At 56.6% G+C, this 230,686-nt stretch carries 216 protein-coding genes, 2 tRNA genes and 4 pseudogenes (2 of these 222 cut by a window edge); 118 read left to right on the top strand and 104 right to left on the bottom strand.

Features of this window, described 5'->3' with window-relative positions; genetic code table 11:
• Positions 1-53, top strand: partial view of a sulfite exporter TauE/SafE family protein gene (locus tag ACR0A1_RS10255; protein WP_170392601.1) — the 3' portion only. Its footprint begins 712 nt before the window's first position; the window shows 53 of its 765 coding nt (coding positions 713-765); its start codon lies beyond the left edge, outside the window; its stop codon occupies positions 51-53.
• Here the strand turns inward: ACR0A1_RS10255 and ACR0A1_RS10250 are convergent.
• The 3 genes from ACR0A1_RS10250 to ACR0A1_RS10240 all read right to left on the bottom strand — a co-directional run bounded on the left by ACR0A1_RS10250 (position 50) and on the right by ACR0A1_RS10240 (position 2,836).
• Positions 50-592 carry a hypothetical protein gene (locus tag ACR0A1_RS10250; RefSeq protein ID WP_255611805.1) on the bottom strand — a complete coding sequence of 181 codons (543 nt, stop codon included), beginning with the start codon at positions 590-592 and terminating at the stop codon, positions 50-52. The two genes, ACR0A1_RS10255 and ACR0A1_RS10250, sit on opposite strands and share 4 nt — an antisense overlap.
• Before the next feature lie 32 nt (positions 593-624).
• Entirely contained in the window at positions 625-915 is a 291-nt protein-coding gene (locus tag ACR0A1_RS10245; protein ID WP_170392600.1) for a hypothetical protein, read from the bottom strand.
• Between the two features lie 322 nt (positions 916-1,237).
• Positions 1,238-2,836 carry a phosphoenolpyruvate carboxykinase gene (locus ACR0A1_RS10240; RefSeq protein WP_170392599.1) on the bottom strand — a complete coding sequence of 533 codons (1,599 nt, stop codon included), beginning with the start codon at positions 2,834-2,836 and terminating at the stop codon, positions 1,238-1,240.
• 344 nt (positions 2,837-3,180) lie between these two features.
• Here ACR0A1_RS10240 and ACR0A1_RS10235 point away from each other — a divergent pair, with 344 nt between their 5' ends.
• From ACR0A1_RS10235 to ACR0A1_RS10205, 7 genes are read left to right on the top strand one after another with little or no spacing between them, the layout of a single operon-like run.
• The gene (locus ACR0A1_RS10235) at positions 3,181-3,885 is read left to right on the top strand and encodes a response regulator transcription factor (RefSeq protein WP_170392598.1); all 705 of its coding nucleotides are present in this window, start codon (positions 3,181-3,183) and stop codon (positions 3,883-3,885) included.
• A gap of 32 nt (positions 3,886-3,917) precedes the next feature.
• Entirely contained in the window at positions 3,918-5,627 is a 1,710-nt protein-coding gene (locus ACR0A1_RS10230) for a sensor histidine kinase (protein WP_170392597.1), read from the top strand.
• A gap of 3 nt (positions 5,628-5,630) precedes the next feature.
• Complete coding sequence (locus tag ACR0A1_RS10225; RefSeq protein WP_480867347.1) at positions 5,631-6,101, top strand: HPr kinase/phosphorylase; 471 nt, start codon at positions 5,631-5,633, stop codon at positions 6,099-6,101.
• Positions 6,098-6,979: an RNase adapter RapZ gene (gene rapZ / locus ACR0A1_RS10220; RefSeq protein ID WP_480454360.1), complete on the top strand. Its 882-nt coding sequence runs from the start codon at positions 6,098-6,100 to the stop codon at positions 6,977-6,979. The genes ACR0A1_RS10225 and rapZ overlap by 4 nt, the downstream gene beginning before the upstream one ends.
• Positions 6,976-7,368, top strand: a complete 393-nt coding sequence (locus ACR0A1_RS10215) for a PTS sugar transporter subunit IIA (protein WP_170392594.1) — start codon at positions 6,976-6,978, stop codon at positions 7,366-7,368. Before rapZ ends, ACR0A1_RS10215 begins: the two co-directional genes overlap by 4 nt.
• Positions 7,369-7,384: 16 nt before the next feature.
• Positions 7,385-7,654, top strand: a complete 270-nt coding sequence (locus ACR0A1_RS10210; RefSeq protein ID WP_170392593.1) for an HPr family phosphocarrier protein — start codon at positions 7,385-7,387, stop codon at positions 7,652-7,654.
• Positions 7,655-7,688: 34 nt separating this feature from the next.
• On the top strand, positions 7,689-8,588 hold the full coding sequence (locus tag ACR0A1_RS10205) for a lysophospholipid acyltransferase family protein (protein ID WP_170392592.1): 900 nt from the start codon (positions 7,689-7,691) through the stop codon (positions 8,586-8,588).
• A gap of 79 nt (positions 8,589-8,667) precedes the next feature.
• Here the strand turns inward: ACR0A1_RS10205 and ACR0A1_RS10200 are convergent, their stop codons facing one another.
• Positions 8,668-9,543 (bottom strand): 3-hydroxybutyryl-CoA dehydrogenase, encoded by an 876-nt coding sequence (locus ACR0A1_RS10200; protein ID WP_170513461.1) that lies wholly within the window; start codon positions 9,541-9,543, stop codon positions 8,668-8,670.
• A 163-nt stretch (positions 9,544-9,706) separates the two neighbouring features.
• Here ACR0A1_RS10200 and ACR0A1_RS10195 point away from each other — a divergent pair, with 163 nt between their 5' ends.
• Positions 9,707-10,525 carry a DUF6473 family protein gene (locus ACR0A1_RS10195; protein WP_480867344.1) on the top strand — a complete coding sequence of 273 codons (819 nt, stop codon included), beginning with the start codon at positions 9,707-9,709 and terminating at the stop codon, positions 10,523-10,525.
• Positions 10,526-10,588: 63 nt separating this feature from the next.
• Here the strand turns inward: ACR0A1_RS10195 and ACR0A1_RS10190 are convergent, their stop codons facing one another.
• The 6 genes from ACR0A1_RS10190 to ACR0A1_RS10165 all read right to left on the bottom strand — a co-directional run bounded on the left by ACR0A1_RS10190 (position 10,589) and on the right by ACR0A1_RS10165 (position 14,856).
• The gene (locus tag ACR0A1_RS10190; RefSeq protein WP_170402252.1) at positions 10,589-11,518 is read right to left on the bottom strand and encodes an electron transfer flavoprotein subunit alpha/FixB family protein; all 930 of its coding nucleotides are present in this window, start codon (positions 11,516-11,518) and stop codon (positions 10,589-10,591) included.
• Positions 11,518-12,276, bottom strand: a complete 759-nt coding sequence (locus ACR0A1_RS10185; protein ID WP_170425241.1) for an electron transfer flavoprotein subunit beta/FixA family protein — start codon at positions 12,274-12,276, stop codon at positions 11,518-11,520. Before ACR0A1_RS10185 ends, ACR0A1_RS10190 begins: the two co-directional genes overlap by 1 nt.
• Before the next feature lie 185 nt (positions 12,277-12,461).
• Complete coding sequence (locus ACR0A1_RS10180) at positions 12,462-13,034, bottom strand: cob(I)yrinic acid a,c-diamide adenosyltransferase (RefSeq protein WP_170425243.1); 573 nt, start codon at positions 13,032-13,034, stop codon at positions 12,462-12,464.
• Between the two features lie 3 nt (positions 13,035-13,037).
• Positions 13,038-13,238, bottom strand: coding sequence for a twin transmembrane helix small protein (locus ACR0A1_RS10175; RefSeq protein ID WP_170392587.1), 201 nt, complete (start codon positions 13,236-13,238; stop codon positions 13,038-13,040).
• Positions 13,239-13,317: 79 nt separating this feature from the next.
• Positions 13,318-14,145 carry an SDR family NAD(P)-dependent oxidoreductase gene (locus ACR0A1_RS10170; protein WP_480752274.1) on the bottom strand — a complete coding sequence of 276 codons (828 nt, stop codon included), beginning with the start codon at positions 14,143-14,145 and terminating at the stop codon, positions 13,318-13,320.
• A 69-nt stretch (positions 14,146-14,214) separates the two neighbouring features.
• On the bottom strand, positions 14,215-14,856 hold the full coding sequence (locus ACR0A1_RS10165; RefSeq protein WP_480752275.1) for an SH3 domain-containing protein: 642 nt from the start codon (positions 14,854-14,856) through the stop codon (positions 14,215-14,217).
• Between the two features lie 200 nt (positions 14,857-15,056).
• On the opposite strand from ACR0A1_RS10165, the gene parC reads away from it, so the two are divergent.
• The 4 genes from parC to ACR0A1_RS10145 all read left to right on the top strand — a co-directional run bounded on the left by parC (position 15,057) and on the right by ACR0A1_RS10145 (position 19,877).
• Positions 15,057-17,405 (top strand): DNA topoisomerase IV subunit A, encoded by a 2,349-nt coding sequence (gene parC / locus ACR0A1_RS10160; RefSeq protein WP_170609722.1) that lies wholly within the window; start codon positions 15,057-15,059, stop codon positions 17,403-17,405.
• Between the two features lie 97 nt (positions 17,406-17,502).
• Positions 17,503-18,093, top strand: a complete 591-nt coding sequence (locus ACR0A1_RS10155) for a hypothetical protein (RefSeq protein ID WP_170392584.1) — start codon at positions 17,503-17,505, stop codon at positions 18,091-18,093.
• A gap of 116 nt (positions 18,094-18,209) precedes the next feature.
• Positions 18,210-19,385, top strand: coding sequence for an elongation factor Tu (tuf, locus tag ACR0A1_RS10150; RefSeq protein WP_010441214.1), 1,176 nt, complete (start codon positions 18,210-18,212; stop codon positions 19,383-19,385).
• Between the two features lie 270 nt (positions 19,386-19,655).
• Positions 19,656-19,877 carry a hypothetical protein gene (locus tag ACR0A1_RS10145; RefSeq protein ID WP_170420395.1) on the top strand — a complete coding sequence of 74 codons (222 nt, stop codon included), beginning with the start codon at positions 19,656-19,658 and terminating at the stop codon, positions 19,875-19,877.
• 34 nt (positions 19,878-19,911) lie between these two features.
• On the opposite strand, the gene ACR0A1_RS10140 is transcribed toward ACR0A1_RS10145, so the two are convergent.
• Complete coding sequence (locus tag ACR0A1_RS10140; protein WP_170402235.1) at positions 19,912-20,616, bottom strand: DUF374 domain-containing protein; 705 nt, start codon at positions 20,614-20,616, stop codon at positions 19,912-19,914.
• Positions 20,617-20,758: 142 nt separating this feature from the next.
• On the opposite strand from ACR0A1_RS10140, the gene ACR0A1_RS10135 reads away from it, so the two are divergent.
• The 8 genes from ACR0A1_RS10135 to lptF all read left to right on the top strand — a co-directional run bounded on the left by ACR0A1_RS10135 (position 20,759) and on the right by lptF (position 33,459).
• A tRNA-Trp gene (locus ACR0A1_RS10135) sits at positions 20,759-20,834 on the top strand.
• A gap of 228 nt (positions 20,835-21,062) precedes the next feature.
• Positions 21,063-24,368, top strand: a complete 3,306-nt coding sequence (locus ACR0A1_RS10130) for an adenylate/guanylate cyclase domain-containing protein (protein ID WP_480763237.1) — start codon at positions 21,063-21,065, stop codon at positions 24,366-24,368.
• A gap of 120 nt (positions 24,369-24,488) precedes the next feature.
• The gene (locus tag ACR0A1_RS10125; RefSeq protein WP_480867339.1) at positions 24,489-26,054 is read left to right on the top strand and encodes an FAD-binding oxidoreductase; all 1,566 of its coding nucleotides are present in this window, start codon (positions 24,489-24,491) and stop codon (positions 26,052-26,054) included.
• Positions 26,055-26,093: 39 nt separating this feature from the next.
• Positions 26,094-27,767, top strand: coding sequence for a hypothetical protein (locus ACR0A1_RS10120; protein WP_480867337.1), 1,674 nt, complete (start codon positions 26,094-26,096; stop codon positions 27,765-27,767).
• Positions 27,760-29,520, top strand: coding sequence for a ferritin-like domain-containing protein (locus tag ACR0A1_RS10115; protein WP_480867335.1), 1,761 nt, complete (start codon positions 27,760-27,762; stop codon positions 29,518-29,520). Before ACR0A1_RS10120 ends, ACR0A1_RS10115 begins: the two co-directional genes overlap by 8 nt.
• Positions 29,517-30,827 carry a radical SAM/SPASM domain-containing protein gene (locus tag ACR0A1_RS10110; protein WP_170402218.1) on the top strand — a complete coding sequence of 437 codons (1,311 nt, stop codon included), beginning with the start codon at positions 29,517-29,519 and terminating at the stop codon, positions 30,825-30,827. The genes ACR0A1_RS10115 and ACR0A1_RS10110 overlap by 4 nt, the downstream gene beginning before the upstream one ends.
• A gap of 4 nt (positions 30,828-30,831) precedes the next feature.
• Positions 30,832-32,247 (top strand): flavin-dependent monooxygenase QhpG, encoded by a 1,416-nt coding sequence (qhpG, locus tag ACR0A1_RS10105; RefSeq protein ID WP_480867333.1) that lies wholly within the window; start codon positions 30,832-30,834, stop codon positions 32,245-32,247.
• A gap of 72 nt (positions 32,248-32,319) precedes the next feature.
• Positions 32,320-33,459 carry an LPS export ABC transporter permease LptF gene (gene lptF, locus ACR0A1_RS10100; RefSeq protein ID WP_170402212.1) on the top strand — a complete coding sequence of 380 codons (1,140 nt, stop codon included), beginning with the start codon at positions 32,320-32,322 and terminating at the stop codon, positions 33,457-33,459.
• Between the two features lie 2 nt (positions 33,460-33,461).
• Here lptF and ACR0A1_RS10095 read toward each other — a convergent pair whose 3' ends face one another.
• Positions 33,462-34,295, bottom strand: a complete 834-nt coding sequence (locus ACR0A1_RS10095) for a LysR family transcriptional regulator (protein WP_170513489.1) — start codon at positions 34,293-34,295, stop codon at positions 33,462-33,464.
• 102 nt (positions 34,296-34,397) lie between these two features.
• Here ACR0A1_RS10095 and ACR0A1_RS10090 point away from each other — a divergent pair, with 102 nt between their 5' ends.
• On the top strand, positions 34,398-34,988 hold the full coding sequence (locus ACR0A1_RS10090; RefSeq protein ID WP_480867331.1) for an HD domain-containing protein: 591 nt from the start codon (positions 34,398-34,400) through the stop codon (positions 34,986-34,988).
• Here the strand turns inward: ACR0A1_RS10090 and speB are convergent.
• The 10 genes from speB to ACR0A1_RS10040 form a co-directional block, all read right to left on the bottom strand.
• On the bottom strand, positions 34,985-35,827 hold the full coding sequence (speB, locus tag ACR0A1_RS10085; RefSeq protein ID WP_170802078.1) for an agmatinase: 843 nt from the start codon (positions 35,825-35,827) through the stop codon (positions 34,985-34,987). The two genes, ACR0A1_RS10090 and speB, sit on opposite strands and share 4 nt — an antisense overlap.
• Positions 35,824-36,993: a carboxynorspermidine decarboxylase gene (gene nspC / locus ACR0A1_RS10080; RefSeq protein WP_480867329.1), complete on the bottom strand. Its 1,170-nt coding sequence runs from the start codon at positions 36,991-36,993 to the stop codon at positions 35,824-35,826. Before nspC ends, speB begins: the two co-directional genes overlap by 4 nt.
• An 88-nt stretch (positions 36,994-37,081) precedes the next feature.
• Positions 37,082-38,293 (bottom strand): saccharopine dehydrogenase family protein, encoded by a 1,212-nt coding sequence (locus ACR0A1_RS10075; RefSeq protein ID WP_480615103.1) that lies wholly within the window; start codon positions 38,291-38,293, stop codon positions 37,082-37,084.
• A gap of 22 nt (positions 38,294-38,315) precedes the next feature.
• Positions 38,316-40,205, bottom strand: coding sequence for a biosynthetic arginine decarboxylase (gene speA, locus ACR0A1_RS10070; RefSeq protein ID WP_170609702.1), 1,890 nt, complete (start codon positions 40,203-40,205; stop codon positions 38,316-38,318).
• A 102-nt stretch (positions 40,206-40,307) separates the two neighbouring features.
• On the bottom strand, positions 40,308-41,393 hold the full coding sequence (locus ACR0A1_RS10065; RefSeq protein ID WP_480867326.1) for a DUF1513 domain-containing protein: 1,086 nt from the start codon (positions 41,391-41,393) through the stop codon (positions 40,308-40,310).
• Between the two features lie 3 nt (positions 41,394-41,396).
• Positions 41,397-42,407 (bottom strand): imelysin family protein, encoded by a 1,011-nt coding sequence (locus tag ACR0A1_RS10060; protein WP_480762206.1) that lies wholly within the window; start codon positions 42,405-42,407, stop codon positions 41,397-41,399.
• A 3-nt stretch (positions 42,408-42,410) separates the two neighbouring features.
• Complete coding sequence (locus ACR0A1_RS10055; RefSeq protein ID WP_480867323.1) at positions 42,411-43,958, bottom strand: di-heme oxidoreductase family protein; 1,548 nt, start codon at positions 43,956-43,958, stop codon at positions 42,411-42,413.
• Positions 43,918-44,403 carry a bacterioferritin gene (gene bfr / locus ACR0A1_RS10050; protein ID WP_170392566.1) on the bottom strand — a complete coding sequence of 162 codons (486 nt, stop codon included), beginning with the start codon at positions 44,401-44,403 and terminating at the stop codon, positions 43,918-43,920. The genes ACR0A1_RS10055 and bfr overlap by 41 nt, the downstream gene beginning before the upstream one ends.
• A complete protein-coding gene (locus ACR0A1_RS10045; protein ID WP_480867321.1) occupies positions 44,351-44,644 on the bottom strand; it encodes a (2Fe-2S)-binding protein in 294 nt (97 codons plus the stop codon). Before ACR0A1_RS10045 ends, bfr begins: the two co-directional genes overlap by 53 nt.
• Positions 44,645-44,772: 128 nt before the next feature.
• The gene (locus ACR0A1_RS10040) at positions 44,773-46,041 is read right to left on the bottom strand and encodes an imelysin family protein (RefSeq protein WP_480867320.1); all 1,269 of its coding nucleotides are present in this window, start codon (positions 46,039-46,041) and stop codon (positions 44,773-44,775) included.
• Between the two features lie 231 nt (positions 46,042-46,272).
• Between ACR0A1_RS10040 and ACR0A1_RS10035 the strand changes: the two genes are divergently transcribed.
• Positions 46,273-46,812 (top strand): ZrgA family zinc uptake protein, encoded by a 540-nt coding sequence (locus ACR0A1_RS10035; protein WP_480867318.1) that lies wholly within the window; start codon positions 46,273-46,275, stop codon positions 46,810-46,812.
• 34 nt (positions 46,813-46,846) lie between these two features.
• Here ACR0A1_RS10035 and ACR0A1_RS10030 read toward each other — a convergent pair whose 3' ends face one another.
• On the bottom strand, positions 46,847-48,166 hold the full coding sequence (locus ACR0A1_RS10030; RefSeq protein WP_480867316.1) for a GH1 family beta-glucosidase: 1,320 nt from the start codon (positions 48,164-48,166) through the stop codon (positions 46,847-46,849).
• A 1-nt stretch (position 48,167) separates the two neighbouring features.
• The gene (locus ACR0A1_RS10025) at positions 48,168-49,199 is read right to left on the bottom strand and encodes a substrate-binding domain-containing protein (protein WP_170392561.1); all 1,032 of its coding nucleotides are present in this window, start codon (positions 49,197-49,199) and stop codon (positions 48,168-48,170) included.
• A gap of 214 nt (positions 49,200-49,413) precedes the next feature.
• On the opposite strand from ACR0A1_RS10025, the gene ACR0A1_RS10020 reads away from it, so the two are divergent.
• The 5 genes from ACR0A1_RS10020 to ACR0A1_RS10000 all read left to right on the top strand — a co-directional run bounded on the left by ACR0A1_RS10020 (position 49,414) and on the right by ACR0A1_RS10000 (position 55,754).
• Positions 49,414-50,769 carry an ABC transporter substrate-binding protein gene (locus ACR0A1_RS10020; protein WP_170512843.1) on the top strand — a complete coding sequence of 452 codons (1,356 nt, stop codon included), beginning with the start codon at positions 49,414-49,416 and terminating at the stop codon, positions 50,767-50,769.
• A 65-nt stretch (positions 50,770-50,834) separates the two neighbouring features.
• Positions 50,835-51,842: a carbohydrate ABC transporter permease gene (locus ACR0A1_RS10015; RefSeq protein ID WP_170402173.1), complete on the top strand. Its 1,008-nt coding sequence runs from the start codon at positions 50,835-50,837 to the stop codon at positions 51,840-51,842.
• 12 nt (positions 51,843-51,854) lie between these two features.
• Positions 51,855-53,003, top strand: coding sequence for a carbohydrate ABC transporter permease (locus ACR0A1_RS10010; RefSeq protein WP_480762202.1), 1,149 nt, complete (start codon positions 51,855-51,857; stop codon positions 53,001-53,003).
• A gap of 9 nt (positions 53,004-53,012) precedes the next feature.
• The gene (locus ACR0A1_RS10005) at positions 53,013-54,668 is read left to right on the top strand and encodes an alpha-glucosidase (RefSeq protein ID WP_480867313.1); all 1,656 of its coding nucleotides are present in this window, start codon (positions 53,013-53,015) and stop codon (positions 54,666-54,668) included.
• Positions 54,669-54,671: 3 nt separating this feature from the next.
• Positions 54,672-55,754 (top strand): ABC transporter ATP-binding protein, encoded by a 1,083-nt coding sequence (locus tag ACR0A1_RS10000; RefSeq protein ID WP_480867311.1) that lies wholly within the window; start codon positions 54,672-54,674, stop codon positions 55,752-55,754.
• Here the strand turns inward: ACR0A1_RS10000 and ACR0A1_RS09995 are convergent.
• The 4 genes from ACR0A1_RS09995 to ACR0A1_RS09980 all read right to left on the bottom strand — a co-directional run bounded on the left by ACR0A1_RS09995 (position 55,751) and on the right by ACR0A1_RS09980 (position 59,769).
• Positions 55,751-56,872 (bottom strand): aminotransferase, encoded by a 1,122-nt coding sequence (locus ACR0A1_RS09995; RefSeq protein WP_480867309.1) that lies wholly within the window; start codon positions 56,870-56,872, stop codon positions 55,751-55,753. The genes ACR0A1_RS10000 and ACR0A1_RS09995 overlap by 4 nt on opposite strands.
• Before the next feature lie 107 nt (positions 56,873-56,979).
• Positions 56,980-58,086: a mandelate racemase/muconate lactonizing enzyme family protein gene (locus ACR0A1_RS09990; protein WP_480867306.1), complete on the bottom strand. Its 1,107-nt coding sequence runs from the start codon at positions 58,084-58,086 to the stop codon at positions 56,980-56,982.
• 25 nt (positions 58,087-58,111) lie between these two features.
• Positions 58,112-58,669 (bottom strand): dimethylsulfonioproprionate lyase family protein, encoded by a 558-nt coding sequence (locus tag ACR0A1_RS09985; protein ID WP_480867304.1) that lies wholly within the window; start codon positions 58,667-58,669, stop codon positions 58,112-58,114.
• 17 nt (positions 58,670-58,686) lie between these two features.
• Positions 58,687-59,769 (bottom strand): alcohol dehydrogenase family protein, encoded by a 1,083-nt coding sequence (locus tag ACR0A1_RS09980; protein ID WP_480867302.1) that lies wholly within the window; start codon positions 59,767-59,769, stop codon positions 58,687-58,689.
• A gap of 130 nt (positions 59,770-59,899) precedes the next feature.
• Between ACR0A1_RS09980 and ACR0A1_RS09975 the strand changes: the two genes are divergently transcribed.
• Positions 59,900-60,787, top strand: coding sequence for a MurR/RpiR family transcriptional regulator (locus ACR0A1_RS09975; protein WP_170392553.1), 888 nt, complete (start codon positions 59,900-59,902; stop codon positions 60,785-60,787).
• A gap of 28 nt (positions 60,788-60,815) precedes the next feature.
• On the opposite strand, the gene ACR0A1_RS09970 is transcribed toward ACR0A1_RS09975, so the two are convergent.
• Positions 60,816-61,556, bottom strand: a complete 741-nt coding sequence (locus ACR0A1_RS09970) for an SDR family oxidoreductase (RefSeq protein ID WP_480867300.1) — start codon at positions 61,554-61,556, stop codon at positions 60,816-60,818.
• Positions 61,557-61,593: 37 nt separating this feature from the next.
• Complete coding sequence (locus ACR0A1_RS09965) at positions 61,594-62,589, bottom strand: zinc-binding dehydrogenase (protein WP_170512830.1); 996 nt, start codon at positions 62,587-62,589, stop codon at positions 61,594-61,596.
• Positions 62,590-62,680: 91 nt separating this feature from the next.
• Between ACR0A1_RS09965 and ACR0A1_RS09960 the strand changes: the two genes are divergently transcribed.
• Positions 62,681-63,517 (top strand): LysR family transcriptional regulator, encoded by an 837-nt coding sequence (locus tag ACR0A1_RS09960; RefSeq protein WP_480867298.1) that lies wholly within the window; start codon positions 62,681-62,683, stop codon positions 63,515-63,517.
• Between the two features lie 3 nt (positions 63,518-63,520).
• Here the strand turns inward: ACR0A1_RS09960 and ACR0A1_RS09955 are convergent, their stop codons facing one another.
• The 15 genes from ACR0A1_RS09955 to ACR0A1_RS09885 form a co-directional block, all read right to left on the bottom strand.
• Entirely contained in the window at positions 63,521-64,213 is a 693-nt protein-coding gene (locus tag ACR0A1_RS09955; RefSeq protein WP_480867296.1) for an SDR family NAD(P)-dependent oxidoreductase, read from the bottom strand.
• A 111-nt stretch (positions 64,214-64,324) separates the two neighbouring features.
• Positions 64,325-64,831: a nuclear transport factor 2 family protein gene (locus ACR0A1_RS09950; protein ID WP_480867294.1), complete on the bottom strand. Its 507-nt coding sequence runs from the start codon at positions 64,829-64,831 to the stop codon at positions 64,325-64,327.
• A gap of 53 nt (positions 64,832-64,884) precedes the next feature.
• The gene (locus ACR0A1_RS09945) at positions 64,885-65,379 is read right to left on the bottom strand and encodes a nuclear transport factor 2 family protein (RefSeq protein ID WP_170646667.1); all 495 of its coding nucleotides are present in this window, start codon (positions 65,377-65,379) and stop codon (positions 64,885-64,887) included.
• Positions 65,380-65,437: 58 nt separating this feature from the next.
• The gene (locus tag ACR0A1_RS09940; RefSeq protein ID WP_480867292.1) at positions 65,438-66,391 is read right to left on the bottom strand and encodes an alpha/beta hydrolase; all 954 of its coding nucleotides are present in this window, start codon (positions 66,389-66,391) and stop codon (positions 65,438-65,440) included.
• A 113-nt stretch (positions 66,392-66,504) separates the two neighbouring features.
• Positions 66,505-67,392 carry a helix-turn-helix transcriptional regulator gene (locus ACR0A1_RS09935; protein WP_480867290.1) on the bottom strand — a complete coding sequence of 296 codons (888 nt, stop codon included), beginning with the start codon at positions 67,390-67,392 and terminating at the stop codon, positions 66,505-66,507.
• A 155-nt stretch (positions 67,393-67,547) separates the two neighbouring features.
• A complete protein-coding gene (locus tag ACR0A1_RS09930) occupies positions 67,548-67,964 on the bottom strand; it encodes a universal stress protein (protein WP_170402133.1) in 417 nt (138 codons plus the stop codon).
• Positions 67,965-68,171: 207 nt separating this feature from the next.
• Entirely contained in the window at positions 68,172-69,350 is a 1,179-nt protein-coding gene (locus ACR0A1_RS09925) for a UxaA family hydrolase (protein WP_170392544.1), read from the bottom strand.
• 12 nt (positions 69,351-69,362) lie between these two features.
• On the bottom strand, positions 69,363-69,668 hold the full coding sequence (locus ACR0A1_RS09920) for a UxaA family hydrolase (protein WP_170392543.1): 306 nt from the start codon (positions 69,666-69,668) through the stop codon (positions 69,363-69,365).
• 18 nt (positions 69,669-69,686) lie between these two features.
• On the bottom strand, positions 69,687-70,649 hold the full coding sequence (locus ACR0A1_RS09915; RefSeq protein WP_170594351.1) for an alcohol dehydrogenase catalytic domain-containing protein: 963 nt from the start codon (positions 70,647-70,649) through the stop codon (positions 69,687-69,689).
• Positions 70,646-71,383, bottom strand: coding sequence for an SDR family oxidoreductase (locus tag ACR0A1_RS09910; RefSeq protein WP_170594353.1), 738 nt, complete (start codon positions 71,381-71,383; stop codon positions 70,646-70,648). Before ACR0A1_RS09910 ends, ACR0A1_RS09915 begins: the two co-directional genes overlap by 4 nt.
• An 8-nt stretch (positions 71,384-71,391) precedes the next feature.
• Positions 71,392-72,699: a histidinol dehydrogenase gene (gene hisD, locus ACR0A1_RS09905; RefSeq protein WP_480867287.1), complete on the bottom strand. Its 1,308-nt coding sequence runs from the start codon at positions 72,697-72,699 to the stop codon at positions 71,392-71,394.
• 36 nt (positions 72,700-72,735) lie between these two features.
• The gene (locus tag ACR0A1_RS09900; protein WP_170402124.1) at positions 72,736-74,067 is read right to left on the bottom strand and encodes a TRAP transporter large permease; all 1,332 of its coding nucleotides are present in this window, start codon (positions 74,065-74,067) and stop codon (positions 72,736-72,738) included.
• 15 nt (positions 74,068-74,082) lie between these two features.
• Positions 74,083-74,598: a TRAP transporter small permease gene (locus ACR0A1_RS09895; RefSeq protein WP_170392538.1), complete on the bottom strand. Its 516-nt coding sequence runs from the start codon at positions 74,596-74,598 to the stop codon at positions 74,083-74,085.
• A 102-nt stretch (positions 74,599-74,700) separates the two neighbouring features.
• Positions 74,701-75,846: a TRAP transporter substrate-binding protein gene (locus ACR0A1_RS09890; protein WP_170392537.1), complete on the bottom strand. Its 1,146-nt coding sequence runs from the start codon at positions 75,844-75,846 to the stop codon at positions 74,701-74,703.
• A gap of 32 nt (positions 75,847-75,878) precedes the next feature.
• Positions 75,879-76,070, bottom strand: coding sequence for a hypothetical protein (locus ACR0A1_RS09885; RefSeq protein ID WP_170392536.1), 192 nt, complete (start codon positions 76,068-76,070; stop codon positions 75,879-75,881).
• A gap of 156 nt (positions 76,071-76,226) precedes the next feature.
• On the opposite strand from ACR0A1_RS09885, the gene ACR0A1_RS09880 reads away from it, so the two are divergent.
• A complete protein-coding gene (locus ACR0A1_RS09880) occupies positions 76,227-77,279 on the top strand; it encodes a LacI family DNA-binding transcriptional regulator (RefSeq protein WP_480567412.1) in 1,053 nt (350 codons plus the stop codon).
• 271 nt (positions 77,280-77,550) lie between these two features.
• Here ACR0A1_RS09880 and ACR0A1_RS09875 read toward each other — a convergent pair whose 3' ends face one another.
• From ACR0A1_RS09875 to ACR0A1_RS09860, 4 genes are all read right to left on the bottom strand, one after another.
• Positions 77,551-78,330 carry an IclR family transcriptional regulator gene (locus ACR0A1_RS09875; RefSeq protein ID WP_170661686.1) on the bottom strand — a complete coding sequence of 260 codons (780 nt, stop codon included), beginning with the start codon at positions 78,328-78,330 and terminating at the stop codon, positions 77,551-77,553.
• Between the two features lie 11 nt (positions 78,331-78,341).
• Positions 78,342-79,700, bottom strand: a complete 1,359-nt coding sequence (locus ACR0A1_RS09870) for a TRAP transporter large permease (protein ID WP_170594355.1) — start codon at positions 79,698-79,700, stop codon at positions 78,342-78,344.
• The gene (locus ACR0A1_RS09865; RefSeq protein WP_170392533.1) at positions 79,700-80,365 is read right to left on the bottom strand and encodes a TRAP transporter small permease; all 666 of its coding nucleotides are present in this window, start codon (positions 80,363-80,365) and stop codon (positions 79,700-79,702) included. Before ACR0A1_RS09865 ends, ACR0A1_RS09870 begins: the two co-directional genes overlap by 1 nt.
• A gap of 66 nt (positions 80,366-80,431) precedes the next feature.
• The gene (locus tag ACR0A1_RS09860; protein ID WP_170402109.1) at positions 80,432-81,670 is read right to left on the bottom strand and encodes a TRAP transporter substrate-binding protein; all 1,239 of its coding nucleotides are present in this window, start codon (positions 81,668-81,670) and stop codon (positions 80,432-80,434) included.
• A gap of 109 nt (positions 81,671-81,779) precedes the next feature.
• On the opposite strand from ACR0A1_RS09860, the gene ACR0A1_RS09855 reads away from it, so the two are divergent.
• Positions 81,780-83,375 (top strand): GMC family oxidoreductase N-terminal domain-containing protein, encoded by a 1,596-nt coding sequence (locus ACR0A1_RS09855; RefSeq protein WP_170512808.1) that lies wholly within the window; start codon positions 81,780-81,782, stop codon positions 83,373-83,375.
• A gap of 327 nt (positions 83,376-83,702) precedes the next feature.
• Here the strand turns inward: ACR0A1_RS09855 and ACR0A1_RS09850 are convergent, their stop codons facing one another.
• Entirely contained in the window at positions 83,703-84,320 is a 618-nt protein-coding gene (locus ACR0A1_RS09850; RefSeq protein ID WP_170512806.1) for a TetR/AcrR family transcriptional regulator, read from the bottom strand.
• A 101-nt stretch (positions 84,321-84,421) separates the two neighbouring features.
• On the opposite strand from ACR0A1_RS09850, the gene ACR0A1_RS09845 reads away from it, so the two are divergent.
• From ACR0A1_RS09845 to ACR0A1_RS09830, 4 genes are read left to right on the top strand one after another with little or no spacing between them, the layout of a single operon-like run.
• A complete protein-coding gene (locus ACR0A1_RS09845) occupies positions 84,422-85,570 on the top strand; it encodes an efflux RND transporter periplasmic adaptor subunit (RefSeq protein ID WP_480867283.1) in 1,149 nt (382 codons plus the stop codon).
• A gap of 3 nt (positions 85,571-85,573) precedes the next feature.
• A complete protein-coding gene (locus tag ACR0A1_RS09840) occupies positions 85,574-88,702 on the top strand; it encodes an efflux RND transporter permease subunit (protein ID WP_480867281.1) in 3,129 nt (1,042 codons plus the stop codon).
• Positions 88,699-89,118 (top strand): DUF2141 domain-containing protein, encoded by a 420-nt coding sequence (locus tag ACR0A1_RS09835; RefSeq protein ID WP_480867279.1) that lies wholly within the window; start codon positions 88,699-88,701, stop codon positions 89,116-89,118. The genes ACR0A1_RS09840 and ACR0A1_RS09835 overlap by 4 nt, the downstream gene beginning before the upstream one ends.
• Positions 89,119-89,124: 6 nt before the next feature.
• Complete coding sequence (locus ACR0A1_RS09830; protein ID WP_480867277.1) at positions 89,125-89,973, top strand: ABC transporter six-transmembrane domain-containing protein; 849 nt, start codon at positions 89,125-89,127, stop codon at positions 89,971-89,973.
• 127 nt (positions 89,974-90,100) lie between these two features.
• Here ACR0A1_RS09830 and ACR0A1_RS09825 read toward each other — a convergent pair whose 3' ends face one another.
• Positions 90,101-91,378, bottom strand: coding sequence for a tetratricopeptide repeat protein (locus tag ACR0A1_RS09825; RefSeq protein WP_480867275.1), 1,278 nt, complete (start codon positions 91,376-91,378; stop codon positions 90,101-90,103).
• Between the two features lie 241 nt (positions 91,379-91,619).
• On the opposite strand from ACR0A1_RS09825, the gene ACR0A1_RS09820 reads away from it, so the two are divergent.
• Positions 91,620-91,964, top strand: a complete 345-nt coding sequence (locus tag ACR0A1_RS09820; RefSeq protein WP_480867273.1) for an adenylate/guanylate cyclase domain-containing protein — start codon at positions 91,620-91,622, stop codon at positions 91,962-91,964.
• A 90-nt stretch (positions 91,965-92,054) separates the two neighbouring features.
• Here the strand turns inward: ACR0A1_RS09820 and ACR0A1_RS09815 are convergent, their stop codons facing one another.
• Positions 92,055-92,273: a hypothetical protein gene (locus ACR0A1_RS09815; RefSeq protein WP_480867271.1), complete on the bottom strand. Its 219-nt coding sequence runs from the start codon at positions 92,271-92,273 to the stop codon at positions 92,055-92,057.
• Here ACR0A1_RS09815 and ACR0A1_RS09810 point away from each other — a divergent pair.
• The 10 genes and pseudogenes from ACR0A1_RS09810 to ACR0A1_RS09765 form a co-directional block, all read left to right on the top strand.
• Positions 92,250-93,365 carry an MHYT domain-containing protein gene (locus ACR0A1_RS09810; RefSeq protein ID WP_170420487.1) on the top strand — a complete coding sequence of 372 codons (1,116 nt, stop codon included), beginning with the start codon at positions 92,250-92,252 and terminating at the stop codon, positions 93,363-93,365. The genes ACR0A1_RS09815 and ACR0A1_RS09810 overlap by 24 nt on opposite strands.
• Positions 93,366-93,476: 111 nt before the next feature.
• Positions 93,477-94,331 carry an FAD binding domain-containing protein gene (locus ACR0A1_RS09805; protein WP_170392522.1) on the top strand — a complete coding sequence of 285 codons (855 nt, stop codon included), beginning with the start codon at positions 93,477-93,479 and terminating at the stop codon, positions 94,329-94,331.
• A 12-nt stretch (positions 94,332-94,343) separates the two neighbouring features.
• The gene (locus ACR0A1_RS09800) at positions 94,344-94,838 is read left to right on the top strand and encodes a (2Fe-2S)-binding protein (protein ID WP_170392521.1); all 495 of its coding nucleotides are present in this window, start codon (positions 94,344-94,346) and stop codon (positions 94,836-94,838) included.
• The gene (locus ACR0A1_RS09795; protein ID WP_170392520.1) at positions 94,835-97,264 is read left to right on the top strand and encodes an aerobic carbon-monoxide dehydrogenase large subunit; all 2,430 of its coding nucleotides are present in this window, start codon (positions 94,835-94,837) and stop codon (positions 97,262-97,264) included. Before ACR0A1_RS09800 ends, ACR0A1_RS09795 begins: the two co-directional genes overlap by 4 nt.
• A 46-nt stretch (positions 97,265-97,310) precedes the next feature.
• Positions 97,311-98,186: an AAA family ATPase gene (locus ACR0A1_RS09790; RefSeq protein WP_480867268.1), complete on the top strand. Its 876-nt coding sequence runs from the start codon at positions 97,311-97,313 to the stop codon at positions 98,184-98,186.
• Positions 98,183-99,364 carry a vWA domain-containing protein gene (locus tag ACR0A1_RS09785; protein WP_480867266.1) on the top strand — a complete coding sequence of 394 codons (1,182 nt, stop codon included), beginning with the start codon at positions 98,183-98,185 and terminating at the stop codon, positions 99,362-99,364. Before ACR0A1_RS09790 ends, ACR0A1_RS09785 begins: the two co-directional genes overlap by 4 nt.
• Positions 99,361-100,143 (top strand): XdhC family protein, encoded by a 783-nt coding sequence (locus ACR0A1_RS09780; protein WP_480867264.1) that lies wholly within the window; start codon positions 99,361-99,363, stop codon positions 100,141-100,143. The genes ACR0A1_RS09785 and ACR0A1_RS09780 overlap by 4 nt, the downstream gene beginning before the upstream one ends.
• Entirely contained in the window at positions 100,136-100,744 is a 609-nt protein-coding gene (locus ACR0A1_RS09775) for a nucleotidyltransferase family protein (protein WP_480867262.1), read from the top strand. The genes ACR0A1_RS09780 and ACR0A1_RS09775 overlap by 8 nt, the downstream gene beginning before the upstream one ends.
• A gap of 102 nt (positions 100,745-100,846) precedes the next feature.
• Positions 100,847-101,299 (top strand): SRPBCC family protein, encoded by a 453-nt coding sequence (locus tag ACR0A1_RS09770; RefSeq protein WP_480867260.1) that lies wholly within the window; start codon positions 100,847-100,849, stop codon positions 101,297-101,299.
• 169 nt (positions 101,300-101,468) lie between these two features.
• Positions 101,469-101,778: pseudogene (locus ACR0A1_RS09765) on the top strand (transposase); the annotation flags it as partial.
• A gap of 28 nt (positions 101,779-101,806) precedes the next feature.
• Here the strand turns inward: ACR0A1_RS09765 and ACR0A1_RS09760 are convergent.
• Positions 101,807-102,093 (bottom strand): annotated as a pseudogene (locus ACR0A1_RS09760) (transposase); the annotation flags it as partial.
• 154 nt (positions 102,094-102,247) lie between these two features.
• Here ACR0A1_RS09760 and ACR0A1_RS09755 point away from each other — a divergent pair.
• Positions 102,248-102,919: pseudogene (locus ACR0A1_RS09755) on the top strand (cephalosporin hydroxylase family protein).
• A 1,207-nt stretch (positions 102,920-104,126) separates the two neighbouring features.
• Entirely contained in the window at positions 104,127-105,845 is a 1,719-nt protein-coding gene (locus tag ACR0A1_RS09750) for a glycosyltransferase family protein (protein ID WP_170660560.1), read from the top strand.
• A gap of 1,327 nt (positions 105,846-107,172) precedes the next feature.
• Here ACR0A1_RS09750 and ACR0A1_RS09745 read toward each other — a convergent pair.
• The 4 genes from ACR0A1_RS09745 to ACR0A1_RS09730 all read right to left on the bottom strand — a co-directional run bounded on the left by ACR0A1_RS09745 (position 107,173) and on the right by ACR0A1_RS09730 (position 110,840).
• Positions 107,173-107,970: a transporter family protein gene (locus tag ACR0A1_RS09745; RefSeq protein WP_480734679.1), complete on the bottom strand. Its 798-nt coding sequence runs from the start codon at positions 107,968-107,970 to the stop codon at positions 107,173-107,175.
• 165 nt (positions 107,971-108,135) lie between these two features.
• Complete coding sequence (locus tag ACR0A1_RS09740) at positions 108,136-109,116, bottom strand: CobW family GTP-binding protein (RefSeq protein ID WP_480867257.1); 981 nt, start codon at positions 109,114-109,116, stop codon at positions 108,136-108,138.
• Between the two features lie 14 nt (positions 109,117-109,130).
• A complete protein-coding gene (gntH, locus tag ACR0A1_RS09735) occupies positions 109,131-110,597 on the bottom strand; it encodes a guanitoxin biosynthesis MBL fold metallo-hydrolase GntH (RefSeq protein WP_480454213.1) in 1,467 nt (488 codons plus the stop codon).
• Between the two features lie 24 nt (positions 110,598-110,621).
• Positions 110,622-110,840 (bottom strand): hypothetical protein, encoded by a 219-nt coding sequence (locus ACR0A1_RS09730; protein ID WP_480867255.1) that lies wholly within the window; start codon positions 110,838-110,840, stop codon positions 110,622-110,624.
• A 99-nt stretch (positions 110,841-110,939) separates the two neighbouring features.
• Between ACR0A1_RS09730 and ACR0A1_RS09725 the strand changes: the two genes are divergently transcribed.
• From ACR0A1_RS09725 to ACR0A1_RS09715, 3 genes are all read left to right on the top strand, one after another.
• A complete protein-coding gene (locus tag ACR0A1_RS09725) occupies positions 110,940-112,274 on the top strand; it encodes a tetratricopeptide repeat protein (RefSeq protein ID WP_480867254.1) in 1,335 nt (444 codons plus the stop codon).
• A 404-nt stretch (positions 112,275-112,678) separates the two neighbouring features.
• Positions 112,679-112,822, top strand: coding sequence for a hypothetical protein (locus ACR0A1_RS09720; protein WP_170392506.1), 144 nt, complete (start codon positions 112,679-112,681; stop codon positions 112,820-112,822).
• Positions 112,823-112,942: 120 nt separating this feature from the next.
• The gene (locus ACR0A1_RS09715; RefSeq protein WP_223116878.1) at positions 112,943-113,161 is read left to right on the top strand and encodes a hypothetical protein; all 219 of its coding nucleotides are present in this window, start codon (positions 112,943-112,945) and stop codon (positions 113,159-113,161) included.
• Positions 113,162-113,343: 182 nt separating this feature from the next.
• On the opposite strand, the gene ACR0A1_RS09710 is transcribed toward ACR0A1_RS09715, so the two are convergent.
• Positions 113,344-113,418: transfer RNA gene (locus tag ACR0A1_RS09710), tRNA-Gln, on the bottom strand.
• 370 nt (positions 113,419-113,788) lie between these two features.
• On the opposite strand from ACR0A1_RS09710, the gene ACR0A1_RS09705 reads away from it, so the two are divergent.
• A complete protein-coding gene (locus ACR0A1_RS09705) occupies positions 113,789-114,298 on the top strand; it encodes a ferritin (protein WP_170401952.1) in 510 nt (169 codons plus the stop codon).
• A 27-nt stretch (positions 114,299-114,325) separates the two neighbouring features.
• Here the strand turns inward: ACR0A1_RS09705 and ACR0A1_RS09700 are convergent, their stop codons facing one another.
• A complete protein-coding gene (locus tag ACR0A1_RS09700; RefSeq protein ID WP_480706986.1) occupies positions 114,326-114,814 on the bottom strand; it encodes an SH3 domain-containing protein in 489 nt (162 codons plus the stop codon).
• A gap of 169 nt (positions 114,815-114,983) precedes the next feature.
• On the opposite strand from ACR0A1_RS09700, the gene ACR0A1_RS09695 reads away from it, so the two are divergent.
• The 4 genes from ACR0A1_RS09695 (at position 114,984) to ACR0A1_RS09680 (ending at position 121,458) form a co-directional block, all read left to right on the top strand.
• Positions 114,984-115,970, top strand: coding sequence for a 2-hydroxyacid dehydrogenase (locus tag ACR0A1_RS09695; RefSeq protein ID WP_170392503.1), 987 nt, complete (start codon positions 114,984-114,986; stop codon positions 115,968-115,970).
• Between the two features lie 27 nt (positions 115,971-115,997).
• On the top strand, positions 115,998-117,395 hold the full coding sequence (locus tag ACR0A1_RS09690) for an FAD-binding oxidoreductase (RefSeq protein ID WP_480867252.1): 1,398 nt from the start codon (positions 115,998-116,000) through the stop codon (positions 117,393-117,395).
• Positions 117,396-117,481: 86 nt separating this feature from the next.
• Positions 117,482-118,810 (top strand): hypothetical protein, encoded by a 1,329-nt coding sequence (locus ACR0A1_RS09685; RefSeq protein ID WP_480867250.1) that lies wholly within the window; start codon positions 117,482-117,484, stop codon positions 118,808-118,810.
• Between the two features lie 140 nt (positions 118,811-118,950).
• Complete coding sequence (locus ACR0A1_RS09680) at positions 118,951-121,458, top strand: GcvT family protein (RefSeq protein ID WP_480867248.1); 2,508 nt, start codon at positions 118,951-118,953, stop codon at positions 121,456-121,458.
• Between the two features lie 69 nt (positions 121,459-121,527).
• Here the strand turns inward: ACR0A1_RS09680 and ACR0A1_RS09675 are convergent, their stop codons facing one another.
• The 3 genes from ACR0A1_RS09675 to ACR0A1_RS09665 all read right to left on the bottom strand — a co-directional run bounded on the left by ACR0A1_RS09675 (position 121,528) and on the right by ACR0A1_RS09665 (position 123,653).
• The gene (locus ACR0A1_RS09675) at positions 121,528-121,863 is read right to left on the bottom strand and encodes a carboxymuconolactone decarboxylase family protein (RefSeq protein ID WP_480814314.1); all 336 of its coding nucleotides are present in this window, start codon (positions 121,861-121,863) and stop codon (positions 121,528-121,530) included.
• A 72-nt stretch (positions 121,864-121,935) separates the two neighbouring features.
• Positions 121,936-122,589 (bottom strand): DUF938 domain-containing protein, encoded by a 654-nt coding sequence (locus ACR0A1_RS09670; RefSeq protein ID WP_480734665.1) that lies wholly within the window; start codon positions 122,587-122,589, stop codon positions 121,936-121,938.
• A gap of 2 nt (positions 122,590-122,591) precedes the next feature.
• On the bottom strand, positions 122,592-123,653 hold the full coding sequence (locus ACR0A1_RS09665; RefSeq protein ID WP_480867245.1) for an NAD(P)/FAD-dependent oxidoreductase: 1,062 nt from the start codon (positions 123,651-123,653) through the stop codon (positions 122,592-122,594).
• A gap of 203 nt (positions 123,654-123,856) precedes the next feature.
• Here ACR0A1_RS09665 and ACR0A1_RS09660 point away from each other — a divergent pair, with 203 nt between their 5' ends.
• Both ACR0A1_RS09660 and ACR0A1_RS09655 read left to right on the top strand, forming a co-directional pair.
• Positions 123,857-124,267, top strand: coding sequence for a hypothetical protein (locus ACR0A1_RS09660; protein WP_170392922.1), 411 nt, complete (start codon positions 123,857-123,859; stop codon positions 124,265-124,267).
• A gap of 3 nt (positions 124,268-124,270) precedes the next feature.
• A complete protein-coding gene (locus ACR0A1_RS09655; protein ID WP_170392496.1) occupies positions 124,271-125,503 on the top strand; it encodes an HlyD family secretion protein in 1,233 nt (410 codons plus the stop codon).
• Positions 125,504-125,698: 195 nt separating this feature from the next.
• Here ACR0A1_RS09655 and ACR0A1_RS09650 read toward each other — a convergent pair whose 3' ends face one another.
• The 8 genes from ACR0A1_RS09650 to xdhA all read right to left on the bottom strand — a co-directional run bounded on the left by ACR0A1_RS09650 (position 125,699) and on the right by xdhA (position 136,356).
• Complete coding sequence (locus ACR0A1_RS09650) at positions 125,699-126,889, bottom strand: S41 family peptidase (RefSeq protein WP_480867243.1); 1,191 nt, start codon at positions 126,887-126,889, stop codon at positions 125,699-125,701.
• Positions 126,890-126,995: 106 nt separating this feature from the next.
• Complete coding sequence (locus tag ACR0A1_RS09645; RefSeq protein ID WP_170392494.1) at positions 126,996-128,069, bottom strand: BMP family ABC transporter substrate-binding protein; 1,074 nt, start codon at positions 128,067-128,069, stop codon at positions 126,996-126,998.
• Between the two features lie 34 nt (positions 128,070-128,103).
• Positions 128,104-129,024, bottom strand: a complete 921-nt coding sequence (locus ACR0A1_RS09640) for an ABC transporter permease (RefSeq protein ID WP_170392493.1) — start codon at positions 129,022-129,024, stop codon at positions 128,104-128,106.
• A 1-nt stretch (position 129,025) separates the two neighbouring features.
• A complete protein-coding gene (locus tag ACR0A1_RS09635) occupies positions 129,026-130,108 on the bottom strand; it encodes an ABC transporter permease (protein ID WP_170392492.1) in 1,083 nt (360 codons plus the stop codon).
• 38 nt (positions 130,109-130,146) lie between these two features.
• A complete protein-coding gene (locus ACR0A1_RS09630; RefSeq protein WP_170420509.1) occupies positions 130,147-131,664 on the bottom strand; it encodes an ABC transporter ATP-binding protein in 1,518 nt (505 codons plus the stop codon).
• Positions 131,661-132,596, bottom strand: a complete 936-nt coding sequence (gene xdhC, locus ACR0A1_RS09625; RefSeq protein WP_170646625.1) for a xanthine dehydrogenase accessory protein XdhC — start codon at positions 132,594-132,596, stop codon at positions 131,661-131,663. The genes ACR0A1_RS09630 and xdhC overlap by 4 nt, the downstream gene beginning before the upstream one ends.
• Positions 132,596-134,998 carry a xanthine dehydrogenase molybdopterin binding subunit gene (gene xdhB, locus ACR0A1_RS09620; protein ID WP_480867240.1) on the bottom strand — a complete coding sequence of 801 codons (2,403 nt, stop codon included), beginning with the start codon at positions 134,996-134,998 and terminating at the stop codon, positions 132,596-132,598. The genes xdhC and xdhB overlap by 1 nt, the downstream gene beginning before the upstream one ends.
• Positions 134,995-136,356 carry a xanthine dehydrogenase small subunit gene (gene xdhA / locus ACR0A1_RS09615; RefSeq protein WP_480867238.1) on the bottom strand — a complete coding sequence of 454 codons (1,362 nt, stop codon included), beginning with the start codon at positions 136,354-136,356 and terminating at the stop codon, positions 134,995-134,997. Before xdhA ends, xdhB begins: the two co-directional genes overlap by 4 nt.
• A gap of 342 nt (positions 136,357-136,698) precedes the next feature.
• On the opposite strand from xdhA, the gene dnaE reads away from it, so the two are divergent.
• From dnaE to ACR0A1_RS09600, 3 genes are all read left to right on the top strand, one after another.
• Entirely contained in the window at positions 136,699-140,199 is a 3,501-nt protein-coding gene (dnaE, locus tag ACR0A1_RS09610) for a DNA polymerase III subunit alpha (protein ID WP_480867236.1), read from the top strand.
• Positions 140,200-140,285: 86 nt separating this feature from the next.
• On the top strand, positions 140,286-140,498 hold the full coding sequence (locus ACR0A1_RS09605) for a YMGG-like glycine zipper-containing protein (RefSeq protein WP_170392486.1): 213 nt from the start codon (positions 140,286-140,288) through the stop codon (positions 140,496-140,498).
• 2 nt (positions 140,499-140,500) lie between these two features.
• The gene (locus ACR0A1_RS09600; protein ID WP_170625174.1) at positions 140,501-140,872 is read left to right on the top strand and encodes a YmgD family protein; all 372 of its coding nucleotides are present in this window, start codon (positions 140,501-140,503) and stop codon (positions 140,870-140,872) included.
• A gap of 23 nt (positions 140,873-140,895) precedes the next feature.
• Here ACR0A1_RS09600 and ACR0A1_RS09595 read toward each other — a convergent pair whose 3' ends face one another.
• Positions 140,896-141,582 carry an imm11 family protein gene (locus ACR0A1_RS09595; RefSeq protein ID WP_170625175.1) on the bottom strand — a complete coding sequence of 229 codons (687 nt, stop codon included), beginning with the start codon at positions 141,580-141,582 and terminating at the stop codon, positions 140,896-140,898.
• A gap of 10 nt (positions 141,583-141,592) precedes the next feature.
• A complete protein-coding gene (locus ACR0A1_RS09590) occupies positions 141,593-141,787 on the bottom strand; it encodes a SlyX family protein (protein ID WP_170392484.1) in 195 nt (64 codons plus the stop codon).
• A 125-nt stretch (positions 141,788-141,912) separates the two neighbouring features.
• On the opposite strand from ACR0A1_RS09590, the gene hisS reads away from it, so the two are divergent.
• The 3 genes from hisS to hisG are packed head-to-tail and all read left to right on the top strand — an operon-like array spanning position 141,913 to position 145,190.
• On the top strand, positions 141,913-143,412 hold the full coding sequence (gene hisS / locus ACR0A1_RS09585) for a histidine--tRNA ligase (RefSeq protein WP_170661760.1): 1,500 nt from the start codon (positions 141,913-141,915) through the stop codon (positions 143,410-143,412).
• Between the two features lie 3 nt (positions 143,413-143,415).
• The gene (locus ACR0A1_RS09580) at positions 143,416-144,504 is read left to right on the top strand and encodes an ATP phosphoribosyltransferase regulatory subunit (RefSeq protein ID WP_170392482.1); all 1,089 of its coding nucleotides are present in this window, start codon (positions 143,416-143,418) and stop codon (positions 144,502-144,504) included.
• On the top strand, positions 144,501-145,190 hold the full coding sequence (gene hisG, locus ACR0A1_RS09575; protein WP_170401909.1) for an ATP phosphoribosyltransferase: 690 nt from the start codon (positions 144,501-144,503) through the stop codon (positions 145,188-145,190). Before ACR0A1_RS09580 ends, hisG begins: the two co-directional genes overlap by 4 nt.
• On the opposite strand, the gene ACR0A1_RS09570 is transcribed toward hisG, so the two are convergent.
• Positions 145,187-145,618, bottom strand: a complete 432-nt coding sequence (locus ACR0A1_RS09570) for a DUF1489 domain-containing protein (protein ID WP_170646619.1) — start codon at positions 145,616-145,618, stop codon at positions 145,187-145,189. The two genes, hisG and ACR0A1_RS09570, sit on opposite strands and share 4 nt — an antisense overlap.
• 129 nt (positions 145,619-145,747) lie before the next feature.
• Between ACR0A1_RS09570 and ACR0A1_RS09565 the strand changes: the two genes are divergently transcribed.
• On the top strand, positions 145,748-148,030 hold the full coding sequence (locus ACR0A1_RS09565; RefSeq protein WP_480867232.1) for an adenosylcobalamin-dependent ribonucleoside-diphosphate reductase: 2,283 nt from the start codon (positions 145,748-145,750) through the stop codon (positions 148,028-148,030).
• 304 nt (positions 148,031-148,334) lie between these two features.
• Here ACR0A1_RS09565 and ACR0A1_RS09560 read toward each other — a convergent pair whose 3' ends face one another.
• Positions 148,335-148,541 carry a helix-turn-helix domain-containing protein gene (locus tag ACR0A1_RS09560; protein ID WP_480867643.1) on the bottom strand — a complete coding sequence of 69 codons (207 nt, stop codon included), beginning with the start codon at positions 148,539-148,541 and terminating at the stop codon, positions 148,335-148,337.
• Between the two features lie 784 nt (positions 148,542-149,325).
• Between ACR0A1_RS09560 and ACR0A1_RS09555 the strand changes: the two genes are divergently transcribed.
• The 13 genes and pseudogenes from ACR0A1_RS09555 (at position 149,326) to rpsD (ending at position 161,754) form a co-directional block, all read left to right on the top strand.
• Positions 149,326-149,907 (top strand): L,D-transpeptidase, encoded by a 582-nt coding sequence (locus tag ACR0A1_RS09555; protein ID WP_480867230.1) that lies wholly within the window; start codon positions 149,326-149,328, stop codon positions 149,905-149,907.
• A gap of 69 nt (positions 149,908-149,976) precedes the next feature.
• Positions 149,977-150,426: a c-type cytochrome gene (locus tag ACR0A1_RS09550; protein WP_170392477.1), complete on the top strand. Its 450-nt coding sequence runs from the start codon at positions 149,977-149,979 to the stop codon at positions 150,424-150,426.
• 396 nt (positions 150,427-150,822) lie between these two features.
• The gene (locus ACR0A1_RS09545) at positions 150,823-151,410 is read left to right on the top strand and encodes a c-type cytochrome (protein WP_480867228.1); all 588 of its coding nucleotides are present in this window, start codon (positions 150,823-150,825) and stop codon (positions 151,408-151,410) included.
• Positions 151,411-151,419: 9 nt separating this feature from the next.
• A complete protein-coding gene (locus ACR0A1_RS09540; protein WP_480867226.1) occupies positions 151,420-152,319 on the top strand; it encodes a c-type cytochrome in 900 nt (299 codons plus the stop codon).
• A gap of 39 nt (positions 152,320-152,358) precedes the next feature.
• A complete protein-coding gene (locus ACR0A1_RS09535; protein ID WP_480867224.1) occupies positions 152,359-153,729 on the top strand; it encodes a multicopper oxidase family protein in 1,371 nt (456 codons plus the stop codon).
• Positions 153,729-154,202 carry a c-type cytochrome gene (locus tag ACR0A1_RS09530; protein WP_480867641.1) on the top strand — a complete coding sequence of 158 codons (474 nt, stop codon included), beginning with the start codon at positions 153,729-153,731 and terminating at the stop codon, positions 154,200-154,202. The genes ACR0A1_RS09535 and ACR0A1_RS09530 overlap by 1 nt, the downstream gene beginning before the upstream one ends.
• A gap of 1 nt (position 154,203) precedes the next feature.
• The gene (locus tag ACR0A1_RS09525) at positions 154,204-154,932 is read left to right on the top strand and encodes a DsbA family protein (RefSeq protein WP_480590376.1); all 729 of its coding nucleotides are present in this window, start codon (positions 154,204-154,206) and stop codon (positions 154,930-154,932) included.
• 325 nt (positions 154,933-155,257) lie between these two features.
• A complete protein-coding gene (locus tag ACR0A1_RS09520) occupies positions 155,258-157,768 on the top strand; it encodes a heavy metal translocating P-type ATPase (protein ID WP_480867222.1) in 2,511 nt (836 codons plus the stop codon).
• A 15-nt stretch (positions 157,769-157,783) separates the two neighbouring features.
• A complete protein-coding gene (gene cueR, locus ACR0A1_RS09515) occupies positions 157,784-158,170 on the top strand; it encodes a Cu(I)-responsive transcriptional regulator (protein ID WP_170564201.1) in 387 nt (128 codons plus the stop codon).
• A gap of 825 nt (positions 158,171-158,995) precedes the next feature.
• Positions 158,996-159,472: a DUF411 domain-containing protein gene (locus tag ACR0A1_RS09510; RefSeq protein WP_480867219.1), complete on the top strand. Its 477-nt coding sequence runs from the start codon at positions 158,996-158,998 to the stop codon at positions 159,470-159,472.
• 108 nt (positions 159,473-159,580) lie between these two features.
• Positions 159,581-160,211: pseudogene (locus tag ACR0A1_RS09505) on the top strand (IS5 family transposase); the annotation flags it as partial.
• Positions 160,212-160,606: 395 nt separating this feature from the next.
• A complete protein-coding gene (locus tag ACR0A1_RS09500) occupies positions 160,607-160,921 on the top strand; it encodes a hypothetical protein (RefSeq protein ID WP_255611765.1) in 315 nt (104 codons plus the stop codon).
• A 212-nt stretch (positions 160,922-161,133) separates the two neighbouring features.
• Positions 161,134-161,754 (top strand): 30S ribosomal protein S4, encoded by a 621-nt coding sequence (gene rpsD / locus ACR0A1_RS09495; RefSeq protein ID WP_170392466.1) that lies wholly within the window; start codon positions 161,134-161,136, stop codon positions 161,752-161,754.
• Between the two features lie 123 nt (positions 161,755-161,877).
• On the opposite strand, the gene ACR0A1_RS09490 is transcribed toward rpsD, so the two are convergent.
• Complete coding sequence (locus tag ACR0A1_RS09490) at positions 161,878-162,339, bottom strand: Lrp/AsnC family transcriptional regulator (protein WP_480867217.1); 462 nt, start codon at positions 162,337-162,339, stop codon at positions 161,878-161,880.
• Between the two features lie 103 nt (positions 162,340-162,442).
• Between ACR0A1_RS09490 and ACR0A1_RS09485 the strand changes: the two genes are divergently transcribed.
• From ACR0A1_RS09485 to ACR0A1_RS09470, 4 genes are all read left to right on the top strand, one after another.
• Positions 162,443-163,858 (top strand): aminotransferase class V-fold PLP-dependent enzyme, encoded by a 1,416-nt coding sequence (locus tag ACR0A1_RS09485; RefSeq protein ID WP_480867215.1) that lies wholly within the window; start codon positions 162,443-162,445, stop codon positions 163,856-163,858.
• Positions 163,859-163,922: 64 nt separating this feature from the next.
• Positions 163,923-165,008 (top strand): histidinol-phosphate transaminase, encoded by a 1,086-nt coding sequence (hisC, locus tag ACR0A1_RS09480; RefSeq protein WP_480601093.1) that lies wholly within the window; start codon positions 163,923-163,925, stop codon positions 165,006-165,008.
• Entirely contained in the window at positions 165,005-165,925 is a 921-nt protein-coding gene (locus ACR0A1_RS09475; RefSeq protein ID WP_480867213.1) for a prephenate/arogenate dehydrogenase family protein, read from the top strand. Before hisC ends, ACR0A1_RS09475 begins: the two co-directional genes overlap by 4 nt.
• Positions 165,922-166,743 carry an extensin-like domain-containing protein gene (locus ACR0A1_RS09470; protein ID WP_480867211.1) on the top strand — a complete coding sequence of 274 codons (822 nt, stop codon included), beginning with the start codon at positions 165,922-165,924 and terminating at the stop codon, positions 166,741-166,743. The genes ACR0A1_RS09475 and ACR0A1_RS09470 overlap by 4 nt, the downstream gene beginning before the upstream one ends.
• Here ACR0A1_RS09470 and ACR0A1_RS09465 read toward each other — a convergent pair.
• Positions 166,740-167,741 carry a DUF2125 domain-containing protein gene (locus tag ACR0A1_RS09465; RefSeq protein WP_170401896.1) on the bottom strand — a complete coding sequence of 334 codons (1,002 nt, stop codon included), beginning with the start codon at positions 167,739-167,741 and terminating at the stop codon, positions 166,740-166,742. The genes ACR0A1_RS09470 and ACR0A1_RS09465 overlap by 4 nt on opposite strands.
• A gap of 67 nt (positions 167,742-167,808) precedes the next feature.
• Here ACR0A1_RS09465 and ACR0A1_RS09460 point away from each other — a divergent pair, with 67 nt between their 5' ends.
• From ACR0A1_RS09460 to ACR0A1_RS09450, 3 genes are all read left to right on the top strand, one after another.
• Positions 167,809-168,339, top strand: a complete 531-nt coding sequence (locus ACR0A1_RS09460) for a gamma-glutamylcyclotransferase (protein WP_170392457.1) — start codon at positions 167,809-167,811, stop codon at positions 168,337-168,339.
• A gap of 68 nt (positions 168,340-168,407) precedes the next feature.
• The gene (locus tag ACR0A1_RS09455) at positions 168,408-169,586 is read left to right on the top strand and encodes a biopolymer transporter ExbB (RefSeq protein ID WP_170392455.1); all 1,179 of its coding nucleotides are present in this window, start codon (positions 168,408-168,410) and stop codon (positions 169,584-169,586) included.
• A 3-nt stretch (positions 169,587-169,589) separates the two neighbouring features.
• Positions 169,590-171,269 carry a peptidoglycan -binding protein gene (locus ACR0A1_RS09450; RefSeq protein WP_480867208.1) on the top strand — a complete coding sequence of 560 codons (1,680 nt, stop codon included), beginning with the start codon at positions 169,590-169,592 and terminating at the stop codon, positions 171,267-171,269.
• An 87-nt stretch (positions 171,270-171,356) separates the two neighbouring features.
• Here the strand turns inward: ACR0A1_RS09450 and clpA are convergent, their stop codons facing one another.
• Together clpA and gloB are read right to left on the bottom strand one after the other, a co-directional pair.
• Positions 171,357-173,681, bottom strand: a complete 2,325-nt coding sequence (clpA, locus tag ACR0A1_RS09445) for an ATP-dependent Clp protease ATP-binding subunit ClpA (RefSeq protein ID WP_170401887.1) — start codon at positions 173,679-173,681, stop codon at positions 171,357-171,359.
• Positions 173,682-173,855: 174 nt separating this feature from the next.
• On the bottom strand, positions 173,856-174,623 hold the full coding sequence (gloB, locus tag ACR0A1_RS09440; RefSeq protein WP_480459604.1) for a hydroxyacylglutathione hydrolase: 768 nt from the start codon (positions 174,621-174,623) through the stop codon (positions 173,856-173,858).
• A 61-nt stretch (positions 174,624-174,684) separates the two neighbouring features.
• On the opposite strand from gloB, the gene ACR0A1_RS09435 reads away from it, so the two are divergent.
• From ACR0A1_RS09435 to ACR0A1_RS09400, 8 genes are all read left to right on the top strand, one after another.
• Positions 174,685-175,419 carry a class I SAM-dependent methyltransferase gene (locus ACR0A1_RS09435; protein WP_480867206.1) on the top strand — a complete coding sequence of 245 codons (735 nt, stop codon included), beginning with the start codon at positions 174,685-174,687 and terminating at the stop codon, positions 175,417-175,419.
• A 302-nt stretch (positions 175,420-175,721) separates the two neighbouring features.
• Positions 175,722-176,282 carry a F0F1 ATP synthase subunit delta gene (locus tag ACR0A1_RS09430; RefSeq protein ID WP_170392445.1) on the top strand — a complete coding sequence of 187 codons (561 nt, stop codon included), beginning with the start codon at positions 175,722-175,724 and terminating at the stop codon, positions 176,280-176,282.
• Positions 176,283-177,821 (top strand): F0F1 ATP synthase subunit alpha, encoded by a 1,539-nt coding sequence (gene atpA, locus ACR0A1_RS09425; protein ID WP_170392443.1) that lies wholly within the window; start codon positions 176,283-176,285, stop codon positions 177,819-177,821. It abuts the gene before it with no gap.
• A 15-nt stretch (positions 177,822-177,836) separates the two neighbouring features.
• Complete coding sequence (locus tag ACR0A1_RS09420) at positions 177,837-178,715, top strand: F0F1 ATP synthase subunit gamma (protein ID WP_170392441.1); 879 nt, start codon at positions 177,837-177,839, stop codon at positions 178,713-178,715.
• A 20-nt stretch (positions 178,716-178,735) separates the two neighbouring features.
• Positions 178,736-180,160: a F0F1 ATP synthase subunit beta gene (atpD, locus tag ACR0A1_RS09415; RefSeq protein WP_039537698.1), complete on the top strand. Its 1,425-nt coding sequence runs from the start codon at positions 178,736-178,738 to the stop codon at positions 180,158-180,160.
• A gap of 12 nt (positions 180,161-180,172) precedes the next feature.
• A complete protein-coding gene (locus tag ACR0A1_RS09410; RefSeq protein ID WP_170609502.1) occupies positions 180,173-180,583 on the top strand; it encodes a F0F1 ATP synthase subunit epsilon in 411 nt (136 codons plus the stop codon).
• A gap of 117 nt (positions 180,584-180,700) precedes the next feature.
• Positions 180,701-181,051, top strand: a complete 351-nt coding sequence (locus tag ACR0A1_RS09405; protein ID WP_170401869.1) for an H-type lectin domain-containing protein — start codon at positions 180,701-180,703, stop codon at positions 181,049-181,051.
• A 103-nt stretch (positions 181,052-181,154) separates the two neighbouring features.
• On the top strand, positions 181,155-181,847 hold the full coding sequence (locus ACR0A1_RS09400; RefSeq protein ID WP_480752354.1) for a nitroreductase family protein: 693 nt from the start codon (positions 181,155-181,157) through the stop codon (positions 181,845-181,847).
• 47 nt (positions 181,848-181,894) lie between these two features.
• Here the strand turns inward: ACR0A1_RS09400 and ACR0A1_RS09395 are convergent, their stop codons facing one another.
• Complete coding sequence (locus ACR0A1_RS09395; protein WP_480562439.1) at positions 181,895-182,914, bottom strand: ribose-phosphate pyrophosphokinase; 1,020 nt, start codon at positions 182,912-182,914, stop codon at positions 181,895-181,897.
• Between the two features lie 108 nt (positions 182,915-183,022).
• Between ACR0A1_RS09395 and ACR0A1_RS09390 the strand changes: the two genes are divergently transcribed.
• Positions 183,023-183,622, top strand: coding sequence for a DsbA family protein (locus tag ACR0A1_RS09390; RefSeq protein WP_480562438.1), 600 nt, complete (start codon positions 183,023-183,025; stop codon positions 183,620-183,622).
• Positions 183,623-183,641: 19 nt separating this feature from the next.
• Here ACR0A1_RS09390 and ACR0A1_RS09385 read toward each other — a convergent pair whose 3' ends face one another.
• From ACR0A1_RS09385 to ACR0A1_RS09355, 7 genes are all read right to left on the bottom strand, one after another.
• Positions 183,642-184,676 (bottom strand): threonine aldolase family protein, encoded by a 1,035-nt coding sequence (locus ACR0A1_RS09385; protein ID WP_170401858.1) that lies wholly within the window; start codon positions 184,674-184,676, stop codon positions 183,642-183,644.
• Positions 184,676-185,149: a YcgN family cysteine cluster protein gene (locus tag ACR0A1_RS09380; RefSeq protein ID WP_170392426.1), complete on the bottom strand. Its 474-nt coding sequence runs from the start codon at positions 185,147-185,149 to the stop codon at positions 184,676-184,678. Before ACR0A1_RS09380 ends, ACR0A1_RS09385 begins: the two co-directional genes overlap by 1 nt.
• Complete coding sequence (locus tag ACR0A1_RS09375; protein WP_170392424.1) at positions 185,146-186,078, bottom strand: bifunctional riboflavin kinase/FAD synthetase; 933 nt, start codon at positions 186,076-186,078, stop codon at positions 185,146-185,148. Before ACR0A1_RS09375 ends, ACR0A1_RS09380 begins: the two co-directional genes overlap by 4 nt.
• A gap of 60 nt (positions 186,079-186,138) precedes the next feature.
• On the bottom strand, positions 186,139-186,582 hold the full coding sequence (locus ACR0A1_RS09370; protein WP_074736482.1) for a MaoC family dehydratase: 444 nt from the start codon (positions 186,580-186,582) through the stop codon (positions 186,139-186,141).
• Between the two features lie 100 nt (positions 186,583-186,682).
• Positions 186,683-187,558, bottom strand: coding sequence for a TIGR01459 family HAD-type hydrolase (locus tag ACR0A1_RS09365; RefSeq protein WP_170392423.1), 876 nt, complete (start codon positions 187,556-187,558; stop codon positions 186,683-186,685).
• A 196-nt stretch (positions 187,559-187,754) separates the two neighbouring features.
• Entirely contained in the window at positions 187,755-188,675 is a 921-nt protein-coding gene (locus tag ACR0A1_RS09360; RefSeq protein WP_480763163.1) for a manganese-dependent inorganic pyrophosphatase, read from the bottom strand.
• A gap of 99 nt (positions 188,676-188,774) precedes the next feature.
• The gene (locus ACR0A1_RS09355) at positions 188,775-189,755 is read right to left on the bottom strand and encodes a TraB/GumN family protein (protein ID WP_480867200.1); all 981 of its coding nucleotides are present in this window, start codon (positions 189,753-189,755) and stop codon (positions 188,775-188,777) included.
• 121 nt (positions 189,756-189,876) lie between these two features.
• Here ACR0A1_RS09355 and ACR0A1_RS09350 point away from each other — a divergent pair, with 121 nt between their 5' ends.
• The 6 genes from ACR0A1_RS09350 (at position 189,877) to ACR0A1_RS09325 (ending at position 195,697) form a co-directional block, all read left to right on the top strand.
• Positions 189,877-190,551, top strand: a complete 675-nt coding sequence (locus tag ACR0A1_RS09350) for a DUF2161 domain-containing phosphodiesterase (RefSeq protein WP_480867198.1) — start codon at positions 189,877-189,879, stop codon at positions 190,549-190,551.
• A gap of 174 nt (positions 190,552-190,725) precedes the next feature.
• Positions 190,726-191,013, top strand: coding sequence for a co-chaperone GroES (gene groES, locus ACR0A1_RS09345; RefSeq protein ID WP_010441779.1), 288 nt, complete (start codon positions 190,726-190,728; stop codon positions 191,011-191,013).
• 55 nt (positions 191,014-191,068) lie between these two features.
• Positions 191,069-192,712, top strand: a complete 1,644-nt coding sequence (gene groL, locus ACR0A1_RS09340) for a chaperonin GroEL (protein ID WP_170392413.1) — start codon at positions 191,069-191,071, stop codon at positions 192,710-192,712.
• A gap of 182 nt (positions 192,713-192,894) precedes the next feature.
• Entirely contained in the window at positions 192,895-193,737 is an 843-nt protein-coding gene (locus ACR0A1_RS09335) for a DMT family transporter (protein WP_480867196.1), read from the top strand.
• Between the two features lie 38 nt (positions 193,738-193,775).
• Positions 193,776-194,549 carry an alpha/beta fold hydrolase gene (locus tag ACR0A1_RS09330; protein WP_170392407.1) on the top strand — a complete coding sequence of 258 codons (774 nt, stop codon included), beginning with the start codon at positions 193,776-193,778 and terminating at the stop codon, positions 194,547-194,549.
• Positions 194,546-195,697, top strand: coding sequence for an alpha-D-ribose 1-methylphosphonate 5-triphosphate diphosphatase (locus tag ACR0A1_RS09325; RefSeq protein WP_480867193.1), 1,152 nt, complete (start codon positions 194,546-194,548; stop codon positions 195,695-195,697). The genes ACR0A1_RS09330 and ACR0A1_RS09325 overlap by 4 nt, the downstream gene beginning before the upstream one ends.
• A 61-nt stretch (positions 195,698-195,758) precedes the next feature.
• Here ACR0A1_RS09325 and ACR0A1_RS09320 read toward each other — a convergent pair whose 3' ends face one another.
• From ACR0A1_RS09320 to ACR0A1_RS09305, 4 genes are all read right to left on the bottom strand, one after another.
• On the bottom strand, positions 195,759-196,826 hold the full coding sequence (locus ACR0A1_RS09320; RefSeq protein WP_480867639.1) for a 5-(carboxyamino)imidazole ribonucleotide synthase: 1,068 nt from the start codon (positions 196,824-196,826) through the stop codon (positions 195,759-195,761).
• A gap of 2 nt (positions 196,827-196,828) precedes the next feature.
• A complete protein-coding gene (locus tag ACR0A1_RS09315) occupies positions 196,829-197,584 on the bottom strand; it encodes an NAD(P)-binding domain-containing protein (protein WP_480867191.1) in 756 nt (251 codons plus the stop codon).
• A complete protein-coding gene (gene purE, locus ACR0A1_RS09310; RefSeq protein WP_170420576.1) occupies positions 197,581-198,066 on the bottom strand; it encodes a 5-(carboxyamino)imidazole ribonucleotide mutase in 486 nt (161 codons plus the stop codon). Before purE ends, ACR0A1_RS09315 begins: the two co-directional genes overlap by 4 nt.
• A 76-nt stretch (positions 198,067-198,142) precedes the next feature.
• Entirely contained in the window at positions 198,143-198,367 is a 225-nt protein-coding gene (locus tag ACR0A1_RS09305) for a YdcH family protein (RefSeq protein WP_010441787.1), read from the bottom strand.
• A 165-nt stretch (positions 198,368-198,532) separates the two neighbouring features.
• Here ACR0A1_RS09305 and ACR0A1_RS09300 point away from each other — a divergent pair, with 165 nt between their 5' ends.
• From ACR0A1_RS09300 to ACR0A1_RS09290, 3 genes are all read left to right on the top strand, one after another.
• Positions 198,533-198,946, top strand: a complete 414-nt coding sequence (locus ACR0A1_RS09300) for an Hsp20 family protein (RefSeq protein ID WP_480867189.1) — start codon at positions 198,533-198,535, stop codon at positions 198,944-198,946.
• A 5-nt stretch (positions 198,947-198,951) separates the two neighbouring features.
• Complete coding sequence (locus ACR0A1_RS09295; RefSeq protein ID WP_170392397.1) at positions 198,952-199,176, top strand: DUF1150 family protein; 225 nt, start codon at positions 198,952-198,954, stop codon at positions 199,174-199,176.
• A gap of 83 nt (positions 199,177-199,259) precedes the next feature.
• Positions 199,260-200,138 (top strand): PhzF family phenazine biosynthesis protein, encoded by an 879-nt coding sequence (locus ACR0A1_RS09290; protein ID WP_480867187.1) that lies wholly within the window; start codon positions 199,260-199,262, stop codon positions 200,136-200,138.
• Between the two features lie 72 nt (positions 200,139-200,210).
• Here ACR0A1_RS09290 and ACR0A1_RS09285 read toward each other — a convergent pair whose 3' ends face one another.
• The 4 genes from ACR0A1_RS09285 to trxB all read right to left on the bottom strand — a co-directional run bounded on the left by ACR0A1_RS09285 (position 200,211) and on the right by trxB (position 205,289).
• Positions 200,211-201,929: a bifunctional sulfate adenylyltransferase/adenylylsulfate kinase gene (locus ACR0A1_RS09285; RefSeq protein ID WP_170801983.1), complete on the bottom strand. Its 1,719-nt coding sequence runs from the start codon at positions 201,927-201,929 to the stop codon at positions 200,211-200,213.
• 200 nt (positions 201,930-202,129) lie between these two features.
• Positions 202,130-203,785, bottom strand: a complete 1,656-nt coding sequence (locus ACR0A1_RS09280; protein ID WP_480867184.1) for an adenylate/guanylate cyclase domain-containing protein — start codon at positions 203,783-203,785, stop codon at positions 202,130-202,132.
• A gap of 102 nt (positions 203,786-203,887) precedes the next feature.
• Positions 203,888-204,346 carry an RES family NAD+ phosphorylase gene (locus ACR0A1_RS09275; protein ID WP_480752368.1) on the bottom strand — a complete coding sequence of 153 codons (459 nt, stop codon included), beginning with the start codon at positions 204,344-204,346 and terminating at the stop codon, positions 203,888-203,890.
• A gap of 1 nt (position 204,347) precedes the next feature.
• On the bottom strand, positions 204,348-205,289 hold the full coding sequence (gene trxB, locus ACR0A1_RS09270; RefSeq protein ID WP_170564108.1) for a thioredoxin-disulfide reductase: 942 nt from the start codon (positions 205,287-205,289) through the stop codon (positions 204,348-204,350).
• A 227-nt stretch (positions 205,290-205,516) separates the two neighbouring features.
• Between trxB and ACR0A1_RS09265 the strand changes: the two genes are divergently transcribed.
• On the top strand, positions 205,517-206,017 hold the full coding sequence (locus ACR0A1_RS09265; protein WP_170392385.1) for an Lrp/AsnC family transcriptional regulator: 501 nt from the start codon (positions 205,517-205,519) through the stop codon (positions 206,015-206,017).
• A 118-nt stretch (positions 206,018-206,135) separates the two neighbouring features.
• Here ACR0A1_RS09265 and ACR0A1_RS09260 read toward each other — a convergent pair whose 3' ends face one another.
• The 4 genes from ACR0A1_RS09260 to lgt all read right to left on the bottom strand — a co-directional run bounded on the left by ACR0A1_RS09260 (position 206,136) and on the right by lgt (position 210,346).
• The gene (locus ACR0A1_RS09260) at positions 206,136-206,918 is read right to left on the bottom strand and encodes a Hint domain-containing protein (protein WP_170392383.1); all 783 of its coding nucleotides are present in this window, start codon (positions 206,916-206,918) and stop codon (positions 206,136-206,138) included.
• A 721-nt stretch (positions 206,919-207,639) separates the two neighbouring features.
• Complete coding sequence (gene pgeF / locus ACR0A1_RS09255) at positions 207,640-208,398, bottom strand: peptidoglycan editing factor PgeF (protein ID WP_480867182.1); 759 nt, start codon at positions 208,396-208,398, stop codon at positions 207,640-207,642.
• Complete coding sequence (locus ACR0A1_RS09250; protein WP_480867180.1) at positions 208,395-209,462, bottom strand: class I SAM-dependent methyltransferase; 1,068 nt, start codon at positions 209,460-209,462, stop codon at positions 208,395-208,397. Before ACR0A1_RS09250 ends, pgeF begins: the two co-directional genes overlap by 4 nt.
• On the bottom strand, positions 209,459-210,346 hold the full coding sequence (lgt, locus tag ACR0A1_RS09245; protein WP_170512528.1) for a prolipoprotein diacylglyceryl transferase: 888 nt from the start codon (positions 210,344-210,346) through the stop codon (positions 209,459-209,461). Before lgt ends, ACR0A1_RS09250 begins: the two co-directional genes overlap by 4 nt.
• A gap of 97 nt (positions 210,347-210,443) precedes the next feature.
• Here lgt and ACR0A1_RS09240 point away from each other — a divergent pair, with 97 nt between their 5' ends.
• The 5 genes from ACR0A1_RS09240 to ACR0A1_RS09220 all read left to right on the top strand — a co-directional run bounded on the left by ACR0A1_RS09240 (position 210,444) and on the right by ACR0A1_RS09220 (position 213,637).
• Positions 210,444-210,692: an accessory factor UbiK family protein gene (locus tag ACR0A1_RS09240; RefSeq protein ID WP_170512483.1), complete on the top strand. Its 249-nt coding sequence runs from the start codon at positions 210,444-210,446 to the stop codon at positions 210,690-210,692.
• 314 nt (positions 210,693-211,006) lie between these two features.
• On the top strand, positions 211,007-211,507 hold the full coding sequence (locus ACR0A1_RS09235) for a type III secretion system chaperone family protein (protein ID WP_010441802.1): 501 nt from the start codon (positions 211,007-211,009) through the stop codon (positions 211,505-211,507).
• Between the two features lie 33 nt (positions 211,508-211,540).
• A complete protein-coding gene (gene proC, locus ACR0A1_RS09230) occupies positions 211,541-212,356 on the top strand; it encodes a pyrroline-5-carboxylate reductase (RefSeq protein WP_480752371.1) in 816 nt (271 codons plus the stop codon).
• Positions 212,349-212,687, top strand: coding sequence for a tRNA-binding protein (locus ACR0A1_RS09225; RefSeq protein ID WP_170661813.1), 339 nt, complete (start codon positions 212,349-212,351; stop codon positions 212,685-212,687). The genes proC and ACR0A1_RS09225 overlap by 8 nt, the downstream gene beginning before the upstream one ends.
• Positions 212,687-213,637 carry a 2-hydroxyacid dehydrogenase gene (locus tag ACR0A1_RS09220; protein ID WP_480867177.1) on the top strand — a complete coding sequence of 317 codons (951 nt, stop codon included), beginning with the start codon at positions 212,687-212,689 and terminating at the stop codon, positions 213,635-213,637. Before ACR0A1_RS09225 ends, ACR0A1_RS09220 begins: the two co-directional genes overlap by 1 nt.
• Here the strand turns inward: ACR0A1_RS09220 and ACR0A1_RS09215 are convergent.
• Entirely contained in the window at positions 213,634-214,212 is a 579-nt protein-coding gene (locus tag ACR0A1_RS09215) for a thymidine kinase (protein ID WP_170401790.1), read from the bottom strand. The genes ACR0A1_RS09220 and ACR0A1_RS09215 overlap by 4 nt on opposite strands.
• 355 nt (positions 214,213-214,567) lie before the next feature.
• On the opposite strand from ACR0A1_RS09215, the gene ACR0A1_RS09210 reads away from it, so the two are divergent.
• Positions 214,568-215,029, top strand: a complete 462-nt coding sequence (locus ACR0A1_RS09210; RefSeq protein WP_170392365.1) for a hypothetical protein — start codon at positions 214,568-214,570, stop codon at positions 215,027-215,029.
• A 94-nt stretch (positions 215,030-215,123) separates the two neighbouring features.
• Here ACR0A1_RS09210 and ACR0A1_RS09205 read toward each other — a convergent pair whose 3' ends face one another.
• Positions 215,124-215,858, bottom strand: coding sequence for a hypothetical protein (locus ACR0A1_RS09205; protein WP_480752373.1), 735 nt, complete (start codon positions 215,856-215,858; stop codon positions 215,124-215,126).
• Positions 215,859-216,015: 157 nt separating this feature from the next.
• On the bottom strand, positions 216,016-217,140 hold the full coding sequence (locus ACR0A1_RS09200; RefSeq protein WP_170594595.1) for a beta-ketoacyl-ACP synthase III: 1,125 nt from the start codon (positions 217,138-217,140) through the stop codon (positions 216,016-216,018).
• 154 nt (positions 217,141-217,294) lie between these two features.
• Here ACR0A1_RS09200 and ACR0A1_RS09195 point away from each other — a divergent pair, with 154 nt between their 5' ends.
• The 3 genes from ACR0A1_RS09195 to ACR0A1_RS09185 are packed head-to-tail and all read left to right on the top strand — an operon-like array spanning position 217,295 to position 221,848.
• A complete protein-coding gene (locus tag ACR0A1_RS09195) occupies positions 217,295-217,762 on the top strand; it encodes a MarR family transcriptional regulator (protein WP_170647839.1) in 468 nt (155 codons plus the stop codon).
• Complete coding sequence (locus ACR0A1_RS09190; protein ID WP_170392359.1) at positions 217,759-218,796, top strand: efflux RND transporter periplasmic adaptor subunit; 1,038 nt, start codon at positions 217,759-217,761, stop codon at positions 218,794-218,796. The genes ACR0A1_RS09195 and ACR0A1_RS09190 overlap by 4 nt, the downstream gene beginning before the upstream one ends.
• 10 nt (positions 218,797-218,806) lie before the next feature.
• Positions 218,807-221,848 (top strand): efflux RND transporter permease subunit, encoded by a 3,042-nt coding sequence (locus tag ACR0A1_RS09185; protein WP_480867174.1) that lies wholly within the window; start codon positions 218,807-218,809, stop codon positions 221,846-221,848.
• Here the strand turns inward: ACR0A1_RS09185 and ACR0A1_RS09180 are convergent, their stop codons facing one another.
• Positions 221,849-222,259 carry a VOC family protein gene (locus ACR0A1_RS09180; protein WP_170401773.1) on the bottom strand — a complete coding sequence of 137 codons (411 nt, stop codon included), beginning with the start codon at positions 222,257-222,259 and terminating at the stop codon, positions 221,849-221,851.
• Between the two features lie 102 nt (positions 222,260-222,361).
• Positions 222,362-225,706, bottom strand: coding sequence for a carbamoyl-phosphate synthase large subunit (gene carB / locus ACR0A1_RS09175; protein WP_170401770.1), 3,345 nt, complete (start codon positions 225,704-225,706; stop codon positions 222,362-222,364).
• 177 nt (positions 225,707-225,883) lie between these two features.
• Between carB and ACR0A1_RS09170 the strand changes: the two genes are divergently transcribed.
• From ACR0A1_RS09170 to aspS, 4 genes are all read left to right on the top strand, one after another.
• A complete protein-coding gene (locus tag ACR0A1_RS09170) occupies positions 225,884-227,011 on the top strand; it encodes an aminodeoxychorismate synthase component I (RefSeq protein ID WP_480867637.1) in 1,128 nt (375 codons plus the stop codon).
• Positions 226,966-227,613: an aminotransferase class IV family protein gene (locus ACR0A1_RS09165; protein ID WP_170392351.1), complete on the top strand. Its 648-nt coding sequence runs from the start codon at positions 226,966-226,968 to the stop codon at positions 227,611-227,613. The genes ACR0A1_RS09170 and ACR0A1_RS09165 overlap by 46 nt, the downstream gene beginning before the upstream one ends.
• Positions 227,610-228,281 (top strand): CPBP family intramembrane glutamic endopeptidase, encoded by a 672-nt coding sequence (locus ACR0A1_RS09160; RefSeq protein WP_480867171.1) that lies wholly within the window; start codon positions 227,610-227,612, stop codon positions 228,279-228,281. Before ACR0A1_RS09165 ends, ACR0A1_RS09160 begins: the two co-directional genes overlap by 4 nt.
• A 79-nt stretch (positions 228,282-228,360) precedes the next feature.
• Positions 228,361-230,136, top strand: a complete 1,776-nt coding sequence (aspS, locus tag ACR0A1_RS09155; RefSeq protein WP_170392347.1) for an aspartate--tRNA ligase — start codon at positions 228,361-228,363, stop codon at positions 230,134-230,136.
• 232 nt (positions 230,137-230,368) lie between these two features.
• Here aspS and ACR0A1_RS09150 read toward each other — a convergent pair whose 3' ends face one another.
• Positions 230,369-230,686 carry the 3' portion of a response regulator gene (locus ACR0A1_RS09150; RefSeq protein WP_480867169.1) on the bottom strand. The gene runs 399 nt beyond the window's last position, so the window shows 318 of its 717 coding nt (coding positions 400-717); its start codon lies off the right edge, out of view; the stop codon is at positions 230,369-230,371.

Below are 230,686 nucleotides of genomic sequence, written 5' to 3'. Positions count from 1 at the left end.
TTGTACTGCTGATTGCAGGGCTGAACCTGCTGCGCAGGGGTCTTTTGGGTTAATTGCGTCTTTCAGCAAATCGAAAGGCGAAATAGAGGCCCAACATTAGGAAAAAAAGACCTGAGATATCACCGATCAGATAGGCGATATACTCGGCCGTTGCGCTGCCGAAGGCCATGTTGGTGAGAACGGACACCAATACCGATGTGATGATTCCAACGCCCATCACGCACAGCCAGCATGGCTTCCGATCGACGCGCGGAAACAAATCCCAGCCCAACGCCTTGCAGACATAAAAAACCGCTGGAACTGTGGTGACCGCGATAGTGATCGCCAGCAATCTGCTGGGCAGAAGAACATCCCAACCGCCCACAAGGGCAAAGACGATGGCAACGCCGGGCAACAGTGCGAATATCGCCCTCCATCCCAATAACCAAGCCGACAGAACCCGCACGCCGTGCGGCAGGAACAATAAGCTGGCATAGCTGGGGTATGCGGGAAAAAACACGTTCTGAAGCGGCATCAGCACCTGGAATGTTAGGAACGATGCAGCGACATAGGCCAAAGAGGCATAGAATGTTTCAGAGGCCCATCTGCGCACGAGGTCAGCCGATTACAGATCTGGGGTGGCGATCACCTGGGCGCATGAACCAGATACCGTCCGCGATTGGCGCTACCGCTTTGCGACAGATAACCCTTTTGAACCAGAGATTTCAGCGCGCGGAAAAATGTCGGGCGAGATACGCTTTTGACCAGCGTGTGTTCGATCAGACCAAAGGTGCGTACTTCGCGATCATCTTTCGACAGTTCTTCGGCGGCATAGTAGATGTCGCGCTCAACCGGTGAGAGTTCTTCCAGCCCAAGAGTGCGCTCCATGCTTTGCATCAGTTTGCGCAGTTCGGTGAGTTTTGAGATTTCAGTCATTACTTGCCTATAGTTTCCGTGACGGACCGAGGCAGTTCGAAAGGCTGACCTTTTGAACACATCACGCCGACACCCATCCCCGTGTAGAAATAATCATTACCTTGTTGAACGGCCCGAGACATGATGTGAGTAAGCTAGCCCGGATCGCCCGATGTTCAAATTTAACAGAAGCCGCTGCCAAAGGACGCCGGGCTTCGAAGCGTCTTGGGTAAATTGCGATAGCGCATGTTGCACGTTATCGCAATGAACTTGTCTGTGTGCACACAAGGTGCCGAAGCGTAAGCTTTGGTGGGTCAGGGGCCATGATGGCCCCTGAATTCGATCAACCGATCGCGACAGCTTTGATGTCTTCGTCGATGAAGGGCAGGTACTGCTCGAAGTTTTCCGCGAACATGTGCACCAGCTTTTCCGCCTGTCTGTCGAACGCTTCCTGATCGTCCCAGGTGCGGCGCGGATCCAGCAAGACCTCGGGCACACCAGGGACAGAGACCGGCACATCGAAGCCGAAATTGGCGTCCTTGCGGAATTCCGCATCAGTCAGTGATCCTTCCAGCGCAGCCGTCAGCAGCGCGCGGGTGGCCTTGATTGGCATGCGACTGCCCACGCCGTAGGCACCTCCAGTCCAGCCGGTGTTGACCAACCAGCAGGTCGCACCATGCTGAGCAATCTTATCGCGTAGAAGGTTGCCATAAGCCTCGGGGCGGCGTGGCATAAAGGGCGCGCCAAAGCAGGTCGAGAAGGTGGGCTGCGGTTCGGTCACGCCACGTTCGGTCCCGGCGACCTTCGAGGTAAAGCCGGAAAGGAAGTGATACATCGCCTGCGCAGGCGTCAACCGAGCGATCGGAGGCAAAACGCCGAACGCATCGCAGGTCAACATGATGATGTTCTTAGGATGCCCGCCCAATGCAGTTTTCGACGCGTTGGAGATGTATTCCAACGGGTAGGCGCAGCGCATATTCGCAGTCAGAGAGTCGTCGTTGAAATCCAGCTCTTTGGTCTCGGGATCAAAAACCATGTTCTCGATCACGGTGCCAAATTTCGAGGTGGTGGCGTAGATTTCTGGTTCGGCCTCGGCGTTCAGGTTGATGGTCTTGGCATAGCAACCACCTTCAAAGTTGAAGGTGCCTCGATCCGACCAACCGTGTTCGTCATCACCGATCAGGGTGCGCGACGGGTCAGCAGACAGGGTGGTCTTGCCGGTGCCGGAAAGGCCGAAGAATACGGCAGTGTCGACCGGGTTGCCTACCGCGTGGTTGGCCGAACAGTGCATCGGCATCACGCCTTTTTCGGGCAGCATGTAGTTCAGCAGGGTGAAGACGGACTTCTTGTTCTCGCCGGCGTATTCGGTGCCGCCGATCAGGATCAGCTTGCGGTCAAAGTTCAGTGCAATCACCGTTTCGCTGCGGCAGCCATGCTTTTTGGGGTCCGCCTGGAAGCTGGGACAGTTGATGATAGTAAAGTCAGCCGTGAAATCATCCAGATCCTCACGATCCGGGCGGCGCAGCAGGTGACGGATGAACAGGTTGTGCCACGCCAGCTCGGTTACCATGCGCACATTGATCGAGTAGCTGGGGTCAGCCCCACCCACGAGGTCCTGCACGAAGTAGTCGCGGCCTTTCATATGGGTCAGCATATCTTCATAGAGCGCGTCAAAACCTTCAGGGCTCATGGCGGCGTTGTTTTCCCACCAGATGCTGTCAGCAACACTGTCTGTCTTGACGACATGCTTGTCCTTGGGCGAGCGGCCAGTGAATTTGCCGGTGGTGACCAGAAAGGCGCCGCCATTGCCAAGGGTGCCTTCGCCGCGCTTCAGCGCTTCTTCGATCAGCGCCGGTTCCATGAAGTTGTAATAGACATTGCCCAGACCCTCGATGCCCTGATCTTCGAGGCGGAATTGCGGGTTAACCCGTCCAGATGTCATGTGTGTCTTCTCCTGTGGCGGCGCGAGGGCCTTGGGCCGGGTGCACCATTGGGGCGGATACCGGAAAGAGCCGGCGGTCAAGCGCCTCTTATCACGGTATTTTGGGACATGAACAGGAGGGTTGGGGGTAGTTAGCGCAACCAAGTTGAGGTTTAGCGCCATCACGATTTGTCTGCCGTAAATCAAGGCAGCTATTTGGGCGCAGCAAGGCAAATTTGCCGCATACCTGCCGCAAGAATGGCACGATTCGAGGTTACGAGTTGATTCGGTGGCTCAAAACCGCCAACAATGCCTTACAAAAAAGCGTATTATTGCGCGAGTGAGCAGGAATAGGGGTGAACCCGATGTCAAAGATTGCACTGGTGGACGACGACAGAAATATCCTGACGTCCGTGTCCATGACACTCGAAGCCGAAGGGTTTGAGGTCGAAACATACAACGATGGTCAGGCTGCGCTGGACGCTTTCAACAAAAAGCTGCCAGACATGGCCGTACTGGATATCAAGATGCCGCGGATGGACGGCATGGATCTTCTGCAAAGGCTGCGGCAGAAAACCCAGATGCCCGTGATTTTTCTGACCTCCAAAGATGACGAGATTGACGAGGTTCTGGGTCTGCGCATGGGTGCAGATGACTACGTCAAAAAACCATTCTCTCAGCGGCTACTGGTCGAACGGATTCGCGCCTTGTTGCGCCGTCAGGAAGCGGTCGATGGTGATGTGACCAACGCGGCCTCGGGCGATACAAAAGTGATGGAGCGGGGCGAGCTTCGGATGGATCCGCTGCGCCACGCAGTCAGCTGGAAAGGCAATGATGTCTCGCTGACAGTTACCGAGTTTCTGCTGCTGCAGGCCTTGGCGCAACGTCCGGGCTTTGTCAAAAGCCGCGATCAGCTGATGGATGTGGCTTATGATGATCAGGTCTACGTGGATGACCGGACCATTGACAGCCATATCAAGCGTCTGCGTAAGAAGATGCGCGCCGCCGATCCCGAGTTTTCGGCGATAGAAACGCTGTACGGTATCGGGTATCGTTATAACGAAGAATAGGCGCGGCCGTTTTATCAAGCCGAAGGGGTCTCGTGCGCGATACTGAACAAGCCAACCAAGTGCACGACGCAGACGTCGTTCTTGGGGATGACTGGGTCATCCCCCAAGACCCTGATGCTGCCGAGCTACAGGCCAAGCGTTCGCGACGAAACCTGTTTTCGATGCGCTATTCGCCCCTGGCGCGCAGGATTATCACCTTCAACCTCATTGCCCTTGTCATTTTGGTGGCAGGGCTGCTGTATCTGGACGACACGCGAAAAGAACGGGTTCAACAGACCGCGCAGAACCTGGTCGGTGATGCGCAACTTGTCAGCAACGTTTTTGAAACCCAGCTGCGTCAACCCTCTGCCAATGGTGCAGGCACATTGGATGTCCGTGATACGCTAGCGGGTCTCAGCTTGCCCGAAGGCGGCGAGGTTTTTGTTTATGACGGCACGGGCACTCTGATCGGTTGGACACGCGGGGCGTCCATGGCCGACAAATTGCCCAGCCTTTTGCATCAGGACGCCGACAGCGCCACTGGAAGCACTTTGATCAGCGACGCATTGAATGCGGTTTGGAATGGTGTGTCTGCGGTCTTTAGCGGTTCTTCCGAAAGCGAGGCTCCGACGCTGGCGCAACGGGTGCAGGAAATGATCCCGCAGGCGCTGAACGGCGGATTGCAAGTACAGGCCGTGCACGACGATAAAGGCAAGACGGTGATTGTCGCCGTGGCCCCGATCCTATTGGACGATACGCCTGTGGGTGCCGTTGCTATGGCGGGCCCGGCGGGCGAGATCGATGCGCTGGCCCGCAAGGAGCAAGAGCGGATCCTGCAGATGTTTGTGGTGGCACTGCTGGTCTCGATCGGTCTGAGCCTCGTTTTGGCCTCAACGATTGCCAATCCTCTTGCTGATCTGGCCGCCGCTGCCGAGATGGGCAAGGACCGCGGAGCCGGAGTGAACCCCGGACGTATCCGCATCCCGGATCTCAGTGCGCGTCCGGATGAAATCGGCCGCCTGAGCCAGGCTTTGCGCGGGATGGTCACGGCGCTTTATAACCGCATTGACGCGAACGAACAATTTGCGGCCGATGTCGCGCATGAGATCAAGAACCCACTGGCGAGCCTGCAATCCGCCGTGGGCACCATGCGTATGGTCAAACGCGATGATCAGCGCGAAAAGCTATTGGGCGTGATTGAGCATGATGTGCGGCGATTGGATCGACTGGTCAGCGATATCTCGAACGCATCGCGGCTGGACGCGGAGTTGGTGAAAGAAGAAGAGCAGCCCTTTGACCTGCTCAATCTGCTTGGCAATATCAGTCAGTTTCTGGGTGAAGATGCCCGTTCGAAAGGCATCGAATATATCACAGACCTTCCCTCGGACCCCATCGTGGTCAACGGGCTCGAGGCGCGTCTGGCGCAGGTCTTTGTCAACCTGATCACCAATGCGATTTCGTTCTGCGAGGACAAAGACGCCATCCGGGTCTGGGTCCGCCGTCGTGACAACCGCGTGCTCGTGGTGGTTGAAGACACCGGTCCCGGCATTCCTGATCAGGCGCTGACCAAGATCTTCAAGCGTTTCTATTCCGAACGCCCCGAAGAGCATTTCGGCAACAATTCGGGCCTTGGATTGGCGATTTCGAAACAAATCGTCGAGGCGCATGGTGGTGTGATCTGGGCAGAAAATATCCGTCCAACCGAGGCCGATATCACCTCGGACCCGCTAGGTGCGCGGTTTGTTGTCGGGCTTCCCGTCTAGGTTATGAGGACCACCCCACTTTCTGAGATAGCGGATCAAGGGTCGGCCTGCATTCATGGGACCTGTATTGCGGTTCAGGAAAAGGGCTTATTGATCATTGGCGCCTCGGGTACGGGCAAATCTTCTTTGGCGCTACAGATGATGGCGCTTGGGGCGCAGCTTGTCGCGGATGACCGGGTCGAATTGACTGGACAGGCCGATCACGTGATGGCAGCTGGACTTCCGCAGATCCGCGGCCTAATTGAAGCGCGCGGCATCGGGTTACTGCGAGCTGAAGCCGCGAGGCCGGTCCGATTGGCATTTGTTGTGGATATGGACCAACCCGAGCCCGCGCGATTACCTGAACCCGCTGAAATTCTTGTGTTGAAGCAAACTGTTCCCTTGCTTCGGGGGGCTGGCGTGCCCAATTTGGCTGCAGGACTTATTCAACTTGTGAAAATGGGGCGCGTAGCCCCGGAATGGCCGAATACATGACAGCACAACAGCGCGTCGTTCTGATAACAGGTCCTTCCGGTGCAGGGCGATCGACCGCAATTCATGTGCTTGAAGATCTGGGGTTCGAGGCGATTGACAACCTGCCGATGGGTTTGCTGGCTCGCCTCGTCGACAATTCGGAGCCTGCGCGCCCTATGGCTTTGGGTATCGACGCGCGCAACCGCGATTTTTCAACCACCGGGTTTATCGAACTTGCCGCCAAACTGGGCCGGATGGAGAATGTCGACCTGACGATCCTCTATCTGGATTGCCGGGACGAGGTGCTGCTGCGTCGCTTCTCGGAGACCCGCCGCCGTCACCCGGTTGCGACTGATGCCAGCCCGGAAACCGGCATTTGTCAGGAAAAGGAACTGTTAGCCCCAATTCGCGAGTTTGCCGACACGCTGATCGACACCAGCGCGTTGAATGTGCATCAGCTGCGGGAAGAGGTCGAACGCTGGTTCGCCCCAAAGGGCGGGCGGCATCTGGCGGTGTCGATCGAATCCTTCTCGTACAAGCGGGGCTTGCCGCGCGGTTTGGACATGGTGTTCGATTGCCGGTTTCTGGCCAATCCATACTGGCGGCCTGAACTGCGGGATGCGGATGGTCGAAACTCGGATGTGGCGGCCTATGTTCAATCAGATGCAAACTATGGCGTCTTCTTTGACCGGGTGGTCGACCTGCTGATCGAACTGCTTCCGGCCTTCCGTGAGGAAGGCAAAGCGCACCTTTCAGTTGCATTTGGGTGCACCGGAGGGCAGCACCGCTCGGTCGCGGTGGCTGAAGCAGTTGCAAAGGCCCTTGCAGAAGGGGGGCAGCAGGTGGCAATTAGGCATCGCGAAATGGAACGACGCGCGATGAATGTGAGGCCGGAGTGATCGGGATCGTTATTGTTGCACATGGTGGGTTGGCTCAGGAGTATCTTGCGGCCACGCAGCATGTGGTTGGAAAGCAACCCGGACTGGTGGCCATCCCGATAGAAGCCGACCATGATCGCGAAGCGAAACAAGTTGAAATCTGCCGCGCGGCGGACGAGGTCGATATGGGCGATGGCGTCGTTGTGGTGACCGATCTGTTTGGCGGCAGCCCCTCGAATCTGAGCCTGCGCGCATGTGCGCCACAAGACCGGCGAATCCTTTACGGGGCCAACCTTCCCATGCTGATCAAACTGGCCAAAAGTCGCCACTTGCCACTGGCCGAGGCCGTGCGTTTGGCTTTGGAAGCTGGACGAAAGTACATCAATGCGCAAAATGTGACATTGGATTGACACCGGATAGACTCATATGACGACCAAGAGTTTGAAAATTATCAATGAAAAGGGCCTTCACGCCCGCGCTTCTGCCAAGCTGGTCGAGGTGGTCGAGGGCTTTGATGCGCGCGCCGAGGTGTCACGAGACGGGCTTTCTGCCTCGGGCGATAGTATCATGGGCCTTTTGATGTTGGCAGCGTCGCGCGGAAGCACTATTGACGTCGAGACGTCCGGCCCGGATGCTGAGGCGTTGGCAGAGGCTTTGGAAACATTGGTGAACGATAAGTTCGGCGAAGGGTTCTGACAGCCACGACACCAAGGACGGAAAGACAAGGCAATTGGCGGAAACCACGCACGATACCAAGACAGGTCCTGTAGTGGATCACGACACCGATCAGGGTGAAATCTACGACCGCAGAACCCTGACCTACGCCAACTCGTTTGACGATGCCTGGACGTCTACGGCCATTCGCGCCATCGAATGGTGCACAGGCAAGCTGACCATCTTGCGCATGGTCAACAAGTTCGAGAAGCAGAACGAACGCTATCGAGGTCAGAAGTTCTGGGGCGGTGCGCTCAAGACCATGGGTATCGAGCTGACAACCCCAGCCGAACAGATCGCCCGCATTCCAAAAGAAGGCCCCGTAGTGGTCGTCGCGAACCATCCGCACGGCATGGTTGATGGCATGATCTTCGCTGAACTTATCGGCCGGGTCCGCAGTGACTATCGCATCCTGACCCGCTCAGTCCTGACTGGGTTGGATGAAGCTGCGACCTCATTCATGATCCCGGTGCCGTTCCCGCATGATCCTGAAGCGCAGGCCAAGATGCTTGAGATGCGCAGCAAGACGATGAAACATCTGGCAGATGGGGGCGTTGTCGCGTTATTCCCGTCAGGTGTTGTGATGTCTTCGGATGATTGGTTCGGACCAGCCATCGAGCGGGAGTGGAATGTCTTCACCGCGAAGATGATCCGTAGGTCGGGTGCCAAGGTCGTGCCGATCTTTTTCCCCGGCAGCAACTCGCGCTGGTATCAAATTGCCAACCGGATATCGCCTATCCTGCGCCAGGGCCTACTGCTGCACGAAATCGTCCGATCCTGCAACAGGCCCCAGTCGCCGGTGATCGGTGACCCGATTTCGGATAAAGACATGGACCTGCTGGAACGCGACCCCCGCGGTTTCATGGCCTGGCTTCGTGATCACACCATGGCGCTGGGCAAGACGCTCAAATCCTGATCTGCCCCTACATCTGGCCAAAAATATCTCGGGAGTGAATTGAGCCATAGGCTCAAGAGAGGGCTGGCCCTCTCAGATTCTACCGTGTGGGTACCGGAACCTCGCCTCGATAATCATAAAACCCGCGTTCGGTTTTGCGTCCCAGCCATCCGGCTTCGACATATTTCGTCAACAGCGGGCAGGGACGATACTTGGTGTCTGCCAGTCCGTCATGTAACACGTTCATGATCGCCAAACAGGTATCCAAGCCGATGAAATCCGCTAGTTCCAATGGGCCCATAGGGTGGTTTGCGCCCAGTTTCATCGATTGGTCAATGGACTGCACATTCCCGACACCTTCATACAATGTGTAAACCGCCTCATTGATCATAGGCATCAGAATGCGATTCACGATAAAGGCCGGAAAATCTTCGGCGCTGGCTGAGGTTTTGCCAAGCCGGTCCACTACGGCTTTACAGGAGTTAAAGGTTGCTTCATCGGTGGCGATGCCCCGGATCAACTCGACGAGCTGCATCACAGGGACCGGGTTCATGAAGTGGAATCCCATGAAACGTTCGGGCCGGTCGGTGCGGCTGGCCAGCCGGGTAATTGAGATCGACGAAGTGTTCGATGTCAGGATCGTATGTGGCTGTAGGTGCGGCAACAGGTCTTCAAAGATTGCCTGTTTCACCGTTTCCCGCTCGGTCGCGGCTTCGATTACAAGATCGGTCTGCCCCAAATCCGGCAGATTCAGCGTCGTCGTGATCCGACTCAACGCGGATTTCACTGCATCATCCGAGATTTTGCCGCGCGACGCTTGACGCGCCAGGTTGGTTTCAATGGTTGCCATAGCGCTGTTTAGCGCGTCCTGGCTGACATCGTTCAGTAGAACATCATACTCTGCCAACGCCATAACATGAGCAATCCCGTTGCCCATCTGTCCAGCGCCGATCACTCCGACTGATTTTACGTCCATTTGTTCGATGCCCTTGTTCGCAGAATATGGCGACATTATCGGCAGTTCCCTATGGGCGGCAAGGGGACGGGGACAGTCAATTTCGCTTCAAATGCGCGCATTAGGACTTTCTCAAGACTTGCGGCGGCAAAATGGCGGTTGGGTGAATATTTGGGTGAGTGTGATGAGCTATCAATCGATCAATGCGGTCCATTCCGCGGAAACGACGTGCGAATATGAAAATTCGAAACTACGTTTCAGGGGCCCTCAAAGGGCGTTGAACAACCCCTATGTGGCATGTTTGGGGGGCGAAGAGACCTTTGGCCGTTTCGTAGAAACCCCCTTTCCCAATGAGTTGGAACGTCGTCTGGATCGCCGCTGCGTCAATCTGGGCAGCCTGTTCTGCGGTGCCGAGGCGTTGACGCAGGACAAAGGGCTACTGGAGATCGCAAACCGGTCTGATATATGTGTCCTGCAGTTACCCGGCATGCTGGGGCTATCGAACCGATTCTACCGGGTGCACCCACGACGCAATGACCGTTTCGTTGCGCCAAATGCCGATCTGGTTGCGCTGTATCCCGAAGTAGATTTTACGGATGTCCATTTTGTACAGCACTTGCTGACCCGCCTGTCGGCACGCTCGGATGCCCGTATTGAACTTGTGGAACAAGAGTTGCGCAATGTCTGGATCGGAAAGCTCGGCAAGTTTCTTGCAGAAGTAGGCCCGCCCGTCCTGCTTTTGCATCTGCAAGTGGAGAGAAGCGATTTGGATTCGACACCGGGTGACGGCTTTGCAATCAACCCCGAGATGATTGAGCCTTTGAGGCCCCATTGTACGGATATTTTGTCCTTGCAGGTTCAGGTATCCGGCGTATCGAATGAGCTTGAAGACATGTTGTTTGGCACACTGCAACAACCGATTGCCGAGCATATGATCGGCCCAGCCACACATCGCAATATCGCTGGCTCACTTGCCCAAGTGATCAACGACCTGGGCGTATAAACAGCAAAGGCCCGCCAGTGGCGGACCTTCTAAGATTTTTCGTCGAAAAATCTTTGTCGGAAATCAGCCGAGTTTTTCGGTGAGTTCCGGCACGGCCTGGAACAGGTCTGCGACCAGACCGAAGTCTGCGACCTGGAAGATCGGCGCTTCTTCGTCCTTGTTGATCGCAACGATGACCTTGGAGTCCTTCATGCCCGCCAGGTGCTGGATCGCACCCGAGATGCCGACTGCAACATACAGGTCAGGGGCAACAACCTTGCCGGTCTGACCCACCTGCCAGTCGTTCGGGGCGTAGCCCGAGTCAACTGCGGCGCGTGAGGCACCAACGGCGGCTCCCAGCTTATCGGCCAGGCCTTCGATCAGTTTGAAGTCGTCTTCCGAGCCAACACCACGGCCACCCGAAACAACAACACCAGCCGAAGTCAGTTCAGGACGGTCGCTTTCAGCAACCTTGTCCTCGACCCACGACGACAATCCGGGGTTTTCGCCGACCGAGATGGTCTCGACCGCCGCCGAACCACCTTCGCCCGCCGCATCGAAGCTGGCGGTCCGGATGGTCACGACTTTCTTGGCGTCGTTCGATTTCACGGTCTGGATCGCGTTACCCGCGTAGATCGGACGCTCGAAAGTGGTGGCATCGACCACGCCAGACGCGTCCGAGATCACCATCACGTCCAGCAGGGCTGCAACGCGCGGCATCACGTTCTTGGCGTCGGTGGTGGCAGGGGCAACGATATGCTCGTACCCATCGGCCAGACCCACGATCAGGGCTGCGGTCGATTCCGCCAAGCGATGACCCAGCGAGGCGTCTTCGGCCACCAGAACCTTGGATACGCCATCGATCTTGGCAGCGGCCTCACCAGCAGCAGCGGCAGAACCACCTGCGGCCAGAACGGTGATGTCGCCCAGCGATTTGACAGCCGCTACGGTCTTGGCGGTGGCGTCAACCGACAGCTCACCATTGTTAACCTCTGCGAGAAGAAGAACAGCCATTACACAGCCCCCGCTTCTTTGAGTTTCTCGACCAGTTCATCAACCGAGCCCACGATGATACCTGCGGCGCGTGCCGGCGGCTCTTCGGTCTTGACGATTTCCAGGCGCGGCGTGACGTCGACGCCATAATCGGCGGCGGTTTTTTCATCCAGCGGCTTTTTCTTCGCCTTCATGATGTTCGGCAGCGACGCATAGCGCGGCTCGTTCAGGCGCAGGTCGACGGTGACGATGGTCGGCATTTTGACAGAGATGGTCTGCAGACCGCCGTCAACCTCACGGGTGATCTTGGCAGTGTCGCCTTCGATGTCCAGTTCGGACGCGAAAGTGCCTTGGCTCCAGCCCAGCAGGGCTGACAGCATCTGACCGGTGGCGTTCATGTCATTGTCGATCGCCTGCTTGCCCGCCAGAACGATGCCCGGCTGCTCTTCTTCAACCACTTTGGCGAGGATCTTGGCAACGGCAAGCGGTTCGATGTCCTGATGCACGTCATCCGCCGCGACAACCAGAATGGCGCGGTCGGCGCCCATGGCCAGTGCGGTCCGCAGGGTTTCCTGCGACTGTTTCACACCGATCGAAACGGCAACAACCTCATCGGCCTTGCCCGCCTCTTTCAGGCGGATCGCCTCTTCCACGGCAATTTCGTCGAACGGGTTCATCGACATTTTTACATTGGCGAGATCAACGCCGCTGCCATCCGCTTTCACACGAACTTTCACGTTGTAGTCAATCACGCGCTTGACAGGCACGAGTACCTTCATTTTTGCGTATGCTCCTTACAAAAACGGCAAGCCGCGCAGCGACTCCACCAATGCTCTCGCTGGCTTAGATAGCGGGTCGTGATGTTCTGCGACAGAGCAAAATCGTCACGTCATGGTTTCGAGACGTCGCGTTTTGTCATTTTTTGGACCAGAAACGAAATTTAGTTTCCCGACGGCAGGCGCGATCACCGGTTTGCACCGGGAATCCAGAGCACATCATCGTGCCCGCCGTTGTTGGCACAGCGCGCGGCGACAAAGAACCAATCGCTCAGACGATTGAGGTATTTGACCGCCACCTCGTTGACCGGCTCCATATTGGTTAGCTCAACCGCCAACCGCTCGGCCCTGCGCGAAACTGTTCTGCACACATGCAGATGCGCGGCCAAACGTGAGCCACCGGGCAGGATGAAACTGCGCAAGGGCTGGAGCGCTTCGTTCATCGCGTCGATCTCGGCTTCAAGCCGGTCGATCTGAGCGGAAACGATACGCAGGGGTGGGTAGTCGGCCTCGGCATCCTTATCCATGTCGGGGCGGCAGAAATCGGCACCCAGATCAAACAGGTCATTCTGGATACGGGACAAGGCGGCTTCGACTTCTCCGTCTGCTTCGGTCCGTGCCACGCCGACAAAGGAATTAAGCTCATCCACAGTGCCATAGGCCGCGACACGCCCGGAATATTTGGCAACGCGCTCACCATTGCCCAGAGCGGTTTTCCCATCATCACCGGTGCGCGTGTAAATCTTGTTGAGAACGACCATGCCTTACCCTCCCTGCCCACGCAGATAGACGTAAAGTACGATCAGCAGCACCGCAATGAACTGAAACAGGATACGCAGGCGCATCAGCTTGTTGCTTTTCAGCGCGGCCTCTTTGCCGGGTTTTCCAAAATTGGCAATGCCCATCACCAGCACGACGACGACCGCCGCCATGGCCAGAAGCAGTATGACCATCGTCAGGTCCATAGCTCACCGTCCGTGTTTGTTCAGTTGTTGAGCCGTCATCTAGCGTTGATAGCGGCAAAAGCGAACAGGTAATTTCGCCTCATATGTCCGAGAGGATGCGATCAATGGCCCGGGTGGGCAGAATACGGCGCAGATATCCGGCGATATAGGTGGGCGTCGTCACATAGTATCGCGGACGTGGGCGCTTGGATTCAACCGCATGCGCCAATTTGGCGGTAACAGCCGAGGCAGGCAGTTCGAACTTGTCAGGTCCGGAGGATTCGTAGAGGCGTTTCAGCAGCGTATCCTCGTATCTCTGTCGCAGGGCTGAGCTTTTCCAGTCAATAAAGCGTTCGAAGACAGGGATCGCGTTCACACGGATCTTCGAGGTGACCGGGCCTGGTTCGATCAGGATGACCTTGATGTCGGTGTCTCGTAGCTCTAGGCGCAAGGTATCGGTCAGGCCTTCGATGGCGTATTTGGTGGCGACGTATGCCCCGCGCCAGGGGAATGCGACCAGTCCCAACACTGATGAGTTCTGCACGATGCGCCCATGGCCCTGAGCCCGCATCACGGGAATCACTTGCCGGGTTAGTTCGTGCCAGCCAAATACGTTGGTCTCGAAAATTAGGCGAAGCCCTTCGATTGGGACATCTTCAACCGCGCCGGGAAGGCCGTGAGCGCCATTGTTGAACAACGCATCCAGCGTACCACCGGTCGCGTCCAAAACCTGCTGCAGGCCTGAGGTAATGCTACCGGAATCGGTATAGTCGATCAGCGGGCTGTCGAAACCCTGTGCCCGTAGCCGATCACAGTCACGCTGTTGACGGCATGAGGCAAAAACGCGCCAACCGCGCGCGCGCATCCCGTGCGCCGCGTCCAGACCGATCCCGGATGAGCAGCCTGTGATCAGAATCGATTTCTGCATATTGCCCCCGCCTGTGTATTTCGCCCATAGCTATGGCGAGCTTTAGGTCAGGACAATGACACAGTTGCGTCAGTTTGTTGGTTTCCGAACCAGTGAGGCAGAAATCCAACCCACCCGCTGATCAGGGTATAACCGCAACCGCAGCCAGCCGGTGCCGGAATCACTGAGAACCTCAACGCGCTGGCCAAGTTTGGCTTTGGCGATGATGGGGTAAATCGTTCCGGGCCCATCGCGCATATTGACGCGCGTGCCCGAGATTTCGCGGATATCTTTCTCGGGCTCGATGACTTGAGTCACAGGTGTGATGTCATCCTGCACCTCGGCCTCGACCTGCAACAGTCCGGCGGCTCCGTCTTCAAGCGAAGCCAGAGTAAAGCTGACGCCGTTCTCGTCAAATGCAGAGAACTGAGACAGCGGATCGTTCGCGACTTGTGACAGGACGACTGCGGCATCCTCCTCTACTTGTGGTTCGGGCTGAGCGCGCGCCTGTACAATGCGCGCGGCAACGTTGGTCACAAGGTCTTCAGCCCGAGGTGCGTGGTCGTCTTTAGCCCGAGGTGCGTGGTCGGATGCAGGCTCATGTTCTGGCACAGAGGCAACGCGAACCGGTTGCTCGGTGCGGGTGCCGCGCGGTTCGAAATCCGGGCCCCCGCTCATCACATAGAAGCTCCAGCCGAGCATGGCGAAAGTGATAACAATAACACGCTTCATGGCGCACCCCCTGGCAATCGTAACATCAATAAAAGGCAGCAGTCTTAATGTTCGAAACCCTACCATAGATTCAGCTTCGAGTCGAAAAGCGGGGGAAATCCGATACTTGCCTCCCCCTGTTGCAAAAAGCCCGACTTGTCCCCAGCAAAATATGCGCCGATTGCTTTACCCGCGCGCGCTTGCGTCGTATCACATCATGTATGAACGATACGATCGACGACCCCAATATGGAGACCCCTGACAATGGGGGCGAGGTAGCCGAGCCGCTGCGCCGCGCAATTGGCGAGCGCTACCTGACCTACGCGCTTTCCACCATCATGCACCGCGCTTTGCCAGATGCGCGCGATGGATTGAAGCCGGTTCACCGGCGAATCCTCTACGCGATGCGCGAGTTGCGACTCAGTGCGACGGGCGGTTTCCGTAAGTCAGCGAAAATCTCTGGCGACGTGATGGGTAACTATCACCCTCATGGCGACGCGGCGATTTACGACGCAATGGCGCGCTTGGCACAGGACTTCAACGTCCGATATCCACTGGTCGACGGGCAGGGGAATTTTGGCAATATCGACGGCGATAATCCGGCGGCCTCTCGATACACCGAGGCGCGGATGACCATCGTGGCCGAAGCCCTGTTGGAAGGGTTGAACGAAGACGCTGTCGATTTCCGCGACAACTATGACGGCACACTGACCGAACCGGTCGTGTTGCCCGCACAGTTCCCGAATCTACTGGCCAATGGCGCCAGCGGTATCGCGGTGGGCATGGCGACAAATATCCCGCCGCATAATATTTCCGAGCTGTGCGACGCTTGTCTGCATCTGATCAAGACGCCGGATGCGCGTGACGATACGCTATTGAATTATGTTCCCGGCCCGGATTTTCCGACCGGCGGCGTCATTGTCGAGCCGCCCGAAAATATCGCTCAGGCCTACCGCACCGGGCGTGGATCCTTCCGGCTGCGCTGTAAATACGAGGTTGAAGATCTAGGGCGTGGCCAGTGGCAGATCATCGTCACCGAGATTCCCTATCAGGTTCAGAAATCCAAGCTGATCGAAAAGATCGCGGAACTGATCCAGACCAAGAAGATCCCGATCCTCGCCGATGTCCGCGACGAATCCGCTGATGACATCCGCCTGATCCTTGAACCACGTTCCAAGAATGTGGACCCCGAGGTGCTTATGGGCATGCTCTATCGCAACTCGGACCTTGAGGTGCGCTTCAGCCTCAACATGAACGTGCTGATCGACGGGGTGACGCCCAAGGTCTGTTCGATGAAGGAAGTGCTGCGCGCGTTCCTTGACCACCGGCAAGAGGTGCTGATCAGGCGGTCGCGTCACCGCATGGCCAAGATCGACCACCGCCTTGAGGTATTGGAGGGCTTTATCGTCGCCTTCCTGAACCTCGACCGGGTGATCGATATCATCCGCTACGACGACGACCCCAAGGCCGCTCTGATGCGCGAAGATTGGGGCATAGATCACGTCCGCGCCACGGATGAGTCCGACTATATCTCGCCCAAACCGGGTGAGGGTGAGTTGTCCGAAGTTCAGGTCGACGCCATCCTCAACATGCGCCTGCGTAGCTTACGCCGCCTGGAAGAGATGGAACTGGTCCGCGAACGCGACGAGCTGATGCTGGAACGCGCCAATCTCGAAGACCTGCTGGCCGACCCCGCCCTGCAATGGGCCAAGATCGCCGAGCAACTCAAAGAGACCAAGAAGACCTTCGGCAAAGACTATGAAGGCGGCGCGCGCCGGACACAATTTGCCGAGGCAGGTCAGGTCGAGGAAGTGCCGCTTGAGGCGATGATCGACAAGGAACCGATCACGGTGGTCTGCTCTCAGATGGGTTGGATCAGGGCAATGACCGGCCATATCGATCTGAAGCGCGAGTTGAAGTTCAAAGATGGTGACGGCCCACGTTTCATTTTCCACGCGGAAACTACGGACCGCCTGCTGGTCTTTGCGTCAAATGGCCGATTCTATACAGTCAGCGCCGCTAACCTGCCCGGCGGGCGTGGCATGGGCGAACCGCTACGTCTGATGGTCGACCTGCCGAACGAGGCGCAGATTATCGACATCCTGATCCACAAACCGGGGCGCAAGCTGCTTGTGGCCTCGGATGCGGGCAACGGCTTTATGGTGCCGGAAGATGACGTTCTGGCGCAGACCCGGAATGGCAAACAGGTGCTGAACGTCAAAGGAGACGAGACGGCGATGATCTGTAAGCCGGTTGAGGGCGATCATGTTGCTGTTGTCTCGCAGAACGGGAAATTCCTAGTGTTCCCGACAGAGGAACTGCCCGAGATGACCCGTGGTAAGGGTGTCCGCTTGCAGAAGTACAACATGGCGCGTGGGCGGCAGGGCACACTGGAATTGGATGGTGGGTTATCCGATATCACCACCTTCAACTGGGAAGAGGGCCTGAAATGGTCCATGGGCGGCGACAAAACCCGGCACGAGGCGGATATGTCCCAATGGTTGGCCAAGCGTGCGGGTGTTGGGAAAAAAGCACCTTATGGCTTTCCGAGGGATTACAAGTTCTCGTGATATGCTGTCCGCTTGGTGAAAATCTGCCGATACGGCTTGGCACAACCCGTATCGGTGCGCTACATCCAAAGAAAACAGGCCTATCGAGACGAGAGACATGCTGCGCATTCTGACACTGATCACCGGGTTGGCCCTGATGGGCGCATGCACCCAAACGCAGGTTTATGAAGACCCCGAGTCGCTGGGTGAATTCAAGCTACGCGTGAATTATGCCTTTGCGGAAAAGGCCGTTCAGGGACCGGTTTCGCGGGATGCTACGCCGGATGAATGGACCAAAGCGATCCAGAATGCAGTGGACATCAGGCTTGGCCGGTATGAAGGTTCGCAGGAATACGATATTGGCATCAGTCTCGAGGGCTACATGTTGGCACCTCCGGGTATTCCTGTGATTTACAACCCCAAAAGCACCGCTATCGTTCTGGTAAACGTCTATGACGTCGAAAAGAAAGAGTTCCTTGCTAAAGGCAAGCAGTTTCAGGTGCTCGAAGATACCACCGGTGAAAGCGCCCTTACTGGATCAGGAAATGCGCGCACCCGAGAAGAACAGATGAACGGTCTGGCCTTGAAGGTTGCCGACCGGGTTGAGGAATGGCTGGCCGAAGAGCACAAGGATGATGGCTGGTTTGACAAGCGCCCCAGCTTGATCCAGCCGCTTGAAACCGAAGCTGTCACACAAAATCCGGCGTGATGGATGCATTTCCCTCAGGATGTGCTTGATTTTCCCCCCTGAACCAAATATCTCGCGCGCGCAGATGTAACCACGGGACCAAGGGTCCCCCAAATTGCAAAAAGGGCGCCTGAGGAATGGCAAAGGAAAAGTTTGAGCGTAATAAGCCGCACGTCAACATCGGCACGATTGGCCACGTTGACCACGGCAAGACCACGCTGACCGCAGCAATCACCAAGTATTTCGGTGACTTCAAAGCGTATGACCAGATTGACGGCGCGCCTGAAGAAAAAGCACGTGGCATCACCATCTCGACCGCCCACGTGGAGTACGAGACCGACAACCGCCACTATGCGCATGTCGACTGCCCCGGCCACGCCGACTACGTCAAGAACATGATCACCGGTGCCGCTCAGATGGACGGCGCGATCTTGGTTGTGAACGCAGCTGACGGCCCGATGCCGCAGACCCGCGAGCACATCCTGCTGGGCCGCCAGGTTGGCATCCCGAAGATGGTCGTGTTCATGAACAAAGTTGACCAGGTCGACGACGAAGAGCTGCTGGAACTGGTTGAGATGGAAGTTCGCGAACTGCTGTCCAGCTACGAATACCCCGGCGACGATATTCCGATCATCGCAGGTTCGGCTCTGGCGGCGATGGAAGGCAACAACCCGGAAATCGGCGAAGAGAAGATCAAGGAACTGATGGCGGCTGTTGATGACTACATCGACACCCCTGAGCGTGAAGTCGACAAGCCGTTCCTGATGCCGGTTGAAGACGTGTTCTCGATCTCGGGTCGTGGTACGGTTGTTACGGGGCGTGTTGAGCGTGGCGTGATCAATGTTGGCGACGAGATCGAAATCGTCGGCATCCGTGACACTCAGAAAACCACCTGTACCGGTGTTGAAATGTTCCGCAAGCTGCTGGATCGCGGTGAAGCGGGCGACAACATCGGCGCCCTGCTGCGCGGTATCGACCGTGACGGTGTTGAGCGTGGCCAGGTTCTGTGTAAGCCGGGTTCGGTTACACCGCACACCAAGTTCGAAGCCGAAGCCTACATCCTGACCAAGGAAGAAGGCGGTCGTCACACCCCGTTCTTTGCGAACTACCGTCCGCAGTTCTACTTCCGTACAACTGACGTGACCGGCACCGTGACCCTGGCGGCTGGCACCGAGATGGTTATGCCCGGCGACAACGTCGGCTTCACCGTCGAGCTGATCGCCCCGATCGCGATGGAAGATGGCCTGCGTTTCGCCATCCGCGAAGGCGGCCGCACCGTCGGCGCCGGCGTCGTCTCGAAAATCATCGAGTAATCACGGTAGTCGGGCTTTGGCCCGACAAATCGGTGAACTAAAGAAGGCCGCTCCAACTGGGGCGGCCTTTTCTCATCCAATCTTCTCGGCGCATTGAGATTATTCGTCGAATAATCTCGGGCAAGCTGAGTTCATTGAACAAAACAGCTGTCGATCTCGCATTTTTAATCTACCGTCCACTCCAAACGAAGACTGAACTCCCAGCTCTCTATTGCAACAGCAAGGGTGACGCGCAAATCAAGCGCGTCCCGGCGATCAGGGGAGACTAAGATGTTTGGTTTTGAATTTCTGAACTATGGAACGCAAATCCTTCACAGCAAGGATTTGGATGATATGAGAGCCGCTGTTCTCGGTGACGACGAACAGGAAGTTGAGTGCAAAATCAGCGACTTTTGCCGAGAGCGCAAGCGATTTGATATCAAGCTTGCTGAAATGTCGGACAGCATGGCGAGAGGAGCGACCTCGGTCAAAACCAGCGCAGACGCGGCCTAACGGCGCAATAGTCGTTTCACGCCGGGTTCTGGGTTCACATGCTCTTTGCCCATGGCTCACGCCCGACCATCCGGTCGGCCTCGGCGGTGATGTCGTTCATATGCTGCTCAAGGCTCAGACGAAGGGCCTCAATCTGCTCTTCGCTGGCCTTGCGTGGAACTGGATCGGTCCATTCGCGGCACAGAAATACGCCGTCGTTGCGCCAGGGGCGAGGCATCAGCAGACGATCCCAAGTTCCGGCTTCGCGCCCGTGCCGCGCGGAATAGGTGATGCCGAAAACTCGTTTACCTGATGTGCGAGCCCAGACCAGCGGTACGGTCGAGGATACCCGCTCGGGTCCACGAGGGCCGTCGGCGGCAATGCCAATCGAGATACCCTGTTTCATCTTTCCCAGCACTTCGCGCGACAAGGCGACGTGGCGCTTGCGGCTGGACATTGCAATTGTATCCATCCCGAACAGCTTCTGCACTCGCCCCACCATGCTGCCCGCGCGCGCTGCCGAAGTGATCGAGCAGATGCGGCCTTTGTCCAGTGGGAAGAAATATGGCGATTGTGCCAGTCTCTGGTGCCACAGCACCACGATGACCGGTTCGCCCTGTTCGGCCAGTTGATCCAGTTCTTCGTAACCGATGCGCTGCCAGCGTGTGTTGCGATGCACCAATCGGATATAGCTTGCGATCCGTCGCGCGACCCAGTTCAGCACGGCTTCGCTGTCTGCGATTTTCTTGCGGATGCTCAAGGCTGCGGTCCTCCTGCTGGCCGAGCCTTGTCTTAAAGAACTGCGCGCCGGGCGCAACTTTTTTGTCAGCGGTAAAGTGTTCGGAAAACTCAAAAAGCCTCTTGAGTCCGCTGCGCCTCTGTCATATCTGATGGCCCAGCCTAGGGGTATAGCTCAGTTGGTAGAGCGACGGTCTCCAAAACCGTAGGTCGCGGGTTCGAACCCTGCTGCCCCTGCCATTTCCCACCAGACAAGCGAAATTCCTGCAACAGAGGCGTGGGCTTGGTGCTTACGTGTGGCGCAATTCACTTGACGTGTGCGGGAATAAAGAAAAAGCTTGATCAAGGCTGAAGGAAAAGCCATCAGGACTGTCCAGCTAATGTGCTAAAGTCGTTCGGCTTTTGTGTCACAATATGCAAGCCTGACCGGGTAGGGGAACCCGGAGACGATCGGGGACAACGGGGATAATGACAGAGATCGACGCATTCCTTGAAGAACACGGGCTGTCGAAATATGCGCCGGTATTCGCGTCGAACGAAGTTACATTGGCCGATCTCGCACATCTCTCCGAACATGATTTGATCGACCTTGGGCTGCCACTTGGACCAAGGCGCCGATTGATGGCCGCATTGGGGCAGGCGCGGGATGCCAATCCGACCCCGGTGCAAGGCAGCGGGAAGATTGTCGCCGAGCGGAGGCAACTGACAGTTATGTTTGTTGATCTGGTTGGCTCGACTGCCATGTCCGAGCGGCTTGATCCCGAAGACTTGGGGGAGCTGCTTCGGCGGTTCAAGGAAATTTGCTCGACCTCGGTTGCTCGCTTTGGTGGACATATCGCCGATTTCATGGGTGACGGGGCGATGATTTATTTCGGGTATCCTCACGCGGTGGAAGATGCGGCCTCGCGCGCCGTTCATGCGGGTCTGGATATTCTTGAAGGATTGAATCGCATGGAAGGCCAGGAGCGTCTGACTGCGCGGATCGGTGTTTCGACCGGTCTTGTCGTTGTGGGCGAGATCCATGGCGAAGGGTTGAAGGAACATGACGTGGTCATGGGGCGTACACCCAATCTGGCAGCACGTTTGCAGAGTTTGGCCGAGCCCAATACACTGATCATCAGCCCATCCACTCGCAGATTGGTGGGCAATGCATTTGAACTGCAGGATCGCGGCTCTTTCGCACTGAAAGGGTTTTCGGAACCGATACAAGCCTGGAGCGTCACAGGGCAGGCGCGGATCGAGCGCAGATTTGACATAATGCCTGATGCCGGTTCTGGTCGGCTCATTGGGCGCCAGGCAGAGTTCCGCAAGCTGACCGACAAATGGAATGAGGCAAGTCAGGGCGCTGGACAATCGGTTCTTGTCACTGGCGAGGCAGGGATCGGCAAATCACGCCTGATTGAGGGGCTTAGCCAAGAAGTGCTGGATCAAGGCGCGCTTCGCCTGAACTTCCAGTGTTCGCCCTTTCATGCCAACTCGGCACTTTATCCGATCATTCAGCATCTGGAACGCGCCGCAGGATTTGCGCCGACAGACAACGATGAGGATAAACTGGGAAAACTCTCGTACCTCTTGCGCCATCACCCGCCTGAGCATGTGCGCCTGATCGCTGATTTGTTGAGCGTTGATGCTGATGCTACGCTGGGGCCTCTCGACCTGCCGCCGCAAGTGAAGCTTGAGAAGACGTTGGAGGCAGTGACAGAACAGCTTGCAACGTTAGCGCGAGAACGACCGGTGTTGCTGTTGTTCGAAGATGCGCATTGGGTTGATCCGACCACCTTGTCTCTTACAGATCGGGTGATCGAACATATTCGGGACTTACCGGTGCTGATCGTCGTAACAGCACGTACCGGTTTCGATCCGGGTTGGGGTCACCACAACAATACCCTGAGTATACCTCTCAAGCGTTTGACCAATCGGGATGTGGCTGAGATCGTAGCTGAGGTGGCGGGGGGGCACCCTGTACCACCCGAGGTTTGCGACCTTATTGCGGCCAAGACGGATGGCATTCCGCTTTATGTCCAGGAAGTGACCCGCGGTCTTTTGGAATCGGGGCAATTGCGCTTGAGTGACAAGGGGTATGTCGTGCGCGGCCCCCTGCCATCGCTTTCAGTTCCCAGCACGTTGCAGGATTCGCTGATGGAGCGTCTAGACCGTTTGGGCAAGGCCAAAGAAGTGGCGCAAACCGGCGCCGTGTTCGGGCGGCAGTTCTCGATCGCGTTGCTGGCCTCTGTTTCGTTTCTGTCTCCGACGGTTCTGCAGGCCGGACTGGAACAGCTCTCATCGGCCGGGATCATTCTTCAAGCCCCGGATGCGGCAGAGGATGAGTTCATCTTCCGCCACGCATTGATTCGCGACATGGCTTATGACAGCCTGCTGCGCACGGAACGGCAGTCGCTGCATGACCGCGCGGCGGGTGCGTTGCTAGAGAACCAGCCGCAACTGGCCCAGACTCAGCCCGAGGTTCTGGCACAGCACTACACGTTGGCCCAACGCGCGGATGAGGCCGTGATGCACTGGCAAAGCGCGGGGCGTCGAGCGATCGAACGCTCGGCCCAGGCCGAGGCGTTGACCCATCTGTCGAAAGCTCTGGATCAGCTTGCCGATCTGCCAAAGAGCCGTGCACGGGATTTGCAAGAGATCGACATCCAGATCCTGCGTGCCGGTGTCCTGCGCTCAACAAGCGGTATTTCGGGGGATGCGACGGGTGAGGCCTATGGGCGTCTGCGCGAACTATGTCACCGAGCTGACGAGACCGAGCGGCTGTTTCCTGTGCTCAACGGGCTATATGCATTCCATCTTGTGCGTGCCGAATATCGATTGGCGAAAGGCGTGGCTGCGCAGATCCTCGATCTGGCGGCGACAAGCGGCAAGACCGAACACCGCATGGTCGGTCATCGCGCCATGGGGGCGGTGCAATTGCATCTGGGCAACCTGTCAGATGCAAAGCGCCATCTTGAGCAAGCTTGGGCGCTTTATGATTTTGATCAGCACAGCCAGCTAGCCTATGTCTATGGAACGGATCATGCCGCGATTACATCAGCATTTCTGGGCACATGTTATTGCCTGATGGGTCGGCATCAAGATGCCCTGCAGGTGCAGAATACAGCGCTGGAATGGTCCAAGAACCTCAAGCACGCGCATAGTGTGGCGCAGATCTTGGTTTACATGTGCAAGGTTCACCTGCTGGCGCGCGACATCCCTGCATTGCAAAGGGATGTTAAGGCGCTGTCCGAAGTCGCCGAGGAGCATTCGCTACCCTTTATGGCGACAATTGCGCGGCTATGGGAAAGCTGGGCAAAGGCGACCACGACCTCTGAAGTCGAACATATCGAGGACCTGCGTCAGGCGTCGGAAGACTGGTGGTCGGTTGGGGCCGGAAATTACAAGACTTTCTTCCCTTCGCTGATTGCCGAGATTCAGACAAACGCCGGCCATCACGACGCGGCGCATCAGACTCTGACGCACGCCAGAAATGCTCTGAGTAAAACCGAAGAGAAATGGGCCGAGGCCGATCAGCTTCGTATTGAGGCTGCCCTTGTAGCCAAGACAGGGGGCGATCCCGTACCGCTGCTGTTACGCGCTATCGAAACAGCGCAAAGGCAAGGCGCGCGGCTTTACGAGCTTCGTGCGGCGGTCGCGTTGGCGGAGTGGCGGCAACACCGAGGCGAACCGGTTGGTGAGGCGTTGAATTCGGTCATGTCGCATTTCCATCAAGATGCCCAACTGCCGGACCTCAAAGACGCACGAGCGTTGATGGAAACGATTACTTGACCCGAAGGCCAACTTGCTGCCAGCTTGGGCGCGGGCAGAGTTGGGATGATACCTGAATTTCGACTTTTAAGCGCTGGGTCACCAGTCCGGCGCCCCGCTCTTGTGGTATGAGGAGACCTAATGCGTAAGATCAGCAAAACCCTTCTGGCCAAGGATGTCTTGGCGCAAAGCCGTACCGATCTGGCGCTGCAGCAGTACCATTCGATCACGCCCGATGAGTTACGTGAATTTGAGAAGAAACTGATCGGAACGGTCACTCTGCCGACCGACGCGGATTACAACAATGACCGGCAGGTTTGGAATCCGGCTTTCCAGGACTACCCAGAGATCATCGTCTATTGCGAGACCATTCAGGATGTACGCGCCAGCCTTGCTTTCGCGCGCGAGCATGAACTGTGGGTTGTTGCGCGGTCAGGGCGTCACAGCACGGCGGGGTATTCGGTCAATAACCAGATGGTGCTGGATACCAGCCGAATGCGTTACGTGACCGTCGATCCAAAGGTGCCGATGGCCTATGTCGGTCCGGGCACACCGTTCAAGATGCTGAATTCGGAGTTGAACTCCTATCACCTGCATGTGCCGGGCGGGGCCTGTCAGGATGTCTGCGTTGCGGGTTTCATGATGGGCGGCGGCTATGGCTTTACCTCACGCCGGCTTGGGATGGCTTGCGACAGCGTTCTGGGTGTCACGGTCATGCTGTGGGACGGCAGTATCGTGATCGCGGACAAAGAAACGAACTCCGACCTCTTCTGGGCCATACGAGGCGGGACCGGCAATAACTTTGGCGTGTTGCTGGAAATCCGCTACCAGCTGCACCAGCTGTATAAAGTCTGGGGTTGCCACATCACATGGCCGTTGGACAAAGCCGCCAAGGCACTGGAGTACCTGCAGGCCAACTACATGCGCACCTGCGAAGATGACCGTTTCGGGGCCTATATCTTTCTGGCCTATCAGGGAGATCGAAAGGTGCTGCTGGTGTCGGCGCTCTATGATGGCACGTCCGAAGAGGGGAACGCGTTTGTTCAGCCCCTGCTGAGCGATGAAATCGGCGGCGAGATGGGTGAGGACGACCAGAACTATGGCACCTATCAAGAAATCAACTCATGGCTGTATGACGACAAATATGACATCCCCGTCGTCCCCGATCAGGCGCGTGAAGATAAGCAGGCCGGATATATTGAACGCCAGCTCAACGAAGCCGAATGGCAGCGCGTCGTAGACTACCTCGACAGCACGCCCAACGCTTATGGCGCTGTGGCCATCGAACCCTATGGGGGGGCGATCAATCGGATGCCGTTGGGCAAACAAGGCAATGCCTTCATTCACCGTGATGTGTCGCTGAACTTCTACGTCGATGTGTTCTGGGTGTCGGAAGAAGAAAAAGAGATCGTGGTGCCGTGGCTCGACGGATTCATGAAACTGATGACCGAAGAAGGCTATTTCATTGATCGCGTCTATCAGAACTATCCACGGCGGACCCAGAAGAACTATCGCTGGCAATACTGGGGCGAGTATTTCAACTCTTTGCTGTTCGTGAAGCAGAAATTCGACCCGCATAATTTCTTCCATTATCAGCAGAGCATTTCACCGGTGCCGGATGACGCTCCGCCAGACATCATCCGAGATACGTCCAAGTCGATTTTCGACGACCCAACGATCACATACGAGAGCTATTCGAACCCCTGAAAGCAGGGGCTGCCAAGGCCAAACGGGGGAGGGCCCAGTATGGACACGATCCGAGAGATTTTCTTTCTGCCACCCATGGCGGTTGCTCGCCTGGGACCGGGCGAGACACCGCTGGAAAGCTATGAGTGGCAGCAGGACATGGATGCCCATGGCAACAACAAAACGGTCATCCGTTCGAACATAACCCTGCGCGAGATCGAAGATGGCAGTGTCACCGCCTATCTTCCCGATCCCGACACGATCCGCTTTCGCGACGAAGGCGGCGCGTTGCGCCCGGTTGCCCCGTTCTTTGAGCTGTGGGCGCGGATGCATGATGCCGAGACGGGCGAGGAATATGAGACACCGGTGACGCTCGATCTGCTCGACGATCAGGGCCTGTCGCTGCAAAACGTGCGCTATTCGGTCACCGTCGGGAACACCAAGGCCGAGCGCCGGACTGGCGACGCGGCTTGCGGGTTTCGTGCACGGGTCGAGATTGCGGGTCAGGATTTCACCCCGAAACCCCTGCTGGCCTTCAGCCCGTATACGTCCGAACAACAGCCGATGGTCTATGAGCATAACCCGATCCCGCTAGGTTCGATCCGTGTGATGCATCCTGTGCAGGGTCATGATGAACCAGTCGAAGGGGAGTTCATCGACCGCAGTATCCTGCGCCTGCGCTTTATGCCTCCGAAAGGCGAGGTTTATGGCCCGCCTGATGCTGCATACGGTCCGGCGACGCTGGCCGTACCGGGCTATCAGAACGACCCGCCGAAATCGGAATATGGTCGCATCCACGAAATCGTGCCCGAACAGAACCGCATCCTGAACCCCGACACCCCTTGGTCGAAATGGATCATGATGTCCGGCACCTCGGACGACCCTGAGCCGCACGATAGTTACGACGGTGCCCGTGTGGGCAATGACCAATCCTGGGGAGTGGCCGATGACACCAGCGATGGCGTGATCGAGGCGACGCTGGCTGTGCGTGGCGAACGCCTAACCGCACGCGCCACGATCATGACCGGACCACCCGATTTTGCACCTGATGCGCGTCCGTTCTATAGCCTTGAGGATGATCTGGCCGATCGTGATCTGTCGCTAATCTCGGTAACCGAAGAAAACTACACCCAGGCCAAAGACGAGGTGGTCGATATCTTCCGCCGCGCCTTCGAGACCAACAGCCTGATCAACCTCGACGATATCCGCGCGCAAGGTTTGAAGGACAATGCCAAATTACAGGCGAAAACCGGGATTTCCCCGACGCCGGGCCTGCCGTCAACCGATGCGAAATCCATGACGGAGGAGGATGCAAGGCCGCCGGACAAGATCGACGAACTGATCCGCCCGCAACCGATCTCGGTCTTTTCGAACTCCGTGCCCAATGATCGGCTGCCCTATACAGTTGCGACGAAGTTCGTGCATGAGCAACTGATCGACGAGGCCAACCTGCTTGATTTCCTGCGCCGTCGCCCGGATTTCGTTAAAACGCTGCTGCGTCCACCATATGGTATCTTGACCGAGCTTGAAACCGACCCGAACCCTGATCAAAACCCGAACCCGGATTTTCGCGATCCTCGGATTATCCGCGACTCGATGCACGACGCGCGGATGCCGCCTTATATGCGCGATTCCAACTATTACCCGCTGTCGCTGTCGCGCAGGCAGTACCATCTGGTGATCTCGTTCATCGACTATCTGGTTGCACAGGAAACGGAGGCTCAGAATGTCTGATCAGCCCGGCCAAATCCGCGTTAAACCCCGCAACCTGACCGCCCGCGCGGCCTATAAGGTACCGGGCAACCCCGACAACACGCGACTGGACGGATCCGTGGGGAATTGCTTTCCCGGTCTGGAAATGGATGTGCGCAACCTGGACCGCCGCTTTTTCCCCGGTCTGGTGTTCAACGCCGCGCGGGTGCCGCTGAACCCCGTGCCCGAGGCACCGAAGAATTCGCAGGGCTTCCATCTGGTCTTTGTCGATTATTTCTACGACCCGATGCTGCCCGACAACAGCCCCGAAGAATGGGTGCAGACCTTGCTGGAGGCTTACAGTGGCGTCGTGGGCGCGAAGCTTAGCCAGGGGCGCTGGTTCCTGTCATGGGTCGAGCAGAGCGGTAAGCGCATCACTTTCAAGGAGGAAGACGGCACACCCTATGACGGGCTGATGATTTGGCGGTTCATCCGCAGTCTGGAACATGGTGATGACAAACCGGTCAGCATTGCGCTGGAACGGCGCAATCATGAAGGCATCGTGGATACCGAGCAGGTTGTCCTGCACGGTTTTCGCCGCCAGTACCGGACCGAGGCGGGTGTCTTCAGCGAAGCCTATGATCCCGGAGAATTGACGCAAAGCCTGTGCAATCCGTGGTCCCATGACTTCCGCGACTGCGGCTGCCACTACTGGCCTTCGAACCACCCCGACGTAGTGATGGCTGAGGTGGCGCATGACGATCAGTTACCCTCGGGTCAGTCAACGAACCCGATCGAGGCCGAGACCTATCTGGATTGGCTGCGCTCGGACAAGTCTCCGTCCGGTAACGTCGCGGCGCTGAATACGGTCGAACAAAACCGCCCCTACCAGATTGACCATTATCAGGTAAATCAGATGTGGAGCGAATTGCCTATCGTCGTTGAAGGCCGCGAAACGGGCGAGGTTTATGAAGTTGATCCCGAAATGCCAGGCGTGGAGCCCTATGACACGCCGCAGGCGATGATCGAGGACCTCAAGACGCGTCTGGCCGCGATGGAGATGACGCTGAGCGTGCAATATCTCTATGCCTATTTTTCGTTGGCGGATCCCGAAACGGCGGATACCCGAAAATGGCCGACGCTGAAAGACGATCTGATATTTGCCCGGCGTTCGGTGCTGGAGGTCGCGATTGGCGAGATGACCCATATGCGCTGGGCGAACCAACTGCTGTGGGAGCTTGAGCCCGAGGGGTATGAACCCATCTTGACCCCGTCCGAAACCTTGCCGGCGGGCAAGAGTAAGACGCAGCCGCGCGCACTGAGGCCACTAACGGCCGAAGCGCTTGCGGATTTCATCGAGATCGAGCGCCCCGGAGGCTTTATTGACCGCGCTTATGCACAATGTGTGGCGACTTTGGAGCAGGAGGATTTGTTCCCGGAACGCCGCCTTTATGCGCTGGCGGTACGGATCGACACCGACGGGGACGAGCACTTCCTGCGCTTCAGTCAAATGAAGGACGTTTTGGCCAAATACGATACGGGAGAAGGCACGCCTGCCTATTTGCGTCAGATTGAGGTTGGCACTGAAGAGGAGGCCAGGACGGCGCTGGAACTCTACGCTAAGGTCAAGGATGGGTTAGCCAACGCCTATGCGCTTGAAGCGGATGGCAAATTTGAAGACTCCCAGGCCTACATCAAGCAGGTGCGCGATGACATGAAGCTGTTCCGCGTCGAGGGCGAAGCGCTGGCCGCCAAGGGGATTGGCATCCCGTTCTGGACGGAGGGTAAGGCGTGATCCCACCCGCCGCGCAGGTGCATTTCTTTGACACAGGGCATGGAGATCACATGCTGGCCGTTGATGGATCGCGCGTGTTTGATGTGCCTGAGGGGACGGCGGACCAATTCGCAACGATGGACAAGAGAAGTCAAAGCGCTTTCCTCAGGTCCATGGGATTGGATGGAACACCTTTCATCGATGACACGCCGCCTCAGAGTATGCCCGTGAGGTCGCTGTCACTGGCAGTGGCGCAGAAATGCAATCTGGCTTGCACTTATTGCTATGCTGCAGGGGGAGAATTTGGTGGACCCGCGCGGAATATGGAATGGGAAGTCGCCAAGGCTTCGGTTGATCGGCTGGTGGCCGAAGCCGAACCCGGTGTGCGGATTAACCTTGCTTATTTGGGTGGAGAACCTCTGATCAACCGTGATCTGGTGCAACGCACTACGGAATATGCCGTCGATCAGGCGCATGCCAACGGGTTGAGCGTCGGGTTCTCGATCACAACCAACGGGACCCTGCTACGCCCCGAGGATGCGGCGTTTTTCGAAGCGCATGGATTTGCTGTCACCATCAGTCTGGATGGCGTGGGCGAGGTCCATGACAAGCTGCGCCCAAATCGTGGCGGTCGGGGTAGTTTTGATACGATCCTGAAACGGGTCGAACCTTTGCTGGCAGCTCAACACCGTATGCAGGTTGGTGCTCGGGTAACGGTTACGCCGAAGAATATGAACCTGCCAGAGACGCTGGATCGGTTTGTGGGAATGGGATTTCATTCGATTGGATTCTCGCCCATGCTGGCCTCGCCCAACGGTCAGCATGAACTGAACCGGAGTGATTTGGACGAGATGCTATCGCAGATGATCCGTTGCGGCGAAGTTTTCGAGGCGGCGGTAATCGAAGGGCGGCGCTACCCTTTCTCGAACATGGCAGCGGCGATGCAGGAGATCCACCGAGGCACCCACCGGCCCTATGCCTGCGGGGCAGGGGGCGGGTATTTTGGCGTGTCCGCTGATGGCGGCCTGTTCGCTTGCCATCGCTTTGTTGAAGACGAAGCCGGAGCCATGGGCGATGTATATGATGGCCCTGATCTTCGGCGAGAAAATTGGTTGACGAACCGTCACGTGCACACCCAGTCCCCGTGCGGCACTTGCTGGGCGCGGTATCTGTGCGGCGGCGGCTGTCATCACGAGGTCATCCATCGCGGACGCCCCGCTTGCGACTACATTCGAGGTTGGCTGCACTATTGCCTTCAAGCCTATGTCCGCTTGTCCGAAGCACGTCCGGATTATTTTGGCGTGTCCGCTCAGGTGGCCTCTGCCTGAACGGATGGAGATTGAGACCGAAATCTGCGTGATCGGAGGAGGCCCGGCAGGTAGTTCTGCTGCGCTGAAGTTGGCTCAGCTAGGTCGGCGTGTCTGCCTGATCGAGCGGCAAACGTTCCCGCGCCAGCATGTCGGCGAGTCATTGCCGCCATCAATCTGGCCGATCCTGAACCTGTTGGGGGTCGACGAAACCGTTTCCCAAGCCGGTTTTCTGCGTGCAAGCGGATCGCTTTTGCATTGGGCCGGAGCGTTCGAACGTCGCGGCGTCGACGGTGATCACCCCGGACTTTTGGTTGACCGGGGCCAGTTCGATGCGGTGCTGTTACGTGCAGCACAAGCGGCAGGGGCGCAGGTCATCCAACCTGCGCGCGCATACCGCCCGGTGCGCCAGCAGTCTGGTTGGGAGATTCCCGTTCGGACCGACACGGGCGCCTTTCGGATCCAGGCACAAATCCTGCTGGACGCAGCGGGACGGCAAGCCGGGCTGGGCCGCAGGTTTCGCCCTGCATCCCAACCTTTGTTAGCGCTTTATGCTTATTGGCACGTGCCGCCGGGCTTTGGCCCGCAAGCCCGGGTCGAGGCGGGACAAGGACATTGGTATTGGGGCGCGCTGTTACCGGGAGGAGTGGTCAACGCAATGGTTTTTGTCGATCCCGACGCCTGCATCGGGCTGCCACCCGCAGATCGACGCGATCTCTATCTGAATCTTCTGGCCCGTTCGACACTACTAGCGCCCTGTCTGGAACAGCGCCGTATCGGGCCTGTGCGGCGGGCGGATGCGACCAGCCAGGCCGAGACAACACCAGCAACGCGCGACCTTCTGCGGGTCGGAGAGGCCAGCTTCGCGGTCGACGCGTTGTCGTCGCAGGGGGTGCAATTGGCGATGGGGCAGGCGGTGCAGGCCGCAGCTGTGGTGAACACGCTTCTGACAACCCCCGATCATAGTGATCTGGCCTTGTCTTTTTATGCGGATCGGCAATTCGAGCGTGTGCAGACCCATGCAGCGCTCGCAGCCGATTTCTATGCACGGCAGCATGCTGTCGATCCTTCGCACTTCTGGGCTGAGCGCGCAAAGCCGTTGGATTGGGTAAAGTCTCCAGCGTTCGATCCAAACACGGAGGCGTTGCGTGATGATCAGCCCCTCATCCTGTCACCTCAGGCCAAGCTCATCACTTCCGGCGTGCAAACCGCTTCGCATATCGAACCCGGCCTTGTCATAGGGCACCCGAATCTTCCAAGGCCAGTTGCAAATCTGGAGGGCGCAATGCTGGGACCGTTGCTAGAGCGGCTGGGCGCCCCGACAACCACTTTGAACATCATCAAGAGCTGGTCAGAGGTTTTGGCCACACACACGGCGTCGCGCATTCTGCGCTGGCTTTGGTATCATCGCATCGTGATCCCCGCCGCTGATCAGGCTTAATCGAGGTTTCCTCGGCGCGTTGAATCACCTAAAGTCCGCCGCAACGCCAATCGCCAAGAAACAAGAGGTCGCATGTCGCGTTTTGATGGGTATTTCCTGCGGCAATTGCTGGTGCTGTTTGGCTTTTTCACCCTTGTGCTTGTCGGGGTGTTCTGGATCACGCGTTCAGTCAGCCTTTTTGATCGGGTCATCAGCGGCGGCCAATCGGCGATGGTATTCCTGGAGTTCACGGCGTTGACCTTGCCGACGCTGATCCGGACGGTCATGCCCATGGCTGTGTTTGCGGCCGCTGTTTACGCAACCAACCGTTTGAGCCGCGAAAGCGAGATGACGGTGATGCTGGCAACAGGCTCCAGCCCGTGGCGACTTGCGCGAGCGGTCTTGGTGTTCGGGCTCAGTGCGGGACTGATGATGGCTGTCATCAGCGTCTTTCTGCGACCTGCATCGGTTGATCAACTGGAATTAAGACAGGATGAAGTTGCCGGAGATGTCACCGCACAGCTGTTGAATGAGGGCGAGTTCTTGCATCCAGCAGAAGGTGTAACCGTCTATATCGGCGATATCGATTTGGACGGAACGCTGCGCGAAGTCTTCGTCTCGGACCGTCGCGATGGGATTAACCCGGTCAGTTATTCCAGTGCTACGGCCTATCTGGTCAATCAGGCTTCGGGCATTCATCTGGTTATGCTGGATGGGATTGCGCTGCGGTATGATCAGGCTGGTAACACGCTGTCATCCACGTTGTTCGAAGACGCCTCTTACGACATTTCCGAACTGACCCAGAATTCGAGTATGGGCCATCGCAGCCTTGAAGCCATCCCGACGGTCGAGTTGATCTGGGATCGCGAAGCGGTCTCAGTGAAAGATGATCACAGCATCGGCCATCTGGTGGATGAGCTGCACCAGAGGTTCTCGTGGATTGCAATATGTATTGCGGTCGCATTGGTCGGATATTCGACCCTGATGCTGGGTAGCTTTTCGCGCTTTGGGCTTTGGCCTCAGATCCTGGGTGCCTTTACCATTCTGGTCCTGCTTGAGGGGGTTCGGGGATTCGTATCCCCGTTCGTCATCAATGATCCCAGACTTTGGGGCTTGCTGTATCTTCCCGCCGTTATGGGCGTGCTTGTGTCGGTTCTGTTTTTACTGGCCGCGGGGCGACCCTTGATGCGAAAAAGGGTTCGAAACGGAGCACCAAAGCCGTCACCGGTCTGAAGTCAGCGGCGAAGTTCCTCCAGGCACTGCAGGATGTTTTCAACTTCTTGACTGTCCGAACGGACCACCAAATACAGCGGTAGCATTAAGTCGCGCGCATCTTTCTCGCGCAACAGCTCGCCTGAGTTCAGATGCTGAGTGATGACATAGTCCGGGAAATACCCATACCCGCCACGCTGTAGGAGATAGCGCAAAGCCATCAAGCAATTACCCAGAAAGATAGTTTGCCCTGTCGCGAGACGCGCTGTGGAACGGACATGATCCCGGTAGGTCTCGCCCAGTTCTATGTTGACAAATACCCGTTCAGCGTCGGTGTTCGCATCCTTCCTGCTTTGAACCAAAGACAGTCGTTCGGGCGCAAGTTCGTGGAATACCACGCGCCGGTCCGCAGGTTTTTCATGGGTCAGCGCGGCGTCAAGTACGTGGGTCGCAACGGCGTCGACCATATCCAAATCATGGTCGTAATTCAGGGTTAAAAGCAATTGTCCAAACCGTTGTTCAAAGCGAACAGCAAGGTCCACCAGTAACGGATCCCACACGCTCAGTTGGGCACCCAGACGCAGTGCCAACCGATTTTGAATCTGTTCAGGCAGGTCGTTGGCGGCGAACGACCACAGCGACAGCATCTGTTCAGCATAGGGTTTGAATTGGCGACCGTACTCGGTCAATACCGTTCCGCCGGCCCCGCGCGAGAACAGTGGTTTGCCTGTTGCGTCTTCCAGGGCCCTGATCCGGGCGCTGACTGCGGTTTGGGTTACATTCAACTTACGGGCCGCTGAGTGAAATCCGCCGGTTTCGGCTATGCTTAAAAATGTTTCCAGAGATTTGGTTTGCATATTGAAAGTATTTTTTGATCGTATTGATAAAATCAATTCATTTTTTTGCCTATATCTGCCGCTTTAAAGTGATTTGACGAACGTAGCCAAAGGATTCGCGCGATGCTGGACAAGAGCCACAAACCCACCTGGACCAGTTTTGAAGAGGCGACCAAGGCCGACTGGGATGCGGTCATGGATTATGAAGAGAGCTACAACGCTGCTTTGCCGGATCGCATACTGGACGCCATTCGTTCACTGGATGAAGAATGGACGCCGTATCCGGTGAATCGCTATCAGCACAGCCTGCAGGCCGCGACACGAGCGTATGAGGACGGCGCTGATGAAGAGTTGGTTGTGGCTGCCCTGATCCATGACACCGGCGATATCTTGTCGCCTTATAATCACGGGGAACTGTCCGCCGCGATGATGAAGCCTTATGTCAGTGAGAAGACACACTGGATTCTCAAGCACCACTGCGTGTTTCAGGGCTACTACTACAATCATCATCTAGGTGGTGATCGGAATGCTCGCGACAAATACCGCGACAGCCCGTATTGGGAGGACTGCCGCTATTTTTGTCATGAATATGATCAGAAGGCGTTCGACCCGGATTATCCGACCAAACCGCTGGAGTTCTTCGAACCCATGCTACGCCGCGTTCTGAACAAGGGCGAAGGGCACATGGAACTGAATGAGACCGCCGAGGGTTAACAGGCGGCCATCAGGCGATAGACGATCTGGGCGGCGGTAAAATCCCAGGCGGCATTGCCGTTCGGGGCCAGTTCGACGACGTCGAAACCCACACATTTTCGGCCCTTCAGGGCGTGTTCCACCAGGCGCAGGGCTTGATAATATCCCAGCCCGCCTGGGACGGGTGTTCCAGTGGCGGGCATGATTGCCGGGTCCAGCCCATCAACGTCAAAGCTGACGTACACCAGTTCGGGAAAATCCTTGGGCAGATCAACCGAGTGGATGTTGCCGGTAACCAGTTCTTCGGCGTCTACATGAAACACGTGATTTTTCAGGCGGCTTTGGGCCTCTTCGGTCGAAAAGGCGCGAACGCCGAATTGCGCCAGACGGATACCTTCTTCGGCAAGAAGATGCATGACTGAGGCGTGAGAGTGTTTCTCGCCCTGATAAGCGTTGCGCAGATCAGCATGGGCGTCGATTTGCACGATACCAATCGGTTGGTTTAGAGCGCGGGCAACACCCAACACTGCGCCGTAGCTAAGTGAATGCTCTCCACCTAGCGTCACCGGGATTTTGCCGGCGCGAACGGCCGCTTCCGTGCGTTGGGCTAGGCGTTCCATTATCTCTGGCAACGCTGCATCGCAGTCAACGGGTTCTTCGGTGAAGATCCCCTCGACGCAGGGCTCGGCGTGGCCAGTGATGCGTTCCAGTTCATTACTGGCTTCGATAATTGCGTCCGGGCCTTTGGCGGTGCCCGCCCCGTAAGATACAGTGCGTTCCAGCGGCACCGGGATCACACGGAACCGCGCGTCCTCAGTGCGCTCGGATGCGGACAGTTCACTGTCGAGGAAAATACTCATGAGAGGCGGCCTTTAAAGTCGTCATAGCCGAACTGTTTGATGATTTTCAGTTCGTCCGTTTCGCTGTTCCACAGCGCTATAGTCGGCAGCGGAACTCCGTTGAAGGTGTTGGTTTTGACCATCGAATAATGCGCCTGATCGAGGAAGGCAAAGCGCTGGCCGATTTCCAGTGGTTTGTCCCATGTGTAGTCACCGATCACGTCGCCCGCCAGACAGGACGGGCCGCCCAGGCGATAGGTATGGCCTGCCTCGGCCTCATCCATGAGGGCGGGGCGATAGGGGGCTTCGATGACGTCCGGCATATGGCAGGTGGCCGAGATATCGGTGATCGCAAGGGTCATACCGTTGGTCGGCAAGTCGAGGATTTCGCCAACCAGAATGCCCGCATCCAGGGCCACCGCCTCACCGGGTTCCAGATAGACGTCGATACCGTGTGTCTCACGGATGGATTTGATGAAGGCGACCAGCCCGTCGCGGTCATAGTCATCACGGGTGATATGATGCCCGCCGCCGAAGTTCAGCCATTTGATTTGGCCAAGGTACGGTTTGAGCTTTGGCTCAACCGCGTCCCATGTCCGCTGCAACGGCGCGAACCCCTGTTCGCAGAGCGTGTGCATGTGCAGCCCGTCCACGCCACTCATAGTCTCGGCGGACAATTGGCTGACCGGCGTGCCCAGACGCGAGCAGGGCGCGCAAGGGTCGTATTTGGGGATTTCGCCTTCGGAATGTTCCGGATTGATGCGCAGACCGACCTGTACGCCGGCGGCTTGGGCTTTTGCCAGAAAGCGGTCCTTTTGCGCGGGTGAGTTGAAGATGATGTGGTCAGACAATGACAGGATTTCGTCCATGTCCGCGTCTTTATATCCGGCGCAGAAAGTGGCGACCTCGCCGCCATATTCCTCGCGCCCCAGCCGCGCCTCATAGATGCCGGACGCGCAAGTGCCGCCGAGGTGTCGGCGCACCAGTGGGGCCAGCGAGAACATGGAAAACGCCTTAAGCGCGCTCAGGACATGTGCGCCGGAACAGGTGCCGATCTCGGAGAGGATGGTCAGGTTGCGCTCCACGGCTTTCTCATCGACCACGAAGCAAGGGGTGGGCACGCGGTTGAAGTCGAAATTGCGGAAAGCTCCGGCATCTCCGGCTTGGGTGGTCATCATGTCGGACAATTCGGGTGTCTCCGGATTGTGGAGAGGCCGGGGGGCGCTGCCCCCCGCACCCCCCGAGATATTTATAGCCAGATGAAGCTGATGCGGATCAGAAATCGACGGGGCCGTCGAGTTCGTGGACCTGCCACGGCAGGCCGTGGGTGTTCAGCATGTCCATGAAGTCGTCCGGGTCGAGCTGTTCCATGTTCCACACGCCCGGCTGGGTCCAGTTGCCCTTTAGCACCTGCGCCGCACCGATCATGGCGGGGACGCCGGTGGTGTAGCTGACGGCTTGGCTGCCGACCTCACGGTAGCATTCCTCGTGATCGCAGATGTTGTAGATATAATAGGTCTTTTCGCCCGAGCCGTCCTTGGCCTGACCTGTGGCGATGTCACCGATGCAGGCTTTGCCCTTGGTCTCCGCGCCCAGATCGCCGGGATCGGGCAGCAGGGTTTTCAGGAACTGAATCGGGATGATTTCCTTGCCGTCATGCATCACCGGGTCAATGCGAGTCATACCGACGTTTTCCAGCACCTTGGCGTGGGTGATGTAGGCGTCACCGAAGGTCATCCAGAAGCGGGCGCGCTCAATCTCGGGGAAATGGGTGCTGAGCGATTCCAGTTCCTCGTGATACATCAGGTACATGTTCTTGGGGCCGATGGCGGGGAAGTCGAACTCGACCTTGTGGGTCATCGCCGGGCTGTGCTGCCATGCGCCGTTTTCCCAATGGCGCACCTCGGCCAGCACTTCGCGCAGGTTGATTTCCGGGTTGAAGTTGGTGGCGAATTCTTGATCGTTGCTGCCGCCATTCGCGTCCAACACATCGATCTGACGGATCGTATCCAACTTGTGCTTCTTCAGCCATTTGGCGAAGACGGATGTAACACCCGGATCGAAGCCCGAGCCGAGGATGGCAGTCAAACCAGCCTCTTTGAACCGTTCTTGATAGGCCCATTGCCAGTGGTATTCGAACTTGGCCTCGTCCTCGGGCTCATAGTTCGCGGTGTCGAGATAGTGGATGCCGGCCTCAAGACACGCGTCCATCAGAACCAGATCCTGATACGGCAGGGCCAGGTTTACGAGGATTTCTGCACCCGTTTCTTTGATCAGTTTGACTGTGTCTTCAACCTTGTAGGCGTCCAACTCGGCAGTCGCGATGTCCACACCGACGCGGTCCTTAACGGCCGCTGCGATGGCGTCGCATTTCGATTTCGTGCGGCTGGCCAGCGTGATCTCGGTAAAGATGTCCGAATTCATCGCCATTTTGTGCACGGCTGCGTGGGACACGCCGCCCGCGCCGACAACCAGTGTTTTGCCCATGGGATAGTCTCCTCTCAAGGGGTTATTCGTAGTAGGTGTAGCCGTTGATCGAGTCGCGATAGGCGCTCATCAGGGTTTTTCGGTCCTTGGCTTGCAGAGTACCGGTCGAAATCGCCTCGTCCACCATTTTGCGGAACGCGGCGACACAGTCTTGCGGGTCGAATTCCACATAAGACAAGACTTGAGAAATTGTGTCGCCCTCTTGTTCATGCAGCAAGTCGAAGCCACCGTCGGTGCGCAGGTCGATGGTGACTACATTGGTGTCGCCGAACAGATTGTGCAGGTCGCCAAGTGTTTCCTGATAGGCGCCAACGAAGAAGACGCCCATGAAATACTCGCCTTCTTCGGGCAGCGAATGCACTGGCAGGCTGGGGGACACGCCGTCGGCCAGTATGAATCGGTCGATCTTTCCGTCGCTATCGCAGGTGATGTCGGACAGGACCGCGCGGCGGTCTGGTGTTTCATTCAAGCTTTGCAGCGGCACGATCGGGTGCAATTGGTCGATGGCCCAGACATCGGGGAGGGATTGGAACAGCGAGAAGTTGCAATGGTAGATGTCCGCGACCTTCTCAAGCTGGTCATCCACTTCCGTGTCCAGATCATCACTTGCCGCCAAGGCCTTGAGACGGGCCATAAGGGACAGGTAGATGCGCTCGGCCCGGGCCATCTGGCGCAGGTCGACATACCCGCGTCTGAAAAGCGCGCGCAATTCATTGCGATAGAAGGTTGCGTCGTTCCAGCATTCCTGCAGCCGATCCTTGCTGAGATAGCCGTGTACTGCGGCGAGGTCCGAAACCATGTGGTGGTCATCGGGCTCGGCCATTGGTCCGTCCGGGGCGTCGTAGAGTGTGCTTTCCAACACGTTGAAGACCAGCATGGACGACGTCGCAACCACCGCACGGCCGCTTTCGGTGATCAGTGTGGGGTGGTCGATTTCAGCCTCGTCCATGGCGTAAGCCACGGTTTCGACTACGTTGGCGCAATATTCCTCGACCGTGTAGTTGATCGAGTTTTCCGCGGCCTTTTTTTCGCCCGTGTAATCCACCCCCATACCGCCGCCGAGATCCAGGTAGCTGAGTGGTACACCTTCACGCGAGAGTTCGGTGTAATACCGGCATGCCTCGCCAACAGCGCGGCGCACATCGTTAACGTCTTGCACCTGTGAACCCAGATGCGAATGTTGCAGCTTGAGGCAGTGCAGCAATCCCGCCGCTTTCAGCTTGTCCACGGTGGCAACAAGCTGGTCGGTGTTCATTCCAAAGGCGGAACGGTCGCCGGAACTTTCTTCCCATTTGCCGCTGATCTGATTGGTCAATTTGACCCGAACGCCTATCAGGGGCTCGATCCCCAGTTGGTTATAGACCTCGATGACGGTATTGGCCTCTTTTGGGCTTTCCAGCACGATGACGGTGTTGAACCCGATCTTGCGAGACAGGATCGCCAATTGGATAAATTCAGCATCCTTGACGCCATTGCAGACGATCAGCGCTTCGGGGGCCAGGCGATGGGCCAGGGCCACCACCAGTTCAGGTTTTGATCCTGCTTCAAGGCCATAATTGTATTTCTTGCCGAACTCGACGATCCGGTCGACCACCTGCGCCTGTTGGTTCACCTTGATCGGAAAAACACCGCGATAGTGGCCCTTATAGTTTACGCGCGCGATTGCCTCGGCAAAGCTCTCGTTCAGGTGCGCGATTTCATGCTCTAGATAAGACGCAACACGCAAGACCATCGGGGCTTTGATCCCCCGGTCGTCCAGATCGCTGAGGATACCCGGCAGGCTGATTGCCTCGGCCTCGGGGGCCATCGGATTGCGCAGAGCTATCTCGCCCCTTTCTGTCACCTCAATGAGGCCATGGCCCCATTTCTCAACCCCGTAGATGGAATGCGGTGCGTCGGGCGTCTGTTTCAATCAGATCAGTCCTTAACTTGGGTGTGCTGGTTTAGCGCCTGCCAATACGGCAGCAGTTTGATTCGTCCAAGTGTAAACTGTGAGAGGGTTCGCCGCCGAATTCTAGCCGTATGTACGGATCGGGATCAGGTGGTTGTCCCACTGGCAATCCGACCGCGCGGTGATTTCAGCGCCGGTGGTCGTCAGAGTGCCAAATGCACCGGTTCCGGTGGTAAACGCCAACCCAGCCTTGCCGGCGCCTAAACCGCAAACATCTTCGAACACTAAAGCTTCGATGAATGCTCCGCTATTTACGTCGAAACGGTGCAATGCATCGCCTCGCGGACAGGTGATCGCAACCGATTGGCCATCGGTGGAAAAGGCAATGCTGCCAGCATACCATTGCAACTCTCTTTGCTGCGTTTCGGGCGCTGACAAAAGGCGAGGCTTTTCGCCCCTTCGGTGAAGCCCCAGAAGGGCAGGGTACTTGGTCTGGCTGCCTTGCCATTGCATTGCAAAACCCAATAGACCATCGTTACGCACCGCAAGATGGCGGATCGAGTTTTTGTGCAGCGCGCGGGGTAGCTCCACTTGCTCCAATATCGAACCCGAAATGTCGAGATAGCTCAGGTTGGGCTGCATCGTTGGCAGATTTAGCTTGGTCCGACCGCTGTCGGGGTGTGTCTCGATGCCGCCATTGGCGATGACCAGTATGTCGCCACCGGGCAGCAAGCGCATGTCGTGGGGGCCTATCCCACCTGACGAGAACTCTCCCAGCCGTGCGAAGCTGATCGCGTCCCAGACGCCAACCACACCTTCTGCGGCCTCATAGTCGTTTTCGGTTGTGAAAAACTGTGTTCCATCAGCCGAGAATGCACCATGCCCGTAGAAGTGGCGGCCATTGGGTGCCTCCAGCCGCTTTAGGACAGAACCATCTGTACAATCAATTACAATTGCAAAGGTCCCGGGGCGGCGGGCAAAGGCGACCGCTTGGGCTTTGAACGGATGGGCCGCGGCGGCGTGCCCGCGCGCGGGTAGCGGTATAGCGAACAAAACTGCGCCCGAGTTATCCAGGCCGGACAGGCGGTAGCTACCATCTGGGAATAAGGCAGCGGCCAGATAGCGGGGCGCGCCGACGGACGCCCAGCCCGGCACCGAAGCAAGACTGGCGGCACCAAGGCCTGCAAGAAATTCGCGACGGTTCGTCAATGGTCAATCCCCATCCAGTGAGTTGAATCCGGCGCTGATGCCGAGCGTCGGGCCAAGCTCGGTCGCGGCGATCTCGCGAATGTCGTTGATCGATTGCTGCAGCGCTTCGATGCGGACGCGACCTTGCGGTGTCGCAACACCGGCGAGGGCGGGGTCGTCCAGTGATTGAGCCCGGTCGATGGCCCGCGCGAAACCGGCATCCAGATCTGCAGCAATCTCAGGGTGGTCAAAGGACAGACGGGCGGCCAAGTCACGCAGGGCGATCAGAGACAGCGTGACATGATGCAACGACCGCTTGGACCGCCGCGCTTCAGCACGGTTCGGGCGCGGACGCTCGAACGTTCCTAAAGGGCGTCCAATGCGTGTGTCGGCTGTGAACTCTAGCCCCGTTGTAAGCGCCTTGAACAGCTCCTGCATCGCCTCATCGCCCGAGCGATAGGGGCTGTTGTCCCCCGGCTGCGTCAGTCGTGGTGCGTAGCTTTGCCAGTCCGCGTTGATCGCGACGGCATTTCGGTTGATATCAGTGGTGATGGCGCGGATAAGCGCGCAACGATAGTCGGCGCTTCCTTGTTCTGTCATCGCTGGATCAAAGAGCATTCGTTCCAATGCAAAAAAGCCGCGCCCGGCGATTGAGGTTTCGGCAAAGGCATCGGGGTCGTCGACGGCAGTGTCTTCACTGGCGATGTGTCGGGACAGGGTTTTGGGTGTGAATCCTTTGGTATCTGGCCAGAAAGCCAGTGCAAAAGCGCGATCGTCAGCCTCGGACGGCCCAAAACGTAAATGGCTGGCCGAAATCCAGCTATTGAATGCCGTGGCGTAATCAGCGCGCAGGTCGTCTGACTCCGGTTCGCAATCTGTTTGGGCTGTGGTCGACAAAGCACCGGTTGCGTCAGCCAGCTCTGCAAAGCGCGGTAGAATATGCGTTTCGGTCACATCCATCAAAATCGGAGCACGATCCTGAGCAAAGGCGCCCAAGGGCACTAGCAGGGCGGCGGCGAAAGTAAGGCTACGCATGGGTCAGAGGCTCCCAAGAAAGCGGATCAGAGCGTCGCGGTCGGCTTTTGGCATTGAAACTACCGTGTCACGGGCGGCCTGCGCCTCGCCACCGTGCCAAAGGATGGCTTCAAGCAGGGATCGCGCGCGACCATCGTGCAGGAATTGGGTGTGGCCCGAGACGCGCTGTGTCAGGCCGATGCCCCACAAAGGCGGCGTGCGCCATTCGCGGCCCGTTGCGCGGGCCTCGGGGCGGTTATCGGCCAGACCCTCGCCCATGTCGTGCAACAGCAGGTCGGTATAGGGCCAGATAAGCTGGAAGCTCTGTTCGGGCCTATCGGGCATCCTGTGGGTGACATATGCAGGCGTGTGGCAGGATGCGCAGCCCGAGGCAAGAAACACTTCTTTCCCGCGCAGCACTTCAGTGTCATCGGTGTCTCGGCGCGCCGGAACACCGAGATTGCGGCTGTAGAAGGCGACGAGGTCCATGCCAATTGCGTCAATCTCGAATCCCCGCGCATCATTGTCTCCGTGCGGTGTATCAATGCAGTTGGCCTGCAATTCGGTGCAATCGCCGTACGGCGCGGGGTAAAGCGGACTTGATATGCCGATATCACCTGCGAAGGCCGCCGCCGATTGCTCCATCACCGTGGGCATCCCGGCCTTGTGACCAAAGCGGCCCATCATTGGTTCGCCAAATTCCGTCGACCATACGATGTTCGGACGGCCCGAGATGCCATCGCCATCTTCGTCATCAGGATCGGCTTTGGCCAGCAAGTCCTCAACCGGAATTGATTCCAGCAACCCCAGTCCGATCATCTGCGGCGCAACTCGAGGGCTAAGCATCGCGTCCGGGTGCAGCGGGCCATAGCCTAAATCGGCGGCCTTATAGCTGGGGCGGCGGAGCGAGGCCGTTTCGCCGTCGGACAGCGCGACGGGGACTTCCTCATACGTGATGTCCAGCCGATATTCTGCGGGATGGCCTGCCAGAGCGAAATCCTGCAGTTGAGTGCCATAATTCGGATCAGGCAGGGTGGCGATATAGTCTTCGATTTCGGCAGGCGCGCCCTCTGGCTTGCCGGGAACCGAAACTCTCAGGAACATCGAGACGGCATTGTCATCCGGGCCGTTAGGCGTATGACCGCGCCCGTCCTTGATGTGACAGCGCTGACACGAGCGGGCGTTGTATAGCGGACCCAAACCGTCCGAAGCCAGAGTGGACGACGGAGACGAGACCCAGATCTTTTTGAACAACCCGTTGCCGACTTTGAAGTCCAGCTCCTGTTCGAAGCTTAAATTGGCGGAGGGCTGAGAAAACGCGTCCGCATCAGTGCGCGCCCGCACGGTCGCAGCACCAGCGGACAGTTCTTCGAACCGTTGCGGCACACTGAAGTCGTCCGGCGTTGCTGTGACAGCGTCGATCCGGGCGCGTTCTTCGGCAGTTCTTGGAAGGAAATTTAGATGAGAGTCCCGCAGCTCGGTGGCTTGGGAAGAGGTGGCCGTGAGTGCGGCCACCGATGCAAGGGCAAGCTTACTCGCCTTCGTCCATCTTGGATGCGTTAAGTTGCGCATAATTGGCTTCGCCAATCCTTTCATAAAGGTCGAGCTGCGTTTCGAGGAAGTCGATATGTCCTTCTTCGTCGCTGATTAATTCTTCGAACAGGCCCATGGACACATAGTCGCCGGCCTCGCGGCAGTATTCCCGCGCTTCGACATAAAGCGCCCGCGCGTCTTGTTCGGCGGCTAGATCGCATTCCAGTGTTTCTTTCGGGGTCTGCCCGATGCGGAGTGGGTCAAGTTTCTGCAGGTTGGGGTGGCCCTCCAGAAAGATGATCCGCTCGATCAGCTTGTCTGCATGGCCCATTTCCTCGATGGATTCCTCACGGCTTTTCTTGGCCATATGGCCAAGCCCCCAATCCTCTTGCAGGCGGTAATGTAGCCAGTACTGGCTGACCGCCGTCAGTTCATGCCGCAGTGATTTGTTGAGGTATTCTATGACCTTGGGGTCGCCCTTCATGTGCTTTCTCCTGTGATACTTCGGATCGTAACGACCGAAGCTGCATGGGGACTTTAAGATTATCGTCTGCGCGCATTGTGTCTAGGAAAAGCGGCATACATCCGCCGCAATCCGCTGACTTGCCAAGGGCATGATAGATCTTGCCGGGAGTGATGATGGTCTGTGGGTCTGCCGCGCGCATCCAATCGATCGCCGCTCGGATATCGTGGTCAGAGATGTTGGTGCAATGGCAAACGATCATGGCGACTCAGTCGGTATATGCTATTTCCGAGTGAAGTGGTTGGTTATTGAGGGCGCGTCCAGTGCCAAGACGCCACACTCGATGTTGAGAAAGGCCGAGAGCACTAAAAATGCGCCCGGCCATGATACCTATTGGAATACCGCGTCAGGGTTATCCAGGCTGTCCGAGCCTTCAAAATCGATCTGGTCAAGCTCCAGCACGGTCACGATGCGTTCGATGGTCTTGGTTTGATCGACCAGTCCATTGACACCACCCATAATCAGCGCTTCGCCACCTTCATTGCCGCGTTCCAGCATCTGGTCATACGCAAAACCCGCTTCGGCGGTTGATTTGATACGGCCTAGCGCCAGCATGGTGTTGGCCAGCTTGGCTTTCATCTCTGTATCAAGCGTCGGATCGGCTGCGGTCACCAGATCCGATAGGGATGCACCCGAAACAGGCGTGCCATCGATGCGGGTATAGCTGCCCAAATACACATTCTGGATGCCCAAGCCGTCATAGTAATGGCTGTTGTGGGTGTTGTCTGAGAAGCAGTCCTGCTCTTCCTCGGGGTCGTTCAACATCAGGCCGAGGCGCATACGCTCACCCGCCTGCTCGCCGTAGGACAGCGAACCCATGCCGGTTAGGATCGCACTAACGCCAGCAGTTTCATTTGCGGCAAGAGCGGCACGTGCGTCACCATCTTCGGCCCACTGGGCAGTCATCCATTCCAGATCACTAATCAGCAGATCGGTTGCCGCTGTCAAATACTGGGCGCGGCGATCGCAGTTGCCACCTGTACAGCCGTCACCAACTAGATAATCGGTATATGGACGATTTCCTGCGCCCGTGCCGTGGCCGTTCAGGTCCTGACCCCACAGCAGGAATTCGATGGCGTGATAGCCGGTGGCGACGTTCGCCTCGATCCCGTCAGCCTCGTGCAGCGTATCTGACAACAGAGCAGGGGTGATTTCGCTGGCGTCGATGGTCTTACCAGACAGATCAAAGCTGGGGTTGGCGATGACGTTCAGCGCGGCAAACTCGTTCTCATCGCTCGGGCCTCCGTAAGAGGAATCCACATAATCTATCATGCCCTCGTCCAGAGGCCATGCGTTCACCTTGCCTTCCCAATCGTCGACGATGGCGTTTCCAAAGCGATAAACCTCGGTCTGCTGATACGGCACGCGCGCGGCGACCCATGCGGCACGTGCGGTGTTCAGAGTGGCATCGGATGGGCTAGCAATCAGGGCGTTGACGGCAGCTTGCAGATTCTTTGCTGCAATCAGACTGTCGTCATATTTGGCTTCGGCGATGTTGGAATATGTGGTCAGAACATCGGCTTTAGACGGGGCCTCGGCGACAGCTGTACTTGCGATACACAAGGTCAGGGCACTGGCCGCGTTGAACAATCTGGTCATGTGGAACACTTTTCTTTCTTAGCGGGATTCGGACCCCGGCAGGCACAGCGGGGCTGGATGCGGCAATTTCTTAGTGAAATAGTCAGTAATGTCAACCTGAGTTTTATTGTCAGATATTATTCCCATTTCTGACTAACCATATCTGGGGAGCCTGATGCACCCGGCGAACATTGCGCTGAGGCGCAATTGTATTAAAATGCCCTACGGTTTGTTTGGTTAATGGTGAACAGAATGAAACGCGCGGCCGTTGTTCTTGCGCTAATACCAGCCGCGCTGATGGCGCAGGCAGAGACCGCCATCGAAGCGCATACTCATGGCGCGGGTCATATGGCAATTTCATTTGTTGAAACCGGATTTAGCCTGACGCTTGAAGTGCCAGGCGTAGATATTGTTGGGTTCGAGCACACTGCCGAGAACGAAGATGAGAGGGCGGATGTTGCCGTCGCAATCTCGGACCTTTCTAAACCGCTTGAGATCTTTGAGGTGCCGCCTGAAGCGGGGTGTGTGACTGCAACGGCCAATGTCGCGCTTGTTGGTGATGTCTTCGTTCAGGATGAGGGGCAAGTCAGCGATAATGCCGCGCATCACACCGAATTTCAGGCCGATTATCTGGTGCAGTGTCAGGAGCCGTCGTTAGTGAATTCAATTCAGTTCACCTATTTCGAACGGTTTGCGCGCGCCGAGCGCTTGTTTGTTGAGCTGACGTCATCCTCGGCCACACAGAACCTTACGGTGGAACGCCAAACGCCACATTTGAAGGTGTCAGACTGAACCGGCGTGTGCCCGCAGTAGCAAAGCTTGACGGTCAACCAGACTGATCCTGAACCAATGCGGCCTGCAACGCGCGGTAGGAGTCCTTTGGCCTTCTTTCCAGCGTCTCGAAATCTACATCGACCAGCCCGAACCGTTTTTCATATCCCAGCGCCCACTCGTAATTGTCGAGAAGGGACCAGATGAAATATCCCTTGATCGGAACGCCGTGGTCCAGGGCCTTACACACTTCGGCAAGATGCTGGTTCAAGTAGTCAATTCTGTCAGCGTCGTTTTGACGTTCTGCGCTCGCCATGCCATTTTCGGTCACGTAGATAGGCAGGTTTCCAGTATACTCTTGCGCGGTCCGGATCAGGAAACGGGACAGGGCTGCCGGATCAATTTCCCACCCCATTTGCGTTTTTGGCAATGGGCCAGGGACGTCGGTCAAGGAAGGCCAAGACGTATCTGCGCGCGTTATCAACTTGCGCGTATAGTAATTGAGCCCACACCAATCGACAGGTGCAGCTATAGTGTCGAAATCATCCTGCCACTTGTCCGGCAGATGCGGCTCCAATCCTTCCAGAACATTTTGAGGGTAGGATTTCTTGAAAGCGCCGCCCAGGAAAAAGCGGTTGTAAATCCCGTCGTAAAGCGCCGCCGCAGTCTGTGCCTCATCGCTGTCGTCAGCAGGTTCCGCCCATTCAAGGTTGAACACTGCGCCAAGGTTCGACATGCCCAATCCGCGCATAGTTTCGATTGCGCGGCCATGGGCCAGCAATACATGATGCATCGCGCGCGCGGTTGCCCGGATGTCGCGCAAGCCGGGGGCATGTTGGCCTTCGAAATGGCTCAGCCAGCTTACACACCAAGGCTCGTTGACAGGTGCGACGCTGAACATCCGATCGCCTATGCGGCCCATGATGATCTCGGTGAAGTCTGCAATCCAATTCGCGATATCCCGGTTTCGCCAACCGCCCAGATCGGCGAGTGGTGACGGGAGTTCCCAGTGATACAGCGTTGCGCAGGGTTTGATGCCGCGTTCAATCAGCGCATCGGTCAGGCGATCATAGAAATCCAAGCCTTGCTGATTGATCGGTCCGCGCCCTTCGGGCAGCACGCGCGCCCAACTGGTTGAAAAACGGTAACAGTCGAAGCCTGCGCCCCGGATCAGATCCAGATCCTGTTCGAACCGGTTATAGTGATCGCAGGCCAAATCTCCGTTTTCCGCATTGGCGACGTTACCTGGAGTTGCAGCGAAACTGTCCCAATGGGTCTTGCCTGCGCCCCCATTGGCGTGTCCCTCGATCTGATAGGCCGATGTCGCCACGCCAAACTGAAAATCTGGCGGGAAATCTGCGCGTTTGTACTTCATCTCACATCCTTTGTGGGGCTGGCCCCGTCGAGCTGCCGACGACAAGTTCAGCCTCCAGCAAGCGCGTTTTGGGTGGGTCATCCGGAGCGTTGATCCGCTCGATCAGCATTTCGGCAGCCACCTCGCCCGCGTGTCTGACCGACGAGCGCGTTGCGGTGAAAATTGGAACATCCATACCATTGCGCATGTAGGACAACTCGTCATCATGAGCGATCACCGAGATATCGCGCCCCATTTTCAGGCCGCTTTCTTCCAGTGCGCGCCGGACTCCAACCGCAGAGATAATCGAAGAGGCCAAAATTGCTGTTGGCGGGTCGTCGAGCTTCAGCATGTCGCAGGCTGTCTGATGCCCATAAATCTCGGTCATCTCAGCGCTGCGCAGCAGGTTTGGATCAGGCGAGATCCCGGTTTCTTTGAGCGCCGCCAGATAGCCGTTCCTCCGCCGACGCGCGAAATCCATTTCCTCGAGCCCGTTGATCAAGGCGATGCGCCGATGGCCCAGATCGATCAAAAACCGAGTTGCGCGTTCGAAAGAACGCTGGTTGTTCACATCGATCCAATCATAGGGCTCTTTGGCGTAGGTCGACCGGCCATGAACAATGAAGGGTACGCCGAGGCGCGATAATACCGAGATGCGCGGCTCTCGTACCTTGGGGCCTTGCAGGACCACGCCGTCTACGACGCCCCGATTGAACAGGCTGCGATAGGATTCTTCAATTGATGTGTCCGGCGCGTGCGTGAACATCATGTCATAATTGTTCGCCGCATAGGTTTTGGCTGCGCCTGCCACAAAATCTCCGAAAATCGGATTGACCATTTCGTGCCGGGACGAGGTGGGAATCACATGGCCGATGACCATAGACCGCCCTGTCGCCAGCCCCTTGGCGCGGCTGTTGGGGCGGTAACCATGCTTGTTCGCAGCAGCCTGAACCCGGATGCGCGTCCCTTCGCTGACCTCCGGGTAACCGTTCAGCGCGCGGCTGACGGTTGTTTGTGAAAGGCCGAGGATCTCAGAGAGTTGCTTTAGGTTCATTTCACTCAAAGCGCCTTCAAATTGATTCCCATTTGTTTTGTTGTGAAAACCTGGCTCAGTCAACATGTTTCGAGAGAATGCCTTAGAATGGCAGTTTTTTAGGGGCTAGTAGGCGAGATATTGACAGGGTCTGAATGTTAGCGGATAAAGTACGGCATCCAAAGCGCTTTGAAAACGAATCTCGTTTGCGCCGAAAATATTGGGAGGAGAACTCATGAGACACGCACTTTATTCGGGTGCGGCGGCGATCGCTCTGCTGGCCGGGTCGGTTCAAGCACAAGATTTGGTCTTCGCGCCGGGCGAGGGGCCGTTCAACTGGGACAGCTATAATGCCTGGGCCGAAAGCGCCCCGGATCTGAGCGGTCAGACGGTCACGATTTTTGGTCCGTGGCTGACCCCGGAGGACGGTTACTTCAACAACATGATTGCCTATTTCGAAGAGGCGACTGGCGCAGATGTGATCTATACCGGTTCCGACAGTTTCGAGCAGCAGATCGTTATCGATGCCGAGGCAGGATCAGCCCCCAATATCGCGGTCTTCCCGCAGCCAGGACTGGCGGCGATCATGGCATCCAAAGGGCAGCTGACACCGCTGGGTGAAGATATGGCGGCCTGGGTTGGTGACAATTATGCGGCTGGCGATTCCTGGGTTGATCTTGGCACTTACAAAGACGCCGACGGCAATGACCAGATGTATGGCTTCTTCTACAATGTGAACGTCAAGTCTCTGGTCTGGTATAACCCGGAAAACTTCGAGGATGCCGGATACGAAGTGCCGACGAGCATGGAAGAACTGAAGGCCCTGACCGAGCAGATCGTCGCCGATGGCGAAACCCCGTGGTGCATTGGCCTGGGATCGGGTGCCGCCACCGGTTGGCCCGCGACCGACTGGGTTGAAGACATGATGCTGCGGACTCAGCCGCCCGAGGTTTACGACCAGTGGGTGACAAACGAGATTCCGTTTGATGATCCGCGCGTTATCGCCGCAATCGAAGAGTTTGGCTGGTTCGCGCGTGATGACGCCAAGGTCTCGGGTGGGTCAGATGCTGTCGCCTCGACTGACTTCCGCGACAGTCCCAAGGGTATGTTCTCATCGCCGCCCCAGTGCTACATGCACCGTCAGGCGTCTTTCGTTCCGGCCTTCTTCCCCGAAGATGTCGAGTTCGGCCTGGATGCAGATTTCTTTTACATGCCGTCTTTCGCAGACAAGGACTTGGGTAACCCGGTTCTGGGTGGCGGTACTCTGATGGCGGTAAGCAATCCATCGGATGCGACCAGCGCGTTCATGGAGTTCCTCAAGCAGCCGATTGCACATGAAGTCATGATGGCACAAACCGGATTCCTGACCCCGCATAAGGGCGTGAACACCGAAGCCTATAAGGATGATACTCTGCGCGGTCTGGGTGACATTCTACTGGGCGCGACCACCTTCCGCTTCGACGGCTCGGACCTAATGCCGGGCGCCGTGGGTGCGGGTACGTTCTGGACCGGCATGGTTGACTATACTGGCGGGAAATCCGCCGAAGAAGTCACCGGCGAAATCCAGTCATCTTGGGACGCAATCAAGTAATCCGCTGAACCTTCGGGCAACCTTTCAATCAGGTTGCCCGAAACCCTAGCAAGGGAGAGGACGCCATGAATCCGGCAATTCAGGGCCTGCTAACAATTGTAATCGGTGTGTCGGGATGCGTGGGCTATTTCTACCTGTCCAACCAATTTCTGGATAAAGTCCTGTTCCCTGCGCGTGGACCGAACGCGGGTCGCAATATCAACCGCGCGAATATGATCCGGCCCTGGCTGTTTCTGCTTCCCGCGATCCTCGCCCTTGGGGTCTATCTTGCCTATCCGGTGTTTGAGACGCTGCGCCTATCGCTGACTGATCGGGTCGCCGGTGGTGGATATGAATGGGCGGGTTTTGACAACTATACCCAGATGGTAGCCGAGCCGAAATTCTGGGAGGCGATGCGCAACAACATGCTTTGGCTGATTGTTGTACCTGCCATGTCCACCGCATTTGGCCTGCTCGTGGCGCAGCTAACGGATCGCATCCGCTGGGGTAACGTCGCCAAGTCGCTGATCTTTATGCCGATGGCGATTTCTTTCGTTGGCGCCTCGGTAATCTGGAAACTGGTCTATGATGCACGTCCGGCCGATCAGGATCAGATCGGCGTCCTGAACGCGATCTACATCTTCTTTGGTGGAACCGAAACGCACACCTGGCTGACCCTGCCTTTCTGGAACAATTTCTTCCTGATGATCGTGCTGGTCTGGATACAAACCGGCTTTGCGATGGTCATTCTGTCCGCCGCGCTGCGCGGCATCCCGGAAGAGACCATCGAGGCCGCCATTCTGGACGGGGCCAATCCGTTCCAGATTTTCTTCAAGATCAAAGTGCCGCAGATCAAAACCACGATCATGGTGGTCTGGACCACCATCACCATCGTGGTCCTCAAGGTCTTTGACATCGTTTTTGCGATGACCAACGGCCAGTGGGAGACCCAGGTTCTGGCCAATTACATGTACGACAAGATGTTCCGCGCCAATGACTGGGGCGTGGGATCGGCATCCGCCATGGTGATCATGTTGCTGGTGACGCCGATCCTGATCTGGAACGTGCGCAATGCGCGCAAAGAAATGCAGTAGGAGGACGGGGTTATGAGCGATATTGCAGGAACCCGCCCAGCCCTAAGATGGGTCGTTCACGCCTCGGTCGTGCTGCTTGTGGTGCTTTGGGTTTTCCCAACACTCGGTTTGTTGATCTCGTCATTCAGAACAGCGGACCAGATTTCCAGCAGCGGCTGGTGGCGGGCGCTCTTCCCGTCGGAACAAAACCTGACTCTGCGCGCGGCGACACCTGAAACGCAAGTTTTGCAGGATGGTCTCTATGTGATCGAAGGCAATATCTTCGATGGTGATCGGGCCTCGGACATTTCGCGATGGGGTGTGAATTCCCGTGCGATTGATGCCTTTGCTCCGGGCGAAACGGCTGAGCTTCGTCGTGGCGGGACGATCACGGTTCAGGCCAACGGTGACTATCGGATGGAAAACGCAGAAGAGTTTTCGGGCAAGCGCGGCCCTCGCGTGTTTGTGACGACTACTCTGCCGCCTGAATTCACCTTGGAAAACTATGCCCATGTTCTCTTCAACGAAAGCAGTTCCGACAGTATGGGCAAGGCGTTCTTCAATACCCTGACGGTGACGATCCCGGCGACGATTATCCCGATTCTTGTCGCAGCATTTGCGGCTTACGCGCTGGCATGGATGGATTTCCCGGGGCGTGCCCTGCTGATCGCTGCGGTGGTTGGCCTATTGGTGGTGCCATTGCAGCTGGCGCTGATCCCGTTGCTGAAACTGCATCTCAATATCGGGATCGGCAAAGGATACCTGGGGGTCTGGATGGCCCATACCGGGTTCGGGATGCCATTGGCGATCTACCTATTGCGTAACTACATGGCCGGGCTGCCTCGTGACCTGATTGAGAACGCCCGGGTAGATGGCGCAACCGAGTTTCAGATTTTTACCAAGTTGATCCTGCCGCTTAGCTTTCCGGCACTGGCATCCTTTGCGATCTTCCAGTTCCTTTGGACATGGAACGATCTGTTGGTTGCCAAAGTCTTCCTGATCGATGCTAGCGGCCAGACAACGGTAATGACCAACCGTATCGTCGAACTGCTGGGTACGCGGGGCGGTAACTGGGAAATCTTGGCCACGGCGGCGTTTGTCTCAATCGCGGTGCCGTTGGCAGTCTTCTTTGCAATGCAGAAATATCTGGTTCGCGGCTTGCTGGCCGGTTCCGTAAAATAAGGGCGTGTGATGAACGTGCAGACCAACGCGACAGCATTCGAAAAAACCAAGTCGGCGTCAGATTGGTGGCGGGGCGGGGTGATCTATCAGATCTATCCGCGCAGCTTTCAGGACAGCAACGGTGACGGGATCGGAGACTTAAAGGGTATCACCCAGCGGCTAGGCTACATCGCCTCGCTAGGGGTTGATGCAATCTGGATTTCGCCGTTCTTCAAATCTCCGATGAAGGATTTCGGCTATGACGTCAGCGACTACCGCGATGTCGATCCAATGTTCGGCACTATGGCGGACTTCAAAGAGTTGCTAGATGAGGCCCATGCACACGGGCTGAAGGTGATGATCGATCTTGTGCTATCCCACACCTCAGATCAGCACCCGTGGTTTGGTGAAAGCCGCACCTGCCGAGATAATCCGAAATCCGATTGGTATGTCTGGGCCGATCCCAAGCCTGACGGAACACCTCCGAATAACTGGTTATCGATTTTTGGCGGTTCGGCTTGGCAGTGGGATGCGCGGCGTTTGCAGTACTATCTGCACAACTTCCTGACTTCGCAGCCAGATTTGAACTTCCATTGCAAGGATGTCCAGGATGCCCTGCTGGATGTGGCGCGCTTCTGGCTGGATATGGGGGTCGACGGCTTCCGTCTGGACACCATCAATTTCTATTTCCACGACGCCCAGCTACGTGACAATCCGGGCCTGCCGATGGATCAGAGGAACTCATCAATTGCGCCGATGGTGAACCCGTATAACCATCAGGATCACCTCTATTCCAAAAGTCAGCCCGAGAATATCGCCTTCCTGGAAATGCTGCGCTCCCTGACTGACGAATACGAGGGCCGCGCCTGTCTGGGTGAGGTCGGCGACGCGCAGCGCGGGCTTGAGATTATGGGCGAATACACCAGCGGCGATAAACGGATGCACATGTGTTATGCTTTCGAGTTCCTCGAAAAGCGGGCTTTGACGGCAGCTTACGCAAAGCAGGTTTTTGACCAGCTTGAGGACAAGGCGGGTGATGCATGGCCATGCTGGGCCTTCTCAAACCACGACGTGCAACGCCATGCTTCGCGTTGGGGGTTGGACGATGCAGCTGTCCGGCAGCACGCCGTTCTCATGATGTGCCTGCGTGGCTCAGCCTGTCTTTATCAGGGTGAGGAACTGGGCCTGCCCGAGGCAGATGTTGCGTTCGAAGATTTGCAAGACCCCTATGGCATTGAATTCTGGCCTGAATTCAAAGGTCGCGATGGCTGCCGTACTCCGATGGTCTGGGCCGCACAGGACGAACAATCCGGGTTCAGCACGAGCCGTCCCTGGTTGCCAGTCAGCGCTGCGCAGGCCGAGCGGGCGGTGGATCGGTTGGAAAAAGATCCAGCGTCGATGCTGCACCACTACCGCCATGCGATTGCATTGCGTCATGCGCACTCAGCGCTGATGTCCGGCGCGCAGACAGGGATGTCACAAATCGGTTCGGTATTAACCTTCACCCGAGAGGATGAAGCCGAGCAGGTCTTCTGCGCCTTCAATCTGGGTGACTGTCCGGTTGGCGTGACCCTGCCAGAAGGTGACTGGCAAGTGATCGGGGAGGAGTTGGGCGGCGTTCGCGGGGAAGGCAACGTGACGCTGGATGCCGCTCAATTCTGTCTATTGGCTCGGGAAAAGAGGTAAACCATGTCGGAACTCAAGCTTACGGATGTGGCCAAATCCTATGGTCCGGTCGATGTTCTGAAACATATCGATCTCGAGATCGAGCAAGGCGAACTGATTGTCTTTGTCGGCCCGTCAGGTTGCGGAAAATCCACTTTGCTGAGGATGATCGCGGGCCTTGAAAAGATCACTGGCGGTACGCTTGAGATCGAAGGGCAGGTGGTGAACGATGTGCCACCTGCGCAACGCGGCATCGCGATGGTGTTCCAGTCCTATGCGCTTTACCCGCATATGACGGTGCGCGAAAACATGGCCTTCGCGCTCAAGATCGCGAAGATGCCGAGCGCTGAGGTTGATGCCGCCGTGGAGCGCGCGGCCCAGATTCTACAGCTTGAACCCCTGCTGGATCGCCTGCCCAAGGCATTGTCTGGTGGACAACGCCAGCGCGTTGCCATCGGTCGTGCCATCGTGCGCGACCCCAAAGTATATTTGTTCGACGAGCCGCTTTCGAACCTCGACGCTGCCCTGCGCGTGGCGACGCGGATCGAGATTGCACGCCTGAAAGAGGCGATGCCCGACAGCACGATGATTTACGTCACCCACGATCAGGTCGAGGCGATGACACTCGCCAGCCGCATTGTGGTTTTGGCCAATAAGGGAGTTGCGCAGGTTGGCACGCCGCTGGAACTCTATGAGACGCCAGATAACGAGTTTGTCGCGCAGTTCATCGGCTCACCAGCAATGAACCTGCTGCCCGGGACTATTACCGCGACAGGAGAGACAACAACCGTCACGCTGGATGATGGCGGCGTGGCAATCTCATCAATCCCGACGGATGCCGCTGACGAAGGCAAAAAGGTCAATATCGGTGTCCGGCCTGAGGACTTAAATATCACTGATGGAACACCAATTTATTCCGGCTTGGTGGATTTCACCGAAGCTTTGGGTGAGGTTACGCTGCTTTACTTTGCAGTCACGGATGGACGGGAAGCCGTGATTGCAAAACTACCTGGTGTTCAGCGCAATCTGCGAGGAAAAACCGTCTCGGTCACGGCGGCACCCGAAAAGGTGCATCTGTTCCACAACGGCCAGTCGATTAGGCGCTAGTCGAGCTTCGCAAGGAAGGTGGAAACTTTTTCCAGCCCTTCGCGAATGATCGACGGAGTATTGGCGTAACCGATCCGAACACAGCCTTCGAGACCCAAGGCAGAGCCCGGCGTGAACATCACGCCGGTTTCCCGCAGCAGTTTCACACAGAACTCGCGCGAGGGCATGTCAACATCGTAATGCAAAAGTGCAGTTGTTCCTGCTTTGGGTTTGACCCAGCTGATTTTGGGCTCGCTTTCGACCCATTCTTCCAGCATGGCGAGGTTGCCGCGCGTTATGGCGTGGCTGCGCGCCAGAATCTTGTCGTGGTTTTCCAGCGCAAGCGCGGCGAAATGGTCGTCGATCATGCCGACCGAGATCGTGTCATAGTCCCGATGGATCGAAACCGCTTCGATCAATTCTGGGTTGGCCGCAATCCAACCCAGTCGCAGCCCTGCCAGCGAAAACGCCTTGGACATGCCCGCGGTTGAAATGCCTTTCTCATAAAGATCTGCAACCGCATCCGTCATGCCCGAACCTTCTTGCCCGGTACCGCGATAGACTTCATCACACAGCAACCATGCTCCAGCGGAGCGCGCGATTTCGACGATCTTAAGCAGGAATGCGCGATCCATCACCGCACCGGTTGGGTTGTTGGGGTTGTTGATGGCAATCAGTTTGGTGCCCGGAGTTACGGCGGCGCGCAGCTCCTCAAGATCGGGCAAATAAGCGTTCTCGGCCCGTAAATGGATCTGCGTCACCTCCGCGCCGATGCTGGCCGGGATAGAATAGTGTTGCTGATATGTGGGCACGACGGCCACCACCTTGTCGCCGCGCTTGACCAGCGTTTTGTGGACCAGCATGTTGGCACCGATCGTGCCATGGGTGACGATGACATTCTCACGCTTTTGCTGGTCATATAGGTTACAAATCGCATCGCGCAGCCGGTCCGATCCCCGGATCGCGCCATAGGTCATCTTCATCCCAAGCAATTCAGACAGATCATCCGAGTTTTTGCCGGAAAGCTTCAAAAGCTCGGCGATACTCAGGCTCTCGACGCAAGTCTCTGCAAGGTTATAGGCGCAGCGGGTTTCCCATTCATCCATCCAAATTTCGACGCCAAAGGGTTCGATCTTCATCGCGCTATCCTGTTCGACTAAGCCATCGCGCATCGTTCCCATGGCGAAGCGGCAAGGTCAACCTCGGCAGATGACCGTCATCGAACTTGCACAAGAGGCGCGTATCGTTACCGGTAGATCGCCACAGGATCACCCAACGCATCTTCATCTGGGTGAACGCCAAGGCCGGGTGTTTCGGGTAGATGCAGGTGGCCATCCACGTTTCTCGGCCCGCGCCCACCGGCGATATCGACGGTGATCATGTCCTGACAGGCCCAGACAGCATGGCAATTCACATCCGGAATTGTCGCCGCCAGATGCAGCGCTTCGGTATCCGCCAGCACAGAACCACCGGTTGCCATTACAAACATGTCAATCCCATGCGCCAGCGCGACATCGCGCATTCGGGCCGCTTTGGTCAGCCCGCCGACCCGATTGAGCTTGATGCCGAATATTTCGGCAATGCCATCGCGGGCTATGCGCGTCGCGTCCTGAAGGGTAACAAGGCTTTCATCAACCGAAACAGGCGAAGCATGTTTGCCTGAGATCGCGGCAATGTCATCCAGTGTTTCGCAAGGCTGTTCGATCATGACATTGAGGTCTTCGACCGCACTCATCACGCGTAATGCCTGCTGCCGCGACCAGCCGCGATTGACGTCATAGAGGATGATGTCTTCGGGATTGCGCAGGCTTTCCACGTCACGGATTCGGGCGATATCACGGGCCACATCGCCGCCGATTTTGACGGAATGAGCGATATAGCCGCGCTGCCGGTATCGTTCGATGACGGCGCGGGTTTCTTCGATTGTCTTGGCTCCTACGGAGGATGCGATTGGGCGCGGCGTACGCGACCCTCCCCCCATCAAATCAGCAATCGGAAGACCAGCAACCTGACCGGCTATGTCCCAACACGCCATGTCAATCGGGCTTTTGGCGTAGAGATGTCCGGGTAGGGCCTGATCCATCGCGCGTTCAACATCCAGAACTCGCCGCGGGTCGAGGCCAAGAACAAACGGTGCCATCGTCTCGATCCCGGCCCGTATGCCGGGGCCGTGGGCGGGTACATAGGTATGCCCCCAGGGCGTGCCTTCGCCCCAACCAACAAGCCCTTTGTCGGTTTCAATCTTGACCAGCGTCGCATCGAGCTTCTCAAACTTCAATCGCCCGCCTGACAGCCAGTATGGATGCTCCAATGGCAGGTCGATTTGAAAGACAGAAATCCCGGTAATTTTCATTTTGGTTTCACCTCGACGCAGTATGTCATGCGGCATCCATCCGAGGCAGATCATCCATTCCATCGCCCCGCCACAAGACAAAGGTCAGGATTGAATGATCGCTTGTCGTCATGGCGTGGCTTTGCCAACTTTCATGCTGGCGGGTCTGGCCCGGCCCGACAAGCTGTGCATTCCCTTCAACCTTAAAACAGGCTTTTCCAGCGAGCGTCAGGTATAGCTCTTCAGCCTGGTGGCTGTGCCAGTCATACTGCAGACCTGCGCCCCAATAGGCGACATAACCGCGTAGTTGGGTCGAATGGAAATGCCCGCTGGGTCCGAACAATTCGTAATACCCGTATCGGGACAAGAAATCCGCACCGACTTCGGATTCGGAATAGGTCAGTTTCCAGTGCGCTTGCTCAGCAGTTGCTGCAATAGCCGTAACCAATGCCTGTGTTTCGGGCGTACCTTTCAGACCAAATTTGCTGACAAGCCGGGTTGCCGGAATCTGTGCGGGCTGTAAGTCCGTTCTGGATAAATCTGTTGGCCAACCCCCAAAACCCGCCAAATCCGGGTGGTTCTGATGCAATCGCCTGGCGGCCATTAAAACATCATCCAACGTCATGGGATCACCACGATGTTTCCGGTGTGTTTCTTCGCGATGAAGGCGGTTTGTGCCTCATGCAATTGGCTTAGAGGGTAGGTTGCGGCCAGGGCCGGTTTTACTTCGCCCGCTTCGATATAACGTACAAGATTTTGCATTACTTCGGGGTCGATGACGGTCGAGCCTGTAAAGGTCAGATCGCGCAAGTAGAACGTCCGCAAATCGAACTCGACCATAGGGCCCGCGATGGCGCCCGAGCAGGTATAGCGTCCGCCGCGTTCAAGAATGCTGATAAGCTGCGGCCAGTATGACCCGCCCACCACGTCGGCAACGACCGTGATCTTTTCGTCTCCCAACGATTTGCGCAAATCATCGGGGGCGCGGGACAGGATGACATCTGGACCCAAGAGGGCCACGTCGTCGTGCTTAACCTCCGACGCCATCGCGATGACCCGCGCATTTCGGCGCTTGGCCAGTTGAACCAGAGCGCCACCGACGCCGCCAGATGCGCCCGGAACAAGAACAGTGTCAGCCGCAGTGACCTTGGCGCGGGTCAGCATACCTTCGGCGGTTGAGTAGGAACAGGAGAAGGTTGCCAGCTCAGCATCTGAAAGTGTTGATTGGATGGCTATCGCATTGACGGCCGGGATCGTTGTGTATTCAGCAAAGCCGCCATCTCGCTCTGATCCGAAGTAGCCGGTTTTGTCCTTGTTCACCGGATCGGTCGGATCGCGCAACCAGCAATCGGTTATCACACGCTCGCCCAAGCGGTTTGGATCCACGCCGTCTCCAACTCCAACGATCTGCCCACAGACATCCGCCCCTTGAATGCGCGGAAAGGCCAGTGGCGCTCCGCCCCAGGTTGGGTCATCAGTGCCGACCTCTTCAAACGCGCCACCGGTGGTCGCATCGCTGACTGTTTTAGAATACCAGCCGGACCTAGTGTTTACGTCGGTATTGTTCAGGCCACAGGCACCGACCTTGATCAGAACTTCGCCCGGTTTGGGAGTGGGACAGGGCCAGTTTTCGTGCCAGACCATCTGATCAAGATCACCGTGCCCCATGGTGACCATCGCCTTCATTGTCTCGGATTGGGCCATGCGGCAAACTCCGTCGATGCATTTACGGTGACCTCAATCAAGCGCGGTAGTGAGCTGAAAGACATCGGTCCGGCCCCCTGAGTCGATTTGGTCTCGACACCGTATGCAAACAAAAATACCATCGTCAATCATGAATGGGACAGATGTATCAAATTTAGTTTTGGAACGGCTGGCGGAAGAACTGTCTCAGTTGACACCCGAGGCACGCAAGGCTGCGACCTATGTGCTTGAGAACCCGCGCGACGTGGGCGTATCGACTGTACGCGAAATTGCTGAAGCCGCCAATGTGAAACCCAATACCATTGTCCGAATGGCGCGGCAGGTGGGGTTCGAAGGCTACGAAGATTTCCGGGTTCCCTTCCGCGAGGCGATCCGGCGCGGGCAGGCCGATTTCCCGGAGCGCGCGCGTTGGCTGCAGGATATTCGTAAGTCCGGCAATATGGGCGGGCTTTATGCGGATATGGTTCAGGACGCTCTGCGCAACGTCGAGGAGACGTTTGCCAATATCTCGTCCGAACAGCTGAAAGCCGCAGCTGAAGATATCTGGAATTCGCGTAACGTGTTCGTACTGGGCGTTGGCGTGAACAATTCGAATGCGCGAAACTTTGTTTATCTGGCCTCGACGGGCATGGTGCAGTTTCATGCTATCCCGCGCGCCGGATCAAATCCGATTGACGATCTGGCATGGGCGGACAAACGCGATGTACTAATTGCGATGACCTGCAAACCTTATCGGAATGAAGTGGTCGAGGCGGTGCAAGTTGCCCGAGAGCAGGGCATGACGGTGGTCGGTCTTTCTGATAGCCCAGCCAGCCCTGTTCTGCGCAATGCACAACACGGGTTCGTCATCTCGGCGGATACGCCGCAATTCTTCCCGTCATCAGTAAGTACTATCGCATTGCTCGAAACGCTTTTGTCCTTCGTCATTGCTGTGGCCAGCGACGAGATCGTCGAAAGAGTGGCGACCTTTCACAAGCGTCGCCATCAGCTAGGTCTGTATCACGCGGAAGAGCCCTGATTGGATCAGGCCAATCCGCATTGGCCATTCAGCCACGCACCAGGTGGCCACCATCCACATCCAGCACAGCTCCCGTGAGATAGCCATTTGTCATTGCCATTATCACAGCTTGGGCGATGTCCTCGGCCTCACCAATACGTCCGACGGGCAGGCTGTTACCAACCTGAGCGAACATGGCCTCGCGAGCCTCATTCGACATTGCCGCGTAAGCCTCGGTCGCAACCATTCCAGGGCTGATGCAGTTCACACGCGCACGGTTTGATAGCTCCAATGCCAACCCCTTGGACAGGGCTTCGACTGCCGCGTTCACGGCCCCAAGACCCGTTGCACCGGCAGAGGGTCGGCGGCTGAGGACGCCAGAAAAGAAGGTGATGGAGCCGCCTTCAGTCAAGACAGGCAAGACTTCACGCGCCGCCACATAGGGCCCGATAAATTTAGCCTCGAACATCGCGCGCAGGTCAGTGGTTGGCAATTCGGCGAAGGCCCCACGCGCTGCGCTTGAGGCAGAGATGACCAGATGATCTACTTTTTCAAGGCCGCTGGCCCAGGACTTCATGCCAGTTTCGTTTGTGGTATCGACCGGTGCGATCTGAACTTCGCCTCCGATGTCTGCCGCTGCTGCCTCCAGCTTGGCGAGACTCCGGCTGGCGATGGTAACTTTCGCACCAAGCGCCACCGCCAGCTTTGCGGTGGCCTTACCCATGCCGCTGCTGCCGCCAATGATAACAACGTGTTTGCCGATGAGGGCCGTTTCGAAAACCGAGTTCATTGCTTTGGTTCCTTGCTTGTCGTGTTTGTTAAATGAGTCAATCGATGCTGAGCACCAACTTGCCGGTGGTTTCGCCCGCCTCTAGGCGGCGATGCGCTTCCGTGGCCTTGGCGATTGGGTATGTGGTGATCTGAGGACGCAGAATGCCAGTTTCCAACAGCTTGAATACCTTGGTCATGTCCGCGCCGAATGCAGTTGGTCGGTTGGAAAAATACGTGTAAATATCGCTGACCCGAACTGAGACAGATTTCTGGAAGTGTTTCGCCAGATCCTCGGCAAAACCGCCAGCTGGCGGCCCGGCAAGGAATCCGAAGAGCACAGCCGTTCCAAGGGGAGCCAGCGCATCAAGGTCTGATTTCAAGGAGTCACCGGAAACCGGATTCAACGTCAAATCAACACCGCGCCCACTTGTGATCTCTGACACCAGCGTGGCCACGTCCTGAGTACGATAGTCGATGACAAAATCTGCTCCTTGCGCCTGGGCGTATCCGACCTTTTCAGTGCTGACCGAAGCGATCACAGTCATGCCCAGATGCTTGGCGATGTGTAGGGCCATCGTGCCCACTCCGCCTGCAGCCGCATGCACCAGTACGGATCTTCCGGCCGCCGCACCGCCCAGATTGACCAGCATGTGATAGGCCGTCATTGCGTTGACAGGGATTGCTGCTGCGGTTTCAAAGGCGATGGTATCGGCAATTTTGGTTACATAAGGTGCACTTATTACGGAATGCGTACCATAGCCGCCCGCACCAATCGGCCCCATCCATGCGACGCGATCACCCACGGCGAAACCAACGGCATCTTTGCCCGTCGCTTCGACGATTCCGGCACCTTCAACGCCGGGTACATGGGGCAGGTCTGGCATCATGCCCTCTGGCATTTCGCCACGGCGAATAATCGTATCGATAAAATTCACCGCCCCGGCATGATTACGGATCAGGATTTCTCTGGCACCGGGCTGTGCGACCGCTTGGCCAACACTTCGCAGAACTTCGGGCCCGCCAGTTTGGGTGATTTCTATCGCGTACGGCATGATGCATCTCCTTTTGTTTCGCAGAAGATAGCGATGACGCCATTTCGTGATAATAGTTGAATTTAGAAGGTATTATCTCATAGATAGAATTATGATCTTCAACGACCTTGGCCTGTTTACTATTGTCGCCCACCACCTCAGCTTTTCCAAAGCTGCAGATCGTCTGGGTATTCCGCTTAGCAGGATTAGCCGCAGGATTGCCAAGTTAGAGGATCATCTGGGCGCTAAGCTATTCGAGCGCACGACAAGGCAGGTGCGCCTGACCGAAGAGGGGCGCCGTCTTCTGGATCGTTGTCAGGATCCGATTGAAGCGCTTCAGCGTGTTGCGGGTTTTACCGATGACACGCGGCACCACACGATTCGCATTACGGCCCCACCCTTGGCAGCTCGTACAACGATAGGGCCAAAGCTGGTGGATTACGCCGAACAAAATCCTCAGGTCCAGCTTGAACTGACGACGACTAACATCATGCTGGATTTTTTCGCGGACAATATCGACCTCGCCTTTCGGGTCGGTCCGCTTGCGGACTCCGGTCTTGTTGCCAAGCGGTTATGGTCAGTTCCATATTGTTTTTGCGCAGGGCAGGGCTTCATTCGAGAGCACGGACTTTCGGGTCCTTTAACGCGACCGAAGTTCCAGACTCTTCCTGCGCTGATAGCGGGTCAACCCTGGGTACTGGAAACGGGAGAGACGGTGAATCCAGCCCACATAGCCCATAATATTGGCGACCTTGATGTCATCGCGCAGGCCGCTCGTCGTAATCTGGGGATAGCGATGTTGCCGAAGGATATGGTGGAGGGCGATCTGCGACGACTGGAAGTTGAGAATACTGTCCCGCTGACTCGAGACATGTATGCGGTTTATCCCAGCCGTCGCCTGTTGCCCGAGCGTGTCAGGAAACTGATCGATTTCATGGTGCCGGGATAAATCCTACCAATCAATTTGCACCCCATCCCGAAAGAAACCACCTGTTGGACCGTTCACGGGCAGTGTTGCAGCCCACACGACGCCCTTGGCCCCTTCGGACACCGGGCGACCACCCCCGCCCATGTCAGTGGCGACCCAGCCGGGGCACACTGCGTTGACAAGGATGCCTTCGGGTTTCAAATCAGCCGCAGTCTTGATGGTCAGCGCATTGAGCGCTGTTTTCGAGATGCCATATCCGGGAGTGCTGGATGACATGCCTGTCAGCGCTCCTGAGCCGGAAGACACGTTTACAATCCGGGCATCATGACCATTTTGAAGCAAAGGAACGGCCGAAATGGTTGTTGCCCAGGCTCCGAAGAAGTTGGTCTCGAAAGCACGGCGTACGCGCACCAGGTCGGCGCTGAGCGCGTGCTGATCCGTGTCGTAGTCAACGCCTGCATTGTTTACCAGTATGTTGAGATATCCGTATTCGGAGTTGATCTTATCAAAGGCAGCGTTGACCGAGCTCTGATCGGACACGTCCAGTTGCAAGGCCTTAGCTCCATGCCCAATCTCTTCGGCCGTGGATTGTCCCTTTTGCGGGTCGCGCGATGCTACCAAAACAAATAATCCATGATCGCGGGCCAGTTGTAGGGCGACTTCTTTGCCGATGCCTCGATTGGCTCCGGTCACAAGTGCGATACGTTGTTCGGTCATGAGGTTTCCTTTGAATTTTCGTCAGTTAACCGAAAGCAAAGCCTAATAGTGAGATTGCCAACATCGCTCTGGCAAGGCAACCGGCGCGCAACGATGCAGCGTTAACTGATGTCAGTTAGCCCCGGTCCCGCGGTCACCGGCGAGGGCGACGAGACCACGGTCGCCGGTTTCCCAAAGAGCGGTCATTGTCATCGCTGTTACAACCCAGCGGTCATCTGTTTTTTCCAACGCATAGTCATAGCGGCCGCCCAAAACCCATAGGTCATCGTCAAGACGGTGGGTGGCGGTGAAATCAGCCTGCGCTGTTGCGGCGGTTTCTGAAACTGAGGTGATTGCGTGGTTGGTCACCATGTGATGCGTGCTGTCGAACCCCGGCAAGAAGGCGGCCCAGCCCGCAACAAGTTCATCGGCGGGTTGGGTTGCCGGGTCTCCACCCCAAAGGCTCGTGTAGTCAATGGTGACGTGATCGGCGAAGGCATCCCTTACACGGGTCCAATCATGCCGGTCTGCGCCTGCAGCGATATCCGTTAGGGTGCGGGTGATGTCGGTTTGATCGGCCAATGCAGGGCCTCCAATCATTGTTATGGCGGTGAGCATGGCGATGAGGGATCGTTTCATATCCGGGTCCTTTGTCAGAGTTGGACAAAGCAACGTACGTTGCTGCGCCTGCTTCATTCATTAGCCAAGCGTTCAGGCACGGGCGCTAAGGTGTATTGCGACCAAAAAAACGTATTCGCCGCATCCTGATCGGCACTGAGATTGGTGGCCTCGACGATCTTGCCGTTCTCGATCCGGTAGACCAGAGCCCAGATGGTATCGACATTCGGCTTACCTTCGGCGTTGGACCAGCCTCGGTGAATATCTACAACATGGGTTTCATCCGCGCCAAAGTAGATCGGGTCAGCCTGAAACCCAGCTGCGCCCAATTGGGCGAAGAAGGCCAAAACTTCATCCCGACCGTTTTTGGTGCCGCTCAGCGGATGGCGGCCGGGAATGTGCCATTGTACGTCCTCGTCCATGACAGCGGCGATTCCATCAAGGTCGTTCGAGCCGTAAGCCGCAAAAAAGTTCTGAACCACTTTCATATTGTCTTCGGGGGTATCGGCCATTGCGTTGCCTCCCATAACGGTCGCGACCGCGAGTGCTCGTTGAAGTTTTCGGTTCATCGGGGTCTCCAAGGGAATGAGACGTCGGATAGCGAGGTCCGACGCCTGATCAGCAGGATCAATTATCCAATCCGGCGCGGAAGTGGTCGGCAACGGCGTCGGCCGCCTGTGTCACGTCCTCGGGGTTGTCGTAGAAATCGAACTGCGTGACATCCTCGAGCCACTGCGCAGTCGCGTCACCGGCAAATCCGGCAAGGAAGGTCTGCACGCCCTGCGGGATCGCTGCGCTTTCAGAGTGAACAATGGTCAGCGGTTTATCCAGCCGCTGTGGGTTGTCGGCGGGATGGTAGGTCAGCCAGCCTTCCCAGCCTGCATTGTTCCATTTGTCATCATATTCCGGGATCGCCCCACGGTCAGCCTCATAGTAGTAGCCACCGATCGGCATCAGCACGCCTTCGGCACCTTCTGGACCCGCGGCAGGAATGATCTGGCCCCCGGCGGCTTCGGCAGCCCGAGAGACTTGAAGCAAGCCGGCAACACCTTCTGCGCCGCCGTAGACGGCCTCAACAATTTCGGCGTTCTGCAGCCAGGGAGCAACCAAACCAAGTCGCTGAACCAGCGGGTTGCCCGAGACGGCATCGACCATATAACCCGCTGAGGCGCAGATACCCAGCCCATTGATGTGCTCGGCGTCCACTTCTGGCAGGGTCGCTATGAATTCGATCGCAGCCTTGATGTCCGAGGTCTTGGCTTCGGGGCTTTCGACAAAGCGCGCTTGGTTCGGCAGATCGCCGGATTTACCCCAGCCTCGGAAATCGAAGGTGAAGGCGGCAAATCCGCGTTCGGCCATTTCCCGGGCATAGTTCGCCGGCATCTGTTCTTGTACCGAGGTCCAGGCCCCTGTGACCACGACCGTTGGCAAAGGTGCATCGCCGCGTTCTTCGGGTAGGTACAGTGTGCCGGATAGGGTGGCACCTTCATTCTCAAAGGTGACAATGCGGGTTTCGACCTGTGCGACGGCAGCTGTCGAGGCCATTAAAGCCGCAGCGGTATTCAGAGCGAGGGTTTTCATCGCGATATCTCCCAAAGTCTGTCTGGATGGGCGCAAGCCCGATGACGAAAGAGATACGTTGCCGGAGGTTCACTTGATTGCACCGGACTGCTGTGTTTTTGAATGATCCTGCATCAAGCCATGTTGGCCGCGCGATAAGCCTTGGGGGTTTGTCCCACCACCTGTTTAAAGCTGCGCGTGAAATGAGCCTGATCGGAAAAGCCACATTCCAAAGCGATATCACCCAGAGGACGCTGCTGGTCCTGCATCATCTTCATCGCCTGTTCCATTCGGTAGGCCATGACATATTGCATCGGGGTCGTACCCAACGTCTCTTTGAACATGCGTGCGAAGTGCGAAGGGCTCATTCCCGCCTCGGTCGCGAGCTGCTCAACGGTTATGGTCTGATCCAGCCGGTTCTGTACAAAGGCCAAAACGCGCTGGTAATGCCGGGATGTGAAGCGGGATGACAACTTAACATCTTCGATCCGGCGTTTTCCATATTTCTGGAGCAGTTTCACTAGGAATACGCGGCTCATGGCTTCGAACATCACGACCGAAGACATGTCGGTCGATTCCAATGCGTCACGCAGTATAACGCCAGCCGTGCACAGATCAGGGTCCGAGAACTGCGGCAAATCCCGAAATTGCTGCGGGTCAAGCAGCATGCCCAGCTCGGACTGAGCAAAGCGTTCAACCTTAGCCGGGTCCAGCGTGATAACGATGACATCAGACGTCGCGTACCACCGCCAACCCGATCGCATACCAGCCGGAGTGACGATGATTTCATCCTTGTGAAACATGAAATCCCGCAACTCACCATCCCTCCAGTTCTGAACTCTGTGCGGAATGGTCTGGAGATTGAGAAGCACGTGATGCTCTTTGAAAACATCCTCGGGCATCTGATCCGGCTCAGCCCGGAAATACCGAACGGACATCAACCCTGCAGCCGAAGGCCGCTCGATCGCATCGCTGTTTAGTAAAGGTTCCGAGGGGTAAATGTCCGCATATCTCGAAGGCAATCGTCGGCTCCCATAGTGTACCTGGGCAATTCTCGCTAGCGTCGATCGTACACGGTTGAAAACATCCAACAGGGGTGCGAACCCATGGAGTGGTGCCGTGGCCACCTGCTTCTCGCAGCGCAGCTGTAGCGTTCGGGTCGACGCTTAGAGAATTTTCAAGATTGCGGTCGCTGAATCAAGACGGAACACGATGCCCGACGAGAAACACGCGCTGCCGTTGATCCGAGAAAATAGTCCATTGCCGATGGGTGATGCGCTCCGACAACAATCAAATCAGCGCCGATTTCCCGTGCGAACTCGGTAATGCGCAGCCCTGGCTTTCCCGTTTCTACCTGGCAGTTTATATCGGTCGCTTCTCCGGCGATCGACTTTAGGGTTCCCATGATTTTGTTGGTCAGATGGTTTTCGGATTTCACTGTCACGAATTCCGCCGTAAAACCCGGGATTTGTTCCAGAACTGTAAGTAGTGTGATCTTTCCGTCAGCTGCCAAAAGCTTGCGGGCAGTGGTGATTTTCTCGGCAACCAACTCTTCATGATCAATGGCAACGGGGATCAATATGGATTTATACATGTAAAGCACTCCCAGTGAGTTTCGGCGATGTCAACGAGCGGGCTTGGTGCATCATAACTTGATAAGTACTTTCAGAATTAAAGGTTCTGATCTGGTGCCCAGGACCCCGCTCTGCCTTAGTGGCCAAACACCTCGAGCCGCGCCTATTCTGGACCTCGGTTCAAGAGAAAGACGGCCACCGCATATGCAATGGCCGCCTTGAGGTTACTATGCGCTGCGATACAGTTTTGTCATCGAGAATTCCCGATGTCCCAGCGCCTCTGCCGCGGTGTTACGGCCGTTTGCTGTCCTGCGGATCATATCGATCAGAGCATCACCAGCCTGATCGATGGTTTGTTCGCGCCGCAAGATGCCTGAAACATCAACGTCCACATGCTCGCCCATGGTGCGCACTGTACGCGGGTTCGCGGTGATCTTGATGACCGGAACGATCGGGTTGCCCACCACGTTGCCCTGACCTGTCGGGAAGGTATGGATCACAGCACCGCCCGCCGCCATCAGCGTCACACATTCCGCCGCAGCTGATGAACTGTCCATGAAGTACAGGCCTTTGCCCGAGTTAGGTTGCTCGGCAGGTTCCAGAATGTCGATATACTGCGAAGTCCGGCCGATCTTTTCGAGGTTGCCAAGCGCCTTTTCCTCAATGGTGGTCAGGCCACCTTCGATGTTGCCCTTGGTTGGCTGGCTGTCGCTGAGGTCATCGGTCTGATGGGCAAAGATTACATCGTCCTGATAGGCCTTCCACATCTTGTACCAGCGCTCGCCGACCTCTTCGTTGATGGCGCGTTTCTGGCAGATATGTTCCGCCCCGGTGATTTCCGAGGTTTCACCAAAGAACCCGGTGATCCCTTCGGGCAGCAACTTGTCATACATGTTGCCAACGGTTGGGCAGGACCCCAGACCCGTTGTCGTGTCGCTTTCACCGCATTTGGTCGAAATCCAAAGCTCGTTGATCGAGCATTCCTCGCGCTGGACCTCGGTGGCCTTGTGGACAAAATCCTTGGCGGCCCATGAAGCGCGCCGGATGGTTTCAAAATCACCGTTCTGTTCGATTGAGAACTCTGCCACGTCCTTGCCGGTCTCGCGGATGCCGTCGGCAATGCGTTTGGTCCAACCCGGCTCGATGCCGATGACGACCACCGAGTGGACATTCGGGTTGGCCCCTGTGCCGATCATAGTGCGGAAATGCAGCTCGAGGTCCTCACCGAACTGAAGGCGGCCATAAGCGTGTGGGATTGCCAGCGTGCCCTTGACGTTGTTGGCGACCGCCTCGCAGGCGGCGTTGGAAATGTCATCGACGGGCAGGATCAGCACGTGGTTGCGCACACCAACCCGGCCGTTTTCGCGCCGGTAGCCCATGACAGTCATGTTTGAATATTTGCTCATGGTATTAACCCCTTACCAGCGCTTGGTCTTGCAGTTTTGCGTGTGGACATGCCCGCCGCGTGGGATGTCAGCGATGATCTTGCCGATGTCTTCGCCATATTTGATCGCCGTATCGCCGTTCTTGAGGTCCGTGAGCGCAATCTTGTGGCCAATCGGAACATCCGCGCCTGCGGTCAGGCGAAAGGTCGAGTTGTCATGTGTAATACAGCACAGCATGTCGGTGCCTGCAGTCAGGCCTTCGACGACCACGACACCGACATTGTCTTCCTCTTCATGCACCAAAAGGTGCGGTATTTCATTTGGGGCTGGATTTGACATGAAGGTCTCCGGTTTTTGCTATGGTTTAAGGATGGTTTTCGGCGCAAGCGTCTTGCCAGCGCGAATGTCTGTAAAGGCCGCGGCCCCGTCGGACAGGTCGCGGGTTTCAACCCAGTCAAGCGTCCCGAGGCGGCCCTTGAACATGGCATTGCATGTGTCGCGGAAGTCCTGTGCGGTATAGGTGTAGGTGCCGATTAGCGTGATTTCCTGCAGCGTGATGCGTCGGATATCCAATCCACCTTCGGAACTGCCTAGGCCGATGTGCAAAATCACCCCGCCCGGGCTGACGAGCGCCGAGGCAACCGCACGGGTAGACGCAAACCCCACTGCGTCGATCACCAATGGAATGTCCTGTTCCGGTGTGTCCACAACGGCGATTCCACAGGTGTCGCGAAGATAGGTCGCACGGGCTGCGTTGGGTTCGGATAAGGTCACCTGCTCGACCCCCATCGCAGTGAGCGCAAGAGCTGCCGCTAGCCCGATTGCCCCGCCGCCAATCACATGGGCACGCCGTTCGTCTGCCGGGTGCAGGGCCGCAAGCCCCAGCCGCACCGCATGCCAGCTGACCGCAATCGGTTCGGCGAGTGCGGCCTGCTCCAGCGTGATATGCGAGGGCACTTCAATCAAATTGCGCTCTGGGATAGCGACATATTCCGCAAAAGCGCCTTCGCGCGGCGGCATTGAGATGATCTGTCGCGAGGGGCAAAGGTTCTCACGTCCGGACCGGCTAGCCGCGCTGTTGGGGTCGTTGACCAGCGGATTGATGGTTACGCGACGGCCATCAGCCGTCACACCGGCCCCTTCATGGCCGAGGATCAGCGGTGCCGGGCGGCGGTCATCATGGCCCAGATAGGCGTGCATGTCAGACCCGCAAATGCCGACGCTATCGATACGGACGAGAACCTCATCGGGGCCGGGCTCCGGGTCCGCGAAATTGCGGTATTCCAGTGTTTCGACATCGGTGTAGACCAACGCTCTCATTTCGCTGTAAACCCCCCATCAACCATCAAAACTTGCCCGGTCACGAAGGCACAGGCATCAGAGCAAAAGAACAGCAACGGGCCGTCGAGGTCTTTGGGCTCTCCGTTGCGACCGATACAGGTCTGCGCAGCATTACGGTTCGCGCGTTCAGGATCATTGAACACTGCAGCCGTCAGCTCGGTTCGAAAGAACCCAGGGCCAATCGCGTTTACGCATATTCCGCTTGATGACCAGGCCTCGGCCATTGCTCGGGTCAGCTGTGCCACGCCGCCCTTTGACGCCCCATAGCTAAGCCCACCTGGAAAAGCTCGGCTGGACTGGAGCGATGCGAAATTTACGATCCGTCCCCAGCCTTTGGCCTTCATATCGGGCACTAGGTGCTGCGACAGAAAGAAGGGAACGGCAAGGTTCAATCCCAGTGTGATGTCCCACCCCTCAGGCGATACATCATCCGCAGCCTCGCGCGTGTTGATCCCGGCGGCATGCACCAGAATATCCGGTGCCCCAAACGGCTGCGACGCGGCAACGGCCAGCTCCGCCAACCGATCACGATCCGAAAGATCCCAGGGCAGGGGATGGACCTGATCCAGCTCGGCCAACGCTTCTGCACGTCGCGCCACGCCCACGACCTTAGCGCCGGCATGCGACAATACCTCTGCCGCTCTGCGACCAAGGCCGGAGCTGGCCCCGGTCACAAGAGCGGTATGTCCAGTGAGATCAGGATGATAGGTCACGGGTTGGGTCAGTCTTCGGCTGTCAGGTCAAAGTTTTCATCGGGGAAGAACTTGGCCAGTCGAATATCCGCAGTACGCGCGTGCCCCTCCATACCTTCAAGGCGTGAGATACGGGCCGTCGCCTGCGCAATCGGCTTCATCGCATCAGCGGTCGAGCGCTGCCAGGTCACGATCTTCATGTATTTATGGACGCTGAGGCCACCGGTGTAAGTGGCCGCCCGGCTCGTGGGCAGCACGTGATTGGTGCCCGAGGCTTTGTCGCCAAAGGCAACCGTGGTCTCTTCGCCCAAGAAAAGCGACCCATAGCACGTCAGCCGATCCAGCCACCAATCAAGATCATCGGCCATGACTGTCAGGTGTTCCGGGGCGTATTGATCCGATGTCGCCGCCATTTCTTCGCGATCCGCGCACAGGATGACCTCGGCATAATCGCGCCACGCCGCAGTAGCGTTTTCGCGGTTCACTTCGGGCAGGTCCTCGATCAGGACAGGCACCAGACGCATTACCTCTTCGGCCAGATCACGATTGTCTGTCACCAGCCAAACCGGTGAGTTGTATCCGTGTTCCGCTTGCCCGACCAGATCCGTCGCAACAACCATCGGATCAGCGGTGACATCCGCAAGGACCAGACTGTCGGTCGGACCCGCGATCATGTCGATGCCGACACGCCCGAACAGTATACGCTTTGCTTCGGCCACAAACTGATTGCCGGGGCCCACAAGGATGTTGGCCCTGGGAAGCCCGAACAACCCGAAGGTCATCGCTGCAACCCCCTGCACGCCGCCCATGGCCATGATCTTGTCGGCGCCACAGATATGCGCGGCGTAGACGATCGCAGGCGCGATACCGACATCTGGGCGCGGTGGTGAGCAGGCGACGATATGTTTACATCCCGCCACCTTCGCCGTCGTCACGGTCATGATCGCGCTGGCGATATGGCTGTAGCGCCCGCCTGGGACGTAGCAACCGGCTGCATCCACCGGGATCATCTTCTGGCCAGCGGTCAGGCCCGGCACAACCTCGACTGCGATGTCGGTCATGGACGCTTTCTGTGCCTCGGCAAAGCGTTTGACGTTGCTGTGGCTGAACTCGATGTCGCGCTTCAGCTTTTCTGGCACGGCATCCATCGCGGCCTGGATTTCGGCATCGCTGAGAATGACGTTACCTTCGTAGTTGTCGAATTTGGCTGCGTATTCCAACGCCTTGGCATCGCCACCTGTCTCAATGTCGGTCAGGATTCCCTGCACAATTTCACTGACATCTGACGCTCCGCTGCGCGCGGTCAGCGTGGCTTTCTTCAGGTATTCACGGGTCATGAATTAGGTCCTTTTCTTACCGCGTCTTTCGGCGGCTTATCGATAGACATCAGGCAACAGCGAGGTAGAGAACGCCGGGATATAGGCGATCATCAACGTCACGATCAGCATGAAGAAAACAAACGGGATGGCGCGGTAGGCGATCTTGAGGATCGACTCGCCCGTAATCCCCGACACCACGAACAAGTTCAGCCCCAAGGGTGGAGTAATAAACCCGACCCCCAGCGCGGTGATCATCATGATGCAGAACTGAATCTGGTTCATCTCAATCTCTTGCGCCAACGGGTAGAGAATCGGTGCCAGGATCACGATGTTGGGCGTCGTTTCCATAACGCAGCCCGCAATGATCAGGATAAGGACCATCATGGCGATCAGTACGAATTCGTTACTGCTGACTGAGGTCAAAGCCCCTACAAATCCTTGCGGCACTCCAATGATCGCCAGAGCTTCGGCCAGAGGGATCGAGAAGGCGATGATCGGAAGGATCACGCCGTTGACCTTGGCCGAACTGACCAGCATGGCCGGGAAATCCGAAAGCTTCAGGGTGCCCAGGATAAACCCGATGACGATGGTCACGACGACCGCCACGGCACCTGCCTCGGTCGGGGTCAGTTTCCCCGAGAAGATGCCGTAGAAAATGATGCCGGGGACAAGGAAAGCGTACCAGCCGGACTTGACCGTCTTCCACAGGTTCGCGCGCCATTCAGCTGCGGTCATCATGCCGCCGCCTTCCCAAAGGTTCAGCCGGTTCATCACGACGTTGGTGATCAGGATGGCCGTCAGGATCAAAAGGCCGGGGATCAGCGCAGCAAGGAACAAGGTCGAGACCGCTATACCCAGCACGAGGCCGATGATGATATAGGCGATAGAGGGCGGGATGAGGATGCCGGTGCAGGCTCCTGCTGCGACCAAAGCACAGGCGTAGGGGCGGGGATAACCGCTCTCGACCAGCCGGTCGATAGTCATGCGCCCTACCGCTGCCGCACCTGCTGCGTCCGACCCGGAGATCGCCGCGAACATACCACAGACCAAAACGGTGGCCGAACCGAAGCCACCCTTGGCCCAGCAGGTCAGGGCTTCGGCGACGTCCAGAAACTTTCGACTAAGCCCGGTTCGGACAAGCACGTCACCGGTCAGGATAAACAACGGCACAGCTGTCAGCGCGAAGGCATCGATGCCCGAGAACAGCTTTTCGCCGACAAGGCTCAGCGGCAATGCGCCGGACATGATCAGCATTGTGATCGATGCTGCGCCGATCGCGGCCCAGACCGGAACGGCGAGCGCGACAAGAGCGACGAAGAGAATGACGGAGGCGTAGAAATCCCACCCAAGTTCAAGCGTTTGACCGCCGAGTTGTTGCCACATCATGGCTCAGGCCCTCCCTTAATCAAACAGCTTGTCGCCTTCGTAGACGGGACGGCCCGTTCGAAGGTCGGCAATGTCGCGGAGGAAGGACTGCACCAGCCGAAAGATGACCAGCGCGAAGCCAAACGGCACCGCCATGAGGAAAAAGACCTGGCTGATCCGCAGGCCGTGTGTGACAGACCCGAATTTCCAGGACACGTGGACTGTCTCCCACGACCAATAGATCGCGACGAGTGCCACGATGAACATCACGATGTCGCCGAAGATGTACAGCAGCGTTTTGACCGTGCGCGGGACGTAGTGCATCAGAACATCAATGCGGATATGCCCGCGTTCCTTGACTGCAGCGGCGGCACCGATCCATGCGAGATAGATGAACGCATACCGGACGATTTCTTCGCCCCAGATGGACGAGTAGGCAAAGACCTCGCGCCGGACCACTTCGATGAACATCGTGCCGACGAGCATGACGTAGAAGACTAAAAGCAGCCAACGTTCGGCATTTTTATCAATCGCTCGAAAGAGCTGAGACATAGCATCCTCACTACCGTCACGCGGCGGCGACGTGTTCTAGTGGGTTTTTAATGGGCAAACATCGGATGAGCCGACGCTGGACGCGCCGGCCCGAAGACGCGATCAGGCGTCGTGCACGTAGTATTTCGCACGCGTGTCTGCGGCTTCTTCCAGCTTGGCGAACGCATCCATCGATCCGGCCAGCTCGGTCTTGAAGCTGTCCCATTCGCTGCGCTGATAGCCACCGGCCTCTTTCCATTCGCCCAACTGATCTTCGCTGAGCGAGTGGAACTCGACGCCGTTCGCGATCAATTGAGACATGGCGTAGGCCCGTGCCGAAGGCACTTTGGAAAGGTTCTGCTGCTGGGTGACTTCGCCCGCAAATTCGATACCTTCCTTGACGTCCATCGGCAGGCTGTCGAACCATTCAAGGTTGATCGAATAGACCTGACTGTCCGGCACCGCCTGAGTGAAGGTCACATGGCTGAGGATCTCACCAAAGCCAAAGACATGCAACGCGCCCACCGAGGGATCAAGCGCGTCTGCGACGCCTTGCCGGATCGCTGACGGAGTCTCACCCCACGCAACAGGCGTCGGGTTCGCACCCACCATGCCATAATACTGCTGCAGCATTTTTGATCCGGGTACGCGGAATTTGACACCGGACATATCGCCGGGGGTGATAATTGCGTTGCCTCCCTGGCGAACAGCGACGACGCGCGGATCGATCACGATATACATCAGCGCTTTAAAGCCAGATGCCGCGATCTTGGGGTCTACTTCCGCCTTCCAAGCTTCGGAGGAAGTCAGGTTCGTGAACCGCTGGTTGGACCCGCAGAAATATGGAAGGTTGATCAGATCAACCACGCTCGCAAAGGGTGCGAAATTCGACAGCGAGTGTTGCGCGGCTTGAATGGTCCCCCCCTGAACCGCCTGCGCCAGTGCACCACCAGCGCCAAGCTGACCACCGGGCGCCAGTTTCACATAGACCTTGCCATTCGTCATGTTCTGGATGTTTTCTTTCAGGTCCAACTGCATGATCGGATAGCTGCGAGACGCGCCCAGAACATAGGCCGTTGCCAACGTCATCTTGAATTCAGCCGCGTTTTCGCGATCGCGTTCCTCGGCGGCGGTCTGTGCTGCCGCTTCGCTGGACCACAATGTCCCAGCCGCGCCGGCGACCATGGCCGCCGTGAACGAGCCGGTGCCCGCGAGTTTCAAAAAATTCCGACGCTCGGCCGAAGCCAGCTCCTGTTTAGTCTTGTCCATGTGTTCTCCTCCCGTTGGACTTTTTTTCGGATTTATTCCTTTGATTTTTTCTCCGAAATTTCTTTTGCTTCGCTCCGCAGAATGCCGATCGAAAAGGCGATGGCCGCAGCAAACAAGATCAACATTTCCCAGATATTGTTGACCAAGGGCGCATTCGAGACTGCTCCGATCACTACGTTCGCTACAAACGCGAGCAGCAATATTCCAGCTATCAAGTATGGCATGCGTCCTCCCCAACCCATCCAATGTCTCGCACTGAGTCGTCCGCAATGTAAGCGCTTACATTTTGTTATGCAAGCGCTTACATTGCATATGTGCTGTAGGTTCCCGACAAATCGTGCTTTTGATAGAATTTGTCTTGAGCTAGTTGCCCATCCAGAATGACAAGAAAAACCATGCCTCAAAGCGGTCACGAAAACACAGTCCCAACCCTTGCAGATGTTGCCCGACATGCGAACGTGTCCACCGCAACTGTCTCGCGGTGCCTGAACTCGCCAGAGCGGGTAGGGCAAAGCACAAGGGAACGAGTTCTGGCAGCTGTACGAGAACTTGGGTACGCGCCAAATTTCGGAGCCCAAGCCCTTGCAGCAAGGCAGACAAATACGATTGCCGCCGTGATACCGACTATGGAGAACGCTGTTTTTGCACGCGGACTACAGGCGTTTCAGGAAGAACTGGTGCGGCATGGTAAAACGCTTTTGGTTGCTTCGTCCGCCTATGATTCAGAGCTGGAAGAACAACAGGTGCGTGCGTTGGTAGCGCGGGGTGCAGATGGGTTGCTGCTGATTGGGTACGATCGCGAACCGGAAATCTATGCGTTTCTGGAAAAGCAGCGTGTACCAACTCTGATCGCCTGGTCATTTGATCCTGACCAATCCCCGCCGGCCATCGGCTTTGACAATCGGGCCGCGATGTTTGCCCTTGCCCGGCAGGTCATTGGATATGGGCATCGGCATATCGCATGTATCTCTGCTCCAACCGCTTCGAATGATCGGGCAAGGGAACGCGTTCAAGGCATTCGGGATGCCAAACAAGAGGCCGGTCAAGACCCGAATACAATGTTTCTTGTCGAGACCGCCTACGGCGTTGAAACTGGTGAAGTTGCTTTGCGCGAGGTCATGACAGCCGCACCAGAAACGACTGCCGTGATGTGCGTCAATGACGTTTTGGCGGTCGGAGCCTTACGCGCGGCTCGGGAAATGGGGCTTGAGGTGCCTAGAGACCTCTCAATTACCGGTTTTGACGATATCGAAATTGCAATGCTCGCCGAACCCGCTCTTACGACGGTACATGTCCCGCATCGCGAGATGGGGCGTCGCGCCGCTGGGATGCTGATCCAGATACTCCGTGATGCGCACAGCGGTCAAAGTGTTGAGTTGCCGACAGAAATAAGACTACGTCAATCACTCGGTCCTGCCCGCACTATTGTGTGATCCCAACCTTGAGGGCTATCTCTGGAAATCTACCCGCTCGAATCTACCAACGATGTACGACCCGGATTCGGCATGCACGGCCAATCCAACTTGAACTACTGGTGTGAGTATTTCTTAGACTAAGAGTTTATGGCTAGCAGACTAAGAAAGCTGTGAGGAAGGCCTTTGTACGCGGCTCATCCGTTGCGATGCAGAATGCCCCGAACCGGACGATGCCTGCCGCGGCAATCGGGCAAAAATTATTTTGTCGCGGCTGTCTTTCAGGTTCTGGTCACGTGGTTAACAGAGCCGAAAGTTCATTTGCCCCCTTTTTCAGGATACCCAGAAACGACATCAGGCTGTTGACGTTGTGACGTTGTGTCGGTGCATGAACCGAAAGTGTGCCCACCAATCGGCCTTGCCCATCTTGAACGGGTACTGCTAGGGCTGCCATTCCACTCATGAACTCTTCATCATCAGTGGAATAACCGTTCTGAGCGATATGTTGGATTTCCGTGCGCAATGACTGCGGATCGGTCAGGGAACTTTCAGTCTGTGGCTGCAGATTTCCTGCTGAAAGAAATCCATCCAGTGTTTTCTGCCGGAGCGTGGACAAGTACATCTTGCCGCTGGCGGTGCAATGAAAGGGAACCTGTGTCCCGACCGGTAATTGAATGCGCAAAGGCCACTTCGTCTCAACCCGGTCAAGATAGATCATGCCCTCTCGGTCAGGAATGGCGAGATTGCATGTCTCACCAACCTGCTCGGCGACACTGCGTAAGATCGCCAAACGCGCTGTGCGCAGATGCTCGGACGACATGGTGTTGACTGAAAGCAACCTTAGACGGTGCCCAGGACCGTATGAGCGGCCATCCAGATCGCGCTGCAGGAAACCTTCGGCCTCTGCTGTTTGCAATAAACGGTGGATTGTTGGTTTCGCCAGACCGAGTGTCTCGATCAGGTCCGATGGTTTGACGGCAACCCCGCGTCGCGCCACCTCCTCAAGGATGAGGAGAAGGCGCAAGTTAGTTGGGATCTGAGTTTCTTTGTCTTGTGTTTCCGTTTCGGCCATCCCGCAACAGTCTAGTTATTTGGCAGCAGGATCAAGGCCAGATCAGGTACAAGCGAGATCAAAATCCACACTGATATCAGCGCTGCTAGATAGGGCACAGTGTACCGAAGCAGACGGAAGTAGGGAACGCCAGTCACCCCTGATGCCACGTAGAGATTGAGACCGTAAGGGGGTGTGATGAAGCCAATCGAAGCGCCCACGAGGAAGATTACCGAGAAATGGATCGGATCAATCCCGACCGAGGCCGCAATCGGTGCCAGAATCGGGGCCAGGATAATCGTGACAGGCAGGCTTTCGAGTACCATGCCCGAGAAGAAAACGATCACCATCGAAGTAAACAGAACCGCATAGTAGCCACCCATCGAGGTTACGAAATCCCCAATGGTTTGCTGAGCGCCAAGCAATGACAGGATCTGCTGCATCACCACAGAAATCGCGATCAGCGGTGCGAGGATACCTGTGATCTGGGCCGAGCGGATCACGATTGAGGGGATCTCGGGGATCGTGAAGCCTTCGACGACAAACATCTCGGCATAGCTTTTTTCGGTGGGTGAGATGTCGTTCCGCGCGCCCATGATCCGATTGATCGGATAGCTGACCAACCCTGCAATAACGCAGAAGCCGACCGTCACTCCGGCTGCCTCAGTTGGTGAGAATTTGCCTGTGTATATACCCCACAACACCAGCCCGATGGCGAAGAACCCAAGCCAGGCACCGAATGCGGTCTTCAGCACCCGGTTCAGTTGCAGTGGGATCAGATGACCCCACCCGTTCATGCGGCAGATGATCCAGCAGGCGAACTGCATGCCAAAAACCATCAGCGCGCCCGGAAGGATACCCGCCACGAATAGCTCGGAAATCGGCAGGTTCATCAGGAAACCGTAGACGATAAAGATAATCGAGGGAGGAATGATGATCCCCACCGTACCGCCTGCCGCCGCCGTGGCCGCGCTGAACCGTTCGTCATAACCCCCTTTGACCATCTCAGGGTGCAGCATCGAACCGATCGTGGCGGTTGTGGCCGAGTTTGAGCCTGAGATTGCTGCGAACAATCCGCATGCCCCAAGGGATGCCATCGCCAGCCCGCCGCGTATCCAGCCCAGACAGGCATAAGCAAAATCGCTGAGACGTCTCGCGATCCCCGATTTATTGATCAGGTCTCCGGTCAGGATGAACAGCGGCATCGCCAGCAAGGCGAAACCCTTGTTGAAGACGTTTAGAAGTTCAGCACCCATGTTGTCCAGCGTCAGGCCAAGAACAAACGAACAGCCGATGACCCAATAGCCGATTACCAACAAAACCGGCACGCCCAGCATGAACAGAAAGGTGACCGCAAGAGAGATCAGTGTGACCATAGTTCCGTCTGTCATCAGTCTGCTCCGATCACGGCCTGCTTGATCAGCGGCTCGCCTGTTTTCCAGTTGTTCAGATCATCGGCAAGGTTCTGAAACACGCGCCCGACCATCAGAAAGAACGACAGCGGTGCGGCCAGAAGGAACCACCACTGCATGATATTGTCTGTACCCAGAACGATCTGAAAGTTTGATGCCGACAATGCCACCAGCCGTGTTGTGGTCACGATGACGATCACCGCAAAGATGAACCACAATATCGCGTCGAGTATCAGGCAAGCCAATTGCCCAGCCCTCGGCATTGCAGTGCGGAATTCGCTGAAGCTCAAATGTGTGCGCAGGCGGACATTGTACGACGCCCCAAACCACGCCATGACCATGAACAGCAGCGGGGGAATGGTGGTCGACCAGGGTTCCTGATCGTTGAACACAAACCGGTCGATCACGCCCCAGAAGATGATTAATGCGATCGCAAGGTAGGAATACACCATCACCGACCGTTCCAGATGACGTTCAACAAAGGGCACCGCCCGATAGATCAACATGATCACGATTCCGCCAATCGCCGAGACAATCGCGCCCAACACCCAGGCGGCGTCGGATTCCAGTGCGGATTGAATCTCGAACGAATCCTGGCTGAGAAAGGCGCTGAAAATCGCGCCGATGTCTGCCCAAAACGACATGAACCCCGTCCTCCCAGTCGGTATAAAGTTGAACCGGCCCGCTCAGGGCCGGTTCGCAACAGTCTATCAGGCTTCGCCTTTCCACCAACGGCGCGGTTCGACATTTTCCGGCAGGGTGTCGGCCGGAATCTCGCGCGCGATGTCGTAGATTTCCTGATAGGTATCAATTCCGCCTGCCCATTTGTTCAGACGTTCGCGCCACTGGGCCCAAGGCTCTGGGTTGTAGTTCGGGGCGCACATCTCTTCGGCCAGCTTGATCTGATCGTCAGCCAGGAAAGCCGGGCGCACGCCATTTTCGGCGAAGATCGTGTCCGGCAATTGCGGCTCCGAGAAGCCTACCGTATTCAGCAATGCGGCTTCATTCGCACCCTGGATCAACGCTTGAGTGAAGTAGGAAGACTCCATAACTGCGTCCTGCAATTCTCCACTCAGACCGTCAAAGACCTCGGCCGACATGGACGTATGTTCAGTGCCGCAGAAAAATTTCAGATTGACCGACTGCGAAACCACCGGCGCCATGTTGGCGTAAGCCACGGCCGAGGCCCAGGTTTCCGCCCCATCGATCAGACCTGTCTTAAGCGCATCCAGTGTCTCTTCCCAAGCCACCGGGACTGGGTTCAGATTCAGCAATTGCATTGCAATCCGGCCCAACTGCGTACCCGTCACGCGGTTCTTGGTACCAAACAACTCTTCCAGTTTGGTGACGGTCGGCTTGTCGGCAAAGGTCGAACCCATTTGCAGGCCGCGTAGCTCACAATGGGTAAACAGGAACTTCAACCCGTGCCGTTTTTCCAGCGGATCGCGCAGGATGCGCTGGCTCGCCGGGCTATAGAAGAAGTGATACTGCGCCGCGCGGCTGGGGAACATATAGGCATAGTCCAGCACGTTCAGATAAGGTGCGCCTCCGGCCGAGTTCTGAGTTGAGGCAGCATAAATATCGACGATTCCCTGTTGGGTCTTTTCGACACAGCTCAGCTGGCCGCAGATCTGGTTGTCGCCGATGAATTCGATGCGAATCTCGCCGTCCGTGCGTTCTTCCAGGTCGCGCGCGAACTCGATTGCGCCGGCGCGCTCAATCAACAGGTTGCGGGTGTTGAAGCCCGACGCGCCGAATTTCAGCGTGTGCTTCGGCTCTTTCGAAAAGCGCTTCTCATAGGTGGATTCGGCGGCCTGCGCCAGATTCGCCAGACTCATCGCGCCGCCGAACCCGCCTGCCGCCAGCAGTGTCGAGCTCATGCCGTAACGCCCGGCCACGCGGAAGAAATCTCGCCGTGAAATACCACTTAGTTTCCGTCCGATCTCCATTGCTTACCTCCCTGATCGCAATTATTGAGACGTTTTGTATCAAAAAAGGCTAGTATAATTCTTGCATCTTGCATAGAGTTTTTTTCAGCGACGTTGGAAGGAGGCGGTCATGGAGGTGGATTATGCAGTTGTTGGCGCAGGATCGTCGGGCTGTGTCATTGCCAATCGGTTGAGCGCAGACCCCAACACAACTGTTGCGCTGCTCGAAGCAGGTGGCCGCGATACCAACCCGTGGATTCACATCCCCGTCGGCTATTTCAAAACGATGCATAACCCCTCAGTTGACTGGTGCTATCGCACTGAGCCCGACCCCGGCCTTAACGGTCGATCCATCGACTGGCCACGGGGCAAGGTGCTGGGTGGCTCATCCTCGCTGAACGGGTTGCTCTATGTGCGTGGCCAGAAGGAAGATTACGACCGCTGGCGGCAAATGGGCAACGAGGGTTGGGGCTGGGACGATGTGCTACCCCTGTTCAAACGCTGTGAGGATCAAGAGCGCGGCGAGGATGAATATCATGGCGTCGATGGCCCCTTGTCAGTGTCCAACATGCGCATTCAGCGCCCGATCTGCGATGCCTGGGTCGCGGCGGCACAGGCCGCCGGTTACCCGTTCAACCCAGATTATAACGGGGCCGAGCAAGAAGGTGTGGGTTACTTCCAACTGACCACGCGCAATGGCCGCCGCTGTAGCGCCGCCGTCGCCTATCTCAAGCCCATTCGCAGTCGTCAGAACCTCAACATCATCACCAAAGCGCTTGTGTCGCGTGTGGTTCTGGATGGGAAAAAAGTAACCGGGCTGGTCTACCGGGATCGTTCTGGTGCCGAGCAAACCCTGACAGTTCGGCGCGAGGTCATCCTGTCCGGTGGGGCGATCAACTCTCCCCAAATCCTGATGTTGTCAGGGATCGGAGAGCCGGATCATCTAAAGGAAAATGGTATCAAACCGCTGCACGCCCTGCCGGGTGTTGGCAAAGGTCTTCAGGATCACTTGCAGGCGCGGCTGGTGTTCAAATGCAATGAGCCCACACTGAATGACGAAGTTCGCAGCCTGTTCAATCAGGCGCGAATCGCGCTGAAATACGCACTATTCCGTGCGGGTCCGATGACAATGGCCGCCAGCCTTGCGACTGGTTTCATGAAAACCCGGCCCGATGTTGAGACGCCCGACATTCAGTTCCACGTGCAACCCTGGTCCGCCGACAGCCCAGGCGAAGGCGTGCATCCGTTTTCGGCCTTCACGATGTCGGTCTGCCAACTGCGTCCGGAAAGTCGGGGAGAGCTGCGCCTGAACGGACCGGACCCATCCGAACATGTCAAGATCATCCCGAACTATCTGTCCACTGAAACGGACTGCCGAACCATTGTCGACGGCGTGAACATCGCGCGCGGGATTGCCAAACAAAACCCTCTGGCCTCGAAGATTTCAGAAGAGTTTCGACCAACTGCAGAGCTGAGCTGCGAAGATTATGAAGGCACTCTGGATTGGGCCAGATCGAACAGCGTGTCGATCTACCACCCAACCGGCACCTGCGCGATGGGGAACGCCGAGACGTCTGTTGTCGACGCAAGACTAAAGGTACACGGTATTTCGAACCTGCGGGTCGCTGATTGTTCGATCATGCCGGAAATCGTCAGCGGCAACACCAACGCACCAGCGATCATGATTGGCGAAAAGGCAAGCGACCTGATAAAGGCGGATGCTTGAGAAATCTGCCATCGTATCTGATCGCCTGATCCCTACAGTATCAATAGATCAGTGCGTCAATCGCCTCAAAAACGATCTGGCGCTGTGCCGGTGGTTGGAACCTGCATTCGCTTTGCGACCGCTTTGTCTTGTGACTAAACGAAGTCTGGTAACCGAACCTCGGATGATATTGCGTTAGCAAATAGTCCTAACCGCAACTCCAACTTTCTTTTGACCTCCCCCGCGTTTCGGCCGGCTCAAAGTCGATCTTTGCTGCCTACATGAATGTCTCAGGCAGCTCCCTTTGGCTAACATTCACGAATTCCAAAACGACACGCTACCCACGTGCTAATGACGTGCCAGCAGGGAACTCATAATAAAGTCTTCAGCGCACACAATGATCCCGGTCATGGGCATTTCTGACAGCACACTACGATATGCACTGCCTTCCAGAACTTCGATCACCAGTTGTGACGCCTGAAGGGGATCCGGAACGGCGCGCAATTCACCGCCAGTAATTCCTCGCTTCACTACGGCTTCCAGGGCCTCAGTCAAACTCGACCGGTTCTCGACGAACAGCTGCGCGATGTCCGGTTGACGAACTGCTTCGCTCGAAATTTCCAATGTTAAAATAACGTTTTCCGGCGCAGCAAGGTATTTTGCGTAGGCCTTGATGAACTTTCTTATGACTTTGGGCGCGGGCGCATCTGAGTTCAGGATTTTCAGAAACGGCTCCATCTCGTGGCGTTCAAGTATTGCGATTTCTACAAGCACATCATGTTTGCCGCGAAAATGATTATAGAGATTTCCAAGGCTGACGCCCGCCCGCGCAGCGATATCGCGGACGCCTGTCTGATGATAGCCCCGCTCAAGGAAACACATAACTGCGGCCTCCAAAATCTGGTTGCGACGCTTGGCTGTTGCCTTTTCCCGGATTGATTCCGGCTTCTTGGTGTCATCGGACATTTTTTCAACTTAATATTGAACGAACGATCGTTCATAGTATATGACACTCTATCGAATGCCACAAGGTGCAATGGATTCGGCGGCACAGGAAAGACTGGTCTATGACAGACAAAACTTTGGAAACTCGGCAAAGACCGACCCGGCGATGGCTTTGGATTGGACTATCGTTGGCACTGTTTGTAGCGATCGTCATCCTCCTGTTTGATACAGAAGATACAATTGATGTTCAGGCAACAACGACCTCACCTCCGCCACCGATCATCTCGGTCGTCACGGTTGCTTCAGCAACCGTACAAGCGCAGGTTTCGGCGTTCGCCGAAGTTCGGCCTCGGTGGGATGCCAAGCTGCGATCTGCTGTGTCCGGGCGCATCATTGCAGTGCACAACGCCGCTTTGGCAGGGACTAAGGTGGAACGGGGTGCCCCTTTGTTTTCAATCGAAAATGCACCTTATCAAAGCGCCGTTGCAGCCGCTGAGATGGAGCTTGAGCAAGCGGAACTGGCGTTATTGCGCGCGCAGAACAAAGTGACAGTCGCGCAACGACAGTTTGACCGGGATGAAACAGAACCGCCAAACGAACTGGCTGTGAATCTACCGCAATTGCGCATTGCCGAGAAATCCGTTGCAGCTGCGCAGGCACGGCTGAATGCGGCGCGAAATGAACTGAAGGACGCGGAGGTTGTCGCCCCTTTTTCGGGATTTGTAACCCATCGCTTTGCCAGCCTGGGCCAGACGGTCAACCCAGGCGATGCCCTGATACACCTTTCGGACGACCAGCAATTCGAACTGGTCGCCGAGTTTAGTCAGGCGGACTGGGCGTTGTTGGATCATCCGATCTCTGGCGCCACTGCTGATCTGACACAGCGCTCGGGCGGAGCGTTGGGGCGGGCTCAAGTCCGGCGTGGAGGAGGGTTTCTGGATCAAGACACACGGCAGGTGCGGGTCTTTCTGGATGTCACAAAGCCCGATGAACGCATACTCGCCGGAGACTTCCTGCAGGTTCACATTCCCGGACGCCGGATCTCGGACACATTAACCCTACCCGAAAGCGTCCTGACCCGTGCGGGATACATTTGGCTTGTAGACGATAAGGACCAATTGCAGAGGCTTAGCCCGAACATCCTGTTCCGCAGCGAAAGTACAGTGACGGTATCGGCTCCCGAAGGGACCGGCCCGTGGCGCGTGGCCAAAACACCTTTGGCCTCGTTTCTACCGGGTCAGCGGGTGACGCCGCAATCAGATGGGGGCTGAGCCATGCATGCTCTGACATCCTGGTTTATCCGAAATCCGGTCGCTGCCAATCTGATGATGGCACTGATCCTATTTCTTGGGGTGCAAACGCTGCTGAACATTCGGATCGAAGGCTTCCCCCGCATTCCGCCGGAAAGTGTTACAATCGCGATCGAGTTTCCGGACGCCACAGCCGAACAGGTTGATGAATTGGTGACCCAGAAAGTTGAGCAGGCCCTCGAAGGTTTGGAGGGCGTGCGTAGTGTGACATCACGATCCCAAAATGACCTAAGTGTCGTGACTGTCCGCCGCGCAGGTGGCCAGAAACTACAAGCCGTCCTGGATCGTGTCCGTATTCGGATCGACGGCTTGACTGATCTGCCTGATACTGCGCGCCGACCCGTGATCGAAGCCTCGGGTTTCGATTTCCCGGCGCTGTATCTGAACTTGTTCGGAGAAACAGACCCCGCCACATTGCAGAGCTTGGCGCAACGCCTGAAAGAAGAGTTGCTGGCGCAACCGGAATTGTCGCGGTTGCAAATCTGGGGCCTGATACCGCGTGAATTACGCATCGAAATCGACCCGGCGTTGCTGCGCCACTATGGGTTGACGGTTTCGGATGTGACCCGCGCCATCGAAGGGAATTCGCTGGCCTTTCAGGCAGGTCGTCTGAGGACTGATGGCGGTACGATTTATCTGCGGGCCGATGACAGGGCGAAATACGTGCCGGAATACGCAGCTCTGCCGATCATCGAACGTGACGACGGGTCCTATGTGCCTTTGGGCGATATTGCCAAAATCGAAGACGGGTTTCAGGACGGCGAGTATTTGTTTCGCCTGAACGGCAAACCAACCGTAGGGATGGAGGTTCTGGTCGGGCAGAAGGAAAACCTGCTGGAGATCAGTGATGTCGTGCGCAGCACGATTGACGAGTTCAGCCGACAGCTGCCGTCGCAGGTTCAGGTCGAGGTTTGGGGTGATAGCGCTGGCTACATCTCGGACCGTCTGGCGCTGTTGCGCTCAAACGGGGTGCAGGGTTTGATCCTTGTGACCCTGATGCTGTCGATTTTCCTGAACGTGCGTTTGGCCTTCTGGGTTGCCATGGGCATTCCCGTTTCGGTCATGGGGGCGCTTGCTGTCTCGGGCTCGAAATGGGTGGACTATTCGCTGAACGATGTCACGACTTTTGGTCTGATCATTGCCTTGGGAGTTCTGGTCGATGATGCCGTTGTAGTCGGCGAAAGCGTTTTTGAAGAACGCCGCAAGGGGAAGGACCCGATTAGGGACACGGAACGCGGCGTGCATCGCGTGGCTCTTGCGACCGTCTTTGGCGTGCTGACCACAATCGCAGCCTTTTTCCCGATGCTGTTGATCGACAATCCGCTGGGCAAGGTACTTGCCGGGTTCGCGGGCATCGTGATCCTGACGCTGATCTTTTCGCTTATCGAAAGCAAATTCATCCTGCCCGCCCATCTGGCGCAGGTTTCGATGCGGCAAGAGCGTCGATACTTGCCGACCCGCTTGTGGGGGCGGGTACAGGATTCTGCGCAGGGCGGGTTGTACTGGGTGCGGGATTGCATCTACCAGCCTTTGCTCGTCGCGGCGGTGCGTCAGCGCTACGCTGTGCTGATCTTGTTCATTGCCGCCGCAACGCTGGGGCTTGGCCTGATGTACAAGGGCAAGGTCAGGACGGTGTTCTTTCCCGAGGTGCCCGGTCAGGTCATCACGATGAACCTGGAAATGGATGCCCGCTCCCCCTTTGCACTGACCCGCACGAACGTGAATCGGATCGAAGCCGTGTTGAACGAGCTGAACGTCGAGCTTGCAGAAGAGGCGAGTATGTCTGCTCCACCCGTTCAGACAGTATTCACCATCATCAACAGCGCTGGAAATGCCCAAATTTTCGCTGAAATGATCCCGGTAGCTGAGCGTCCGAATGTCCCGATCCTTTCCGTGGTCCGCGAATGGCGCGACCGGGTCGGTGCGGTCGAGGGCGTCACCGAGTTGGAGTTCACCGGATCGGAAACGCTTGCCGGAGGGTTCCGAATCCGGTTGGCGTCAAAAGACGAAGACCTTCTGCAGCAAGCCAGCGCCGAAATGAAAGGTTTCCTGTCGAACATCGAGGGCGTGGCAAATGTAAGGGATGGGTTGGTGGGCGGCCAACCTGAACTGAAACTCCGCCTGCGCCCGGACGCGCGGCACCTTGGTTTTAACGCCGACGCTCTGGCCAGACAGATTGGCTATGGGTTCGGCGGGGCCGAGGTGACCAAGGTCAGACGCGATGGGTCCGAAGTCCGCGTAGTCGTACAGAACGCGCGTGAAAACCGCGATACGTTGGCGGATCTGGTGCAGACCCGGTTGCGCAGCGCATCCGGCGCCTGGGTGCCGCTTGAGACCGTCGCCGAAATCGAGGGCACCTATGCCTCTGGCACTATCGATCGCCGTGACGGCAAGCGCATGAACATCGTAGCCGCGTCCATCGACCGCGACCTTGTTGCTCCCGAAGAGGTGGGGCAGGCGGTGTTCGAGCAACTGGTCCCGAAACTCCGTGCCAAATATCCCAGCGTAACCGTCCTGCCGGCCGGTGAACTGGAAGAGATGGCCGATATAAGCGATGGCCTGAAGCGCGCGCTGTTGCTGGCAGCCGTTCTGATCTATGTGCTGATGGCCGTGCCGTTGAAAAGCTATTGGCAGCCTTTTGTCATTCTGGCCATCGTGCCATTCGGCTTTATCGCAGCCGCCGTCGGGCACCTGATCATGGATGTCTCACTGTCGCTGTTTTCGTTCTTCGGTATGCTTGCTCTGACCGGTGTGATTGTGAACGACAGTCTGGTCATGATCACCCGCTACAATCAGGCGCGAGAGGAAGGTCAGCCCGTGAATCTGGCGCTGAGAAGCGCAGGCATTGGACGTTTCAAGGCGATCTTTCTGACCACCGCAACTACAGTGATTGGTCTGCTGCCTTTGCTGACCGAAACCTCTGAGCAAGCGCAGTATCTGATCCCTGCGGCAATCTCTTTAGCTTTTGGAGAACTCTTCGGCACAGCCCTCATGCTGCTGCTGGTGCCGGTGCTGATCGCCATCACCGAGGATGTCATTGCCATTTTCAAGTCACCCCTTCCGCAGCCTTCTGAAGAAAGGACAAAGCCATGATACGGAACCTTCTAGCCCCTGCATTCGCCGTAGTAACGCTTGCGACACCGGCCTCCGCCGAGGGTCTGAATGTGACTGTGGACGGCATCCGCAACGCCAAGGGCAACATCGTGATCCTTGTATTCGATAACGCGCGCGCCTTTGACAGTTTGGATGTCTGGAGCGCCATTGACTACGCCCAGATACCGTCACGTAAAGGCAGCGTCAGCCATGAGTTTTCTGACCTGAACGCGGGCCCATACGCTGTGCTGTTGTTTCATGACGAAAACAAGGACGATGACCTGAACATGACTGAGACAAAACTGTTGGAGGGGCTGGGTTCAACAAGTGCCTCAGACCCTCAGGACGAGCCGGATTTCAAGGCTGCCTCGGTCTGGCCGGGCGATGTGCGTGTTCGCATTCACTATGATCAGTAATTCGACATGCTGACAGATCGAAAACTGACAATCGGCACGCTTCTGAGTGTGTTCCGCTGGCGCGTAGGGCTTACGTGGTTCCTGATCCTGGTTGAAACTGCCCTGACGGTTCTGATTCCGCTGTTCGTCGGCTTCGCCATAGATGGATTGCTGAGCGAAGATTTTGAGCCCTTTGTGCAGTTAGGTGCGCTCATGGTTGCCCTCACTATGATCAGCGTGATCCGGCGGATTTACGATACACGTGTCTACGGTATGATCCGTGTCGAATTGGGCAAGGCGCTTGCCGCGCGGTTTTCAAATCTTCCAATTTCGTCGCTGAACGCCCGGATCGGCATGGGGCGCGAACTGGCCGACTTTCTTGAAGAGATCCTGCCATCGGCAATCGCGGGGGTGGTGCAGTTCGTCGTATCAGCAATTTTGCTGTTTTACTTCTCGCCAGTTCTGGCCCTGTCTGCCTGTGGAGTTCTTGTCGGAATGATATCTGTGTACGCTCTGTTTCATTCGACGTTTTGGCAATGGAACCGTGCGCTGAATGAGCAAATGGAGCATCAGATCAGTGTTCTGGAACAACGACGTGACCGTCCGGTTTTCGTCCACCTGAGTAAACTGCGCCGGTTCGAAGTAAAGCTCTCGGATACCGAAGCCGTTCTGTATGGCGTAATCTTCATTCTGTTAATAGGTCTGCTCCTATTCAACCTGTGGTTCGCGACCCAAAACCTGGATGCGACACCGGGCATGTTATTTTCGATTATCAGCTATTCGTGGGAGTTTGCGGAAGCCGCACTTGCTTTGCCCGTCACCTTACAATCCTGGTCTCGCCTGTCAGAAATTACGACCAGGTTGCAGAGCGATTGATCAGGCTTGCATACCATAAATGGCGTGATACGGGATTTGTAATCAGGAAGTAACCAGTCCATTCCGGTCGTGCGCAGCCTAGCTAAAGGAGGGGTAAGAAGAGCTGATAAACTAGAGCTTTGTGAATTCAGACAAAGCCTGCAACGGGCGCAGTATGACTGAAGATCGGGCGTCGCGCTGTAATCGTTCGATGAGCTTCTTGAATATGGCCGGATTTCAATAGCAGATTCAGGTAAGTCAGCTCCAAAAGGTCACGCTGTGCGCGGCTGCCACCCAGACGAGCGTGATCAGCCATGACCGGAGTCAGCTGTTGCAGCGCATCCGTCCAATCTTGTCGCGCAATCGCACCCCAAGCACGTGCCACCGGGCGAACAAGATCTGCCGCAAAACCCAAGCTTGTTTCGGTCAGAACCGCAAGGCGTTCTCCTTCCCCTGCCATTGCATGAGCCAGCGCGCCATGTATGTCCGCAAAACTCATGCCTGGTTTTGGAAAAAACCGTGATGCGTATTCGCTCAGGTCGCGCCAAAGTTTGGGCGCAACTGTTAGACCCGCAATTTCAGTGCGGTGCAAAAGTGCAGCAGCATCGGTTAGAACATTTATCGGCAACGAATAGGACGCTGCGGGTGCGATAGCTCCCTCGTAAATCGTCCATAGCTCAGCCTCATCCCCTTGCTCCAAGGCCCACAGAGCGCGATGCCAACTTAAGTGGCCGTGCAATACCGAGCGCACATCATAATCCGCGATCCAGTCGGCAAGGTATGCGCGACCGGCCTCTCCATAACCTTGCTCGTAGAGCGTGTGCGCTTTGAAGTGTGACGCGTTTGCATTGGTGTTGTTCAAAGCGAGCGAGCCGTCCATCATGGACATGGCCTCATCAAGCCGCCCAACTTCGCACAGCGCCTGACCGTGTACGCTCATAACCCACCAGTCTTCGCCCAAGGCATCAAATAATTTGGTCGTGTAGGCAAGTTGCGTGCTTTCCCGACCAGGCTCACCCGATGTTCCAATCAAACCGAAAATGTTGGTACAGATCTGCGCGACAAGGACATCGCGGGGGTGATGAGCAGCGTGCTTCAGAACTGCGCTTCGTGCCTGTAAGACACGTCCCTGAAGCAAGAGATCGAATACCGCAAGATGACCCTCCTCGCGCTCAGTCAACCCAGATGCGCAGGCGCGGGCCGACGCCATTGCCTCTTGAGCGCCAGACATATCGTTTTCATACATTCGAGCTCGAGCAAGCCCAACGTGACCGAGGGCGAAGCCGGGATCGGCCGTGATGGCGGCGAAAAAAGCTTCGCTTGCACCAAACGTTGCTGCAAGGATGTGATCAAGCCCCGCGACATAGGCGTCCCGCGCCTCTGGCAGGCCGGTCGTCAGCGTCAGTCCATACCGGTCAACCAGCATCTCCATACTCCCACTTTCGTCAGCATACTCAAACGTGCGTGCTCGCAACTGCCCAACGCTAGCACAAAAAGCGAAACCATAAGCACTATTGTGGATAATCGATTGCTATAAGGATCGAACCATCGGTTAACGGGCTGGCCTTCTGGCCTTCACGGCTGATTGAAAAGATATTGATTGAACCAAGCGTGCCTCATAGCCTTTCTTTGCCAATAGGGTTGTCCGAAGGAGGCACAGCGATGAGGTGCACATTGCCTACCAAGTATATGGCGATGGCTTTCTCGCTACGTTTGACGGACCCGGCCAGGCGATCCATCGTGGCAAGGCGATTGGCGATGCCATTTCCAAGCTGAATCTGGAAGTTCGCATAGGGTTTCACACAGGCGAGGTCGAAGTTTCTTTGCATTATGTGCGCGGAGTTTCCGTTAACACTGCAGCGCGTATCTCTGAATTGGGCGGAGGCGGCGACATCGTCGTTTCCAGAACAGTAAAAGATCTGGTGGCTGGGTCCGGTCTGGACTTCGAAAGTCTTGTAACAAAAGAACTGAAGGGCTTATCCGAAGACTGGCAAGTTTATAAAGCGGTCTAAAGGCATCTCTAGCCATTCCACCCAACAGCTTTCGGAAGTCACAAATTAAACATCAAATGATGACGGCGGGAGGGGTCGAGCAGACCTTCATTAGCCATAAATTGTGGTTTTCACCCAATCAATATGAACGGCGGATTTGGCCTCAAAGCCGCCGAATAGCAGCATGCTAGCCACCTCGGCACGAATGCTTCGGAGCTGGGCATCGCCTAATGTGTAACCGCTCTTTGAACGTCCGACATCGTTGATCCATTTGCCAAACGCATACTTTTTAGCCAATTTGCGACAATGGAGTTTCTCGACGTCAGCCACAACAGTTTCCTCGTCGCCATGTCCTGCATTGTTGCCTTCGTGGCAGGGTTTACAGGATTGTCGATGACGCGAGATCTTTCGACGAAGCCGGTCTTTGAAAAGAAGGCCTCGGTGGCTCTTGCAGCTGTTTCGCTTGGCGGTGGAATCTGGGCCATGCACTTCGTGGCCATGCTCGGGCTTCAGATGCCGATCCTGTTCTATTACGACGCTGCAATCACACTTGTGTCTGCGCTTGTCGCGATCCTGCTCGTCGGAGCTGCGCTTATTCTGTTGCATTTCACCGAACGCAACCGCGCCACGATTGCGATGGCAGGAGGCGTTGTTGGGTTGGGCATCTTGGCGATGCACTATATTGGAATGGCTGGCCTGGAGCTTTGCCGGGCAGTGTATACGCCCAGTGGCGTCATCTTGTCCTCGATTGCTGCAATAGCGCTTTGTATGCTGGCTTTCGCGATTGCCTACGGGCAGCGAACAAACAGAAACATTTTGCTGGGCACTTTGTGTTTTGCAGCGGCGGTTTGCACCGTTCATTTTCTTGCTCTGGCGAGCACCCGTTTCGTCGCGGTGCCAAGTGGGGTTGAGTTTGGCCCGTTGATGAGCAATGAGACGCTGGCCATTGGCGTAATCCTGTTCAGTTTCATCATATTTGGTGCTTGCTTGTGGGTCAGCGTGACCTACCTGCCAGGACCTTCGAGGAAAGACCCGGAGCCAACAGAAGCGACCGTGGATGTAAAACCATTGCTGCAAATTCCTTGCGAACGGGATGGTGGAAAGGTCTTCATCTCTGCCGAAGATGTTCTGTTTTTGCGCGCGGATGGGCACTACACCCAAGTTTACACCGAAACGGATCGGTTGTTTTGTGTCTGGCCAGTGACCGAGGCCGCCAAGCGATTGGTGCCCACCGGATTTCTCCAGACCCACCGCAGCTACCTTGTCAATCCTCAGCGCGTGGCGCGGTTTGAGCGTACCAAAGATAAGGGTCGATGCCTGTTCGACGGGGATGGTTTACCACCCGCGCCGGTCAGTCGATCCAAACTCAAGACGGTTCAGGATGCGCTTGCATCGCAGGTGGGCGCAATTCGTGCGACCTAGGGCGCATTTCGTGCAAAATACCTGTTTTTTGTTGATTTCCTGAAGCGTCGCCATCCAAGCGCATGCAGTGATCCTTTCAGCCAGAACATTTGCTTGAAGGGAGGAGAGCCGATGATTCCAGCGGCATTCGAATACTACAGACCCAAGGACATGGCCGGTGTGCTGTCGATCCTGGAAGAGCATGGCGATGATGCCCGCGTCATGGCCGGTGGGCACAGCCTGATTCCGATGATGAAGCTGCGGATGGCGGATGTGCCGCATCTGATCGATCTTCAGGATGTTGGCGGCATGTCTGATATCGAGATCGGAGGTGACAGTATCCGCATCGGTGCGATGGTCACCCAGCACGCGATTATTGATCACGACGCACTGGCTGAGGCCGCTCCGATTCTGCGCGAAGCTGCCCTTCAGATCGCAGACCCGCAAGTCCGATACATGGGGACAGTTGGTGGCAACGTGGCCAATGGCGACCCCGGCAATGACATGCCCGGCCTGATGCAGTGCCTGAATGCGCGCTTCACTGTCGAGGGTCCTGACGGGGAACGCGACATCGCTGCCCGCGAGTTTTACGAAGCCGCCTACATGACTGCTCGGGAAGACGAAGAAGTGTTGACGGCAGTCACCATCCCAACGCCTCAAGGCGGTTACGCCTATGAAAAACAAAAGCGCAAGATTGGCGATTATGCGACCGCTGCCGCTGCAGTCCAGATCGTGAAAGAAGGTGGCACCTGTGCCTCCGCCTCGATTGCAATGACCAATCTGAGCGACACACCGGTCTTTTCCGAGGCGGCTGGGGCCGCTCTGGTTGGCACCGGCGTCGATGCAAATGCCATTAAGACCGCTGTGGCCGCCATGCTCGGTGATATTGACCCCACCGAGGACAACCGCGGCCCCGTCGCTTTCAAAAAACACGTGGCAGGTATCATTCTGACCCGCGCCATTGAGCGCGCCTGGTCGCGTGCGTGAGGAGTTCGTCCGATGTCAAAGAAACAACACTACAAGATCACGGTGAACGGCAAGGAAGAGGAATTCCTTGCCGAGCCACGCGAACTTCTCATCTACACGCTGCGCGAGCGGCTCAATATCACCGGCCCGCATATTGGTTGCGAGACTTCCCATTGTGGCGCTTGCACCGTCACCATTGATGGCAAATCAGTCAAGTCCTGCACCATGTTCGTGGCGCAGGCCGATGGCAAGGATATCACAACCATCGAAGGCATCGGTGGGCCTGACGCGCTGCACCCGCTGCAAGAGGCGTTTAAGGAACATCACGGGCTGCAATGCGGCTACTGCACACCGGGCATGATCACACGTGCGGCAAAGTTGCTCGAAGAGAACCCGAACCCGTCCGAGGAAGAGATCCGTTTTGGCATGGCAGGTAATATCTGCCGCTGTACCGGGTATCAGAACATCGTGAAGTCCATCAAAGCCGCAGCGGCCGAGATGAATGCAGCCAAGGAGGCGGCCCAATGAATGACATGACACCAGATCGTGAGGAACGCACCGCGAACCTCAAGGGCATGGGCTGTTCGCGCAAAAGGGTCGAAGATGCCCGCTTTACTCAAGGCAAGGGCAACTACGTCGATGACGTGAAGCTCGACGGGATGCTCTTTGGAGATTTCGTCCGCTCTCCCTATGCTCACGCGCGGATCACCAACATCGATACGGCGGCAGCGCTTGAAGTGCCCGGCGTTCTCGCTGTGCTGACCGCCAAGGACCTTGAACCGCTCGGCCTCCATTGGATGCCGACGCTGGCCGGCGACAAGCAAATGGTTCTGGCCGATGGCAAGGTTCTGTTTCAAGGCCAGGAAGTGGCGTTTGTGGTGGCCGAAGACCGCTATGCGGCGGCAGATGGAATCGAGGCCGTCGAAGTCGAATACGAAGAGCTTGAGGTTCTGGTTGATCCGTTCAAGGCGATGGAATCACAGATAGTTCTGCGTGAAGACACCGTGGGCGAGGATGGCAAACCAATCGATGGAGCACATGGTCCTCGAAAGCATCACAACCACATCTTCACGTGGGAAGCGGGCGACAAGGATCCAACATTCGAGACAATCGACAATGCCGAGGTCGTTGCCGAAGAGACCATGTATTACCACCGTACGCACCCATGCCCACTGGAAACCTGCGGCTGCGTCGCCTCAATGGACAAGGTCAATGGCAAGCTGACTCTTTGGGGCACGTTCCAAGCGCCTCATGCTATCCGCACTGTGGTCAGCCTGATTTCCGGGATCGAGGAACACAATATCCGTGTGATTTCTCCCGATATTGGCGGCGGGTTTGGAAATAAAGTTGGGGCCTATCCGGGCTATGTGTGTTCGGTCGTCGCCTCCATCGTCACCGGCAAGCCGGTAAAGTGGATCGAAGACCGGATGGACAATCTGATGACCACCGCCTTTGCCCGCGACTATTGGATGAAGGGCCGCATTTCTGCCACCAAGGACGGCAAGATCACCGGGTTGCATTGCCATGTGACAGCGGACCATGGTGGATTTGACGCCTGCGCCGACCCAACCAAATTCCCGGCGGGTTTCATGAATATCTGCACCGGATCTTACGACATCCCGACTGCATTCCTTGAGGTTGATGGCGTCTACACCAACAAAGCGCCGGGCGGGGTCAGCTACCGTTGTTCCTTCCGCGTGACAGAGGCGGTTTATTTCATCGAACGGATGATCGAGGTGCTGGCGATCGAGTTGAACATGGACGCGGCAGATTTGCGCCGGATCAACTTCATCAAGAAAGAGCAATTCCCCTATCAGGCTGCGCTTGGCTGGGAATATGACTCTGGCGATTATCACACTGCATGGGACAAAGCGCTCAGCACCGTCGACTACGAGGGATTGCGCAAGGAACAGGCCGAGCGTGTAGAGGCGTTCAAACGGGGCGAAACGCGCAAGCTTATGGGAATTGGTCTCAGTTTCTTCACTGAGATCGTGGGTGCTGGCCCAGTGAAGAATTGCGATATCCTGGGTCTCGGCATGTTCGATAGCTGCGAAATTCGCATCCATCCAACGGGCTCTGCAATTGCACGGCTTGGAACGATTTCGCAGGGGCAAGGCCACGCGACGACATTCGCACAGATACTGGCCTCCGAGATCGGATTACCTGCCGATAGCATCACCATCGAAGAGGGCGACACCGATACCGCGCCCTATGGTCTGGGCACCTACGGCTCGCGCTCGACCCCGGTTGCCGGGGCGGCTACGGCCATGGCTGGCCGCAAGATCCGCGCCAAGGCGCAAATGATCGCGGCCTATCTGTTGGAAGTGCATGACGATGACGTCGAGTTCGACGTCGACCGTTTCGTGGTCAAAGGAGCGCCCGAGCGGTTCAAGACCATGAAAGAAATCGCATTCGCCGCCTACAATCAGGCCATTCCAGGGATTGAGCCAGGGCTTGAAGCGGTCAGCTACTATGACCCGCCAAACATGACTTATCCGTTCGGTGCCTATGTTTGCGTGATGGATATTGATGTGGATACAGGCGTGCCAGACATCCGCCGCTTCTACGCGCTGGACGATTGCGGTACCCGGATCAACCCGATGATCATCGAAGGACAGGTGCATGGCGGCCTGACCGAAGCACTCGCCGTCGCTTTGGGCCAGGAAATCGCCTATGACGACCAGGGCAACGTGAAGACGGGCACGCTGATGGATTTCTTCCTGCCGACCGCATGGGAGGTTCCGAACTACGAGACCGACTACACCGTCACGCCGTCGCCACATCATCCCATCGGCGCGAAGGGCGTGGGCGAAAGTCCGCATGTGGGCGGGGTGCCATGCTTCTCCAACGCGGTGCAGGATGCGTTCCGGGCCTTTGGTCTGCGGCATACCAACATGCCACATGATCACTGGCGGATCTGGAAGACCGCCAATGAGCTTGGCCTGCACGGCTAAAGGCGAAAGGCAGGGCGGAGACGTTCCGCTCTGCCCGGAGACACAAATGACCTGGACCGATTTACAATCCGCTCTTGAAGGGCAGGGCTATGTCGCATCCGACGACCTAGCAGTTGCTCTCCATTTGGCGCTGACGTTGGAGCGGCCCCTTCTTCTGGAGGGCGCCGCGGGCGTAGGTAAGACAGAGGTCGCGCGCACCCTGAGCGATGCGCGCGCCACCAAATTGCTCCGACTGCAATGCTATGAGGGGCTCGACGCCGCGCAGGCCATCTACGAATGGAACTACCAGCGGCAATTGCTGACGATCCGCGCCGCCGCCGAAGATGGTGAGACGGGCAAAAGCGTTGAGGAGCGTATTTTTTCCCGTGATTTCCTGTTGGAACGCCCTCTATTGGCCGCCATTACCCAGGACACGCCGCCTGTTTTGTTGATTGACGAAATTGACCGCGCTGATGTGGAATTCGAAGCCTACTTGCTGGAAGTTCTGGCCGACTATCAAGTGACTGTCCCAGAACTCGGCACCATCACGGCCTCTAGCAAGCCGATCGTGATCCTGACCTCAAACGGCACACGCGATCTATCCGATGCACTGCGTCGTCGCTGCCTTTACACCTATGTCGATTATCCGGACCGACAGACAGAACTTGCAATCCTCAAAGCCCGCTGCCCTGCGATTGAGGCACGTCTCGGCGCGCAAGTCGTAGGCTTTGTACAAAAGCTTCGCGAGGAGGAACTGGAAAAGACGCCCGGCATCGCTGAGATGCTCGATTTTGCTGCCGCCTTGATGGGACTCGGGATTGCGGATCTGACCGACGATCCAACCGTGTTGCACTCCACCTTAACCACGCTGCTGAAAACTCAAAGCGATCAGGCACAGATCACCGCTGAAGTCGCGGCCCGCATCGCGGGGAAGGCCGCATGAGCCGGGTTTCCAAATTTGCGGCGCGTGATCCGGGGCCAGCGGCCCGTGTCGCCGGGTTCATTGCGCATTTGCGCCAGAACGGCCTTCGCCTAGGTGTTGCAGAGGCAGAGCTTGCCTTGCGTGCCCTCGGCGAGGTCAATGCCGCTGTCCCGAATGAAAGCCGTCGCGCGTTGCGGGCCATCTGCACAGGATGCAAGGATGAGGCCGAACGGTTCGACGGCCTCTTCGATAGTTTTTGGATGGCTTCCGGTCGGGTGAAGCAAAGGGCCGTGCCCAAGGCGCAGTCTGCGCTCAGCGATAACGTGCATTCCTCTCGTCAAGCCAAGGGTCAGGATATGGGCGCATCGGGCAGCGCCATCGCTCCTGATTCCGGTGACGGCGAGGCCGACAGCGACGGCACCGGTAAACTTATCGCAACTCAGCAACGCAATCTCAGCCGCCGCGATCTGCGTGATCTGGTCCGCGCGGATGATATCGCAGAGGCCGAAGCAGTTGCGCGTCGCATCGGTGCCGCTTTGCGCGACCGACGTTCGCGCCGTCGGATCGCCGCCCGCAAAGGCGACCGCCTGCATTTTCGCAAGACCATTCGCCTGAGCCTTGCGACAGGAGGGGAACCTCTGCAGCTCTTGCGCAAGTCTCGCCCAGATCGCAGCCGCAAAATCGTAGCGCTTTGCGATGTATCGGGATCGATGAGCGTCTATGCACAAGTTTTCCTTGCTTTTCTCGCTGGGCTGATGCGCGCTGACAAAGATGCCGACGCTTATCTTTTTCACACACGGCTGGTTCGCATCACTGAAGCATTGCGCGACAAAGACGTACTGCGTGCAATTGGCCGGATGTCGCTGATGGCAGATGGCTTCGGCGGTGGATCAAAGATCGGGCCATCGTTGCAACGCTTTGCCGATACCTATGCGCGGCGCTTTGTAGATGGCCGGTCTGTCGTAGTGATCCTGTCGGACGGCTATGATACCGAGCCACCCGCAATCCTGGCAGCAGCGCTTGAGAAGCTGAGAAAACGCGGCTGTAAGATCATCTGGCTCAATCCACTGAAGGGTTGGAGCGACTACGCGCCCGTAGCGGGCGGAATGGCTGCGGCCTTGCCTTATCTCGACCTTTTTCAACCGGCCAACACCCTTGCCGATCTTGCCGCCCTGGAACCAAAATTGGTGACGCTATGAGTCCGGCAGAGATCTTAGACACGGACCTTGCCGATGCGGCACAAGACCTGCGTGACCGGCAAGAACCTTTCGCCTTCGCGACAATCGTGCGCACTGCGGGGGCGACGGCGGCCAAGCCGGGTGCCAAAGCGCTGCTCAGCGCGGACGGGACAATCCTGCATGGATGGCTTGGTGGCGGATGCACGCGTGGCGCAGTCAAACGCGCTGCAGTAGAGGCTTTGTGCGCCGGTCAGCCGCAACTGGTTTCTGTCGCGCCCGAGGAACTCCTGGAAGAAATGGGCGTGATAGCGGGGGATGAGATCGACGGGACGCGCTTTGCGCGCAATGGTTGCCCGTCAAAAGGCACCGTCGACATTTTTATCGAGCCCTGTTTGCCAATGCCCGAACTTGTCGTGCTTGGCGCATCCCCTGTGGCCCAAGCGCTTAGTTCCCTGGCACCGCAATTCCACTGGTCGGTTTCTGGCACCACGTCGGCTGATACGACGTGCAATCGACGCCGCTTCGTTGTCATTGCGACGCAAGGCCAAGGAGATCTGGACGCGCTCAAATCCGTACTGACAGATTTGCCCGACTATGTTGCCTTCGTCGGAAGCGCTCGGAAATTCGCGACACTGGCTGAAAAACTAAAGACCGCCGGCATAACGCCCGAGGCCATCAACACCGTCCACGCCCCGGCGGGTCTGGACCTGGGGGCGGTCACGCCCGAGGAAATAGCGCTGTCGATCCTTGCGCAGTTAGTCCGTGTCAGACGGCAGACTGTGGGGCTTGCCGATGGCTGATGTTGCCGCGATCCTTCTGGCCGCCGGTCTTTCCCGTCGCATGGGGGCGCAAAACAAGCTGCTGTTACCAATAGACGGCGTGCCGATGATCCGCCGGGTAGCCATGGCTTACTTAGGTGCCATTGGTACTGACCTGACGGTGGTAACAGGACATGAGGCGAGCGCCGTGCGCCGGGCATTATCAGGGCTAGATGTTTCTTTGGTTCACAATGCAAACTTCACCAGCGGCCAGCAGAGCTCGGTTGCCACGGGGTTGCATTGTGCACCTGACGCCCATCTGCTTCTGATCGGCTTGGGTGATCAGCCGCTATTGACCACTCAGGATCTGCAAGATCTGATTGCCGCTCACGTCGCAGGTGATGCGACTAAAGTGACGATACCTGTCCATAACGGCGCACGAGGCAATCCAATTACTATCCCGCAGCTATTGCGCCGGCGATTGCTGGAAAACCCCGCACGCCCCGGCTGCTTGGGCTTCACGCGCGATCATCCCGAACATGTACAAGCCGCTACGCTGCCATCGCCAGGGTTCTACACCGATGTCGATACCCCGGATGACTATGCGACCCATTTGGAAACCGCGAAGGAGCCGATCTCATGAGCCGACTTCTGACCTGGATGCGCAGGCGTCTTAAATCGCTCGAAATGACCACTGAACAAGCAGACAACATAAGATTTCCATGTTGCTAAGAAGGACAAGACTATGGAACTGAAGGACGAAATCATCATCAACGCCCCGAAAGATCGCGTCTATGCGGCACTGAATGATCCCGAGGTGTTGAAACAATGCATCCCGGGTTGTGAAGAACTAATCAAGCATTCTGATACTGAACTGGAGGCCAAGGTCTTGCTTAAAGTAGGGCCCGTCAAGGCGCGGTTCGGAGGCAATGTCACCCTGGACCAGACCGGCGCCCCTGATGCATTCTCGCTGTCTGGTCAGGGCAATGGTGGTACCGCTGGTCATGCAAAGGGTGGCGCAGATGTGACGCTGAATGCAGACGGCGACACAACGATCCTGCGCTATGAAGCAAAGGCCGAGATTGGCGGAAAACTGGCTCAGCTCGGCAGTCGTTTGATCCAGAGCACAGCCAAGAAGCTCGCTGGAAAATTCTTCAAGTCCTTCGCTGATGTAGTGAATGAAGGCGCGATGATTTAATCTTAATGGGTGGGGATGAAGCGGTTCTGTAAGCTTGCTCCACCCGCGAAAGACCAGAAAGGTAACTTGTACCGCCTGCGCAACTGCCTGACGTCATCGCCAATGGGACAGTTTAAGTCGATTTGATAAGAGAGGGTTTCTGGCTCATCGTAACCGCCAAGGAGTGGAGATGAGAAAGCAACCCGGAACCAAGCAGAGCCACGGTGAGAAGGTCGTAAAGGACATTCGCCGTGCGACCCGCAAACAGTATTCCGCAGAGGAAAAGATCAGGCCGTTCCGGATGACCGGAAGGGTGAGGATAGCATGCCGAGTTTTGCCGCTGTGAAAGCATTGCACAGAGCCTCTACTACAGCTGGTCCAAGGAATTCCTGGAATCCGGCAAGAAACGCGTGGCAGGTGATACGGCCCGCGCGGCGACTTCCACCCAAGTAAAGGATCTGAGACGGGAAACCCGTGATCTAAAGGAAGTTTTTGCTGAATAGGCCTTGGAATTGCGCCTGCTCAAAGAAAGCGTGATCGCGGATGGGGACGACGACGAGCGGGGCTCAAAAGTTTCCCTTTGAGGCTTCCGTCAGGAACAATTTGTCCAAAGTCAGATCTGAAACCGCGTGTTTCAGCCGCTCGGTCTCTTTCTAACGCCGTTTCAGTTCCTTCAACTGGTCTACGCCCATTCCACCGTACTTCTTTCTCCAGCAGTAATTGGTATGTTCAACAACCCCGATCAGTCTGATCGCATCAAGACGGGACACGCCTTGCCCCAAAAGAACTTCAACCTGCCGCAACCACGAGACAATCTCTTCTGGCTTCGGTCGCTAGTTTGCCATTCTCATTCATCCGTTTCCTAAACATATCGGTGGACCAGTTCAGTTGGGGAGGCTCACATCTCTTCTGGACTTTCGAAATGATGCAAGTTTTCAGCATTTGTCCCAGGATTGGCGGCGCGAAAGCATGCAGCGGCGTTACGTTTACAATTTCGATTGGATGGGGCGGCCAATTATCCAATATCCGCAGGATATAGTCGCCTTGCAAGAGATAGTATGGGAGACAAAATCCGATGTTATTCTTGAGACGGGCATCGCCCATGGTGGCTCTTTGATTTTGTCCGCGTCATTGCTGGCCATGCTCGACTATGCTGACGCTGTGGAAACCGGAGATTTGCTTGATCCGGCTAATCCGAGGCGACGCGTCGTCGGCATTGACATCGATATTCGTGCACACAACAAAGTCGCGATGGAACACCATCCGATGGCCTCCCGGATCACTATGATCGAGGGATCCTCGACTGCGCCAGACACTATCGCGCGTGCCAAGGATGCTGTGGGCGACGCAAAGAGAGTCATGGTTTGTCTCGATTCGATGCATACCCACGACCATGTTGTCGCCGAACTAGAGGCATAAGGGCCTTTGGTTGCCTCAGGTTGCTATTGTCTGGTTCTTGATAGCTTTGTAGAAAACATGCCGCAGGGATTCTTCGAAGACCGCCCATGGGATGTTGGGAACAACCCCAAAACGGCTCTGCACAGCTGGTTAAAGGACAATCCCGATTTCACCATTGATCGCGATATGGCGACTAAACTGCAGGTGACCGTTGCACCTGATGGATTTTTGCGTAGGGATTAGATTTGACGGTGAAGACTTTTATGTAGTCGCGATCAGCAGGGCCATGCACTTAGCTTTCTTTTTGTTGGATAGACGCCGTTCAATTTGTTCCCGTTGTTGCGACAACGTGAACAAGATCGGTGCACTTAAGGTTTTGTTGCGTGGAATAACATCGCTAGAGCGTCCTATCGAAAAACTGAAGCGCCGGGATTCCCATGAGAACTGAATTGTAATTCATCGTTTATGAGAGGATGGATCATAACAGCACCATTGCCAGATGCGTTTCGGTCGCGGCTTCGAAAGTTGATTGAAGAATGGTTATGCGGGAGCGCGACGGCGTTATGGTTGTAACTTTCGCCTGCAACCGGCGCACGCACAAGGTTTACGGTCCGACGAACTGGACGATTGAAGGCCGCGCCGCAGGTTCGACCTTGCAGTGAAAGCATTCTTGATCCCCATCGCTCATTTCTTATCGAACGGATTGAGCAAGACGAAGACACAACCATGCCTGAACTAGCCAATGTACTGGCATATACGACCGGTGTACAATCACACCCTAATGCGATGACAGGTTTCCGAGCAAGTTTGGCTTTAAGTACAATAGAAGACGCTGGTGGCCACCTAGCAACGCTACACACGGACAAGGGGACAACGCTACGACTGGTCTACCCGCCACCCGCCAGCTGTCTCGGCCAAGCCAGATCGCGTTGGAGCAAGGACATTCACTGAAATGTTCGGCGCCTTCTCAGAGATCTACGCTCTCTTCTCACCAGAAGAATGCTGGAACCACTTTAGGGCTGCCAGATTTGTCTCAAGTTAAAAGCCGGTGGTTTAAATTGTGTGTCCAAGTCGTTGTATAGCAACGTCATGTGCCGGGGATTGTACTGGTTGGAAACGATTGCGTCTTGAACGTGTGCCTCTGATACGATTGAAGTTCTGAGTTCAACAACGCTGCGTTAGAATGGTATGGCAACTATGCGGCATAGCAGTTGAATAAAGGGGATCGCCGGTTGCACTGATGCGCTTTCCTAGAATAGTTCTGCGTATCTATTGATACAATCCAGATCGGTGGTTCGAATTGCCCTTCAGTCTTCACCTTAGTTCATCATTGCATGCTATAATCTTTCGACTGACACACCCAAGAAAGTACGTCGAAGCACGTAAACTTCGTTCTGCGGCAAAACACGCTCTCGAGAAGAAGAACTTTCGTTCAGCGTCGGGGACGATTTTGAAGGCGTTGAATTGTAATCCAGCGCTGAGGAATGGCGCGCAGCTTCTTGCTAAAGCAAAGGCCGCGGACGTTCGAGCAGGAAAGGCAGACTTAGTTGCAGAAGCGGAAATAGACCTTGTTCACGAAGTCGAACGGAAACTTGAGACCCGCAGGTTGTGTTCTGATGCAACGTTCGAAGCACTGGCCGTGGTCAAGGCATTGCAACTTGATGCCGAACAGTCGCTGGACGCTCTTTCGCGTTTGAAATCGCGCCGCCGCCGCAAGGTACTGTCTTTTGCAGTGATCGGCGTGTTGAGTAATGCGTTCGAGGATCGTAGCCATTTCCAAAAGTTCATTCAGTTGTTGGACCAATTTGGTGTGGCCGAAGAGGCAAATTCTCGCCGAAGTGTATTCAATATGTGGTTGGTGCACGAACTGAAGTTCGGGGTGCCTTACAAGGGTGGACATCCTCTTCTGGTTCCCGAAGTTTTTCAGAGGTTTATACAAACCGTGCAGGAAGGTGATCCCGCCGTTGCTTCTTTCCCTATCGAATTGCAGGACCTTATAAGGGCAGGGCAGGTTGGCGGCGCGCATGGTGGTTCCCCCGTCGAGTGCAAAAAGGTGTTGGTCGTCTCTGACAACTGGAACTTTTTTCCGCTGGCTGCGAAGGCACTCGAGGACGATGGATTTGAAGTGCGTTACCTCGATTTTGGAATTATCAGGCAGGCGTTTCCCAATACGGATCGCAAACTGGGTATTTCGTACCAAACAAAGAGCATCGCCGGGCGACCCTCTGCGACCGCTATCCGCGAAGCGCTGGCAGACCGCAATCCGTTAGCGAGTGACCTTGTTGGTTGGGCTGATATCGTTTTTTGTGAGTGGCTGACGGAGGGCGCTGTCTGGATGAGTCACTATTTGCAGGAAGAAAAGCCGCTGATAGTTCGTTTACACAGCTACGAAGCATTTACGGCATACCCTCTGATCGCGAACTTTCGCAGGATCAATGGGTTAGTATTCATTGCGCCACAAATTCGTAAGGTGTTGACTGCGCTGGTGGGTGAGAAGGCTCTTTTGGACACCGTTACAAATGTCATTCCCAATATTAGAGATGTGTCGAATTTCAACTTTATAACGCGCGAGACGTTATCAAAAAAGACCCTGGGTATGACGCAATACGCTTCCGCAAACAAGGACCCAATATTCGCTCTCGACATACTCAAAGAACTTCAGGTGCATGATCCATCCTGGAGGCTTCGTTTCGTTGGAAAGCCTTGGGGTAGCGATGTATCGGACTCTGAAGCGCAATATCAACTCAATTTCAAGAAAAGACTTTCTGAGTTTGGAGATAGCGTTTCAGTTGAAGGGTATACAAACGACATTGCTAGTTGGTACCGGTCGATCGGCTTTGTTTTATCTACGAGCCAAAGAGAAGGTAGTCATGAGAGTCTCGTCGAAGGCATGCTTACTGGTGCTATACCGGTTCTACGGAATTGGCCCATGATGGCACCTTTTGGGGCTCCCGAGTCAGTCTTCCCGGATCTTGAACGAGTAAATACTGCGGCCGAAGCAGCTGCATATATTCTTCAAGCATCCGATCAATACGAAATGCGCTCTAAAGCCGCTGCAGATTACGCCGTCGATTATGTGACTATGGATAGGCCGGAAATTGAGTTGCCACGGTTTGTCCGAGCAGTATGTCGGCCTGACCGCATTGGACAATCCGTGGTTGCTTCGTGACTGTTCTCATCACCGGAGACGCTGGCTACGTCGACAGCCATATCGCCTGGGAGTTTCTGGACCAAGGCGACTCTGTCGTGATCCTTGACAACTTGATGACGGGTGTCTGTGGAAATCTACCAGAATCGGCAATTTTTTGTTGAAGCTTGCATTGGTGATGAAAAGGTAATTGCAGAACCACATTCTGGCATCCACACCATCCTGGTAATTGACCTCACGATTGCGTTGGGAAAATGTAAAAAAATTTTGTTCTTTCTGAAAATGGTATGAAAAAAAGTAGCGGTAGCGTTTTTCTCGCTTTGTTTCTTACCCTCTCGAAACAAACAGCCATGGATTTCACGATCCTCAAGCGTGGTACAGAAACGGACGTTGGAGTGGCGTCGGTTTTCCGCGGTTGGTTTGTGGCGGCCGACTTACTAACCAACCACAAGAGTTAAGTCGGCCGCCTAAAGCTGTACGGCAGGCGCATTATCACTTGGTGCATGGCTTAAGAACTATATTGGCCGCAGCCGAAATGGAGTCTACGGCTAAATCTATGCTATCGGATTGGGCGCACCATCGATCTGTTTTGAAACGTGACGTAAGTTACTCTCCGTCCCGAATACAACTTCCGTGATCTTCTAGGTTTTTGGAACCGTGCGTAGACAACTCGTAATTCATCGTCGGGAAAAGAGTCAGCGTCCAGACTTCATTTGATGCGATGTGGATAAACGTCACACCATCAAGACCATGCGCAACCGTATGGGTCTTCGAATTCAACGGCTTAAACCAATCAAAAGCAGATAGAGCCGTTTCACCAAATCCTACGGGTGAAATGAGTTCCTGCGCGAAATTCACGGCAGTTCGTTCGCTTTACAGTCGCTCGTAGAAGAAGCATTTCCACCATCGCAATGCATAACAGCAAAGTGGGCTACGTTCGCCGCATTTGAGGTCATTTATGGATGTCGGCTCGGAGCCAAATTCGTGGGCCCGCTGATTCGAGCTGAACGGCAGCTTTGGTCCGCTCACCTGCCACCTAACACTGGATTTGGAATGTCAGGAATGCGCGGTTGTGGCATGCTGCATGAACGAATGGCAGAGGTGGAATCAAAGGCAGGTGAGGGCTTATACTTCAAATCGATGCCCACCGCAGAGAACGGCGGGAGAGTGCCCTTATCGGCCATTGCTACAACGGTTCAGCGCTGCGGACGCATTAGACAGGTCTGCAGCCCAAAGCGGACATTCAAATCCAGGCATGATGACTTTCAAGATGCGGACAATCTGCCGTTCGCTTTCATCCGCGCAATGCCTGTATCCGGTAAGCGATATTCTCTGAGGAAAGGTTCAACTATTTGGGAAACAGCAAGGTAGCTACAAGTCTCGCGCCCCAACCATCGGGCCCACTATCGGGGCCGTCGGCCGAATAGCGTATCCCCCCGCCTACGCTAATAAGTTGATCCCCGAGTTGGGTAACTTTGGTGACAACACCGTTGATTGGCACAGACCATTGATCGTTTTCCCAATCGTAGGTGGACTCAGTGTTTATAGTGAACGTCCACGCGTTCGAATTTGTGTAGGAAATAAATGGCTGTAAGAACGTCTGGTTGATGTCGGTGTCACCATCAATGTCCCAAATGTGATTTGTCAGGCCACCATATGTCCAGGGACCCTGTTGTTTGAGTGCCACGCCGGTAACTCCAGCACTCCACTCTCCGAGACCTAAGCTGTTATCTGTCGACGTTGGCAGCAGAAAAACGGGTCCAGCCCCCCAGATCCAACCGCCCGCACTTGGTTTTTTGGGCGAAAGAAATAAGCTTTGAACAGTATCTCCTAGCCCAGTCTCGGATCCAGAACCCGGTATGCCACCATCTATGGAGGCGATTGGGAGAATTGTTCGGGATATGACGTTCCAATCGTCCGTAAGATTAAAGGGTACAACCGGCTGTACATTCAATATCCAACGCGAACCGTTTCTGTCGGCACCCAAATTCTGATCATAGTTCAGCTGGAATGGCACACTAATCAGAGCGGCCACGGGGTTGGCAAGTTGCTTTGCTAGTTCTTCTTCCTGGGACTCTGCCCACGCAGTACCAGAAAGGACACCAACCCCGGCAAGTATGGAGCAGCGTAGCAACCTTAGTTTCATAGGCGGTCTCCTTTCAGCTGGCCGTTTTCTCAAGGGTGGCTTGCAGTTGAGATCGCCAGATTGGCAATGACGTCTATGGCCCACTCAAAGTCCGCCGCCGCCGAACGGGATGAAATTATCCAACCTATTTGACTTATAGCCAAAATACTTGGTCGAAACTGGCTTTCAAACTGTCTCCATAAGCGTATCCGAAAGGACATCCTCGGAGAGCGCCCCCGGTGCGCCTATAGCGACAAGCCGTGTTTCGGGTCTGCGGTCACCCCAAGCACCATCCCGCGCGATGTCCATACGTTTTCCAACCACCTGAACAAGAATGCGATGATCTGGATCTTCCTCGCTGAAAACAAAACCCTTGAGACGATAAACGTCACCCGGAAGCTTCCGAATTGCACTCCTGAGAGAGGATAGGCTTATCGGGCGTTCAGCTTTCATCATAGTTGTTGAGAAGCTGTCTGAGTGATCAGAGTGATGACAACCACAATCTGGTCCATGTTCGTGATGATCGGGTATTTCTGTTTCGAGCTGTTCGGCGGCAAAGCGACCGACTGAAAGAAGTATGTCCAGAGGGACGTCTGCGTTTACAGCTTCGACAAGACGATAGCGACGGAAGCGAGAGCCAAGCCAGTCGTGCACCTTCTGAACTGTGGCCCTGTCGACAAGATCAACCTTGTTCAAAATGACCATGTCCGAGAACGCAATTTGACGAAGCTTCAGTTCCATTTGTTCTGGCGCAGCAAATAGCTGTTCCGCATCGACAAGACACATTAGGCTGTCCAAGCGGATCATGTCCCGGAACCGTTGATCCGTAAACGTCATCGCGATTGACGATGGATCCGACACTCCGCTTGCTTCAAGGACGATGTATTCTGGTTTCTCAGGCCGAGCGAGAACAGCTTCTACCGTTTCGATCAAATCATCTCGTATCGAGCAGCAAACGCACCCATTAGCCAAGCTCATCACATCATCTTCGAGGCCAACCACCAAGTCGGCGTCTACGTTTATTGATCCAAAGTCATTCACCAGAACTGCCACTCGCAATCCGTGATTGCCGGTAAGGATCCGGTTCAAAAGTGTCGTCTTACCGGCTCCAAGAAAGCCGGTAAGGATCGTAACAGGGATCGCAGAAGTCGAACCAAATTCAATCATTGTTCGATCTCCTCTCAGTCTTCATCACGCGAGCCGATTACATCCGAAACTTTGATGGTAAAGTCCTGCGGCCAGTCTCCGCCGGGTGCTCGGAAAACGTCAGTTGGGTAGTATTCGCGTGGATCGATCTCCATATCTCGATACTTCTGATCTTGCTGGTCTGCGCGAGTGAGTCTTGGGTTCGGTAATGTGATTTCATCCGGAAGCTCAATACGCCCGGCCTCTGCCGCCGCAGCCAGTTCACGAAATGGTGGCACAGTACCGGATTTCCCGGGCAGTGCAGCTTTCCTGTACCAGATTGCATCCTTGGTCACGTTCACAACGGCTACATCGAGACCCCATTGGAACAGACCGTCGTAGTGGGCGCGAATACCAGCCAGCATTTCAGCGTCGATGTCTTCATCCTGGGTATAGTGTGTCACCATTCCCAAACGCGGCCTTGTGTCAGCAAAGAGCTTACCCACGGCATAGTGGGAGGTGTGATGCGTATCGATAGTGTAGTTAAAGAGATCTTGTGGGATACCGTATTTGTAGGTCATCAACTGACCAATATCCTGTCCCGACATTTCGGTTACAAAGACATCAACGCCTTCGCCGTATTTTCGTGAAAGCTCATCCGGGCGACCATCGCCGGTCCATACAAAGCTCAGACCATTCCAATCGAGCCGATAACCAACCGCACCGTCCTTGGCATGACTTCGCGGCCAGGACCGAACAGTCACCCCGTCTTCGTCATAAACAATACCACCTTCTTGGCGGAAATCGAATTCATTGACTTCGATCTCGTAGCCGTCCCCAATCGGGAAAACATCAAAGGCCTCCAGATGCCATTTGAGCATCTGTTGCATGCCTTTGACCATTCCGGCTGTGCCAAGCTCGGGCGTTCGACCTGACGGCCCATGGATGCGTAGTGGCGTGTAGCCACCCGACCAGGCACGGAAGGGGTAAATATACGGAATGTCGGCATAGTGGTCGACATGCAGGTGAGAGATGAAGATGTCGTTGATCAACTGCCCAGGCACTTGCATCGCAATGATGTTGCGGACACAACCGGACCCAAAGTCGAAGAAGAACCGTTTTCCATTCCCCAACTCCACCATGATACAAGTACCCGCCTGATCTTCGCGCGGCGGATATGGTGTTGAGCCGCAGAATGAGATGCGCATCTCATCTGGCCCTAATTCCTCACTCAGTGGGAAATAGTTCGCATTTGAACCCGTCATGTACTTCGTCGGACGGAAGTACTCCGGCAATGATATGCCACCTGCGGGTCGACCACCATATGGGTTCTTGAGTGTTTCTCCTAGAGGGCCGTCTCCTTCGTGGGCCTCGGCAGTTCCTGCCGCAAACCCAGCCGCCCCTGTGGCAGCCGCTCCAGTGGCCAAGCCCTTTAGAACACTCCGCCGCGACGGGTCTTCAATTTGATCTGACGCCTGAACCTGTTTGTCGTCCTGGTCTTTTCTATTGTCTTCCTTGGTCATGGATTGGCCCTCAGTTAGAGTATCTCACAGGTTGCGCTTCAACATCTGGCGAAGCTCGTTGATAAGTTCAGATTTGATGTGGGCCCATTCGGCGCGCTCTGAGGCCGTGATCGATGCGTCTTTCGAAAACGCAGATGCTTTCTTCAGGTCCTCGATGACCTCGCCGAGTAGTGCATCCGTTTCGATGCGCCCCGACAGCACATCGGAAAGTTCCGGAATTTCTTCAATCAGGTTCACCGTCACTGGAAAAATCCCGACGCCCACTATCTATTCTCAAATCAAGATGAGTGCGGTTGACCGCAAAGGCCAAGTGAGTCACCGTGAGTTGGGGGTGAGTTGACATTGAACAAATCAAACGATTTGCCAATAAATCAACAAGTTGGCCAACCTTCTCCGGAACTCATCCGGGAAGCTCTGAGTCGAATTGTATCAAGCGACGGATTTCAAGCTTCACCCCGACTCACGCAGTTTCTCACCTATATAGTCGAGGAAACTCTATCTGGTCGAAGCGCTCAGATTAGAGGCAAAGCTATCGCTGTTGAGGTCTATGGGCGGCGCATAGATGGTACTGGTGGTCAAAACCTGGTTCGCGTTGAGGCTAGGCGACTGCGTCGCCTTTTACATCAGTTCTACGAAGATCACTGGGACGGCAACGGGGTTCGCATTTTTGTTGATCCCGGCGGATACAAGCCGCGGTTTTCATACGAATCTACAATCGAAGACCGTACATCAAGTGAACTGAAGAGCGACAATCCAGTTGGCCGTTGGCGTTCGCGGCAACTGCTGCCTGCTGGACTAGGTGTTGTTGCATTAGTCGCTGTGCTTGGCCTCTGGATGAGCCAGGATAACAGGGAGGTTGTGCCGACAACTCGATCCATCGAGAAAGCAGAACGTGTGGCGCTTGGTGAACAATCATTGACGAGACTCCAGGCGGCCAACATTGCAGACCAAGCCCGAGGCATGTTTTTTCCCGTTTTTGATGTCAAACGTCAGCAGATAGCACTGGGAATGTTCCAGCACGCGATGGAACTCGACCCGGCTCTGTCCGACGGCTATGCCGGATCAGCGCAGGTCCTGGCGATCTTGGCGGTGTTGTCGCCGGATGAATCACAAAGGGATGATTTCTCCAATCAAGCTTCAGAAATGTCTGAAAAAGCGCTTCAATTGTCCCCGGCCGACGCCTGGGCAAACAGCGCAAACGGTTGGGTGCTGGCTGTCAAAGACCAGCCAAACGAGGCATTGAAATACGCAAGGATGTCGGTCGAACTGGCGCCGAATGATGGCCATATTCTCGACCTTGCAGGTATCACCGCCATCTTGGCTAACGCCCCGGAATTTGCCGCCGAGGTTAGCAACCCGGAGAGACCCAAATCAGGATCCGGGAGGTTTGGTGCGAGAAACATCTGGGGCGTCTCGCAACTTATGCTCGGGAACTACGAAAATGTTGTTGAAGCTTTTCAGGGAGCGCCAGCTGCTGGAGCGCCAGTCAGTGCTCCTTCGCTCTTGTTCCAAGCCGTTGCGCACGATCAGTTGGGAAATTCAGAAGAAGCACGACGGCTCGTTGCTGAAATGCGCAGGACATGGCCTGAGTTTCCGTCCGAGTTTCTCGCCGACAGGATTTTCCACAACGACATCAATACGCGGAACATAATACTAAAGGCACTGAGCAGATACTGACGAAACGTATCGCGACTATTGCCTCGAAAAGAGCGTCAAAATCTATTCAAATAGTTCCGCTTCGAAAGGGTAAGATGCCGATAAAATCGGCGATTGAACCGGACTACGCCGTTTGTGGATTGAGGGTGGACATTGCAGACTTGCAGAGTCTGCCTGCCGCGCATAGCCGCCGCTCATGAGGCGCAGTGCTGCTAATGCAGCGAACGGCAGTTTGGCGGCCAATTTGCTGCATCAGCTAGAACTCATAATGTGACTAATGGCGGTAGTGGCTCTTTCTGCCGAAATTGTCTGGACTTTGGTCCGTAAGGAAGCGGTACTGAAATCGCCAATATTTGCCCGGAACAGCCGGGCTCCGCTCAGTGCAGGACGCAGGATCAGCCTGTGTCCTTAGAGTGGAGACATAAATGACAACTTCATCCGATACAGAAATCAATAAATCGCCTGCCAAATCCGCGCGAAACAAACTGACGCGTCAGCAACAATTACAGAAACAGCTGTGCCGCAAGGCAGGTGCCACGATTGCGCAGATGCGGAACGCCTTTGGCTGACAACCGCATTCAGCACGCGCAGCGATTTCGATGATGCGCAAGTCAGGACATACTGTTGAGCGATCAGGATCTGACAAAAGCACAGTCTACCGGATTGTGAAGGCGCGCCGGTGGTTGGCGATGATCAATGATGGCAGAGCTTTCTCAGAAATCGTTCAAGAAGAAGGTAGCTCCAAACGCCGGGTGCAGTATGTGGTCGATCTGGCCATGCTGGTGCCTGATGCTCTGGATGCCATCGATTCAGGCGAACAAATTGATGGCCTGACAATGGACTACCAGATCAGGTCGGGTTTCCCGGCGATCTGGTCAGATCAACACAAGCGCTTCTCTGCCCTCTGATCTGCCGCCTCTCCGAAACACACCAAACTCGTACCGTCGGAATCGCGACCTGGGACTGTGGTCGGAAATCGACCACTGTTGCGCACACGCTCGGGTCTCAGTTGAAATTGCTGGATCTTAAGTCGCTGAAAACACGCTATAATCGGCGTGCAACTTCTCGGTATGTGATTTCCGGGAAATCATGGCTGGGGTGGTAGGATTCGAACCTACGATACACGGTACCAAAAACCGCTGCCTTACCACTTGGCTACACCCCAACGGTGAGCGGCTATCTACGACTGTTGCTTTCAGGGTTCAAGGGCTTTTTTGGACAATTTTGATGTGGATATGCAATTTAGTCTGATGGCGGTTGGATCGTCGGGATGGTCGAGTATTGGTCAGGCGATTGTTTGAGGCGAAGCTAGATCTCTAAAACGAAAATCCAACTGGCAATCCTTGGTTTTGCGGTCGCGAGATACAATCCGAAATGCGCTACAACGCTCGTTCCTGCGACTGCGTTTCAATAGCACAAGAATTGGATTAAATTATTGATTAATAGCGATAAAAATTACCTTTATCAGTTGAATGTCTTTGGCTTCGGACCTAGCTAGATAAAGTCCGCTAACCAGCACGAAAAAGGAGCGAGCAATGAAATTGAACCCGCAAGTTGCAGAAGCATTGAATAAGCAGATCAACAATGAGCTCCACGCTTCGTACACCTACTTGGCGATGTCGGCTTATTTTGAGGCGCAGGATCTGCCTGGATTCGCCAGTTGGTTTCGGGGGCATTCTGCCGAAGAGGAAACCCATGCAATGCGTATATTCGACTTTATCGCCAAGCGGGGTGGGAGGGTAAATCTCGACGGCATCGCAAAACCGCAAACGGACTATGAATCACCCGTTGATGTACTGGAGCAGGCGCTGGCGCAGGAGCAAACCGTGACGGGCCAGATCAACGCGTTGTTTGAGCTGGCGCATGAGGTCAAAGAATACAGCACACAGAATATGCTGAACTGGTTCCTGGCCGAACAGATAGAGGAAGAAGACCTGTTCACATCGATCCTGGACAAGGCCAAGGCGGCCAGCGGGGACCGATGGAACCTGTTGTTGTTGGATCAGGAACTGGCCAAACGCGGCAGCGCTGCAGGCGCGGAGTAGCTCAGTCGGCGCTGTCGCGCACGCACGTCATTCCCGAATCTCGGCGGGGTCGACCCCCCAAAGATTGCTTTTCAGGGTCCAGCCCCGATAGCCGCCTGCCGAGATGCGGCACCAATCGGGTGAACATTTTTCAAGCCGGGCGACGACGCCGGTTTCAAAATGCGCGTTCACCTGCGATTTGGGATCAGGCATCGCGTAAACCGGCAGCAAGTCGGCTTCGATAAGAACTGTCCGCACACCTGAAAGCAGCGCGTAATGCACCCAACCCCCGGCACCGTCTCGATCCTGAACCTTGCGCCAGTTTCCATATTCGGCCGTGATCTGCAGCGGCATCCCACGGCGTTTGAACACCCAATCGATTCGGTGAGTCAGCGAAGGGCCGCGACGGACATTACCCTCGGCGGCTTTCATCGAGACATATCGTGGAAGCGGTAGATTCGTCACTGGACCGCGTTTTTCCTGCGCGGACACGGCCACTGCGCCGAGCACGAGCAGGAAAACCGATATCAACACCACAAAATGGCGATTCACTGAAAAACTAGCACTCACTGCCTGTCTGCTCTTATGCCTATGGATCGTATGCAAAAAAGGTTGAGACGATGCCCAAGGGGTTCTTGTGCCCCGTGTAATCCTGCGCCACGATGCCATGGCGCGCGGCAGTTTGCAAAGCGGTAGGAGGGTCAAGGTGCCAAGAGAACGTCTGAGTGTTGTCGTTACGCGACGGTTGCCCGAAGCGGTGGAAACACGGCTAAGCGAGCTTTTCGATGTAAAACTGCGTGACACCGACGATCCCATGACTCGCGAAGAGCTGGTGGCGGCAGTGAACACAGCAGATGTGCTGGTTCCGACGATAACCGATACAATTGATGGCGGTATCCTGGGGCAGGCTGGTGAGAAATTGCGACTGATCGCCAATTATGGTGCCGGTGTCGACAATATTGATGTGGCGACGGCGAGGCAGCGCGGGATCCTTGTCTCGAACACACCAGGAGTACTGACTGACGATACTGCAGATATGACTATGGCTCTGATCCTGGCGGTTACACGACGTATCCCCGAGGGGTTAGGCGTGATGCAAAAGGGCGATTGGGCCGGTTGGGCCCCGACGGCCTTGCTGGGTGGCCGGGTCGGTGGTCGCCGCTTGGGTGTTCTTGGGATGGGCCGGATAGGGCAGGCCGTTGCGCGACGTGCCAGCGCGTTTGGAATGCAGGTTCACTATCACAACCGCCGCCGGTTGCGCCCCGAGATTGAACAGGAACTGGAGGCGACCTACTGGGATAGTCTTGATCAGATGGTGGCGCGGATGGACGTCATCTCGATCAACTGCCCGTCGACCCCTTCGACCTTTCATTTGATGAATGCGCGGCGTTTGAAATTGATGAAACCCACGGCCGTGATCGTGAATACATCACGCGGTGAAGTCGTCGATGAGAACGCCCTGACACGCATGATCCGCGCCGGTGAGATTGCAGGCGCTGGTCTGGATGTTTATGAACAGGGCACAGATGTGAACCCACGCCTCCGGCAATTGCCGAATGTGGTGCTGCTGCCCCATATGGGCTCGGCGACGCTTGAGGGTCGGATCGAGATGGGTGAGAAGGTCATTATCAACATCAAGACCTTCGAAGACGGTCATCGCCCGCCAGATCAGGTTGTGCCTGCAATGCTTTAGGCTGTGGCCTGAGAAAAGGGGAACGCAATGGTGCAGGCAATTGCTTTGCCGCGAAACGAGGCCGGGATCGACACGGCGCTGGGAATTTTGAAGCAGAGGTTCGCAGACCGGCTGCAATCTGGTGCTGCGATCTGCGAGCAGCACGGACACACGACAACGTGGATTGAGAACCAGAGTCCGGATGCGGTGGTTTTCCCGCATTCAACCGAAGAAGTGGCCGATATCGTCAGGACCTGTGCCGAGCACAAGGTGCCAGTCATCCCGTTCGGAACAGGCACCTCGCTCGAAGGTCATGTAAACGCTCCTGCTGGTGGCATATCCGTCGATCTGAGTCAGATGAACAAGATATTGGCGGTCAATGTCGGTGATCTAGATTGCGTTGTCCAACCGGGTGTCACCCGAGCCGAATTGAACACCCATCTGCGGGATCAGGGGTTGTTCTTCCCGATTGATCCGGGCGCGAATGCGTCGCTAGGTGGCATGGCCGCGACACGCGCGTCTGGCACCAATGCTGTGCGTTATGGGACAATGAAAGACAATGTGCTTAGTCTTGAGGCCGTGATGCCGGACGGGCAAGTGATCCGCACGGGGCATCGTGCGCGCAAATCTTCGGCGGGTTTTGATCTGACCCGCTTGCTAATCGGTGCCGAGGGCACGCTGGGAATAATCACCGAAATCACATTGCGATTGCAGGGTATCCCCGAGGCCATCAGTTCAGCTCGCTGTTCGTTTCCATCGGTGGATGCAGCCTGTCAGGCTGTGATGATGACTATTCAGTATGGTATCCCGGTTGCGCGGATCGAATTGCTGGACCAAATGTCGGTCAAAGCTGCAAACGCTTATTCGGGACTGGATTTGCCAGAAACGCCACTGCTGCTGCTGGAATTTCACGGTTCGGAAAGCGGTGCAGCGGAACAGGCAGAGACCTTTGGCCAAATCGCGGAAGAATTTGGTGGCAGCGATATCACCACCACCACGACAACCGAAGAGCGCAACAAGCTGTGGCAGGCCCGGCACGATATGTATTGGGCCAGCCTACAACTGCGCCCAGGCGCGCGGGGCATTTCTACGGATGTATGTGTTCCGATCTCGCGTTTGGCCGAATGTGTGACCGCCGCACAGGATAAGGCCGCTGAATTGGGTTTGCTGGCCCCAATCGTGGGTCATGTTGGTGACGGTAACTTCCATACACTTCTGTTAATCGACATGGATGACGCAAAAGAGGTCGCAAGTGCAGAGGAATTCGTCGGTTGGCTAAATGATCTTGCAATTGCGATGGAGGGCACCTGTACCGGAGAACACGGAATAGGGCAGGGTAAACGCCCCTATCTGGTGAAAGAACTTGGTGCGGCGACAAATTATATGGCGGCGATCAAAGCAGCGCTGGATCCCGATAGCATCATGAATCCTGGCAAGGTACTCTGACCGTGATTGTTGGGCTCGGCCATAACAGCGCCTCAATTTTAGGTGAATGATCTAGGAAAGAGCAGTATTTGATTCCGAGGTTATTCATGGGCGCGTTGCGTTTCATTGGGTTTTTGCTGATTGCCGTCGTGGTTGTCGTAGGTCTGGATTATTATCAGCAGGATAAGAAAGTCGAAGGCAGGTTGTCCTTCAACGGATATGTCGACACGATTAATCAGCGGTTCAACTTGTATCAGGCGGAGCTAGCCGCGGAAGAAATTGAACGCGAAAGACAGAAGCGTTGGCGAGAGGGGGCCAAGCCGTACCTGCCGGATTCGGGCGAAGGCTGGGTGCGTCGTTCGATCGTGGATGCAGATTTTACCCGCGATGCCCGAGAAGGTGTTTTGCAGGACGGAATAAGCGAAGCTGCTCGTCCAATTGCAAAAAGAGTTGCTGTGCAAGAGACCGAACAACTGGCCAGAAAACTCGATAATTCTAGTTGGATATACGAAAGCGGCGAGCATACGGTCTGGCTACAGGCGAAACTCAGGAAAGACGCTAAATCCAATACACTGACTGGCAACATCGTCAGGTCTGTCGAAGGGTTGGGCGCAGGATCGAGTGGCTACACTCCATTCGGCATAATTGGTGGTGCTGCGTATTTCAGGTTTGAAAACAGCCGATACAAACCCGTCACAGTGAAAGATCGAAAGTTTTGGTCAATGATCACGGCGAGCCTGACGGACCTTGAGGTCGAACCTCGGTTTGAAATCTACAAGGCCACAATCGGACTGGGCGAAGAAATTCGTTTACAAGTCTATTCCGATGCACCAGCGCCTATGCTGCGAGCGTTTCTAGATCGATTGGATTATGACGGATTGAACGCACTGCTTCAAAAGCAAGTGCCTGGCGTCGGCAACGATACCCTCTTTGATCCTGAACGAGAAAGTGAACTGGCGACAAACATGGCCGCCTTGCGCGGCGAGTTTGTCAAGCTGCGCAGCGAGCTGGCGCTTTTGAAGCTAGAAAACATTGATGGGTTGTCTCTTGTCGCAAATACTTTGGCCGCGCAATACGGTTTGCCGGCAGACACCTTCGACTTGACCGCGAACAGAATCGAATCTGCGGATGATTTGGTCCAGGTCGGATACCGCAAAGGACTGACAGATTTGCTTGAAGACGAGATGCAGCAGGCAGACAGAGATGACGAGGGTTTCTTTGGAAATTTGTTCGCCAAATTCAAAGATCAGGAAACCTCTGAAGAAGTCGCATCTGTAAACGAAAATGAAGGCTTCCTGTCCGGACTGTTGTCAGCCTTTGGTAGCTCTGATTCCGAAGCAGAAACTGCCGTGCGGGTAAACCGAGGCGGTTCCGGAACGGGCATTGATTGCGCAACCACCGGAACGTTCAAAAGGTGCAAATTGGGGGGCGGATAACACGTCAGATCGACTGTTGGAAAGTGACCTGGTGCAACGCTCAGGTCGCTTTTCTTATATCACTGGTCGGATGAATGTCGCGTCGAGCCCCTCAAATGCGCCATATGGTGTCAACTGAATTCAAGGGGAGACACCCGGCTATGAAAACCCAAGTCAAAGCACTGGTCGTTGGCGGCGGCGCCGTCGGGACCTCGATTGCCTATCACCTTGCCAAAGCGGGCTGGGATGATGTGATGCTGATCGAGCGGGACGAACTGACATCCGGTTCCACCTGGCACGCAGCGGGCCTGTTGCCGTTGTTCAACATGTCGTATGCCACGACCCACATCCACAAGTACTCAGTCGATTTCTACAAGACACTAGAGGAAGAAACCGGCTTGAATGCAGGCTTCGCCGTAGTCGGAAACCTGCGTATGGCACAGACACAAGAGCGTATGGATGAATACATGCTCTATGCATCCACAGCGGAAACTTGTGATGTTGCATATGAGTGGCTGACGCCCGAGCAAATCAAGGAACGTTGGCCTCTGATCGAAACTTCCGACTTGAAAGGCGCGATCTATCACACTGAAGACGGCTACATTAACCCTGCGGACGTGACCCAGGCGATGGCCAAAGGTGCGCGTCAGCGCGGTGTCGACATCGTTCGCAAGATGCAGGCCGATGCGTTCCGCTGGAACGGTACTCACTGGGAAGTCACCTGCACTAAGATGGTCGAAAAGGGCGGCAACCTCATTCCGTCAGATGAGCAGGTTGTGATCACCGCCGAACATGTTGTGACCGCGTCAGGCAACCACGCACAGCGGACCGCGAAAATGCTGGGTATCAAGATGCCCGCGATCCCGGTCGAGCATACCTTCATCGTCATGGACAAAGACCCCGAGCTGGTCAAATGGCGTGAAGCGGGCAACCCCGAGCATCCAGTTGTGCGTGATGCCGACAACGAGTCGTATGCGCGCGAAGAACGTGGCGGCTGGATTCTGGGTATCTACGAACATGGCGCTCCTGCGCAGTTCGAACACGGCGTGCCGGACAGCTTCCGCGCTGACCTATTTCCGCTGGATCTGGATCGGATCGCCGATCAGTACATGGCGATGGCCGAACGCGTGCCTTCCTGCGCTGAGTCCGGTCTGAAAGACGATTTCAACGGCCCGATCTGCTACACACCTGATGGCAACCCGCTGGTTGGTCCGGCGCCGGGCCTGCGCAACATGTGGCTGGCCGAGGGCTTCAGTTTCGGCATCACCGCTGCAGGCGGCACCGGCTATTATCTGGCTCAGATGATGGTCGATGGCGAAGCCGAGATCGACATGGCTTCGCTGGACCCCAAGCGGTATTCGTCGAACTGGATGACCACCGAGTTCGCGGCGCGCAAGAACGAAGAGTGCTATGAGCACGTCTACATCCTGCACCACCCTGACGAAGAGCGCGAAGCCTGCCGTCCGCTGCGCACCGTTCCGGCCTACGACCGTCAGAAAGCGCGTGGCGCACAGTTTGGCTGGGTCAACGGCTGGGAGCGTCCGAACTATTTCGGCCCGCTGGATGCGCCTGATAACTTCGACAAAGAAAGCCGCAGCTTCCGCCGCGGTGGTTGGTGGCAGTATGCGGTCGACGAAGCCAAAGCGATCCGAGAAGGCGTTGGCCTGATCGATGCGTCGGCCTTCACCAAGCATGTCGTCAAAGGCCCCGGTGCGACCCAGTTCCTGGATTGGTTCACCTGCAACAAGCTGCCCAAGGTCGGTCGCATCAACCTGACCTACGCGCTGACCGCGCACGGCACCACCCGCACCGAATACACCATCGTCCGCAATGGCGAGAACAATTACTACATCGTCTCTGCCGGTGCCTGGACCGAGTACGACGCCGACTACCTTCGCAAGGCGGCCGAGGACAAGATGGAGGAGTTCGGCTACATCGAAATCCAGGACGTGACCACCCAGTGGGGCGTCTTCGCGATCGCCGGACCCAAGTCGCGTGACGTTCTGAAAGAGGTCATCAAGGACGCCGATCCGGAAACCGCGCTGTCCAACAAGCGCTTCCCTTGGTTGTCGGCCCGTCAGATCGAACTGGGCATGTGCCCGGTCAACGCGATCCGCGTGGCCTATACGGGTGAGCTGGGCTGGGAACTGCACCACCCGATCGAGATGCAGAACTATCTGTTCGACCTGCTGGAGAAGGCCGGTGAAAAGCACGGCATGAAACTGGTAGGTGCCCGCGCCCAAAACTGGCTGCGCCAGGAGAAATCCTATCGCGCCTTCGGCACCGAACTGGGCCGCGACGCGACCCCGCTGGAAGCTGACCTGCCGCGCTTTGTTGATCTGTCGAAAGACTTTTATGGCAAAGCCAAGCTGGAAGAGACCGGCGTGCGCGTGAAGTGCTGCACTCTGCTGATCGACGGACCGGACGATGCCGACCCCTGGGGCCGCGAGGCGCTGTACACGCCGGAAGGTGAGCGCGTGGGTCGTTTGACCTCGGGCGGGTACTCGGTGGCGTTCGAGAAATCCATCGGCATGGGGTATGTGAAGCCTGAGCTGGCGGTCGAAGGCACCAAGCTGCAGGTCAAAATGCAGGACAAGCTGTGGGATGCGGTCGTCACTTGTGACAGCCCCTACGATCCGAAGAACGAAACAATCCGCAAAGACGGCTGACGCTTCCAAGAAATAAGGCGGTACTCACGTAGCACCGCCTACCAAAAGCCCGCTCTCGGTGGGCTTTTTTCATGCGCTCAATTCATCAAAGCATTCTAGTGCCTTGGCGGCGTACATCATGGACGGCCCACCGCCCATCTGGATGGCCATTGCCAGAACGTCCGAAACCTCATCGCGGGTGGCTCCCGCCTTGGCCAACGCCTCGGAATGCAGGGTAATGCAAGGCTCACACCGTACTGCGATTGACATGCCTAACGCGATGAACTCTTTGGTTTTGTAGTCCAGCGTCCCGCCTTCCTTGACAGATTTTCCCAGCGCCCCGAAGGCACGCGCAGTATCAGGAATGGCTCCGTTAAGGTTACGCAAGCTTTTGCGCGTTTCGTTCAGTGAATCCTGCCAGCTCATTATCACGTCCTTCTTGATACATATGATAATCTGCATATGAATGATGAAGAGCAAAGCAGACTTTGATCCTGATCAGATTCCAGTTTTTTGGGCGACAAATGCCAAGTTGTTCGCAGGCATCTTTACGATTTCGACCAGTTCGAGGGCGTTGTCCTTTAACATAGACAATATATGTGTGTCGTCTTTGTACCCGATCTCAGGGTCTTGTTGGACCAGTGCGTCGTGAAATCGCTGGTCGCCATCGCTTGTCAGGTGTCCGTCACGTTTGAAAGGGCCATAAAGCACCAAACGCCCATCCGCTTTCAGAGCGCACGCTGCTTCGGCAACGAGGGTTTCAGCCTCGGGTAAACTGATCAGGTGCAAGAGGTTGATCAGTAAAACCAAATCTTGCTGCGCCATTGATTTGTGCCAACCCTCCGCAGTCGCATCCAGATGAACGGCTGCGGCGGTGTTTGGTAAACCCTTGGTGTACGCATCGATGCTGGCGCGCCGTTCGGAGGTGACTTCGCTGGGTTGCCAATGCAACCCGGGCATCCGCTGGGCAAAGGCCGAAATGTGTTGTCCGGTTCCACTGGCCAGTTCCAGGGCCTGTCCTGATGACGGGGCGACCCGTGCCAGAAGATCGCACAGCACAACCGTGTTTCGGCTGGCGGCTGGGGCGACGAGTTTGCTGCCGTCGCCCTCGGTGGCGACGCTGGCATTTGAGGGCAGTTTGCGTTTTGTCATCGTTACAGCCTACCGGGTGTCAGCGCTTTCACAATCGCCGCATCAAGGCGCGGCGACGCGCCAGTCACAAGATCCGCCACAAGTTGCGAGGCAGCAGGAGCGGTCTGAAACCCATACCCTCCCTGTGCTGCCGACCAGATAAACGATGGATCGGTTGGATCAGGTCCGAGCACCAGCGTGCCATCGGCAACAAAACTGCGTAACCCCGCCCAATTGGTTTCTACCCGAGTTACAGTTTCGGTAACCATCGCTTCGTATCGTGCCAGTCCTTCTGCGAGAACCATGTCATCGGCGTAAGCGTCATGGGGTGTGGTTGGGTCCGCCTCGCAAGGCGAGACCAGTAGCTTGCCCGCATCAGGTTTGGCGTACCAGCTCTCGCCTGCGCCCAGCATCATTGGCCAGTTTCGCAGGTCATGTCCGCCCGGTGCGGGGATGCGCGCAATCGATCGACGGTAAGGTGTGATCCCGATGGGGGAGATTCCTGCCATCTGCGCCACCTCATCGACCCAGGCTCCGGCGGCATTTACCAGATTGCGTGCCTCAAAGGATTCTGAGGTTTCGACGGTCCAATGAACCGATTTGCGGATGCTGCTGACCCTCTGACGGGTCAGGACTGAACCGCCATTCTTGCGGACGGTTCGCGCAAAGTCCTGCAGCACACGATCTGTATCGATATCATATGCGCTATTACTTATGGCTGCATAACCGACAGTTTCAGCATTCAGGACAGGAATGTGTCCGATGGCATCATCCGGCGAAATCTCTTGCACACCAAGATCTTGGGCGTCTTTTTGAAACAGCGCCTGTTGATCCCTTCCGCCAATCAGCATCAGGCCGCGTGGTGTGAGGTACGCATTTGTTTCAAAAAACGCAGCACTTGCCTCGTTCAATGCCTTGACCGAGTTTGGACCGTAACCCTTTTCGAACAGGGCAGCTGAACGACCCGAAGTATGATATCCCAATCCGTCCTCGGCCTCTAACACCGTGACTGTGCCGTGCTCTGACAGGCGCGCACCTGCGCTTAGCCCCGCGACACCGCCACCGATTATCAGAAAATCAATCATGCGTTTTGTTCCGTTTCCGGCCGCCAAGTGATCGAGGCGGTGGTAAGTTGACTGGCGACATTGGCGGACCATGGCACGCGTACTGCCAAACGAAAAGACACAAGCCCACCGCAATGGAAACTTGATCGTAGGCGGCCAGCCTGCTTTTAGTGCAAACAACATAAGATTCGGAGGCGGACGTGAACGCGGCAGATATTCACCCGATGGCAACGGGGCACATTCCGTCATATGTGACACAAGCAGATGGTAGCGACTTCCTCTTCACCTTCATGTTGTTTTTTACCGTCGGGATGGTCGTGCTGATCGGGGTTGCCTACTTTACGTTGCATTCGATCCCGGAAAAAATGGCGCATGAAACCAATCACCCGCAATTCCAATTGGTTGGGATTCTGGCGCTTTTGGCTTTGTTTACGCATAACGGCCTTTTCTGGGTTGCCGCCATCCTTGTGGCTGGGTTCCAGTTCCCTGATTTCGCGGCACCGCTGCGCTCGATTGCCGATGCCATCCGATCTTTGGCGCCTGGGCAGGACAAAGAACACGCTTCACCCCCTCCTGAGCCGGAAACTGAGCCCGAACAATCCAAACCCTCCGAACCGGCAGCACAGGGGCACTGAACAATGATCGAGACGATGCTGTGCGCCCTGATTACCGTGCTTCCTGACTATCTGTTTCGCCGCTTTGTGCAGGGCAAACGGATCGGACACGAGATCACGCTGTTCACCATGTGGTACGAGTTGCGCTGGGGGCTGACGACTTGCGCTATTTTGGCGCTAACCGTTATCACAACGCTGTTCTATTTTCACCCGTCCAGCAAAACAGCGGCTTCCTACTTCCGGACGGTAACGATCCTGCCGCAGCTAGGGGGGCGCGTTTCCGAAGTCTACGTGCGCAACAATGAGCAGGTGACAGCTGGACAGCCGATTTTCCGGATCGAAGACTTCACGCAAACCGCGCAGGTCGAAGCGGCGCATGCCCAGATTGCTCAGGTTCAAGCCTCGTTGAAGGTGGCGGAAACCGATCTGGCCGAGGCTGAGGCCGGGATTGCTGGCGCGCGCGCAGCTCTGGATCAGTCGCTCGAGGATCTGGAACGCAATACCACCCTACGTGACGAGGGATCCAGCGCGGTGCGCTTGGCCGAGATTGATCGGTTGGAAAATCTGGTTGCCGAGCGTGAAGCGCAGGTCAAAGCAGCCGTCTCAAAACGCGCAGCGGTTGTACAACAAATCGAAGAGCTGATCCCGGCCCAACTTGCCAGTGCCAATGCGCAGCTGGATGCGGCATTGACCGAGTTGGACAAGACTGTGGTCAACGCTGGAGTGACGGGCAGGGTTGAACAATTCGGGCTTCAGGTCGGCGACTATGTCAGCCCTTTGCTGCGCCCGGCGGGTATTCTGGTGCCATCCTCCTCCGGACATGACCGATTCCAGGCGGCGTTCAGTCAGCTTTCGGCCCAGGTGGTCAAACCGGGTATGATTGGCGAATTGGGCTGCATGACCAAGCCCTTTACCGTTATCCCGGTGGTTGTCGTCGAGGTGCAGGATGTGATCCCATCAGGGCAGATCAGGCCATCTGATGAGTTGCGGGACGTGCAGAGCAACACCAATCCGGGTTCGATCCTTGTCTACCTTGAACCGCTCTACAAAAGCATGGCCGATGATGTGCCTCCAGGCAGCAACTGTCTGGCGAATATCTATACGGATAATCATGCAAAGCTGGAGGATGAGAGCCTCGGCTTCTGGGAAAAATCGTTCCTGCATGTGGTAGACACGATTGGCGTCGTTCATGCGGCAGGCCTGCGCCTGCGACTGATCCTGATGCCAGTGAACACTCTGGTGCTGGGCGGACACTAATTTCACGCCCTAGAACCTAACCATTGCGGCGATTCAATCGCTTGAAGTCCTGACCCGACGACAGCTGGGTATCAAAACGCTCGTGGCTAATATTGCCCACGGTCCGATGGTGTTGGGTCGCCAATAAGACTGGCCACCAAGTAGACCTTCGCCGTGCGTGCAGCATTTGCTTTCTTTGAATGCAGCTATGCGGACTTAGCGGCTGTTTAGCGATTTGCTCATGCTTTTGAGAACCCGTTGATGGAGCTCGGTTGGTGCATCCTCAACTGCAGGTCTTTCGACCCATTCCAAATCCAAGTTCAGTGATCCCGCAGGAACGATTTTTCTTGCGATTTCGGGCGGCGTGGTATCGTCAGTCGTTCCATTCTTCCAGTCGTGAAAGGCTGATGAGTATCGAACGACCGCTCCACTGGTCGACAATTCGAGCAATCCGCCCTCGGCAAAGAACATCAGCCCATCACCCATTTCCTCACCAATGAGTTTGAGCCTGTTTCCCAATCGATGTTTGAGGATGGCTACAAACACTATCGCTGCGGAAAACGTGAATTTATCGACAAGCATAACAACCTGCTTGTTTGCGCTTTCTGAGATCGCGTCGATCAAGGGCATCGTTAGAAGAAAGTCGCCACCAGTGTTTCCGCGAACATCAATTAGTAGTGTTTTGTTCGAGGATGCGCGCACGCATTCCACCGCGGCTGAGATGGCTTTAGGCAGCGCATTTTCGTTCGGATCAAAGAAGCTTGGTAACGCTATTGATAGCCCTAGCTCTTGCCAGTCCTTTATCTCTACAAATATCTCGGGTTCCCAGGCTGGATCAGCCTTGCCGTGCTCGTTTCTCGGGTAGAGCATCGATCCCGGAACTGTATGTTCATTGGCCACTTTCAGATTGGCTATCCGCCCATTTTCGTCCTGCACACGGTACTCGGTCATGCCGCCGTTTGACGAAAAACCCAAACGTGCCAAAGCGTACGGCCAAGCCAGTAGAATCGGGCCGATGACCCGTTTCCTTTGGCACGTTCCCGCCAGAAATTTCTCTGCAGTAGCTTCAATCTGGCTCAAAGCTGAGCCGTTGACCGCTATCAACTCTCCTCGCGGTGCGGCTATCTCTGGCGCCGCGTCGATGAATTGAACGGAACGTCCAACGCTCACGAATCTCAGCGGTAGCACCGCGATCGCATCATTCGGGATCAGCCGTGTGTGCCCATTGCCGGGAAGTGCCAATAAACGCATCGCTGACAACAGGAAGGCTTCGACAGAGCCCTCTGAGGCATATTGCCGGGTTTCACCAATACAGTCGTCAATCACGGCCTTTTCGATCTGTCGAAAACTGGGATCGGTCGGCAGGGCAGTTTCTAAAATTTGGTTCAGGTCTTCCGTGAGCGACATGTTTCACGATGCGCATAGCCGCTCGTCAATGTCCAGATTGGGCTCAGGGCAACTAAAAAGGCCCGCAAAAACATGCGGGCCTTGTTGTTAGTTTCCGGATCAAATTCTACTGCGGAATTTCGCCTTCCAGCCCCTCAACGTAGAAATTCATGCCCGCCAGCGTACCGTCATCGGCGGTCTCGCCTTCGGCCAGCCAGTCACTGCCGTCCTGCTTTTTCAGCGGGCCAGTAAAGGGGTGGTATTCACCGGCTGCCATCGCGGCTTTCAGCGCCAGTGCTTCTTCTTTAACATCAGCCGGAACGGCGTCCGAAATCTCACCAATTGCTACCATGCCTTCCCGGATGCCATCCCATGTGTTGGCACTTTCCCATGTTCCGTCCATCACGGCCTGGGTCCGCGCGATGTAGTAGGGAGCCCAATCGTCGATGATTGAAGACACACGCGGGAAGGGTGCGTATTCGCTCATGTCGGAGGCCTGGCCAAAGGTGACAACGTTTCCTGCCTCTTGCGCGGCTGCCTGCGGTGCAGTCGAGTCAGTGTGCTGCAGGATCACGTCCGCGCCCTGTTCGATCAAAACTGTGGCGGCGTCAGCTTCTTTCGCAGGATCGAACCAAGTGTAAGCCCAGACGATCTTGAACTCGACGTCGGGGTTTACCTTCTTGGCGTGGATGTATGCCGAGTTGATGCCGCGGATCACTTCAGGGATCGGATAGGAACCGATATAGCCGATGATGTTCGACTCGGTCATTTTCCCGGCGATGTGACCCTGAACGGCGCGACCTTCGTAGAAGCGGGCCGAGTAGACCGAGACGTTGTCGGCGGTCTTGTAGCCGGTTGCGTGCTCGAATTTCACATCCGGGAATTTCTTCGCGACATTGATGGTCGGATCCATGTAGCCGAACGAGGTGGTGAAGATCAGGTCCGCGCCTTCCAGTGCCATCTGGGTCATCACGCGTTCTGCATCTGGGCCCTCAGGCACCGACTCGACGAACACGGTTTCAACCTTGTCGCCAAAGTGCTCTTCCACGGCCAGACGGCCCTTGTTGTGCTCATAGGTCCAGCCGCCGTCGCCCACTGGGCCGACATAGACGAAGCCGACTTTGGTCTTGTCTTGGGCCATGGCCCCCGAGGCCAGACCCAGCGCCATTGCGGCGCTTGCCAAAAGTGTAGTGAATTTCATGTGTTACTCCCCAAGTTGGTTCAGTTGGCCTCGCTTAGTGCGAGGCATGGAAGGTCCGGCCCAATGCGGCAGGTGCGCTGCTCTTGTCGGCCGAAAGGATCACAAGCACAAGGATCGTGATGATGTAGGGCGACATTGCCAGATACTCGACAGGAATGGCAACGCCCGCTGCCTGCAAATTAAGCTGCAACACAGTGATGCCGCCGAACAAATAGGCGCCCAGCAAGACACGCCATGGTTTCCAGCTGGCAAAAACCACCAGCGCCAAGGCAATCCAGCCGACACCGGCAGTCATGCCCTCGGTCCACTGCGGCACGCGGATCAGGCTGATGTAGGCGCCGCCCAAGCCAGCGCAAGCACCACCAAACAGGATCGCCATGATGCGAATCTTGATGACCTTGTAGCCCAGCGCATGCGCCGCATCGTGGTTTTCGCCAACGGCGCGCAATATCAGGCCGATGCGTGTGTATTTCAGCGTGGCCCAGACGGCGGCCGTCAGGGCAATTCCGACGTAGAGGATCGGGTCGTGCTGAAACAGGATTGGTCCAATAACAGGGATATCGCTGATCACAGGGATATGGATTTCACCCATGCTGGGCGGCTTGATTCCTACGTAGCTCTGCCCCATCAGCGCGCTGAACCCGAGGCCGAACAGTGTTAGGGCCAGGCCGCTGGCAACTTGATTGGCCAGCGCCACCTGCGTCAGCAGCACAAACAACAGCGATAGCACCGCGCCACCGATTGCTGCCGCAATAAAGCCCAGCCAGGGCGAACCGGTCTCGACCGAGATTGCGAAGCCGCTGATTGCGCCCACGATCATCATGCCCTCGACACCGAGGTTCAGGACGCCTGCTTTTTCGACCACCAATTCTCCGATTGCGGCCAGCAAAAGTGGGGTTGCGGCCACCATTAGCGAGGCGACCAGAAGGACGGGGTTAATTTCACCAAGGTCCATATTACGCTACCTCGCTACGGGCCGCACGAATGCGGTAGTTTGTCAGAAGATCAAATGCCAGCAGGAAGAACAGAAGCATCCCCTGGAATACCTGAATGGCTGCGGCGGGCAGACCCAGCTGAGATTGGGCGATTTCACCACCAATATAAGTCAACGCCATCAGACCTCCGGCCAGCAGGATGCCTACCGGGTGCAGTCGGCCAAGGAAAGCCACGATGATAGCGGTAAAACCATAGCCGACGTTGAAGTCGATGCTGACCACACCCGCAGGACCCGAGACTTCGAACATCCCCGCAAGACCGGCCAGCGCGCCGGCCAGACCCAGACAGAACAAGATCAGGCGGGCAGGGTTTACACCAGCGAACTTCGCCGCACGCGGGGCCTCACCTGTCAGGCGGATGTGGAAGCCCAGCATGTGCCGGTTCAGCAAGACATATGCAAAGATAACAGCGATCAGGGCAGTGACTACGCCCCAGTGCATGCCTGAACCCGCAATCAGCTCGGCATTATACGCGCTGTCGTAGGATTGCAGATTGCGCGAACCGGGAAAGCCGAACCCTTCGGGATTCTTCAGCAGGCCTAGCGAGACCGAGGCCAGCATCTGTTCGGCCACATAGACCAACATCAGCGACACAAGGATTTCATTGGTACCGAAGCGCACTTTCAGGAAGGCTGGGATCATTGCCCATAGCCAGCCGCCAAACGCGCCTGCAATCACCATGATCGGAAAGATGTAGAATGCATCCAGCGGATAGAATGCCAGACCAGCGCCCGCACCGAAAATGGCCCCCATAATGTACTGACCCTCGGCCCCGATATTCCAGATACCGGCGCGGAAGCCTAAAGACAGGCCGATGGCGATCAAAACCAGGGGCGCGCCCTTAACCAGCAATTGCGGCCGATAATAGAAGGCGAACTCGCCAAACAGGGGTTCCCAGAAAATGGTTCCAATAGCCTCGACCGGGTTTTTGCCCAGAATGGCGAACAGGATGCCACCAAAAACCATCGTCGCCAGGACTGCGACCAGAGGGGTGGCATAAGACCACGCCTTGGACGGCTGAGGCCGTTTCTCCAACACAATCATTTGCTCATACCCCCGCGTTTCTCTTTTCTTTTAAATGTTTAGACATGGGCCACCTCCATGCCATGCGCGCCGCCCATCATCAGGCCGATCTCATCGACCGTCAGACCCGTGGTTTCACGCGGGGCGCTTAGTCGCCCTTCGTTCAAGGCGGCAAAGCTGTCTGAGATTTCCATCAGTTCATCGAGGTCTTGCGAGATACAGATGACCGCAGTTCCCTTGGCCGCCAGATCCAGAATGGCCTGCCGGATCGAAGCCGCCGCCGCCGCATCCACGCCCCAAGTCGGCTGGTTCACGACCAGAACATCCGGGTTTTGCAGCACTTCGCGACCAATCACGAACTTCTGCAGGTTCCCGCCCGACAGCGACCGGGCGGCATTTTCAGGACCCGGCGTACGCACGTCAAAGGCGCTAATGATCTTTTCGGCAAAGCTCTTGGTCTCGGACCACTTCAGAAAGCCGTTATTCTCCAGCCCCTCGCGGACCGACCCAGTCAGCAGAGCGTTTTCGGTCAGGCTCATATCAGGGGCAGCCGCGTGGCCCAGCCGTTCTTCGGGCGCGGTCAACACGCCCAGCTTACGCCGCGCGGTCGGGCCGAGTTTGCCGATGGGTTGACCGTTGAATTTGATCGCATCTGCGGTGGTCGGAATTTCGCCAGAAAGCACACCCAGCAATTCATCCTGACCGTTCCCCGCGACACCCCCGATCCCCAGAACCTCGCCCTTGCGGACGGTCATGTGGACGTTGCGAAGCGCAGTTCCGAATTCCGACGGCGACGGCACTGACAATCCGCTGACATCCAGCGCAACGTCACCGAACTCCCGGCCGGAACGTTCAGGTGTCTGCAGGGTCGAGCCCACCATCATCTCAGCCATATCGCGCGCTGAGGTTTCAGCTGGTACACATTCGCCCACATTCTTACCCAGCCGCAGAATCGTGGCGTGGTCGCATAGCGTTCGAATCTCTTCCAGCTTGTGCGAGATATACAGGATCGATGTCCCTTCCGAGCGCAATTTGTTCAGCGTTTCGAAAAGGATTTCAACCTCTTGCGGCGTCAGAACCGAGGTCGGCTCGTCCATGATCAGCAACTTTGGGTCCTGCAGCAGGCAGCGGATGATTTCGACCCGCTGACGCTCACCTGCAGACAGATCGCCAACCGTGCGGAAGGGGTCCAAGGGCAGGCCGTAGGTTTCGGATACTTCGCGGATACGCGAGGCCAGATCACCCATTGGGGGCGGGTTCTCCATCCCCAGAGCGATATTCTCGGCGACGTTCAACGCATCGAATAGCGAAAAATGCTGGAACACCATCGCGATCCCGTCTGCGCGGGCGGCGCGCGGTTCAGGCGGTGCATAGGGCTGCCCTCGCAGCAGCATGGTGCCGCTGTCGGGTTTCACCAGCCCATAGATCATTTTGACAAGCGTGGATTTGCCCGCGCCGTTCTCGCCCAGCAGCGCGTGAACTTCGCCTTCACCGATGTCAAAGGACACCTGATCATTGGCCACGACGCCGGGATAGGCTTTGGTCAGCCCTTGCAAGCTCAGAAGTGGAGTGGTCACGCGCTCAGGTCCTTCTTCAATTCGTTCTGTCGGGCGGGGCGTAACAGTTGCGCTGCCACGCCAACGGCGATCATCTGCGGGTGTTTGCCCAAGCCTGGATCGCCGATCGGACAGGTGATCCGGCTGATCCGCTCGGGCGGATGCCCAAGGGCTGCAAGTCGCGACCGGAATCGCGCCCATTTCGTAGCCGAGCCGATAAGCCCCGCAAAGAGGAAATTGTGCGAAAGCAGCCGGTTGCACAGTTCCAGATCCAGATTGTGCGAATAGGTCAGCACCAGATGCTCGGCATCGGTTGGCGCGTGGCGAACCAGCTCGGCGGGTTTTGCGGTCGGAACCGGGGTTACACCGGTTGGAACCACATCGGGAAACCGCTCGGGTCCGGTATCGACCCAGGTGATTGCCAGATCGGGTAGGGGGGACAAAACGTCCACCAGCGCCCGGCCTACATGGCCTGCGCCCCAGATCCACAGATTACGCGTCGGTTTGTGAACGGGTTCGACCATCCAACCTTCGATCAGTTGGGGCTCGGGCGCGACACCCTGTCCTCGCGCTGCCGCCAGCCGACGTTTGACCGATAGCGGCATCTCTCCGCCCGAGGCCGAACGCGCGATGACGGTATCGTCCAGTGCATTCAGCGCTTCATGATCAAATACTTCACTCAGCAATGAAACTGCACCGCCGCAGCATTGCCCCATGTCGGGGCCAAGAGCGTGATGCGTTAGTCGGGTGGCGGTGGTTTGGGATCGCGCAGCTTCGGCTGCCTGATACTCCAACGTGCCTCCACCGATGGTGCCACTTTGCCCGTCCTTCCAGACTAGCATCGCGGCCCCCACTTCACGTGGAGACGACCCTTTGATGCCGGCGATGACCACCCGGACCACTGTTCCGTGGGTTTTGACCGCCTCCCTCAAAGCCTCCAAGTCAAATCCCATCAGATGCCTCCCTTCATCTTTTGGACGCCGCGCCAAACTTCTTCAGCCGTGGCTGGTGCATCAAGAGCGGGGTAGGCCTCTCCACAGGCCGCGACCGCATTCGACAGGGCCAGCCATGCTGAAATACCCAGCATGAACGGCGGTTCGCCCACCGCTTTCGAACGATAGATCGTGTCCTCACGGTTTTCGGCATCCCAGAGTGCGACGTTGAACACGTCGGGTCGATCTGAGCAGGCGGGGATCTTGTAGGTCGAGGGTGCGTGTGTGCGCAGGTTGCCCGTGCCGTCCCAGACCAGTTCCTCGGTCGTTAGCCAGCCCGCGCCTTGCACATAACCGCCTTCGACCTGCCCGATATCCAACGCCGGGTTCAACGAAGCACCGGCATCATGCAGGATATCGGTGCGCAGAATGCGGTTCTCACCAGTCAGAGTGTCGACGGCCACTTCGGTGACCGACGCTCCGTAGGCGAAGTAGAAGAACGGACGGCCTCGTCCGGCGATCCGGTCCCATTCGATCTTGGGTGTCTTGTAGAAACCGGTCGCCGACAGGCTGATCCGACCCTGATAGACCAGCGCCGCAGCTTCAGCGAAGGTGTAGCGTTCGGCGCCAACCGAAACATGGCCATCAGAGAAGGTGACAGTCGACGGATCGGCCTGATGCCGCTCGGCCAGATAGTCCGCCATTCGATCGCGGATCGTATCGCAGGCCGCCTTCACGGCCATGCCATTCAGGTCACTGCCCGAGGATGCTGCCGTGGCCGAAGTGTTCGGCACCTTGGCCGTATCCGTGGCGGTGATTTTGACCATCTCCAGGGGGATGCCAAAGCGCGAAGCCGCCACCTGCGCGACCTTCTGGAACAGACCCTGACCCATCTCGGTGCCGCCGTGGTTCAGATGGACCGAGCCATCCTGATACACATGCACCAAAGCGCCTGCCTGATTCAGGTGGGTCAGCGTGAAGGAAATCCCGAACTTGACCGGAGAGAAGGCAATGCCCTTCTTGATCACGCTGTTCTCGGCGTTCCATTTCGCAATGGCGGCCTTGCGGGTTTCGTAATCGCTGGATTTCAGTAGGGCCTGAGTCATCCCGTGCAATTCGAAATCGCTGACCTCCATTCCGTAGGGTGTGGTATTGCCACCAGCGGGCAGAGGGCGCACGGGGGCGTCCCCGGTTTCGACCGCGCCGCGGCTTGTTAGGTCCTCATGCGGGTCGGGATGACCCAAAGGCTTTTCGGACGGCGTGATCTCGGCAATCGCATGGGCCGGTTCGTAGTAGTTTCGGCGGCGCAGTTCCACCGGGTCCAGACCCAGCTCATACGCGGCGTGGTCCATCACGCGTTCGATGCCAACCATGCCCTGCGGGCCGCCGAAGCCGCGATAAGCGGTGGCGGATTGGGTGTTGGTCTTCAGCCGGTGGCTTTCGATCCGTGCATTTGGAAACAGATAGGCATTGTCCGAATGCAGCATCGCGCGGTCGGCGACGGGCAGGGACAAGTCCTGCGCCCAGCCGCAGATGACGTAGTGGTGGAACGAGACGCCCTGAATATGGCCGTTCTCGTCAAATCCGGCCTTATAGGCGATGCGGAACGCGTGGCGTTTGCCGGTGATGGTCATATCATCGTCGCGGTCATAGCGCATCTTGCACGCCTTGCCAGTTGCGCGAGCGGCCACCGCGCAAGCAACGGCCAGCGCATTGCCCTGGCTTTCCTTGCCGCCAAAACCGCCGCCCATACGGCGCGTCTCGACCCTGACGGCGTGCATCGGAACGCCCAACGCATCGGCCACCTTGTGTTGGATCTCGGTCGGGTGCTGGGTCGAGCTGTGAACCAGCATATCCGCGCCTTCATTCGGCACGGCCAAAGCGGCCTGACCTTCCAGATAGAAATGCTCCTGCCCGCCAAGCTCGAATGACCCTTCGATCACATGGGCGGATCCTGCAATAGCCGCATCAGCATTGCCTTTGGCATAGATGCGCGGGCCGTCTTCGAACCGACTGTCGGCGGTCAGAGCCTCTTCGACGGTTAGGATCGGGGTTTCCTCGGCGTAGTCGATCTTGCCCAAACGGGCCGCCTTGCGGGCGGCCAGATGGCTGCTGGCGATGACCAGAAACACCGGCTGGCCGATATAGTGGACCGTTCCGTCCGACAGCAGCGGTTCATCATGGATCGAAGGCGATACGTCGTTGGCGAAGGGCAGATCATCCGCAGCCATAACCATCACGACGCCCTCGGCGGCCCTCACCGCAGACAGGTCGATTGCGGTGATCTTGCCTTTGGCAATCGGGCTGAGGCCAAAAGCCAGATGCAAACTGTCCCTGGGTGTCGGGATATCGTCCACATACCGCGCGGTTCCTGAAACGTGCAGCGGTGCTGCGTCGTGGGGGAGGGGTTTGGTCACGCTCATGCCGATACCTCCAGCACATTGGTCACTTCGCCCTGATCTTCCAAGAAGTATCTTTCGAGCATCGCTTTGGCGGTTTCCAGTCGATAGGTGGCCGAGGCGCGCATGTCCGTGAGTGGTGAATAATCGTCAGCAAAGGCAGGCAGCGCGGCGTCAATCGTCTCGCGCGCCCAAGGTTTACCGACCAATGCGGCCTCGACATGGGTTGCCCGTTTCGGGATGCCGGCCATGCCGCCGAACGCGATGCGCGCCTGCGTGACGATGCCGCCCGAGACGGTGATGTTGAAACACCCGCAGACGGCCGAGATGTCCTGATCGAACCGCTTGCTGAGTTTATAGGCCTTCAGGCGATCCAGCTGACGGGGGAAGCTGACAGCTTCGACGAATTCACCGGGAACGCGGTCCTGTTTGCCATAGTCGATAAAGAACTCTTCCAGCGGAAGGGACCGACGGGTGTCGCCTTTGCGCAGATGAAGGGTTGCGTCCAGAGCAATCAGCGCAGGCGGGTTGTCCCCAATGGGCGAGCCATTGGCTATGTTGCCGCCCACCGTTGCAGCATGGCGCACCTGTACACTGGCGTAGCGGCGGATCATTTCGGCGTAAGAGGGGTGAAGATCGGCCAGAGCCTCACCCATCCGATTCATGTCGACCATTGCGCCAAAGCGAATTTCATCGTCGGTGATGGTGATTTGTTTGAGATCATCGCAACGGTTGAGGAAGATTACTGGAGCCAGGTCGCGCAGTTGCTTTGTCACCCACAGGCCGACATCTGTTGCTCCGGCAACCAGCGTGGCATCCGGGTTTTCAACATATACAGCTGCCAGTTCATCGGAAGATTCAGGCAGCATGCGCGACGCAGCAGAAGATGCGAGTGGCTTGTCTTTGACCCAGACTGGCACGGGACGGTCCTCGACCGCTTTCGCGGCGCGAATAATCGGTGCATAGCCAGTGCAGCGGCACAGGTTTCCGGCAAGCTGGGTGTCATGATCCGTGGCGCCCGTCGCATGGCTGGCGACCATCGACATGACAAAACCCGGAGTGCAAAAACCGCATTGCGAACCGTGCAAGTCAACCATTGCCTGTTGAACGGGATGTGCTTCGCCATCCGGGCCGCTTGCCCCTTCGACTGTTCGAACCGCTTTGCCATGCAGCTGGGGCAAGAACAGGATGCAGGAGTTCAGAGCTTTTGCACCGTCTTCGTCCGTCACCATGACCGTGCACGCGCCGCAATCGCCTTCGTTGCAGCCTTCTTTGGTGCCTGTCAGACCGCGATCTTCACGCAGCCAGTCCAGTAGGGTGGCCGTCGGATCGACATCCGGCAGCTCCACTGTCTCTCCGTTCAGAAGAAACGTGATGTTCATTCGAGAAACCCGTCGCGTTACCCGGTTGCGCCCGTTCGGCCCTCCTTCGATGCGACGTAGAAAGAGTGGCGGGCGGTAGCTTGCCGTCAGATGTTAGAAACAGCGCACCTTATCTGGCAAGAAAAACTGCCTATATGATACACCATTGCACCCGAGCGGCCCATGATTGTCGTGTATGTGTGAAACTTAATAAATTGAAAATAAACACTTTTTGGGAAGGTGTGCGTTCCTACGCCCGAAGCACCTTCTGAAAAAGCCGAATAATCACCGATGATTTTTTCGGCATTCGATGGTGCCGGTTCCCGCTTTTGCAACATCGCTGGCTGAGATAGCTTAGCCTGTATGAGCAGTTCCCCCCGATTCATTCACCTCCGCGTTCACACTGAATATTCGTTGCTGGAAGGCGCCGTGCGGCTGAAGAAGCTGCCGGACCTGTGCCAGAAGATGGAGATGCCCGCCGTCGCGGTGACGGATACCAATTCAATGTTCTCGGCCTTAGAGTTTTCGGTCACCGCCAGCGGGGCAGGTGTGCAACCGATCATGGGCTGTCAGGTCGATCTCAGTTACGTTCAGGCGCAGCCGGGAGAAAAGCCCAAAGCACCCGCGCCGCTGGTGCTGCTGGCACAATCCGAGGTGGGATATGAGAATCTGATGAAGCTCAGTTCCTGCCTGTATGTAGACAAAAGCGGGCAGTTGCCGCAGGTCACTTTGGACGAATTGGCGGAACGATCAGATGATTTGATCTGCTTAACCGGCGGTCCAGACGGGCCCGTAGGGTTGCTGTTACAGCAAGGTCAGCGCCCTGCTGCCGAGGCTTTGGTGGATCGTTTGTCCGCGATTTTCCCGGATCGCCTTTATGTTGAGTTGCAGCGTCACCCTGGCGAAGGAGGTCAACCTGAGGCCGAGCGCTTGACCGAGCGCGGTCATGTCGAGATGGCGTATGACAAGAACCTGCCGCTGGTGGCCACCAATGACGTCTATTTTCCGACTTCGGACATGTACGAGGCCCACGACGCGCTGATCTGTATCGCCGAGGGGGCTTATGTCGACCAGCAGGACGGTCGCCGACGTCTGACCGCGCAGCACTATTTCAAGTCGCAGCAGGAGATGGTGACGCTGTTCGCCGATCTGCCCGAAGCCGTCGAGAATACGGTTGAAATCGCGCAACGCTGCGCCTTCATGGCCTATCGCCGCGACCCGATCCTGCCGAAGTTTGCAGATGATGAGGTCGCCGAACTGCGTCGCATCGCCAACGAGGGTCTGCAAAAACGTCTGGCCGTGATCCCGCACGCCGTGACACCTGAAGAATATCAGGAACGACTGGATTTCGAACTTGGCATCATCGAAGGGATGGGCTTCCCCGGCTATTTCCTGATCGTTGCCGACTTTATCCAGTGGGCTAAGGATCATGACATTCCGGTGGGTCCGGGGCGAGGCTCGGGTGCGGGATCACTGGTGGCTTATGCGTTGACGATTACCGACCTTGATCCGCTGCGGTATTCGCTTCTGTTTGAACGGTTTCTGAACCCCGAGCGGGTTTCTATGCCCGACTTCGATATCGACTTCTGCATGGATCGCCGTGAAGAGGTTATCCGCTACGTGCAGCAGAAATACGGGCGCGACAAAGTGGGGCAGATCATCACCTTCGGTGCCTTGCTGTCGAAGGCGGCTGTGCGCGATATTGGGCGTGTATTGCAGATGCCATACGGGCAGGTTGATCGCCTGTCCAAGATGATCCCAGTCGAAGGCGTCAAACCCGTTTCCATCGAAAAGGCGCTGAAGGATGAGCCGCGCCTGCGGGAAGAGGCACGCAATGAAGAGGTCGTGGACCGTCTGCTCACATATGGCCAGCAAGTCGAGGGGCTGCTGCGCAACGCCTCGACACACGCTGCCGGCGTGGTGATCGGAGACCGGCCGCTGGATGCACTGGTTCCAATATACCAGGACCCGCGTTCGGACATGCCTGCGACCCAATTCAACATGAAATGGGTTGAACAGGCCGGGCTTGTAAAGTTCGATTTCCTGGGTCTGAAAACACTGACCGTGATCCAGAACGCGATGGATTTGATCTTTAAGTCAGGGCGTGACCTTCACATAGCTCCCGATGGCACGGAACTCTATGAACCCGCCGAAGGGGCAATAAATCAGATCAACGCCATCCCGCTGGATGACGAGGCGACGTACAAACTCTATTCGGCGGCCAAGACGGTGGCGGTGTTCCAGGTTGAATCCTCGGGCATGATGGATGCGCTCAAGCGGATGAAGCCGGATTGTATCGAGGATATCATCGCCCTCGTCGCGCTTTATCGACCCGGCCCGATGGAGAACATCCCCAAGTTCTGCGAGGTCAAGAACAAGCTTAGCGAACGCGATACGCTGCACCCGTCCATCGACCATATCTTGGATGAGACGCAGGGCATCATCGTCTATCAGGAACAGGTGATGCAGATCGCGCAGGAAATGGCGGGTTACAGCCTTGGGGGCGCGGACTTGCTGCGCCGCGCGATGGGTAAGAAAATTCAGGAGGCGATGGATGCAGAGCGGCCCAAGTTCCTCAAAGGTGCTGCCGAAAACAATGTGGATGAGGCCAAGGCGACCGAAGTCTGGAACCTGCTGGACAAGTTCGCCAACTATGGCTTCAACAAATCCCACGCCGCCGCCTATGCGGTGGTCAGCTATCAAACCGGCTGGCTAAAGGCGAACCACCCGGTCGAGTTCATGGCAGGTGTCATGAACTGCGATATCCATCTGACCGACAAGCTCGCGATCTATTTTGAGGAAGTCCGCAAGGGGCTGCAGCTGCCCTATGTTCCGCCGTGCGTAAATCGATCCCAAGCGACCTTTGATGTGGCCGATGGGCATTTGGTCTATGCGCTGGGCGCGCTCAAGAACGTAGGCGTCGAGGCAATGAATCTTGTGGTTGAGGGGCGTGGCGAAAAGCCTTTCGTAAACCTGTTCGACTTCGCCCGCCGTGTTGACCTGAAGAAGGTCGGCAAACGCCCGCTTGAGATGCTGGCTCGCGCCGGTGCCTTTGACGAGCTCGATAAAAATCGTCGCCGTGTGTTTGAAAGCCTTGATCCGTTGGTTCAGTATTCGGCGGCGATTCACGAGCAGAAGAATTCCAACCAAGTTTCCCTGTTTGGCGAGGCAGGCGATGACCTGCCCGAACCGCGTCTGTCCCCTTCGCCTGATTGGCTACCTGCCGAACGCCTAAGCGAGGAATTCAAGGCCATCGGATTCTACCTGTCTGGCCATCCGCTGGATGACTATATGCCGGCCCTGAAGCGCAAACAGGTGCTGACACTGGACCAGGTGACTGAAAAGGCGCGCTCTGGACCATTTATCGCTAAGATGGCCGGAGTCGTTGCAGGTCGGCAGGAAAGGAAATCAGCGCGTGGCAATCGGTTTGCTTTTGCGCAGCTCTCTGATCCGACTGGGGCATTCGAGGTCACGTTATTCTCGGAAACACTGGAGAAATCCCGAGAGTTTCTGGAAACCGGCGCACAGGTGGTACTGACGGCCGAAGCGACCATGGAGGCCGATCAGCTGAAACTGCTGGGCCGTTCCGTTGGTCCGATTGATACAGTTGTGGCCGATGCGGGTGCGACGGGTTTGCGTGTGTTTGTCGAGGATTCGAAGGTTTTGCCGAACATGGCCACGGTACTGGACGGCGCAGAGGCTTCAGCCAAAAGGGTGGCCAAGGGACCTGTTTATGTTTGCCTATTCGATCCCGGACTGCCGGGCGAGGTCGAGATGGATCTGGGCCGGGAATTTCCGATCAACCCAGAAATCAAAGGCGCGCTGAAGTCGCTCGAGGGGATATCGGAGATCGAAGAAATCTGATCCCGAACCGTAATGTTGCCACACGCGATGGACCCCGCTAGGCTGGGTGAACATCCTCAAAGGTCATTTCACAGGAGGGTTCCGAAATGGCAAGTTCAGGCAATGTTTTCAGGATATTTACACTTGCCGCAGCATGTTCACTGGCATTGGCCACTGCGGTACATGCAGACGACAAAAAGAAGAAGAACACTCTTACCGGGGCCTTGGTCGGCGCGGGCGTTGGCGCGCTGGTAGGCGATGGTAAAGGGGCTGCGGTCGGTGGGGTGGCCGGTGCGATAATCGGACATAACTGGAAGTGATCATGATGTTGAAAAATCCCATCAAATCTTCCTTCTGCGCCACGCTGTTTGTTATTCCGACGTTTGCTTTCGCGGATGAGGCTGCTGAGCAGATGGTGCAAGACGTCCTGCCTATGATGCACTATACATGCGCCTCGATCGCCGAAGCGGCCGACGGGGACGAAGCCTTTGTTGTCGAAGTCGTAGGAAAGATGACGGCCTTGTCACTCTATAATCGGCAGATCAATATCGAAGATCACGCGGCCACTGACGAGGAAAAGGCCCAACTGCGCGAAGCCTTCATCGCCGCTCTGTCCGAGGGCTGTGCCGCCGACAAGAACGCCCTTCTGGGCGGTGTGGTCGATAACGCGGTGAAATCGACGTTGGGGATGTAAGCGAGCGCTGGTTATTGCGGGCGCTAAAGTCTGCCAACCGGGCAACGAATGAGGCCCCAGCCGTTGTCCATCTGGGCCGCTTTCAGGCCTGAGACGAGACGGTCGGACAAAAAGAAGAGTTTTGGAACTTTCGGGTCCAGCCAGATGTCCGGTCCGCCCAACGCTTCGGGTATGACTACCAGTTTGGTTTCTTGACTGCTTCTAGGAAGGTAGGTTCGACCATAGCGATTGCTAAGTGGTGACCGAACATCCCCCTCCGGGCCCAGCACATCATAATTACCCATGGGTCGTTTGTTGCACACGTTCAGAAAGTAATACCGCTCGGACGTGGTCAGATGGTTTTCAGTTGAATCCATCAGCGTCAACGGATGAAATACCGTGTCCCCCAGATCGAACTGTTCCAGAACGGATTTGGCGGATTGGGAAACCATAGGCTTGCCACCGCCATTGATGAATGGAGCCGTATAATACTCGGCTTTAGAATTGTAATGATAAACGCTACCAACCTGTTCTTTGGTCAGCAGATCACCGCGTTTCCAGCTTTGAGAGGCTTGACGGAGGATGCTCTTCGACCATTCGACGTCTTCGGCAGATTGTTTTTTCCGCCAATTGTCTGTGTATTCTCTGCGCGATACACCCTCTATGACGTTGATATTGTTCACCGTCGTAGCAATCCACACGCATTGCGCGTTGCTGTCCTCACTCGCCATCAGCTTGCCCTCAGTAATGCGGCGGGCGTTCGTCTCCGAACACAACTCCGCCTGAACCTTCCTGCGCGCGTTCTGCTTCACGCTGCAGCAACATCTCGACGCGGCGGGTCAGGCGGTCGATCTCGTTCTGTTGGTTTGTGACGACCGAGTTCAGCTCTTCGACCGTGCGGGTCAGATGGGCGATCTGCTCTTCCAGATGCTGCATGGGGCTCTCCTTATAGGCGTCTCATAGCGACCCTGTGACGCCCTGGCCAGAGAAACCCCGCCTTGCTCCGATGCGGGCCATGGGATAGACCGCGCGCGGAACACTAAATCCCAAGGACGCCCCACATGGCCAAGCCCAAGAAACAGCCCCGCCCCAAGGCCGTAACGCCGAAAGGGTTCCGTGACTATTTCGGCGAGGAAGTCACGCAGCGCACCGAGATGCTGCGGACGATTGCGGGTGTGTATCATCGTTACGGGTTCGATGCCTTGGAAAGCAGCGCGGTTGAAACGGTTGAGGCGTTGGGCAAGTTCCTGCCCGACGTGGACCGCCCGAACGAGGGCGTATTTGCATGGCAGGAATTTGACGAAGGCGGCTCAAAAGGTTCCGGGGGCGACTGGATGGCCCTGCGCTATGACCTGACTGCGCCTTTGGCCCGTGTCTATGCGCAGCACCGCAACGATCTGCCGACGCCTTATCGCCGCTATGCGATGGGTCCGGTCTGGCGGAACGAGAAGCCGGGGCCGGGGCGGTATCGCCAGTTTTATCAGTGCGATGCGGATACGGTGGGCACGGCCTCAATGGCTGCGGATGCCGAGATTTGCGCTATGCTGTCGGACACGCTGGAAACCGTTGGAATCCCGCGCGGTGACTATCTGGTGCGGGTCAACAACCGTAAGGTTCTGAATGGTGTGCTCGAAGCGATGGGTTTGGGTGAAGACGCCGCCGCCCGAGATAATGTTCTGCGCACGATCGACAAGTTCGACAAGGTGGGCGAGGCTGGTGTGCGTGAGCTTTTGACCAAAGGCCGATTGGATGCCTCTGGCGCTTTTATCGATGGTGTTGGTCTTAGCGGTGATCAGGCCGAGCCGGTGATTGCCTTCCTGACTTCTAAAGCTGCAGATACCGCCGGAACGCTGGCCAACCTGCGCGCCGCTGTGGGTGACAGCAAGATCGGTGCGGACGGGATCGCTGAGTTGGAGCAGATTGGTGCGCTGCTGGATGCAGGCGGGTATGGTTCGGACCGGATCGAGATTGATCCTTCGGTCGTGCGTGGCCTCGGCTATTACACCGGGCCGGTCTATGAGGCCGAACTGACCTTCGAAATATACGACGAGAAGGGCCGCAAGCGGCAATTCGGGTCGGTCTCGGGTGGTGGTCGCTATGATGATCTGGTCAAGCGGTTTACCGGACAGGAAGTACCCGCGACCGGCATCTCCATCGGTGTTGACCGATTGCTGGCCGCTTTGCGCGAAAAGGGGCGGATCGCGGCGCAGGCCACCGGCCCAGTGGTTGTGACCGTGATGGACCGCGATCGCATGGCGGACTACCAGGCGATGGTGGCAGAACTGCGCAATGCCGGAATCCGGGCCGAGGTCTACTTGGGCAACCCCAAGAACTTTGGCAACCAACTGAAATATGCGGACAAGCGGAACTCTCCAATTGCGGTGATCGAAGGCGGTGACGAAAAGGCAAATGGGATTGTACAGATCAAGGACCTGATCCTTGGCGCCAAGATTGCCGAAAGCGCCACGCTTGAGGAATGGAAAGAACGGCCCAGCCAGTTCGAAGTGCCCCGCGGCGATCTGGTCGCTAAGGTGCGCGAGATTCTGGACAATCAGGACTGACCCATGCCGAACCGTTCCCAAATACAGGCCCGCGCCGCCATGATGCGTGTCCGGTTCGAGGCGGCGGGCGCGCAGGTGGTTGATACGCCTCTGCTGCAGCCAGCCGGGACGCTGCTGGACCTCTATGGAGAAGATATCCGCGCCCGTGCTTACGTAACCTCGGACGCGCTGCGGGGTGAGCAGATGCTGCGCCCGGATTTCACCCTGCCGGTGGTGCAGATGCACATGTCCGACGGGGCTGAACCAGCAAGATACACCTATTCCGGCGAAGTGTTCCGCCGTCAGGAACACGATCCGGATCGTGCTAATGAGTATATCCAAGTCGGCTACGAAGTATTTGATCGCGAAGACCCCGCCGGAGCCGATGCCGAGGTGTTTTCGTTATTTGCCCTGCAATTGCGCGGGCTGCCTTTGCGGGCAGCGACAGGTGATATCGGTATTCTGATCGCCGCGGTCGGGGGTCTCAAGACCACTAGTCGTCGTAAGGCTGCACTGATGCGGCATCTCTGGCGGCCTCGCCGGTTCCGCGTTTTGCTGGACCGATATGCCGGACGCAAAGCTAGTCTCGAGGGGCGCGATGCTCTGCTTGACGCGGTCGACCCATTGGCGATTGACGTGCCCATGATAGGCAAGCGCCGTACGCCCGAAATTCTCGAACGGATTGATGCCCTGCGCGAAGACCGCGCTGCGCCGCCGATCTCGGACAATGAACTGGCCGGTTTGGAGACGCTACTTAATGTGCGAGAAACCATGCCTTTCGCGCTGGAACAACTGCGTGACATTGCGGTTGATCTGCCACAGATCACATCTGCTTTGGATCGTTTGGAGGCTCGTATCGCAGCCCTGCAAGCGCGGGGCGTAGATGTGGATACACTGGATTTTGAGGCGTCTTATGGCAGGACCTCGATGGAGTACTACGACGGGTTTGTATTCGGCTTTTATGCCGAAGGCCGCCCTGATCTGCCACCGGTCGCGACCGGTGGGCGCTATGATGCGCTGACCAGGCAATTGGGTGGTGGAGCCGAGATTCCGGCAATTGGCGGCGTGATCCGCCCGGACCTGATGCTCGAAATCGAGGAGGCTGCGCAATGAGCCTGAAACTCGGTGTGCCCTCGAAGGGCCGGTTGATGGACAAGACCTTTGCATGGTTTGAAAAGCGCGGCATTACACTGTCGCGCAGCGGATCAGACCGGGAATACGCGGGCAAGGTTGATGGGATTGGTGGCGTCTCGCTGATCCTATTGTCTGCAGGAGAGATTCCGCGCGAGCTGGCGGCGGGACGCATTCATTTGGGCGTGACCGGCATCGATCTTGTGCATGAAAAGCTGCCGCGCTGGGAACAGCAGGTGGAAGAGGTTGCACCTTTGGGGTTCGGCAAGGCGGACCTTATCATTGCAACCCCAGCCTGCTGGGTCGACGTGGACACTCTGGATGATCTGGATGCGGCGGCGGCAGGTTTTCGCAGGGCGCATGGCCACCGGCTGCGCATCGCTACCAAGTACCATCGTCTGGTCCGCGAATTCCTGACCGAAGCGGGAGTGGCCGATTACACGCTGGTCGACAGCCAGGGCGCAACCGAGGGGACGGTGGTGAATGAGACAGCCGAGGCGATTGCCGATATCACCTCGACCGGGGAAACACTGCGGGCGAACCACCTGAAAATCCTGTCGGATGGGTTGATCCTGCAATCGCAGGCCACGCTGTGGCGCAGCCGCGTGGCCAAATACGATGCGGCTGAAAAGACGGCTTTGAATGAGCTGCTGGACAGGTTGGCCTAAAGCACCCCAATTTCCGCTAATGCGCGGTTCAGATCGTCGGGCAGGGCATCGTCCTGCTCGCGATTTTTAGGCAAGTCGGCAGGGGTGTCCTCAGGCTTGAGATACCGCCAGCCCTGGAATGGACGCTTCAGAGCGTTCTGCGTTCTGTGTACCTCGGGGTCCAGGACGATGGCGCAGCGGCGGATGCCATCCTCACCACGGACTTCATCCAGCCGCAGGATGCGCTGACGGCACTGGACCATACCTTTGATCACCCAATAGATCGACCCGCCATTCAGAATTTCAGCGTCGCGCTTGGGCCACATGCGGGTGACGTGGCGCGGGTATCCGTCCTCATAGAGTGGTTTGCGGCTGTCTTGCCATGCCATCAGCGTGTCGACGCTTTCTGACCCAACCGAAAGTTTGATGAGGTTTACGTACTTATCCACAGCTTTCCCACAGAGTCGTCCCAAGGGTGATCCCTATATTGTAGCCCTCATGCGCTTGTCATCAAGGTGTTGTGGTTTAGATGTGATCTGGGCTAATCTGAATGCCTCTTTCAGCACAGGGAATCACCAATGAGCCGCTTTGCCGCCCCCATCGCCGAGCAGATCTGGGATATGAAATACCGCTTTAAACAGGCGGATGGTACGCCCATCGATCAGACAGTCGAGGACAGCTGGCGGCGCATAGCTCGTGATCTGGCGCGTGTGGAAGAAGACCCGGCGCATTGGGAAAAAAAATTCTATGAGGCGCTAGAGGATTTCAAATACCTTCCTGCTGGCCGCATCACCGCCGGGGCGGGCACCGCGCGACAGGTAACTCTATTCAACTGCTTTGTGATGGGGACGATCCCCGACAGCATGGGCGGTATCTTCGACATGCTGAAAGAGGCCGCGCTGACCATGCAGCAGGGCGGGGGGATCGGTTACGATTTCTCAACCATCCGTCCGCGCGGCGCCGATGTGAAAGGGGTCGCAGCGGATGCCTCGGGCCCGCTAAGCTTTATGGACGTCTGGGACGCCATGTGCCGCACGATCATGTCTGCAGGCTCGCGTCGTGGTGCGATGATGGCGACCATGCGCTGCGACCATCCGGATATCGAACAGTTCATCACCGCGAAATCCGACCCGGCGCGTTTGCGCATGTTCAACATGTCGGTTCTGGTCACCGATCCATTCATGGAGGCCGTCAAGGCCGATGGACCGTGGGATCTGGTATTTGACGGAAAGGTCTATCACACCGTTCAGGCGCGGGATCTTTGGAACAAAATCATGCAGGCCACCTATGATTATGCCGAGCCGGGCGTGATCTTTATCGACCGGATCAATCAGGCGAACAATCTGAATTACGTCGAGACGATCTCGGCGACCAACCCGTGCGGAGAACAACCTCTACCGCCTTATGGTGCCTGTCTGCTGGGTTCGATCAATCTGGCACGGTTGGTTGCCGAGCCGTTCGAGGATGCCGCGCATCTGGACGAGGAGGCCTTGCAAGAGCTGGTGGCCACCGCCGTTCGCATGATGGACAACGTGGTGGACGCGTCGAAATTCCCGCTGGCCGAACAAGAAGCCGAGGCGCAGGACAAGCGCCGTATCGGGCTGGGCGTGACTGGTCTGGCCGATGCGCTGTTGATGTTGGGTCTGCGCTACGGCTCGGACGAGGCGGCGCGTCAGACCGAACGCTGGTTGCACGCGATCGCGCGCGCCGCGTATCTGGCGTCGGTCGATTTGGCGAGGGAAAAGGGCGCTTTCCCACTGTTTGACGCCGAGAAATATCTGGCCAGCGGCACCATGCAACAGATGGATGACGATGTGCGCGACGCAATCCGCGAACACGGCATCCGCAACGCGCTACTGACCTCGATCGCACCGACGGGTACGATTTCGCTGTATGCGGGCAACGTGTCTTCGGGGATCGAGCCGGTTTTTGCCTATGCCTACACGCGCAAGGTGCTGCAAAAGGACGGTTCGCGCACCGAAGAAGAGGTTGTGGACTATGCGGTGCAGATGTGGCGCGACAAGTTTGGCGAAGCCGAATTGCCCGAGTATTTCGTGAATGCGCAAACACTAAGCCCGTCCCATCACGTAAAAATGCAGGCGGCGGCGCAAAAGTGGATCGATAGTTCGATATCGAAGACGATCAACTGTCCCGAAGATATCAGCTTTGAAGCCTTCAAAGACGTCTATATGCAGGCCTGGGATCAGGGATGCAAAGGCTGCACGACCTATAGGCCAAACGATGTGACCGGCTCGGTTCTGAGCGTATCGGAAAGCGACGACAAAGCGCCAGGTGAAAGCGCGGATGCCCCGCATGAGGTTGACGGAGGCGAGGTCGTTTATATGTCCGAACCGCTGGATCGCCCACAATCGCTTGAAGGGTCGACTTACAAGCTGAAATGGCCGGACAGCGAGCACGCAATTTATCTGACAATCAACGATATCGTCATTGGCGGACGCCGTCGCCCCTTCGAGGTGTTCATAAACTCGAAGAATATGGAGCATTATGCTTGGACGCTGGCTTTGACCCGGATGATATCGGCCGTGTTCCGACGCGGTGGCGATGTGTCCTTTGTGGTCGAGGAACTGAAAGCTGTGTTCGACCCGCGCGGCGGGGCCTGGGTCAAAGGCAAATACATTCCGTCCATTCTGGCCGCGATTGGCGGCGTGATCGAGCAACACATGGTCAATATCGGCTTCCTTGAGGGCGAAGGCATGGGCCTGAAATCCGATCCTCAGGCGCAGGTGGTCAACATGGACGCCCCGCGTGGCAAGGCTTGCCCATCCTGTGGTCAGTTCGACATGGTGATGATCGAAGGCTGCATGACCTGCCGCAGCTGCGGTCATTCTAAATGTGGCTGATTTGGCGGAAGAGGACTTGATGTTGTGGGGCTTCAGGCGACACGGCCATTGTTGTCACCAAATGACCTCTAACTGCGATCTGCCGACCTGCTGACGGAACCCAAGAAGCGCTAGTTTTTTTTACGTTTCTTGTCTGAAGGAAATTTACTGGCCTTGTCGACCGAAGCACCTTTGGCGAGTTGCTTCGGCGTCTCTGTGCGACTTAATGCATGGCATTTGTTCCAAACATTTGCTTTGGAGTACTTTGCAGTTCTTCAAGCGTCAGGTGCAGGTTCAAACCTTGAACCTTTAATAGAGCAGCACCCTAAACTCGTTCGTCGAGTGGCATTGCGTCTGCGACAAGTTTTAAGAACTGCTCCGGGGAAATGCTAAGTGCGCGCGATAGTATAACAAGTTCTGGCACATCTATGCGCCTTTGGCCGATCTCAATCCTGGCAATAAATAGCGGATGACACTTTAACTTCTTGGCGAGCTTCGCCCGCGAGTATCGTTGGGCTTTGTCGGCGGCGATAGGCGCGGAGATCAGCGCGAGATGCCCTGACGAGCGGAGAGATTTGGCCGCTTTGGTGTCCGTTTAATGCTTCGGACATTTCCTAATCTCATTTTCAGAGTGTTTAGAAAGTCAGATTGAATATCTAAGAGCGGATGATGAAAATTGCTAAACATATAATCAACGCAGCTTTTTTCCCCTGTTTTGCGTTTGCCCGAGAGCCACTCACACTAACTTCAGACGAATATGAGCACTTGGAGCCTATCTACTAAATCCTTTGCGTAGCGCCCCGTAGGACCACTGACGAAGCAATGGAAGCGTTATTAGCGCACTTCGATCAACCACTTGCCAATGAAGTGGAGACTCTGATTGTGCGTAGTTCATGCGGCGCGAATTTCGATACGAATTTACCCAGCGGTTGCTGTCCCCAAGTTCCTACGAGAATCGTGCTTCGACCAGCATGATTGTCATTCTTAGTATCTGATACCTTCGCACCGGCAGCTGATCAAATCAATTCACCAGAATCTAAGCGATTGTTAACGTTGCTTTTATTGTGTTTGATCGGTGCAGAAAATAAAGCTCTTTCTGAAAGCGAACTGGCATTATGTCTAAGAAAAGTTGGATTTTCACAATGGCTTGACGATCTGAAGCCACCTTTGAAACCGCCCCATGTGCCTACGGCAGCAGTATTCCAGACGAAATTTCCCTTACGCAAAACCTGTTGTTTGTTGACCTTCCAGCGCGGGAACCGGGCATACAGCCCAAATGAGTCGAAAAGCAAGAATACACGTTTGGGGTGGCAGGCATGAAACCGAACAAGGATAGAAAGGCTGTTACGCGACGCGGAGTGATTGCCGCGTTTGCTGCGACAACTCTTTTTCCAGCACCGGCCGTTTGGGCCCAATCGATGACAACCGAGGGGACGCGCCGGAATGTTTCCTCATTCCGCGTTGCTAAATGGCAGGATCACTTTGATACGCTTAAGAATGGTGTGATCCTGTCCGATACACAGTCCAAGGTCCTGCAATATTGGTCAGAAGACGAGAGCGTCTATCGGATGTATCCAACCAGCGTGCCGCTGACGGAAGACCTTACAAGGCTGGGCTACACCACAGTAACTCGCAAGGTTGAGGGGCCATCTTGGCGACCGACACCAGCAATGAAAAAGCGCAACCCCGCTTGGCCCGACTATGTGGGCCCGGGTCCGGAGAATCCTCTGGGGACACATGCACTATATTTGAGCTGGCAATACTACCGGATCCACGGCACCAACGACACACGCAAGATCGGAAGAAGATCCTCCAATGGCTGCATCGGCTTATATAACGATCAGATTGCGGAATTGTTCGAGCTGGCCGCTGTAGGCACGCAGGTAAAACTGATCTGACCATGGTCAAGTCGGCTTTTCTGGACAGGTGCTTAAGCTCGGTAACTGACAACGACGTGAAATAGTAAAATGGATAAACTTACACTCATGATAGGCGGTGTGGCGATCGCAGGTGCCGTCGCAATCGTCTACAATCTCAATCAGCAACCAGCTGGCCATTCGATGACGACACCTGATACGTCGACGCTGGCGTCGGGAGATCCAATCCAAAACGTCAATCTACCGGACCAGCTAAGCGAATTTGCGGCCGTCGGCAAAGTGGCATTCGACGCAAAATGCTCGGCGTGCCATGGCGGGAATGCAACTGGTCTGGAGGGCCTTGCACCACCATTGGTGCATAAAATCTATGAACCAAGCCACCATTCGGACGAGGCATTTTACGTGGCCGTCCAGAATGGTGTTCGGGCACACCATTGGAAGTTCGGTAACATGCCGCCGGTCGATGGTTTGACCCGCGCGGATGTGAAGGGCATCGTGGCGTACATAAGAGAGTTGCAGCAAGAAAACGGGATTTTCTGAAGGTGACGAGTCGAGTGGGCACAGCAATTCGTTACTCCATCCTGTCAATTGCGCTGGCTATTGGCGGGCTACTTGTGACGGCCGATTCTGCTCATGCACATGGCGGTGATTCACAGCATGTGATTGACCAAACCGACTCTGCGGACGTCGAACATGTCAAGCAGGGTCATCCCGGGCATTGTCATGGCGGAGCGATCTGCAACGCTGTTGGACTATTTTTGATGGGTCCAACACTGCCTGGTCCCCAAGGCACGGAACGAAGATACTCGATACCTCGAGCTCAATACCGGGTTCTTAGTATTATCGCGTTTGACCCACCACCGCCGCGTGTCCTGATCTGACGAGTCGAATTGCGCTCAAGATGGGCGCGTCGAAGCAGACGAAAAGGACAAATAAATGAACTTTCTAAAAATGACTACAGGCGTGGCCCTGGTTTCTCTATTTGCGGCGGCCGCCTTAGCGCATGGTGGCGCAAACGGCGTCGTCAAAGAACGCATGGACGGTATGTCCGCGATGAAGGACAGCATGAAGGTCCTTACACCGATGATGCAGGGGAAAACGCCCTACAATGCGCAAACGGTACGAAGCGAAGCCAAGAAAATCGGAAGCCACGCCGGTGAGAGCATGACTAAGCTGTTTCCAGAGGGATCTGATGGCAAACCCTCGGAGGCCAAATCGCAAATCTGGCAGGATTGGGGTTCCTTTACAGAAATAGCCAGACAGTTGGAAATCTACTCAAAAGGCCTTGCGCTTTCGGCAGACAACGGGCTGATGGCGTCCGGATCGGGTCATGGTTCCGGCATGATGGGCGGCAAATCCATGATGGGAGGTGGTTCCATGATGGGAGGTGGTTCCATGATGGGCAGCGGGATGATGGCTGGCAGTCCAAACTTAGCACAGCTGTCTGAAATGCCGGCAGATGGTGTGTTCATGATGCTGAGCCAGACATGCTCGGCGTGTCACACGCGATTTCGGTCGGAATAGGAATGCATCATGAAGCCGATAATACGGTTGGGTCTTGCTACCGCCGTTACGGCGTCAGCAGGGTTTGTTGCTGTGATGGCTTGGCCGATTGGCCAGCCCTTACAAGCTCTCGACATTCAAGGTGACGTTAACCGCGGGGCGTATCTGGCAAGGGCAAGCGGCTGTATCGCCTGCCACACAGACTTTGCCAAAGGAGGTGCGCCCTTGGCCGGTGGGGTGGAGTTGGATACCCCGTTCGGCACGCTCTTTTCGCCGAACTTGACCACAGATCCCGATCACGGGATCGGTGATTGGACCATCGAGGAATTTGCCCGCGCTGTGCGTCAGGGTGTGTCGCCAGACGGGCAGCCCTACTACCCGGCCTTTCCTTATCCGTTTTATGCGAATTTCACAGATCAGGACATCGCCGATCTCTGGGCCGCCTGGAAAACGGTTGCACCGGTAGCGGAACCGTCAAAAGAGCAGGAAATGGTGTTCCCCTTCAATCAGAGATGGGGCCTGAAGCTGTGGCGGGCGGCATTTTTGGAACCGCCGCGGACCGATCCCGTGCCGGGCAATGATGATGTATGGAACCGGGGCCGGTTACTCGTTGAAGGTGCCACGCATTGTGCCGCCTGTCACACCGGGAGAAACCTGGCTGGCGCAAGAAATTCGGACACGGAACACTTCAAGGGAAGTGACTCGCTGCCAGGCGGTGACAAGGCACCGGCCATCGACTTTGAGACCCTGCAAATGCGTGGGTGGACAGTTGATGATCTGGCCTACGCGTTGCGCACCGGCGTCATGCCTGATGGCGATGTCTTCGGCGGCGCCATGGGAGAGGTCGTAAACTATGGCACCAGCTTTCTAACAGACGAAGACCTGAAGGCAATGGCGACCTATCTGCTGGATGTACACGACGGGGGATAATCCAGTGCGAGATCAAGTATTCTTTGGAAGGAAGTCCTAATGAAGCTCAATCGCAGGCAATTCGTTGCAGGCACGTCGGCATTGTTCGCGGTGCCGACTATCGGGAGGGCGGCTACCGCCCCCCGAATAATCGAGGCGCGTTCAGGATTGGCGCGTGTTGCCCCCAACAACTATCCGGAAACCGAGATATGGGGATATGATGGCGGTGTTCCGGGCCCTGAAATTCGAGCCCGGCAAGGCGAAACGGTTCGCCGGACACTCCTGAACTCGCTACCTCAGCCTACAGCAATCCATTGGCACGGATTGCGGGTTCCGAACAATATGGACGGGGTGCCGGGCCTTACGCAGGAGGCTGTACCAATCGGCGGCGAATTTCAGTATGACTTGCCTCTGAAGGACGCGGGGACCTTCTGGTATCACTCTCACAACCAGTCAACGGAACAAGTGGCCAGGGGCCTTTACGGCGCGTTCATCGTCGACGAAACGGACCCGCCGGACACGGACCATGACATCACGATCCTTCTGGATGATTGGCGGTTGGGTAAAGACGCTCAAATAGTAGATGATTTTGGTGCAATGCATGATTGGACCCATGCAGGTCGGATGGGAAACTACGTTCACGCGCGCATATCGCCAATGACCGAAGTTTTGACGAACCAGCGATTGCGAATTCGAATGGTCAACGTGGCAACTGATCGGATCATGTATGTGTCAGTAGGTGGCGCAAACGGGAAACTGGTCGCTTATGATGGCATGCCTGTAAGGCAGCCAGAAGATTTCGAAACACTTGTTTTCGGACCTGCGCAGCGAGCAGATTTGATCGTCGACGTCACAGCGGAATCGAACGAAGCCGTTCAAATAACTCTTCACGAACGCGATGAATCATTTGTTATCGCTGAGATCCCGGTTTCGGGAAGCGGTACATCTGCCAGCCGCGGTGAGATCGACGCTCTGCCACCCAACCCTGTTTCTTTTCTTGAAGATGTTTCTGACGCCTTAAAGGTTCCATTGGTGATGGAAGGCGGGGCGATGGGCGGACTGCGTCAAGGTACTTACAACGGCCAAGTCATGAGCGCTAATGAGTTGGTTCAGGAAGGACAGATCTGGACATTCAACGGAGTCGCAGGGTTACCCGAAGACCCGCTCGCTTCTGTTTCGCGTGGCGACATAGTCCTTATTCAGATGCAGAACGACACTGTCTTTGCGCACGCCATGCACTTGCACGGGACGCACTTTCAGGAAGTTCTGCCGAACGGGAGCCTGGGACCGCTGCGAGACACAATACTGGTTGACCGGATGGAAACGCGGGAGATTGCGTTCGTTGCGGATAACCCGGGGGACTGGCTGTTTCATTGCCACATGCTGTCGCATCAGGCCGCTGGAATGAAGACCTGGCTGAGCGTGGCGTGATGAACAAGAGCGCGGCGAAATGGGTGTCACTAGCTGCTATGGTGATCATTGTCGCGGTCGCTGGCTGGGGCCTGAGCGGGCGCGCACAAAACGGTGCATCAGCGGATTCGGCACGTGGTGCAGTTTTGTATGCCGAAAACTGCGCGTCATGCCACGGGGCAAGTCTGGAGGGTCAACCAGATTGGCAGACACCTGATCCAGATGGCGTCTTGCGAGCTCCCCCGCATGACCGAACAGGGCACACCTGGCATCACGGCGACAAGCTGTTGTTCGATTATACAAAGCTTGGCGGGTACCAAACTTTGAAGCAGATGGGTGTCACTGACGTCAAAAGCGGTATGCCAGGTTTCGAGTACACTCTGTCGGATCAGGAAATCTGGGACATCCTCGCCTTCATCAAGGAGAGTTGGCCGGATCGGGAACGCAAGCTGCAAGAGCAGCGCACCGAGGCAGAACAAACGGAAGGAAACTGACGTGAAACGATTTTTTGCAGGCTTAATTGCCATCACTATGTCGATTGGTGCTGCTATGGCGAGTGCTGACGAATTGTCTGACTCCGATGTAAAACGGCTGGCTCTGGAAGCCATTATGGAAAACCCCGAAATCATCATGCAAGCGATTCAATTGCTTCAACAGCGCGAAGATCAGGCAAAAGCCGAAGCCATTGGAAACGTCTTGGAAAATCAGCGTGAATTGCTGGAACAGGATCCGAATGCGCCTGTCATCGGAAACCCGGAAGGTGATGTAACCGTAGTCGAGTTTTTTGACTATAACTGCCCATATTGCAAACGCGCGGCCCCGGTCGTGAAAAACTTAATCGCAGGCGATTCCGAAGTCCGAGTTGTTTACCGAGAATGGCCCATACTCGGAGAAGGTTCCGACTTCGCGGCACGCGCCGCGCTTGCCTCACGTAATCAGGGAAAATATGAAGAATTTCATTGGGCGCTTATGGCTCTGAACGGTCGTGCCACTGAGGCCAGTGTCCTGAAAGTTGTTCGGGAACTTGGCCTGGACGAGGATCAATTGCGCGCAGACATGGAGGCGCCGGAAGTCGACGCGCATATTCAGGTGTCCATGGAATTGGCCCGGCAGCTTGGCTTCAGTGGCACCCCTTCGTTTGTCATTGGAGATGCGCTTGCCCCGGGTCTGATCGCCGAAGATGAAATGACCCGGCTAATCGAGGCAGTCAGAGACGCAAGATAGAACTAAGGGACGACAGCATGTGCGCTCCTAAACTTCTGTTGCGACCGTGGCTTCGCATCCCTCGGACTCAGAGCTGCAAGGATATGATCAAGTTGATTAGCGCTTTAGACACGTACCCTGCGGTTTTTCATGTCAAAGTTCAACTGTGCGGAGGAACTTACTGTGTCAATGGCTTTGTCTATAACTGACTTGCGGAGCCCGCAGCTCATATCCGGGATACTTAGCGTCGTCATGGATGATGAGAAAGAAAGTCAGCCTCATCCCTTGACCTTCCACTTGCTGGAACCCTTATGTTGCCCGTCAGCAGAACATACGTGGTGACAATATGACTGAAAATTCACATGCGCGTTTCCAGGTTCAGGGTATGAGCTGTGCTTCCTGCGTTGGGCGCGTCGAGCGCGCTTTGAAAGATGTTCCAGGGGTAGATACCGCTTCGGTTAATCTCGCCAGCGAAAGCGTTCAGGTCGATTTCCGCGATCCAGCCGATAAAGCGGCCATTGCTGATGCGTTAAACCGCGCCGGATATCCGGCGCGGACGGCAGAGGTCACTCTGGATATTCAGAACATGTCCTGCGCATCCTGTGTAGGGCGCGTTGAACGAGCCCTGGAAGCCGATGGCGGCGTCTTGTCCGCGTCGGTCAATCTGGCCACTGAAAGTGCAACTGTGCGTTATGCTGAGGGAGTCACAACACCCGAAGCCATAGCGGCGCATGCGGCGTCTGCTGGCTATCCGGCGAGCCTGCGATCCGCAACGCAAACCGAACCACACGACCGCAAAGCGGCAGAGATCAGCCATTTGGCGCGGCGAACAAGCTTCGCCGCCTTGCTCGCATTGCCGGTATTCATTCTCGAAATGGGCTCGCATGTTATTCCGGGCATGCACCACCTGATAGCGAGCACCATAGGCATCCAGAACAGCTATTACCTGCAATTCCTTCTGACCACGATCGTTCTTTTTGGGCCAGGCTTGCAGTTCTACACCAAGGGATTCCCTTCCTTGGTCAAAGGCGCGCCGGACATGAACTCTCTGGTGGCCCTGGGCACTTCGGCGGCATATGGGTTCTCACTGATCTCGACCTTCGCGCCGCATATTCTTCCTGCCGGAACCGCAAATGTCTACTACGAGGCCGCTGCGGTAATCGTGGTTCTTATATTGCTTGGGCGGTTCCTCGAGGCGCGCGCCAAGGGCCGAACTGGTGAAGCGATCCGAAAACTGGTCGGTCTGCAGGCAAAAACAGCACGAGTTGAGCGCGACGGATCGGTTGTCGAGCTACCGATTGAGCAGATCGTTGTAGGGGATATTGTGCACGTTCGACCGGGCGAAAAAATCGCGGTGGATGGTGCCGTAATGACCGGCGCGTCATATGTCGATGAAAGCATGATCACCGGAGAGCCGGTTCCCGTCGAAAAAACCGAGGGCGCAACTGTGGTCGGGGGGACCGTAAATGGCGCGGGTGCATTGACGTACCGTGCTGAAAAGATCGGCGCAGACACTATGTTGGCCCAGATCATTCAGATGGTCGAACAAGCACAGGGTGCCAAGCTTCCGATTCAAGGCCTGGTCGACCGCATCACGCTGTGGTTTGTGCCGGTAGTGATCGCAGTGGCCGTTGTAACAGTGCTGGTATGGATGTTGTTCGGACCCGATCCCGCGCTTAGCCTGGCGTTGGTGGCCGGGGTTGCGGTACTGATCATTGCTTGCCCCTGCGCCATGGGGTTGGCCACACCTACTTCCATCATGGTCGGCACTGGCCGCGCTGCCGAGATGGGCGTCCTGTTCCGAAAGGGCGATGCCTTGCAAATGCTGCAGGAAACCACCGTTGTTGCGGTGGACAAGACGGGCACCCTGACCGAAGGGCGTCCGGAGCTGACCGACCTGATTGTGGCCGAAGGAATGACCGAAGACGAGGTTCTGCACCTTGTTGCTGCCGTTGAGGTCACTTCCGAACATCCAATCGCCACAGCCATCGTGCGCGCGGCAGAAACCCGTGGTCTGGAGCTTTCCAAGCCAGAAGACTTCACGTCGATCACCGGTTACGGGGTAAGCGCCTCAGTCGAAGGCCATAAAATCCTGATCGGGGCCGACCGCCTGATGAGTCGCGAAGGGGTAGAAATGGGCGCGTTGTCTGATCGGGGCGCTGAACTCGCAATCAACGGAAAGACTCCACTTTATGCTGCCGTAGACGGGGCTATCGCGGCCGTAATCGCTGTGGCGGACCCAATCAAAACCACCACGCCGGACGCAATCGAAGCTCTGCACGGGCTGGGCCTGAAAATAGCGATGATCACCGGCGACAATGCCGCTACTGCCAAATCCATTGCAGCGCAGCTTGGCATCGATCATGTCGTGGCTGAAGTTCTGCCCGAGGGTAAAGTATCAGCGTTGCAGGATTTGCGTTCAAATGGCGGAAAACTGGCCTTTGTGGGTGATGGCATCAATGATGCGCCTGCTTTGGCGGCAGCTGAGGTAGGAATTGCGATCGGGACAGGCACTGACATTGCCATCGAAGCGGCTGATGTCGTTCTGATGTCAGGCGACCTGACCGGCGTGGTCAATGCCTTCGATATTAGTCAGCGCACCATGCGTAACATCCGCCAAAACCTGTTCTGGGCGTTCGGCTACAACACACTGCTCATACCGGTTGCGGCAGGGGTGCTTTATCCGTTTGGCGGCCCGCTGCTGTCGCCGGTTTTGGCCGCAGGTGCCATGGCTCTCTCCAGTGTATTTGTCCTGACCAATGCGCTGCGGTTGCGCTGGGTAAAGCCGATCAAAGTTGGGCGAGAACAGATCTCGCAGAACACCGAGCAGATGCTGCGTTCAGCGCCTGCTGGATAGAATAGGAGAACCGCTGTGAATATCGGAGATGTAGCAGAACGTTCCGGTCTGCCTGCCAAAACCATCCGCTATTACGAGGATATCGGGTTCATCAAACCCAAGCGGAGCCTCAATGGGTATCGCCATTTCGACGAAAAGGAACTGCACAAGCTGGCCTTCATCGGGCGGGCCCGCTCATTGGGCTTTACTATTGAGGATTGTCGTTCGCTACTGGCGCTTTACGAGGACAAAGAACGCGCAAGCGCGGACGTGAAAGAAATTGCAAAACAGAATCTGAAAGAGATCGAAGATAAGATTTCCGATCTGAAGGCGATGCATGAAACACTGTCTCATCTGATCGAAGAATGCGCCGGCGACCACCGCCCAGACTGTCCAATTCTAAAAAACTTGGGCCAAGCGTAGTTGACCTTGTTGTTTGATCTGCCTCCAAGTTTGGCAATCTTTTTCTTCAGACGTGGCAATCCGCTCTTCTCTAGTGCGTGCCGCGCTATCAATTGTAGTTTTGTTGGCTTCGGGTCAGCACGTTGCCACGATCACACTACGACCGCAGTACGGTGAATGAGTTGATCCCTGTTTTAAGAGAAACGCTTTTAGTGTGCGTCTGTCTTACTGTGACAATCATCGGCTCTGTTGCTTTTGCAAACAACGACTTTGAGATCGCAGACAGCCACAAACAGTATGGCGTTTCGATCGCGTCAAAAGCATCTGAATTCAAACACAACAATCGCCGTTTTCATTCTACCACCGATCAAGATTGCGCGGACGACTGCATGAGTTGTGGCGGGGCATGCCACACTGGAACCTGTTGCGTAGGTGAAAACCCGACCCAATTAGGACCTGTGGTTTTGGTGGAAGCTTATGGCCAGAGAAACCGTAACATGGACACTGATAACCATGATTCTCAAACGCCTCTGACGCCCAATCTTCCTCCACAAATATCCTAACATCCAAAGTCCCGAAAGTGCGGGTTTTCAAATTGTTTCTGTTCGAGCATGCACTGCGGTCGCCAGGAGATTATTATGCGTGGAAGAGAGGCTAAACTATCAGTATTTGCCTTGGCGCTCATCTTATCCAAGCGGTTGCGATATGCGTGCGCTATGCACCGAAAGCGAACAGAAACAGGGCTGGTCATGATCGCTTGCTTTACACAAATCATAGCACTTGCCTGCGATTTCGGTCACAAGACCGAATATCACAGCGCAGGCGTAAACACGGAAAGGAAATGACATGACCACCACGAAACTTGACCGACGCCTTTTCCTGGCTGGCCTCAGCGCCTCCGGCATCGCCCTGGCTTCACCTACATTTGCAACGACCTTACCGCTGGTGAAGGTTCTCAAGGACCCCGCATGCGGGTGTTGTGGCGCGTGGATTGATATTATGCAACGCGAAGGATTCGAGATGGAAGTGCAGAATGCCTCCTGGGAGACTTTGTCTGAATACAAAGCTAACAAGGGTATTCCAGAAGAGATGGCGTCCTGTCACACGGGCTTGCTCGAGGGCTATGTCATAGAAGGTCATGTGCCCCCGGCGGACATCCGGCGTTTGTTGGCCGAACGCCCTGATGCGGTCGGGCTGACAGTGCCAGGTATGCCCTATGGCTCACCTGGTATGGGGCCGGAGAGTGAGCGGGAAGCCTATTCGGTTTTCCTGATCGGTAAGGATGGCACCACAGAAGTTTTCAACCATTACAAGGCAGCGTGATTGCCAATTTTTTGCAACAACCGCAAACGGAATTGCCAAGCGTTTAGTGTGAATTTCGGTAGCAGCGATTGAAAAGCGAGTTCAAGGTCGGCTAGTCCGATACGGGGCTGGTCCGATGCTCCGAAGGAGTATGGCCCACCCAAGACGCTCTACAACTGCTAAAAACGTTAGAGCGACAACGGCGTGTTTGCACGGATCATGGAAAGGCTGGCTTCGGACCATTCCGATCACAGGGCGATCATGATAAAAGTGAGCAGGCGAACGCCATGCGTTCAATTGAGCCTGCGCGAGTATCTGAAGGCACATCGCAGGGCTTCAAGCCTAAGGTTGAAAAAAGGGGCGCTGGTGCCTGATTGGGCGTGCCAACGGCGGAATGAGCGCCAAGTTGCATGCCGTCAGCGATGCTTCTGGCCACCCAATCCGGTCTTTCATAACTGTCGATCAGATCAGTGACTACACGGGTGCCAGGGCACTTCTGAGCAGCCTACCAGCCGCCGATTGGATGATTGCTGATCGGGGTTACGATTCTGACTGGTTCCGAAAGGCTATGAAAGACAAAGGGATACGCCCATACATCCCCGGCAGAAAGTCACGCGAGAAGCCTGTCCGAAAAGATACACACAGGCTCAAACGCCGAAACCGCATCAAGATCATATTCGGTCGCTTGAATGAATGGGGCCGAGTAGAAACCCGCTACGAAAGATGGCTGAAAGTGTTCCCATCAGCCATCGCACTCGCAGAGATTTTCAGGCTCCGAAATTCAATGAGCCTAGGGTCTAGCGCAGTGCGCCAGACGTTCACCAACATTCGACGAAAAGTATCAATATGAGGCTGTTCTTTAGCAACATTTTCGTGATTGCTGCATTTCGGTCTCTTTTCCGCCCATTTTTTCGTTGATACACAAGCACAGTTACTTGTGGGATGAGTAAAAGTGCGGGCGGACAGATGAGAACCGGTTGTAACGGTCGGATAGCAATATTTTGGACACAGACGGAAGTTGACGGGCTTGAGGCGGCGCCTTTGGCCCACTTGCGCGTTGGTAGCTCTTGGTCCTGGAGGGGGCGAGGGGTCCAACTCGCCGCAAGTGCTGACCAAGTTGCGCTGCACGCAGGCTCCACCGGTCTTGGATCTATATTGGCGGCCAGAGCCAGTTTCGCCAACCCCGGCGAGATCAACGAAAGTGCCAAGATCGAGTTGTCAAACGGGGCTCAGACTTTCGTTGCCGAGCTGGTGCGTGAGGTGAACGAAGCGTCTCTGGTGCTTGTGTTTGAGGATGGATGCCCTGAGCCTGATCAAGATTTCTGGGTCAGTTTGGCAGCTTCGCATATTGAACCTGTTGAGATTGACAGCGGTTATGACGACAAGGTTGTCGTGTTCCCGGCGGCTCGCGCAAATGCAAGTTCAGTGCCGGTAAGTCTATCAAATACTGCCGGTTGGGCCGCTGAATAACGGATACTTCTCAGAAAGATTCCAACTCTAAGCAGAAATCCTACCCTTTGCTTGCTGTGGCGTGTTGACTCTGGCCGAAGCAGGGATATAAGCGCGGCTTCATTGGTGTTGGTGGCCCCCGCGAGGGGATGCCTGTCATGGGGGAAACCTCAAGAGGACAACGCCCTTCATAGTGGCCCATCGGGGCCTCAATCTAAAGAAGGAGATCAGCCGTGACCAAACGCACGTCTGCCAAGTACAAAATCGACCGCCGGATGGGCGAAAACATCTGGGGTCGTCCGAAATCCCCGGTTAATCGTCGTGAATACGGCCCTGGCCAGCATGGCCAGCGCCGCAAGGGCAAACTGTCTGACTTCGGTCTGCAGCTGCGTGCCAAGCAGAAGCTGAAAGGCTACTACGGCGACCTGACCGAGAAGCAGTTCCGCCGCATCTATGCAGAAGCTGAGCGTGTCAAAGGCGACACCGGTGAAAACCTGATCGGTCTGCTGGAGCGCCGTCTGGACGCCGTTGTTTACCGCGCCAAGTTTGTTCCGACCGTGTTCGCCGCACGTCAGTTCGTGAACCACGGCCACGTTAAAGTGAACGGCAAGCGGGTCAACATCCCGTCCTATCGCGTCAAAGAAGGCGACGTTATCGAAGTGCGTGATAAGTCCAAGCAGTTGGCCGTTGTCCTGGAAGCTGTCGGCTTGGCCGAGCGTGATGTGCCTGACTACATCGACGCCGACCACTCGAAAATGACCGCGACTTTCGTGCGTGCACCGGGCCTGAGCGATGTGCCTTACCCGGTTATGATGGAACCGAACCTGGTCGTCGAATTCTACGCGAAGAACTAATCTTCGCCGACCCGTTGAGCTTAAGGGCCGCGCTTTCAGCGCGGTCTTTTTTGTTTTGATGGGGCTCTGCCCCAGTCGCTGCGCGACTCCCCCGAGATATATTTGGCCAGATGAAGAGGCGGATCAGATAGGAAGCGGGCGACTTTCGGCAATGGCCTCCATTGCGAAATAGGAGGTGACGCTGTCCAGTTCGATCTTATCGATGAGGCGTTGATAGACTTTGTCGTAAGAGGCCATATCTTCTGTAACGACCTTGAGTTGATAGTCATAGTCGCCGCCAATGCGATGGAAATCGACCACTTCAGGAATGGTCAGGACATGACTGCGAAAGGCCTGCAACCATTGGGCAGAGTGGTGGCGCGTGCGTAGCATGACGAAAACCACCAGATTCAGCCCAAGCTTTTCACGCGCGATGCGCGCCGTAGAACCTTGCAGGACACCCGCGTTGTTCAAGGCCTTTATTCTTCGCCAGCAGGCATTTTGGGACAGGCCGACCCTATCTGCCAATTCTCGCTGGGAAAGTGTTGCGTCTTTTTGCAGTTCCTTCAGAAGACGCGTGTCAATTTGATCTAATTTTTTCTCCATATAAACTCATATGACACAAAACTCGGACACATAAAGCATAAAATTGTGAGGTTTCCACAGGATGGATCAATCATATTGGAGTTAGCAATATGGAGCCTGTGTTATGACCTTGTCCAACTTTCGCGCAGAAATTCAATCTGCTGCTCACGGAAATACTCTGCGTGATGGGCTGATCGGTGAGGGGGTACTCATCCCGGGTCTGCATGGGGACGTGCCGCTTGTGTATGCGGACTACGTTGCCTCGGGTCGCGCGTTGCGACAGGTCGAAAATTTCGTGGCCGAGCATGTGTTGCCGTTCTATGCCAACAGCCACACCGAAGCCTCCTATTGCGGTTCCTATATAACCCGTTTGCGCCGCGAGGCGCGGGCCGAGATCGCCCGCATAGTTGGCGCCAAGGAAGAGGACGCGGTGATCTTTACCGGGTCTGGCGCTACAGCGGGTCTTAACCGGCTGGTTAGTCTGCTGGGAGTGCAAGAGGCTAATCAGCCGGTCGTTTTGATCGGTCCGTATGAGCATCATTCGAACATTCTGCCGTGGCGTGAAAGCAAGGCGCGGGTGATCGAGATTCCAGAAGCCGTTGACGGCGGTCCCGATATGCAGGCGCTAAAGGCGGTGCTGATCGAACACGCAGATTCCGATCTTGTGATTGGGTCATTCTCAGCGGCGTCAAACGTCACCGGCATCATCACCGACCCTGATCCAGTGACGCGGATGCTGAAAGAGCATGGTGCGCTTGCGGTATGGGACTATGCGGGTGGTGGACCTTATTTGCCAATGGACATGGGGCCGGAAGATGCGCGGAAGGACGCGATCGTTGTCTCTCCGCATAAGTTTCCGGGTGGGCCGGGGGCGTCGGGTGTTCTGGTCGTTAACCAATGCGCTGTGAAGCGGACGTGTCCGAGTTGGCCCGGCGGTGGGACTGTCAGCTTTGTCTCGCCTTGGCGGCACGACTACAGCGCCGATCTCGCGACACGAGAAGAGGCGGGTACACCAAATGTGATCGGAGACATTCGCGCGGCCCTGGCCTTCATTGTCAAGGATGCGGTCGGAACGGATGAAATCGCACAGCGTGAGGCGCAGTGTAACCGCATGGCGTTGGATGGGTGGTCCGACAACCCACATCTGACATTGCTAGGTGCCGAGAATGCACACCGCCTGCCGATATTCTCGTTCCTCGTGTGTGATCGGAATGGGCAGCCGGTGCATCAGCAGCTGTTTACCCGGATGCTCAGCGATATCTACGGCATCCAGGCACGTGGCGGCTGTGCCTGTGCCGGACCCTATGCGCATCGTTTGCTGGGCATTGATCGGGCAGCGTCGGAAGAATTGCATGCGGCCCTGTCGGAGGGTGAGGAAATGAAGAAACCGGGTTGGGTGCGGTTGAATTTCTCTTACCTCATGAGCGAAGAGACCGTTCAGTTCATTATCGACAGCGTTAACGAGCTGTCGCGCCGGACCGAGGAATTCGTCCCATTCTACAATGCCGATCCGGCGACGGCGCGCTTCAAAGCGGCGTAAGATAATTGCCGCTTTTCTCAACCCGTTGAGAAAGGTATGAGGGGCCAAGCTAGTGGAGCCCCTCATGAACCAGATCACACCTCAACCCGGCATAATGGACATCGCGCTGTATCAGGGCGGACAGTCGCATGTTGACGGTGTTGCGGATGTCATCAAGCTGAGTTCCAACGAAAACCCGTTTGGGCCAAGTCCCAAGGCGATCGAAGCGGTGCGCGAAAGTGCCGTTTCGCTGCATCGTTATCCCAGCACCGATCATTCCAGCCTGCGCGCCGCAATTTCTGAACGGCTCGGACTGGATTCCAATCGGATCATCTGCGGTGTCGGCAGTGATGAAGTGTTGCAGTTCGTGGCGCAGGCCTATGCTGGTCCGGGTGATGAGGTGATATATACCGAGCATGGATTCTCCATGTATCCGATCATCGCGCGAATGGCGGGCGCGACCCCGGTCATGGTGCCCGAGAGGGATCGCCGTGTAGACGTAGATAGCATCCTTGCCGCGGTCACTGGGCAGACACGGATTGTCTTTGTGACCAATCCGGGAAATCCTACTTCAACCATGATCTCTGACGCCGAATTGCAGAGGTTGGCGGATGCATTGCCAGCCGATTGCCTGATGGTGCTGGATGGTGCCTATGCCGAATTTGTCGATGGTTTCGATGGAGGCGCGGGGCTGGTGGACCGGTTTAGCAATGTCATCATGACCCGGACGTTTTCGAAAGTGTACGGTCTAGGTGGGATGCGCGTTGGCTGGGGCTATGCGGCGAAAGAGATTATTGATGTGCTGAACCGCGTTCGTCAGCCGTTCAACCTATCGCTGACGGCTCTCGCGGCGGCCGAGGCCGCCGTGCGGGATGAGGAATATCTGCGGTTCTGCCTGTCTGAAAATGCACGCCTCCGGATTTGGTTGTCTGATGAACTGGCGAAGGTCGGCGTTTCATCCGATGTGTCATGCACGAATTTCATCCTCGCCCGCTTTGCTGACAGGGCCGAGGCGGAAGCCTGCGATGACTATTTGAAAACGCAGGGTTTGATCGTGCGGCGGGTCGCGGGCTACAACCTGCCAAACGCGCTGCGGATCACCGTAGGCGACGAAATCGCCTGCGGTCGCGTGGTTGCAGCGATTACTGCGTTCAAAGGGGGCGCTGTATGAGCCAGATTTACGACCGTGTTGCGCTGATCGGGTTGGGCCTGATTGCATCGTCCATGTTTTGGGCAATCAAACGGGCTGGGCTTGCGGGCGAAGTGACGGGCTATGCGCGATCCGAGGCAACCCGCGAGACGGCGCGCCAGATCGGCCTTTGTGACCGGGTTTGCGAGACCGCGCAAGAGGCGGCCGAGGGTGCTGATCTGGTGGTTCTGTGTGTTCCGGTTGGCGCAATGGGACCGGTAGCGCAGCAGATTGCGCCGGTTTTGAAATCCGGCGCCACCGTGTCGGATGTAGGATCGGTAAAGCGTCACGTGATTGACGCCGTCTCACCTTACATACCCGATGGCGTTCATTTCATTCCGGCGCACCCACTGGCCGGGACCGAGCATTCCGGGCCTGAATCGGGTTTCGCTGAACTGTTCGACAACCGTTGGTGCCTGTTGGTGCCGGTCGAAGATTCCGATCCGGATGCGATCGCTCGCCTGCGGGCTTTGTGGGAGGGTCTGGGATCGAATGTCGATGAGATGGACGCCGCGCATCATGATTTGGTGCTGGCGGTCACCTCGCACGCACCTCACCTGATTGCCTATACGATGGTGGGAGTTGCGGATGATCTCCGGCGGGTTACAGACACCGAAGTCATCAAGTATTCGGCAGCTGGTTTCCGCGATTTCACTCGCATCGCGGCTTCGGACCCGACGATGTGGCGTGATGTGTTTCTGACCAACAAAGACGCAACGCTGGAGATTCTGGGCCGGTTTACGGAAGAGCTCTTTGCGCTACAGCGGGCCATCCGAACAGGTGACGGAGAGCAATTGTTCGACTACTTTACGCGCACACGGGCGATCCGCCGCGGCATCATTGATGCGGGCCAGGATACGGATGCGCCAGATTTCGGGCGGGGAAAAACATCGACATGAGAAAGATCGGTTGCAGCCATTTGATTTTCTGCGTTGCTTTGGCGGCAACGACTGCAAATGCGGCGGCGCCTGAAACTTCTATTGTGCCGTTGACGCGCCCGGAAACCACCCAAGCGATGGTGGCAATCGTCACCCCCAACATCCGGCCTGTGCTACGGCCCGCTTCGCCGCAGATAACGGCCGCTGCAGTCCGTCCCGCTGAATTACCATTGCTCGGGCCCGAGAATTCTATCCGCCCGTTTGTGCGCCCGGAAGAATTGGAACAACGCGTCTTTCTTAAGAAACGCAAGCTGCGTAAGGGTTCAGTCTGTGGCGATATCGATATTCAGGGTAAGCCGGTTGGACGTGTGAAGGGCAAGATCAAAGCCTGCGGGATTAAGGATGCAGTGCAAATCACCTCAGTATCGGGGGTCGGGCTGAGCCGCCCAGCGACGATGGATTGCGGCACTGCACAGGCGCTGAATAATTGGGTCGACAAAACTGTAAAGCCCACGTTCAAACGCCGAGGTCCGGTGGTCGAGCTACAGGTCGCCGCGCATTACGCCTGCAGAACACGTAACAACCGTAAAGGGGCGCGGATTTCTGAGCATGGTAAAGGGCGCGCCATCGACATTTCGGGCTTCAAGATGGCCGATGGTGAGGTGGTGACGGTTCTGAATGGCTGGCGCAAAAATCCGTCCAAGAAGCAACTGACCAAGGTATGGCGCGGCGCGTGCGGGCCATTTGGCACGGTTCTCGGACCAAACTCTGATCGCTACCATCGGGATCATTTCCACCTAGACACCGCGCGCTACCGCAGCGGCACCTATTGCCGTTAACGCAGTACCAGTCTCGGGGCAGGACCAAGGGGCAACGGACCCAAGGCGACGAACCCATCTCTGAAATTCAGCTGTAAATCCAGCGCATTTGGGTTGCCACCCAGTCCAGCCATGAAGCCCAATGCGCGGGTCACAGGATCGACTGCCTGATCCGGCAGCGCACCTGCGGCGTTTGCCATCGCGATCATGTCGCGCCAGTTTTCGGCTTTCATCGCAATTTCACCCGTTGGAATGCCCTGTTCGTCAACTTCCAGTTCGCCGGTGGCGAACAGACGCAGCTCACCCCATTTCATTTCTGCCAAACGCAGATCAATCGCAACGGGTTGGGGGCGACGCTGCTCAAGTGCGGTGCGGTCCCAGGGTTTGTCGAAAGTGACAAACATATCCATTTCCAGCGTTTCGAATGATTGCGGCAGCGTTGAGGCTGAACGCATGAGGCGTCGCAAATCGTCGCCGGGGGTGAACCCGTCGATCTTCGCGGTAATCCCATAGCTTTCGGGCGCTCCAGATTGCTCCATCACAAGGCTCAGCGACTGGCCTCCGGCTTGCGGATCACCTTCGGTTGTCAGCAGCCAGCGCTTTGAGGTCAGCGCCATTTTCTCGAGCACCAGCGCGACACCGGGTTGGAGCTGCAATTCGGCTTGTAGCGCTTCGGCCTGAACGGTCGTGGTCTGGTCGAAATAGGAAAGGCGCTGCGGCGTACTGGCAAAGCGCAGCATCTGGCGGCCGGGCCAGATTGCTGGGCTTTGGAACTCGACCCAGTCCGCACTCCACGCCGTTCCGTTGACCGGATCGGCCAAAGCGGGATTATTCAGGCGTGTGATGTGCTGAAACGGATATCCTGCCGTCGACACGTCCGAGAATTCGGCCTGCCAGCCCAGTTCTTGCTGCCGGTCAAACCAACCGGTCAGGGCGTTTCGCAGACCATAACCGGCGACAAACCAGTAGGCGCTCCACGCGAGGGCGATAAATACGAAAACGCGTACCAGACGGCGCATGATGAATGGCCCTTTTTCCTGCCTCGGATTTGATGTTTATAGGGCCAAACGGGCAAGGACCAGTGCAATGACGATGTGGGTATTCGGATATGGATCGCTGCTGTGGAACCCGGGCTTTCCGGTGGCACGCAGCGAACGCGCTAAATTGCACGGATATGCGCGGTCGTTTTGCATGCGCTCTATCCACCATCGCGGCACGGAAGAAGACCCCGGTTTGGTATTGGCGCTGGACGAACAGCCAGACGCGCATTGCACTGGATTGGCGCTTGCTGTCGAGGCAGGTCACGAAGAGCGCACTTTGGCTGAATTGCGTGAGCGTGAGCTGATCTCGTCAGCCTATCTGGAGCGGATGCTGGACGTGCATCTGGACTGCGGGCAGATCGTAAATGCAGTGACTTACGTCATCGATGCTCACCACGTTCAGTATTGCGGTGGTCTTCCATTGGAAGAGCAGGCTCAGATCATCGCCCACGCGGTTGGCGGACGTGGGCCAAATACCGAATATCTCTACAATACTGCCTCGCACTTGACCGAGATCGGACTGCACGACCCTGATCTTGAGTGGTTGTCGCAACGGGTGCGGACAATCAGCGCATAAACTCTTGGCGTCACGGGGCGAACTTCGATAGGTTCAGCCCAGAGCAGACAATACCAGGAGCCACGCGCATGGCGCAGGCACAACAGGGCGTGAGACCACATTTCTCACAACCGATCCGTCAGATTTTGATGATGCTGATCGCAATAGGGCTGTCAGGACTTGGCGTGTTCATGGCGTTGCCATATGTGCTGCCGGTTATTCAGGCCAATCTGTATCTTAACGGGTTCATTTTGCTGGTCTTTGTCATCGGTGTCGCTGCCTGTTTTCTGCAGGTCACACAGCTGATCGGATCGGTTCGTTGGATCGAAGCCTTTGCCGGAGGCGTCGAACGTGACGATGTGCGCCCGCCGCAACTGCTTGCCCCACTGGCGTCGTTGTTGAGGGAACGCGGCGCGCGGTCTCAGATCAGCTCTAGCTCTACCCGATCGATCCTCGATTCCGTCGCCGAACGGGTCGAAGAAGAGCGCGAGATCACCCGCTACATCACCAACGTGCTGATCTACCTTGGCCTACTGGGGACATTTTTTGGTTTGGCCACCACTGTCCCCGCCATCGTTGATACGATCCGCAGCCTGAACCCGCAGGAAGGTGAAGAAGGTCTGGCCGTCTTCAACCGTCTGATGACAGGATTGGAAGCGCAGCTGCAGGGCATGGGCGTTGCTTTTGGGTCGTCATTGCTGGGTCTGGCCGGATCCTTGATCGTCGGTTTGCTGGAACTATTCGCGGGCCATGGCCAGAACCGGTTCTATCGCGAATTGGAAGAATGGTTGTCCTCAATCACCCGCGTTGGCTTTGCTGCGGGCGATGAGGGCGGCGCGGAACTGGCCGTGCTGACCCCAGTACTGGACGCCATGTCTGAACAAATGGATGCACTGCAGGACATGTTCTCGGCGCAAGAAGTTGATCGCACGAACGTCTCGACCAAACTGGGACATTTGGTCGATGTCATCGGGGAAATGAACCAGCGGCAGGCCCAGACCGAAGGCGTAACGGCTGCGCTTGAACGTGTGGCGCTGGGGCAGGACGCTTTGTTGGATCACATGCGCGAACATGGCGCGGGCGAGGGGATCGATGCGGAAAGCCGCATGCGCCTGCGGTCGATGGATGTTCAGTTGCTGCGTATACTCGAAGAAATCTCCGCTGGTCGTCAGGACAGCATGAACGAACTGCGCAAGGATTTTGAGCTGCTGGTCAAAGCGTTGACTTTGCCACGGGGCGCCGTACGAACGCCGCCAGAAGGAGAGTAACCCATGGCGCTGTCCCGCCGCACAGGTCAACGGTTTTCGGGCTCGGTCTGGCCCGGCTTCGTGGATGCGATGACGGGATTGTTGATGGTGCTGACCTTTGTGCTGACCATCTTCATGGTCGTGCAATTTGTGCTGCGCGAAACCATTTCAGGTCAAGAGGATGAACTGACTGCGCTGTCCGACGAAATCGCCGCTCTGGCCGGGGCGCTGGGGCTGGAAGAGCGGGAAAACAGCCGTCTTCAAGCGCGTCTTGGGAACTTGAATGCAACGCTTAATCAGGTCGAAGACGATCTGGCGCAGGCACAAGCCCGCATAACCGACTTTGAAGCACAGGTCGCGGCTTTGCTGGCTGATCAGGCGCGTGCGCAGGGGGATATCGCCGCGCTAGAAACGCAACGCGATGAGTTGCTAAATGAACAAGATGCCTTGAATTCGGCACTTGCTCAAAGCAGACAAGAAATCGACGCACAGGCCGAAGCCGCCCGCCTTGCCGCGGCTCGACGCGAAGCACTTGAAGCTCTCGTCGCCGAACTTGAAACCAGCGAAGATGCACAGGCAGCTCAGATATCCGAGCTAGAACAGCAACTGACCGAGGAAGAGGCCGCGCGCCTGGCCGAAGCCGCCGCTGCTGAGGCGTTGCGTGATCGTCTGCAGAATGCAGATGCCGAACTGACGGCAATGACCTTGGCGCTGGAAGCACAGCGAAAGGAAGCCGAGGACACTCTGACTTTGCTGGCTGCGGCACAGGCTGCCAAGGCAGAGCTTGAGCGCCAGTTTGGTGAGATCAATGCCGAAGAACTGAGGGCACAATTGCAAGCCGCATTGGATGCCCAAACCCAGGCGCAAGCAAATGCAGCCGAACAGAGGTCGCTGGCCGAAGAGCGCGCGGCGCTGCTGGCGCTCGCCCGAGAGGCGCTTGCATCGGAACAGGAAATCTCGACCGAAGCGCAACGTCAGACCGCGCTGCTTAATCAGCAGATGGCAGCCCTGCGCAGCCAGTTGGGATCGCTGCAGGCTTTGTTAGACGATTACGAAGAACGTAATACCGCCGCCGAGATCCAGATACAGACGCTGGGCCAGGATCTGAATGCCGCTCTAGCGCGCGCAGCCTCGGAAGAACGCCGTCGCCGACTGCTGGAAGAGGCTGAACGTATTCGGCTGGAAGCCGAGGCCGAGAAACTGGCGGGCCAAAATCAGGAACTAGCCGCACAGGCCGAGGATTTGCAGCGCTATCGCTCGGAATTCTTCGGGCGACTGCGCGATGTGCTGGGTGATCAGGATGGTGTGCGCATTGAGGGCGACCGCTTCGTGTTCTCGTCGGAGGTGCTGTTTGCCACCGGGTCCGCAAACCTGTCCGCGGAAGGCCGTCAGGAGGTTGCCAAAGTTGCCAATATCCTGCGAAGCGTTGCCGCCGAAATACCCGAGGGGCTGAACTGGGTCATCCGTGTCGATGGGCATACCGATAATGTGCCACTTGCAGGCAGCGGACGATATCGCGACAACTGGGAGCTCAGCCAGGGTCGTGCCCTTTCTGTGGTGCGCTACATGGTTGACGCACTGGGCATTCCACCTGATCGTTTGGCGGCAAACGGGTTCGGAGAATTCCAGCCTGTTAATCCCGCCGACACACCCGAAGCGCGCGCCCAGAATCGTCGGATCGAGTTGAAGCTGACAGAGCGATAAGGCTGATACGAACCAACTTGGATTACCTGCCAAAAATGAAAAACGCCCACCGAAAAGGTGGGCGTTTTTCGTTACAGAAGCCGTGGGTTAGTCCGCTGTCAAAAGCGGGGGCTTGTCGCCCGGAATGCGGGGCTGATCGGGGCCCAGGATTTCCAGGTTCAGCTCGCCCTTCTTCATCGAGACACGGACCACGCCGCCTTTGGCCAGTTTGCCGAATAGCAGTTCCTCGGCGAGAGGTTTCTTGATGTGCTCCTGAATGACACGGCCTAGAGGACGCGCACCCATCTTGTCATCATAGCCCTTGTCGGCCAGCCATTCGGCGGCACGCGGTGTCAGATCGATGGTCACGCCACGATCCAGCAACTGTGCTTCCAGCTGCAGGACAAACTTCTCAACGACCTGCAAAATGACCTCTTTCGGCAGCGGCGCGAATGAGATCACGGCGTCCAGGCGGTTGCGGAACTCCGGCGTGAACATACGTTCGATCGCTGCGGTATCCTCACCTTCGCGCCGGTCGCGGCCAAAGCCGATGGCGGCTTTCGCCTGCTCCTGCGCACCTGCGTTCGAAGTCATGATCAGGACCACGTTGCGGAAATTCACCGTCCGGCCATTGTGGTCGGTCAATTCGCCGTGATCCATCACCTGCAACAGGATATTGAATACGTCCGGGTGCGCTTTTTCGATCTCATCAAGCAACAAGACGCAATGTGGGTGCTGGTCGACACCGTCGGTCAGCAAACCACCCTGATCAAACCCGACATAACCCGGAGGCGCACCGATCAGACGGCTGACCGCGTGCTTCTCCATGTATTCCGACATGTCGAAACGCAGCAGTTCAACACCAAGCGTGTCAGCCAACTGTTTCGCCACCTCTGTTTTGCCAACACCGGTGGGGCCAGCGAACAGATAGTTGCCGATGGGTTTTTCGGGCTCACGCAGACCGGCGCGCGCCAGTTTGATCGCACTGGATAGCGCTTCGATCGCTTCATCTTGACCAAACACCACGCGTTTCAGCGAGGTTTCGAGATCTTTGAGAACCTCGGCATCATCCTTGGTGACGTTCTTGGGTGGGATACGCGCAATCTTGGCAACCACCGCCTCGATCTCTTTGACGCCGATGGTCTTGCGACGTTTGCTTTCGGCCAGCAGGTGCTGCGCTGCCCCGGCCTCATCGATCACGTCGATGGCCTTGTCGGGCAGTTTGCGGTCGTTGATATAGCGCGCCGACAATTCGACAGCTGTCTTGATCGCGTCGGCAGTATATTTGATCGAGTGATGCTCTTCGAAATACGGTTTCAGACCGCGCAGAATTTTGACACTGTCCTCGACCGACGGCTCGTTCACGTCGATTTTCTGGAATCGGCGGCTCAGCGCGCGGTCTTTTTCGAAATGCTGACGGAACTCTTTATACGTGGTCGAGCCCATGGTGCGCAGTTTGCCACCCTGAAGCGCTGGCTTCAGCAGGTTCGACGCATCCATCGCACCGCCCGAGGTTGCACCCGCTCCGATCACAGTGTGAATCTCGTCGATGAAGAGAACCGCATCAGGGTGCTCTTCCAATTCGGTCACAACCGCTTTCAGACGCTCTTCGAAATCGCCGCGATAGCGAGTTCCTGCAAGCAGGGCGCCCATATCAAGCGAGTAGATGGTGGTTTCCGACAACACGTCCGGGGCCTCGCCTGCAACGATCTTATGCGCCAGACCTTCGGCGATGGCGGTTTTGCCGACACCGGGGTCACCTACCAGCAGCGGGTTGTTCTTGCGTCGGCGACACAGCACCTGAATACAGCGTTCAACCTCGTCCGAGCGTCCGATCAGCGGATCTACATCACCGGCGCGTGATTTGGCGTTCAGATCAACGCAATATTTGCCAAGCGCGCTTTCTTTCTGCTCGGCGTCACCAGAGGTCGTCTGAGCCTCTTCTTCGGCTTCATCAGCACCCGTAACAGGACGATTCTCTCCATAGGCCGGGTCTTTGGCCACACCATGTGCGATGAAGTTTACCGCGTCATAACGGGTCATGTCCTGCTCTTGCAGGAAATAGGCTGCGTTGCTTTCACGTTCGGCGAAGATGGCCACCAGTACATTGGCCCCGGTCACCTCTGTGCGGCCAGAGCTTTGAACGTGGATCGCGGCGCGCTGAATGACACGCTGGAAGGCTGCAGTCGGTACTGCTTCTGACCCGTCGATATCAGTGACGAGGTTTGACAGATCTTCGTCGATGAATTCGACCAAGGTGCTGCGTAACTCGTCCAGATCGACGCTGCACGCTTTCATGACGCGCACCGCATCGGGTTCTTCCAACAGCGCCAGCAGCAGATGCTCTAGCGTTGCGAATTCATGTCGCCGTTCATTCGCCGCCGCAAGGGCCGCGTGGATGGCTTGTTCAAGTGTGCTCGAGAATGAAGGCACGCGGGTGCTCCTCTGTATTGGGCCGGAAGGGGGCGGGCTGCAGGCCGGATCCCCATCCCAACCATGTCCTCATACTATTAGAGTTTGGTTGATCCCGCCCCGGCTTCAAGGGTTTTCTTTCACTTGACAGTCACATTTGTTGTGACCGTGGCCGTGATTGGGGCTTGAAACGGGTTAAAAGCTGTCTTTTTGGGCTCGAATTTCGGCGAATACGGACACGGGATCAGAGTTTTCCATGCCCAGATGGGCCTGAATCGCCGGATCAGTGGCCCTTAGAAACGGATTTGTCGCCTTTTCCAGGCCTAAAAGCGAAGGCACAGTAGGTTCTCCAGCAGCGCGGGCGCGATTAATATCGGCCACGCGGTCAAGCAAGGCTGGGTTGTCGGGATCGATGGTCAGGGCGAACTTGGCGTTTGCCTGTGTGTATTCGTGGCCTGAGCACACGATTGTTTCATCGGGCAGGGCCGCCAACTTGCTGAGAGAGGCCCACATTTGCGCAGGCGTGCCCTCGAACAATCGTCCACATCCCAGCGCCATCAGGCTGTCAGCGGTGAATACAACGCCAGTTTGGGGCATGTAGAATGCAATGTGCCCAATTGTATGACCGGACACATCAAGAACCTCGACCGGCTCACCGCCGATATAAAATGTGTCACCTTCTACCACCGCCTGATCAAGTTTTGGCAAGCGATGCTCATCTGCTTTTGCGCCGATCACACGCGCGGGCTGTTTCGCTAGAATGCCGCTCAGCCCGTCCACATGATCCCAATGATGATGTGTCAACAACACATGGCTTAGCTGCCAGCCGCGCGAATCCAGTTCGGCCAGAATCGGAGCTGCCTCTGGCGCATCGATCAAGGCAGTCTCACCGCTGGCCGGATCATGGGCGAGAAAGGCGTAATTATCGCTGAGGCAAGGAATGGTAACGATCTCAAGAGGCATGGCCTTTTGCCCTTTCATTGCTAGACTGCGCCCAGCTAAGCCGATTGACCGGGTGTCCGCAATGCATCTTGATGTGCAGGATCTGAGGAATTTCTACTATCGCAGCACCCTGGGTCGCGCGGCCCAGGCAGCGATCCGTGGTCGGTTGGTGGATCTTTGGCCCGAAGCCAAGGGGCAAACTGTGGTCGGATTTGGTTTTGCCGTACCTTTATTGCGGCCTTACCTCAAAGATGCGCGCCGTGTGATTGGTCTTATGCCTGGTCCGCAGGGTGTAATGCCATGGCCTGCGGGGATGCCCAATGTTTCCGTTCTGACCGAAGAGACGAGGTGGCCAATCGAAACAGGCCATGTGGATAAACTCGTGGTGATGCATGGTTTGGAAACTTCAAACCGACCCAGTCAATTGCTGGAAGAATGCTGGCGCGTTCTGGGGCCCGGAGGGCGTGTGCTATTTGTCGTACCGAACCGGGCCGGGCTGTGGTCGCGCTCAGACCGGACGCCGTTTGGCTTTGGGCAGCCCTATTCAACAACCCAGTTGGAAAACCAATTGCGCGCGCACCACTTCGTCCCTGAAAACCATTGCTCGGCGCTTTACCTGCCGCCTTCGTTCCGTCGGTTCTGGCTAAAATCAGGTAGCCTGATCGAGAAGACTGGACAACGCATCCCAACCGTCATGGCCGGAGGCGTGCTTATGGTTGAGGCCAGTAAACTCATTCGCCCGCCTAGCGGGAGCGTTACTAAAGACACAGCGAAGCGCCCGATCAAAGCGTTGGATGGTTTGTTAAAGCCTGCGTGACAGTCAGGCGCATTTTGAACGGAAAAAATGCGGGAAAAAGGTCACAGGAATCGCAAAAACCTGCATATTCGTAACATTTTTCAACTGCCCCAATCGGTCCAAAGGGTCGCAGTTGGGTTAAGTGTATGAAAAATAATAATTTGTGGATAAAACTGTTACCGCTATAGCGTATTGCTTGGTTGGAACACCTCTGCTACATCCCCGGTGATTTTGATCCCCGCCCTAAATGGACGGGGTTTCCTCACGCCCCAAGGTAGCGGCCGCTACTCAAAATCGGGGCCTCAAATATCGGAAGGGTGGACGTGTCCGAACCAGCTTCGATTTCCACTGGCATCGCCGAGCGCTATGCCACCGCGATCTTCGAGATCGCCAAAGAGAATAATGACCTTGCAGGTCTGGAAACCGGAATCAACGATCTGGCAGCAGCATTGGGTGACAGCGCTGAATTGCGCGACCTGATCGCATCGCCTTTGGTTTCGCGCGCCGAACAGGAAAGCGCAATCACCGCTGTTGCGGACAAGATGGGCCTGCATGCCATCCTGCGTAATACGCTCGGTCTGATGGCGCAGAAACGTCGTCTGTTCGTTGTACCGCAACTGGTGCAGGTTCTGCGCGACATGCTGGCTGACGAGCGTGGCGAGGTGACCGCCGATGTCGCCTCGGCCAAGGCGCTCACCAAGACCCAAATGGATAAACTGTCCAAGACGCTGTCCGAGCGTGTGGGCAAGACCGTGACAATCAATGCGACCGTTGATGAAAGCCTCATCGGCGGTCTTGTCGTTAAAGTGGGCTCGAAAATGATCGATAGCTCGATCCGTTCGAAGCTGAACTCCCTACAGAATGCAATGAAAGAGGTCGGATAAATGGGAATCCAAGCTGCAGAGATTTCTGCAATCCTGAAGGACCAGATCAAGAATTTTGGTCAGGAAGCCGAAGTGGCAGAGATCGGCCGCGTGCTGAGCGTCGGTGACGGGATTGCCCGTGTATACGGCCTGGACAATGTGCAAGCCGGTGAGATGGTCGAATTCCCCGGTGGCATCATGGGCATGGCGCTGAACCTGGAAAGCGACAACGTCGGTGTCGTTATCTTCGGGTCCGACCGTGACATCAAAGAAGGTGACACTGTCAAGCGCACCAACTCGATCGTGGACGTTCCGATCGGCGACGAACTGCTGGGCCGCGTCGTTGACGGTCTGGGCAACCCGCTGGACGGCAAGGGCCCGATCAACGCAACCAAGCGTGGCGTTGCAGACGTTAAAGCACCGGGCATCATCCCGCGTAAATCGGTTCACGAGCCGATGGCAACCGGCCTGAAATCGGTTGACGCAATGATCCCAATCGGCCGTGGCCAGCGTGAGCTGATCATTGGTGACCGTCAGACCGGTAAAACCGCCGTTGCTCTGGACGCGATCCTGAACCAGAAAGTCTACAACGACGCAGCAGGCGACGACGAGTCGAAGAAGCTGTACTGCGTGTACGTTGCGATCGGTCAGAAGCGTTCGACCGTTGCTCAGCTGGTGAAGAAACTGGAAGAGTCCGGCGCGATCGACTACTCGATCGTTGTGGCGGCAACCGCGTCCGACCCGGCACCGATGCAGTTCCTTGCACCTTACGCCGCAACCGCGATGGCCGAATACTTCCGCGACAACGGCCGCCACGCGTTGATCATCTATGATGACCTGTCGAAGCAAGCTGTGTCCTATCGTCAGATGTCGCTGCTGCTGCGCCGTCCGCCCGGACGTGAAGCCTATCCTGGCGACGTTTTCTACCTCCACTCGCGTCTGTTGGAACGTTCGGCAAAGCTGAACGAAGACTTCGGTGCGGGCTCGCTGACCGCTCTGCCGGTTATCGAAACTCAAGGTGGTGACGTTTCGGCGTTTATTCCGACCAACGTGATCTCGATCACCGACGGCCAGATCTTCCTGGAAACCGAACTGTTCTACCAAGGCATCCGCCCTGCTGTGAACACCGGTCTGTCGGTTTCGCGTGTGGGCTCCTCGGCTCAGACCAACTCGATGAAGTCGGTTGCCGGTCCGGTTAAGCTGGAGCTGGCTCAGTACCGCGAAATGGCTGCCTTTGCGCAGTTTGGTTCTGACCTCGACGCCGCGACCCAGCAGCTGCTGAACCGTGGTGCGCGTCTGACTGAGCTGATGAAACAGCCACAGTACTCGCCGCTGACCAACGCTGAAATCGTCTGCGTAATCTTCGCCGGCACCAATGGTTACCTCGACAAGATCGACGTGTCCGATGTTGGCCGATACGAAGCCGGCCTGCTGGCGCACCTGCGTGGCAAGCACGCGGATCTGCTTCAGTGGATCACGGACGAAGATCCCAAGATCAAGGGTGACGCTTCCGACAAGATCAAGGCTGCGCTGGACGAGTACGCCGCAACCTTCGCTTAAGGGAGAGGCGGGCATATGCCAAATCTTAAGGACCTTAAAAACAGGATCGAGTCGGTTAAATCGACCCGCAAGATCACCAAGGCCATGCAGATGGTCGCGGCCGCAAAACTGCGTCGCGCCCAGGAATCTGCCGAAGCCTCGCGTCCCTATGCCGAGCGGTTCAATGCCGTGATGGCGGGGCTGGCGGCTTCGGTCGGGGGCAGCGACAGCGCCCCCAAGCTGCTCCGTGGCACGGGCAGTGATGATGTCCATCTGCTGGTTGTCATGACAGCTGAACGCGGCCTGTGTGGCGGCTTCAACTCGAACATCGCCAAGCTCGCTCGCCAAAAGGCGGACGAGTTGCGCGCCAAAGGCAAGACGGTCAAGGTTTTGACCGTCGGCAAAAAAGGCCGCGACGCGCTCAAGCGTGATTTTAGCGATCTGTTCGTTGGACATATCGACCTGAGCGAGGTCAAGCGTCTGGGGTATTCCAACGCGCAAGACATCGCCAAGGACGTCCTGTCTCGTTTCGACGGGGGTGAGTTCGACGTTGCCACGATCTTCTACTCGAAGTTCGTCAACGTTGTGACCCAGATCCCGACGGCACAGCAGGTCATCCCCGCCTCGTTCGAAGACGAAGCGACGGGTGACGATAGCGGTGCGGTATTCGACTACGAGCCCAGCGAAGAGGCCATTCTGGCCGACCTGCTGCCCAAGGGGGTTGCCACCGCGATCTTCTCGGCTCTGCTCGAAAATGGAGCGTCTGAACAGGGTGCACGGATGTCCGCAATGGACAACGCGACACGCAACGCGGGTGAAATGATCGACAAGCTGACGATCCAGTTCAACCGCTCGCGTCAGGCCGTGATCACCAACGAGCTGATTGAAATTATTTCCGGCGCCGAAGCGCTGTAGAGACATACCGGAGACGAAACATGGCGAATGCAAAAGGCAAAGTCACACAGATCATCGGGGCCGTCGTCGACGTGCACTTCGAAGATCAGCTGCCTGAAATTCTGAACGCGCTGGAAACCACCAACAACGGCAAGCGCCTGGTGTTGGAAGTTGCCCAGCACCTGGGTGAAAACACCGTCCGTACCATCGCGATGGACGCGACCGAGGGTCTGGTCCGCGGCGAAGCCGTGACCGACACTGGCGCACCGATCTCGGTTCCGGTTGGTAACGCCACTCTGGGCCGCATCCTGAACGTGGTTGGCGAGCCGATCGACGAAAAAGGCCCGGTTGAAGCAACCGAAGCCCGTGCGATCCACCAGCCCGCACCGACTTTTGACGAACAGTCGACCGAGTCGGAAGTTCTGGTAACCGGCATCAAGGTTGTTGACCTGCTGGCCCCATACGCCAAAGGCGGTAAGATCGGCCTGTTCGGCGGCGCCGGCGTTGGTAAAACCGTTCTGATCATGGAACTGATCAACAACATCGCAAAAGTGCACTCGGGCTTTTCGGTGTTCGCGGGTGTTGGTGAACGGACTCGTGAAGGGAACGACCTGTATCACGAGATGATCGAATCGAACGTTATTAAGCCGGACAACCTGTCGGAATCGCAGGTGGCCCTGGTTTACGGTCAGATGAACGAACCTCCCGGAGCACGTGCACGTGTTGCGCTGACCGGTCTGACGCTGGCCGAACAGTTCCGCGACCAGTCCGGTACTGACGTTCTGTTCTTCGTCGACAACATCTTCCGCTTCACGCAGGCGGGTTCCGAGGTTTCGGCTCTGCTGGGTCGTATTCCTTCGGCGGTGGGCTACCAGCCGACCCTGGCAACCGACATGGGTGCCCTGCAGGAACGCATCACCTCGACCAAGTCGGGCTCGATCACGTCCGTGCAGGCGATCTACGTGCCTGCGGACGACCTTACCGACCCTGCGCCGGCAACCTCGTTTGCGCACTTGGACGCGACCACCGTTCTTAACCGTGCGATCTCGGAAAAGGGTATCTACCCTGCGGTTGACCCGCTCGACTCGACATCGCGTCTGCTCGACCCGGCCATCGTTGGTGAAGAGCACTACAAGGTTGCGACCGACGTTCAGCAGATCCTCCAGCGCTACAAGTCACTGCAGGACATCATCGCCATCCTCGGCATGGACGAACTGTCGGAAGAAGACAAACTGACCGTGGCACGTGCCCGTAAGATCGAGCGCTTCCTGTCGCAGCCGTTCGACGTGGCCGAAGTCTTCACCGGTTCGCCGGGCGTTCAGGTTCCTCTGGATGTGACCATCGCGTCGTTCAAAGCGGTTGTCGCTGGCGAATACGATCACCTGCCCGAAGCGGCCTTCCTAATGGTTGGCGGCATCGAAGAAGTGATCGCCAAAGCGGAGAAGATGGCCGCAGAAGCCGCCTAAGGAGTATCCCTGATGGCAAACACGATGCAATTCGACCTCGTCAGCCCTGAGCGGAGCCTTGCTTCGCTTAGCGCGACGGCGGTCCAGATTCCCGGCGCGGACGGGGATATGACGGCAATGCCCGATCATGCCCCCACTATCACCACGCTGCGCCCGGGCATCCTGAAGGTCGAAGCACCCGAAGGGGCCAGTGAATACCTGGTCACCGGCGGGTTTGCTCAGATCAATGGCGATGGCCTGTCGGTTCTGGCCGAAAAGGCCATTCCGGTTGCTGAAGTAACACGCTCGCATCTGGACGATCTGATCGCTGACGCCCGCGCCTCGCACGAGGCAGCCAAGGCCGGTGACGATCAGACCATCGTCGACGATGCTGCAAAGTTGCTGGCTGACATGGAAGCTCTAGGAACGCATATGAGCCTGTAAGGGTTCATGACATTCTGATCACTTGGAACGGCCCCGTATACGCGGGGCCGTTTTTTTGTCGTGATTTTGCCATTCGCTGAAGTTAAGCTGCAGGAATTGAACAATAAAAGACGCTAGATGAAAAAGTTTCAAACCCATCCCATCGGCATTGATCAGGGCGAGGAGGTCTTGTTTTCCGATTTCGCCGATGGTGGCGTGATGTGGACTGGTGAGGGCCCGCGTGAGCGTCGCGTAAGCGTCCGTTTTTCAGAAGTGTTCCGCTCTGTGCCAATCGTCCAGATAGGCGTGGTGCTTTGGGATGTGGATACGTCTTCCGCTTTACGGGCTGAAGTTCAGGCCGAAGATATAACGCCGGAAGGATTCAATGCGGTGTTTCGCACCTGGTCTGATACGCGTATCGCCAGAATTCGGGTGAATTGGACCGCAATTGGAGATGTTTCGCATGAAGACGATTGGGATATCTCGTGAAGCAGGCCTGTTCGTGAGATAAGATTGCGCACCTTCGCGCGTCGTCCCATAAAGAAGACTGTCCACCCCAAATAGCGGCTAACGCAACCGGAGGATCTTACAGGTGTTTGCACGAGATCATATCGAATACGAGGCCCTGGATCTTCCGGATCGTATGGACTTGTCTGATGAAGAAATGCTGGCCGAAGCGCGAGCGTTCTACAACAAGATGAAACGCCGCCATACCGTGCGTGACTATTCGGACCGGCCCGTCGAGCGCACGGTCATCGAAGAGTGCATTCGCGCAGCCGGAACAGCGCCCTCAGGAGCCAATCATCAGCCCTGGCACTTTGTGGCAATCTCGAACCCTGAGATGAAGCGCCGTATTCGGGAAGAAGCGGAAGCTGAAGAGCGCAGGTTTTATGAAGGCGGTGCCGGGGATGAATGGCTGAAGGCGCTTGAACCAATCGGGACTAACGATCAGAAGCCGCATCTGGAAGACGCACCGTGGCTGATAGTGATTTTCGCCCAACGTTGGGGTCAATTCGATGATGGAGATCGGTTCAAAAACTACTACGTGCCTGAAAGCACGGGCATTGCCACGGGCTTTTTGTTGACGGCGCTGCACCATGCAGGGCTGGTATCGCTGACCCACACACCCAACCCGATGAAATTCCTGAATAAACTGCTAAACCGCCCTGATCATGAAAAACCTATTATGATCGTAGCTGTAGGCCACCCGCAAGACGACGCGAAGGTGCCAAAAGTTGCAAAGATGAAAAAACCGTTGGAAGAAATCATGACGGTCGCCGAATAGGCAGGCCGTCATGAATTCAGAATCTATGGTAGTCAGCAGTTTTTCGATCAATCCATATGATAAAGTGACTCGTAGATCGGCGTCAGTGTCTTGTCTTCGAACAGCGATGATACACTTGTGCCGTTCCAAATGTTCAGGATCGCCTGCGTAAAGATCGGCGCGGTGGGTACGATGCGGATGTTGGCGGCCTTGTTGATCTCGACCGTAGGCTGGATCGTGTCCGATAGGACCAGAGATTTCATCACCGAATTGGTCACACGTTCAACCGCCGGTCCACTCATGACACCGTGGGTGATGTAGGAGTGTACTTCCTTGGCGCCGTTATCCATCAGCACCTGGGCAGCTTTGCACAGAGTGCCAGCGGTATCGCAAATGTCATCGACAATCAGGCAGATTTTGTCTTTCACGTCACCAATGACCGTCATCTCGGCCACTTCGCCTGCCTTTTCGCGGCGTTTGTCAACGATCGAAAGGGGCGCATTGATGCGTTTGGCCAATTCACGGGCACGTGCAACACCGCCGACATCCGGCGAGACCACCATCAGGTCGTCCATCTGATCCTTGAATTGTTTCTTCACATCCAGGGCAAAGATCGGAGAGGCATATAGGTTGTCCACCGGCATGTCGAAAAAGCCCTGAATCTGGGCTGCGTGCAGATCCATGGTTAGAATCCGTTCGATACCCGCACCAGTCAGCATGTTTGCCACCAGCTTGGCGCTGATTGGCGTGCGCGCTTTGGTGCGGCGGTCCTGACGGGCGTACCCGAAATACGGAATGACAGCGGTGATCCGGGCTGCGGATGAACGGCGCAGGGCATCTGCGATGATCAGCAGCTCCATCAGATTGTCATTGGCGGGGTTCGAGGTTGGTTGAACGATAAACATATCTTCACCGCGCACATTCTCGAAAACCTCGACGAAAATCTCTCCGTCGTTGAACCGTTCGACCCTTGCATCGACCAGCCCCTGGTCAACGCCGCGATGAAGGCTCATGCGACGTGCAATGGTTTCGGCAAGCGGAAGATTGGCGTTCCCAGCGATAAGCTTGGGTTCGTGAAGTGTCGGCATCGGCTGATTTTCCCCGGGCAGCAGTGGCAATGTGACAGATTCGTGATGTTGACACCGCTTAGCATGGGTCTACCGTCCCGCAAAGATAACGCAGCGGAGAAAGTGAACATGGCCCAGATTGACTACTTTTTTGCGACACTCTCGCCCTATTCCTATCTGGCGGGAATGCGCCTTGAAGAGATCGCGGCAAAACACGGTGCGACGATCAACTATAAACCATTGGATATTGTTGCCCTGTTCGGCCGGACAGGTGGAACGCCACCAAAAGACCGACATATATCTCGCATCGAATACCGCGCGCAGGAATTGGTGCGCCAAGCGCGCAATCTGGATATGCCGTTGAACCTGCAGCCTGCGCACTGGCCGACGAACATGGCACCGTCCTCTTACGCTGTGATCGCAGCAGTACAGGATGGATCAGGTGATGTGGGTAAACTTTGCCATTCCTTCTTGCGTGCCTGCTGGGCAGAAGAAAAGGACATCTCTGATGATGGCGTGATCCGGGATTGCTTGGAACAGGCAGGATTTAGTCCAAATCTAGCTGATAGTGGCCTGTTGGTAGGTGCGGAAACCTACGCCGCAAATCTGGAAGAAGCCGTGGACCGGGGTGTTTTCGGGGCACCTTTCTACATCACACCGGACGATCAGAGGTTCTGGGGACAGGACCGTCTTGATGATCTGGACAAGCATCTGGCTGAGATGAAATAGCCGGGGCTGGGAGGCACGGTTACAAGAGGTTCAGAAACCGATCGATCTGGTCGGTTTCGATGGACCAGTCACAGACAAGGCGGCAGGCCAGCATCTCGTCTTCGTCGACACCGTCCAACGTATCGCCCCACAGGTGATAAACGGCGCCGGCCTCGTGCAGGCGCTTGTGTTGGCTGCGAGGAAAGCTTGCGAAAATCATGTTTGCCTGGGGTTCATGCAGGAATTCTGCCCCGACTGCCCGCAGACCACCCGCCAATCGCGCGCAATTGGCATTCGCTTTGCGAGCTGATTTCAGCCACAGGTCATCCTGCAGATAAGCAGCCATCTGGGCCGACAGATAACGGTGCTTGGAAAACAGGTGCGCCCCGCGCTTGCGCCGCAGCTCGAACTCCCAAGCTTTGCTTTCGTCGAAGAAGATTACGGCCTCGACACCCATCAGCCCGTTTTTGGTGCCGCCAAAGCTGACTGCGTCAACACCAGATTTCCACGTCATCTCTGCCGGTGAGCAATTCAAAGCGACCAGAGCGTTAGTGAAGCGTGCACCATCCATATGCACCGGCAACCCATACTTCTTGGCAACGCCACACAAGGCTTGAAGTTCGGCAAGCGAGTAAACCGAGCCACGCTCGGTCACCTGAGTGATCGAGACAGGCCCGCGCTGCGGACCATGCACGCCGCGGGTTTCTTCCCCCTCAATGGACTTGGTCAATGCTTCGGGGGTCATCTTGTCGCCACCCGGCACCAGAGTCAGTTTCGCGCCGGTGTAGAATTCGGGGGCATTGCACTCATCCTCATGGATATGAGCAACGGGTGAACAGAACACGGTTTCCCACGGCTTGCTCAGCGTTGCCAACGCCAGTGAATTCGCTGCCGTTCCCGTAGCGACCAGATAAACTGCCGCACCCGGTGCTTCGAAAATGCCGCGGATTTGGTCGCGCACTTCGTTCATCAAGGTGTCGGCGCCATAAGCCATCTGATAGCCCTGATTGGCTTCGGCCAATGCGGCCAGAACTTCGGGATGAACAGGCCCGGAATTATCAGAGGCAAAATGCATTAATTCGGCTCCTCGATGATGTAGTCTTCCCACTCTTCCATGGGTGTTTCGAATTCAGATACGGTTCGCCGCTGCACGGAGACTCCGGCGGTGTGAACGCTTTCAGGCGTACCTGATAGCAAAGGGTGCCAGTCGTAAAGCGGTTTGCCTTCCCAGAGCAGTCGATAGGCGCAAGTCTGGGGCAGCCAATAGGCATGGTTGTCGATGTTATCGGGTGTCATGACGATGCATTCGGGCACGAATTGGTGGCGGATATCATATTGGGTGCACCGGCAAGTTTCGTCATCCAGCAGGCGACAGGCAACACAGGTCAATGCGACCTCGCCCGTATCTTCGTCTTCCAGCTTGTTAAGACAGCATTTGCCGCAACCATCGCACAGGGCCTCCCACTCACGCTGGTTCATCTTGCGCAGCGGCTTGCATTCCCAGAATCGGGGCGCGAGGCCAGCTCGATCGATTGGATCCGTAGTCATGTACTGGCCAGTATCTCTCTCGCGCGCGCGCAATCGGCATCCATCTGCGAGATCAACCCGTCGAGGCCGTCGAATGTCATTTCGGGCCGCAGATAGTCGACCAGACCAACGGACAGCGTGGCACCGTAAAGATCACCTGAGAAATTGAACAGAAATGTCTCGATGTTAGGAACCTCGCCTTGGAACATGGGCCGGGTCCCGACCGATGCCGCCCCGTGATAGCTGCCCTGATGCGGGCCATCCAGGACGTCGACCAAAACTGCATAAACGCCGAATCTTGGAGGGTGCAGTCCTTCGATCGACATATTGGCTGTCGGGTACCCCAACTCTCGTCCGCGTTGCTCGCCTCCGACGACCTCACCCTCAATCCGGTGCCAGTGCCCCAGCATTGTTGCCGCATCGCGCGGGCGCCCCTCTGACAGAGCTGTCCGGATCGCAGTCGACGAAACCACATTCTCGGTGCGCTCCAACAGGGGCGCGATGGTCACACCGAACCCCATCTCTTCGCCAAAGCGAACCAGGTCCTGAGGGTTACCGCTGCGCCCTTTGCCAAAACAAAAATCGGCACCCACGACAACATGAGAAAGCCCCAGACCATCGCATATGACATTCCTCGCAAAAGCTTCGGGCGTCATTCCCGCGAGCGTTGAATTAAAAGGCAGTTCATAAAGCTTCTGCACGCCGAGTTTTTCCAGCCGGTGCGCGCGCGCATTGCCGCGCATCAGACGAAAGGGCGGTGCCTCTGGGGAAAAATACTCTCGTGGATGCGGCTCAAATGTCATGACCCCCAGCGGCGCGTTCAATTCAGCATTGCGCGCCAACTCGATGACGGATTGATGGCCAAGATGAACACCGTCAAAGTTCCCGATGGCGACACTTGCGCCTCGGTCTTCTGGTTCAACAAACTGGAAGTCCCGGATGATATGCATGCGGCTTGCCTAGCGGGACTGCCCGTCAGGTTCAAGCCGCAGTTCGGTTAAGGTGGATTATCAGTCGAACTTGCGGCTCGGAGCCAGCACCATGGCCTCACCCACCAGCACTTTCTTTCCGTCAACTGCGCAGTGGCAATCCAGCTTAACCCGGCGTTTGGCGAAATCGATATCGATCACCTTGACCTCGGCATAAACCATGTCGCCCGGACGCACCGGCGCCAGAAATTTAAGCGATTGTCCCATGTACACGGTTCCATGTCCGGGCAGCTGCTCTCCGATAACCGCAGAGATCAGGCCAGCGGTCAGCATGCCATGCGCAATACGTCCTTCGAAAATCGTATCGCGGGCATAGTCATCATCCAGATGAACCGGATTCCGGTCGGTCGATACTTGAGCGAACATCTCGATATCTTCATCGGTCACGACTTTGCGCAAGTGCCGTGACATGCCCATTTCGATGTCTTCGATGCAAATCGTTCCGCGCGGAAGGTTGTCCAACATGCTGCCCTCATTCGAGATCGAAAGAGCAACAAAAGACCATCATCTGCCGCTCGTCGGCAACTTTATTACTTCGCAGTTGCAGAAAATCAAGTCTTTTTTGCTATCTCAGGCGACCAATCGAATAGGTTGGATTGATCTGTTCCTTCTCGTTATGAGCTTTCAACGCGTCTTCGTCTGGATGATGTGATGTTTTGGTTTCTGCGGCTGCCAAACCGCCGGTGATGAAGAGGGTATCAATGCCTTCCCCCATGCCTCCAGCGATATCTGTTTGCGGCCCGTCCCCTATGGCAAGTATTTCAGAATCCGACACATCAACCCCAATCGCCTGCAACCTGCGCCGGGCCAGATCGTAGATCGGCGGGTGTGGCTTACCGAAATATAGGCTTTCACCACCCATCTCGGTATAAAGTCGGGCCAAAGCACCTGCGCACCATTCGCGCGTTTCGCCTCGGTCCACCACGATGTCCGGATTTGCGCAGAGCAGTTTCATCCCTTTCTGCTTGGCATAAAGAAAGTCGGGCCGGTTCACATCTGGGTCCGCCATCGGGTCGAACGGGCCGCAACACACGATGCCTTCGGCCGCGTCCAGCGGAACGCGTTCAATGTGGATCGGATGATCCAGCAGTTTCAGGGGTTCAAAAAAACCGGCATCCCGCTGCCATTCCCCCATGAAGTAGACTTTTTCGCCAATCGCCCCGCGAAACATCGCTGAACGCGCCGAATCACCGCTGGTTGCAATCGTGTCATAGGAATCTGCCGGCACATTGAAATGTAAAAGCTGCTCGGCAACCCCGGCCCGAGGCTTGGGGGAATTGGTTACAAGAACCACCGTGCCACCACGTTGACGATAAGCTTGCAGTGCCGCGACAGCCTCTGGGTAGGCAGTTATCCCATTATGAACGCAACCCCACAAATCAACAAACAGCGCTTTGTAGCGGTCAGAGATTTCAGCGAGTGAAGAAACGATCTGGGTCATGGCGCGCCTCGTGCAGCAGGGAATGCGAGATGTCAAAGCCTATGGCAGAGCGTGGCGCAATTGGCCAGAGGTGCAGCCCAAGGCGGAGCGGCCGAAATCAACCCCCCTTGTTCATCTGGCCAAAAATATCTCGGAGCGCGAGGCAGAGCCTCGCAAAAAAAAGCGCCCGGTTTCGGGCGCCTTTGATGATCTAAATTCAAACCTTGAGGTTCGGAATGATCTGCTTTTTCCGGCTCATCACGCCGGGCAACACAACCGCGTCACCGTCCACGGTTGCGCCAAAGCTCTTCTCAGCGACACCTTTGACCAGATCATTTGGAACCAGCAGCGTCGCTTCTTCGTTCAAAATATCGACCACGAACAGCAACACCTGATCAACGCCGTCTTCCTTGGCCACATCAGCCATCGAGCTTACGATGCTGTCCTTGCGATCCAGCACGACACCGGGGGCAGTGGTTTCCAGAACCGAGACCCGGAACTTGGTGCCGTCGACTTCGTATTCTTTGCTGTCCATGCGGATCAGTTCGGCGTCCGAGAATGACGATACATCCGATTTTGCTGCAAACATGTCGGCGGCGTAGGCCGAGACATCCAGACCAAGTTCAGCCGCCAGTTTCTCAGCCACGGCGCGGTCGTGCGCGGTGGTTGTGGGTGAGCGGAATTCCAGTGTGTCCGACAGGATGCAGGTCAGCGCGGCACCTTTGATCGCGTCGGGCATCTTGGCGGCGTCGTCACCCATCAGGTCGACCATGATGGTTGCCGTGCAGGCCAGCGGGCGCACAGTGATGTCGATGGGGCCTTTGGTTTCAAGCCCGCCAACCAGTTTGTGGTGGTCGATTATGGCGCGGATATCGGCGCTGTTGATGCTGGCGGGCAGCTCGGCCGGATTGTTGGTGTCGACGATGACAACCGGTGCATCCTCGGCCACGTCCTCGATGATTTGCGGCTTGGGCAGGTCCCAACGCTCAAGCATAAAGGCGGCTTCGGTGTTGGGTTCGCCTAGCAAAACGGGCTGTGCCTGATCACCTTTCACTTCGTTCAGATACCACGACCACAGGATTGGAGAGCCGGTGGAATCGGTGTCGGGAGATTTGTGGCCAAAAACTAGCGTTGTCATGTCTCGTGTCCTGAAGAATATGGATTTGCGCGCCTTATAGGGTGGTCAAACACGGTTGTCACCCGGAAGCAAACTTGCTGCGACCCTTGGTCTGAAAACCTAGAATTCAGCGCGTTCCAGTGTATATCCGGCTTGATGTAGCTGGTTCAGTAAGCCGTAGTCGTTGCTCAGATGTCCGGCCCCGACAGCGATCACCGCGGTCTGATCCTTCAGGTCCAGAATCTTTTCCATCCAGTTGGCGTTGCGTTGCACCAGAAGCTGATCCTCGAACCCTTTCCATTCGGCGTTAAACTCTTCTGGTGTCATCCCTGAAGCTTCAAGTCCCTGAATTTTCGCAAGCTCAATGATCGCGGCGTGCTGCTCTTCGATATAGGCGTTCGCCATCGTGATCATTTGGTCGTCCCCGGTCTGCAGCGCCCCAGCGAGCCTGGTCAGTGACGCCACTTGTTCCTCTAGAGGATGGCTGTCGAACATGGCGATCAGATCCTCGATCCGCTCTAGCGAATACTGGGGTATCCCGTGTTGTTCGGCCAGTTCCGTCAGGCGCGTGTCCATGCCGCGATCAAAGTCTGGGGTATTCATCAGGCAAGGCGGAATGCCCAACATCATGCTTAGAAACCAGGGGCGCATCTTGGCGGCCATCCAGGCGGGAATGCCACGCTCGGCCAGAGTCGCGGACAGCGCTGTCCAATCTTCTTCCGACATCAGGTCAATCAAAGTGGGGCCGGACGTAATCAGGACCGGGCTGAAATCATCGGCCAGATCTTTTTCGAACGCGTCCATTTCGTCCTGTGTGACCTCGAAGAAAAACGCGTCGGCCTGCCTCAGAACTGGCTCCAAGCGCTCGACCACGGGTGCCATGCGGGGGTCGCTGGTGTGGAGGGTGCCGATCAGGTGCAAGACGGTCCCGTCTTTTGTCGCGATCCAGTGGTTGCCCTCCGGAAACGGAATGTCACTGATTGTCTTCTCGAGATCAGCTTGACTTTCGGCCGACAGGTCAAGCCTAAGATCTCTCCCTTCGCAGGCCGCATGGGCGGTAATCGGAAGCAAAAGGCCGAGACAAAAGCTGAGCAAGCGCATATGGAACCTTCCGGAAATGGCGAATATGACCAAGACGTACTCCTGCCTTCTTGTAAGTTGCAATGTAGTTTGTCTTCAAACCGTGGCTGGCAATCCGCGCGAAACTACATAGCATAGCGTTATGAAGCTCGAGCAGGACCTTTACCCACCCATCAAAGCCTTGTTGGAACGTCAGGGATATACCGTGAAAGGTGAAGTTGGCGCCGCCGACATTGTTGCTCTGCGAGACGGGCAGGAGCCGGTGATCGTTGAACTCAAGCTTCGCTTCAGCCTCGCGCTGTTTCACCAAGCTATCACCCGTCTGAAAATAACCGATCAGGTCTACATTGGGGTCTGTAAACCAAAAGGCCGGGCAGCGCGACGGGCGGTGAAGGATAATCTGGCGTTGTGCCGTCGCCTGGGGTTGGGTCTGATCACCGTGCGCTCTGATGGGACGGTCGAGGTTCAATGCGATCCCGGCCCCTATGCGCCGCGCAAGGATAAGGTCAAGGCAAAGCGATTGCTGCGCGAGTTTGAAAGGTTGCAGGGCGATCCGAATGCGGGCGGTGCCACGCGTCATGGGATAGTAACGGCTTACCGACAGGATGCGCTAAAATGCGCGGCACATCTGGCGGAAAACGGAGCGGGCAAGGGGGCCGATGTCGCAAAGGCCACTGGCGTAAGTGCGGCGACACGTTTGATGTACGACAATCATTACGGCTGGTTCGAAAAAGTGGAAAAGGGCGTCTACGCGCTGTCTGAGGCAGGGCAAGAAGGTCTGAAACACTGGGCGTACAGCTGGGATCAGCCAGACTAGGTGCCTTGTTCTTGCCTGCTTATCGCGACGGGCAAAAAAATCTTTCACATATTGTTGACTCGCTTCCTGCAACTCCCTAGCTATGCGTCGTTATCACTCATGAGACCCGAGTGCTAACGCCTCGTCAGTCGGCGAGGGGAGGAAAACAAACTTTGAGCCCAAGGAGCTGCAAAGATGGCATTGAAACCGCTTCATGACCGTGTGCTGGTTCGTCGCGTAGAAAGCGAAGAGAAAACCGCAGGCGGACTGATCATTCCCGACAGCGCAAAAGAAAAGCCCAGCGAAGGCGAAGTCGTTGCAACCGGCGAAGGCGCGCGCAAGGACAGCGGCGAACTGATCGCAATGGCTGTAAAAGCTGGCGACAAGATCCTGTTCGGCAAATGGTCGGGCACCGAGGTTCAGGTCAACGGCGAAGAGCTGCTGATGATGAAAGAAAGCGACATCATGGGGATCATCGAGTAAGCGCACCCGCTTTCTCTGATCTTCGTTTCAACAGATATTCTCAAGGAGAGACAACATGTCTGCAAAGGACGTCAAGTTTGACACCGATGCCCGTAACCGCATGCTGGCCGGTGTAAATGTTCTGGCCGATGCTGTTAAAGTGACCCTGGGTCCCAAAGGCCGTAACGTGGTTCTGGACAAATCCTTTGGCGCACCGCGCATCACCAAAGACGGTGTTTCGGTTGCCAAGGAAATCGAACTGGAAGACAAGTTCGAAAACATGGGCGCGCAGATGGTGAAAGAAGTCGCCAGCCGCACCAATGACGAAGCCGGCGACGGCACCACCACTGCAACCGTTCTGGCTCAAGCCATCGTTCGCGAAGGTCTGAAGCAGGTTGCTGCTGGCCTGAACCCGATGGACCTGAAGCGCGGCATCGACCTGGCAACTGCCAAGGTTGTAGAAGGCATCAAAGACGCCTCGCGTGAAGTTAAAGACTCGGCAGAAGTTGCTCAGGTTGGCACCATCTCGGCCAACGGCGAAGCCGAAATCGGCCAGCAGATCGCAGACGCGATGCAGAAAGTTGGCAACGAAGGCGTTATCACCGTCGAAGAAAACAAAGGTCTGGAAACCGAGACCGATGTTGTCGAAGGTATGCAGTTCGACCGTGGCTACCTGTCGCCCTACTTCGTCACCAACGCAGACAAGATGATCGCAGAACTCGACGACTGCATGATCCTGCTGCACGAAAAGAAACTGTCCTCGCTGCAGCCGATGGTTCCGCTGCTCGAGCAGGTGATCCAGTCGCAGAAGCCGCTGCTGATCATCGCGGAAGACGTTGAAGGCGAAGCGCTGGCGACCCTCGTGGTCAACAAACTGCGCGGCGGCCTGAAAATTGCTGCTGTCAAAGCACCGGGCTTCGGCGACCGCCGCAAAGCCATGCTGCAGGACATCGCGATCCTGACCGGTGGTCAGGTGATCTCCGAAGATCTGGGCATGAAGCTCGAGTCCGTCACCATGGACATGCTGGGCACCGCCAAGAAGATCGAGATCACCAAAGACGAAACCACCATCGTCGACGGTGCTGGCGAGAAAGCCGAGATCGAAGCACGTGTTGCTCAGATCCGCACTCAGATCGAAGAAACCTCGTCGGATTACGACCGTGAGAAGCTGCAAGAGCGCGTTGCCAAACTGGCAGGCGGTGTTGCCGTTATCCGCGTTGGCGGCATGACCGAAGTTGAAGTGAAAGAGCGTAAGGACCGTGTGGACGATGCTCTGAACGCAACCCGCGCTGCTGTACAAGAAGGCGTTGTTGTGGGCGGTGGTGTTGCTCTGGTTCAGGCCGGTAAAGCACTGGAAACTCTGGAAGGTGCAAACGCCGACCAGAACGCAGGTATCAACATCGTTCGTAAGGCAATCGAAGCGCCTCTGCGCCAGATCGCCGAGAACGCTGGTGTCGACGGTGCGGTTGTTGCTGGCAAAGTTCGCGAAAGCGACGACGCAGCTTTCGGCTTCAACGCTCAGACCGAAGAATATGGCGACATGTTCTCGTTCGGTGTGATCGACCCGGCCAAAGTTGTCCGTACCGCTCTGGAAGATGCGGCATCGGTTGCGGGCCTGCTGGTCACCACCGAAGCAATGGTTGCCGATAAGCCCGCCAAAGAAGGCGCGGCACCTGCCGGCGGCATGCCCGACATGGGCGGCATGGGCGGCATGATGTAAGCTGCTTAAGCCTTAGTGCTTATTTATGGGGTCGCCTTTGGGCGGCCCCGTTTTTTTGTTCGGAACACCGTTGTGCCTTCGTACCATCGGCGACAGAAGGTTCTGATCCGAGGAGGATCGGGATTGGTTCGGCAATCGGGAATGTAGTGTGCAAATCCCTTTGAAACGGCTATGCGGTTGATATGCGACTGTTTCTTCTGACCGCTTTAACCATGTGCGCCTTCGCTGCGAATTCGATCCTGAACCGCCTTGCTATCGATAGTGGCGCAAGTGATCCGGCGGGATTTGCCATTATCCGGGTTTTGGCTGGTGCCTTGGTTTTAACGGTATTGGTGGCGCTTCGGGGCGGCTCGATCCCTGTTTTTAATCGTCGACGTGTTGTTGGGGCCGGGTCACTGTCGCTTTATATGATCGGGTTTTCAGTAGCTTATCTGACGCTTGATGCCGGGCTTGGTGCGCTGATCCTGTTCGGGGTTGTGCAAATTACCATGTTTGCGATTGGTGCGATGACCGGTTCTGCACCCACTTTGAGACAGATATTGGGTGCCGGTATTGCGCTTGGTGGACTGGCTTTTGTTCTTTGGCCTGCTGGGACGGTTCAGGTCGACCCGACAGGGGCCGGCTTAATGACGGCTGCCGGGGTCGGGTGGGCCATATATTCCATCGCGGGCCGGTCCGAACCAGATGCATTGTCGGGAACTGCGGCAAATTTCATCATGGCGTTGCCCGTCACGGGATTTGCCCTGTTCCTGCTGGGAAGCAATTGGCAAATGTCTCCGCTTGGCTATGGGCTGGCTGCGCTTTCCGGAGGTGTCACGTCCGGTCTCGGCTATGCGCTATGGTACCGTGTCGTGCCACAGCTTTCACCGGCGGTGGCCGCGATCGTGCAACTCAGCGTTCCAGTTATCGCAATTGCTGCCGGGGTCATCCTGTTAGCCGAGATGGCAAGTCTAAGGCTTCTGCTCGGCGCCGGATTTGTACTCGGCGGCATCGCACTGGCGGTGCTGCGCCGGAACCGTGGCTAGGGGTTCCCTCGGCCTGGGTTAGGCCTTATCTGGCGTGTATGAAATTTCTTGCTGTTCTCCTCTTGTGCCTTATGCCTGCGGTGGCCAATGCGAAATGCGTGGTTCTTCTGCATGGCCTCGCGCGCACAGAGGCCTCGTTTACCGTCATGGAACAGCTTTTTCATGCGCATGGTTACACTGTGGTTCGTCCAGGTTACCCTTCGACAGACCTACCAATACCAGACCTCGCCAACCAGACTTTACCAGCTGCGTTCGCCGCCTGCGGAGAGGATACGGTTAACGTTGTAGCTCATTCGATGGGGGGCATTCTGCTGCGCTATTGGTTGCAGGACAACGACCCCGAGAATCTGGGACGCGTTGTCATGCTCGGGCCTCCTAATCAGGGCAGCCAACTGGTGGACGAGCTTGGCGCCTGGGAGGTTTTCGGCTTTCTGAATGGCCCTGCAGGGCTTGCGTTGGGAACCGGACCAGAGGGTATTCCACGCCGCCTGCCGCCCGTGGACTTCGATTTGGGGGTGATTGCAGGCGAGAACTCATTGAACCCATTGTTCTCGTCTCTGATCGATGGTCCAGATGACGGCAAGGTATCGATAGAGACCACAAAGGTTGAGGGTATGGCTGATCACATCGTCTTGCCGGTGACGCATACGTTCATGATGAACAACCCGCGGGTCATGGCGCAGACCCTGCATTTCATCGAATTCGGACAGTTCGATCCACAAATCACCTGGCTTGACGGGGTGATGGATATCATCGACCAGATCTGTCTTGGGGAAGATTGCTCGGAACCCGACTCGGAGCCCACTCAATGAACTCGTTGGAACTGACATTGACCGGCGCGAATGTTCTGTTGCCCGGCGAAGGGGTGTCGCGTGCTGAACTGACGATCGCCGAAGGTACCGTTCAATCCGATAGGGCAGGGCAGCAGATTGATCTGTCAGGATACCTCATCCTGCCTGGCATCATTGATTTGCATGGCGACGGTTTTGAACGTCACATCGCGCCCCGGCGCGGTGCCATGAAGCAGATGGCAGAGGGCATTTTATCGGTCGAGGCGGAACTGGCCGCGAATGGAATAACCACAGCTGTTCTGGCGCAGTTCCACAGTTGGGAAGGCGGCGTGCGCGGGCCCGAGTTTGCTGGTCAGGTTTTTGACGCCATCGCTGCGGTTCGGGATGATGTTGTAACCCAACTGATCCCTCAACTGCGCTTCGAAACCCATATGCTGGACGACTATGACGGGCTGCCCGAACGTATCGCGGATTGGCAGGTGCCTTATGTGGTTCTGAATGATCATCTACCTCATGACCGGCTGGCTGAGGGGCGAAAACCACCCCGCTTGACGGGGCAGGCACTGAAGGCGGGACGGAATCCCGAAGTGCATTTTGAGATGCTGAAGGCAATGCACAACCGCAGCGCCGAGGTGCCAGCAGCACTGGACAGCCTTTGCACTGTCCTTGCGAACCGAGGAATTCGGCTCGGCAGCCATGATGATACAACGCCGCAGGATCGTGCTGAGTGGCGCGAGCGCGGGGTGATGATCTCGGAATTTCCGGAAACGCTGGAAGCCGCCGAATGTGCCCGGGCGGGCGGAGATCACATCATCCTCGGCTCACCCAATGTTGTGCGGGGCGGCTCACATAAGGGAAATGCCAGCGCGGTGGATCTGATCTCGATGGGTTTGTGTGATGCATTGGCATCGGATTACCACTACCCCAGCCCGCGCCGCGCTGCGCTGATGTTGGTAAAATCTGGCCTGCTGGATATCGCGAGCGCCTGGGCGCTTGTCTCGTCCGGTCCCGCGCGGGTTTTAGGCCTGAATGATCGCGGAACGCTACAGCCCGGAAATCGTGCTGATCTGGTGATACTCGATGCGACAACCCACAAAGTGGCTGCCACACTGTCAGGCGGGTGTGTCAGCTATATGTCCGGTAGTATCGCAACACGTTTCTTGAGCTGATCCCGGCTTCATCTGGCTAAAAATACCTCCGCCGGAGGCATCGCGCGTAAGCGCGATTACCTCATCGCGAAATCCGGTTGAAATGCCCCATCTTGCGGCCGGCCTTGACCTCGGCCTTGCCATAGAGATGCAGTGCTACGTCCCGTTCGCGTGAAAGCTCGGGTACGCGGTCCATGTCATGCCCGATCAAATTCTCCATCACGACGTCCGAGTGGCGCTGACCGTCGCCCAAAGGCCAACCGGCCACTGCGCGAATATGTTGTTCAAACTGATCCACGGCGCAGCCGTTCTGGGTCCAGTGACCCGAGTTATGAACGCGCGGCGCGATTTCATTCACGATCAATCCTTGTGGCGTCACAAACAATTCGACACCCATGACGCCGACATAATCCAGCGCGTTGAGAATGTTGGCGGCCAGCAATACCGCATCTGTCCGCTGCGCCGGAGACAGGCGTGCCGGTATTGTGGTCGTGTGCAGGATGCCATCGCGATGGACATTCTCGCCCGGATCGAAACAGGCAACTTGCCCGTCCAGACCGCGTGCTGCGATGACCGAAACCTCGTGGCTGAAGTCCACAAACCCTTCCAGTATGGACGGCGCGCCCGCCATATCGGCCAGTGCCGCCCCGGCATCTTCGGGTGCGCGCAGCCGGGCCTGACCTTTACCGTCATAGCCGAAGCGGCGGGTTTTCAGGATGGCGGGGGTGCCAATGTCATCAATTGCGGCGCGCAAGCTGTCCAAATCGGAGATGTCTGCAAAGGGCGCGGTTTGCAGGCCTAAGCCTTGTAGAAATGTCTTTTCGGTCAAGCGGTCCTGACTGACCCGCAACGCCTCTCGACCCGGGTGAATGGGGCGGTGTGCCTCAAGCAGATCCAGCGCCTGGGTGGGGATGTTTTCAAACTCGTAGGTGATCACGTCCACCGACTCCGCAAAGGCCTTCAATGCGTCGGCGTCATCATAGGCGGCGGTCGTGACCTGATTTGCAACTTGACCGGCCGGAGGATTTGCGCCCGGCTCGAATATGAGGGACTTGAACCCCAACCGTGCAGCCGCGATCGAGAGCATCCTGCCCAGCTGACCGCCCCCCAATATCCCGATTGTCGCACCGGGCGTAAGCATATCTGACATCGTCATGTCTCCAATCTCTTGCCAATGGCACTCAGTGCAGCACGCAAGGCATCATGCGCGCCCTCGGATTGCAAAATATCCGTCATCTGAAGGCTCAGTGTGCCCTCGGTCGCAAGCGCGTCACGCTCGGCTGCCAGTTGGCCCGCATGCTCTTTTTGCATTGATGTCAGAAACCCTGACACAAGCTGCGTGGTGTAGAATTCGGCCCGGTCTTTGTCGCCGGTCTGATCAGCCAACCAGTCGGTGCCTGTTGCCATAAGATCCAGGATACCTGGCACCATGGCGCAGATGGCGAAGTGGGCGTTCAACGCGGCCTCATTGGCAACCTTGACCACAGGATTTTCGGGCTCGAACAAATCTGCCAAGAGGCGATCGTTGCCGTAAGCGGCCAACGGGCAACCTCCTGTCTGAAGGAAACCCAGCGGAATCGTTTGCACAAAATCCGATGCCGGCGCGCACAGGCAGGATAGCTGCTCCTCAGAGACGGCGGCCATCACTGAAACGATTTGCTGACCTGCGCGAAAGCTTAGCGGGGCCAGAACGTCCTCGGCCACATGGGGGCGCAGGCAGAGAAACACGATCTCGGACGCATCAATCACGCCTTGCGGAGTGCCAACTCGGACCCCAAGCTCGGCCTGCAGAGCCGAGGAGACTTGGGCATTGCGCTCGGTGACATAAAGATCATGACCTTTAGCAGCCATCAGCCGCGCGATTGGCGCAGCGATGTGGCCTGTGCCGATGAAACCGATACGGCTCATTGCTGAGGCTCTTCCGGGATCGAAGCAGAGAGGGCCTCGCGCCACGCATCCAGCCGTTCCGCAAGCGCGGCATCCTGCAGCGCCAGAATGCCCGCGGCCATCAGGCCCGCATTGGCCCCGCCGGCGGAACCGATAGCCATGGTTGCAACCGGAAAACCTTTGGGCATCTGCACGATGGAATAGAGCGAATCCACACCCGACAACGCGCGGGTCTGCACCGGAACGCCAACTACCGGCACGCGGGTTTTCGAAGCCATCATGCCCGGCAAATGCGCCGCGCCACCCGCGCCCGCGATAATGACCTGCAAGCCGCGCGACACGGCGGTTTTACCATAATCCCAGAGGCGATCCGGCGTGCGGTGGGCTGAGACGATACGCGCCTCATATGCGATGCCCAGCTCATCCAGAATATCGGCGGCCTCTTTCATCGTAGGCCAGTCCGACTGGCTGCCCATGATGATCCCTACTTTCACATCGCTCATCCGCTTACGCCCCTGCCATCGGAAAGAGCGCGCACTATAGCCAAATCCGCATATGTGGCAATGCGGTACGCGCGTCTCAGGCGATGATATCGGGGGTCAATCTGTCTTCGATCAGACGGATGATGTCTTTCAGGCGCAGTTTCTGCTTTTTTAGCCGCTTGATCGTCAATTGGTCCGAGGTCCCCTTGGCCTGCAAGGCCTCGATCGCTTCGTCCAAATCACGGTGCTGGCGTCGAAAGACCTCTAATTCCACCCGTAGGACTTCATCGGTTTTCATCGAAAGATCGGTGGGTGCGTTCATGGACGACTCAGTGTTTCAAGTGGTGCTTCTAACACAAGATAGTGTGTCAGGGTTTATCCGGCCAGACCTTGTGGACATCCCTGTATCTTCCCATATTCTATATCACGCGGTTGCCGACATCGGGACCGCAGAATACGTCGCTTTGACAATGAAGGACGAAAATACGTGTCGAAACTTACCTTAGGCTCATACCCGCATCTTTTGGGGTTCGAGCAGTTGGAACGCCTTCTGGAACGGTCTGCAAAGGCCGGAAATGAAGGATACCCGCCCTATAATATCGAGCAGACCTCGGATTTTTCCTATCGCATCACCTTGGCGGTGGCCGGTTTCGCGGAAGAGGACCTGTCGATTACAATCGAGGATCGCCAGTTGGTGATCCGGGGCCGTCAGTGCGACGACAGCGAGGGGCGCATATTCCTGCACCGTGGCATCGCGGCGCGTCAATTCCAGCGCATGTTTGTGCTGGCTGACGGGGTCGAGGTGGGCGAGGCGATCATGGAAAACGGTCTGCTGCATGTGGACCTGACCCGCGCCGTGCCTGAAACCGTGGTTCAGACAATCAACATCAAGAAGGGGTAAGAGCAATGAATACACCGATTGAGATCAACGCCGAAGGCAATCGGATTGTCTATGTAAAGGCCGTTGATGTGGCAGACCTTCCGCAAGATCTGCGCGAGCAGGCAGGCGATCTGGATCAGCTGTATGCTGTCCACGATTCCGATGGGCAGCAATTGGCACTGGTTGCCGACCGCAAGCTGGCCTTTGTACTGGCACGCGAACATGACCTGTCCCCGGTGGCCGTTCACTAGGCCACCAAACATTCCGCCGAATTGACGTGACATTTTCTGCCTAAGCGGTGATCGTGCCGCTGATTGAAACGCAGGAGTGCGCGATGAGCTGGTATGATTTCGATTGGGTGGATGCGTTCAGCGATCAGGCCTTTGGTGGCAACGGCTGCGCAGTTGTGCATGAGGGTGCAGGGCTGTCGGACGCGGTTTGCATGGCATATGTGCGCGAGACTTCTCTGGTTGAATGCACTTTTACCGGGCCATCCGATATCGCTGATATCCGGGTCCGGTACTTCCTGGCCGGCCGGGAAATCCCATTTGCCGGGCACCCGACCATAGCAACCGTTGCAGCGATGCGATCACGGGGGTTGTTTCAGGGTGATGCTCTGACGCTTGAGACCGGAGCAGGGATTGTATCGATCAAACTAAATGGTGATGACATCGAAATGACGCAGGTCGCCCCGCAATTCGGCGATCATGTGCCCGCAGATCTGGTTGCCGCCGCCATCAGCCTGCCGGAAGAGGTGGTAATTTCTCCACCGCAGTTCGTTTCAACCGGTCTGCCCTTTTGCATTACGGTCCTGCGCGATCACGAGGCGCTGCGCGCTGCCAAGCTGGATGTTGCTTTGCTCAGTCATATAACCGAAAAGGCCGGTTTCTCGGGGTCGGACATGGCTGAACCGTTTCTTGTAACACTGAAAGGCGCAACGACTACGGGCGACACATTCTCGCGCCTGATGATGGCGCCCCCCAGCCCGCCCGAGGACCCGTTCACCGGATCCGCCACCGGTGCGATGGCGGCCTATCTCTGGAAACACGGACTGATGGACAAAGAGACATTTACCGCCGAACAGGGCCATGACATGGGCCGCCCCGGTCAGGCGACCGTGACACGCGTTGGACCTTCGGATGCGATGACGGGGATCAAAGTTGCCGGGCGCGGCCATGTCCTGATGCGCGGGCAGGTGAATTTGCCCGACTGAACCAGACCCGCACCTGCGAAAAAGGCCCTCAGAGATCTGAGGGCCTTTGATGTATTTTTTCGTCTTAAGTGATCAGGACGCTGCAATCAGTCCCATGCTTTCCAGCTTAAGCAGAACCTGATGTGCGCAGTTGTCAACCTCGACATTTTCGGTCTCGACGCGCAGCTCTGGGTCTTCAGGGGCGTCGTAAGGGTCGGAAATCCCCGTGAACTCTTTGATCTTGCCCTCACGTGCCAGTTTGTACAGACCCTTGCGGTCTCGGCGCTCGCATTCTTCAATGCTGGTCGCGACATGCACCTCGCAAAATGCACCGAATTGTTCGATTTCTTCACGTACAGCACGACGGGTAGTTGCGTAAGGCGCGATAGGAGCACAGATGGCAATACCGCCGTTCTTGGTTATCTCAGACGCGACATAACCGATGCGGCGGATGTTCAGATCGCGATGTTCCTTCGAAAAGCCCAGTTCAGAAGACAGGTTCTTACGCACGATATCCCCGTCCAGCAAGGTAACCGGACGATCCCCGGTCTCCATCAGCTTGACCATCAAGGCGTTGGCAATGGTGGATTTGCCCGAGCCTGAAAAACCGGTGAAAAATACGGTGAATCCCTGTTGCGAGCGCGGCGGGAAGCGGTTGCGCAGTTCCTGAACAACTTCGGGGAACGAAAACCAATCCGGAATCTCCAGCCCTTCGCGCAGACGGCGGCGCAGTTCAGTTCCCGAGATGTTGAGGATCGTGACGTTGTCCTTGTCCAGGATCTCGTCATTCGGCTCGTATTGCGCGCGTTCCTGCACGTAGACCATATGTTTGAAATCGACCATCTCGACGCCGATTTCGTCCTGATATTTTCGGAACAAGTCTTGCGCATCATAGGGGCCGTAGAAATCCTCACCGGCAGAGTTTTTGCCCGGACCTGCGTGGTCACGACCGACGATGAAATGGGTGCAGCCGTGGTTTGCGCGGATCAACCCGTGCCAGACTGCCTCGCGCGGGCCAGCCATGCGCATCGCAAGGTTCAACAGCGACATCGACGTAGTCGAGGCCGGATATTTATCCAACACGGCTTCGTAGCAACGCACGCGGGTGAAATGATCCACATCGCCCGGTTTGGTCATGCCAACCACGGGATGGATCAGCAAGTTGGCCTGTGCTTCTTTTGCGGCACGGAAGGTCAATTCCTGATGCGCGCGATGCAAAGGATTGCGGGTCTGGAATGCCACGATACGGCGCCAGCCCACTTTGCGGAAATAGGCGCGCAACTCGTTCGGCGTGTCGCGGCGGGCTTTGAAATCGTAATGCACGGGCTGCTGGATGCCAGTGACCGGGCCGCCCAGATAAACTTTGCCCGCTACATTGTGCAGGTAATTCACAGCCGGGTGCGCATCATCATCAGCACCAAAGACCTTTTCCGCCTCACGCGCCTTGTCTGGTGTCCAGCGGTCGGTCACGGTCATGGTGCCGAGGATCACGCCTTCCTGATCGCGCAGGGCAATGTCCTGCCCCAGCTCGATCGATGCGGCAAAATCCTCGTCAACATCCAAGGTGATCGGCATTGGCCAAAGTGTTCCATCGGCGAGGCGCATGTTTTCGACCACGTTGTCATAGTCCGCTTCGCTCAGGAAACCTTTGAGCGGATTGAACCCGCCGTTCATAAGCAGTTCCAGATCGCAAATCTGCCGGGGCTTAAGATCCCAGCTGGTCAGATCAGCGGCTTCTATCTTCAGTTTCTGCGCAGACTCGTAGGAAACATACAGTTCAGAGATAGGGGCCAGATTGCTTAACATCGTCATCGGAAAACTCTTATCGCAGTTCTGTTTGCATTTGTTTCAAGGGTGTTTGCAGGGCATGTGCCTCGGCCTGAGGGTGAAGTCCATAGACTTGCAAAAACTAAGGATGAAATGCGTGGTTTTTTCTCGAAATGGAACGGTTTTCTGTTTTTTGTTTCATGTTATTGAAAAAATCCCGCCGCTCAGGCTCATTAGGCGCATTCTCAGGCAATCTGTTCCAGCGGTGAGGTTTGCGACTCAAGGTCGGCTGCGTGCCTGACGGGCAGGGCGGGGACAGGTTCAGAGACACCGCGCAGGCTGAATTCCCGCAGATCGCGGGGATCACATTGTAATCCAGCCGCGTCCAAAACCTTGTCCGATACAAGGAGTTCGACCCCCAGTGCTTTGGTTTCAGCCTCCAAACGGCTGGCAACATTTACAGCGTCTCCGATGATCGTGCGTGGCGCGTGTTTCGCCGCACCGATTTCGCCCAGCACAAGATCACCAAGATGTAGACCCATACCAATGCGCACGGGTTGGCTGCCTTCTGCTTGAAGCTGCTGGTTGAAACGCTCCAATGCGTGTCCGATCCCGGCCGCTGCCCTCAGACCGGCACTTGCCGAACTTGCGGCGTTGGCTGTTTCAAACATCGCCAGCAACCCATCGCCCATGTATTTGTCGACAACCCCGCCTTGCACCGTGATTGCTGGAACAATTGCGTCGAAGAAACGATTCAACAGAAACACGATATCATACGGCAATTGCCCCGTTGTGCGGGCGGTGAACCCGCGCATGTCCAGAAACAGAACCGCCAATTGCCGTTCTTGCCCTTGGCTCGCATGCGCACGATCACGCGCGCCGTCGGGGCGGAAAACACGAAACACCGTGAGCGGATCGGACGGCCGCATCTGGCAGGCCAGGCGGGTTCCTTCTGGCGCGCTGATCGCTTTCAGACTGCGGGCTTCAACTTCGGTAGGCGGGTGCAACTGATCGGCACCATCTTCAACCACTACGCGACAGGTCGTGCAGCGCCCCTTGCCACCACACAGCGCGGTATGTGGGATGCCATTTGCGCGTGACATCTCCAAAAGGGTCATGCCTTTCTCCGACACAACTTCTGGACCGTTGACATAGCGCACCCGCACCGAATGCCGCCGCCGCCAAAGCTTGCGCCCGAGATAGACCAAGCCTGTTAGTGCAAGCGCGGCCCAGAATACCCACTGCGTATAGTCTGTGACGGAAAACAAAGACTGAAACTCTTCTTGCGAAGGCCAGTTATAGTATTCGACATACTGTTCTCGTAGATCGGGGTCGGCAAAATCGGCCCAGATACGCCGCCCCTCGGTCAGAAGGCCTGCGAAGGCGAAGCCCGGTACAAAGACGGCGAGACCGATCAGATATGGAACCATCGCGCGCCACCATGTGGTCAACCGTAACCACATGTGTAGCCCAATACATCCGTGGACCCACACCAGCAGAAGTAATAGGCTTTGGAACCAGATCGCGGTGCTGGGCCACATCAGAATGATGATGTAACCCATTTCATCATTCACCCCAAAAATCTCATGCGCGTATCGGGTCTGTACCAAATGTGAGATAAGCTGCAGCGGGATCAACAGTCCAAGAATAACCTGAAGCGCGACGCTGAAAGGCATTCTGAGCGTCCGGCGCTGCGCGAGTGAGATAAGCGCCAGTCCCATGTGCATCAGCAATGCGCCATATATCACGACGCTGCCGATCTCATTCCGGCTGACAGCTTTACGTCCGCCCTGCATCCCGTGCAGCAGATCAGTGTGAAACAAGCCAAGGCCGATATTGATGAAATGAAAGAACGCAAAGACAAACAGCACGAGGCCGCTTGCGATTCTGAGCCGGCTCATCCATCCGCCGCGCCAAAGAACGTTTTCCAAAAGCTCACCTGTTCTTCGCGTTACTATGGTTGATCCTGATACGGTGCCGGGTGCCGGTCAAGATAGGCGCGGTCACCTTTCGGGGAACCAGTCGCAGGGGGCGCTTGCGGTTTGTATCATCTGGTGTTCTGCGTTGAACAACACCAGATGGCTCAGTTCAGGACGCGAGCGCGAACTGTATAGCAGCCCATCCGCGCCATATGTGCGGGCCTTGTCCGAAAATCGCCATGTTGGAGAGGGTATGCCGGTTGCCCGCATGTCTTGCCAGACGATCGAGGCAGAAGGTTGCCCCCGCAAATCCAATACTTGCGCCTTGGATATTTTCAAGCGATGGATCGTCCGTGGAGGGTCGCACTGCGAGACATAGCGCCGAATGGCGATCCCGGCCCCTTCAGCACTTAGCGACGCATAAAGCGCGAATTGGCCAGAATGATGAAACCGTCCTTCGGGGGCACGGGCCGATGAGAGCGGGTCACCCGATTGGGTGTGGAGCAGAATTCTCCAGACGAGGCCGGAGAATTCTGTGATCATCTTAGTCGTTCTCCGCCAAGAATCGTTCTGCATCCAGCGCGGCCATGCAGCCCATACCGGCGCTTGTCACAGCCTGACGGTATACGTGGTCGGTCAGGTCTCCGGCAGCGAAAACTCCCGGAACCGAAGTTTGCGTCGTGCCCGGCTTGGTCACGACGTAGCCACCCATGTGGGTTTCCAGCGTATCTTTGACCAGCTCATTTGCCGGAGCGTGGCCGATAGCGACAAATACGCCTTTGCACGGAATCTCCGTGATTTCGCCGGTCTTTACATTCTTGACCTTGACGCCTTCCACACCCAGTGGGGCATCGGTTCCGATCACCTCATCCAGTTCGTGAAACCAAAGCGGCTCGATCTTTTCGTTCTTGAACAGCCGATCCTGAAGGATCTTTTCAGCTCGCAACTCATCGCGGCGGTGGATCAGAGTGACTTTGCTTGCGAAGTTGGTCAGGAACAGCGCTTCTTCTACGGCAGTATTTCCGCCGCCGATCACAACGATTTCCTGACCGCGATAGAAGAAGCCGTCACAGGTGGCACAGGCTGATACGCCAAACCCTTTAAATTTCTCTTCCGAGGGAATGCCTAACCACTTGGCTCGTGCGCCCGTTGCCAGAATCACCGCGTCGGCGGTGTAGACGGTGCCACCGTCGCCTTTGGCTGTGAAGGGACGCTGGCTTAGATCGAGATCGCTGATGATATCGCCGATCACTTCGCATCCCATTGCCTTGGCGTGATCCTGCATCCGAACCATCAGGTCTGGCCCCTGAACCTCGGTGTCACCCGGCCAGTTTTCCACCTCAGTTGTGGTGGTCAGTTGTCCACCGGGTTCGATACCCTGCACCAGGATCGGTTCCAACATGGCCCGGCTTGCATAAACGCCCGCGGTGTATCCTGCAGGTCCCGACCCGATGATCAGAACCTTGGTGTGTCGTGTTTCGGCCATGGTATCCTCACTCAAACTGCCTCGGCGGACGTGTTGTCCGGTGCGGATCGATATAGCGACCGCAGGGCAGGGCTTAAAGCCCCTTCATATTGCAGGTCCGTGATGTGCCTAATGATTGGCTTTGCGGCCAATTATGTATCTGAAATAACGAAAATTGCGTGGCTGTGAAATATTATTGCGCCTCCCGGGGCTGCTGATATAACAACTGAAAAACTCAGGAGCATTCGATGGTCACGACCCGGTTGGATGAAATCGACCGCAAAATTCTTGCGGAACTGCAGGCCGATGGCCGTATGACCAATGTTGAGCTTGCCAAGCGCGTAGGAATATCCGCTCCTCCTTGCCTGCGACGGGTGCGGACGCTGGAAGATTCGGGGTACATTCGCGGCTATCATGCCGAGGTGAACGCCCGCGAGCTTGGGTTCGAAGTGCAGGTCTTTGCCATGGTCGGACTTGAAAGTCAGGCTGAATCCGAACTCAGCGCTTTTGAAGACCGGTGTCGGGAATGGCCCTTGGTTCGCGAATGCCACATGCTGAATGGCGAGGTTGATTTCATCCTGAAATGCGTCGCACCGGATCTCAGCAGTTTTCAGCAATTTCTGACAGGCGAGTTGCTGACCACGCCAAACGTGGCCAGCGTCAAGACTTCGCTTGTTATCCGAGGCGCAAAAGACGAGCCAGGCGTACCATTTGACGTACTGGAAGACCGGATGAACCGGACGGCCTGAACCTACCTCTTGTTTGATCCACAGGACAGGGTGGCAGCATCGCTGCCAGTGCAAGGGTTAAAACCCAACTCAGTAAAATCTGCATAATGCCCCACGCTTGCAGTAATAGTTAACCAGTTCACGCTGTCATAGCGTCAATTTCACCATCTCCGGCTCTTGGCAAGAGCAACGGCCCAAAATCATTCAATGATTCGATATGTGAGAATAGATTCAAATAGATCGAACGCAAAGAGTGACTGATCATTCGGACTGCGTTGATGCCCGGATGATAGGTCTCGAATTGCAGGCCATCGACCCGAATCACGGAATGTCGGGCCACACAGATATGAAACAGCTCGACCGGAGTCGGCGGCAGCGTTTCAATGATACCCATTCCATCCTGAAACTCACTGACGGGTGTCAGCATGGGCTGCCCGCCGTTCAAATGACGCATGTGCGTAGGCGTACCCAGCAGACGTGCGGCGGGGCCCGTGATGACGCCCGACATCGGTTTTTGCATCCCGAACGTATCGGCCATGATCCGCGTCAGTGGCCGGGTTCGCCCGCGCGTATCCTCGCGTCCGGGAATCAGCGTGACAGACCCTTTCCAAAGCACGGTTTCCGATGATCCATCCTGAGTGAGGACGTCATCACCCGGCAGCAGATCTTCGATCGCCATCTGGCCTTGCGGCGTCTCGACCAACGATCCGCGTGTGAACGCGCAGAACGCATCTTCAAACATCGGCAAAGCTGGCGCGATATGGCGCGTCTGTGAAATATCCCCGTTTTTCAACAGACTGCACACTTCATAACGTCGAAGCTGTGCTTTTTGCTTTGTCGCGGGACGAGGCGCATCGCGCAATAGCGCTGACGTCTCGACCGCGTTTCTGGCAGCGCGGGCCAGAGAATTTGGAATAGTCATGGTATTCCGTCCCCTCTAAATTCCGTCCGACGGCTTGAACCCCCGTGCAATATCGCCGGACGACCTTGTTCTTTGTCTGTAATCAGATGGGTAAACACAGGCCGGTCGCCGCGAATGCACAGCGCCGCATCAGAAAACACCAGTGTTTTGGTCAAGTTCTTGACCCCCCAGACAAACTCGTAAACCGCAGGCTGCAATTGCCTGCACACACGCTCCGAACCCTGGTCGCAGTCTTGATTGCGACCCCACACACCGGACCGGAGCTTCATCCGGTATGCGTTTGCCCTCCGAGACCGGCAGCTGGTCTCTTGGGGTTGCTGTGTCAGCGTCGCGCCGCCAGACGGCGTGCAACTCTGACTGAGTGACTTGAAACCCGCTTCCAGGGCATTTCTGGTTCTTGATCCCTGACAGCCGCAAAAACGGCGCTGAGAAAGCGTGATTTCGATTTCATATCCATTGTCCTGCTTCGATAGGGCGGTCGCCCTGTTCCCGTTTATGAAGCCAATGTGACGCTGATTTGCGGCGCCTATAAGGCTGATCCGGGTTGAATTGAGGACAAATTGAAGGTTTCAGGTACCTCTTAGCTGCTTCCGCCCATGCCATGACGACCCCTCTTGGGGTAACCGTCTGTGCATTGGCGAAAATTTGAGACGATTCTGACTCTGATAAACACAAGAAATGTGGCAGAAACTGGGCAAAGCTGCCTTAATCTGGGCCAGATTTACAACCTGATAGCGGAAATCAATCTGCCGTAGTCGGCCTCTTTGGCATGGGTCGAGCGCCGGTAGGAATAAAACCTGTCGGGGTCGGAGTAGGTGCAGTGACGGACCCACTCGGCCTGGCCGATACCAGCTTCGCGCAGACGATGCAGGCCAAAGGCGGGCAGGTCGAAATGCATCCGGTCACCTTTGCCATTTGCAAAAAAACGCGCGTTCTCTGGCGTGTCAGCAAGGAAGTCGTCCAGAAACTCTGAGCCGACCTCGTAAGCGCGTTGTGAAATCGTGGGGCCGATTACGGCAACTGTGTTATCCCGGTTGGCTCCGAGCGCTTCCATCGCGTCCAGTGTTGATTCCAGCACACCATCCAACGCGCCGCGCCAACCGGCATGTGCGGCCCCGATCACATTTGCGCCAGGATCGGCGAACAGCACTGGCTGACAATCAGCGGTTAAGATTGTAAGCGCCAAACCCGGCGTTGATGTGACAACCGCATCAGCTTTAGGTTTGTCACCCGTCATCGGCCCATCGACTGCAATCACGGTCGGCGAATGCACTTGATGCACACCGATCATCGCTTCAGGTGCCACTTCCATCGCGTCGGCGACGCGCCGACGGTTCAAAGCTACGGCCTCGGTCAAATCTGTCGACCCGGTTCCGCAGTTGAGTCCTTCGAAGATACCAGAAGATGCGCCACCGCGGCGGCTGAAGAACCCGTGTCGTACGGGGGACAGCATGTCTGAGGTAATGATTTCCAGTGTCATGGTTCCAGTCCCGGTGGCGGCGTGGCGTTTGGCGGATAAAGGCCCAGTACTTTGAACAGGTTTCCCATTTCGTCGGGGTGCGTCAACCGTCGATGTGCAGTGACCAGCGTCTCAAGCTGTGACCCGCTGAGAGGGGTGGCAAGCGATTGCGCGCGTGCAGTGATCCCGAGCCGTTCAAGAAACACCCCCTGCGGGGTCAGTTTTGTATATGCGCAGCCCGAAGCATGAGACGCCTTCGCCAAGACCTCAAAGTCGACATGTGTGGTCAGATCCGCCTGACCGGGCTGATCCAGGGGATCGACACGTTCATGCGCTTGCAATGCCTGCAATGTGTCGCCAAGCGAGCGCCAGTCACCATAATCGATGATCAGCGCGGCTCCGCCGTTACGGGCGATCTGCCCGGCAACAGAGTACATAATGGAACTGGCAGCAGCGCACAGTTCTACCAGATCTCCGTCCTGCGTATCCTCGACACGTTCGCTGAGCGCGGCTTGTGCCAATTGCGTACCAAGACCGAACGCAAGCGAAGCACCATCTTTGCCAACTAACCTCTCGCGCCAACCTTCGCCTTCGCGCAGGAACTGGCGGATGGGCAGGGCATCAAAGAACTCGTTTGCCACCAGAAACAGAGGAAGATCTTCAAGATCAGAAATTGCCTCGATCCACTGAGGTTCATACCCTTGCAGTGCCTTGGCTTGTACGTCGCGCAATACAGGTGAAGCTTCGAGCAATGCGATCTCGGCCGCTTTGTGAAAGCCAGGAACACTTTGAGTGGCGCGCAGGATGTCTGCCATCAGGGTGCCACGACCAGGGCCAAGCTCGGCCAGAACAAACTTTTCGGGTTTGCCTTGTACCAGCCAGCATTGCGCCAGACACAATCCTATTAGCTCTCCGAACATCTGACTGATTTCAGGCGCTGTAATGAAATCGCCCTGAGCGCCCAGCGGATCGCGTGTTGTGTAGTATCCATGTTCCGGATGCATCAGACACTCGGTCATGTAGTCAGCGATGGTCATAGGGCCATCATTCTGGATGCGCAGGAGCAGACGATCCTTCAGGTTCATGATCTGCGTCTTGCCCGAAATGCCAACCAAAGGCCAAGTGCAATCATTGGTAGCGACAAGAGTTGCCCCATCGTCAATCCATATCCGCCAACATGCCACGCCAGCCCTAGCGGATTCCCCGGCGATATAAATTGCGCATCGGGTTGACGGAAGAATTCGACAAAAAACCGCGATGCGCCGTAGCCAGCCAGAAATACGCCCATAACCAGACCTGGTTTTTGAAACGCGCCGCGCCGGTAGGCCAGCCATATCAGAATCGCCCCGAGGATCAGACCTTCAAGTGCTGCCTCATACAGTTGCGAAGGGTGGCGGGCGCACATCCCCGCAACAACGCCGGGGCAATCCTGGGCCGCAGTTCCGGGAAAGATCACCGCCCATGGCAATTCGCTGGGTCGACCCCAAAGCTCGGCATTGGTGAAATTCGCCAATCGTCCCAGCAACAACCCGGGCGGCACTGTGTAGGCAACCAGATCACCCAGCGAAAGAATCGGTATAGCGTGGCGCCTGCCGAACAGATACGTGGCGATCACCACGCCCAACAGGCCGCCATGGAATGCCATGCCACCCTGCCAAACCATCAGAATTTCCAGTGGATACGCAAAATAATATGCGGGTTGATAGAAAAGGACGAACCCCAATCGACCACCAAGAATTACACCCAGTATGATCCAGGTGACCAAATCCTCAAGCTGATCGGGTTGCATCGGTGGTGTGTCATCAGCCCAAAGCACAGGCCGCCTAAGCGCCATCAGCGCCATGCGCCAAGCAATCAGGATGCCAACGATATAGGCCAGCGCATACCACCTGAGCGCAAACTCCATCCCGAACAGAGAGATCGAGAAAATTTCGGGTGACAGATCGGGGAAATTCAAAACAGCCTGCATGTGCGTCTCATTGCCCGGGGTTTGCGTGGCAAGTCAACCTTGAGCCCGGGCCAATCTTTACCCATATAGAGAGCAATCGCGAAATCGGAGAAAGCCCATGCAAACCCGTAACAAGATTCTGGACGATATGTCTCAACTGATGACCAATGCCATGGGTGTGGCGCAGGGGGCACGAGAAGAGGCCGAAAATGCGATGAAATCAATGATGGATCGCTGGCTGGCCGACCGGGATTTCGTAACCCGTGAAGAATTTGATGCTGTGCGTGCCATGGCGCAGAAAGCGCGCGAAGAGAACGGTGCACTTGAACAGCGAATTGCCGCGCTCGAGGCGAAGCTGGACAAGTAACGTCCGCAGGAATTTAAGATTTTGGGTAAAAGCATCCGCCGCGCAATCCGAACTTGGATTGTGCGGTGTTGTGCATTTTGCCGCTCTGCAGAAATTTATCAAGACAAAGCTGCATCCAACGCCAATATTTTGATCGGCGTTGCCAACTGTCCACAACTTATTGCTGTTATCCCCAATAAATAGGGTTGCCAGAGCTGTGCTCACATCGCACCATATTTAGTACAGGCAGACTGGGGAAGCCCGGCTTGTAGAGCAGGCAACTAGCGCTGGGGCGCTGCCAGCCCCAAAATGCTAGAGATTAGTGAGGTGGCATTATGGCCCTTTCCGAGCAGTATCTCGAAGAAGACCTTCATCCGATCGACATTGTTGAACATCTTGCAGAACATCACGACTGGGATTTTGACCGGATCGGGGATGATCAGATTGCCATGGCTGTCGAAGGACAGTGGCGCACATATTCGATAACTTTGGCCTGGTCGAATTACGATGAAACGCTCCGCATGGTGTGTTCCTTTGAGATGGAGCCTCCGGCCGAGCGCGAAACCGAGCTTTATGAGCTACTGAACAAGATGAATGATCAGTGTTGGGCCGGGGCGTTTACCTACTGGGCCAACCAGAAATTGATGGTCTATCGCTATGGCTTGGTGCTGGCCGGTGGTCAGACGGCCAGCCCAGAACAGATCGATACCATGATCACCGCAGCGGTACTGAGCGCCGAGCGCTATTACCCCGCGATCCAACTGGTGACCTGGGGAAACCGAGACCCCGAAGAGGCGATGCAAGTCGCCATTGCAGAGGCCTACGGCCGCGCGTAAAGCTTTGCCCCGAACCATAGGGGAGGGGCAATCATGGATATCTCGCGAGTTGCGGAACAGGGGCTTGTGCTTCTGGGATGCGGCAAGATGGGCTCGGCGATGCTTGCAGGCTGGTTGGAACATGGCCTTCCTGCCGCATCGGTCTGGGTGATCGATCCATTTCCCTCGGATTGGCTGAAGGCGCAGGGCGTCAACATCAACACTCCTCTCCCCGAGGCACCCGCAGTTGTACTCGTAGCGGTCAAACCACAGATGATGGGCGAAGCCCTGCCAGCCATTCAAGCGCTGGGCAATGGTGACAGTCTTTTCATATCGGTCGCAGCGGGTACCTCACTGGCCACCTTCGAAAACGTCCTCGGCGCGAACACACCGATCATCCGTGCGATGCCAAATACGCCTGCGGCGGTTCGGCAGGGGATCACGGCGCTGATTGGGAATGCCAACACCTCGGACGCGGATATCCTACTGGCTGAAGACCTGCTTTCGGCCATTGGTGAGACGGTTCGATTGGATGATGAGACGCAGATGGATGCCGTCACCGGGGTCAGCGGTTCGGGCCCGGCCTATGTATTCCACCTAATCGAAACACTGGCGCAAGCTGGCGAAGCGCACGGCTTACCGCCGGAACTGGCGATGAAGCTAGCCAAATCAACCGTCGCTGGGGCAGGGGCGTTGGCGATGGCCGCTGACGAGCATCCGTCTCAATTGCGGGTCAACGTCACCTCTCCCAACGGCACCACTCAGGCCGCACTGGAGGTGTTGATGCATGAAGAAGAGGGTTTCCCAGACCTGCTACATCGTGCCGTCAAAGCTGCAACCGACCGATCTAAGGAGTTGTCTCGTGAGTGAGATTTCATTCGACGAATTTCTCAAAGTCGACATTCGTGTAGGTGAGGTGATACGCGCCGAGCCGTACCCGGAGGCCCGCAAGCCCGCGATCAAGCTGTGGGTCGATTTTGGCGGTGAGATCGGTGAGCGCAAAACTTCAGCCCAGATCACCGCGCACTACGATCCGGCGACGCTGGTGGGCAAGCAGGTGATGGCCGTGGTCAACTTTCCCCCGCGCCAAATCGGTAAATTCATGTCCGAGGTTTTGGTGTTGGGTCTTCCCGACGAAAACGGTGAGATCGTGTTGATAGGCCCCGATGGCGCTGTGCCCATCGGTGGAAGGATGCATTGATGAAACTGCTGATTGCCCGACCGATGACCGCGGCTGTCCAAGCGCGCGCCCGTGCCGAATTCGATGTGGAAATCCGCAGTGAAACCACGCCTCTGGCGCATGAAGAAATGTTGCGGGCGCTGACTGAGTTTGACGTCGTGGTCCCGACGTTGGGCGATCAGTTCGTGGCAGAGATCTTTGCTCAGGTGCCAGAGCCTCGCTGTAAACTGCTGGCAAATTTCGGAGTTGGTTACAATCATATCGACGTGGACGCCGCACATGCTGCCGGAGTCGCGGTTACCAACACGCCGGGTGCCGTCACCGATGCCACCGCCGATATTGCCATGACACTTTTGCTCACGACGGCCCGCCGTTCAGGTGAGGGGGAAAGGTTGGTCAGGTCAGGCCAGTGGCAGGGGTGGCATCCTACACAAATGCTGGGCCAACATGTGACCGGCAAAAAGGTGGGCATCATCGGAATGGGCCGCATAGGTCAGGCCATTGCCCGGAGGTGTCATTTCGGATTCGACATGACCGTTGCCTATCAATCGCGCAGTCCAAAACAGCTGGACTTCCAAGCAGAGTACATCCCTGAACTCAATGCATTGGCTGCGGCAGTGGATTTTCTTGTCATAGCCGTCCCCGGAGGAGCTGAAACACGACACTTGGTCAACGCGCAGATTTTGGCCTCGATGAAGCCCTCGGGCATTGTGATAAACATTGCGCGCGGTGAAGTTGTGGACGAAGCCGCCTTAATCCAAGCGCTTCATGCGGGTCAGATTGCTGGCGCTGGGCTGGATGTCTACGAGTTCGAGCCCAAGGTGCCGCAGGCCTTGTGTGACATGGAAAATGTGACTCTGCTGCCCCACCTCGGCACCGCGATCGAAGAGGTGCGCACCGATATGGGTCACATGGCGTTGGACAATGTCGCGGCGTTCGTGGCCGGGCGAACGTTACCCAACCCGGTTTAGGAACCCACCGCCTCGCGCCAGTGTTTGCGGCAGAGCGAGACATAAGTCTCGTTCCCGCCAATCTGGACCTGCGCACCTTCAGTGATGGCGTTTCCGTTTTCATCCTGACGAATCACCATCGTCGCCTTGCGCCCGCATTCGCAGATGGTGCGTACTTCGCGCATCTCATCGGCCAGAGCCAACAATGCTGCCGACCCGGGGAACAGTTTACCCTGAAAATCCACCCGCAACCCGTAGGTCAACACTGGGACCTTCAGATCATCTACGGCGCGCGCAAGTTGCCAGACCTGCTCTTCCGAAAGAAACTGGGCTTCATCAATGAATACGCAGGCGATGCCCCCTTGTGTCAGGCGGTTTTCGATCATGGCAAACACATTGTCGTCGGGACGAAACATGTCCGCTCGTTCCGAGATTCCGATTCTTGATGCGATCCGCCCCTCACCGGCGCGTCCGTCAATGGCGGCTGTCATCAGGTAGGTATCCATGCCGCGTTCGCGATAGTTATGCGAGGCCTGCAGCAACACGGTCGATTTGCCCGCGTTCATAGTCGAATAGTTGAAATAGAGCTTTGCCATGCCGTGGGTCTAATTCGCATGTGATGCCTGGGCAAGCCGTCTCATGGGGGTAAATCGACGCCACCATCGCTACAGCTGAGGTTGAGCAAATGCTCTTGGGGATGGATTACCTCGCCTTCGCGACAGTGGCGTCGTCGGCCTACAAGTGGCCTATACAATGCAAGGCTAAAATCCTGCCCCGCATACACTCTTTACCGGCTCGAATGGCCGCCACTCACTCACAAAATCCCTGCATATCTGAGGGATAGTCAATTATTGCCATTTCAATTATGAATCGAATATGGGAAATTTCCCTACCCTTTCCCCCAGCATGGACAGGCAGAGGGGGCAGGGCGCAGGTAACAAGGGTAGCAAAATGGCAGATATCGGGGCCTATCTGAAAAAGCATACCGAAGCATTGGTTAAGGATGTCGGAATCGAAGCAGCGTGCGAGATCACCGGGAAATCCAAAGCCACGCTTGGCAGGTACTATTCAGACAACGCAGAACATTCTGACCGGTTCATGCCGGTGGATGCTGTTGCCCGGTTGGAAAACGCGGCTGCCTATCCGCACGTGACTGCGGCATTGGCGGATTTGAAGAATATCACGCTTTCTTACGATGGACGAAACTCGGACAGCCCACGTACGGGCGGGGTAAATTCCGATGTCATTGCGCTGAGCCAACGTTTTGCCATGCTGATGACGGAATACCAGTCGGCGATAGAAGATGGCATCATCACGGTGAACGAGGCGAAGCGGCTGCTGAAAGAAACCAGTATGCTGCAACAGGTTCTGATCGAAATGAAGCTGCATCTGGAAGAGGAAAGCGTCAGTTAAGGTGTCATGTCCCTGTACTGAATTGTTGTGAATGCGCAAAATAAAGGCGGCCCATGTGCCGCCTTTTTTGTTTGTCTGCCGGGCAGATTAATATTCAGCGTTCATCATTGTTGGCGTTCTTGCCGCGCCCGGGGCTTGCCCCCTCTGGTCCGTTGCCGCCACCGTTATTGCCTTTGGCACCGCCTTTGCCTGGCTTGTCACCACCGTCGTGGCCACCTTTACCACCGCCTTTGCCGGGCTTGTCACCACCGCCGTGACCGCCTTTACCACCGCCTTTGCCGGGCTTGTCACCACCGCCGTGACCGCCTTTGCCGCCGCCTTTGCCGGGTTTGTCACCTCCGCCGTGGCCACCTTTGCCACCGCCCTTACCGCCGCCATCGCCAGGACTGCTTCCACCATCACCCGGATCACCGTTGCCGCCGGAACTCCCGTCGCTGTTGCCTGAGCTACCGCCGCCGTTGCCCGAGCTTCGGTTTTCACTCGAGCCAACGGAATTGGAGGATGGATCTCTGCTGCGCTCTTCACCGGCATTGGTGTTGGAAATCGACGCAGTGGGCAGATCGCTCAACAACTGAGTCAGACCGGGGCATTGCGCCGAAGTGTTCTGCAGGATCGAAGCAAAATCAGAACGATTTTGCAGATGTGATACAAACCCTCGCGTTACCTGCGAACAGCTGCAGAGCGTGTCAAAATCGCCTTCATTGGCGGCAACACGCGCGGTGTTGACTGTACAGGTTTGCGGTTCTGCGATTGCCGCGCCGGTCGCCATGACCCCAATGAAAGGTGCGGCGACCAAGGCGGCCAGTCCAACGCGAGTATTATTTCCCATAACAGCGGGCTCCCATAACTACATCACTCGGATGCACAGGGCATCCGGGTTTCGATGTGTCGGTCAGAGATGAAGGAGCGGTTGAGCCCGTCTGAATAATTCTTGAGAAAGCGGTTTGGTCTTGCAGCGATTCCAGCAGCGCAGTTAAGGCGCGCGCTTATTGATACCGTTTGACGATCACAGAACCCACCGAATACCCGGCCCCGAACGAGCAAATCAGGCCCACATCGCCCGCATCCAGATCATCGGAATGCTTTGAGAAGGCGATAATCGACCCGGCGGATGAGGTATTGGCGTAGTCTTGCAGAATGTTGGGTTGCTCACCCGGTTCTGGCTCACGCCCCAGAACCTTCTTACCGATGAAGTCGTTCATCGTCTTGTTGGCCTGATGCAGCCAGAGGCGTTTTAGATCATCACTACTGATGCCCTCTGCCTCCATGTGGTCGCTGATATGTTTGCTGACCATGGGCAGGACCTCTTTGAACACCTTACGACCATTCTGCATGAACTGCATGTCGCGGCGATCCACCAGACCATCGGGGCGCGAACGGCGGAGGAAGCCGTTGTTGTTGCGGATATTGTTGGAAAACGCAGTTGCGCACCGGGTCGATACTATCTCGAAATGTGGGCCTTGGGCGTCTTCGATCCGCTCGATCAGAGTAGCGGTCGCGACATCGCCAAATATGAAATGGCAATCCCGGTCGCGCCACTCAAGATGACCCGAGCAGATCTCGGGGTTGACGACCAGCGCCGCTCGGACCGAGCCCGAGCGCACCATATCCGCCGCCGCCTGAATGCCGAATGTGGCCGAGGAACAGGCCACGTTCATGTCAAACCCGAATCCGCTGATCCCCAATGCCTGCTGAATCTCGATGGCAATTGCAGGATAGGCACGTTCATGGTTCGAAGCGGCGCAGATCACCAAATCGACATCCTCGGCGCTGCGCCCCGCTTGTGCTAGCGCCTTAAGGCACGCATCCACCGCCATCTCGGTCATGATCCCAGGCTCGTCGTCGCTACGCTGGCGCAGCGCGGGATGCATGATCTCGGGGTTCAAAACACCGGTCTTGTCCATCACATACCGGTTCTCGATCCCTGAGGCCTTCAGGATGAACTCTTCCGAGGAATGCTGCATCGGTTCCATGTCGCCCGCTGCAATCGCATCCGCGTTTTCGACGTTCATCCGGTCGGCATAGGCATTGAACGCTTCCACCAGTTCGGCGTTGGTTATGATGTTTTCTGGTGTATAGACACCGGTCCCGGTGATGGCAGGAGTGTACATGGCTGGCCCTGAGTTCATGATCTGCACAAAATGCAGTCCCTATTCGTATTGATCAAGATGTGTTGACCCAAGGGAATGTATCGCCTCTCGCTTCATAACTTGAATAGTTCAAAATTCGAAGTATATTTCGCCGCGACTCGCACGGAAAAGATTCATGTCAGACGATATCAGCATGCGGTTAGGACGCCTCAGCCCTGAGATTCAGGCGATGATGGGGGTCTACGCGCTTTATTGGAAACTGGAAGAGAGCTTTGACAGCATCGAAACAGACCTGAGCCATCAGGAATGCCACATGCTAATCAAGCTCGATGTGCCCAAACGTATGGGAGTGCTGGCCGCAGATATGTTGACAGTGCCGTCAACGATTACGGCGACCGCCGATGCACTTGAACGGGCGGGGCACCTGACCCGTCAGCGTGATCCTGAAGACCGTCGCGCCTGGCTTTTGGTGCTGACCGAACAGGGCGAAGAGGCCCGCAATATGCTGGTGGCCGTGGCGGGTGAGCTTTTCCACAGCGCATCGGGTCTGAACACCGAAGAAACCGCCGAGTTCGCACGGCTGGCTCACAAAATCCGTGACAACATTCTGAAAACCGGAATTCCCGAGGGATTGACGAAATGAAACTCCTGACCTCTGTTTGCCTCGCACTGTCCTTGTTGACTGCGCCTGCCATGGCGCAAGAGCCTGCCAAGCCTGTGAAACTGATGCAGGTCAGCGAAACCTCTCCCGGCTTTTCGCGCCAGTTCTTTGGGCGGATCGCCGCGCGCCAGACCGTTGATCTGGCGTTTCAGGTCGCGGGGCAGATCGTCGAGATGCCTGTGACCGAAGGTTTTGTGATCCCCAAGGGTGAACTGATTGCCCGTCTCGATCAGGAACCGTTCGAACTGCAGCGCGACCGGACGCGCTTGCAAAAAGATCAGGCGGATCGAACACTTGCCCGCCTGTCGCGTCTGCGTGGAACCGCAGCCAGCCAGGTTGCCGTCGATGATGCCGAAACAGCTGCGCAACTGGCTGCGATTGCGGTTCGAGATGCAGAATATGAGTTGGAACATGCGACGCTGACCGCTCCGTTCGACGCGCTGGTTTCAAGCCGTGCAGTTGAGGCGTTTACAACTGTTTCTGCGGGTACTCCGATCGTGCGGATTCACGATATGTCTGAACTGCGTATTGAGGTGGATGTGCCCGAAATCCTATTTCAGCGGTCCGGACAGCAGGACGACATCACGATTACTGCCAAGTTCCCTGTCAGCGATGAGATCTTTCCGCTGGAAATAAGGGAATTCGATGCTGAATCCTCAAGCGTGGGCCAGACCTTTCGCATCCAGTTCGGTTTGACACCGCCCGAGGGATTGCAGATTCTTCCCGGTTCCTCCGTGACCGTCACGGTGCAGGTGCAGGATGAACGCACCGGTATCATCATCCCGCCAACGGCTGTAGTTGCTGATGCCAGCGGCGCGCTGGGCGTTCTGGTCTTCTCGCCGGCTGGCGCCGACGAAGGCACCGTCCGCCGGGTTCCAGTGACTGTTGAACCTACGCAGAGCGGCGATGTCCGCGTTCTCACCGGCCTGATGGATGGAGACGAAATCGTCGTCGCCGGTGGGGGTGCATTGTCCGATGGTCAAACTGTCCGCCGCTTTGTCGGCTTTTCAAACTGAGGGCGGTTTCATGAGCATCGCACGCGCTTCGATCGACCGGCCTCTCTATACGTGGCTGTTCATCCTGATCGCCCTGTTCGGCGGCATTTGGGGTTTCACGTCGCTAGGTCGCCTTGAAGACCCGGCCTTCACCATCAAACAGGCGGTGATCGCCACGCAATATCCCGGTGCCACTGCCGAACAGGTGGCGCTGGAGGTGTCAGAACCGTTGGAATCTGCCATTCAGCAGATGGGCGAGGTGGATGTCATCACCTCGGTCAACCAGCCGGGACAGTCGCTGATCGAGGTTGAGATTAAATCCACCTATGACGGCAGTGAGTTGCCCGACATCTGGACCCGTCTGCGCTCCAAGGTGCGCGATGCAGCACGCGGTCTGCCTTCGGGCGTGGGTGCGCCTTATGTGAATGACGGGTTCGGGGATGTGTTTGGCCTGTTCTATGCCGTTACGGCAGACGGGTTTTCTGACGCCGAGAAGCACGAACTGGCGACCTTCCTTCGCCGCGAATTGCTGACGGTAAGCGGTGTTGCAGATGTCGAGGTTCAGGGCTTGCCGGATGAGGCGATCTTTATTGAGCCGGACCTGTCGATCTCGGTCAATCAGAACGTCCCGCTGCAGGCGATCAACGAAGCTATCGCAAACGCGGACTCGGTCAACGCCTCGGGTTCGCTGCGATCCAATAGTGACCGCACCACGATCTTGACGGCCGAGGGCTCGGACAGCGTGTCGGCGATCGCCGGCCTGTCGGTTGGATCGCAGGGGCAGGTGATCAATCTGTTTGATATGTCAGATGTCTATCGCGGGCGGCAGATTGATCCCGATATCATGATCCGATTCAACGGCGCTGAAGCTTTCACGCTGGGTATCGCTGGGCTGGCCACTGAAAACATCGTCGAAGTCGGGCAGCGTGCAGATGCCAAACTGGCCGAACTGGATTCCGAAATCCCCTTTGGTGTCGAAATCCTGCCCATCTATCAGCAGCATGTTGTTGTCGATGAGGCCTCGAACGCCTTCCTGCTGAACCTCGCCATGTCAGTCAGCATCGTGGTCGCGGTTCTGGGCATTTTCATGGGCTGGCGTGCGGCCATCGTCGTGGGTTCCACACTGTTGCTGACCGTTGTGGGTACTTTGCTCTTCATGTCGATGTTCTCGATCGAGATGGAACGGATCTCGCTGGGCGCTCTGATCATCGCCATGGGGATGCTGGTCGACAACGCCATCGTGGTGGCCGAAGGAATGCAGATTTCGATGTTGCGGGGAAAATCCTCGCGCGATGCTGCGGAAGAGGTTGCGTCAAAAACGCAGATCCCACTTTTGGGCGCGACGGTGATCGGGATCATGGCTTTCGCCGGGATCGGGCTCAGTCCTGACGCGACCGGGGAATTCCTGTTCTCGTTATTTGCCGTGATCGGCATTTCACTACTGCTGAGCTGGGTTCTGGCCATCACGGTGACACCTTTGCTTGGGCACTATTTCTTCAAGCAGGGCAAAGAGGGTGAGGTGGATGCCTATGGCGGCATCCTGTTCCGCGTCTACGGTGCAATCCTGAACTGGGCGCTTCGGTTCCGATGGCTGGTAGTGGCCGGGTTGATCGGGGTCACAGTCGTCTGTTTTGCGGGCTTTGGATTGATGAAACAGCAATTCTTCCCAAACTCGAACACGCCGTTGTTCTTCGTGCACTACAAGCTGCCACAAGGTACGCCGATCGCCCGCACGGCGGAAGATATGGCCGTATTCGAGGACTGGCTGGCCGAACGTGATGACGTCGTCTCGGTTGCCACATTCGTCGGGCAGGGTGCCACACGGTTCATGTTGACCTACGCTGCCGAGAAGCCAAACCCAAGCTATGGACATATGATCATCCGCACCGAGGCTTTGGACGATATTCCTGCCTTGCAAGCCGATCTTGAAGAGTTCGGTTCAGCCCAGTTCCCCGAAGGCGAGTTCCGAACCAAACGCCTGATTTTTGGTCCCGGTGGCGGCGATCCAATCCAGGCTCGGTTCTCGGGTAGTGATCCGGTTGTTCTGCGTCAACTGGCCGAAGAAGCGGTACAGCGCATGTCAGCCGCATCTCCGAATGCCCTACATGTGCATCACGACTGGCGTGAGCAGGAATTGGCCGTGCAGCCGATCTATGCCACGGAGCGCGCCCAAACAGCAGGCGTATCGCGCGAAGACATTGCAGCTACGTTGCAGTTTTCGACCGATGGCATCACGGGCGGCGTTCTGCGCGAGCGCGACCGCCAGATCCCGATCATCTTGCGCCGTCCGGCGGATGGGGACTATTCGATCGTCGATCAGGTGGTTTACTCCGATCAGTCGGAACGTTTCGTTCCAATCGAGCAGATGGTGGATGGGTTCGAATACAAGGCGCTCAATACGTTGGTTCATCGCCGCGACCGGGTTTTGACCATCACCGTTGGCGCGGACATCCCACCTGACATGACCGCCGCGCAGGTCCACTCCGAAGTACGCAGTGCCATTGAAGCGATGGAACTGCCGATCGGCTATCGTATGGAATGGGGGGGCGAGTTCGAGGATTCAGGCGACGCGCAGGCCAGCCTTGGGCGGCAGTTGCCGCTGAGCTTGCTGATTATGGTGTTGATTTCTGTATTGCTGTTCAATGCAATCCGGCAACCGGTCATTATCTGGCTACTGGTCCCGATGTCCGTAAATGGCGTAGTTATCGGTCTGCTTGGAACAAGCCTGCCCTTCACCTTCACAGCGCTATTGGGGCTGTTAAGTCTGTCAGGGATGCTGATCAAGAACGGCATCGTACTGGTCGAAGAAATCGATCTGGTCCGCGCTACTGGTAAAGCCCTGCGTCCTGCGATTGTTGAAGCCTCTGTCTCGCGTCTGCGCCCGGTAATGTTGGCGGCGATCACGACGATTCTGGGGATGGCACCGCTTCTGACGGATGCGTTCTTTGTGTCCATGGCAGTCACAATCATGGGCGGTCTGGCCTTTGCCACGATCCTGACCATGGTTGCCGCACCTGTCTTCTACATGTTGTTTTTCAACCGTGAAGAAATGCGACGTCTGGCTGCTGGTTGATCATCCGCCCGAATCCTCCTTTGGATCATAATGGTAGTAAAAACAGGATAGCTTGTTGCCATCGGGGTCGCGCAGATAGGCCACATAGAATCCGGGCTCGTAATGGGGGCGGACACCAGGTTTGCCTTCATCTGCACCGCCGTTTTTCAAACCCGTGGCATGGAAACGCCGGACCTGATCGGCACTTCTGGCGGGAAAGGCGATCATCGTGCCATTGCCGGTACTGGCGGGGGCTCCATCAAAAGGTTTGCAGATCCAAAACCCGGTGCCGCTGTCGGGGTCGGAACCCCATCCGGCCCAGCCATCAATCCAACCGGGCAGGCGCGGCTGGCCAAGAACCGCGAAGATCGCATCATAAAAGCGGATGGCCCGAGGCAGGTCGTTGCTTCCGTATGTGGTGTAGAGGTCCATGAGCACTCCTTCCCCTCCCATCATGTGGGCGATGGGCAAGGAGGGGAAGAAAAAAGACCCCGGCCGAGGCCGGGGTCCATTCATTCATACCGTTGCCGGGGCTTAGCCCTGCAGCGATTTCACCTCAACATCGCCTTCGGCCTGCGCCTTGATCGCCAGCGCGGCGGCATAGCTTGCTGCGGCTGTGGTGTAATAGGGGATCTTGTCATACAGCGCGATCGACCGGATTGATCGGCTGTCTTCCACCGCCTGTGCGCCTTCGGTCGAGTTCATGACCAGCTGCACGCCGCCGTCCTTCATCAGGTCGGTCACATCCGGGCGGCCTTCGTACACTTTGTTGACCACGCCGCACGGCACACTTTCTTCAGTCAGCCAGGCTTGTGTGCCGCGGGTCGCAACAAGCTCAAAGCCTTGCTCAACCAGAACACGCGCTGCTTCGAGCATATCCGGCCCTTTGTCCGCATCCTTGATCGAGATAAACGCACGACCTGCGCTGGGCAGCACCATACCGGCCCCCATTTGTGCTTTCAGGAAAGCGCGCGGGAAGTCGCGATCCCAGCCCATGACCTCTCCGGTCGAACGCATTTCAGGGCCCAGGATGGTGTCAACGCCGGGGAAGCGGGCGAAAGGCAAAACGGCTTCTTTTACCGAGAACCAAGGCATGTCGGGGTCGGCCAGCGTCATCTGGTCAGCGATTTTGGTGTCATCGACAGTTTTGTAAGGGGGGCGTTTCGGGAAATTCGCCAGTTTCTCACCGGCCATCACACGCGCAGCGATAGAGGCAATCGCGCTGTCAGTGGCTTTGGCCACAAAAGGCACGGTGCGGCTGGCACGAGGGTTGACCTCAATCAGGTAAATCTCGTCATCCTTGATGGCGAACTGCACGTTCATCAGGCCGACGACATTCAGCGCCTTGGCCAGCTTGAACGCCTGATCCTTAATCTGTTCGATGATCTCTTTCGACAGCGAATAAGGCGGTAGCGAACAGGCCGAGTCGCCCGAGTGCACGCCGGCCTCTTCGATGTGCTGCATGATGCCTGCAACATGCACGTCGTTACCGTCGCACAGCGCGTCCACGTCCAGTTCGACCGCACCGGCCAGATAGCTGTCCAGAAGAACCGGGCTGTCGCCGGATACCACTACGGCCTCATTGATGTAGCGGCGTAGCTGATCCATATCGCGCACGATTTCCATCGCGCGGCCGCCCAGAACATAGGAGGGGCGGATGACCAGCGGGAAGCCGATATCTTCGGCAATCTCCAGCGCCTTTTCGTCGGTCGAGGCGATGCCGTTCTTGGGCTGCTTCAGGCCCAGTTCATTGACCAGCGCCTGGAAACGCTCACGATCTTCGGCGAGGTCGATCGCGTCGGGCGTGGTACCGAGGATCGGGATACCTTCAGCCTCCAACGCATTGGCCAGTTTCAGCGGGGTCTGCCCGCCAAACTGAACGATCACTCCATGCAGCGTGCCGGCTTCCTGTTCCTTCGTAAGGATTTCCATGACGTGTTCGAAGGTCAGCGGCTCGAAATACAAACGGTCCGAGGTGTCATAGTCCGTTGAGACCGTCTCGGGGTTGCAGTTGACCATGATGGTCTCATATCCGGCTTCGGTCAGCGCGAAACAGGCGTGGCAGCAGCAGTAATCGAACTCGATGCCCTGGCCGATCCGGTTCGGACCACCACCAAGGATGACGACCTTTTTGCGGTCGCTTGGACGTGCCTCGCATTCGACCTCACCCATCATCGGGGCTTCGTAGGTCGAGTACATATAGGGGGTCTGCGCCTCGAACTCAGCCGCACAGGTGTCGATGCGTTTGAAGACGGCGTTCACACCCAGATTGCGGCGGGCGCGACGGACGTTGTCTTCGTCACGGCCGGTCAGATTGCCCAGACGCGCGTCGGTGAATCCAAGCATTTTCAGTTTGCGGATACCGTCCTCGGTAACCGGCAGACCATCTTTGCGCACCTGACGCTCGGCCTCGATGATCTCGCGAATGCGGGCCAGGAACCACGGGTCGAACTTGGTGACGCCGAAAATCTCATCGTCGGTCAGGCCGTGACGCATGGCCTGCGCGATTGTGCGCAGACGATCGGGGGTTTGCTGGCTGATCGCCTTGATCACGGCGGCCTTGTCGTCGGCTTCTTCCCAGACTCCGACGTTCAGACCGGGGATTTCGATCTCATCAAAGCCTGTCAGACCCGACTCCATCGAGGCCAGAGCCTTTTGCATCGATTCGTGAATGGTGCGGCCGATGGACATGGCCTCACCCACCGACTTCATCGCGGTGGTCAGGTAGGGTTCGGAACCGGGGAATTTCTCAAAGGCAAATTTCGGGATCTTGGTGACAACATAGTCGATGGTCGGCTCGAACGAGGCCGGGGTGACCTTGGTGATGTCATTGTCTAGCTCGTCCAGCGTGTATCCCACAGCCAGTTTCGCGGCGATCTTGGCAATCGGGAAACCGGTCGCCTTCGAGGCCAGCGCAGAAGAGCGGGACACACGCGGGTTCATCTCGATCACGACCATGCGGCCATCAACCGGGTTGATCGCCCATTGCACGTTCGAGCCGCCGGTTTCGACGCCGATTTCGCGCAGCACGGCAATCGAGTGATTGCGCATGATCTGGTATTCTTTGTCGGTCAGCGTCAGGGCAGGGGCCACGGTGATCGAGTCACCTGTGTGCACGCCCATCGGATCAACGTTCTCGATTGAGCAGACAATGATGGCGTTGTCAGCGGTGTCGCGCACCACCTCCATCTCGTATTCTTTCCACCCCAGAAGACTTTCATCGATCAGGATCTGACCGACGGGGGACGCATCCATACCCGAGCGGCAAATATGGATATAATCCTCGCGGTTATATGCGACACCGCCGCCGGTGCCGCCCAGCGTAAAGGCGGGGCGGATGATGGCGGGCAGACCAACTGTTTCGAGGGTTTCAAGCGCCAGTGCCACACCGGCGTCGAGATCTTTCTTGCCGTTCTCATCCTTGGGGGCCGTCACGATCTCGGCCTTGGGGTTTTCGATGCCCAACCTATCCATCGCCTCGCGGAACAAGGCGCGGTCTTCGGCCATTTCGATCGCGTCGCGCTTGGCGCCGATCATCTCGACGTTGAACTTATCCAGCACGCCCATCTCTTCCAGCGCCAGCGAGGTGTTCAGGCCGGTCTGTCCGCCCATAGTGGGCAGTAGGGCATCGGGGCGTTCTTTTTCGATGATCTTGGCGACAACTTCGGGCGTGATCGGCTCGATATAGGTCGCATCGGCTAGCCCCGGGTCGGTCATGATCGTTGCAGGGTTCGAGTTCACCAGAATGACCCGATAGCCTTCCTCGCGCAGCGCCTTACATGCCTGAGCGCCGGAATAGTCGAACTCGCAGGCCTGACCGATAACAATGGGGCCTGCCCCGATGATCATGATCGACTGGATGTCGGTTCTTCTCGGCATGGCTTGGCCCCTTCAATTGTCCGCGAGTCAGGGCACCGCCCCAGCGCCCAAATTGTCCTGCGTTATAGGGACCGCGCGAAAAGGTGCAAGAGGTATCGGAAACGGGTTTGAAATTGCCGCTTTCCCCTCTTTCCCTTGGCGCGCTATTCTCTATACCGCGCAGCACGGCAAATGAGGATGCAATTGCGTATTCGTTTCGATCAAGGACCAGCTGGGCGCGGAACCCGGTTTGAGCGTCCGTCCCGGATTATCCGCGCGGATAACGCGGCGGAGGTGCCCCAGGCTCTGGCAGCGCTGGATCAGGCGCGCGCGGATGGGGCCTGGCTGGCAGGGTACGCAAGTTATGAGCTGGGCTACGTGTTAGAACCACGTCTGGCAGACCGGCTGCCAGAAGGACGACGCCTGCCACTACTGTGTTTCGGTGTGTTTGACGCACCGGATCGCGTTGGACTGCCAAAGGCGTCGGGCAGTGTCACTGCGTTTCAGCCCCGCTGGGACGAGGCGCGATATACGCAGGCCTTTCGTACAGTGCATGAGGCGATTGGTGCGGGTGACATTTATCAGGCAAATCTGACCTTCCCAATTGATCTCGATATAACCGGAGACAGCGTCGTGCTTTATGCGGCGCTTGCGGCTGGTCAACCCGTCGGCCACGGCGCCTTGGTTGAGCAGGAGGGGCTGCCTGATCTGCTGAGCCGTTCGCCGGAACTTTTTTTCCGAACCGACGCCGAGGGCCGGATCGAAACGCGCCCGATGAAGGGAACTCAACCGCGCAGCGAGGACCCGGTCGAAGACGAGCGTCGACGCGCTTTTCTGTCTTCGGATGAAAAGAACCGGGCCGAAAATCTGATGATCGTCGATCTGCTGCGCAACGATATTAGCCGGGTCGCGCTGGCCGGATCGGTGAAAGTACCCGAGCTGTTCAAGGTTGAGACCTATGCGACTGTCCATCAGATGGTCTCGCTTGTGCAGGCGCAGTTACACCTTGGCGTAGGCCTTTCGGATATTCTGACCGCCCTGTTCCCGTGCGGATCAATCACCGGAGCGCCAAAGATTCGCGCGATGGAGATCCTGTCCGAACTGGAACCTTGGCCTCGCGATGTTTATTGCGGAACCATCGGTTGGGCGGCCCCGGACGGTCGATCGGAATTCAACGTGGCCATCCGGACCCTCATGGTTGAAGGCGGCAAGGCGACCCTTAACGTAGGCGGCGGGCTGGTCTGGGACAGCACCGCGCCATCGGAATATGAGGAGGCGCTATGGAAAGCCCGCTTCGCCCACCAACTGAGCCTGATTTCCGTCTGATCGAAACTTTGGCCTACAGGCCGGGGCAGGGGTTCGTCAGGCTTGATCGTCATTTGGCCCGCATGGCGCGCACAGCACAGAAGTTCGGCATTGATTTTGACCGAACCGCCGCTTGGACGATTTTGGATGCGAGTTTGGGTGAGATTGCATTGCGCTGCCGTTTGACCTTGGACGCGGATGGCAAATTTGAACTGACGTCCGGAGAATTGGCTGCCAATCCGTCCGTCTGGCGTGTGGATTTGGCCAAACAGAGACTATCATCATCGGATATCTGGCTGGGTTACAAAACGACCCGACGGGCCGTCTATGACATGGCGCGGGCGGGCTTGCCGCTAAGAGTTGATGAGCTTTTGTTTTTGAACGAACGGGATGAGCTTTGCGAGGGCACTATCACGAACCTGTTCCTGACCATGCCCGACGGCAGACGACTGACGCCCTCACTGCGATGCGGATTGCTTCCCGGGGTTTTGCGCGAGGAATTGTTGGATAATAAAGAAGTTACCGAATCCGTTCTGACCTTGACCGATCTAAAAAACGCGCAATCTATCCACTGTGGAAATTCCCTTCGGGGGCTGATCCGTGCGGAGCTTGTGGCACCTTGAGCAAAAATACCGAATGGGTGGAGACCCCTGTTACCAACTCACGCCTCAGGATTGAGTTTGTGCTCTTTTTTGTGGCGGTTCCCATAGCCATCGCGACATTGTTCCCGCCAAACTGGATGTTCTCCTCGCTTTTTGCGTTTACCGGACTGGGGATACTGCTGCTGCAGGATACGCCCGGTTTTTCCTGGGCGGAGCTTTGGTATGGCTGGCGAAACTGGTCGTGGACCGAAGTCTTTGCATTTACCCTGTTCATGGCTACCTTCTGTTCCGCCCTGGTGCTGTGGGCGCGACCGGATGCAGCCTTTGTTTTGCTGCTGCATCGGCCAGAGATGTTGATATTCATCTGTATCGGCTACCCGTTGCTGTCCGCTCTGCCACAAGAGCTGCTTTTCCGCTCTCTCTTTTTCCGACGCTATCACGCGATCCTACCTGAAGGGCGGGCCGCATACCTTTTGAACGCTGGCCTGTTTTCGCTTGCGCACCTCATGTACTGGAGCTGGGTCGTAGCCATCATGACTTTCTTCGGAGGCCTCCTGTTCACCTGGGCCTACCGCAAGCGCGGATCATTCTTTTATGCAGTTCTTCTGCACGCAATTGCCGGTAATATTATCTTTGCGGCAGGGCTGGGCGTCTATTTCTACTCGGGCAACGTGCAAAGGCCGTTTTGACGGCGCGACCCGCCTTGACTTTCCAAGCCTGACGGGGTGTATCGGCGCGACGAATTCTGCGCCCGAAGGGATATGATCCATGCACGCCTATCGCAGCCACACCTGCGCCGCTCTGACCGCCGCCAATGTCGGTGAAACCGTCCGCCTGTCCGGTTGGGTGCATCGTGTCCGAGATCACGGCGGCGTACTGTTCATCGACCTGCGCGACCATTTCGGTGTGACCCAGGTTTTGTGCGACGGCGATAGTGCAGCATTTGCTGAACTGGAAAAGGTACGGTCCGAGTGGTGCATCCGCATCGACGGCACTGTCAAAGCCCGCGACGCTGATCTCATTAACCCGAAATTGCCGACAGGCGAGATCGAGGTTTATGTGCGTGAGCTGGAGGTTCTTGGTGCTGCCGACGAATTGCCGTTGATGGTGTTCGGCGATCAGGAATACCCCGAGGAAACACGTCTGCGCTATCGCTACCTCGACCTAAGACGCGAGGCGATGCAGCAAAACATGACCCTTCGCTCGGACGTTGTCGCATCTATGCGCCGCCGGATGTGGGATCAGGGATTCCGTGAATATCAGACACCGATCATTACCGCATCGTCGCCCGAAGGCGCACGCGACTTTCTGGTCCCCTCGCGACTACATCCGGGCAAGTTCTACGCCCTACCGCAGGCCCCGCAGCAATTCAAACAGCTGATCATGGTGTCGGGCTTCGACAAGTATTTCCAGATTGCACCCTGCTTCCGCGATGAAGACCCGCGTGCAGACCGATCGCCCACCGATTTCTATCAACTCGATCTAGAGATGTCGTTTGTCGAGCAGCAGGATGTGTTCGACACCATCCAGCCCGTGCTGACCGGTGTGTTTGAAGAGTTCGGGGGGGGGCGCAAGGTCGATCAAGAGTGGCCGCAGATTTCCTACAAGGACTCAGCCCTGTGGTACGGCACCGACAAGCCTGACCTGCGGAACCCCATTAAGATGCAAGTGGTCTCTGACCACTTCCGCGGTTCTGGCTTCGCGATATTCGCGAAACTGTTGGAGCAGGAAGGCACCGAAATCCGCGCTATCCCAGCGCCGAGCGGTGGCAGCCGCAAATTCTGTGACCGTATGAACGCATTTGCCCAGAAAGAAGGTCTGCCCGGTATGGGTTACATTTTCTGGCGTGATCAGGGCGAGGGTATGGAGGCCGCAGGTCCACTGGCCAAGAACATCGGCCCCGAACGAACCGAGGCGATCCGTCAGCAATTGGGTCTGGGCGTCGGTGATGCCGCGTTCTTCCTGGGTGGTAAGCCAAAAGCCTTTGAGAAGGTGGCCGGTAAGGCCCGTGACGTGATCGGAGATGAACTGAACCTCACCGAGAAAGACCGCTTTGCCTTTGCCTGGATCGTCGATTTCCCGATCTACGAGCAGGACGAAGAAACCGGTGCGATTGATTTCGAACACAACCCCTTCTCGATGCCGCAGGGCGGGATGGAAGCTTTGCAGGGCAACCCTCTGGACGTACGCGGGTACCAATATGATCTGGCCTGTAACGGCTACGAATTGGTTTCGGGTGCCATCCGGAACCACAAACCCGAGATCATGCTGAAAGCCTTTGAACTGGCGGGCTATGGTGAGGACGAAGTGAAGTCCCGCTTTGGCGCACTGTTCAACGCCTTCCACTACGGCGCCCCGCCGCACGGCGGCTGTGCCGCAGGTATCGACCGGATCGTGATGCTGCTGGCGGATGAGGCCAACATCCGCGAGGTCATGATGTTCCCGATGAACCAGCGCGCCGAAGACCTGATGATGGATGCGCCATCCGATCCGACCTCGGATCAGTTGATGGAACTGGGTCTCAGGATCATCCCGCAAGACTAAGTCTAGCCGCCCGCCCTGAGCGGGCGGTTTACGTTTGGGGCAGTGCAATACAATCGGTGTATTCGCCGCGCCACGCAAATCGGAGTTGCGTGGTGGTCTCAAAACAAGCTCAACTCAATCCAGTGGATTTGCGGCATCCCGACGATTGCGGATGCTCCTGGCCGTCTGTCGTGTCAGGCGGTAGACCCAGATGCAAAGGATCGATGCGGTAATAAAGTACGCGGTCAGCATCTCAGACCGCCTCTTGCCGCTCGAGCCGATCCTGAACCAGACCCGCAATCCGTGCAGCCTGGGCGGTGACCGGTGTCCCCTGCGCACGAGATTGGGCAAGGTCCCGGGCTGCTTCGGCAAGCACAGTATCTTCGGCGTCTCGCGCAACGCTTTGCAGGAATTGTACCGCATAATCCAACGTGCGCTGATCAGTGGGGCCGGTAAGCACGTCGGCGATATGGGCCATGTCGTCCCGATAGGCCAGCGGATCGGGCTGAACGATATTATCCCTGACGGAATCCAGACCTCCTGGGCGGCGATCTTCGGGCAGAAGTTCAAG

Source organism: Ruegeria sp. D6 (assembly GCF_056534365.1).
The sequence above is the reverse complement of the archived record's forward strand: the minus strand, read 5'-3'. Positions and strand labels throughout refer to the sequence as shown.

Coding starts and splice junctions, on each gene's coding strand:
- ACR0A1_RS10245 (WP_170392600.1), bottom strand. CDS start 915: ATGACTGAAATCTCAAAACTCACCGAACTGCGCAAACTGATGCAAAGC.
- ACR0A1_RS10240 (WP_170392599.1), bottom strand. CDS start 2,836: ATGACATCTGGACGGGTTAACCCGCAATTCCGCCTCGAAGATCAGGGC.
- ACR0A1_RS10235 (WP_170392598.1), top strand. CDS start 3,181: ATGTCAAAGATTGCACTGGTGGACGACGACAGAAATATCCTGACGTCC.
- ACR0A1_RS10225 (WP_480867347.1), top strand. CDS start 5,631: ATGAGGACCACCCCACTTTCTGAGATAGCGGATCAAGGGTCGGCCTGC.
- rapZ (WP_480454360.1), top strand. CDS start 6,098: ATGACAGCACAACAGCGCGTCGTTCTGATAACAGGTCCTTCCGGTGCA.
- ACR0A1_RS10210 (WP_170392593.1), top strand. CDS start 7,385: ATGACGACCAAGAGTTTGAAAATTATCAATGAAAAGGGCCTTCACGCC.
- ACR0A1_RS10200 (WP_170513461.1), bottom strand. CDS start 9,543: ATGGACGTAAAATCAGTCGGAGTGATCGGCGCTGGACAGATGGGCAAC.
- ACR0A1_RS10195 (WP_480867344.1), top strand. CDS start 9,707: ATGAGCTATCAATCGATCAATGCGGTCCATTCCGCGGAAACGACGTGC.
- ACR0A1_RS10190 (WP_170402252.1), bottom strand. CDS start 11,518: ATGGCTGTTCTTCTTCTCGCAGAGGTTAACAATGGTGAGCTGTCGGTT.
- ACR0A1_RS10185 (WP_170425241.1), bottom strand. CDS start 12,276: ATGAAGGTACTCGTGCCTGTCAAGCGCGTGATTGACTACAACGTGAAA.
- ACR0A1_RS10180 (WP_170425243.1), bottom strand. CDS start 13,034: ATGGTCGTTCTCAACAAGATTTACACGCGCACCGGTGATGATGGGAAA.
- ACR0A1_RS10175 (WP_170392587.1), bottom strand. CDS start 13,238: ATGGACCTGACGATGGTCATACTGCTTCTGGCCATGGCGGCGGTCGTC.
- ACR0A1_RS10170 (WP_480752274.1), bottom strand. CDS start 14,145: ATGCAGAAATCGATTCTGATCACAGGCTGCTCATCCGGGATCGGTCTG.
- ACR0A1_RS10165 (WP_480752275.1), bottom strand. CDS start 14,856: ATGAAGCGTGTTATTGTTATCACTTTCGCCATGCTCGGCTGGAGCTTC.
- parC (WP_170609722.1), top strand. CDS start 15,057: ATGAACGATACGATCGACGACCCCAATATGGAGACCCCTGACAATGGG.
- ACR0A1_RS10155 (WP_170392584.1), top strand. CDS start 17,503: ATGCTGCGCATTCTGACACTGATCACCGGGTTGGCCCTGATGGGCGCA.
- tuf (WP_010441214.1), top strand. CDS start 18,210: ATGGCAAAGGAAAAGTTTGAGCGTAATAAGCCGCACGTCAACATCGGC.
- ACR0A1_RS10145 (WP_170420395.1), top strand. CDS start 19,656: ATGTTTGGTTTTGAATTTCTGAACTATGGAACGCAAATCCTTCACAGC.
- ACR0A1_RS10130 (WP_480763237.1), top strand. CDS start 21,063: ATGACAGAGATCGACGCATTCCTTGAAGAACACGGGCTGTCGAAATAT.
- ACR0A1_RS10125 (WP_480867339.1), top strand. CDS start 24,489: ATGCGTAAGATCAGCAAAACCCTTCTGGCCAAGGATGTCTTGGCGCAA.
- ACR0A1_RS10120 (WP_480867337.1), top strand. CDS start 26,094: ATGGACACGATCCGAGAGATTTTCTTTCTGCCACCCATGGCGGTTGCT.
- ACR0A1_RS10115 (WP_480867335.1), top strand. CDS start 27,760: ATGTCTGATCAGCCCGGCCAAATCCGCGTTAAACCCCGCAACCTGACC.
- qhpG (WP_480867333.1), top strand. CDS start 30,832: ATGGAGATTGAGACCGAAATCTGCGTGATCGGAGGAGGCCCGGCAGGT.
- lptF (WP_170402212.1), top strand. CDS start 32,320: ATGTCGCGTTTTGATGGGTATTTCCTGCGGCAATTGCTGGTGCTGTTT.
- ACR0A1_RS10095 (WP_170513489.1), bottom strand. CDS start 34,295: ATGCAAACCAAATCTCTGGAAACATTTTTAAGCATAGCCGAAACCGGC.
- ACR0A1_RS10090 (WP_480867331.1), top strand. CDS start 34,398: ATGCTGGACAAGAGCCACAAACCCACCTGGACCAGTTTTGAAGAGGCG.
- speB (WP_170802078.1), bottom strand. CDS start 35,827: ATGAGTATTTTCCTCGACAGTGAACTGTCCGCATCCGAGCGCACTGAG.
- ACR0A1_RS10075 (WP_480615103.1), bottom strand. CDS start 38,293: ATGGGCAAAACACTGGTTGTCGGCGCGGGCGGCGTGTCCCACGCAGCC.
- ACR0A1_RS10060 (WP_480762206.1), bottom strand. CDS start 42,407: ATGCGTAGCCTTACTTTCGCCGCCGCCCTGCTAGTGCCCTTGGGCGCC.
- ACR0A1_RS10055 (WP_480867323.1), bottom strand. CDS start 43,958: ATGCGCAACTTAACGCATCCAAGATGGACGAAGGCGAGTAAGCTTGCC.
- bfr (WP_170392566.1), bottom strand. CDS start 44,403: ATGAAGGGCGACCCCAAGGTCATAGAATACCTCAACAAATCACTGCGG.
- ACR0A1_RS10045 (WP_480867321.1), bottom strand. CDS start 44,644: ATGATCGTTTGCCATTGCACCAACATCTCTGACCACGATATCCGAGCG.
- ACR0A1_RS10040 (WP_480867320.1), bottom strand. CDS start 46,041: ATGACCAGATTGTTCAACGCGGCCAGTGCCCTGACCTTGTGTATCGCA.
- ACR0A1_RS10035 (WP_480867318.1), top strand. CDS start 46,273: ATGAAACGCGCGGCCGTTGTTCTTGCGCTAATACCAGCCGCGCTGATG.
- ACR0A1_RS10030 (WP_480867316.1), bottom strand. CDS start 48,166: ATGAAGTACAAACGCGCAGATTTCCCGCCAGATTTTCAGTTTGGCGTG.
- ACR0A1_RS10025 (WP_170392561.1), bottom strand. CDS start 49,199: ATGAACCTAAAGCAACTCTCTGAGATCCTCGGCCTTTCACAAACAACC.
- ACR0A1_RS10020 (WP_170512843.1), top strand. CDS start 49,414: ATGAGACACGCACTTTATTCGGGTGCGGCGGCGATCGCTCTGCTGGCC.
- ACR0A1_RS10015 (WP_170402173.1), top strand. CDS start 50,835: ATGAATCCGGCAATTCAGGGCCTGCTAACAATTGTAATCGGTGTGTCG.
- ACR0A1_RS10010 (WP_480762202.1), top strand. CDS start 51,855: ATGAGCGATATTGCAGGAACCCGCCCAGCCCTAAGATGGGTCGTTCAC.
- ACR0A1_RS10005 (WP_480867313.1), top strand. CDS start 53,013: ATGAACGTGCAGACCAACGCGACAGCATTCGAAAAAACCAAGTCGGCG.
- ACR0A1_RS10000 (WP_480867311.1), top strand. CDS start 54,672: ATGTCGGAACTCAAGCTTACGGATGTGGCCAAATCCTATGGTCCGGTC.
- ACR0A1_RS09995 (WP_480867309.1), bottom strand. CDS start 56,872: ATGAAGATCGAACCCTTTGGCGTCGAAATTTGGATGGATGAATGGGAA.
- ACR0A1_RS09990 (WP_480867306.1), bottom strand. CDS start 58,086: ATGAAAATTACCGGGATTTCTGTCTTTCAAATCGACCTGCCATTGGAG.
- ACR0A1_RS09985 (WP_480867304.1), bottom strand. CDS start 58,669: ATGGCCGCCAGGCGATTGCATCAGAACCACCCGGATTTGGCGGGTTTT.
- ACR0A1_RS09980 (WP_480867302.1), bottom strand. CDS start 59,769: ATGGCCCAATCCGAGACAATGAAGGCGATGGTCACCATGGGGCACGGT.
- ACR0A1_RS09975 (WP_170392553.1), top strand. CDS start 59,900: ATGAATGGGACAGATGTATCAAATTTAGTTTTGGAACGGCTGGCGGAA.
- ACR0A1_RS09970 (WP_480867300.1), bottom strand. CDS start 61,556: ATGAACTCGGTTTTCGAAACGGCCCTCATCGGCAAACACGTTGTTATC.
- ACR0A1_RS09965 (WP_170512830.1), bottom strand. CDS start 62,589: ATGCCGTACGCGATAGAAATCACCCAAACTGGCGGGCCCGAAGTTCTG.
- ACR0A1_RS09960 (WP_480867298.1), top strand. CDS start 62,681: ATGATCTTCAACGACCTTGGCCTGTTTACTATTGTCGCCCACCACCTC.
- ACR0A1_RS09955 (WP_480867296.1), bottom strand. CDS start 64,213: ATGACCGAACAACGTATCGCACTTGTGACCGGAGCCAATCGAGGCATC.
- ACR0A1_RS09950 (WP_480867294.1), bottom strand. CDS start 64,831: ATGAAACGATCCCTCATCGCCATGCTCACCGCCATAACAATGATTGGA.
- ACR0A1_RS09945 (WP_170646667.1), bottom strand. CDS start 65,379: ATGAACCGAAAACTTCAACGAGCACTCGCGGTCGCGACCGTTATGGGA.
- ACR0A1_RS09940 (WP_480867292.1), bottom strand. CDS start 66,391: ATGAAAACCCTCGCTCTGAATACCGCTGCGGCTTTAATGGCCTCGACA.
- ACR0A1_RS09930 (WP_170402133.1), bottom strand. CDS start 67,964: ATGTATAAATCCATATTGATCCCCGTTGCCATTGATCATGAAGAGTTG.
- ACR0A1_RS09925 (WP_170392544.1), bottom strand. CDS start 69,350: ATGAGCAAATATTCAAACATGACTGTCATGGGCTACCGGCGCGAAAAC.
- ACR0A1_RS09920 (WP_170392543.1), bottom strand. CDS start 69,668: ATGTCAAATCCAGCCCCAAATGAAATACCGCACCTTTTGGTGCATGAA.
- ACR0A1_RS09915 (WP_170594351.1), bottom strand. CDS start 70,649: ATGAGAGCGTTGGTCTACACCGATGTCGAAACACTGGAATACCGCAAT.
- hisD (WP_480867287.1), bottom strand. CDS start 72,699: ATGACCCGTGAATACCTGAAGAAAGCCACGCTGACCGCGCGCAGCGGA.
- ACR0A1_RS09900 (WP_170402124.1), bottom strand. CDS start 74,067: ATGATGTGGCAACAACTCGGCGGTCAAACGCTTGAACTTGGGTGGGAT.
- ACR0A1_RS09895 (WP_170392538.1), bottom strand. CDS start 74,598: ATGTCTCAGCTCTTTCGAGCGATTGATAAAAATGCCGAACGTTGGCTG.
- ACR0A1_RS09890 (WP_170392537.1), bottom strand. CDS start 75,846: ATGGACAAGACTAAACAGGAGCTGGCTTCGGCCGAGCGTCGGAATTTT.
- ACR0A1_RS09885 (WP_170392536.1), bottom strand. CDS start 76,070: ATGCCATACTTGATAGCTGGAATATTGCTGCTCGCGTTTGTAGCGAAC.
- ACR0A1_RS09880 (WP_480567412.1), top strand. CDS start 76,227: ATGACAAGAAAAACCATGCCTCAAAGCGGTCACGAAAACACAGTCCCA.
- ACR0A1_RS09875 (WP_170661686.1), bottom strand. CDS start 78,330: ATGGCCGAAACGGAAACACAAGACAAAGAAACTCAGATCCCAACTAAC.
- ACR0A1_RS09870 (WP_170594355.1), bottom strand. CDS start 79,700: ATGACAGACGGAACTATGGTCACACTGATCTCTCTTGCGGTCACCTTT.
- ACR0A1_RS09865 (WP_170392533.1), bottom strand. CDS start 80,365: ATGTCGTTTTGGGCAGACATCGGCGCGATTTTCAGCGCCTTTCTCAGC.
- ACR0A1_RS09860 (WP_170402109.1), bottom strand. CDS start 81,670: ATGGAGATCGGACGGAAACTAAGTGGTATTTCACGGCGAGATTTCTTC.
- ACR0A1_RS09855 (WP_170512808.1), top strand. CDS start 81,780: ATGGAGGTGGATTATGCAGTTGTTGGCGCAGGATCGTCGGGCTGTGTC.
- ACR0A1_RS09850 (WP_170512806.1), bottom strand. CDS start 84,320: ATGTCCGATGACACCAAGAAGCCGGAATCAATCCGGGAAAAGGCAACA.
- ACR0A1_RS09845 (WP_480867283.1), top strand. CDS start 84,422: ATGACAGACAAAACTTTGGAAACTCGGCAAAGACCGACCCGGCGATGG.
- ACR0A1_RS09840 (WP_480867281.1), top strand. CDS start 85,574: ATGCATGCTCTGACATCCTGGTTTATCCGAAATCCGGTCGCTGCCAAT.
- ACR0A1_RS09835 (WP_480867279.1), top strand. CDS start 88,699: ATGATACGGAACCTTCTAGCCCCTGCATTCGCCGTAGTAACGCTTGCG.
- ACR0A1_RS09830 (WP_480867277.1), top strand. CDS start 89,125: ATGCTGACAGATCGAAAACTGACAATCGGCACGCTTCTGAGTGTGTTC.
- ACR0A1_RS09825 (WP_480867275.1), bottom strand. CDS start 91,378: ATGCTGGTTGACCGGTATGGACTGACGCTGACGACCGGCCTGCCAGAG.
- ACR0A1_RS09810 (WP_170420487.1), top strand. CDS start 92,250: ATGGAGTTTCTCGACGTCAGCCACAACAGTTTCCTCGTCGCCATGTCC.
- ACR0A1_RS09805 (WP_170392522.1), top strand. CDS start 93,477: ATGATTCCAGCGGCATTCGAATACTACAGACCCAAGGACATGGCCGGT.
- ACR0A1_RS09800 (WP_170392521.1), top strand. CDS start 94,344: ATGTCAAAGAAACAACACTACAAGATCACGGTGAACGGCAAGGAAGAG.
- ACR0A1_RS09795 (WP_170392520.1), top strand. CDS start 94,835: ATGAATGACATGACACCAGATCGTGAGGAACGCACCGCGAACCTCAAG.
- ACR0A1_RS09790 (WP_480867268.1), top strand. CDS start 97,311: ATGACCTGGACCGATTTACAATCCGCTCTTGAAGGGCAGGGCTATGTC.
- ACR0A1_RS09785 (WP_480867266.1), top strand. CDS start 98,183: ATGAGCCGGGTTTCCAAATTTGCGGCGCGTGATCCGGGGCCAGCGGCC.
- ACR0A1_RS09780 (WP_480867264.1), top strand. CDS start 99,361: ATGAGTCCGGCAGAGATCTTAGACACGGACCTTGCCGATGCGGCACAA.
- ACR0A1_RS09775 (WP_480867262.1), top strand. CDS start 100,136: ATGGCTGATGTTGCCGCGATCCTTCTGGCCGCCGGTCTTTCCCGTCGC.
- ACR0A1_RS09770 (WP_480867260.1), top strand. CDS start 100,847: ATGGAACTGAAGGACGAAATCATCATCAACGCCCCGAAAGATCGCGTC.
- ACR0A1_RS09745 (WP_480734679.1), bottom strand. CDS start 107,970: ATGAAACTAAGGTTGCTACGCTGCTCCATACTTGCCGGGGTTGGTGTC.
- ACR0A1_RS09740 (WP_480867257.1), bottom strand. CDS start 109,116: ATGATTGAATTTGGTTCGACTTCTGCGATCCCTGTTACGATCCTTACC.
- gntH (WP_480454213.1), bottom strand. CDS start 110,597: ATGACCAAGGAAGACAATAGAAAAGACCAGGACGACAAACAGGTTCAG.
- ACR0A1_RS09720 (WP_170392506.1), top strand. CDS start 112,679: ATGACAACTTCATCCGATACAGAAATCAATAAATCGCCTGCCAAATCC.
- ACR0A1_RS09715 (WP_223116878.1), top strand. CDS start 112,943: ATGATCAATGATGGCAGAGCTTTCTCAGAAATCGTTCAAGAAGAAGGT.
- ACR0A1_RS09705 (WP_170401952.1), top strand. CDS start 113,789: ATGAAATTGAACCCGCAAGTTGCAGAAGCATTGAATAAGCAGATCAAC.
- ACR0A1_RS09690 (WP_480867252.1), top strand. CDS start 115,998: ATGGTGCAGGCAATTGCTTTGCCGCGAAACGAGGCCGGGATCGACACG.
- ACR0A1_RS09685 (WP_480867250.1), top strand. CDS start 117,482: ATGGGCGCGTTGCGTTTCATTGGGTTTTTGCTGATTGCCGTCGTGGTT.
- ACR0A1_RS09680 (WP_480867248.1), top strand. CDS start 118,951: ATGAAAACCCAAGTCAAAGCACTGGTCGTTGGCGGCGGCGCCGTCGGG.
- ACR0A1_RS09675 (WP_480814314.1), bottom strand. CDS start 121,863: ATGAGCTGGCAGGATTCACTGAACGAAACGCGCAAAAGCTTGCGTAAC.
- ACR0A1_RS09670 (WP_480734665.1), bottom strand. CDS start 122,589: ATGACAAAACGCAAACTGCCCTCAAATGCCAGCGTCGCCACCGAGGGC.
- ACR0A1_RS09665 (WP_480867245.1), bottom strand. CDS start 123,653: ATGATTGATTTTCTGATAATCGGTGGCGGTGTCGCGGGGCTAAGCGCA.
- ACR0A1_RS09660 (WP_170392922.1), top strand. CDS start 123,857: ATGGCAACGGGGCACATTCCGTCATATGTGACACAAGCAGATGGTAGC.
- ACR0A1_RS09655 (WP_170392496.1), top strand. CDS start 124,271: ATGATCGAGACGATGCTGTGCGCCCTGATTACCGTGCTTCCTGACTAT.
- ACR0A1_RS09650 (WP_480867243.1), bottom strand. CDS start 126,889: ATGTCGCTCACGGAAGACCTGAACCAAATTTTAGAAACTGCCCTGCCG.
- ACR0A1_RS09645 (WP_170392494.1), bottom strand. CDS start 128,069: ATGAAATTCACTACACTTTTGGCAAGCGCCGCAATGGCGCTGGGTCTG.
- ACR0A1_RS09640 (WP_170392493.1), bottom strand. CDS start 129,024: ATGGACCTTGGTGAAATTAACCCCGTCCTTCTGGTCGCCTCGCTAATG.
- ACR0A1_RS09635 (WP_170392492.1), bottom strand. CDS start 130,108: ATGATTGTGTTGGAGAAACGGCCTCAGCCGTCCAAGGCGTGGTCTTAT.
- xdhC (WP_170646625.1), bottom strand. CDS start 132,596: ATGGGATTTGACTTGGAGGCTTTGAGGGAGGCGGTCAAAACCCACGGA.
- xdhB (WP_480867240.1), bottom strand. CDS start 134,998: ATGAGCGTGACCAAACCCCTCCCCCACGACGCAGCACCGCTGCACGTT.
- xdhA (WP_480867238.1), bottom strand. CDS start 136,356: ATGAACATCACGTTTCTTCTGAACGGAGAGACAGTGGAGCTGCCGGAT.
- dnaE (WP_480867236.1), top strand. CDS start 136,699: ATGAGCAGTTCCCCCCGATTCATTCACCTCCGCGTTCACACTGAATAT.
- ACR0A1_RS09605 (WP_170392486.1), top strand. CDS start 140,286: ATGGCAAGTTCAGGCAATGTTTTCAGGATATTTACACTTGCCGCAGCA.
- ACR0A1_RS09600 (WP_170625174.1), top strand. CDS start 140,501: ATGATGTTGAAAAATCCCATCAAATCTTCCTTCTGCGCCACGCTGTTT.
- ACR0A1_RS09595 (WP_170625175.1), bottom strand. CDS start 141,582: ATGGCGAGTGAGGACAGCAACGCGCAATGCGTGTGGATTGCTACGACG.
- ACR0A1_RS09590 (WP_170392484.1), bottom strand. CDS start 141,787: ATGCAGCATCTGGAAGAGCAGATCGCCCATCTGACCCGCACGGTCGAA.
- hisS (WP_170661760.1), top strand. CDS start 141,913: ATGGCCAAGCCCAAGAAACAGCCCCGCCCCAAGGCCGTAACGCCGAAA.
- ACR0A1_RS09580 (WP_170392482.1), top strand. CDS start 143,416: ATGCCGAACCGTTCCCAAATACAGGCCCGCGCCGCCATGATGCGTGTC.
- hisG (WP_170401909.1), top strand. CDS start 144,501: ATGAGCCTGAAACTCGGTGTGCCCTCGAAGGGCCGGTTGATGGACAAG.
- ACR0A1_RS09565 (WP_480867232.1), top strand. CDS start 145,748: ATGAGCCGCTTTGCCGCCCCCATCGCCGAGCAGATCTGGGATATGAAA.
- ACR0A1_RS09555 (WP_480867230.1), top strand. CDS start 149,326: ATGAAACCGAACAAGGATAGAAAGGCTGTTACGCGACGCGGAGTGATT.
- ACR0A1_RS09550 (WP_170392477.1), top strand. CDS start 149,977: ATGGATAAACTTACACTCATGATAGGCGGTGTGGCGATCGCAGGTGCC.
- ACR0A1_RS09545 (WP_480867228.1), top strand. CDS start 150,823: ATGAACTTTCTAAAAATGACTACAGGCGTGGCCCTGGTTTCTCTATTT.
- ACR0A1_RS09540 (WP_480867226.1), top strand. CDS start 151,420: ATGAAGCCGATAATACGGTTGGGTCTTGCTACCGCCGTTACGGCGTCA.
- ACR0A1_RS09535 (WP_480867224.1), top strand. CDS start 152,359: ATGAAGCTCAATCGCAGGCAATTCGTTGCAGGCACGTCGGCATTGTTC.
- ACR0A1_RS09530 (WP_480867641.1), top strand. CDS start 153,729: ATGAACAAGAGCGCGGCGAAATGGGTGTCACTAGCTGCTATGGTGATC.
- ACR0A1_RS09520 (WP_480867222.1), top strand. CDS start 155,258: ATGACTGAAAATTCACATGCGCGTTTCCAGGTTCAGGGTATGAGCTGT.
- ACR0A1_RS09510 (WP_480867219.1), top strand. CDS start 158,996: ATGACCACCACGAAACTTGACCGACGCCTTTTCCTGGCTGGCCTCAGC.
- ACR0A1_RS09490 (WP_480867217.1), bottom strand. CDS start 162,339: ATGGAGAAAAAATTAGATCAAATTGACACGCGTCTTCTGAAGGAACTG.
- ACR0A1_RS09485 (WP_480867215.1), top strand. CDS start 162,443: ATGACCTTGTCCAACTTTCGCGCAGAAATTCAATCTGCTGCTCACGGA.
- hisC (WP_480601093.1), top strand. CDS start 163,923: ATGAACCAGATCACACCTCAACCCGGCATAATGGACATCGCGCTGTAT.
- ACR0A1_RS09475 (WP_480867213.1), top strand. CDS start 165,005: ATGAGCCAGATTTACGACCGTGTTGCGCTGATCGGGTTGGGCCTGATT.
- ACR0A1_RS09470 (WP_480867211.1), top strand. CDS start 165,922: ATGAGAAAGATCGGTTGCAGCCATTTGATTTTCTGCGTTGCTTTGGCG.
- ACR0A1_RS09465 (WP_170401896.1), bottom strand. CDS start 167,741: ATGCGCCGTCTGGTACGCGTTTTCGTATTTATCGCCCTCGCGTGGAGC.
- ACR0A1_RS09460 (WP_170392457.1), top strand. CDS start 167,809: ATGACGATGTGGGTATTCGGATATGGATCGCTGCTGTGGAACCCGGGC.
- ACR0A1_RS09455 (WP_170392455.1), top strand. CDS start 168,408: ATGGCGCAGGCACAACAGGGCGTGAGACCACATTTCTCACAACCGATC.
- ACR0A1_RS09450 (WP_480867208.1), top strand. CDS start 169,590: ATGGCGCTGTCCCGCCGCACAGGTCAACGGTTTTCGGGCTCGGTCTGG.
- gloB (WP_480459604.1), bottom strand. CDS start 174,623: ATGCCTCTTGAGATCGTTACCATTCCTTGCCTCAGCGATAATTACGCC.
- ACR0A1_RS09435 (WP_480867206.1), top strand. CDS start 174,685: ATGCATCTTGATGTGCAGGATCTGAGGAATTTCTACTATCGCAGCACC.
- atpA (WP_170392443.1), top strand. CDS start 176,283: ATGGGAATCCAAGCTGCAGAGATTTCTGCAATCCTGAAGGACCAGATC.
- ACR0A1_RS09420 (WP_170392441.1), top strand. CDS start 177,837: ATGCCAAATCTTAAGGACCTTAAAAACAGGATCGAGTCGGTTAAATCG.
- atpD (WP_039537698.1), top strand. CDS start 178,736: ATGGCGAATGCAAAAGGCAAAGTCACACAGATCATCGGGGCCGTCGTC.
- ACR0A1_RS09410 (WP_170609502.1), top strand. CDS start 180,173: ATGGCAAACACGATGCAATTCGACCTCGTCAGCCCTGAGCGGAGCCTT.
- ACR0A1_RS09405 (WP_170401869.1), top strand. CDS start 180,701: ATGAAAAAGTTTCAAACCCATCCCATCGGCATTGATCAGGGCGAGGAG.
- ACR0A1_RS09395 (WP_480562439.1), bottom strand. CDS start 182,914: ATGCCGACACTTCACGAACCCAAGCTTATCGCTGGGAACGCCAATCTT.
- ACR0A1_RS09390 (WP_480562438.1), top strand. CDS start 183,023: ATGGCCCAGATTGACTACTTTTTTGCGACACTCTCGCCCTATTCCTAT.
- ACR0A1_RS09385 (WP_170401858.1), bottom strand. CDS start 184,676: ATGCATTTTGCCTCTGATAATTCCGGGCCTGTTCATCCCGAAGTTCTG.
- ACR0A1_RS09380 (WP_170392426.1), bottom strand. CDS start 185,149: ATGACTACGGATCCAATCGATCGAGCTGGCCTCGCGCCCCGATTCTGG.
- ACR0A1_RS09375 (WP_170392424.1), bottom strand. CDS start 186,078: ATGCATATCATCCGGGACTTCCAGTTTGTTGAACCAGAAGACCGAGGC.
- ACR0A1_RS09370 (WP_074736482.1), bottom strand. CDS start 186,582: ATGTTGGACAACCTTCCGCGCGGAACGATTTGCATCGAAGACATCGAA.
- ACR0A1_RS09365 (WP_170392423.1), bottom strand. CDS start 187,558: ATGACCCAGATCGTTTCTTCACTCGCTGAAATCTCTGACCGCTACAAA.
- ACR0A1_RS09360 (WP_480763163.1), bottom strand. CDS start 188,675: ATGACAACGCTAGTTTTTGGCCACAAATCTCCCGACACCGATTCCACC.
- ACR0A1_RS09355 (WP_480867200.1), bottom strand. CDS start 189,755: ATGCGCTTGCTCAGCTTTTGTCTCGGCCTTTTGCTTCCGATTACCGCC.
- ACR0A1_RS09350 (WP_480867198.1), top strand. CDS start 189,877: ATGAAGCTCGAGCAGGACCTTTACCCACCCATCAAAGCCTTGTTGGAA.
- groES (WP_010441779.1), top strand. CDS start 190,726: ATGGCATTGAAACCGCTTCATGACCGTGTGCTGGTTCGTCGCGTAGAA.
- groL (WP_170392413.1), top strand. CDS start 191,069: ATGTCTGCAAAGGACGTCAAGTTTGACACCGATGCCCGTAACCGCATG.
- ACR0A1_RS09335 (WP_480867196.1), top strand. CDS start 192,895: ATGCGACTGTTTCTTCTGACCGCTTTAACCATGTGCGCCTTCGCTGCG.
- ACR0A1_RS09330 (WP_170392407.1), top strand. CDS start 193,776: ATGAAATTTCTTGCTGTTCTCCTCTTGTGCCTTATGCCTGCGGTGGCC.
- ACR0A1_RS09325 (WP_480867193.1), top strand. CDS start 194,546: ATGAACTCGTTGGAACTGACATTGACCGGCGCGAATGTTCTGTTGCCC.
- ACR0A1_RS09320 (WP_480867639.1), bottom strand. CDS start 196,826: ATGTCAGATATGCTTACGCCCGGTGCGACAATCGGGATATTGGGGGGC.
- ACR0A1_RS09315 (WP_480867191.1), bottom strand. CDS start 197,584: ATGAGCCGTATCGGTTTCATCGGCACAGGCCACATCGCTGCGCCAATC.
- purE (WP_170420576.1), bottom strand. CDS start 198,066: ATGAGCGATGTGAAAGTAGGGATCATCATGGGCAGCCAGTCGGACTGG.
- ACR0A1_RS09305 (WP_010441787.1), bottom strand. CDS start 198,367: ATGAACGCACCCACCGATCTTTCGATGAAAACCGATGAAGTCCTACGG.
- ACR0A1_RS09295 (WP_170392397.1), top strand. CDS start 198,952: ATGAATACACCGATTGAGATCAACGCCGAAGGCAATCGGATTGTCTAT.
- ACR0A1_RS09290 (WP_480867187.1), top strand. CDS start 199,260: ATGAGCTGGTATGATTTCGATTGGGTGGATGCGTTCAGCGATCAGGCC.
- ACR0A1_RS09285 (WP_170801983.1), bottom strand. CDS start 201,929: ATGACGATGTTAAGCAATCTGGCCCCTATCTCTGAACTGTATGTTTCC.
- ACR0A1_RS09280 (WP_480867184.1), bottom strand. CDS start 203,785: ATGAGCCGGCTCAGAATCGCAAGCGGCCTCGTGCTGTTTGTCTTTGCG.
- ACR0A1_RS09275 (WP_480752368.1), bottom strand. CDS start 204,346: ATGATCACAGAATTCTCCGGCCTCGTCTGGAGAATTCTGCTCCACACC.
- trxB (WP_170564108.1), bottom strand. CDS start 205,289: ATGGCCGAAACACGACACACCAAGGTTCTGATCATCGGGTCGGGACCT.
- ACR0A1_RS09265 (WP_170392385.1), top strand. CDS start 205,517: ATGGTCACGACCCGGTTGGATGAAATCGACCGCAAAATTCTTGCGGAA.
- ACR0A1_RS09260 (WP_170392383.1), bottom strand. CDS start 206,918: ATGACTATTCCAAATTCTCTGGCCCGCGCTGCCAGAAACGCGGTCGAG.
- pgeF (WP_480867182.1), bottom strand. CDS start 208,398: ATGACACTGGAAATCATTACCTCAGACATGCTGTCCCCCGTACGACAC.
- ACR0A1_RS09250 (WP_480867180.1), bottom strand. CDS start 209,462: ATGAACCTGAAGGATCGTCTGCTCCTGCGCATCCAGAATGATGGCCCT.
- lgt (WP_170512528.1), bottom strand. CDS start 210,346: ATGCAGGCTGTTTTGAATTTCCCCGATCTGTCACCCGAAATTTTCTCG.
- ACR0A1_RS09240 (WP_170512483.1), top strand. CDS start 210,444: ATGCAAACCCGTAACAAGATTCTGGACGATATGTCTCAACTGATGACC.
- ACR0A1_RS09235 (WP_010441802.1), top strand. CDS start 211,007: ATGGCCCTTTCCGAGCAGTATCTCGAAGAAGACCTTCATCCGATCGAC.
- proC (WP_480752371.1), top strand. CDS start 211,541: ATGGATATCTCGCGAGTTGCGGAACAGGGGCTTGTGCTTCTGGGATGC.
- ACR0A1_RS09220 (WP_480867177.1), top strand. CDS start 212,687: ATGAAACTGCTGATTGCCCGACCGATGACCGCGGCTGTCCAAGCGCGC.
- ACR0A1_RS09215 (WP_170401790.1), bottom strand. CDS start 214,212: ATGGCAAAGCTCTATTTCAACTATTCGACTATGAACGCGGGCAAATCG.
- ACR0A1_RS09210 (WP_170392365.1), top strand. CDS start 214,568: ATGGCAGATATCGGGGCCTATCTGAAAAAGCATACCGAAGCATTGGTT.
- ACR0A1_RS09205 (WP_480752373.1), bottom strand. CDS start 215,858: ATGGGAAATAATACTCGCGTTGGACTGGCCGCCTTGGTCGCCGCACCT.
- ACR0A1_RS09200 (WP_170594595.1), bottom strand. CDS start 217,140: ATGTACACTCCTGCCATCACCGGGACCGGTGTCTATACACCAGAAAAC.
- ACR0A1_RS09195 (WP_170647839.1), top strand. CDS start 217,295: ATGTCAGACGATATCAGCATGCGGTTAGGACGCCTCAGCCCTGAGATT.
- ACR0A1_RS09190 (WP_170392359.1), top strand. CDS start 217,759: ATGAAACTCCTGACCTCTGTTTGCCTCGCACTGTCCTTGTTGACTGCG.
- ACR0A1_RS09185 (WP_480867174.1), top strand. CDS start 218,807: ATGAGCATCGCACGCGCTTCGATCGACCGGCCTCTCTATACGTGGCTG.
- ACR0A1_RS09180 (WP_170401773.1), bottom strand. CDS start 222,259: ATGGACCTCTACACCACATACGGAAGCAACGACCTGCCTCGGGCCATC.
- carB (WP_170401770.1), bottom strand. CDS start 225,706: ATGCCGAGAAGAACCGACATCCAGTCGATCATGATCATCGGGGCAGGC.
- ACR0A1_RS09170 (WP_480867637.1), top strand. CDS start 225,884: ATGCAATTGCGTATTCGTTTCGATCAAGGACCAGCTGGGCGCGGAACC.
- ACR0A1_RS09165 (WP_170392351.1), top strand. CDS start 226,966: ATGGAAAGCCCGCTTCGCCCACCAACTGAGCCTGATTTCCGTCTGATC.
- aspS (WP_170392347.1), top strand. CDS start 228,361: ATGCACGCCTATCGCAGCCACACCTGCGCCGCTCTGACCGCCGCCAAT.